This window comes from Brevibacterium sp. BDJS002, from assembly GCF_028201555.1.
Taxonomy (GTDB): Bacteria; Actinomycetota; Actinomycetes; order Actinomycetales; family Brevibacteriaceae; genus Brevibacterium; species Brevibacterium aurantiacum.
The window spans coordinates 57,672-287,108 of sequence record NZ_CP116392.1; the positions used below are offsets into that span (position 1 = coordinate 57,672).

Genomic DNA, 229,437 nt, shown 5'->3' on the forward strand with positions numbered 1-229,437 from the left:
GAGGGTGACCTTTCCATCTTGGTTCGTCAGGTAGTAGTGGTTGCTCACGTAGTTATAGGCGAAGAACCCGCCCACCGCGATTGCGACGATGACGATCGCTGCGATGATCCAGCCCAGGTAGGACCGCTTTTCCACCTCGTCGTCGTCAGCGTCGAGGTCATCCTCCTCGGCGGGTGCGTCCCTGTCGGACGACTCCGAGTCGGTGCGCTGGGAAGGGGGAACCACCTCGGCGGTGGGCTCCTGCTTATCGGAACCGGACACCGTCTGCAGGGGCACGGTGTCGGTGGGAAAGTCGCCGTTGCCGTAGTGGGGCTGAGTCTCAGTGGTGGGTTCGTCGACATCGGTGTTCATGCCGATGGTGGCGTACTTCGGGTTGAGGTGGACGGAGCCCACGGAGCTGCCCTGAACGGTGTCGAGGGTGCCTTCGAGCACGTCGCCGATGACGACGGTGACATTGTCGGCGCCGCCGCCGGCCAGGGCCAGATCGATGAGCTGACGGCAGCATTCGTCGGGGTCGGAGACCTCGGAGAGAACGCGGGCGATGTCATCGACGTCCGCGAAGCCGGTCAGGCCGTCGGAGCAGAGCATCCACCGGTCGCCGACGTGAGCCTCACGCAGGGTCAGGTCGAGGTCGGGGGAGGCCCCGACGTCGCCGAGGACCTTCATGACAACGGAACGCTGCGGGTGTGTTTCGGCCTCGTCCGGGGTGATGCGGCCTTCGTCGACGAGCATCTGGACGAAGGTGTGGTCATGGGTGACGGTCTGCAGTTCGCCATCGCGCAGCACATAGCCGCGGGAGTCGCCGATGTGGGCTAAGGCGAAGCGGTTGCCGGGAGCGCGCAGCAGTGCGGTGACTGTGGTGCCCATGCCGGCGAGCTCGGGCTGTTCGGCGACGCCGCGGCAGATGCGGTCGTTGGCCTCCAGGATCGAGGTGCGCAGGATCTCCAGCGCATCCTCGCCGCTGGGTTCACGATCGAGGTCGGCCAGCCGGGACACGGTGATCGCCGAGGCGACGTCACCGCCGGCGTGTCCGCCCATTCCATCCGCGATGAGCAGAAAATTCGGACCCGCATAGCCGGAGTCCTGGTTGTTCTTACGCACCAGCCCGGTGTGAGACCGGGCTGCTGAGCGGAGGGTGATCGTACCGTCGGTCGTCACGATTGGGTCTCCAACGTCGTATGGCCGATGGTGATCTGGGTGCCGATCCGCAGACTGATGGGCGAATGCATGGGCGAGCCGTCGACGATCGTGCCGTTGGTCGAACCGAGGTCCTCGAGGACCCAGGAGCCGTTCGATGCCACGATTCGCGCATGATGGCTGGACGCGAAGTCGTCACTGATGACGATCGTATTGTCCGGAGCTCGCCCGAAGGTCACTGGTGCCCCAGAGAGCGTGACCAAGGTCCCGGCCAAGGGCCCACCGGTGACCCGGATGGAGCCCGGATGTGCCTGTTGTCGTGCCGGAGCAGGGGCAGGAACAGGAGCCGGTGCCGGTCTGCTCGGGGCAGGAGTCGGCGTCGCATTCCGGGAGGCCTTGCTGCCTCGGCGAGATTTCCTCGGGCCCTTCCTGGGCCCGAAGATGTCGCGACGCAGGACGCCGGCAACACCGAGGACGAAGAGCCAGAGGATGATGAAGAAGGCGAACCGGAAGACGGTGACGGTGAACTCGCTCACTGGGCGTCCTGTTCGTTCTCGTGGTAGCGCACCTCTGCGTCTCCGGCCATGAGGACATCACCGTCGGAGAGGTTCGCCGAGGTGAGCTTGCGTCCGCGCAGAAGGGTGCCGTTGGTTGATCCGAGGTCGTTGGCGACCGCATGGTCACGTTCGACGGTGATCTCGAAGTGTCGGCGGGAGACGCCGGGGTCATCGATGACGTAGTCGGAGCTGGAGGAGGACCGTCCGAAGACGTTCGTGCCCTGGTGCAGCTCGTAGTCCTGACCGTGGATGGTCACGCTGGCGCTGATGGTGCGCGACCGTGCTGGTGCTGCCTGTCGCACGGGGGCCGATGCCGGGCGGCTGGTGGCCGCCGGTCGGGCCGGTGCTGGTTCGGGTGTGCGTCTGGGTGGGACCGGACGTGATCCGGAGTTGGCCTGTCCTTCGCCCACGATGTTGTGGGACCGGGACACGGGGTCATAGCCGCCGCGGTTGGCCGGTTGGGCTGCGGGTGAGCCGTCGGGTCGCTGAGTGCTGGAGACGACTCGGTACATTCCGGTGTCGAGGTCTTCTGCCTCGACGAACTCGACGGAGACGGGACCGACGAAGCTGTAGGCCTGCTCGACCGCGTGATCGCCGATGACCTGTCGCAGGTCGGAGCGAAGTTCGTTCTCGAGACCAGAGAGACGGTCGAAATCTGTGGGAGACAGTTCGATGCTGTAGTGGTTTGCCGTCAGTGTTCGTCCGCGTGAGACCACAGCGGCCTTGTTATCGGCTTCGCGTCGCAGCGCGCCGGCCAATTCGACCGGTTCCACCTGTGAGCGGAACGCTTTGGCGAAGGCGCCGTTGACGACATTCTCCAATCCCTTCTCGAAACGATCGAGAATCCCCATGGCACCTCCTCTTCCAGGTGTCGTGCGCGTGACGAACCGTTCGCCACCAGCCCGGACGCATGCGCCCGAACGAGTCTGTCCTGGTGAATCCGAGTTCGGAAAGGAACACCGAAACGGAGACATCAACACCCAATCCTAACGCGGTGAGGCTCTCAACTCACGTCACTAGGTATTTCGGGGCCGAGGTCTGTTCGGATTCCCGGCAGTCGCCCAGTTTAGAGATTGTCGCTGAGTACTCCATGAGCCTGTGACGAGCGCCGATGTTACCGGAAATGAGTGCTGGGTCACGAAAGGCGGGTGGTGCAGGGGGTGGTCGGTGTGAGCGTCGACACGTTTTGGGTGTTTCGACCGAACTCGGTTTCATTCTTCCCGGCCGCGATGCTAGAGTTTTCTCTTGTTCGCGCGAGTGGCGGAATTGGTAGACGCGCTGGCTTCAGGTGCCAGTGATCGCAAGGTCGTGGGGGTTCAAGTCCCCCCTCGCGCACAGTGAACAACAGCCCTTCACCGGGACCCTTCGGGGCCAAGGTGGAGGGCTGTTTCGTGTCTGGGTGCTGCGTCGTGCGGGTTCGGGTGCGGGTGGGATGCGTCGCCTCAGAGGTAAGGGATCGATCGAAGTTTCAAAGCTCGACTTTGAAGCAGGGCTCTGAAACTTCGATCGATCCCGTTCCCAGGTGACTTCGATTGTGCGGGTTAGCGGCAGGATTAAACCTCGAGCGATCGGGCCTCGAGGTAGGCGCGTTCGGCAGGGTCGGTGGTCAGCTCGATGGCACGGCGATAGGCGTTTTGGGCCTCCTGCCCCTGCCCGGCACGGGCGAGCAGGTGTGCGCGCAGTGCCCACGTCGGCTGGAACGAGTCGACGCGTGCGGAGGAGAACGCAATCTCTCCGACAGGGGGCTCACCACTACTGGGGCCGTCCAGAGTGTCGAGTTCAGCCAGACCAGCCTTCGGGCCGTCGATCTCAGCAATCACCGCTGCCCTCGCCACAGCCCCGCCGAGGCTGGGCGCCATCCGCTCCACATCGTCGTGCAGGCGCAGCAGCATCGGCCAATCGGTGCTTCCGCTGCGCACACCGGACATGTGGAGGATCTGGATCGCAGCCTGCAACCCGAAACGACCGATCTCGCCGCTGCCCTGCACTGCCCGCAGATGATCCTCGCCCCTGGCGATGAGTACGGAGTCCCAACTGCCCGGGTCCTGATCGCCGAGGGGCACGAACTCTCCGCCCTGGCCGCGGCGGGCCGGAAACCTGGCGGCAGAGAGGTGGATGAGGGCCGCGAGGCCGTGTGATTCCCCATCGGAGGGACACAGCTCGGCGAGCAGTCGGGAGAGATAGAGGGTCTCGCCGATGATGCCATCGCGTGGTTCGCTCGCCGCATGCACCCAGTCGATGGCGAAAGCACCGTAGATCGCCTCATGGATGTCGGGCAGGCGAGCTTCGAGCTCGGTGCGATCTGGCAGGCCGAAACCGATGCCCAAGGCGGCGATGCGCTTCTTCGCCCGAGTCAGCCGCGCAGCGACCGTCGCTGCAGGCAGGGCCATTCCTGCAGCGATCTGCGTCCCGGTCATGCCCATGACCGCAGAGAGCATGAGCAGCGGCCGGACTCCCGGCTCGATGTCCGGATGAGCACACGCGCCCAGCAGTTCGAGACGACGATCGGGCAGGGCATCGGGATCAGCTGGGGCGACCAGATGAGCTGCAGCCGGCTGGCCTGCGCCGTGAGACGCGGACCTGTCGTGGTTACCTAGATCGGCACCATCGTGAACCTCGGGATCCAAGGCCGCCGAGGTGCGGGCCGCGGCCGATTTCCACACGTCTCGTCGTGCATTGAGGGCAACCCGGTAGAGCCACCCCTCGGGATTGGTCGGCACTCCCTGCTCCCGCCACACGCGAACTGCGCGTTCGAGAGCCGAACTCAGGGCATCCTCGGCGCCGGCCAAGTCCCCGTCGGCGGCAGCGATGAGGGCGATGATCCGCCCCCAGCCGTCCTGGGAGAGGATCATCGCCCGATCGATCGGGTCCCGATGTTCGTTCAGGGCTGCACCCAACGTCCGTCTATATAGGAGACTGCCGCCGCTCTGACCTCGATGACTCCGTAGCTCGTGCCGGGGAACTTCTCTGCCCACGCCAGGGCCGCGTCGCGGCTCTCGACGTCGATGACGAAGACTCCGGCCAGGGCCTCCTTCGCCGCTGCGAAGGGACCGTCCTCGATGACGACAGAGCCACCTCGGCGGGTGACGGTGGTTGTCGCCTGCTGCGGTTCAAGCATCTCCGCGGCGATGAAGACTCCCGCGGAGTAGAGGGCGTCGGCGTAGTCGGACATCAGCTTCTGCATCTCGGCCATCACCTCGGTGGAGGGCTGGGGTCCGCCTTCTTGAGGTTCGGGTGCGTGGAAGACCAGTGAGTAGCGCATGATTGAACTCCGTTCATCTCAGGTGCGATCGCGTTTCGATCGCTCATCATTGAGACGACCGAGTTCACGTCGATTCGACACGTCTGAGAACAATTATTGCCGGAATTCGTCGAAGTGGGTGAGATTCGTGCCGCTGGCGGGCGGAATTCATCCGCCGAGTGAGGGCCTCAGCGCTTCGCAATCGTGCGGCGCAGCAGCGGAGTCACTCGGTATTCCACCATCTGCTTCATCGACACGAGTGTGCGTGTGCGTTTGACGCCGGGGATCGACAGGATCCGCCCGGCGATGCGGTACAGGTCATCGGTGTCCCGGGCGACGACCTGGATGAGGGTGTCGGCAGTGCCCGAGACTCCGATGACCTCGAGGACCTCTGGGATTCGGGCGAGTTCGGCGCCGACCTGATCGAGTTTGCGCTGTTTGAGGTTCGCCAGGACGTGTGCCCGGAGGGGATATCCGAGCCCGGCAGTGTCGACTCGGTGGTCGAAGGAGTGCAGGCCCTCGTCCTCGAGGCGGGTGAGTCTGGCCTGCGCGGTGTTCCTGGCAACCTGGAGCCGTTGGGCGAGACCGGCGACCGTGGATCGTGGCTGTCGCACGAGTTCGAGGAGGATGCGCGCATCGAGAGCGTCGGCGATCCTGCGTGTCTTCTCCGTCATCGTCTGTGACCCCCATTACATGCTCGAAACGTTCAGCCCACTGTACCGACGAATCGCACATTCTGAGCAATCTGCTCAATTTCAAAACTGACTATTGAGCATTTCTTTCAGGCGGGTTGGAATGGGTTCACCGTCGATCATCAACCTGACTGGCGTCACGTTCGACATATCCCGTCGGCGACTCACAGGACGATCCCGTCCTGCGGCGGCAGGTCTCCTGAGCCAACCGGTTCAGGACACCTGCCGCGAATTCGGATCTGCGGGCACAATGCATGCGCGCACACCTCGGGAGGACAACCGTGACCATCGATACAGACACAGACATCAACACCGCCTCAGAAGCCTCGACGTTCGAGACCCTCGATGAGATCCACGATCGGATTCTGTGGCTGTCGACCTCGATCATCCACCATGCCAATCGCGTGCGTCCCAACCGCAGCGGGCTCAAGGTCGGCGGACACCAGGCCTCATGCGCCTCGATCGCCACGATTATGACCGCACTGTGGTTCCACGAACTGCGCGCCGAAGACCGGGTGAGCATCAAACCGCATGCCAGCCCCGTCTGGCACGCCATCAACTACCTCTTCGGTGAACTCGACGAAGCAGACATGACCTCCTTGCGGGCCTTCGGCGGTCTGCAGAGCTACCCGAGTCGCACCAAGGACCCGGTTCCAGCCGACTACTCCACCGGTTCCGTCGGCATCGGAGCCACGGCACCCATCTGGGGCTCGATCGCCCGACGCTACGTCGATTCGACGCTGAAACCCATCGGCCTCGGGCGACAGTACTCCCTGGTTGGAGACGCGGAACTCGACGAGGGTGCCGTGTGGGAGGCCGTCATTGACCCCGACGTCAAACACCTCGGCGAAATCGTCTGGATCGTCGACCTCAACCGCCAGTCACTGGACCGCGTGATCCCCGATATCGCCGCCGGGCGCATCGAAGCGATGTTCGACGCCGCCGGCTGGCAGGTGATCACCGTGAAGTTCGGACGCCTGCTCGACGAACTCTTCGCCCGACCCTGTGGTCCTGAGCTGAGACAGCGGATCCTGACGATGTCGAACCCCGAATACCAGCGTCTGCTGCGATGCACCGCCGCCGAGCTGCGCGAGCGATTGCCCGGTGAGGGGGAGGACGCCCAGGCCCTGCGGGATCTGGTGGGCAGCCTCGATGACGCCACATTGACGGATGCGATCAGAAACCTCGGCGGCCATGACATTCCCGCGCTCCTCGACGCCTTCGCGCGGATCGACGATTCGAAGCCGACGGCCATCATTGCGTACACGATCAAGGGGTTCGGTCTGCCGAGCTCCGGCCACCCGCAGAACCACTCCGCGCTCATCAGCGATGAGGAATACGGTGCTTTGGCCCGGCGCAGCGGCCAGGACACACAGGCACCGTGGACCAGGTTCGACCACGATTCTGCCGCCGGAGAGATCATCGAGGCGAGTGCGAAGCGGCTGGCGCGACCGGAGTTCCCTCGTGCTGCCGAGAGCGAGCTGCCGCGTGATCTCGAGCGGGCGCACAAGGGCATTTCCTCCTCACAGGCCGCGCTGGGCCGCGTGCTCATGGACCTCAGTCGGCAGTCACCGGAGACGGCCCGCCGGGTGGTCACGGTCAGTCCCGATGTGTCATCGACGACCAACCTCGGCGGATGGGTCAACAAGGTCGGGGTGTGGAGTTCGGAGGCCGGCCGCAACTGGTTCGCCGATGACGCCGAGACGATCCTGCAGTGGAACGAATCGGAACAGGGCCAGCACATGGAACTGGGCATCGCCGAGACGAACCTGGTCGGTCTGCTCGGGGAGCTCGGTGCGACCTGGAGCAGGTGGGGAGAGCCGCTGTTCCCGATCGGCGTGATGTACGACCCCTTCGTCAACCGTGCCCTCGAGCCGTGGACCTTCGGCATGTATGCGGGTGGACAGTCGATCCTCGTCGGCACTCCGTCCGGGGTCACGCTGGCACCCGAAGGCGGTGCGCATCAGTCGATCACGACCCCCTCGACGGGCATGGAGGTGCCGGGTCTGGTGACCTATGAGCCCGCGTTCGCCCAGGACGTCGAGTGGACCCTGCTCCACTCCATCACGCGCTTGGGCAGGCCTGATGGCGAGTCGGCCTACCTGCGGCTGTCGACCCGGGCCGTCGATCAGTCCCTGGCCGAGGTGCCGAGCGATCCGGTGGCGCGTCGGCGTCGTCGGGAGCAGGTCATCGCCGGAGGATTCCGGCTGCGGGCGACGAAGCAGCCGCGAGTCCAGCTCGTGGGTATGGGTGCCATGATGACAGAGACCCTGGCCGCAGCAGACCGCCTCGAAGCAATGGGCATCGACGCCGATGTCGTGTGCGTGACCAGCCCCGGTCTGCTCTATCGGGCGCTGCGGGCTGCGCAGGGGAATCGCTCGCCTGCTGCAGGAGCTGGTGTCTCTGCTGCCGGTCCGGGATCCGAGTGGATCCTCGACCAGGTGTTCCCCGCCGAGCGCGCCGTGCCGATGGTCACCGTCCTCGACGGCCACCCGCACACGCTGTCGTTCCTCGCCACGATCAACAAGGTCGACCATGTCGCGCTCGGGGTGAGCAGTTTCGGTCAGTCCGGCGATATCGACGACGTCTACCGCTATCACGGGATCGATGTCGACTCGATCGTACGAGCGGCCCTCGACGCGAGCCGGAGCTAGGGCCTCTCGTCGACTCCTCGCGGGGAGAGACTCGGGGGAGCACAGCCACGTCCGCCCCTCGCAGTAGTGTTGAGGTATGACCAACCCAAGCGCTGCCGTGCCTGCGTGGTGCGTGATCGGGCGTGCTCCCGACAGCGCCCTCGGCGGCGTTCGCGGCATGGGTTCGATGATCGCCGTCGTCGACCTCGACGACGCCAGACAGCGGATCGGCAACCACCACCTCGGCGCGGATGAGCTGCCCACGTTCGTCCGCGAACGGGAAGCACAGGGCCGGCCGAGGTGGGTCTTCAGTGACACTCCCAACTGGTACCCGGCCCTGCTGGCTGCCGGCGTGCAGATCGAGCGCTGCTATGACCTGCGGCTGACCCACGCGATCCTCATGCGCTCGGAACTCGTGGCCGACCGAAACGCCGTCGCAAGCGCCGAAGAATGGGACGCGGGCCCGGTGAGCGCACCGACCGCACCCGAGGCGGAGGCGCTCTTCGAGGTCACCGAACGACGCAGCCACATCAAAACGGTCCCGCACGACATCGAGTCCGCGCTCGCCGAATTCGCACGTCAGTCCACCGCCCTGCAGACTGCCTCCGATCCCGGCCGGCTGCGTCTGCTGCTCGCGGCAGAATCAGCCGGTGGACTCGTGGCCGCAGAGATGCAGGCCGCCGGGGTGCCCTGGGACATCGCCGAGCACGATCGGATCCTCGCCGAGGAACTCGGGCCCCGTCCTGCACGGGACGCGAAGCCTGCCAAGATGCTCGCCGTGGCCGAGCAGGTGCGGGCCGCCCTCGGTGACCCGCGAGCCAATCTCGACTCCCACGTCAAACTCCTCCATTCCCTGCACGCGGCCGGAATCAACGTCGCCTCGACCTCGAAATGGGAGCTGCAGGAGAGCAACCACGCGGCGATCGCGCCCCTGCTGGAGTACAAGAAGCAGTCCCGTCTGCTCTCCGCCAACGGGTGGGCGTGGCTCGACGAATGGGTCAGCGAGGGCCGCTACCGTCCCGTCTATGTTCCCGGGGGAGTCGTCACCGGGCGCTGGGCGGCCAGCGGCGGTGGTGCACTTCAGATTCCTCGCCAACTGCGACCCGCCCTGCGCGCCGACCCCGGATGGCGGCTGATCTCGGCCGATGTCGCCCAGCTGGAGCCGCGGGCGCTCGCCGCCATGTCGGGGGACCGGGCCATGGCCGAAGCTGGCCGAGGTCGCGACCTGTACTCGGGTCTTGTCGACGAAGGCATCGTCGCGACCAGGCAGGAGGCGAAGATCGCCGTGCTCGGCGCCATGTACGGGTCCACGACCGGTGACAGCGGCAGGCTCGTGCCGCGACTGCGCACCAGTTTTCCCGCCGCCATGGGCTTGGTTGATTCCGCCGCCGAGGTGGGGGCCGCCGGAGGGGTCGTGTCCACTTGGCTGGGCCGAACCTCACCGGTGCCAGGTGAGGGGTGGCGCCGCGTTCAGTCGGCGGCGAACCAGTTCGACGCCACGCCTGCCGATGAGAACCGGGCCCGTCGCGCCGCCGGTGACCAGGGACGCTTCACCCGCAACTTCGTCGTCCAGGGAACCGCGGCCGAATGGGCCCTGGCCTGGCTGGCCGACCTGAGACTGCGGCTGTCACAGTTGCCGGCCATCGATGACGGGAACCCGGGGACAACCTCGGCGGTTGATGGTGATGGGGGAACCACCTCGGCGGGGGAGACGATGGGGCACGTCGCCGATGCCTCGGGTCCGGTGTTCTCCCGACGCGCTCACCTGGTGTTCTTCCTCCACGATGAGGTCATCGTGCACGCGCCGGCCCAGCACGCCGAAGCCGCAGCGGAGGCGATCAGGGAAGCGGCCGCCTCGGCGGGGACACTCCTATTCGGCAATGCGCCCGTGGACTTCCCTCTCGACCTCACGATCTCCGAGCGGGCAGCCAAGGACTAGGGGGCGGCGACGGGGCTGCGACTGGTCCTGAACGATCGTCTGTTGCAGAGATCACGGGAGGGCCCGGAATAGGCGACAGATAATCAGTGCTGCATGTAAGGTGTCGGCGGCCCCGAAACGGAGCCGCCGCATCATCCGGAGTCGTCACCGCACAGAGGAGTTTTCATGACTTTCACCGTCAAGGCACTGCAGAAGACCGGCCCCGACCAGCCGTTCAAGGTTGCCAACATCGAACGCCGCGACCCCAGGCCCGATGACGTGGTCATCGACATCAAGGCCGCCGGAATCTGCCACAGCGACATCCACACCATCCGCAACGAATGGGGCGAGGCGCACTTCCCCCTGACCGTCGGCCACGAGATCGCCGGCGTCGTCGAGGCCGTCGGTTCCGATGTCACCGACTGGAAGGTCGGCGACCGCGTGGGCGTGGGCTGCATGGTCAACTCGTGTGGAGAGTGCGAGGAATGCCGGGCTGGGCAGGAGCAGAACTGCCTCAACGGCCAGGTCGGCACCTACAACTCCACCGACGTCGACGACACCATCACACAGGGCGGCTACGCCGAGAAAGTCGTCGTCAACGAACGCTTTGTCTGCCGTATCCCCGACGCTCTCGACTTCGATGTCGCGGCCCCGCTGCTCTGCGCCGGCATCACCACCTACGCACCACTCAACCGCTGGGGCGCAGGCGAGACCAAGGACGGCGCACCCAAGAAGGTCGCCATTCTGGGACTCGGCGGACTCGGCCACATGGGCGTCCAGATCGCCGTCGCCATGGGCGCCGACGTCACCGTCCTTTCCCGCACCCTGAACAAGGAGAAGGCAGCACTCGAGCTCGGCGCGAAGCAGATGCTCGCGACAACTGAGGATGACTTCTTCAGTGACCACCGCGGAGAGTTCGACCTCATCCTCAACACGATCAGCGCCGACATTCCCGTCGACAAGTACCTGAGCCTGCTCAAGCCTCGCGGGGTCATGACCGTCGTCGGTATGCCTCCGGAGAAGCAGCCGCTGTCCTTCGCCTCCGTGATCGGCGGCGCCAAAGTGCTGGCCGGGTCGATGATCGGCGGCATCGCCGAGACCCAGGAGATGCTCGACTTCTGCGCGAAGCACGACATCGCAGCGAAGATCGAGACCGTGAGCATCGACAAGGCGGATGAGACCTACGATCGCGTCGTCGCCGGTGACGTGTACTTCCGTGCCGTCATCGACACCGCCACATTCGAAGGCGCCGAGGTGACCGCTCTCGTTTGAGAGTCGGACTGACCGACAGCCGGACTGACCGACGATCTATGTGACCGTCTGGTGAGGTTCAGGGGCCGTTTCGCTGAAGCAGCGAGGCGGCCCCTCGTCATGGGTTCGATCGGAGTCGTGTGCTCGATTTGCGAGCTGAACGGCTTATGAGCCGGGTTGCGGGATACCGCAATCCGGGCGCCGTCGTGGGGCATCGGCGGTAGTCTGAATCGCATGACGAGTGGGCAGAGACGAATGGGCGATATGCCCCTGGTGCTGCTGATCCTCTACACCGTCTTCATCGGCTTCATGACGCTGACTCCTTACCAGCTCGACGTCAGCCCAGAAGGTCCGATCGGCAGGCTGCTCCAGTTCTTCGCCGATCATCAGGTGACGTCATGGCTGACCTATACGCTCGTCGAGAAGCTGGCGAACGTCGCCATGTTCGTCCCGTTCGGGTTCCTGCTCGCCCTGCATATGGGGCGTAGGCGCTGGTGGGTCGGCTGGGCGGCGGGCGCGGCCTTCACCTGCCTGATCGAGGGAGCCCAGGTGACCCTGCTCTCGCCGACCCGCTTCGGTACGATCAGCGATCTCATCACGAACACGCTCGGAGCCGGGATCGGTGCCGTCCTCGCCCTTCTCATCATGGTTCTGCTGCCCGAGCGTGACGAACCGGAAGAGGTCGAGCGCGTCGTCCGGTAGTGCCGATCACCTCGACGACCTCAGCCCTCGTGTGGGCTTCTCGTGTCCTCGCTCTCGAGGGCTCCGATGCACAGATCGAGAGCCTCGCCGAGGTGGCCCTTCAGTTCCTCATCGAGCGAAGAGACCATGAGTGCCGAGATCCGTTCAACTCGTTCGACCGCCTGATCGAGGGCCTTGCCTCCCTCCGCGGTCAGGGTCGTCGGCAGAGCTCTGCCGGTTTCGGCCTTCGTTGCTCTCGTCACCAGGCCACGATCCTGCAGGCCCTTCAGCAGCGTATTCATCGTCTGTCGCGTGACGAAGGCGCCGCGAGCAAGTTCCGAGTTCGATGCGCCCGGGGCTCGGCGCAGCAGTTCGAGGCAGGCGTACTGCGGCGTTGAGAGTCCCAGGGGCCGCAGCGTCTCGTCCATGCGTGAGCGCAGCACCGACTGCAGGTGCTTGAGCTGATATCCGATCATCGCCTCCAGCGCCTGGGGTGATTGGGACTGCTGCGACTGCATCTCTTGACTCATGTAAGTATTCTGACATACATTGGTTATGTCAGAACACTGACATGCAACTGAATGGCAAGAGATGGGAACGATCATGACTGTGACAGGACCGGATTTCCTCGCACTGCAGGTGCGAGACCTGGAGAAGTCGGCCGAATTCTACGAGCAGACGATCGGGCTGACGCGGGCGCCTGCGGGGCCACCCGGAGCGGTGGTCTTCGCGACATCGCCGATACCGTTCGCCGTGCGTGAGCCATTGCCCGACGTCGATCTCGACTCCATCGATCGTCCCGGCACCGGGGTGGCGCTGTGGTTCAACTGCGATGACTCACAGGCGCTGCACGACAGCCTCGTCGAGACCGGTGTGGAGATTCTGCGGGAACCAGCGCCGAGCCCCTTCGGCCTGACGTTCACCTTCGTCGACCCCGATGGCTATGCGGTGACGATGCACGACGCGGGCTGAGCCTTCGAGACCGGACATTTCGAGGCCGGACAGGCTGAGGAGCGTCGATCGGTCAGTGGAGGATGTTCACGCAGGTCGGGGTGTTCACTCGTCTCAGGGTGTTCACCCCAGAGAGTCGACGATCTTCGCGATCCGACGCTCCCGTGTGGCCTCGGCCTTGGCCGATTCGACCTGCCGCACATGCTCCTTGCGCTTCGACGGAGCCAGCCCATCGAAGACCTCACGGACACCGGCAGTGCCGAGCGCCTCGGCGAGGTCATCGGGAACCGGAGTCTCGCGGGACGAGGTGTCGTGGGTCAGCGTGACTTCATGAGTCTCGCCGCCGGAGACACCGCTCGCCTCGCGATGTTCCTTGGCCAACGGCAGCAGGAACTTCCCACCCATCACCGCCGTGGTCGAGGGGTAGGAGTACCCGGCGATCGTGACGATGACCGGGACCCTCTTGCCGACTCCGAAGCCGAGCACGATGTCCTCGGGCACCTCGATGCCGACGTTGTTGCCCAGCTGCAGGAGAGTCGTGCTGAAGGTGACCATGGCCGAATCCTACTCCGGTCATGGCCGAATCTTACTCCGGTCCTGGCCGGGCCGGGCACGAGCTCTAGGAGTTGTCGCGCTTGGCGCGGGCTCCGTCGGCGTTGGCATCGTCGGCGCGACCCTCAGCGACCGCGGCCTCATCCTCGTTCTCGTCGCGATCCTCATCGTCATAGTCCTCGTCGGACTGTGAGAACGTCGGAATCCAGCAGGAGACTCGAGCGGCGTACTCGTCGTACTCGGCGCCGAAGCGCTGACGCAGGTCGGCCTCCTCGTGCGGACGGATCAGCCAGTTCCACAGCAGCGAACCGACGATGGCGTAGACGATGACCAACCACGAACCGATGAAGAGTCCGATCGCCACGCCCTGGACGATGCCGGCGATGGCCATCGGATTGCGCACGAAGGCGTAGGGTCCCCGCTGGACGAAATGGTGGGCCATCGCGGAAGGCAGCGGAGTACCGGAACCGAAGTTCGCGATCGCCCGTGCGGACCACACGCCGAGGACGGTGCCGAAGGCGAGAAGGGCGAAGCCGGCGACGATCACGAGGATCGGGAACTTCACGGACAGGTCCCAGCGTTCCTCGAACGCATTGATGATCGCAGGAATGACGATGAGGAAGACTCCCCAGAAGACCATGATCTGGATCGTGGTTCTGATCAGGAGCTGCGACCTCACGCGTGTGTGAGAGCTGCGGAAGGCGAACGGGCCGGTGACGAGACGCTCGGACGGGATCCTGCCGAGGATCATGAGTGTCCCGGCGATGAGGCTGCCGACCGTGGCCAACACCATGAGGACGGCGCCCAGCCCACCCTCGGTGGTGACGGTGGCGTAGATGACCATGAAGACGGCGACGAGGGTGGTCCAGGCGACGGCTCCCCACACGGCCCACCGGAAGTTGAGTGCTGCCAGGGCGGAGCCGATGACGAAGAGCGGGATGTGGATGGCGGAGACGAGCAGCGGATTGAGGCCGCCGAGCGTCGCATCGCGCAGTCCCGGAAGATTGATGATCCCGAGCCACCAGGCGGCCCCGGCGAGAGCCTGCAGGGCGAAGTAGATGCGGCCGTGGAAGATCCGCAGGGGCTTGTCCGGGGCATTGCGCTTGTTGTGCCTGATCCCGGTGACCGGCTTCTTCTCTGTTTGGCTCATGCGAATGCCGTCCCTTTGAAGCATACGGTCGTGGGTCCGCCGACCCAGACCTCATCGTCCTCGTGGGAGATCGAGATGACTCCGGCTCGTCCCAGCGCTGTGCCCTGAGTGGCGGTGTACTTTTCCGGGGCCAGGCCGGATTTGATGAGCCACTGCGCGACCGAGGCATTGAGGCTGCCCGTCACGGGATCCTCGCCGATGGCCGTGCCGGGGACGAACGCCCGGATCTCATACTCGTGGGCGCTGTCGTCGGGGTGTGGGCCGAGGACGCCGAGCTTGGTGTCGGGGATCTGCGAGAAGTCGGGCTCGAGGTCGAGGACCTGCTGCGCGCTCGCGAGTCTGACTGCGGCCCAGCCGGGGCCGTTGTCGACCCATTGGTGACCGAGGATCTCGGTGCGCTCGACGTGGAGGGCGGCGGCGATCTGCTCGACGAAGTCTTCGTCGAGGTCACCGGAGCGGATCGGTTCGGGAGCGGCGAAGGACAGGGTCTGGTCACCTCGGCGCAGGGTGACGAGTCCGAGCCCGCACTCCTGGACGATGGTCCCCTCGTTGCGAGGGACGCCTCCGGCTTCCAGCCAGGCCGCCGCCGATCCGAGGGTGGGGTGGCCGGCGAAGGGGAGTTCGCGGGCGGGGGTGAAGATCCGCAGGCGGTAGTCGGCGTCGGGATTCGTCGGAGGGAGGACGAACGTCGTCTCGGACAGGTTCGTCCAGTTCGCGATCCGGGCCATGTCGGCCTCGCTCAGTCCCTCGGCGTCGAGGATGACCGCGACGGGGTTGCCGCGGTAGGGATCCGCGGAGAAGACGTCGACTTGGGCGAATGCTCGATTATGGGGCAAGTGGGGGACTCCTTCATAGAAAGGGCGCCGCTGTTTGGGGGTGCGCACTTCCTATGATAATGGTGCGAGCTCGCAGATCAGTCACCTGGGACGCTAAGGGCGTGTGGGACGTTCCTCACTGCCGGGACAGGGCGGCGGCGATGCGTTCGGGTGACAGTGCCGCGTCGATGGCCAGATGAGCCGCTCCCAGGATGGCGGCATTGCCCGCCGCATTCGATGGCGCGATCGTGAGATGTTCGGTCGAAAGCGGGATCGACCGTGCGTAGACGACCTCTCGGACGCCGGCGACGAGGTGCTCTGCCGCCTGCGCCATGGCGCCGCCGATGAGGATGAGCGAAGGATTCATGAGACTCACGCACGTGGTCAGCACCTCACCGAGGTCTCGGCCGGCTTGGCGGACGGCCTGTATCGCCTGCAGGTCACCGGCCTTGACGAGCCGGATCACATCGCCGGGCGTTCTGGCCTCGAGCCCGGCCCGGGAGAGTTCGCGGGCGATCGATCTGCCGGAGGCCACAGCCTCCAGGCACCCGCGATTGCCGCAGGCGCAGGGAATGCCCGCGGCCCGGGGCAGGGCGACGTGGCCGATGTCGCCCGCGGCGCCATGCGAGCCGCGACGCAGCGAGCCGCCGGAGATGATGCCGGCGCCGATTCCCGTGGCAACCTTGACGAAGATGAGATCCGTGGTCTCCGGCCAGGCAGAGGTCTGCTCGCCGAGGGCCATGATGTTGACGTCGTTGTCGACGAGAACCGGGGCGGAGAAGGTCTGCTTGAGGGCACCGGGCAGATCGAAGCGATCCCAGCCGGGCATGATCGGCGGGTTGATCGGGCGCCCGGTGGAGAATTCGACCGGTCCGGGCAGGCCGATGCCCACCCCGACCACGTCGTCGGCACTGCGATCGGCTTCGGTGAGCAGGGACAGGGCCGAAGATTTGAGCCACTCGATGGCGCTGACTGGGCCGTCGGAGATCTCGCGTTCCTCGCCGAGCTCCGCGAGGACGGTGCCGGTCAGGTCTGTCACGGCCAGACGGGCGTGAGAGGCGCCGAAGTCCGCGGCGACGACGACCCTGGCCTGCGGATTGAACGCGAACTGCGAGCTGGGCCGACCACCGGTGGAGGCGGCGTCGCTGACAGGGGTGATGAGTCCGAGGCCGAGCAGCTGGTCGATCCTCTGCGCGATGGTGGGACGTGAGAGGCCGGTTGATTTCGCCAGATCGGCCCGAGTTCGCGGCAGTCCGTCGCGCAGCAGCTGGAACAGCCCGCCGGCATGCGACAGATCGAGGGCGTGCGAAACGGTCACCTGGCTCATTCCTTCAGTAAAGCACATTCAGTAAAGGGCATTGCCAGAAGGTGACGATTGAGTACAGACTTTTAAAAAGGCCTTGACAAAAGTGGTCAAGCCGACATCAGAATGGGTCATGGACACCGTTGCCCAGACCTTCGCCCCTCCACCTCGAATCGGGATGGTGGGTGGTGGCTTCATGGCCCGCACGCACACTCGGGCCGCCCGCGCCGCCGGAGCTCAGCTTCGCGTGATCGCGACCTCGAGCGCAGCCGGCAGTCGAAGAGCCGCAGCTGAACTCGGTTACGAGGCGGCCGCGAACGGCGAGGATCTCTTCGACCACGATCTCGATGTCGTCCACGTCTGCACCCCGAACAGCACCCACGCCGAACACTCGCTGCGCGCCCTGGACGCGGGCTCGAACATCATCTGCGAGAAGCCCCTGGCCACCGATGCCTCCGCTGCGGCCGCGATCCGCGACCGGGCGAAATCACTCGGATTGGGCGGAACCGTTCCGTTCGTCTACCGCTATCATCCGATGGTCCGCGAGGCCCGCGCCCGAATTCGCCGAGGAGACGCCGGAACACTGCTGACCGTCGACGCCAGCTACCTCCAGGACTGGCTGCTGAGCGCCGAGGACGAGAACTGGCGCGTCGATGCCAGCTCCGGAGGACCCTCCCGAGCCTTCGCCGACATCGGCTCCCACCTCGTCGACCTCATCGAATTCATCACCGGCGAACACATCATGTCCGTGGTCGCGACGACGAGAACCGTTCACCCTCGCCGAGGCGGTGCCGAGGTGACCACCGAGGACACCGTTGCGATGACGGTCGAGCTCAGCGGCGGCGGCATCGGATCGATCCTGATCTCCCAGCTCGCACCGGGACGCAAGAATCGACTCGTCATCGAGGTCGGCGGTTCGAAGGAGAGCCTGCGGTTCGCCCAGGAGCAGCCGGAGCAGCTGTGGGTCGGTCGCCGCGTGGGCAGTCAGCTCCTCGATCGTGACCCGGACGCGCTGTCTCCCGACGCCGCTCGGCTGTGCACGGTTCCGCCCGGTCATCCGCAGGGTTATCAGGACGCGTTCAACGCGTTCATCGCCGACTCCTACGCTGTCTTCGCCGGTGAGGTGCGCGAGGGCGTGCCGACTCTCGACGACGGTGTGCGCGCGGCGCTCGTGACTGAAGCCGTACTCAAATCAGCGGCTGAACGTTCCTGGGTCGAGGTCGAAGCGCGATGACCCAGGCAGCGGTGCTCAGCGCCACAGGGATCCGCAAGCAGTTCTTCGGAGTCGAAGTCCTGCACGACATCTCGCTCGAGGTGTACGCCGGCACGGTCCACGGCCTCGTCGGAGAGAACGGGGCCGGAAAGTCCACCCTGATGAAGATCATCGCCGGCGTCCACCGCAGAGATGGCGGCGAGGTACGCATCGATGGGCAGGTCGTCGACTTCTCCCATCCGGTCGAGGCCGGGAGGGCAGGGGTGGCCACGGTCTTCCAGGAATTCAATCTGCTGCCCGACCGCACCGTGGCGCAGAACGTGTTCTTAGGCAGGGAACCCCGACGCCGTGGTCTCGTCGATGTGGCCACGATGCGAGCCAAGACGCAGACCCTGCTCGATGACCTCGACGTGGAGGGCATCACGCCCGATGCGAAGGTCGGCTGGCTGACCGTGGCCGAACAGCAGATCGTCGAGATCATCAAGGCACTCTCCGTCGATGCCCGGGTGATCTCCATGGACGAACCCACCGCGGCGCTGTCGGACAATGAGGTTGCTGTTCTCTACCGGGTCATCGCGACCCTGAAGTCCAAGGGCGTGGCGATCATCTACGTCTCACACAGGCTGCAGGAGGTCTTCGATCTCTGCGACACGATCACCGTGATGAAGGACGGCGCCCTCGTCACCAGTCAGCCGACGGCGGAGATGGATCAGGCAGGTCTCGTGCGCGCCATGGTCGGTAGGCCCATCAGCACGTTCTTCCCTGAGGCTGAGACGGGAACGCAGATCGGTGACACCGTGCTTTCGGTGAGCGAGGGAGGAAACGAGCAGCTCGATGACATCACCCTCGACCTTCGTGCCGGTGAGATCCTCGGACTCGCGGGACTGCAGGGATCCGGCCGCTCGGAGCTGCTGTCCGCGATCTTCGGCGCCGAGCCCTTCACTCGTGGCCAGGTGCGCCTCGACGGTGAGGCAGTGCGCATCGCCACCGCCAGGCAAGGTGTCAGGCGCGGTCTGGCTCTGGTCACAGAGGACCGCAAGGGCACCGGCCTCGTGCTCTCCCAATCCATTCTCGATAATGCACTGCTGGCGATCCGCGCAGTCTTCCCCTCCCGCACCTCCGGGATGCGTGCGAAGATCCCCGGGATCCTCGAATCCCTCGAGGTGATCAGCCGCGGTGCGGATCAGGAGGTCAGGGCTCTGTCGGGAGGCAACCAGCAGAAGGTCGTGCTGGCCAAGTGGCTGGCCACCTCGCCACGCGTGGTGCTGCTCGATGAGCCGACTCGAGGAATCGACGTCGGCGCCAAGGTCGCCGTCTACCGTCTGATCCGCAGTCTCGCTCGCCGAGGTGTCGCGATCCTTCTCGTCTCCAGTGAGCTTCCCGAGGTGCTGGGCATGTCTGATCGGGTTCTTGTCATGGCAGATGGTCGCATCGCCGGGGAGCTTCCCCCGAGTTCGACCGAGGAAGAGGTGCTGGCCCTGGCCACGGGAACCGAGGCCCAGGTGGTCAGTGACGATGGGCTGGTTGATGACGATGGGCGGAAGGTGGGGGAGCGATGAGGACACAGCTGCGTCGCCTCGATACGACGGCCCTTGTCTACCTCGCGCTCGTCGGCGTGCTCATCATCGGTGCCGTGCTCGTCGCCACGACCGGTCGCAACTTCTTCAGCCCCGGCAACATCCGCGACATTCTCACCGGGATGAGCGTGTTGGGATTCGTCGCCATCGGACAGACCCTGGTGATCCTCGGCGCCTCCCTGGATCTCTCGGTTCCCTATGTGATGAGCCTGGCCAGTCTGATCGCGGCGCAGACGATGAACGGCAGCGATGCGATGGTGCTGCCCGCGGTGCTGCTGACGCTCGTGGTCACGGCCTGCATCGGTCTGGCCAACGGTCTCATCGTCACCGTCCTCGGAGTTCACGGATTCGTTGCGACCCTTGGGGTCGGACTCATGCTCAAGGGATATCTGGATACGAACTACCAGGGCACCGAAGGCAGCGTTCCCTGGTCCTTCCAACTCTTCGGCGCCACCGGCGTGGGCCCCGTGCCGATCTCGACGATCGTCATGCTCGCCTTGGCCGGGCTGGTGGCATTCATCCTGGTCAGAACCAGTTTCGGGCATCATCTCTTCGCTGTGGGCGGCAACTCGGAGGTCGCTTGACTCTCCGGTGTCCGGCAGCGTCTGCCTCTCATCGGCGCCCATATCGGCAGCTCCGTATTCGCGGGACTGGCGGGTCTGCTGCTGGCCAGCCGCCTGGGTGTGGGCAGCCCGACCGTCGGCTCACAGGGCAGCTACGACCTGCTCTCGATCGCGGCAGTCGTCCTCGGCGGAACGGTTCTCATGGGCGGACGCGGCTCGATCTGGGGCACCATCGGCGGCGTCGCCATCTTCGCCGTCCTCGATAATCTCATGAGCGTCATGCAGTTCAACCCCTTCCTCAAGGACGTCATCCGCGGACTCGTCATCATCATCGCCGTGGCGCTCTATGCTCGCCGCAGAGTCATCGCCCGCAGAATCCGCTTCGCTGATGTGCCCACGGGGCCCAATATCGCGGCAGGGTCCGAACCCGCTCCGGAGTCCGCTTCGGCGGCGATCGGCGGTCCACGGGAAACCGGCGCGCGAAGCGACCAGGAAGGGAGCCTGGGATGAATTCGAGAACTCCCGAGACCCACCTCGGCGATGGGGGACTTCGTCGACTGATCGAGCGAATCGCGGATCCACGCGGCGCCGTGGTCGTCCTCCTCATCGTGATTCTGATCGCCATCGTCGTCCTCAATCCGAGCTTCGCTGAACCAGGGGCGCTCATGCGCTTCATTCAGCGGGTCTCGCCGGTCGCGATCGTCGCCATCGGCCAGTACTTCGTCATCGTCAGCGGTGAGTTCGACCTGTCGATGGGTGCAGTGGTCACGGCGCAGGTGATGACCGCGGGCCATCTCATCGGCGAGGACGACTCGAAGACGGTGCCGGTGCTCATCATCATGCTCGTCATCGGCGTCGTGGTCGGCATCGTCAACGGGCTGGCAACGACGCTGCTCAAGGTCCCCTCATTCATCGTCACCCTCGGCACGATGCTCGTCATCCACGGGGCGGTCATGTGGTGGACGGGAGGAGCGGCGACGGGCAACCCCGCCGAATCCTTCCGACAGCTGGGCCGCGGAGGAATCGAGGGGATACCGGTCCTTGGCCTCCTGCCCTACGCCGTCCTCATACTGATCGCGGCGATCGTGTTCGCCGTCTGGATCTCACGGAGGCCATTCGGCAGGACCGTGGTCGCCATCGGCGACAACGCCCAGGCGGTGTCCTTCGCCGGCGCGAACGTGTGGAGGACGAAGACTTTGGCCTTCGTTCTGTCCTCTCTCGCCGCCACGGTGGCCGGGGTGCTCCTCGCCGGTTATGCCGGCGTCCATCCCTCGGTCGGTCAGGGCTACGAGTTCACGGCGATCACGGCAGTGGTCCTGGGCGGAGTCGTCCTCGGCGGCGGTCGGGGGACCGTCATCGGGGCACTTATCGGAGCTTTCACCCTCGAGTCCCTGTTCACGCTGCTCAACTTCACCTCGGTGCCGGCGACGATGCGTGATGCGATCCAGGGAGCCATCATCATCGCGGCAGTCGCGTACTCCGGTGTCGTGTTCGCGAAGAAGCGCAAACGACCGACCACCTCGGCGATCGACCCAACCGATCCGACCGGCTCGACTGAGCCGCGGGACCCAAGCACAACCTCGGCGGGGGCATCTTCGCCGATCCAACTCACCGGCGGCGACGATGCCGCACGGAAATGACAAGGGAGATTACATCATGAAACGAGGACTGAGGAGCGCGCTCGGCATTGCCAGTGCCGCCGCTCTCATCGCATTGGCGGGGTGCACCACCGACCCGTCCGTGGAACCGGCGGACGAAGGTGACGGGGCGCAGGAGGAAGCGCCGGCCGAGGAATGGTTCGACCAGAAGGTCTATGACCAGCAGTTCAAGCAGCGTGAAGTCGTCCCGGACGGTCCGGAGGATAAGCCCTACCTGCAGATGATCAACCCGAAGATGGGGGACACCTCGGAGTTCAAATCCGATGGCGGGAACAAGATGTGCTTCGCCAACGCCTCGATCTCCAACCCCTGGCGCCAGACCGGGTGGATTTCGATGAACGAGCAGCTCAAGGAGCTGAAGAAGGACGGCGTCATCACCGAGATGGAGACCCGTGATGCCCAGGACAACGATGATACGCAGATCGCGGACATCGACTACTTCATCTCCGAGGGCGACTGCGACGGCTTCATCATCTCCCCGAACTCGACGGCCGCGATCACGCCGGCGGTCGAGCGTGCGTGCAAGACCGACAAACCCGTCATCGTCTTCGACCGCGGAGTCGAAACCGACTGCGCCGTGACGTTCATCCATCCCATCGGCGGCTTCGCCTGGGGCATCGACACCTCGCAGTTCCTCATCGACAACCTCAGCGAAGGCGACAAGGTCGTGGCCCTGCGGATTCTGCCCGGCGTCGACGTGCTCGAACAGCGTTGGGCAGCAGCGGACAAACTCTTCGGTGAGGCCGGAATCGAAGTCGTCGACTACTTCACCGAGGGCGATCCGGCAGAGATCAAGAAGGTCGTCTCCGATGAGCTCGCCAAGGGCGACGTCCAGGGCATCTGGATGGATGCGGGCGACGGTGCCGTGTCCGCCATCGAAGCGTTCGAAGACGCAGGCAAGGACTATCCGGTGATGACCGGAGAGGACGAGCTGAGCTTCTTGCGGAAGTGGAAGGACACCGAGATGACCGCACTGGCTCCCGTCTACTCGAACTTCCAGTGGCGGACCCCGCTGCTGGCCGCGGAGAAGATCTTCAAGGGCGAGGAAGTCCCGACCGAATGGGTGCTGCCGCAGAGTCCGATCACGGCCGAGGACCTCGATGACTACCTTGACCGCACCAAGGGCATGCCCGATGGCCACTATGCGAAGTTCGGCGGCGAGGACATGGCCGGATTCCCGCAGGTGTGGCAGGACCGAGTCATCCCCTGATCGGGGAGTGAAGTCATGACCGACGGTAGCGGAAGCACGGGCATCGTTCGCGAGATCGGGGTCAACACCTGGGTGTGGACCTCGCCGCTGACGACGCAGCACCTCGGCGATCTGGCGGACCGAGCCCGACGATTCGGGTTCGGTCTGTTGGAGTTGCCCGTGGAGAACCCGGATGACTGGGACCCGGCCACCGCCGCCGAGGTGCTGGCTGGGTATGGCATGGGTGCGCGGATCGTCGGAGCGATGGGTCCCGGTCGTGACCTCATCGACCCGCTGTATCGTGCCGATACCCAGGACTATCTCCGGCACTGTGTGGATGTGGCGCTCGCCGTGGGTTCACCCACCGTGGCCGGTCCGTTCACGGCCGCGACCGGGCGGGTGTGGCGGATGGATGCGGGTGAGCGGGGCCGGGTCGTGGAGACACTTCTGGAGGCACTGCGTCCCGTGGCCGACTACGCCGCCGAACGCAGTGTGACACTGGCGGTGGAACCTCTCAACCGGTACGAGACCAGCATCATCAATACGGTTGACCAGGCCCTTGAGGCACTCGATCCGCTGCTCGAGCGCGGTATCGGGCTGGCGCTGGACAGCTATCACCTGAACATCGAGGAGCGCTCGCCTGCGGCCGCGATCAGAGCCGCCGGAGACCACTGCAAGGTCGTCCAAGTCTGCGGCAACGATCGGGGCCCGGTGGGCGGGGACCACACAGATTGGGACGCCTTCTTCGATGCCCTAGACGACATCGCCTACGCGGGACCTCTGACAGTGGAGAGCTTCACCGCCGACAACGACACCATCGCCGTGGCCGCCTCAATCTGGCGTCCGCTGGCACCGAGCCAAGACGAGCTCGCCCGGGCCAGTGCCGAATTCCTCACCGACCACCAACGACGCCGGGCTTCAGGTGCGGACGGGGACTCCGGCAAGGGTGGGGACTCCGTTGCGGACGGGGCTTTCGGTACGGACGGGGACTCGGCGGATTGGGCGGCGAAACGAACTGCGAAGGAGCAGCAATGACAGACTCATCTCATCCGGTCACCCTGTTTACGGGTCAGTGGGCCGATCTGCCGTTCGAGGAGGTCGCTCGACTGGCGGCCTCCTGGGGCTATGACGGGCTGGAGATCGCGTGTTCCGGTGACCACCTGGACCTCGCCAGAGCGGACGAGGACCCCGCCTACCTGCAGTCACGTCTCGATGTGCTCGATCGACACGGTCTCAAGGTCTGGGCGATCTCGAACCACCTCGCGGGCCAGGCCGTGTGCGATGATCCGATCGACTTCCGCCATCAGGCGATCGTGCGCGACTATGTCTGGGGCGACGGTGAAGCCGAAGGCGTGCGGCAACGGGCCGCCGAGGACATGAAGCGGGCGGCTCGAGTGGCCCGAAAGCTCGGTGTGGATACGGTCGTCGGGTTCACAGGGTCCAAGATCTGGCCGTATGTGGCGATGTTCCCACCAGTTCCGGCCGAGGTCATCGATGCCGGCTACGAGGACTTCGCCGATCGGTGGAATCCCATCCTCGATGTCTTCGACGGTGAAGGCGTGCGCTTCGCTCACGAGGTTCATCCCTCCGAGATCGCCTACGACTACTGGACGACCGTGCGCGCCCTGGAATCCATCGACCACCGGGAAGCCTTCGGTCTCAACTGGGACCCGAGCCACCTGCTGTGGCAGGGCCTGGACACCATCGGTTTCATCACCGACTTCGCCGACCGCATCTACCACGTCGACTGCAAAGACACACGACTTCGGCCTGCAAGCGGACGAAGCGGAATCCTCGGTTCACATCTTCCCTGGGGAGAACCTCGGCGAGGGTGGGACTTCGTGTCGACAGGGCACGGGGACATGCACTGGGAAGATGCGTTTCGAGCGCTGAGCTCGATCGGCTACACCGGGCCGATCTCCATCGAATGGGAGGATGCCGGGATGGATCGTCTCCATGGAGCCGCCGAGGCGGTCGTGCGGATCCGTGAACTGCTGTGGAAGCGGCCCGACACGTCCTTTGACGCCGCGTTCTCCAACCAGTGAGCGCGGATTCTCGAGCTAGTAGGCTCGATTTCTCGGGCCGGAGCGTCGAGCGATCTCGGATTGTTGGCTGGCGGACTACTGGCTGGCGAAGGCCAGCGTTCCGCCCAGGCCGATGAGCATGCCGCCGCCGATTCCACGGATGCGTGACATCCGCCTCGGCGAGCGAGCGAACCAGCTGCGCGCTGTCCCGGCGATGAAGGCCCAGGATCCGTCCGAGAACAGGGCGAGGCCTTGGAAGAGGAGGCCGAGGATGATCATCTGCAGCGGCACATGCCCGGCCTCGATCGAGACGAACTGGGGGAGGGCGGCGACGAAGAAGATGATCGTCTTCGGGTTCGAGATGCCGACGATGAAGCCCTGCATGAACATCGACCGGTAGCTGAGTTCGCGTCCGGCGGGAACGAACGATTCCACCTCGGCGTCGGCTTCTCGTGCCAGGGCTGGGTCTTCGGGCACCTCATTGCCGATCTTGCGATGCCGGATGCCCTGGACGCCTAAGTAGACGAGGTAGCCTGCGCCGAGGATCTTGACGATCGTGAAGATGACGACCGATTGGGCGACGATGGTGCCCACACCGAAGGCCACGGCCACGATGATCGGGATGATGCCGACGCTGCCGCCGAGCACGCTCGTCAGACCCGAACGTCGACCGTGTGAGAGTGACTGGCCGACGACGAAGAGCACAGTCGGCCCGGGAATCACGATGATGACGAGGGCTGCGGCGAGAAAGGCGAGAAGAGCGTCGGTGGTCGGCACAGAAGAATTCTATGAGCGCGGATGAAGCGCGGGTAAGAGACTGGCGCGGAGACTTCGATCACATGCCCTGATCTGGGTGGCTTGGCAGAGGGGATGACTCCTTTTAGGGGTGGCTCCGCGGACCCTGAAGATGCCACTCAGGGTCGGTTCATAGACTGGGCCGCTATGAACGAGCAATTGTCGGCTGCGGGTGATCAGGTGTCGGCAGCGGGAGAGGAATCGGCGGAGGTGCGTGCATGGATCTGAAGCAGGGTGTATCAACCTGGTGGGAAGCCATCACGGCCGGATTCGGACGTCAGGACGGCCTTGAACCCGACGCCGTTCAGCTGCTCCTCGTCATCGGAATCCCGCTGGTCGTCACGCTGACGCCCGGAATCTGGCGATTCTTCGGCATGTTCGTCACCTTTGTCCACGAGCTCGGCCACGCGTTCGCAGCCTTGATGACCGGTCGGGTCGTCAAGGGAATTTCGCTGAACTTCGACCACTCGGGGCAGATGAATTCCTTCGGCAAGGTCGGATTCTCTGCGACGTGGTCGGGTTTCTGGGGATATCCGGCACCCGGCGTCCTCGGATTGGTTCTCATCACCTCGGCGACTCAGGGGTGGGCTGCGTTGGCACTCTCGGTCGGTGCGCTCATTCTGCTGGTCGCGCTCATCTTCATCCGGAACCTCGCTGGTGCCATGATTGCGGTGGTCACAGCCGTGGCCGCGCAGCTCGTCGTCGTGTTCCTGCCGATCGAATCGATCTCCATCTTCGTCGCCGGCCTGGGAACTGCTCTGGCCATCGGTTCGCTCAAGGACCTCGTCAAGGTCATCCGCGTGCACACCCGCAGGCGCCACATCCAGCAGTCTGATGCCTACATCCTCGCCCAGGGCTCCAGCCTGCCCGCGGGCGCCTGGTTGAGCCTGTTCGCGCTGGTCATCATCGGCTGCGCGCTCTTCTCCGCCTACATCCTGTACTCGGCATCCACGATGTCGGTCGGCTGACTTCGGGCGGCGTGCGACCTAGGGCGAACGCTGTTGAGTCAGTACCGGGTGGCAGAATCAGAGTATGGATTCGAGCCCGAAATATGCTGCTGTGCTGTTCGACTGCGACGGAGTGCTCGTCGACTCCGAGCGTCTCACGAATACGGTTCTGTGGGAGATGCTCAACGAGCTGGGGTGGCAGATCTCGCGGGAGGAATGCATTTCCCGGTTCGTGGGGAAGATGCTCCGCGACGAGGCAGACGTCATCGAAAAGCACACTGGTGTGCGCATCGACGCTGAATGGCTGAGTCATTTTCGTGAGCGTCGAAATGTAGCGCTCGAGGCTTCACTGGAAGCAATCCCGGGAATCGCCGAGGCGGTCCGTGACCTGGACGCTGCCTACCCTGGCCTGCTTGCATGCGCATCGAGCGCTGATCGTCCCAAGATCAACCTGCAGCTGCAGAAGATCGGCCTGTTCGACGTCTTCGATGGTCGGATCTTCTCCGGAATGGAGCTGCCGCATTCGAAGCCGGCTCCGGACGTGTACTTGGCAGCGGCTGCCGCCCTGGGGGTTGATCCGACCGAGACCGCAGTGATCGAGGATTCGCCGACCGGTGTGACTGCGGGCGTGGCCGCGGGTGCACACGTGCTTGGGTTCTGTCCTGACTCGCCAGTTCACCAGCGGCCTGAGGCGTTGGAAGTCGTGGGTGCCCATGAGATCTTCACCGCGATGGACCAATTGCCGGGACTGTTGATTCGGTGAACTGTGACGGATCAGCGGGCGGGCATTGGTGAGCGGTCGCGCATTGGTGAGCAGTCGGGTGTGGGGCGGATTGTCGCTATCTCTCTTTCTTCTCCTGTTTCCACCTTCCGCAGTGATGTCCCTAGGCCTTTCATATTAAATGTTTGATCGATTGAAGATCGAACAAGAGTGATGTTTGTTATCTAATCGTAATGTTAAAATATACGGTTTGCGACTAGAATTGAGGTAGGCACTCACAGCGACGTGAAGATCAGGTGACCACCAGTGAAGATTCCCTCCGATTCCGACAACACCGGATCCGAGCCTGGTCGCAATTCCGCTGGCCAGACTGAATCCGACAAGACAGTGCAGGACGCCGCGGCCGAGCAAGCAACCGATGCAGACACCGGCGGACCCGAACCTGAACCCGAGCCTGATGCTGACGGAACGGATACGGGGACTGGCGGGGCGGGTACTGGGCCGACACATTCCGCTCGTCGCCTTCGTATCGATGCTGATTCTCCTTTCGCCGAGGCGGCACAGGTGTTTGCCGCCAGCGATCAGGCTCAGCTGTCGGCTCTAGACGTCTCGGCAGAGCTGTTCTTCAATGAGACCGTCGAGAATCTGCGGCTCTACAATCCCCACCCCGGGCAGCCTTATGCTCATGCGACGATCGCCGAAACCGTCCGCAGATACCACCGTGAGCGCCGTTCTTCCGCGGCCGCGAAGCGCAAGAAACGTAAGAGCAAGCTTCCGCCCTTTCCCCGTTTCCGGTTGGATCAGACCTTCTACGGTTGGGTGCATGAACTTTCGCAGGCCGAAGACATCGCGGAATTCACCACAGTTCTAGGGGCGACAACTGCACGAGCATATGTGCAGATAACTTCGGCGATGACCCTCGTACATGGGTTGCCCAAATTCTTTGCCCGCTGCATTGCCGGCGAGTTCACCATCGAGCACGTCCATGCCACTGCTCATGCTTGCCGCGACGTGAAGTTCGAAAACCTTCCTCTCATCGATGAATACCTTGCGCAACGTCGCGCAGACATCACGATTGAAACCTTCAGGAAGTCTTTGGGCATGAAGATCGCAGTCCTCGAACCCCTCGAAGAACGTGTGGAAGAGGCCAGCAAACGTCACGCGTCGACATCACGACCACCCCCGATGGGACCGCATACCTCACTCTGGCCGGACCCGCTCCCGAACTGCAGGCCTGCTACCTGCGGATCGCGGCATTTGCACGGGCGATCCGATCGGGGAACATCGCAGCATTCAGCGACCAGTTGGAGCCAGGCGCCGCGATCGACGACGACCGTGGAATCGATGCCCTCATGTTCGACATCCTCACGCGGACCATCCCGCAGCTGAGCATCCAGGTCACTTCGACCGATACGACGACAGGGGAGACTTCGACGCGCGACATTCCGCTCGATGTGCCCGCTGAACAGACTATGACCCCGGCTGCTGTCGTCAATGCCGTGCAAGAGGGCGTTAACGGGGCCCGTGCTGGCAGCAATGGCAGTGTCGGCAAACTTGGCTCGGATACTGATGAGGACACAAGCGGGCCGGAAGTCGTTCTCACGATGCCCACTCACGAGCAGTGGTTGGACTCGCAGGCGAAGATGATCACCACGGTTCCTTTCCTTACGCTGGCGGGATCCGCAGAACTGCCCGGAACATTCTCCGACGGTTCTCCGATCCCAGCAGAGACCGCGAGGCGCGTTGCCAAGCACGCAAAGTCCTGGACGCGGATTCTCACAGATCCGGCAACCGGCACACCGGTGGATGCCAAGGCGGCGACCTACCAGATACCCGAAAATGTCCGGCAGACTTTGATTGCGAAATGGCAGGCCTGCACGATTCCCGGATGCACACGCAGAGCGGAGACCACGGAGATCGACCATGTCGTGCCGTTCGACCATGAGCATCCGGCGGATGGTGGGCTGACGCGATTCGGCAATCTCCACCCGCTGTGCAAAATGCACCATCAAGCAAAGACAGATCGCAAATACTCGGTGCGAATGAACCGGGCAGGATTCGTTCAATACGTCTTCCGACACGGACTGAGCACCGAGGTGGCGGCAGGTGACTATCCGATCAACGCCGCCCACGCGAAGGTGTTCGAGGAACTGCAACGGCAGGCGGCCCCAACATCTGACCCGCCGAAGTCGACAACCCGGCCAGCAGGCGAGAGATGGCACGGAGACAAGCAGATCTCTGAGGGGTGCCCCGGACCAGCCGCTGCCGATGGACAGGCAGGGTGGGTGAAGAACACCCCCCTTGCTTAGCGGTCGCTCAACCGTGAATGAGAACGAGTGGATCTGGGACTCCGGCGGCCCACCGCCGTTCTGAGCCTCCGGCCCCAGCGGTCAGTTTCGGACCACGGTAGCCAATTTACCGACCCAAACAGCCAGCCGCCGGTGATGTGTGCGTGTGCACCACCACCGGCGGCTGGAACTGCCTGCTTCGTCCGAGAGAGTCAGGCCGTCCTTCGGGCCGTTGACCCGTAAGGGTCAGTCTTCGGTCTCTTTGATCACCCGACGCACGTCATCTTGAGTCTGCGCCTCTCCGCTCTTGATCGCCTCCACGACCTTCTCGTGCTGCTGCTCCGAGACAACAGGAACTTCCTCACCGTTGCAGTCCACGATCTTCCCGTCCTTGACGGTGTCGCCTTCTGCCAACAGTGCTTCATGGTTGATGAGGCGCTCGAGCTCGTCCCTGCGGATGACTCGACCGGTGCCTGCGACAAACACCGAACGCTCGGTGCGGTCCTTGCTTCGCACGCCGATGTGGTTGAAGACCAGGTTGAGCAGCACGGCCATCAGGGTTGCCGAGGAGATTCCCGAGTGGAGGATGATTCCGACCCATGAGGGGAAGGAATTGTAGAAGTCGGGCTGGACGACCGGGATGATGCCGAACGCCAAGGACACCGCCACCAGGATCATGTTGAGGTTGCCCTCGTACTCGACCTTGGACAGGGTGCGGATGCCCGACGCTGCGACTGTGCCGAAGAGGACGATGCCCGCGCCGCCGAGGACGGGGGAGGGAATCGCGGCAACGACGCCGCCCATGACAGGCAGCAGGCCGAGGACGACGAGGATGACACCGCCGGCGGTGACCACGAAACGGGACTTCACCCCGGTGATCGCCACAAGTCCGACGTTCTGGGCGAAGGCCGACTGGGTGAAGGAGTTGAAGATCGGTGACACTGCCGAGGACAGCATGTCCGCACGCAGACCATTCGAGATCCGCTTGGAGTCGACCTTGGTCTTGACGATTTCACCCACCGCGATGATGTCTGCAGTGGTCTCTGCGAAGGTGACGATGATGACGATGAACATCGAGATGATCGCTGCCGCAGAGAACGTCGGCATTCCGAAGGCAAACGGCTCGGGGAACGCGAACACGCCGCGATCGAGGACCTGAGAGAAATCGGCCCAACCGAAGATGAGGCAGACGACAGTACCGACGACGATTGCCAGAAGGATGGACAGGCGGGAGATCGCGGCCACCGGAATCCGGCTGAGGATGAGGACGATGGCCAGGGTGCCGACGGCGATGAGGATATTGCGACCGCTGCCGTAATCGGGTGCCTCGGCGTTTCCGCCCATGGCCCAACCTGCGGCCACCGGCATGAGGGACAGGCCGATCGTCGTGATGACGGTGCCCGTGACAACAGGTGGGAAGAACTTCACAATGAGCGCGAAACCTGGGGCGACGATGAGTCCGATCGCCGAGGCTACAAGGACTGCGCCGAAGACCTCCGGAAGCCCTTCACCTCCCGCGAGGATCGACGTCATGGTGGCAACGCCTGCGAAGGACACTCCCTGGACGAGAGGCAGCTGCGAGCCGAAGAACGGAACGCCGAATGACTGCAGAATCGTGGCCAGCCCGCCCACGAACAGGCATGATGCGATGAGTACGCTGACTCCGGCGCCATCAAGTCCGGCGGCTTTGCCGATGATGAGGGGCACAGCGATGATGCCGCCGTACATGGTCAGAACGTGTTGTAGACCGTAGGCGAATGAGGTGCCGACCGGGAGTCGTTCATCCTCCGGACGGGCAGCCTCTGCCTGTTTGCCCTTGGGTGCCTGCTTTGATGTCGACATCTATCTCTCCGTTGAGTTCTTCCCTGAGCGACAGCCTCGGGTTCCCGGCCTGGGTGGGCGATGCGGGTGGTCGACTGAATGTAAGGGATCGGTTTCCATACTTCCAAGATGTGAAAGTATCTTTCCTTATCGCAAAATGCTAGGTGAATCATCGGGGGATGGCAAACTCATTTCGTGATCTGCCACACATGCTAGAGTGCAGTCTTGCCGGTACATGCTTCGGGGACAAATCAGAGCCACCTGAAGTGTATGACGTGTGGTTGCAGCGCAGTCGGTTCGGGGTCGGAAAGACCCCTTGCCGATACATCCGCTTCGTGACTTGTTCGTCATCGCACGCGCCGGACGGCGGAGCAGCAGACGCCGATAAACCTGAGCTGGTGGCGCTTCGCCCCCAGTGAAGTCGCCACAGAGCAGTCGATCGGATGATTCGATCGACACCAGCACTGAAAGGCGGCAAGAATGACCACAGGCACTCGGTTCACAGGCACCAGTTCCACAGCAGCGACGACCAACCCGACCGGCTCCACGCTGTGGCTGCGCAATCCCATGGCTGTCCATCTCGGGCGCGACGTCGACGCGGCGCAGGCTTCCGGCGGCATCGTCATCGACAAACAGTCCGGAACCATCGTTGAACTCGTCCCTGCAGGTGGTGAGCCCACCGGTGGGGCGCAGTCCGTCGCCGAGGTGGTCGATGCAAGCGCGCACGTGATCACTCCGGGTCTCATCAACACCCACCATCACTTCTACCAAACCTTGACGCGAGCGTGGGCTCCCGTAGCGGACCTGCCGCTCTTCGGGTGGCTGACGAACCTCTATCCGGTCTGGGCCCGGCTGACGCCGAAGGCCCTCGAACTGGCCACCACTGTGGCCATGGCCGAACTCCTCGAATCCGGATGCACCACAGCCGCCGACCACCACTACCTGTTCCCGACAGGTATGGACGACGCGATCGACATCCAGGTCGAGGTGACCAGGAAACTCGGCATGCGGGCCATGCTCACCCGCGGCTCCATGTCCCTGGGGGAGAAGGATGGCGGGCTGCCGCCGCAGCAGACCGTGCAGGATGCCGACGTCATCCTCGCCGACTCCCGCCGCCTTGTCGAGGCCTACCACGAGCGCGGAGAGGGAGCGCAGGTCCAGATCGGCTTCGCTCCCTGCTCACCCTTCTCCGTGACCACCGAACTCATGCGCGACAGCGCGATCCTCGCTGAGGAACTCGACGTCCGACTCCACACCCACCTCGCGGAGACCTTGGACGAAGAGGAGTTCTGCCGGGAACGATTCGGGCTGCGCACCGTCGACTATCTCGAGTCCGTGGGGTGGCTCAGTGATCGATCCTGGCTGGCCCACGGTGTCCACTTCGATACGGATGAGATCACCCGCCTCGGCGAGGCAGGAGCCTCCGTGGCGCACTGCCCGACCTCGAACATGCGCCTGGCCTCGGGCATCGCCCGAGCCGTCGAACTCGAGGATGCCGGCGTCAACGTGGGTCTCGGTGTCGACGGATCGGCGTCGAACGATGCCTCGAACCTCATCCGCGAGGTTCGGCAGGCACTCTACATTCAGCGTCTGCGCTACGGTTCGGAGGATGTCACCTGCGCTCGGGTCCTCGACTGGGCAACAAGCGGCTCGGCCGCGGCACTGGGGCGAGACGACATCGGACGCATCGAGGTCGGCAAACAGGCCGATCTGGCGATGTTCCGCCTCGACGGACTTGCCTTCTCCGGCTCACACGATCCGATTCCTGCCCTCGTGCTCTGCGGAGCGGAGAAGGCAGACAAGGTCATGGTCGCTGGTCAGTGGCGCGTTCTCGACGGCAATGCGATCGGGAGCAGCGGTGAACAGCTGGACAAGGAGGCGCTCATCGCGGCCCACCAGGAGGAGGCCCGCAAGCTCGTGGCCGGCTGAGACTCACCCCCGAGCTGAACCCAGCCCAGCCTGCCCGGCCCTGATCTCAGCTCTCGGGCTTCCGGAACACCTCGCGCATGTGATCGCCGGTGAGGAAATCGCCGACGCCGATCATGATGAGGCTGAAGACGATCTGCTCGGTGATCATCCAGATCGGGTAGAGGCCGGGGATGGCCGCCATGACGAGGGTGATGACCGGGAAGATCTGGGCGAAGAGGCGCAGCCGCTGGTAGCCCCAGTAGTAGCCCTTCGTCGAGCGCCAGAAGAAGTAGAAGAGTGTGGCGGTCATCGCGAGGACGACGACGGTGCGCATCCAGACTGCGAACGGCACGGATTCGCCGTTGCCGGCGATGATGACAGCGACGACGACCGCGCCGACGCCGAGGACCAATTCGAAGGCAAGCAGCCCCGTGATCCACGCGAACGCGCGTTTCGTCTTCGGATGGGCGAGCCCCTCGGCGGGAACGATGAGTCCTGCTTTGCTGCCGCCGGCGATGCGGTCGATCTTTGCGAACAGATTCTCCTTGGACATGCCTTCAGGCTAGCCGTCCTTGACCCGGATTCCCTGCGAAATCGGGAGGTTTGAGGGTGTGAGGACGAACATCAATCAAAAGTTGGGAACAGAGTTCAATCCTCTAGGTCAGGATTCGAATGCCGGATCTTGATGAAGTAGAAGCATGAAGAAAATATTTAACGCGGCATTCGCATACATGATCATCGGCGTCCTCTCCGGCCTGTTCTACCGGGAGTTCACCAAGGCCAACGACTTCCCAGAAGGAGGCTTCACTCAGCTCAGCGTCGTCCACACCCACCTGCTCACGCTCGGCTTCATCGTCCTGCTCATCGTCCTCGTCCTCGACAAGGTCTTCGGTCTCTCGGGCACCAAGATGTTCTCCTGGTTCTTCTGGACCTACAACGCCGGCATCATCCTCACCGCCGGCATGATGGTCTGGCACGGAATGCTCACCGTCCTCGGCCAGGAGTCCAGCGCCATGATCTCCGGCATCGCCGGGCTCGGACACATCGCGCTCTCCGTCGGCATGGTTCTGCTCTTCCTGTCACTGCGCAAGGCCATCGTCGCCGACAAGGCCGTCACCACGGCCACCGCTTCGTCAATCGCCAACTGACCACTCAAACACCGCCGCCGAGGTGGTGCCGGGGTCCGCGTTCAACGACATCATCGTTGAGCACGGGCCCCGTTTCGTGTGCCTAGCGGGTGATCGGCTGCTGGAGTTCGACCACCCAGTCAGAACCGTCGCCGTCGTCTTCCTCCAGATAGATCTCTCGACAAGGACCGTTGAGCGAATAACCTTGGTTGAGACACCACTCGCTCAGGTGCTGCCAGCTCGCACCGATTCTGCTCATCGAACCCTCGTGGATGAGAGTGGCAGCAGTGCATGGCGGCAACTCGATGGTGTCCAGTTCGGTGCTGGTGGGGCCGGTTGTGTTGAGACCGTTGCCATCGGCCGAGTTCATGCGGTAACCGCATGTGACCTCGGTGCCCGCCTCGGAATCGGAGTAGAGCCCGACGCCGACATCGAGGTCGCCACCGGCAGCTATGATCTGACCAGCGACTTTGCCGAATAGTGGGCCGATCTCCGAGGTATCAAACGGGGGTTCGCCGAGCAGGACAGTCGTGCCGATGATTCTCTCTGCCGGCAATTCCTTGATGACGCAGTCCGGGAACTTCATGGTCGTCCTTTCGATGAGGGCCAATCGAAACTCGATTTCGGCCAGAGATGCTGCCGCGACCTCTTGTTCGGTCTGCAGCTTATGGCGACGGAGAGTGAGCATGTCGACCAATTCGCTGGTACTCGGCTCGGAATCGAGGAGAACACTGATTCTCTTCAGTGAAATCCCCAGCGAGCTCAGCGCCATGATTCGGTTCAATCTGGTCAACTGCGCCACCGAGTAGCTGCGGTGGCCGCTGAAGCGATCGACGTGCTGCGGGATGAGCAGGTCCAGCGCCTCGTAGTGCCGGAGCATCCGGATTGACACCTGGCCGAGCCTGGCGAATTCACCGATCCTCATGCGGTGTTCACTTCGTCCCATGTCACCTACTCGTGTCGTCATCACCATTGACCCACCTGACACGATGTCAGATTCAAGACTCTGCCAAAACTAATCCAATCTCAGCTCCAAGACTATGTCGACGGCACCGATTCGCATCGGTGACAATGACTCCATGAGCGAATTGAGAATCCTGGTCATCGAGCACGAAGACGGCGCGGGGCCGAAGCGGTTCGGCGACTGGCTGAGAGAGGCCGGCGCCGAGGTGGATGTCCTTCGCCCCTACCTCGGCGACGAAATCCCTACCGCGCTTCAGAGCTCAGCCGCGCTTCACGGCTCAGCTGCCGATGACGGCTATGCCGCTCTCCTCGTTCTGGGAGGATCCGCAGGGCCTCTCGAGGACACGGTCAACCCGTGGCTGCCCAAGGTCAGGAGCCTGCTGCGAGACTCGGCGGCGGGGGAGTTTCCCAGCTTCAACATCTGTCTCGGCGGGGAGCTGTTGGCAGCAGCCACCTCGGCGAGGATCTTCCGACGCGATCGCCCCCAGATCGGGATCTACGATCTGCACACCACCTCGGCGGGGGAGAAGGATCCCGTGTTCGCGGCCATCGCCAGCGGACCGGGAGAGACGATTCCCGCGGTCCTCTTCCACCAGGAGGAGATGGAGCTGCCCGAGGGCGCAGAACTCCTGCTCACCGGCTCCGACGCACCCGTGCAGGGGTACCGGGTCGGCGAATTCGCGTGGGGCACCCAGTTCCATCCCGAGTCCGATGCCGCGCAGGTCGCACAGTGGCTGAGTTCGGACCCCCTCCAACTGCCCGAGGGCAAGACCAACGAATCCATCAGGGCCGAGGTCGCCGAGGCGGACGCCGGGCTGGTGAGAATCAACCGGGCAATCGCGCACAGCTTCGTCGACTTCCTGCGCCGACGCCAGTGACCTCGGGAAAGCCCGGTGACCTCGGAGTTTGTTGAAAGCTGAACGTTAGCTGACAGCTCGTGGAGTTCTTGCTAGGTTGTTTTCAGGCGCCGGTGCCGGACCGATCCTCCGGACGAATCGCAACCAAGCGCCCGTGAGAATGAACTCCATAATTGAAAATTCTGACCAGATCCACGACATCGCCGTCCTGGATTCCATCCCGATCAATGCCGACCGGATGACCACCGCTTCCCACGCCGTGGCCGAAACCCAGGCGGCCGCAGACATCACGGCCGCTTCGGGCATCGACCAGGCGATCGAATCGTTCGTCGGTCCGATCGCCCAAGCCTTCAGCAACGTCGTGTTCTTCGAGCTCTCCATCGGCGGAGTCGGCATCCCCCTCATCGTCGTCTGGCTCATGGCGGCGGCGGTATTCCTCACCGTCTACCTGCGCTTCCAGCCCATCAGGGGATTGAAGTACTCGATCGGCATCATCCGCGGGCGCTTCACCCGCAAAACGGATCCGGGCCAGGTATCGAGCTTCCAAGCCCTCGCGACCGAACTCTCCGGGACGGTGGGGCTGGGCAACATTGCCGGCGTCGCTGTCGCGATCACCGTCGGCGGACCCGGAGCCGCCCTGTGGATCATCATCTTCGGCTTCTTCGCCATGACCGTGAAGATGGCCGAGGCGACTCTCGGCGTGAAGTATCGGAAGATCCAGGCAGACGGCACCGTCTCCGGTGGGCCGATGTACTACCTGCGCGACGGTCTGGCCGAAATCGGGCGCCCCAAGCTCGGCAGGTTCCTCGCGGTCTTCTACGCGATCGCCACCGTCATCGGAGTCATCGGTGCGGGCAATCTGTTCCAGGCCAACCAGGCCGCGGCGATCCTGGTCAAAGCCACGGGCGGGGACAGCAGCTTCCTCGCCGACAAGCTGTGGCTCATCGGCGCCGTCGTCGCGGCGCTGACGGCACTGGTCATCCTCGGCGGGATCAAGAAGATCGGCCAGTGGACGTCGAAGCTGACTCCGATGATGGCGATTCTCTACTTCCTCAGCATCCTCGTCATCCTCGTCATCCTCGTCATGAATATCGGTGAGATCCCGCATGCCTTCGCACTCATGTTCACTGGTGCCTTCACCCCTGATGGCCTCACCGGCGGAGTCATCGGTGTGGCCATCGTCGGTATTCAGAGGGCCCTGTTCTCGAACGCCGCCGGCATCGGTTCGGCGGCCATGGCCCACGCAGCATCGAAGACGACGAAGCCTGCCACCGAGGGCTTCGTGGCGATGTGGGAGCCGCTCATCGACTCCGTCATCATCTGCACCCTGACCTCCTTGGCGATCATCACCACCGGTCTATACGGGTCGAGCTCGGAGGATGGAATCGGTCTGACCTCCGAGGCGTTCGCGACGGTGGCCGGATGGTTCCCGATCCTGCTCACCATCTGTGTGGTGCTCTTCGCCTTCTCGACGATCCTCGCCTACGGATACTACGGCCAGCAGGCCCTGGGATATCTGACGGGGAATTCGAAGAAGGCCGATAAGGCCTACCAGATCTTCTGGATCCTGGCCGTCATCGTCGGTGCCTCCATGTCGCTGGAATCGGTCATCGCGTTCTCCGATGCCATCTTCTTCCTCATGGCCTTCCCCAACCTGCTGGGCCTGTACTTCCTGTCCCGGATCCTGCGCCTTGAGATTCTGCGGCTGCGCAAACGCATCGACGTCGGCGTGATGCGTGAGATCACACCGGCCGAGCTGCAGGTCGGCATGGGTGATCATGAACCGACCGCGGAGCAGATCAAGGCCGCCGAGGCGGGACGTCGTCGTAAGCGCGACAAACTACGTGAGGTGCGGGATTCGCTCAAAGCCAAGAAGCTGGAGCGTGCGAAGAGGGGCGACTGAGCAGGGACGAATGAAGATGAGCAAGGACGGATGAAGAGGCCCGCCGTTTCCCAGCAGTACGCAATGCTGGGAAACGACGGGCCTCTTGTAGGTGACGCGTGTGCGACGAACGAGTCGACGCGGTCGTGATCAGGCTTCCTTGAGCTCCTGGTCGGTGTTCGAGTAGTTGATCGAATCGGCGGTGGAACCGACCAATCCCATCGTGACTCGCAGGAGTCCAGGTTCGACATCGTCCATGGTCGGCGGCGTTTCGGGACCCAGGGTCAGCGAATCGCCGTTCTTCGTCGTGGCGGTGATCGAACCGATGTACACCGTGACATCGCCCTTGAGCGTCATCGTGTCAGCGGTGGTCAACAGTCCTTCCTTCTCCTCCGGCGGACGCACCGTGAGGGAGAACCCGTCGATAGAGATCTCCTCGGCCTGGATCTTCAGCGTGGTGATCTTCCCGCCGTCGGCGGTCGGAACAGCTGCGAACGAGATCCCTTTGAGCCCCTTGAATGACAGTGACTCAGAGCCCATGGCCGCGGGAGTCTTAGTGAAGATCGGAGCGTTCTCATCGAGCTGAGCATCCTTCGGGAAATCGCCGTTCAGCTCCTCATCATCCGGCTCTTCATCTGGATCCTTGACCCCCAACCCACCTGGATCGGTGGGCTCGTCTGACGGTTCGTCTGTAGGCGTCTCGGAAGGTTCATCCGTCGGCGTCTCAGTCGGTTCGTCTGTCGGTTCGTCGGTGGGTCCCGGCGACTTCGGATCCTTCGGCTTCACGGGAATCTCCGGAGAGATCGGTGCCGTGGGCTTCACATCCGGACTCGGCTCCTTCGATTCCGAATCCTCACATCCGAACAGCGGATTGCACAGTGGAGATGAGTGAGCCGGTGCTGCCGCTGTCACTCCCACAGCAGACGGGACGATGAGGGCAGCTGCCGCCAGGAGCGACGCCGTGCGGCGGCTGGGCGCCCTCATGCAACGCCCTCTTCACCTGCGGATTGAGTGTCTTCCCTCCGCCCGGCAGCTGGTGCCTGAGCGTCCGAGCTTGGAGCGTCGGACTTCGGCTTCCGAGGTCCCATCCAGGCGACAATGAGAATCGATCCGATCGAGGACAGCAGCATTCCGAGGATGAACCCGCCGAGGTTGACCCCGATGAGCGAGTAGACCGAAAGAACGAGAGCGATGATCCCGTAGAACACGTGATGCGTGGGCCTGAACATCGACAGGAGCCCGAGCACCACGAGAGCGATCGGAATGACCGTGGCCTGCAGACCCTCGATGCCGAACTGAACCTGCAGGTTGCCGGTGTCGAGCTGCCCGGAGAAGAAGAGCTCGACTCCGCCGAGCACGGCCAGCACTCCGCCGATGAAGGGACGCTGGCGACGCCAGTTCCGGAAGCGGTGACGCTTTGGGGCATCCTCGCGACCGGTTCCCTTGCGACCGGTTCCTTCACGAGCAGCATCTTCACTAGCAGCATCTTCGCGATCGGCTGCTTCGTGACCCGCCGCTTCGCTACCGGTCGCTTCGTGACCGGCTGCTTCGTTGGTGGCATCCTCACGATTGGCATCGTCACGACCGGATGTCGCAGCGGCGAATTCGGCCGTCTCAACGGTCGATTCGGGCTGGGCCTCCACGCGCTCACTGTTGCGGCGTGATCGGCGGGACAACGCGAGCAGATTCGTACGCTGCACGGAGTCCTCCTGCCTGTCGGTCTGCTGATCGTTGATTGCGGCTTCCTTCATCAGAAGCACGTCTCGGATCCGTCAGTGAGCTTCAGTTCCATGTCCTTCAGGGTGAACACGGAGGCTGTGGTGCTCCACGAGTCCTGTTCCAGCTTCTTGATCGAGATTGTGTCGGCGTCCTGGGCGAAGTCGCCCTTGGTCCCCTTCTCCTCAGTGTTGACGTCGGATGCGTCGACGCCGATGCGGATGTTCTTGAACTCGGCGTCGCCACGGAGTCCCGTCATGCCGATCTGCAGGTCCTTGGCCGATGCAGGAGTTCCCTTACCGCCGGCCTTGATGAGCACACCCACCTTGCCCATCGGTGTGTCCGCGACTGCCGACTGGCAGAGGTTCTCCAGCGTGGCGTCCTTGATGTTGGCGGTCACAACCGAGTGCTTTCCACCCTCTGCGTCCTTGGCGTACCCGCTGTACTGGGAGAAGCCTGTTCCCTCGAGCTGCGAGGAGGTGATCTGGAACTGAGTTCCTGACACCGCGAATGAAACTGGAACAGCGCCCTGAGCTACCCCGCCCATCAGAATGGCGGAGACGACACCCGTAGGAATCGCGACTAGGGCGATTCGACCTGTGTGTGATCTGCCGATCTTGCGGATGCTGTTGCTGAGCTTCGGGAACTTCATTGATCCTCCTCCGGAGGCCGACAGCTATGTCGGCGTCGCACCGTGACGTATCTCGTCTCGTTGTGATGTATATTACTGCGGGGTGTTACCGACGAGTATATCGGTCATTTATATCGAGTCAATAACTTTTCTGGGCGCTTTTTCGACAACGCCTGTGGAAATACCCCTTGTGCTATCGGTGCCGAGGGTGGAAACAAGGTTCCTGACCAGGAGTGGAACCATTTCGGTGAACCATTGTGCAGGTGTACCTGCTGCGGAGTGTCGAGCGAATGTCATTCGCAGTCTCTCGCGCGCCAGATCATCACCGTACGGGGGCGTCCGGTCCGAGTGGAATTCCCAGGCCCCACCAGAGGAAGAACAGCAGGCTCCACATGATCGTCATACACACTGCCAGCGGCAGGGTGTGGGAGGCGAGGGTGCCGATGCCTGCGGACTTCTGATAGCGCTGCATGAAGCCGAGGGCCAGGATGAAGTAGGGGCTCATCGGGGTGATCGAAGTCGAACCCGAGTCGGCGATGCGGAAGAGGGCCTGCGAGGTCTCGGGTGGGACGTCGAGAAGCATGAGCATCGGCACGATGACCGGGGCCATGATCGCCCACATCGCCGAGCCTGAGGTGATGAGGACGTTGACGATCGAGAGAACGATCAGCACGAGGATGAAGATCACCCACGTCGGCAGGCCGAGGCCGGTGAACAGTTCCGAGCTCGACACGGACACCAGCATGCCGATGTTCGTCCACGCGAAGTACTCGAGGAACTGGGCGATCGCGAAGAACAGGACGAGGACGGGGGCCATGGACACGATGCCCTGGCTCATGAGCTTGGGGACGTCGGCGAACTTCTCGATCGTGCCCTCACGGAACCCGTAGACCATTCCGCCGACGCCGAAGATCATGGCGATGATGAATGCGATGCCGGTGAGGAACGGGGACTCGCCGATGGGACCATCCCCGCGCAGGGGAGCATTGTCCGGGACGACGAGGACTACGACGAAGAGGAGCATCGCGATCACTGCGAACATCGAGTACCGCAGCGCCGACCGCTCCTTGGCGGTGATGACCAGGTCTTCGTGTTCGGCGTCCTCGTCAGCTTCGAGGTTCTGACGCTTGGTGAGCACGAGTTCGGTGACGATGGTGATGACGATGGCCAGCAGGATGGAGCTGGCGATGTTGAAGTACCAGTTGCCGATCGGAGTGACGATGTAGTCCGGATCGATGATGTTCGCCGCCGCCGAGGTGATTCCTGCGAAGATCGCATCATTTGGAGTCGGGATGGGGCTGGCGTCGTATCCCGAGGCGATCGAGGTGTAGGCGACGATGACGCCGAGGACGGGGGAGCGCCCGACCGCCTTGAACACCATGCCGCCCAAGGGGACGAGGATGACGTAGGCCGCTGCCGAGGCCACGTGGGAGACTGTGCCCATGAAGGCGACGGTGAAGACGATGAGAGACGCGGGGACCTTCGCGATCGAGACCTTCATCGCTGTGGACAGCAACCCGGTGCGCTCGGCCAGGGCCACTCCCATGATGACGACCATGATCGTGATCAGCGGCGGGAAGGACTGGTAGGCGTCGAGCGAGGTGCTCACCGCCATCGCGATCCCGTCGCCGCTGAGCAGATTGTTCACCGGCGTCCATTCCCCGGTGCCGGGGTCGTTGACCCCGACTCCCATGGAGGAGAGAACGAGGCTGAGGACGGCGAGGATTCCGGCCAGGATCCAGAACAGCCAGAAGGGGTGCGGGAGTCTGTTGCCGACGTTCTCGATGACGTTGAGGAAGCGGATGACTGCTGGGAGGCGTTCCTGAGTGGGCTTGTCCGTGGTGGTCGTTTCCATGTCTGGCTCCTGTTTTTCCAGGTGGTGAAGGAGCATTTGGGCACGACTCGGCGCGACCCGTGAACTCCATTGGTCAGAGAGATGGGACTGAGGTGGTGAAGGTGTGACTGAAGTGAAAGGTGTAGCTGCGGTGAAAGGTGTGGCTGCGGATCGTTGGTGGGATCAGGTGCGGGCGGCTGTCATAGACGCAGCATCTCCTTGGAGTAGGAGACGAGTTTCGCAATGATCTCGCCGAGGATGTCCTCCCCGGCCGTGACCGTGGCCGTGCGAGGGTCGCCCAGAACACCGTTGTCGGCGTATCGGTCGAAGGTGACCGCGCTGGACGGTGATTTGGTCCGGGTCAGGCGTGCTCGCGGAGACAGCTCGTCGAGTGCCGTGGCACCGGCAGTGAGTCGAGATGAGTCGACGAGGCTGTCGTCGATGGCCAGCATCTGCGAGGTCTCCGATTCACCCGAATGCCCACTGACCTCGGTGCGTGGCAGCTGGGCGGTCGTCTCGGTGGCTAGGCCGCTGACCGGTGAGTAGGCGAAGGCGAGATCCGGGTGGGAGCTCAGCAGCACCTGTTGGGCGACCCCGAGAGCGGCGATGTTGCCTCCGTGGCCGGTGACCACGAGGATGCGGGTGAAGCCGGAGTCGCAGAGCTGACCGGCCACGGTGGTCACGATGTCGACGAAGGTCCGCGGATCGAGGCTGATCGTGCCGGGCAGGTTCCCGTGATGAGGAGACACCCCGTAGTCGATGCTGGGGAGGACGAAGGCGTTGGGTGATTCGGTGCTGCCGGCAAGCTCCTCGGCCACGGCCATGGCCACGTGGTCGGCCCGGATGCTGTCGGTGCTCAGCGGCAGCCCGTCGCCGTGCTGCTCGCAGGCGCCGACCGGCAGGATGAGGAGGGCGTCATTCGCCTTGGCAACCTCGACCTCGAGCGAGGTCAGCTCTCCGTACTTGCGGACCTGTGGTCGGATCTCGGCCACGCTCTGCCGGGTCACTGTTCGGTTCCTTCAGTGGTGGTGGACTCCGACCAATCGGCTGCAGACTGTTCCGACCAATCGGCCAGCACCGCGGCTTTGATGCTCTCGAGGTGTTTGCGCGTCCGGTGCGATGCTTCGAGGCCATCGCCGCGCTTGATCGCATCGAGGATGTCGGCGTGCTCGTCGTGGTCGCGGAGGCGATCGTAGGTGAAGCGGGCCGCCTGCTGAGTGCGGGAGTGAATGGCAAGCAGGGAGACGAGCATTTCGTGCAGCGCCCGATTCCCCGAGGCCTTGGCCAGCTCGACGTGGAAGTGACCCGCGGGCACCTCGGTGTGCAGCTGCAGGGCGTTGTCGACCGCGGTCTCCATCGTCTCCACGGCACTGTCACCTTGGACGCTGGCCGCGAGTTCCGCGATGCCGGGTTCGATGGCGATGCGTGCATCGAGAAGCTCGATGGCTGCGGCGAGATCCACGGGCACGTAGTGCGGATTGTCGAGGATGCGACGGTTGATCGCCTCTCGCACATAGGTGCCGGAACCGTGCTTGAGCTCGACCGATCCTGTGGCCTCGAGGCGGCGCAGGGCCTCGCGGACGGTGGGGACGGTGACCTCGAAGCGCTCAGCCAGGGCCTTTGCCGAGGGCAGGGTCTGACCGGGCTGCAGGTTCTGGGTGCGAATCGTGTCGACGATCTCGCGGGTGAGTCGTTCGACGAGTCCGATGGGTGCTGTCATGGCACTCTCCTTCAAGTGTTTAAGTCATCTAATCACTTAGTGAATCGTGTGTCAAGGGTCACTCGTGGGCAGGTTCGGCCCTCGGATGGTCCTTGAAGAACTCCCACAGGGTGTCCGTGGCGGAGAAATCCTGCGTGACATATCCACCACCGCTGTACATGGTCTCACCTGGCCAGACGTGACCGCCGTCGGCAACAGAATAGAGTTCGACATCGACTCCGTCCCGGCAGTTCTGCCACTTGGTGCGCACGACCTTCTCACCCCTCTTGCCGACCTTCCGATCCTTCGAGCCGGTGCAGTCCGCGGCCTCGGCCCAGGGCTCCAGCCAGGTGCGCACCGATGGGTAGGTCTCGCCCTGGCGCTCGCCTCCCTCGTAGTGCATGGTGGCGTCGCCCGTGCCGTGGATGGCGAGCATCGGCGTCGGTTCGGAGTAGTCGCAGCCGTCGAAGGACTGCGGGTAGTAGGCGCCGGCGATCGTGGCAAAGGCGGAGAATCGGTCCCGCAGCTGGCAGGCGAGGACCGAGACCATGCCGCCTCCGTTGGATTTTCCGGTTGCGAAGACGCGGTTGAGGTCGATGCAGAGGTCGTCCTCTAGCGAGTCGAGGAGGTCGGCGACGAAGCGAACGTCATCGGCGCCGCTGGCGTAGGGCGCGCCCTGCCAGGAGCGTTTTCCGTCCTCGGCGATGCCGTCGGGGAAGACCGTGATGGCAGGCAGTTCGGGAAGTCCGGTGTAGTTCTGAAACTCCGCCCCATCGGAGCCGCGGCCGTGAAAGCCGAGGATGAGCGGCATCGGCGAGGTGATGTCGTAGTCGCGGGGGATGTTGATCCGGTAGGTGCGATCCTCTCCCGCCGAGGTGATCGTTCCCTGGTCGTTTCCGGGCTTCTGCTCGACTCCGCATCCGGGTGAGGAGCGGCTGTCTGCTTGGTTCGGCGGGGTGGCGGCCGCGGTCAATCGTGGGGTGAGGGCGAGGGCCAGGCTGAGCAGGAGCGCCAGAGTCAGGCCGATGGACAGTATGCGTTTCGTCGTCGAATGCATTGTTCTTCCTTTGATCGTCGGTGATCGTGGGCGCCACTCTACACGAGACATCTAATCACTTGATGACTTATTGTGGGCGCGATCGACCCAGGGGCGTCATCGGGCTGTGTTGGCAGGCGGAAGTGGCGGGGGAGTCAGCAGGCTCAGTCAGTCGGCGCCGTGGCTGGTCAGCGTCGACCAGTTCTCGCAGGTCAGAGCCATTGCGCGGTCGGCTTCGCCGGCGCGGACGGCGGCAATGATCTGGTCATGCTGCTCGGGTGAGGCCGAGCCCTTGACGGAGTCGAAGTGCAGATATTCGGCTCGCCGGAGTGTCGCGGTGACGACCTCGAGGTGTTCGGGAATGAGGGGATTGCCGCTGCGGACCAGGGCCACCTCGTGGAATGCGTCATCGGCGGCGATGGCCGCGTCGATGTCGGAGTCTCTCAGTGCCGATCTCAGCTCATTGTTGGCGGCTTCCATTGCGGAGACATCGGATACGTTGAGGTTCGGGAAGGCCAGGCTCATGGCCAGGGCGTGCAGTTGGGCCGCGATCTGGCGAGCGTGGACGACTGCCTCGGGATTCTCCGGCGCCACGCGGGTCATGCGTCCGGGCTCTGCCACGACCAGTCCAGCCTGTGCCAGGCGTTGAAGCGCCTCCCGGACGGGGGTGCGCGAGACCTGCAGCCAGGCCCCCAGCTCCTGGTCGCGCAGCTGTTCCCCGGGTGCCAGCTGGCCTCGGACGATGGCGTCGCGGATCGAGCGGTAGACGTCGTCGCGCAGCAGTCTGCGCTGGGGAATCGGTGCATTCGTGGGAATCGGCACTCTCGACCTCTCTCGATCCTGTCGTTGGGGTGATCTGCTCGGCGGTCCTGGCATATGGGATATCGTGCTCGACCCATTGTAGTCCTTCGCAGAATGCAATATATTGCATATCGCAAGGACTCATCACCGGCTTCACCAGACGACTCCAGTTTCACCAGACCACACCGGCTTCACCAAACGAAGAGGGCACCATGGCAATCACCGATTTCGAACGTTACCCATTGACCTTCGGGCCCAGCCCGGTCCACGAGCTGAAGCGACTCAGTGACCGCCTCGGCGGGGCCCGGGTATGGGCCAAGCGCGAAGACGTGAACTCCGGACTCGCGTTCGGCGGCAACAAGACCCGCAAGCTCGAATACATCGTTCCCGACATCCTCGCCTCTGACGCGGACACGCTCGTCTCGATCGGCGGCTACCAGTCGAACCACACGCGGCAGGTCGCGGCCGTCGCGGCACACCTGGGACTGAAGTCGCGGCTCGTCCAGGAACGCTGGGTCGACTGGGACGATCCGGTCAACGACAAAGTCGGCAACATCGAACTCTCCCGCATCATGGGCGCCGATGTGCACCTCGACTCCGCTGGATTCGACATCGGCATCCGCTCGAGCTGGGAGAACGCCATCGCCGAGGTGGAGGCCGCAGGTGGCAGGCCCTACCCCATTCCGGCCGGTGCCTCGGAGCACAAATTCGGTGCACTCGGCTTCGTCAACTGGGCCTACGAGGTCGCAGAACAGGAGAGGGAGCTCGGCGTCTTCTTCGACACGATCATCGTCTGCACGGTCACCGGCTCCACTCACGCGGGAATGATCGCAGGCTTCGCCGCGCTCGAGGCGGCCGGAGGTCCCAAGCGCCAGGTCATCGGCATCGACGCCTCTGCGACCCTGGACAAGACCCGTGACCAGGTCAAACGCATCGCGAACAATGCCGCTGACCTCATCGGCCTCGGTCGGGAGATCACCGATGCTGACGTCGACATCCGCTCCGGCTGGGAAGGCCCTGCCTACGGCATCCCCGACGAGACGACCGTCAACGCGATCCGCACCACCGCCGAACTCGAAGGCGTCATCCTCGACCCCGTCTACGAGGGCAAGTCGATGGCGGGGCTGCTCGACCTCGTCGGAAGCGGCACGGTGGCGAAGGATTCGACGGTCCTCTACGCCCACCTCGGCGGACAGCTGGCGCTCAACGCCTACAGCTCCATCTTCTGAGGCTCTCTGTCTCGACGCGGCGTTGAACGAGCGCCGCAGGGCGGTGCAGAAACCGTGAGTACGACCTGCCGAGGATGCGGATTTCGTGACATTGTCCGCGAAATCCGCACAACCTCGGCGAGACCGCTCCAGGTCGTCACGCACTGATGATTCCCCCAGGTTCCGGCACTTGTTGCACACGTCACGTGTTGATAGCGTGAGAGGCAGGCATACGCGATCCGTCGATTTCGGCGGCAACAGCGATGCAAACGCCTTATCCGGCGCTACAAGGGCGTCGCTAGTCAAAGGAGTCTGGAATGAGCAATGTAGGCAGTGCTGCAGGCGGCTACCGTGTCGAGAACCCGGCCACGGGCGAGGTCGTCGAATCGTTCGACAACGCCACCGATGCGCAGATCGAGGAGGTCCTCGACGCGGCTCACAAGGGCTACCTGGCCTGGCGCGAGAAGACCATCGAAGAGCGCGGCGCGATCGTGAACAAGGTCGCCGCCCTGTTCGGTGAGCGCAAGGAAGAACTCGCAACGGTCATCGCCTTGGAGATGGGCAAGCCCGTCGCCGAAGGCATCGAGGAAGCCGAGTTCTGCGAGGCCATCTTCAACTACTACGCGGACAACGGACCCAAGTTCGCTGCGGACGAGCCCATCGAATCGATGTCGGGCGGCAAGGCCTTCATCCAGCGCCGACCCGTCGGAGCACTCCTGGGCATCATGCCCTGGAACTTCCCCTACTACCAGGTTGCGCGCTTCGCTGCGCCGAACCTGGTGCTGGGCAACACGATCATCCTCAAGCATGCGGAGATCTGCCCCCGGTCATCGGCGATCATCGCCGACATGATGAAGGAAGCCGGCATCCCGGAGGGCGTGTACAACAACATCTACGCCACACACGAGCAGATCGAGACCATCATCGCCGATGACCGCGTCGAAGGTGTGTCGCTGACAGGCTCCGAGCGGGCCGGCTCGGCCGTGGCCGCGACTGCAGGCAAGAACCTCAAGAAGGCCGTCCTCGAACTCGGCGGATCCGATCCCTACATCGTCCTCGACACGGACAACATGGACGAGGCCGTCGACACCGCATGGGGCACCCGCCTCTACAACACCGGCCAGGTCTGCAACGCGAACAAGCGCATGATCGTCATGGACGACATCTACGAGGACTTCGTGTCCGGGCTGACTAAGCGCGCCCAGGATTGGACGAAGGGCACCCCCGACGAGGCGGGCGACGGCAAATATTCGCCGATGTCCTCGCGTGGTGCCGCGGAAAACCTGCGCAAGCAGCTCGACCGTGCAGTCGAACAGGGCGCGACCCTCGTTGGCGGCGAACTTGCCGACGACGGTTCGGCCTATGTCTCTCCTGCCGTGCTGACCGGAGTCACCTCGGACATGGACGCCTACCGTGAGGAGCTCTTCGGCCCCGTGGCCACCGTGTACAAGGTGGGCAGCGACGATGACGCTTTGAAGCTGGCCAATGACACCCGCTTCGGCCTCGGCGGCGCCGTGTTCGCGAAGGACCCCGAGCGTGCTGCGAAGCTGGCTCAGCGTCTCGACGTGGGCATGACGAACGTCAACACCCCAGGTGGCGAAGGTGCGGAGATTCCATTCGGCGGCACCAAGCGTTCGGGCTTCGGCCGCGAACTGGGCCCCTACGGCATGGACGAATTCGTCAACAAGCGCATGTACTACGTGGCTGACTGACGGGGGCTTGGCCTCAGCCTTCGTCGAGAAACGGGCTGGGTGTCGAGAAACGCATGTGCGCATGCGTTTCTCGACACCCAGCCCGTTTTTCACTGTTCTCGCCGCCTCCGGAGGGCCGGGCAATCGTTGCCGCAGGATGCGAAAGGAGACGCGCAGCTCCTGAAGGGCGCTCAGGCGACTGTGAATCTCAGATTCTGAAACGACGCGAGACGAAGACCGGCAGCGGCACCTTCGTCATCGCCTCCGCGCCGGAGACCGGACTGCACCTCGGCGACTACTCTTCCCAAGACCTCCACGAGGCCCGCCCGCACATCGAAGTCCCGGCTGCCGAGCTCGCGGCCACTCGCCGCACCGTGGCCGATCTCGTCCGCCTCCACGTCGTCATCGCCCGTGCCAGGGGGAATCGCGTGTTCGAAAGCGTCATCGCCGAACTCCGCGGAGCCCTGACCGCCCAGCCCGAGCTGCTCAACCTCGCCGCCAGCCGCCAGCCGGAGGACGCGGTTGGCGGCGCCGCTCCTATACTGGGGATCGGTGCTCGGTGCATGCCCACGACGGCCCGGGAACGGGCCCGCGAGGAACGAATTCGAGGAGGACGGAATTGCCCATCACGTCGAGGATCCTCGAGGTTGCGGCCGCCGATCCGGACCAGTTGGCCATCGTCGGAGGCCCCTCTGGCAGCCCCGCCCACGATGAGAGCGCCCACCATGCCGAAGGAGCAAAGGTCCCACGCTCCCTCACCTATGCGCAGCTCGTCGCCGACTCGGCCACGATGTTCGCCGCCGTCGACGCCCTCCACCGTGCCCAGACCGATCCGCCGACTCCCGCGCCCGAGACCCACGCGATCCCGATCACGGCAGTGAGCCTCACCTCGGCGTTCGAGACCTCCCGCATCATCGCGGGCCTCGCCGGCTTCCGCGCGGTCTCGGCCACGATCGACCCCCGCTGGCCGCTCGACCATCAGGTCGGAGTCATCACGACCACCGGCATCGGCCTCGTCATCAGCGACTCGCCCCCACTCGCCGAGGCGCTCGTCGCCGCCGGCTGGACCGGAACCGTCATCACAGCGACCGACTTCCAAGCCCGCGAAGCCGCCATCGACCCCGCCGACACCGCACCGCCGACCGTTCGCGAGGCGCATGAGCCGTTCCTCATGCTCTTCTCCTCCGGCACGACGAGCAACCCGAAGGCCTTCATCAAGACCCGCCAGCAATACCGCGACAACGTGGCCGTGTCCTCGGCCCACCTCGAACCCTTCGCCGGAGTGGCCACCTTGGCGCCTGGCCCCGTGTCCTACAGCCTCACCCTCTACGCCGTCGTCGAAAGCCTCGCCACCGGCGGCAGCGTCCACGTCGCCGACGACTTCGACCCCTTCACCATGGGCTCGCGCATCACCGGCGAAGCCATCACCCGCGTCGTCGCCGTGCCCGCCGTCGTCAAGGCCCTCGCCGAGGCGGCCCGCCGAACACCTGAGAACTTCCACGGTCTCGACCTCGTCGTCACCGGAGGAGCGAACCTGCCCGCTTCCATCCGCTCGGCACTCGCCGACGTCCTCCCCGACGCCCGGCTGATCAGCTACTACGGTGCCGCCGAGATCGGATTCATCGGCGACAGCCGTGATGGCGACGGCACCTGGATCTCGATCTACGACACCATCGGCGTCGAGGTCCGCGACGAATCCGGCGCCCGGCTGCCGGACGGAGAGATCGGCACGGTCTGGATCCACGCCGCCGCCTGCTCCGACGGCTATGTCACCGGCACCACCGACGCTCAGCTGCGACGCCCCGACGGCTGGGCCACCGTCGGCGACCAGGGACGGATCGAAAACGGACTCCTCCAACTCGCCGGACGGGCCGGTGACATTGCGATCACCGGAGGGCACAAGGTGTCCCTGCCCGAGGTCGAACGAGCCTTTGAGGGATTCGACCGCGAGGATCCGTGGTCGGGGAAGGGCCGCCTCGGCGAGGTCTGCGCGATCGCACTGCCCGACGACGGTCTCGGCAGCATCGTCGCCCTCGTCATCGAACCGGGTGCTCTGGGCTCCGGGAGCCATGCCGGGGATGGCGAATCGACTTTGCCCGACAAGGCAGCTCTGCTCGCCCAGGCACGGGCGAAGCTGGCCCCGCAGTTCGTGCCGCGACGGTTCTACTTAGTCGACCGGCTGCCGCGGACCGTCGGCGGGAAGATTCGACGCCACGAAGCCGTTGACCTGGTCATGAGCGGAAAGGCACAGCGGCTGTGAACGCCTCCCGGAGCCATCAGCACCGACCGGACAACACGCGTGACGTCGCCATCACCGGACTCGGCGCCATCACCCCGAGCGGCCAGGACCCCGAAACCCTCTGGCGATCTGTCCGCAGCGGTACCAGCGCCATCGACGTCCTCGCAGGTGAGCAGTTCGATGACCTAGCAGTGCGAATCGGCGGGCAGATCAAGGACTTCGACGCCGAGGCGGTTCTGCCCCGAGCGCTCGCCCGCCGACTCAGCCCCGTCCAACATTGGGCCATCGCCGCGGCCGACCAAGCGCTGCGCGCAGGCGGCATCGAGTCCGCCGTCGACGATCTGCCCTGGGACCGCGACCGCACAGCCGTCATCGCCGCCACCGGATCGGGACCCGTCGACGCCATGCAGGCAGCAACCCGCGCCCTCGACGCCGACGGTCCTCGTTCCGTCCCGCTGACGCTCGCCATCCACGGAGCACCGGACTCCGCGGCAGCGCTGATCAGCCAGCGCTTCGACCTGCGCGGTCCCGGCCAGGGAGTCTCGGCGACGTGCGCTTCGGGGGCAATCGGCCTCGGCGAGGCGATGCGCCGCATCCGCCACGGCTACGCCGACGCCGTGCTCGTCGTCGGCATGGAGGACTGCCTCGGCCCGGTCAATCTCGCCTCGAACGCGAACATGCGCGCGCTCGCCGCCGGATACGAAGACGATCCGACCGCCGCCAGCCGCCCCTTCGACCGGGGCCGAAACGGCTTCGTCATGAGCCAAGGTGCGGCCGCGATCCTCCTCGAATCCGCCGACTCGGCGGCCTCACGTGGGGCGACGCCGCTGGCCGAGCTCGTCGGATTTGGCGCCGCCAGCGATGCCCACCACCCGACGAACCCGCATCCGGGCGGACGGGGAGCCGCTTCGGCGGTGGTCCAGGCAGTGAGCGATGCAGGGCTGGAACCCTGCGATATCGACCACATCAACGCTCACGCCACGGGCACACCGGCCGGCGACCGCGCCGAACTCGCCGCCTTCGGCGCGGCCCTGGGGGAGGCGGGACGGTCGACCCCGATCTCGGCCACGAAATCGACGACAGGGCACCTCCTCGGCGCATCGGGGGTCGTCGAGGCGATCATCGCGACCCTGTCGATGCGTGATCAGACGCTGCCGCCGACGCTCAACCTCGACGACAACGAGTTCCCCGACTGGGACATCGTCACAGGTCACGCCCGTGAGATGGGCGGTGAACCGAACCTCGCCGAGGCGGCCGTCGACACCGTGCTGTCAACGTCGTTCGGCTTCGGCGGGCACAACGGCGCGATCATCCTGCGCCGCACCGCGCAACCCACAACACCGTCAGCAGAAGCGACCGACCCCTCGACGAAGGAGAGACGATGACCGACCGTGAGACACGCGTGAGCGAACTCGCCGCGCGGTACCTGCCCGATGATGTGCTCGAACGATTCCGCGAACGAGCCGACGTCTATGACCGCGAGAACCGATTCTTCGACGAGGATCTCGCCGAGCTTAAGGACTTCGGCTACCTCACCCTCTTCGTGCCCGAGTCCCACGGCGGGCCTGGTTTGAGCCTGTTCGAGGTCACCCGACTGCAGCAGAGGCTGGCAGCGGCGGCGCCCGGAACGGCGCTGGCGATCAACATGCACCTCATGACCACCGGAGTGGTCAAGGCGCTGTCCGATCGCGGCGACGACTCGCTGAACTGGGTGTTCGACGAGGTCATGGCCGGCGAGATCTTCGCCTTCGGCATCTCGGAGCCGTCGAACGACTGGGTGCTGCAGGGCTCGAACACCGAGGCGGTGCCGACGTCCGACGGCGGATACGAACTGACCGGGGTCAAGATCTTCACTTCGCTGTCTCCTGTGTGGACCAGGCTCATCGTCCACGGTGCCGTGGCCTCCGACGACGACGGGATCGCCGGTCTCGATGCGGACGAGCCCGCCGAGGGGCAGCTCGTCTACGGATTCATCGAACGCGATGCACCCGGGATCACGGTCTCGGACGAGTGGGATGTGCTGGGAATGCGGGCCTCGCAGTCGCGGGCGACGATCCTCGACCACGTGCCGATGAAACCCGAACGGGTCTCACGCGTCATCCCCGCCGGCAAACACCCCGATCTGCTCACCTTCGCGATCACGAGCAACTTCCAGCTGCTCATCGCTGCCGTCTATGCCGGAGTCGCGGCCCGTGCGCTCGAGCTGGGCGCCGCCGGACTGCACAAGCGGAAGTCAGCGAAGGCCGGCGTCACCTTCGCCGAGGTCCCCGAAGCCCGGACGCGCCTGGCCGATGCCCACCTCGACTTCATGCCCGTGACGGCGATGATCGACGCGTATGCTCGGGACTTCGATGACCTCATCGACCACGGCTCCGGGTGGCCGCTGCGTCTGGTGGGGGCGAGGATCAAGTCCGCCGAGGCGGCCCGCTGCAGCGCCGAGACCGCGCTGATGTGCACGAGCGGCAGCGGATTCGGCAACAAGCACGAACTCTCCCGCCTCTTCCGCGATGCCACGGCCGGGCTCTTCCACCCGCCGAGCGCGGATGCGGCCCGTCCGATGTACGCGGCAGCGCTGCTCGACGGGTGAGCTCGCTTCCGCTCAGTCAACGCGAAACTCGAAAAAGTCGTCGCCAGTGACGACCTTTTTGAGATTCGCGCTGATCGAGGGGTTCGCACCTACAACGCCGCCGCCTCGGTGCGCGCCTGACGCTGGGCTTTCGGTGCCCACCGTGGGTCTGGCTTGACCAGCGTGACGATGACGACCACGATGAGGTTCGCCGCGACAGACCAGAGACCGCCGTTGATTCCGAGCAATGGGTCGAGTCCCGTGTAGTGGAGGGCGACCATGACGACGGAGCCGACGATGAGACCCGCAGCCGCTGCCTGCTTGCTCATGCGCGGCCAGTACAGAGACAGCAACGCGGCCGGCACGACCTGTGCCAGGCCCTCGTAGCTGAGCACGGAGAGCTCGACGAGCGCATCCGGCATGAGCAGGCTCATGATCAGGGCGATGATGCCGACGGCCAGGCACACCCACTGGGACAGTGTCTTCTGCCGCAGGCCCCGTGCGTTCAGCTGCTCAGACGTCATCGAAGCGGCGTGCTTCGGTCCAGCCAAGCCGCCGCCCAAAACAGTCCGTCCCCACATCGAACCGATCGAGAGCATGTACACGCTCATCGGCACGATCGCCGAGAGCGCTCCTGCGACGCCGATGATCGCGACGATCGGCGCGGGCAGGGAATCGATGACCACGGAGAACAGAGCCAGGTCGGCGTCTTTGAGGGCAGGGACGACGAAGAGTGCAGCCACCCCGACCATCATCGGCACGAGGAGCAGCAGCTGATACCAGGGCAGAATGATCGAGTTGCGTCGCAGAGCATTCGCCGAGGTGCCCGACAGGTAGCCGGCGATCGACGTGGGGAACACGGTGATCGTGATCCCGTTGAGGATGATCGTCGAGATGAACCATGCACCCCCGTAGATGCCATCGCCTGCACCGGGGAAGGTCAGCCACTGAGATTTCTCACTCACGACGCGGTCAAGCAGAGGAGCCAGGCCGTCGAAATAGTGCAGCGGTACGTAGATCGCGAGGAACGCAACAGCGAGGATGACCAGTCCGTCCTTGAGGACGCTGACCCAGGCGGAACCGCGCAGTCCGGAGAAGAGGATGAACGCCTCGGCAACGATGAAGGAGACGATGGCGGCGACCTTGAGGTCGATCGCGCCGTAGCTCATGGCGTTGACGACTGCACCCATGCCCTGAATCTGCAGCTGGATGTAGGGGACGATGAAGATCGTCGCGAGGACAGCCACGAGGATCGCCAACCCACGCGAGCGGAACCGGTGTTCGACGATGTCGGAGAGACTGACGAGCTTGTGCCGGGCGGCATAGGTCCAGAACAGAGGGCCGACGAGGTAGGCGACGACGAGACCGATGCTCAGGTACCCGATGAGGTAGAGGATCGGCACACCGTAGGAGTAGGACCAACCGGCCGTGCCGAGGAACGAAAAGCTCGTATACGTTTCGCCTGTCATGAGCAGCAGGATGAAGACGAAGCCGAGCCCCCGCCCGGACACCGACCATTCGTCCAGCGACCTCTCCCGGCCGCGGCCGGACCAGATGCCGATGCCGATGGTCGCGAGCATTGCGAGGCCGAAGATGATGCAGGCGATGATCGCGGGGGTGCTCATTTCGCGGCCTCTTCGATCTCGTGGTCCTCACCGAATGCGACATCGGAGGGGATGTGCTCGGGCAGATCGTGCCGGTAGTACCGGTCGCCGCGAGCGGTCATCCACACGAAGAGCCAGGTGAGGATCGTGACCGCGATCGTATAGGCGAGGATGAACGGCAATCCGGCGACACGCGGCTCGACCGAGTTCGCCACGACCGGGGTGAGGACGTAGAGAATGACGGGAACGATGAGGAGGACCAGCGAATACCGCCGCCGAGGTGGCCCTGACGTTGGGGCCGAATCGTCACACTGCGACATGAGCGACCTTCTTTCACTCGACACCGGCAGCCGGTCGGCAGCCTCGGCAAGGTTAGTGCCGTGAATCACAGATGAAATGGCCGTCCGAAGTGTGGAATCGGAGAGCTATGCTGACGGAGATGACCGAGCAGTCAGCTGACAATGCGGACCCTGGTGCAGCGCAAAAGTGTCAGATATAATCGACACGTGGCTGTTGTTCGAACTACCCGAACATTTGATCGTTGGTTCAAGGGCCTCAAGGATGAGAAAGCTCGTGTCCGCATTCTGCTTCGACTGGATCGGCTTGCGCACGGGAATCCTGGCCAGGTGGCACCGATCGGAAACGGGTTGTCTGAACTCAAGATCAATTCCGGTCCCGGTTACAGGATCTATTTCCTTCAGAGCGGGTCTGAGCTGATCGTGCTGCTCTGCGGTGGTGACAAGTCGACGCAGGGTAAGGACATAGCCGCTGCGAAGAAGCTTGCTGATACTTGGAAGCTGGACCAGAGGAAGGAGGGTGGACATGACTGACGACGTGAAGTATCCGATCTTCGACGCCGCAGATCACATTGCCACTGCCGATGATGCCGCGATCTTGCTGGAGACGGCCCTTGAAGATGCCGCGGATGACCCGGGTGCCCTTCCGGCGGCGCTCGGGATCATCGCTCGATCAGGAAATATGAGCGACCTGGCTCGCCGAGTCGGCATGAGCCGCGACGGCCTCTACAGGGCGTTGTCGGAGGATGGAAATCCGACTTGGTCAACAGTCCTGCAAGTGACCAAGGCGCTGAACCTGCGGGTTGAGATCCATCCGGAGCCGCGCTCGGCCTGATCGTCTGGACCTGGAATGGCTGGAACTTCGACCACACCGCTCGCCCTGTCGTTTGGGACGACTCCGCCAGTGGCTCGCTGTCCCCGGGACTAATACAGAAATATCCCGCTGTTAGAATTGGTGCCATGAATTTCGGTATGCCCTCCAGAAGGCTCCGTAGCCGCCGCTGACGGCGGCGGGACCCTTCACATCACTCTCGTGCGCCGTCCTGGCCCTCGCCGGACGGTGGTTTCATGCTGTCCGGCTCCACGACGAGCTGAAAGACCACGATGCCGAAATCAACATCTTCATCCCCCGAACTCGACCTGCCCGCAGGATCTTCCGCACACATCCGCGCCGAGAACATTCACATCATGCGCGGCGACCGCGAGATCCTCACCGGTCTCTACTTGACGGTCTCCGCCGGTTCGCGACTGGCCGTCGTCGGTGAGAACGGCAGCGGAAAGACGACCCTGCTGCATGTCCTCGCCGGTACCCTTCCACCCGATCAGGGAGAGCTGCGGCGATCAGGTACCGTCACCCTGCTCGAGCAGGCGCTCGACGCCGACGACAACCGCACGGTCGGCGATCTCATCAATGAGTCCCTGCGCCAGGAGAAGGCCGCGCTGGCCGCTCTCGACGCCGCCGGCGAGGCAATGGCGCGGGACGAGCCCGGAGCAGACGAAGCCTTCACGCAGGCCCTCGACCTGGCGACCCGCCTCGACGCATGGGGCGGCGAGCGGCGCATCGACACGGCACTGGCGGGACTCTCCGCGTGCTCGGACCGGACGCGGAGCCTCGCGAGCCTCTCGGTCGGCCAGCGCTATCGAGTGCGTCTGGCCGTCGTCCTCGGCTCGAGTACCGACATCCTGTTGCTCGACGAACCGACGAACCACCTCGACGCCCAGTCACTGGCGTTCCTCACCGAGCGACTGCGCACCCGACACGGCGGATTCGCCCTGGTCAGCCATGACAGGGCGCTGCTTCACGATGTTGCCGACGAATTCCTCGATCTCGACCCGAGTCGCGACGGACGCCCCCGGAACTACTCCGGCGGCTACCGCGGATGGGTGGCGGGGAAACGTCGGGACCGTGAGAACTGGGAGCAGGACTACCTCGCCGAGGTGGCCGAGCACGCCCGACTGTCCGAAGCCGCCGATGACGCCCGATCCCGATTGAGCACGGGGTGGCGTCCGCCGAAGGGAACCGGCAAGCACACTCGCGCGACGAGGACCGCCGGCGTCGTGCAGGCCTTCAACCGTCGCGTCGAAGACCTCGAACGGCACGCCGTGGAAGTGCCCGAACCGCCTCTGCGTCTGCAGTGGCCGGACGTATCGGAATCCGATGACGAGCGGTGGGAAGCGGAAGGCGGCTCACCGCTGGCAGCGGAATCGGTCACCGTTGAAGGGCGGATGAGGCAGACGGTGTCTCTGAGCATCGCTCCCGGCGACCGCCTGCTCATCACCGGCGCGAACGGCACCGGCAAGTCGACGCTTCTCGACATCCTCACCGGCCGTCTCGATCCGAGTTCCGGAGAGGTGCACAGACATCCGCAGGCACGGGTCGAGCTGCTCAGTCAGGAGGTGCCCGAATGGAACGCCGCCGACACCGCCGCCCGTGTGTTCGAGGACTATGCACTACGGTCGTCGCTGTCCGGCGACCTTACCCTGCAGGACCTCGGGCTGCTCTCGGCGGATGACTCGACAACACCGGTTCACCGACTTTCGCAGGGTCAGCAGCGCAGACTCCAGCTGGCGATGTGTCTGGCGGTCGAACCCGACGTGCTCATCCTCGATGAACCGACGAATCATCTGTCCGCCTCGCTGGTCGACGAACTCACGGAGTCCTTCGGGACCGCCTCGGCGGCGCTCATCGTCGTCACCCACGACCGGCAGATGTTGGCGGATCTCGCGGACTGGCCGCGTCTCGACATCGGAAGAGCAGCGGCGCCGCTCGGTGCCTGAGTTCGTCCCCGCTCAGTCAACGCGAAACTCGAAAAAGTCGTCGCGGGTGACGACTTTTTCGAGCTTCGAGTTGATCGAGAGCGCTCGTCAGAGCTCGGGCAGCAGCGAGATCGGGTTCTCGATGCAGTCGGCGACGAAGGTGAGGAACTCGCTCGGCTCCTGACCGTCGCACGCCCGGTGGTCGAAGACGAACGACAGGTACATCACTTTGCGTACCGTGAGCTCGCCGTCGACAACCCACGGGCGGTCCTTGATCCGACCGAGACCGAGCATGGCCACCTCGGGGAGATTGATGATCGGGGCCGAACCGTCGACGCCGAACACCCCGTAGTTGTTCAAGGTGAACGTGCCGCCGGAGAGTTCCGCCGGATCGAACTTCCCCGAGGCGGCCTTCCCAACGGTCTCGGACACGGAGTCGCGCAGCTGCCGCAGGCTCATCTCGCTGGCCCCGTGCACGACGGGAACCATGAGTCCGCGCGGGGTCTGCGCGGCCAAGCCGAGGTTGATGTCGCCGTGGGTGACGATCTCGCCGGCGGCCGTGTCGATCGAAGAATTGATGATCGGGTACTTCTTCAACCCGGCCACGACGAAGCGGGCGACGAGGGACAGCAGCGAATACTTCTCACCCGTGCGCGCCTCGAGCGCGCGCTTCGTGCCCAGCAGCTCGGTGGCGTCGACATCGAGCCAGATCGTCGCCTCGGGGATCTCCTGCCGCGACTTCGTGAGACGTTCGGACACGACCTTCCGCAGCCCCGTGATCGGGGTGCGGGTATCGCGGTCGGCCCGCCCGACAGGCGAAGGTGCCCCCACCGAGGTGGCGCTGCGTTGCGTGGTCGACTGAGGTTCGCCGGCTGGTGACGTCCCGCGGGGACGTGAGCGCTCGCCGCTTCGACGTTCGCAGCCGTGCCCGACTCGATCGCGGCGAGGACATCGGCCCTGGTCACGACCCCGCCCGGACCCGTGCCGGGCATGTGTTTGGCGCTGATGCCGTGGTCCTTCGCGAGCTTGCGCACAAGTGGGGAAGAGACGGGGGAGACGCGCTCGCTTGCCTCCGTCGATGACTCATCGGTGGAGGTCGACGTCTCTGCCGGCGGCTGCGATGGGGCGTCCGGGGTGACGGTCGGAACAGCGGGCGCTTCAGCCGGGCTCGGAGTGGATGCCGCACCAAATTCGGCCGCACCAGGCCCGGCCGTGTGCTTGCCGCCGAACGAGCGCTTCTTCGTCGACCGGGTCTTCGGCTCCGATGTACCGTAGCCGATGAGGTTCGCGCCGCTCGATTCGCCGGCACCAGTTTCGCCGCCGTCCACAGGCCCGGCGCCCGCGCCCGCCTCAGCGCTCGCCTCGGCGCTCGCCTCGGCGACGGAGAGCAAGGGCTGACCTGCGCTGACGGTGTCCCCGGCGTTCGCGTGAAGGCTGACGATCCGCCCGGCGTACGGGCAGGGGAGTTCGACGACGGACTTCGCGGACTCGACCTCGACGACCATCTGATCGACGTGGACCTCGTCCCCGATCTCGACCTTCCAGGAGATCAGCTCCGCCTCGGTGAGGCCTTCGCCGAGGTCGGGAAGGATGAACTCGCGCGTGCCCGTATTCAGATCAGCACTCATCACAGCTCCCAATCCCAGGACTCGAGCGCATCGAGCACGCGTTCGACGGTGGGCAAATAGAACTCCTCAAGCTTCGGCGACGGATACGGCACATCGAATCCAGCGACCCTCAGGATCGGGGCCGACAGGTGGGTGAAGTTGCGCTCGGTGAGGCGGGCGGCCACCTCGGCGCCGTATCCGCCGAACTGCGCGGCCTCGTGGATGATCGCCGCGCGCGAGGTCTTGCGCACGGACTCGGACACCGTCTCATCATCGAACGGCGACAGCGTGCGCAGGTCGATGACCTCGATGGACAGTCCGTGCTCGGCCCCGGCCTCGGCGGAATCGAGCGCCGTCCGCACCGTCGGACCATAGGCGAGCAGGGTGACGTCGGTGCCCTCGCGGATGACCTGGGCCCGATTCATCGGCGCCGTCGTCACCGGCAGAGACAGGGTCTCCTTCATCCAGTACCGCGACTTCGGCTCCATGAACACGACCGGATCATCGGAGGCGATCGACTCGCGCAGCAGCGAATACGCATCGGCCGGATTCGACGGCGTGACGACGGTCAGACCCGGCGTCGACGTCCAATAGGCCTCGGACGAGTCCGAGTGGTGTTCGACTCCGCCGATGTCGCCGGCATAGGGAATCCGGATCGTGATCGGCAGGCTGACCCGGCCTTTCGTCCGGTTCCGCATCTTCGCCACATGGGACACGATCTGCTCGAACGCGGGGTACGCGTAGGCGTCGAACTGCATCTCGACCACCGGGCGCATGCCGTTCATCGCCATGCCGATTGCGGTGCCGATGATGCCCGACTCCGCAAGCGGGGAATCCCAGACCCGGTTCGACCCGAATTCGGCCCTCAGTCCTTCGGTGACGCGGAAGACCCCGCCGAGACGGCCGACATCCTCACCGAAGACGAGCACAGTGTCGTCGTCGGCCAGAGAATCGCGCAGCGCCTGGTTGAGGGCCTTCGTCATCGTCACCGATGACGGTGCGGCCATTGTCGCCGGTTCGGTGCTCGCCGAGGCGGCCGGTGCTGTTTCGTCGTTCACCGCGGTCGGATCGGACGTCGGGTCGGTGCCTGTTTCGACGCTCATGCGTGGCCTGCCGCGGCGAGTTCGGCTTCGAGGACCTGCTGCTGTTCGGCAAGGGCCGTGCGCGGGGTCGCATAGACGTGGGCGAAGAGTTCGCGCGGGTCGACCTCGGCCTCTTGGTTCATCGCATCGCGCACGGACGCGGCCAGGGTCTCAGCCGCCTCGGCGACCTCTGCGACCGTCGAATCGTCGAGGGCACCGGTCGTTCGCAGATACTTCTCGAGACGGTCGATGGGATCGAACTGCTTCCAGTGCTCGACCTCTTCGGAGTCGCGGTACTTCGTCGGATCGTCGGAGTTCGTGTGCGACTCCATCCGGTAGGTGAGGCACTCGATGAGGGTCGGACCGTCCCCATTCCGACCGCGCTCGAGTGCCGCGGCGACGGCGGCGAACACGGCAGCGACATCATTGCCGTCGACGCGCAGGCCCGGCATTCCGTAGCCGGCGGCGCGATCGGCGAGCATCGTCGCGTTCGTCTGCTCCCGCAGGGGAGTGGAGATCGCGTACTGGTTGTTCTGCAGCACGAAGACCGTCGGGGTCTGCCACACGGAGGCGAAGTTGAAGGCCTCGTGGGTGTCGCCTTCGCTGCTGGCGCCGTCGCCGAGGAAGGTCAGAGTCGCTGCATCCTCGCCTTTGAGCTTCGCGGCCATCGCGAATCCGGTGGCATGCAGAGTCTGCGTTGCCAGCGGTGTCGCCGCAGGTGAGGCGTGATACTCACGCGGGTCGAAACCGCAGTGCCAGTCCCCGCGGAAGGCGGCGAGGATCTCGGCGACGGGCACTCCGCGGGTCAGCAGCGCTGCCGAGTCGCGGTAGGTGGGGAAGAGCCAGTCGTTCGGGGCCAGCGCGGTGGTGGCCCCCACCTCGGCGGCTTCCTGTCCTGCCGCGGAGGGGTAGGTCGCAAGTCGACCCTGCCGGGTCAGATGCGTGACCTGCGCTTCGAACCGGCGGACGAGGACCATCTGCCGGTAGAGAACGGTGAGGGCGGCATCGCTGGGGATCCGCAGCCCTTCGGTCGGAGTGTCGGTGAGCCGGCCATCTGCGCCGATGAAGCTGATCGGCTGCAGCTGGGGCAGTGAGCGGCCTGTGGTGGGAACGTCAATGGTCATGGCCCCATGGTGGCGTGAGCCGAGTCACGATTCCATGGCTTAGGTGCAGGTGAGGACGGGCGGCCAAACGTGTCGCGAACTCGGGACGAAGGGGCCGGTTCCGGCAGGTCGAGTGGACGTTTGGCTGGACGGTGAGGGCTCTTTCACACAGCCGTGCGTGCAAGTCCAGCGCAGTAGATCAACATTTCTTGTGCAATTTCGTCTTTTTGGGGGATGTGCGGAGGCCGAGTATGAACATAACCTCTATACCGGCTGAGGACTACCGGAGTTCCAGCAGAGAGGAATCATGTGAAGAAGATGCTCATTGCAGGGGTAGCGGCAGCGGCCCTGACGCTGGGGGTTTCAACCAACGCTGAAGCAGCAAGCTACACCTGGTATAACGCGGGATATAACGACGTGCAGAACGGCTCTCTCAACGCCCAGGTCTACTCCAATGGCAACCGTGTCTCGAAGGCCAAAGTCACGTACAAGAAGACGAAAGGTTCGGGGGTTTCGGTTAAGTTCGGATTCCAGGCGGTCAACAAGAAGGGCGGAGCTCAAGGCCCGGTGTCGTGGTCCGGAACCTACAAGATGAAGTCGAAGCAAACAAAGACAGCGACGTTCTCGTGCTCTGCGTCGTTGAGCAGCAAACGGCCATGCGCTCGTGCTCTGATGAAAGACACGATTTCGGGCAAGAACTACTACACGAGAACGACGTTCTGTACAGGACTGTAAATGCTTAGATATCTAACTGCACTGCCCTACGCACTTCCGGTCGCGGCAGTTGGTGCGATCGTTGCAGCAGTAATCGCAAAGCCTGTTGGCCGACGGCTTCGAGAGCATCCAGTAATCGTGTTCTTCTGGATGGCGAGCGTGTCCGTTGTGATCGCTGCGACAGTGACACCGTCAGGGCACGCGCCGGGATTGAACGATGGTTTGACGACGACCCGAGTCTGGGCGTGGTCGTTCCCGGCCCCAGGGGCGCTATTCTCGGTCAATTGGCAGTCGATGAACCTGCTGCTCTTTGCGCCATTAGGGGTAGCTAGTGGACTGTTCCTTCGGTTCCGCCACATTGTCGGGGCCGCTTCCATTGCGGCGTTACTGTCGCTTGCTGTCGAACTTGTCCAGTACATGGTTATCCCGCTGGGCAGAGCACAGTTCAACTCAGCGACGGTCGTAATCGGATGGGTCGGGATTGTAGTGGGAATGCTGGTGGGAAGACTGGTAGCGAGCCAGATTCGGAAGACTAAACAAAAAGGGGATCAAGGCCAGCTGCAGAGCTGACTATGCCCCAAGTGTCAATACTTCAGACACGCAGATAGGGAACGAACATAGATGGGTCGAGTCGAATACGATGATTGGACTCCGGCCACACTGGATAGAACGGATAATTATGAAGAAGCTTGTCTCAATTGTTGGTGGGCTTGCCCTGGTCGCCGGTTCAACGTTCGCCGCGGGACCAGCATCGGCAGTGTTGAGTGAAGACATCCAGCCGGTAGAGTCTTCGCCTGCAGATGAAGACGCTCGAGTTGATTCGCTACTGAAAGACGGTGCCGAAGCAGACCCGCTGGAGCTTGTACCCGGTGCGACCACCGACCCTGACAAGGTCAAAGAGATTGACGAGTCGGGAGCTCCGGCAACTGTAGTGGTCGATCCTGACAACGGGAAGATCGTCGCAGCAAAACTGGAAACCACAATCTCGGCCCACAAGATATCAATTGTCGGCCTGGGTGTTCGGCGGCGAGCGGATATTTCTGTATGAGGGGCTCTAATTACTACGGGTTCAAAGGAACTGGCTCTCTGTCCGGGAAGTGGAAGAGCATCAAGTGGTTCCACACCGGCAATAAGCAGGGTGCAGTTCGATATGGAGGAAAGTGGCAGGGCTGGCACCCGAAGAACCGGGCCGTGCAACTGACGAAAGCCGTTACAGTGACTGGGCTAAAACGGCAGTAAAAGAAAGAAACGCAACTGTCACACTAAACACAGCTGAAGCCATGGACTATTCAGCTTTCGGCATCGAATTATGCGCGTTGTATTTGGGAACGTCCTCAGCGCTAGATGCTTTCGGGGTCTCTGCCCTGGTTCGCGGATAAGTGGCTCTTCCCAGATGAGGGTGTAGGTCGGCCGGGCGCGTCGGTCCGCAGATAGACGTCGAGATCTCCCGACGACGGAGGTTCCTACGCCATCCATCCGAAAGACCCCGACGTGTCCGACGCTACCCCGCCGGCCGGCTTCGGCCGCCCTGACCTGACCGCCTTCGCGTCTTATCCCAATCGACTCTGATCGGGTCTGCTGACCCTCTCGACGAGAACGCAGCGACATCACAGCCACCCAACCCCGACCGTCCGGGAAGCCGGGACACGTCACATGGCCTATGCTGCGGGCGTGTCGAGTGGGTCGTCCAGGGGCGACGCAGGAGCGTCGACGCGACGTGCTGAGAGCTGGTTCCAGTCGAGTACTAGCACACCGGCTACAGGCATGGCGATAGGTCAGGAACGGCGTCGCTCCCTACGCAGGAGGGAGCGCAGAGTCTCGGCGTTCGCGTAGCCGACCCGTAGCGCGATCTCGGCGGAGGTGAGGTCCGTGGTTGATGAGAGGTGCCGAGCTCGCTCGATGCGAAGCCGTTGGACGAAGCCGAGCGGAGTGAGGTTGAGCGCCGCACGGACTCGTCGTTCGAGGGTGCGCCGGCTGGTGCCGAGCGACTGCGCGACGAAGGCGACGTTGAACGGTTCGTCCAGGCGGGCGCGCACGAAGCGTTCGAACTCGACGACGATCGGGTCCTCGTGCCGGAGATGTTCGTAGGCGACGAAGGCCGCCTGCGACGGGCGCTCGTCGATGATGAGGAGCTTGGCGACGTGTTGGGCCAGGTCGGGGCTGATCGATCGCACGAGTGAGAGCGCGAGGTCGATGTGGGCGAACGCGGCGCCGGCGGTGACGAGGTTCCCGTCGACCACGACCATGGTATCGAGATCGAGGGCGACGGTCGGATAGCGCTTCAGGAACTCCGGCCCCAGGAACCAGCTGGTCGTCGCCCGCCGATGATGCATCCGTCCGGTCTCGGCGACAGCGAACACGCCGGTGCACGCCGCGGCGATCCGGGTGGTCGCCTCGTCGAGGCGCCCGAGCGAGGCGATGACCGAACGAGCATCTCGGCTCTGGAGGGCGTCGTTGGTAGCGGCGGCCGTAAGGGTTCCAAGCGCAGGGACGACGACCACGTCGAACTCTGCGGACTCCGACAGCGGGTGGTCCACCGACAGGGTCATCGATGCCGTCGTGGTCACTCGCCGTTTCGGTCCGAGGATGGCGAGTTCGATCGGGTCGATCCGCGGGTCGACATCGCCGCGGGCTCCGTCGGCCACCCGCACGATGTCGATGATCGACGCGATAGCCGAACCGAAGCAGCCGTCAATCGCGATCAGTCCAATACGCATGACGTAAACAATAGCAATACTGCCGCATACGCCACTACCCACCGGCCCTCGCTCGTCATAAGCTGAACTCGTCCCACGAAGAACCCCGACGTCAAGGAGAGTCCCTCATGTCCACACCCGCATCACTTCCGTATGCCTTCGTCGCCAAGATCGTCGCGGCCGATGGACAGCACGACGCGCTCGCCGATCTGCTCGCCGGCGCTGTCGCACTCGCCAACGAAGAAGTAGGAACGATTGTCTGGTTCGCGGTCAGGACCCACGCCGACACCTTCTGGATCTTCGATGCATTCCACGACGAGGCCGCTCGCGACGCCCACGCCAACGGCGCCATCGTCGCAGCCCTGATGGCCAACCAGCACCTCCTCAGCGCAGCACCCGAGATCCTGGCGGCCGACGTCCTCGCGTCCAAGCTCCCGTAGTCCGCCAACGCACGAGACGATCGCGCCCCGCCGATCCGTCGCCAGGTCGCGACGCAACGCCACGCTGCGTTGCCGAGCGGCGCGAGGCCTATCGGCACACGGACAGGATGCCGGCCGCGAGCGTCAGCCGGCGAGGGTCCGTCGCAGAGGAGAGCGACGTCGGTGTCGGGCAGAGCCGTGAGGCCAGCGCATCGCGCGACCACCAGAACCGAACAGCCCCTGCCCTGCGTTTCCGCAGGGCAGGGGCTGTTCGCCGGAGCTGCCTGTCGGAATCGAACCGATGACCTAATCACGTCGGCTTTGCGTCTATCGCTTGATGCGCCCACTGGGCGAACGAACCGCTGACCTGCGCAAACGCCGAGCGTGGGGGACGCCGCCATCCGGTGGTGACCGACGACGACCGACCAGTACCGACCGTTTCACCGGAGCTTGCGGCGGCGTCGAAGCCGAGCAAGCTCCATTCCTTTAGCTCACCGCGCCCTCCTCCTCGCCAGTCCCGTCGTCGTCGAAGACGTTTCAGGGGTCTTCTCAGATGACGGTGTAGGTCGGCCGGGCGCGGCGGTCCGCAGATAGACGTCGAGGTCTCCCGACGACGGAGGTTCCTACGCCATCCATCCGAAAGACCTCGACGTGTCCGACGCTACCCCGCCGGCCGGCTTCGGCCGCCTTGACCTGACCGCCTTCGCTCGACTCGACGGCCTCGGTCTGAGCGTGACCGGACAACGACTTGAACCGGATCGTGGGGTCCTCGCGTGCCGCGTGGTGGAACCAGATCAGTGGTGCCGACGGTGCGGCAGCGAAGGCGCTGCTCCTGACACCGCGATCCGGCGGTTGGCCCACGAGCCGCTGGGCTGGCGACCGACCGTGCTGGAAGTTGTAGTGCGCCGCTACCGCTGTGCCGACTGTGGACACGTGTGGCGCCAAGACACCAGCGCCGCGGCGGAGCCACGCGCGAAGCTCTCGCGCACCGGGCTGCGGTGGGCGCTGGAAGGGATCGTGGTCGCACACCTCACCGTCGCCCGTGTCGCCGAGGGACTCGGGGTCGCGTGGGACACCGCCACCAACGCGGTCCTGGCTGAAGGCAAGCGGCTGCTGATCAACGACCCCACGCGGTTTGAGGGCGTGAAGGTCATTGGCGTCGATGAGCACGTCTGGCGCCACACCAGGCGTGGCGACAAGTACGTCACCGTGATCATCGACCTCACCCGGTCCGCGATGGCGCCGGCCCAGCAAGGCTGCTGGACATGGTCGAGGGCCGGTCGAAGGCGGCGTTCAAGACCTGGCTCGCCGACCGCGACGACGCCTTCCGTGACGCGGTCGAGGTGGTGGCGATGGACGGCTTCACCGGGTTCAAGACCGCCGCTGCAGAGGAGATCCCGGACGCAGTCACGGTGATGGATCCCTTCCACGTCGTGCGCCTGGCCGGTGACGCCCTCGACAGGTGCCGGCGCCGGGTCCAACTCGCGATCCACGGGCACCGTGGGTTCAGGGACGACCCGCTCTACAAGTCGCGGCGCACGCTGCACACCGGCGCGGACCTGCTCACCGACAAGCAGAGCGACAGGCTACGCGCGCTGTTCGTTGATGACGCTCACGTCGAGGTCGAGGCGACCTGGGGTGTCTACCAGCGCATGATCGCCGCCTATCGCCACGAGGACCGGCAACGTGGCCGCGAGCTCATGGAGAAGCTGATCACCGACCTCAGCGCCGGCGTCCCCAAGGTGCTCACCGAGCTCACCGCCCTGGGCCGGACCCTGAAGAAGCGAGCCACTGACGTGCTCGCCTACTTCGAACGACCCGGCACCAGCAACGGGCCGACCGAGGCGCTCAACGGACGGCTCGAACACCTGCGCGGCTCCGCACTCGGGTTCCGCAACCTGACCAACTACATCGCCCGAAGCCTGCTCGAGACCGGCGGCTTCAGACCCCAACTCCTACACCCCCGATTGGGATGAGCCGGATAAGTCTGAAACCGGGACGTTGCGTCTAGCAAGCATGTGGACGCGTATGAGAGATTGCGTTTTTGCCGCGTGGTTGCCTGCGTTCCCACATTGTTAATCGGCCTCGGAGAACTATATTTCGGGGCCGATTCTCATTCGTGCCGACGAGAGAGCGGCGGTGTCGGCTTGGCTCGGCATTCTTCGTTGTCGCGGTTGTGGACGACGACCGCAGGGTTGGCATCGAGGACGTTGAAAAGCCTTATCGATATCGCCCTCGCCAGCTCGTCACTTCTGGATTACTTCCTCCCGTCGATCGCATCAGCTCTCGGTGAGAAGTCCTCTCCGAGCGGGGCGATGTACGCCGTCCCCACCTTCGGCGCCGCGGCCCTCAGATCTCGCCCCAGCGATATCCGCGGGAGGTGAAGGCCTCGGCAATCGCGGTCTTTTTGCCTTCGACATCTCCTTTGAAGGCCTGGTGCCCGCCCTCGGTGACGACGACGAGCTTGCCGTCGGTGAAGTACGCGGTCGAGAACGAGGCGCGGGAGATGCGCAGCGGGTGGTCGTCGTCTCGGCCGATGGTGATTCCGTGTTCATCGACGACCAGGGGAGTCGTCGATGCGGCGATGAAGAAGGCGGCGATGAGTCCGAGCAACCCGCCGATGATCGGTCGGGCGATGACGACCCACGCCTGGTCGAAGCGGCTGAGCTTCTCGATGACGTCACCGAAAGGGATGGGGAAAGTCGCGGCAATCGAGCCGAGGGCTGGAAGGAAGAAGCCGAGCGCCACCCCGATGCCGATGCAGACGAGGCCGATGACGACGACGTCGCTCCGACTGAGCGCGAACGTCGCGGGGGCGTGGGGCTGCTGGGTTGCGAAGTCGATCTTCTGCTGGGGCTGATCCATCACGTGCTCGATCCTCGAAGGCATTGTCGGTACTCAATGATACCAAAGTGGAACAACGCTGTTCCACAAGTAGACTGCTCTGTATCGTTCGCAGAGTCAGGGAGGGGTTGTGCCGGTGCAGGGAATGCGTCGATTGGGCCGAGAGGCGCTGGTCAGCGAGGCACTGACCCACCTTGCCGCGAACCCGCAGGCGTCGATGATCGAACTTTCACAGTCGATCGGCGTCGGTCGCACCACTCTTTACCGACATTTCGGTGATCGGGAGGCGCTCGTCGGTGCGGCGGCCCTGCTCGGTGCCCGGCGATTCGGTGAGGCGGTCATGAAGGCCCGTCCCGGCGAAGGGACCGGGCTGGCTGCGCTCGAGCGGATCTGTGCGGAGCTGTTCACTCTGCCCGATGTGCTCACCCTGCTCTTCGCCGACAACCCGATCATCACCGATGAATCCTTCGCCGAGGCGGCCGCCGAGTCCCGGTCAGGCGCTGAGTCCAGCACGTGCGCTGAATCTGCGGATGCCGAGGATGATCCCCTCGAGGCCGTCATCGCGATAGGGCAGGCGGACGGTTCCATCGATGAAGGCGTGCCCATCGGATGGGCGGCGGCGTTCGTCTACCTCACCATCGGCTCCGGACACCTCTACAGCGTGAGCGTCGGCGTCGACGATCCGACCGCGCGCGCCCAGTCTCTCGAGCTGACCATCAGGGCGGTGCGGAAGACCCTCGCTTCTCCGGGAGGCTGAGCGCTGACCAGGGCGTGAACACCGACCGGGCCCGCAGAGCTGTGTGCGGTACCGCCGACTCCCGAAATGTGATCTCGGTGAAGCCGCGGGGCCATGCCGGGGCAGTTGTGGGGCCGACGAGGTCTGACTTGTTACCGTTATTTCTTCAGTTCATCCTCGGCAGGAGCAATGCGTGTCTACTTTCTTCGACGGTCCCGAATTCCACGGAATGGCAGCGGGCGGCAAAATCAGCCACAACCCCGGCATGGGCGACGGGATGATGCGGGAGCTGGCGCCGTTCCTCAAGGCCGAAGGCATTGACGTCGATGATCCGAATGCGGACTTCACCGAGGCCGAATTCCACGCAGCCATGGAGAAGGCGCAGGAGGAATACAACCGCCGCCTGTTCACCCCGGTCGGTGCCCACCGCGGACTGGCTCTGGGGAAGCTGCGGTCGTTCTCCGTGGCCTTTGCCGAAGGCGACATCAAAACCGCCGAGGCTGTTGTGGCCTCCCTGCCCTCTGACCCCCAGGACTTCAACCCGAGCGTCGCGCAGGTGACCGGGGCAGCGATGGACCTCCTCGACGAATGGTTCACCGACGACGTGCACGGACCGAAGCTCGGCGGAGTGATGGCACCGAAGTGGTCGGCGAAGAAGTCCCGTGCCGTGGCCCGCGACATCCTGGCCCTGGCACATAAGGGCCGCGTCGTCGACAGCCTCGATCGCCTCATCGCCAGCAACAGCGGACGTCCAGTCCTCGAGGGCTCCATGCTCGCCGTAGCCGCCGCGGTCGCGCGGTTGGCCAAACGAAACAAGGTCTCGGAGCAGCAATTCGTCGACGAGCTCATGCCGCTCGACGGCTATCCGGAACCGGTTGCGGGCACCTACGGTTCCACCGACCGAGTGTTCCAGGACGACCAGGACGACCAGGACGTCCAGGACGGCCCTGCCGCAGAACAGGACCTGCCTGAGTGGCTCGGCGGATCGAGCGCCGAGGCGAGCGCACAGGCGAATCCCCACGCCGACCCGCAGAGCGTCGACGAACGAATGGACGCGGTCGAGAAGACCGTCTACGAGATGCCGCTCTATCAGCGCTTCCGCGACTGGCTGGCCGAGACCTACGACGACGTCGACGAGGACTCAGAGGTCTTCGACATCGCCCACCTCCTGTTCTGCATCGCCGTGTCCTCCCGCGCAGATATCGACGAACCGGAGGGAATCGACGACCTCCTCGACGTCCTCGAAAGCTTCGCAGTCGACGGACAGGAGGAGGCCGAGAAGACCGATGGCGAATCGCCGTCGACGGTGATCTTCCTCGACAGCCTCGAAGCTCTCGACAACTATCTCCGCTTCCGCATGGACACCGACGAGAACCCCGAACGCTGGAACGCCGCCCGCGCCCGAGCCGAGGCCGCGAGCATGCGCACCGACCCGCTGCCCTCGGCCCTGATGGCCGCAGTCGAAGCCAATGCCCTGAGTGAGGAGCAGCTCGCGCAGCCGTTGTCGGACAACCGCCTCGTTTCAGGTGTGGCCAGCATTCTCGAATGGATCGGCGACTCCCGCCCGTTGACCGGTACGGGACGGGTGAAGCGGGCCGATATCGCCGAGGCGGCCGAAAAGTTCGGCATCGACGCCGTCGGGGTTGCGTCGAACGCCCGGTACGAAGACGGCGTGAACTATGCGCGCAGCGCCGATGAGGTGCCCGTCCTCGAAGCAATGTGGGCCGTGATGCAGAGTGCTGAGATCACCGAGATCACCGGCACCAAGGTCCGCCCGGGAAGCGCCGCCGACGAGTGGAAGAAGGGTGAGGTGAGCGCGGATACCGCACTGCCGGTCATCGGCGCCTTCATCTACGAGCGGCTGCTCGACGTGATCAACCTCGTTCCCGGAGAGGACTACGGCGCCCCGGCGATCACGATCGCCCAACGCCTCATCGAGATCCTCACTCCTGACTCGGCACCCGAACGCCCCGACCTCGACCTCGGCGAGGTGCGCGCCGAGCGACTCTCCACGCTCTTGGCAGACGAGCTGCAGGAACTCACCGAGCTCGGGCTCCTCACAGCCGGCGGAGACACGCTGTCTGTCGAGCCGGTGTACAAGCGCATCGTCGCCGGTGCCGCGCTCATGCTGCTGTCGGGACCGCGCAGCTGAACAGTGACTGCCTCGCAGGCAGCGCGACCGAAAAAGTCTCCATCGATCTGTTGTGTACTCTCAATCCTCGGGTTAGGCTAGCCTATGAGAAATACGCAACGCTGATCTTTCCTAAGGTGGTTGACACGCTAGCTTGAAGTGTTGGATCCGGCGTCGGCGGTTCTCTCTGTTTCACGTCAAGAAGCCCTCGGCACAAATTCCGGTGCCGGGGGCTTCGCTCTGTCAGAACTGAGTGCCCTATCGGGCGGAAGCGCCGCGTTCCTCAGCCGGCGCCCGGCCTGTGGCCCTCCGCCTCATCGAGGATGAGGAGTGAGCGGGAGGACACGACGCCCGGGACTTCGTGGATCCGGCGGAGGATCACCTGCGACAGCGCAGTGTTATCCGGGGCATTGACCGTCACCAGGGCGTCAATGTCCCCGCTGACGGCTTGGACCTTCTCGACGAAGGGAAGGGCTGCCAGGTCATCGCGGACCTGCGGCCAGGGGCGCTCGCCGATCTTCACGACGACGACCGCGGTCACGGTCATGCCGAGAGCCTCGCGGTCCACCTCGGCGGTGAATTTTCTGATCGCACCCGATTCGATGAGGGTGGTGAAGCGCTTATGTGCGGCGGAGCGGGAGATGTGGACACGTTCGGCCAGCTGGCGCACGCTCAGGCGCGAGTCCTCGACGAGGGCGGCGATGATGCTGCGGTCGATGTCGTCGAGGTCGAATGCCACGGGGCGCTCCTTCACCGTTGATGTCTGCGTCTTGCCTGCGACCTCTGCGTTCAACCTGCCCTGATGCACTCGCGCGGAGAGGCGGCGATGGGCACCGGGAGGAATGGTCGGTCTCCTTCCCATTCTAGGGCCCCGCCTCGGCGAGGGGATGGCCCTGCGTCGAGGTCCCGTCGTCGACGACAGGGGGACCGCCTCGGCGAGGAAAGTCCGCATGGTTGCGGAGTCCGGCGCACTGGACAAATTCTGTCGATCGTTCGTACAGTTACGGAGATATCTGTGGTGCTTACCACGTACCATGGGTGATGGACATGATCGGTTCCAACCCGGACCCGGTCAACGGACGGAAATCAGCCACCTGTAGATTATGAGACGAAAGTCTCACGCAGCTGGAACTGCTTCACGAACCTAAGGAGTCATCCTTGAAGATCGCGGTGTTGGTCAAAGAGGTCCCGGATACGTACGGCGACCGCAAGTTGAACTTGGAAACCGGGCTCGCCGATCGCGGCGCCTCGGAAGCCGTCCTCGATGAGATCGGTGAGCGTGCCCTCGAGGTCGCCCTGACGCAGAAGGACTCCGACGGCGACACCGAGGTGACCGTCATCTCCATGGCGCCCGATACCGCGACTGCGACGATCCGCAAGGGTCTGGCCATGGGTGCCGACAATGCCGTGCACGTGGCCGATGAAGGCTTGGCCGGTGCGGATCTGGGCCTGACCGCCGAGGTGCTCGCCGCCGCTCTGCGCCGCGGTGAGTTCGACCTCGTCGTGACCGGCAACGTCTCCACCGACGGCAACGGCGGCATGATGCCGGCGATGCTCGCCGAGCACCTCGACTACCCGCACGTGACCGGCCTGACGACCGTCGAACTGGGCGACGGCAAGGTCTCCGGCACCCGCGCGGTCGAAAGCGGCAAGCAGCAGGTCTCGGCCGAACTGCCCGCCGTCATCTCCATCACCGAGGCGCTTCCCGAAGCCCGATTCCCGAACTTCAAGGGCATCATGGCGGCGAAGAAGAAGCCCTTCGAGGTCATCAGCCTGTCCGATCTCGACATCGATGCCGAGGACCTGTCCGTGGCCCGCTCGATCATGGTCACCGTCGCCGAGAAGCCGCCGCGCGAAGCCGGCGAGAAGGTCGTCGACGAAGGCAATGGCGGAGTCGAACTCGCCGAATACCTCACCAAGAACCGTCTGGCCTAAGGAGAATCGTCATGTCAGAATTCCCGCAGGACTCCATTCTCGTCGTCCTCACCGCCGATGCCGAAGGCCAGCTGGAGAAGCCGGCCGCCGAACTGCTCGGCGGAGCCGCTGAGATCGGCTCGCCCGTCGCCCTCGTGCTCGCCGCCGGCAGCGCCGACGCCGCTGCCGAGAAGGCCGCCGAACTCGGCGCCGTGGCAACCCTGCACCGCCGCAGCCGCCGAGGGCAACCTCGGCACCGCGGCCGTCGACGCCGTCGCCGCAGCCGCGGAGCTCACCGCTCCCGACGCCGTGCTCGTGCCCAACACTCTCGACGGTCGCGACATCGCCGGTCGCTACGCTGTGCGCAGCGGATCGTCCGTGTCCGTCGACGCCACCGGACTCGAACGCGACTCCGAGGGCATTGTGGCCAACCACTCCGTTTACGGCGGCGGCTACACCGCCTCGTCGGCCCCGACCTTCGGCGCGCCCATCGTCACCGTGCGTCTGGGCTCGATCGAAGCCCGCGCCGAGGCACAGGCCGCGAACACGCAGGCCCTCGAGGTTGCCGATTCCGGTAAGCGCTCGGCTGCGATCGATTCGTTCGAAGCTGTTGTCGAAACCTCCTCGCGTCCCGAGCTGCGCGGCGCGCAGAAGGTCGTCTCCGGTGGTCGCGGCGTCGGTTCGGAGGAGTCCTTCGAGCTCGTCGGCGAATTCGCCGACACCCTCGGCGCTGCCGTCGGTGCCTCCCGTGCGGCCGTTGACGCCGGTTACATCGCCCAGTCGCACCAGGTCGGCCAGACCGGTGTGTCGGTGTCCCCGCAGCTCTATGTGGCTCTCGGCATCTCCGGCGCGATTCAGCACAAGGCCGGCATGCAGACCTCGAAGACCATCGTCGCGGTCAACAAGGACGCCGAAGCCCCGATCTTCGACATCGCCGATTTCGGCGTCGTCGGCGACCTGTTCAAGGTCGTTCCCCAGGCCATCGAATCACTGAACGAGAACAAGTCCTGATATGGCAACCTATTCCAGTTCGCTGCGCTCGGGTCTGCCTCGGGTCGAAGGCGGAGACCCCTGGCCCCCGGAGGGCACCATCGGTGAACCCTTGGAAGAGGGCGCGTCATGGCTGCCGGAGACTGCCGAGACGGAGGAACTGGATGAAGGTTCCCCCGCCGAGGCGGCCGAGTCCGATGTGACCGAAGCTGAGGAATCGACGGGGACCGTCGATGACTCGGTCGAGGAATCCGCCGAGGATTCGTCGACCGGTGCTGCTGTTGCGGCGGGCACCGGCGCTGCCGGAATTGCTGGCGGTGCGGCCGCTGCTGCGACGGCGGGCGATGACGACGATGCAGCCGATGTCTCTCCTGCTGAAGCCGCTCCTGCGGCCGAAGTTCCGCTGCGCCGGGGACTGCCGCGCGTCGAAGGTGGAGAACCCTGGCCCCCGGAAGGTCTCGCTCCTGCCGGGGTGAAGGCCACCGGTGCGTCTGCCGCGCCCGCCGCGTCAGCCGAAGCGCCTGCTTCCGCAGAGCCTGCGGTCGAAGACGACGCTCCTGTCGAGGATTCGACCGAGGACGCGGCGTCCGTCGAGTCGGACGAAGAGTCCTCGGCTGCCCCGGCTGCCGCCGCTGCAACGGCCGGTGCCGGAGCTGCGGCTGGCGTTGCCGTTGCCGCCTCTGAATCTGCTCCCTCCGACGAGGTTCCGTTGCGCCGTGGTCTGCCGCGCGTTGAGGGCGGAGACCCCTGGCCGCCGGAAGGCTTCGCGCCTGCCGGGGTCAAGGCTGCAGGTGGCTCGGCTGCCGGTGCTGCTCCGGCAGCGGCTGTATCCGCTCCTGTCGAGAGCACAGCGGACGAATCTGCGGCTCAGCCCGATTCCGCCGAAGCCGCCTCGACTGATACGTCAGCCGATTCCACGTCTGAATCGACATCCGCTGCTCCCGCGGCCGCCGCTGCTGGCGCGGGTGCTGCCGGTGCCGGTGTGGCCGCAGATGCTGCTGGCCGCTCGGGCTCCGGAGAGCTTTCCGATGTTCCGCTGCGTCGCGGACTTCCCCGCACCGCCGGGGGAGACCCCTGGCCGCCGGAAGGGTTCGCACCTGCACACGCTGCGAAACCTGCCGCAGGCTCGGCTGCCGTTTCGGCTCCGACCGAGGAGAAGGCCGCTGAGACCACGTCGACCGGTGCCGCATCTGCCGAGGCCGGCAATCCTGCCGAGGATGCACAATCGACGGCCGAGGCGAAGCAGAGTGCGACGCCGGCCGCCGCTGACGGATCCGGTGAGAAGAAGCCCCAGGGTCGACGCGCCGGAATCGGTGGTGTCGGTGCCGGTGCGGGAGCCGCCGGTGCGGGAGCCGCTGCCGGTGCAGGTGCTGTGGCAGCGGGAGCCGCCGCGGCGTCGGACAAGTCCTCCGACGGAGCCGAGAAGAAGCCCGCTCAGCGCAAGCCGATGGCCAAGCCTGCGGCGAAGGCGGCGGACAAGCCCGCTCAGCGCAAACCGATGGCCAAGCCCGCCGCGAAGGCCGACGACAAGGCTGCCGCACGCACCGCGGACAAGCCGGCTGCGAAGACGGCACCGGCTGCGAAGGCCACATCGTCCGGTTCGGGCAGCACTGCCTCGGCGAAGCCCGCACCGAAGAAGGAACCGGTCATGATCGGTTCGAAGTCGCTGGGACAGTGGTCCAAACTCGTCGGGCTGGGACTCGGCGGACTCATCGTCGTGGCCGGGATCCTCATCCTCGCCGCTCGTGGTGTCACGACACTGCCGGGTGTGCCGGAGTTCCTCGAGCGCTACCCGGGCGAATACCACATCCCGGAATTCGTCGATCCCGGTTTCCCGGGCTGGGTGCGGTGGACGCACTTCCTCAACATCTTCTTCATGGTGCTCATCATCCGTTCGGGTCTGCAGGTGCGTCACCAGCAGAAGCCGCCGGCGTTCTACACCCCGAAGAAGGGTGGGAAGAAGATCAGCATCAACCTCTGGCTGCACACGAGCCTCGATCTGCTGTGGCTGGCCAATGGTGTGGTCTTCGTCGTGCTGCTCTTCGTCTCCGGGCACTGGGCGCGCATCGTGCCGACCAGTTGGGAAGTGTTCCCCAACGCGCTGTCGGCGGCGCTGCAGTACGGAACGATGGAATGGCCGATGGAAGATGCATGGGTCAACTACAACGCTCTCCAGCAGCTGATGTACTTCATCATCGTGTTCATCGCCGCCCCGCTGGCCGCGATCACGGGTGTGCGGATGAGCGAATGGTGGCCGAAGAACGCCACGACGCTGAACAAGATCTACCCGGCGCCGCTGGCGCGGGCGATCCACTTCCCGACGATGCTGTTCTTCGTGTTCTTCATCCTCGTCCACGTGTTCCTCGTGTTCACGACCGGACTGCGGCACAACCTCGGCTACATGTTCGCGGGTACCGAGATGCTCGGTTGGGCCGGACTCGTCTGGTTCCTCATCGCGATGGTCGTGGTCGTGGCCGGTTGGTTCGCCGCCAGGCCGCTGCTGCTGGCCCCGATCGCGAACGCGTTCGGACGGGTGTCGAGCCGCTAGGCCTCAACTCGTCGGCGCCTGGCCGCTGGGCCTCGAGTCCGAAGCTGGTGCCGTTGCCTAATTAACGAAGCCCCCGCAGAATCAACTGATTCTGCGGGGGCTTCGTCGTGTCCTTCTGCGGTGCGAGCACCCTCAGCGCAGGGCGGCGCGCAGGGTCGTGTCGAAGTCGCGGACGTGTTCGGCCGCGTGTGCCTCGACCGCTGACTCCTTGCCTTCGAGGATCGCTTCGAGCAGATCGATGTGCTCGCGGATATGGCCGATGAGGTCGGGAATGCGGGGGATGACGAGGCACCAGATCCGAGTCGCCAGATCGTCGAGGCGCACGAGAGTCTCCATGAGGTGGGGGTTGTCCACCGAGGAGTAGATGAGGCGGTGGACCTCGAGGTCGCGCTCCATGAGAGCGCGCGGTTCGTCGGTCTCCTTCAGCTCCCGCAGGTCGGCGATCGTGGCTTCGAAGGCTCGTCGGCGCTCGGGGGTGATGTTGCGGGCGGCCTTGCGGGCGGCGATGGGCTCGAGAACCTCACGCATCTCGGAGATCGTGGATAGATCCTTGAGATCGACGTTGCTCGCGAACGTGCCCCGGCGCGGGTAGGAGACGACGAGGTGGTCGCTCTCCAGGCGCTTGAGCGCCTCCCTGATAGGCGTCCGTCCGACGTCGAGCTCGGCGCTCAGAGCTGCCTCGTTGATGGGGTCGCCGGGAGCGATGTCGAGCATGATGAGGCGGTGGCGCAGGATCTCGTAGGCACGCGCGGCCAGGGACATCTTCTGCGACACTGCGTCAGCCGTCGAATCCATTTCCACACTCCCGAGAATTCCTATTGCGCATTTGCTTTTCCTCGTCATAGACTACAGGAACACACCTAATATATTAGTTGATGATCAAACGGTCGAAGGAGATCGCATGGCCGACCAGCTCCCCGAGCATCCCGACTTCCTGTGGCGCAATCCGGAGCCGAAGAAGTCCTACGAAGCCGTCATTATCGGTGGCGGCGGACACGGACTCGCCACCGCGTACTACCTGGCCAAGAACCATGGCATGACCAACATCGCCATCCTCGAGCGCGGTTGGCTGGCCGGCGGGAACATGGCCCGCAACACGACCATCATCCGGTCGAACTACCTCTGGGACGAGTCCGCGGCGATCTACGAGAAGTCGCTCAAACTCTGGGAGCAGCTGCCGGAAGAACTCGACTACGACTTCCTGTTCTCCCAGCGCGGGGTCCTCAACCTCGCCCACACACTCCAGGACGTGCGCGAATCCCAACGCCGCGTCAACGCGAATGCCCTCAACGGCATCGACGCCGAATGGCTCGACCCCAAACAGGTCAAGGAAGTCTGCCCGATCATCAACATCGGCGACGACCTGCGCTACCCGGTGATGGGCGCGACCTATCAGCCGCGAGCCGGCATCGCCAAGCACGATCACGTCGCCTGGGCCTTCGCCCGCAAGTGCGATGAGATGGGCGTCGACATCATCCAGAACTGCGAGGTCACCGGGATCGAACGCATCGGCGACAAGGTCATCGGCGTCGAAACCACCCGCGGCAGCATCGCCACCGAGAAGGTCGCCATGTGCGTGGCCGGAGACTCCTCGGTGCTGGCAGACATGGCCGGCATCCGCCTGCCGATCCAGTCCCACCCACTCCAGGCACTCGTGTCCGAGCTCTTCGAACCCGTGCACCCGACCGTCGTCATGTCCAACCACGTCCACGTCTACGTCTCCCAGGCGCACAAGGGCGAACTCGTCATGGGCGCCGGCGTCGACTCCTACAACGGCTATGGCCAACGAGGCGGCTTCCACGTCATCGAAGAACAGCTGGCCGCCGCTGTCGAACTGTTCCCGATCTTCGCCCGTGCCCATGTGCTGCGCACCTGGGGCGGCATCGTCGACGTCACCCTCGATGCCTCACCGATCGTGTCGAAGACCGAGGTCCAGGGTCTCTACGCTAACTGCGGTTGGGGCACGGGCGGCTTCAAGGGCACACCCGCGGCCGGACTGACCTTCGCTCACACCATCGCCAATGACGAACCCCACCCGCTCAATGCCCCCTACGCCCTCGACCGGTTCGAAACCGGTCACCTCATCGACGAGCACGGCGCCGCAGCCGTGGCGCACTGAGCGAACCCGAGACCAAAGGATCAGCCATGCTCCTCATCAGCTGCCCGAACTGCGGGCCACGCGACGAAACCGAATTCCACTACGGCGGCCAGGCACACGTGCCCTACCCGGCCGACCCTCACGCACTCAGTGACAGAGAGTGGGCCGAATTCCTCTTCTACCGCGACAACGACCGCGGCGCCTATGCCGAACGATGGAGCCACAGCCTCGGCTGCCGCAAATGGTTCAACGCCATCCGCGACACCGTCACCTACGACTTCACCACCATCTACCCCATGGGCCAGCCCCGACCCGACACCCTCGCCGAGGCTGCTCCCCAGTCCCCATCCACCGCCGATTCCGCAGGAGGAGTCCGATGACGCACTCCACCCATCCGTCCGGTTCACCCCGCCTCGATCACGCCACCGGCATCGACCGCACGCGACCCATCAGCTTCCGCGTGGAAGGAACGCAGTACTCGGGCTTCGCCGGGGACACCATCGCCAGTGCCCTCATCGCCGCCGGACGCATCGACTGCGGCAACTCGACCTACCTGGGCCGGTCCCGCGGCATCCTCAGCGCCGGAATCGAAGAGTCCAACGCCCTCGTCCGCGTCAAGGGTCGCATCCCCGGCGACGTCAGCGAATCCATGCTGCCCGCCACCCGCGTGCCCATCACCGAAGGCCTCGAAGCCGACTACCTGGCAGGGCTGGGCATCCTCGACCCGGGCCAGGACGAACTCGTCTACGAGCACAAGCACGTGCACACCGACGTGCTCATCATCGGCGCCGGACCCGCCGGTCTGGCCGCCGCACGAGAGGCCGGGAAGACCGGCGCCCGGACGCTGCTGCTCGATGACAGAGCCGCCCCCGGCGGTTCGCTGCTCTCGAGTACCGCAGAGACCATCGACGGAGTGCCGGCGAGCGATTGGATCGAGTCCACCGTCAACTCCTTCGCCGAGGCGGAGGAACTCACGTACCGAGCGAACACGACCGTGTTCGGCAGCTACGACTCGAACTACTTCGTTGCCCTCGAAGATCGCACACTTGAGCTCGTCGAAAACGGGGGATCCGGAGCACCGGGCAGCACGATGTCCCGGGCAGGCACACGCCAGCGGGTCTGGCATATCCGCGCCCAACAGGTCGTGCTGGCCACCGGAGCCCACGAACGACCGATCGTCTTCGCCGACAACGACCGTCCGGGCATCATGCTCGCCTCAGCCGTGCGCACCTACCTCAACCGCTTCGGCGTCGCCGCCGGGAAGTCCGTCGCGATCGCCGCGACGAACGACTCTGCCTATGAACTGCTGGCTGATCTACACGCGGCAGGAAACGAGGTGCCGGCGATCATCGACTCCCGCACCACCGCCTCGGCGATGGCAGAACGGGTCTCCCAGGACACGGGAACCCGGCTCATCCTCGGCTCCGCGGTCAGCGACACCGCAGGTGAGGGGCCTGCCGGACGCATCAGCCAGGTCACCGTCTCGGGCCTCGACGTCGACGGTGTGGCCACCGGCGAGTCCGAGGTCATCGACGTGGACCTGCTGGCCGTGGCCGGCGGATTCTCACCCGTGATCCACCTGCACGGACAGCGCAAGGGGCCGATCGAGTGGCGGAAAGACATCGCTGCCTTCGTCCCGAGCAGGCCCGTGCGCGATCAGTTCACGGTCGGCGCAGTCAACGGCGACTACTCGCTCGAGGCAGCTCTCAAACAGGGCGCCGAGGCCGGGCATGCGGCCGCGAAGCGCACCGGTTTCGCCGGTCCGCTCGACATTCCCGCGGCCGAGCCGATGACCTACGCGCCGGCTCGCCCACTGTGGCTGGTCACCTCGGCGGATGATGATCACACGGCGCTGACCACGCACTTCATCGACTTTCAGCGCGACCAGTCCGTGGCCGACGTGCAGCGGGCGATGGACGCGGGCATGCGCTCGGTCGAGCACATCAAGCGCTACACCTCGATCTCGACGGGCGGCGATCAGGGCAAGACGAGTGCGGTCAACGCCATCGGCGCCATCGCGACTGTGCTGGGGGAGTCGGATCTCGGCGCAGTCGGGCACACGACCTTCCGCGCACCGTTTGCCCCCGTACCCTTCGCGGCACTGGCCGGACGACGCAAGGGCGAGCTCTTCGACCCAGCCCGGATCACCTCGATCCACCCGTGGCATGTCGACCACGGTGCCGAATTCGAAGACGTCGGCCAGTGGAAACGGCCCTGGTACTACCCGAAGCCGGGTGAGGACATGGAGGCGGCGGTGCTGCGCGAGGGCAAGGCCGTGCGCGAATCCGTCGGCTTCCAGGACGCCTCGACGCTGGGCAAGATCGAGATCCGCGGCACCGACGCCGGTGCGTTCCTCGGCCAGATCTACACCAACGGCTTCGCCAAGCTCAAGGTCGGCAAGGGCCGCTACGGACTCATGTGCAAACCCGACGGCATGGTCTTCGACGACGGCGTCACCCTGCGCGTGGCAGACGACCGCTACTACATGACCACGACGACAGGAGGCGCGGCCACCGTCCTCGAATGGCTGGAGGAATGGCACCAGACCGAATGGCCCGAGCTCGACGTCGTCTTCACCTCGGTGACGGAAGAATGGTCGACCGTCGCGGTCGCCGGACCCAAATCCCGCGAGGTCATCGCCAAGCTCGCCCCGCACCTGGATGTGTCCAACGAGGCCTTCGAGTTCATGGGCTTTCGGGAGACGACCCTGGCGGGCGGGATTCCGGCCCGCATCTGCCGCATCTCGTTCTCCGGTGAGCTCGCCTTCGAGATCAATGTGGAGAACTTCTATGGTCTGGCCGTGTGGGAGGCCGTCGCCGAGGCGGGTGCTGAGTTCGACATCACCCCGTACGGCACCGAGACCATGCACGTCCTCCGCGCGGAGAAGGGCTTCATCATCGTCGGTCAGGACACCGACGGCACCGTGACCCCACAGGATGCCGGCATGGAGTGGATCGTCTCGAAGCTCAAGGACTTCATCGGCAAACGCTCCTACTCGCGCATCGACACGGCACGCGAGGACCGCAAGCACCTCGTCGGGGTCCTACCCGTCGACGGCACGACCCGTCTGGCCGAAGGTGCTCAGCTCATCACCTCGGGCACACCGGTCACCCCAGAGGCGGGCCCGGTCCCGATGATCGGGCACGTCACCTCGTCCTACATCTCACCGAGCATGGACAGGCCCTTTGGCCTCGCCCTCGTCGAGAACGGCCGGAACCGGACCGGCGAAATCATCCAGTCCCCGGTTGGCGGGACACTCGTCGACGTCGAGATCACCTCACCCGTCTTCTACGATCCAGAAGGGAACCGCCGCGATGGCTGACACCACACAGACGACCCAGCAGAGTCAGACCCAGTCCTCCACTGCGCAGCACAGCTTCGAGACCGACGCCGAGGTGCTCGATACCTTGCGTACCTCACCGGCGGCCCACCTCGGCGAGGACATGGCCCGCGCCACCGAACTCGGCGGGCAGGCCGTTGGCCTGCGGGAACGCAGCTTCGCTGTCCAGCTCGGATTGCGCGCCACCCCGGGAACAGCCTCGGCGGAGGCGCTCGAATCTGCTCTTGGGATCACCCTGCCTGGTCGGGTCGGCGAGGTCACCGGGGACGAGGCCGGCCTGCACACCCTGTGGCTGAGCCCCGACGAATTCCTCACCGTCGACGTCTCCCGGCGGCAGCGACCGGGGGAGACCCTCGTCGCCGAGGCGGCCCTTGAGGGACTGCCCGGGCAGGCCGTGGATCTCTCGGCCAACCGCACGATCCTCGAACTCACCGGCGTGAAGGCCCGTGAGGTGCTGGAGAAGAGCGTGCGCGCGGATCTGCACCCGCGTGCCTTCGGCGTCGGCCAGGCGATCTCGACTCAGATGGGGCCGGTGCCGGTCATCCTCCATCACTCGGCTGAACTCGAGTACCGGGTCTACCCGCGGGCGAGCTTCGCAGACTTTGCGGTCCGGTGGCTGCTCGACGGCATGGCGGAGTTCCTCAGCAACGGCTGACGGTGACTGACGGTTGAAGGTGACGGGCGGTTGAAGGTGACGGGCGGTTGAAGGTGACCAATGTGAGCCTCTCAACCAATGATTGAGTACACCCATCGAGCAAGGAAGCAGTGGATATGCAGGATTACGTCTTCACCCTGGAATGCGACGAACGGCCGGGAATCACCCACGCCGTGACCGGAGCCCTCCTCACTCACGGCGGTGACATCAAGGAGCTCAAGCAGTTCGACGATCAGTACACCGAGCGTCTGTTCCTCAGGATCGACTTCAGTCTCCAGGACGAGTCGCAGGGCGCGATCGAGGCACTGCGCGCGGACTTCGAAGGCATCGGCACCGATTTCGAGGCGTCGTGGAAGCTGTGGCCGGAGGGGGAGAAGCGTCGGGTCCTCATCATGGTCTCGAAGTTCGAGCACTGCCTCAACGATCTGCTCTTCCGCGCCCAGGTCGGTGAGCTGCCCATCGAGATCGCGGCCGTGGTGTCCAATCACCCCGACCACCGTGAACTCGTCGAATGGCACCACATCCCGTTCTTCCGCATCCCGGTGACCAAGGAGACGAAGCCGGAGGCGGAGGCGAAGCTGCTCGAACTCGTCGACCGCTTCGAAATCGACCTCGTCGTCCTCGCCCGCTACATGCAGGTCCTCTCCGACGACCTGGCACGGGAGCTGACAGGCAAGGCCATCAACATCCACCACTCGTTCCTGCCCTCGTTCAAGGGCGCCAAGCCCTATCACCAGGCATGGGAGCGGGGAGTCAAGACCGTCGGGGCGACCGCACACTTCGTCGACAGCGAACTCGACGAGGGCCCGATCATCGCCCAGCAGCTCGTCGAGGTCGACCACTCCTTCGGCCCCAAGGACCTCGTGGCCGCTGGCCGTGACGCCGAGTGCAAGGCCCTGTCCAACGCCGTGAAGTGGCACTGCGACGGCCGCGTGTTCCTCGCCGGGAAGAGGACTGTCGTCCTGCGGTGAGGCTGTAGATCTAGCGAGCGGCTCGCTCGAGCAGCGCGGTGTGGAGGTCCCCGGGCAGGTTGATGACCGTGTCATTGCGCTTGCGTCCGAAGTCGATTCCGAACTCGCGATCGAGTCTGGCCAGGTGCTCTTCGACCCGGAGTGTGTACTCCGGGTCGAAGGCATCAGCGCTGATGGCGATGACGAAGAGACCGGTCCCGGGAGTCGTCGTACCCTCATCGATGGGTGGTGCATCCACCGAGAAGTTCGCGCCCCCGTGGGCGGCGAGGAGTTCGATCATGAGCGCGAGATTGCTGCCCTTGACCCCACCGAAGGGAAGCAGTGAGCCGGCAAGGCCCGCCTCGGGGTCCGTCGTCGCAGTCCCATCTGGTGCCTGCGACCACCCTTCGGGGATCGACTCGCCACGGTCGGCCGCATCACGGATGTTGACCCAGGCTGTCGCGCTGCTGGCCTGATCAAACATGCGCGGCCCCTGCGGGTGAGGGAGCGCGAAGGACAGCGGGTTCGTCCCGGTGACCGTGTCGCGGCTGCCGAAGAGCGACATCAGCGCCGGGGAGTTCCCTCCGGCAAGGGCGATGAGTCCACGACGGGCCAAGCGCATCGTGTAGTAGCCGAGCTCGCCGGCAGGAAACGCGTTCATGATGTTGAGGATCGAGATGCCCAGATCCGTCGCCGACTGAGCGAAGCGATCGAACACCTCGTCGAAGGCGAGCTGGACGATGCCGCCGTCGGCGTCGACGAGGTGGGCCGCCGGCAATCTGTTGACCGAGTGCGGAACGGCAGCACCGTTGATCCGACCGGCCTCGAGCCCGTCGAGGTAGTCGAAGAGGTGCGCCGTGCCGACCTGGATCTTGCCGCGCCGATCCGCCGCGACCGTGGCAGCTGCCAGTGACCTCGCCAGTTTCTCCGAGCTTCCGGCGGCAAGAATCGTCGAGGTGCAGAGGCGCTCAAGCTCGGTCGCGGGCAGGGAAACGGTGGGCGAATCGTCGGAGGCGGGCATATTCTCCACGGTACCGCAGTGCCACGCGCGTATTCGCTGGTGGGACTGCCGCCCAAGGGTCGGCTCAGCTCGCCTCGGGTCAGTTCAGCTCGGCTCAGCGACGTCAGTGTCGGCCACGACGGCAAAAGTGTCCATGCGCGAATCCTGGGCGCCTCGGACATAACCCGAGGGCGCTGCCGCGGTCGCACGGAGGAAGTCGACGACCTCAGCGCTGAGCACCTCACCAGGCAGGACATTGGGCACACCGGGCGGGTACGCGGCCAGAGAATCCGCGGAAACCCGGCCGACCGCCTCGGCGAAGGGGACCGTCTGGGACTCGGCGAAGTAGGCATCGCTGATGTCCAGACGCTTCTGGCAGCTGCCGGGCAGCACGATGGGACGCTCCGGCTCGGCCTCCGAGCGCGGCAGCTCCTGCAGAGCCGTCCAGAAGCGATCCACGTCGACGGGCGAGGTCGCGCCGATGAGCAGCAGCAGCGCCGAGGGAGTGGCCAGCTCACAGTAGATCCGATGGTCCCGGATGAGCTGGTACTGGGCCTCGGACCCGGTGATTCCGGCACCGCGGGTGTCGATGATGACCTTGAACGGATCGTTGTCGATCGCATCATGACCGCCGAGGATGTCGGGAGTCGCATCGCGGAACCGGGTGTCGTTCTTGACCCGGGTGCGGATCTCCTCGGCCGTGTCCAGGGCCGTCTCGATCGCCTCCGGGTGGGTGACGAGATGACGACGTGCCTCGTCGAGGGAGGACAGCAGGATCGCACTCGAGGAAGTCGACTGATAGGACTTCACGACCCGATCGACGAGCGTCTCGATGCGCTTGGCCTGCGGTCCGTGCCCGAGATGGACCATCGCCGACTGTGCGAGGGAGCCTGCACCCTTGTGAGTGCTGGATATGACGAGGTCGGCGCCCAGGCGCACTGCGTTGACCGGCAGCTTCGGGTGCATGCCGAAGTGGGAGCCCCAGGCCTCATCGACGATGAGGGGAACATCGTGGCGGTGGGCCACCTCGGCGATGGCGGCGATGTCGGCGACAGCACCGAAGTAGCTGGGGGAGACGAGGTAGACGGCGGCGGAGTTCGGGTGCTCACGCAGGGCGAAGTCGACCTCGGCCGGGGTGACGCCGTGGGAGGAGCCGAGCCCGGGATCGACGCGGCCGTGGACGAAATGAGGGCGCAGTTCGGCATGGGTGACGCCGTCGATGACGGAGGAATGGACGCTGCGCTGGAGGACGAACTCGCGGCCTAAGCCGCGCACGACGGTCGTGGCGATGTGATTGCCGCCCGATGCTCCGTTGGTGATGAACCAGGTCCGCGAAGCACCCCAGGCCTCGGCGGCGAGCTGCTGGGCGGCCATGATCGGGGTGACGCGATCGTGGTTGATCATGCGCCAGTTGTCCTGGTCGACGCCGCTGAAGAGCATGGGGAAGTCGATGCTCATGCCAGCCTCCCCGACGACCTCGGCCAGGCCCGGGGCATGGTCACGACTGCCCTGATGAGCGGGCACGTGCAGACGCTGCCAGTCGTCGGCGGCCAGGGACCGCAGGGCTTCGGCGTAGGGAGCGGTGTGTTGGCGGGGGTCGATGGACGTGTTCGCTTGCGTGGGCGCGGGGGTTGTCGCGGTGCGGGTCGCGGAGTCTGGGTGCAGATGTGTGTCAGCGAGCATGTGTCCCACACTAGGGATCATTGGTCGCCTAGGATATAGCAAGAAATCGTCCGCAGTGTCATAGTGTCTATATCATGATGAATCTGCAGCAGTTCCGGGTTCTCCTGGCCATTCGGGACGAGGGAAGTCTCAATCGGGCCGCCGAGGTGCTCGACCATGGGGTGCCGACCGTGACCCATCATCTGCGCACCCTCGAATCCCATCTGCGGATCAAGCTCGTCGATCGCTCCCGCAACGGGACGAGGCTGACACCGCTCGGGGAGTCCTTCGCCGAGGAGATCGAACCGGTCCTTGCCCGCATCGACCGGGCCGAGCAGCTTGTCACGGCCCAGCGTGATGCCGGTGTCGTGTCCCTGCGCGTCGGTTCCTTCTCCTCGATCGGCTCACGGCTGCTGCCCGCTGCGATCGCCGAACTCCAGCAGCGCACCTCGGTGCGCGTCGAGGTCGTCGAGGCCGAACCCAGCGAGGTGGTGCGGATGCTGCACAGCGGTGAGGTCCACGCCGGGCTCATCTACGACATCCCCGAACTGCCCGAATTCGCGGGCCCCGAGCTGCGGCTGCGGACCCTGCTGGACGAACCCTACCGGGTGATGGTCTCCCGCGATGGGGAGCTCGCAGCCCACGAGGTTCTCGACTTCGCAACGATGAGCGACGTCGACTGGGTGCTCAGCCACAACGAAGCGGAGGCCTCGGTGCGGGTGCTGCGGCGCATCTCCCGGGGACTGGGATACGAACTGCGCGAACTCATGCGCAGCGACGACCTCTACATGATCCACGGGCTCGTGGCCGAGGGTCTCGGCTGCGCCCTGACCACCGAGGTGGCCGTGGACACCGACTTCGACGTCGTTCTTAGGCCGGCCAAGCAGGACCTGGGCCAACGTCGGGTCTCCTTCGTGACCAGGCCAGGCCCGAGCCCTGCTGCGGTGGGGTGGCTGGGCGAGATCCTCGGTGCGGTGGCCGCGCGACTGGGAGCCGCCTCGGCGGAGTGAGTGGGCTGAGGCGATGGAGGAACTTTTGGTGTGAGATCAGCTGTCGATGCCACACCAAAAGTTCCTCCATCCGAGCCTGAGCGCGGTGCGGCGGGGGATGGCGAGTTGGTCAGGGATCTGCGTGGTCGCTGAGCGCCTCGGCGATCGTCTTGGCCTCGCGGCGGAGCAGGGCGACGAGTCGTTCGACGCGGGCGCCGGTGACGCGGTCGGGGACGCTGGCGATCGACAGGGCTGCGCGAGATCGGCTGCCGCGGACCTTCAGCGGCACGCCCACGGCCCATGAGCCTTGGGCGAAGAGGCCCGGATTGTGCACGAAGCCGTCGACGCGGGCGCGGTCGATGATGTCGCGCAGCGCTGCGATGGACACCTTGGGGTACCGCTCGGCGAAGATCTGCGCGTTGGCCTCGAACTGAGCGTCCACCTCGGCGGGAGAGAGCTCGGAGAGGATCGCGAGGCTGCCGGCGCCGATGCCCAGCGGATGGCGATCACCCACGGACAGAGCATTGTTGAGGATCTCGCCGAAGCCCTCCTCGCGACGGGCGCAGATCGAATAGCTGCCGGTGCGCAGGGTCAGGAAGGCCGTGTCCTGGCTCAGTTCGGCCAGGCGCAGCAGGCTCGACTCCGACTCGGTGACCAGGGGGTCGACCGATTTCTGGGCGAGCTGACCGAGAATCTGAGACTGCACGCCGAGGCGGTAGCCGCCCTCGTCGAGGCGTTCGACGTAGCCCATGGCGATGAGCGCCTGGAGCATGCGGTGGACGCTGGCCTTGGGGCGGCCGCTGATGGAGGCGACCTCGGACAGGCTGGCACCGTTGCTGCGCTCGCCAGCAATGAGGCCGACGAGGTTGAGCAGGGTCAGGGCTCGCTGGATGCTCTGGGCCCCGGTGCCGGGTTCGAGGTCGTCGACGGCGTGGGCGACGTTGAACGATGCGGAGCGGCGCAGGATCTTCCCGCGCATCTTCATCCGGTGTTCGTCTTGAGGGTCGCCGCCGTTGTGCATGCCTCCATTATGGTCCCGCGCGGCTTCGTCTGCTGGAGGTGGGTCTGGTCATCGCTGCCAGGGGAGCGCACACTGAATTCATTGTCTACGCTCTGTGAGGAGCAGTCATGAGTGCCACATATACGTTCGACGTGTTCTCGAGCCTCGATGGGTTCGCCTCGGTCAGTCCCGACGGCGACTGGGGAGGGTACTGGGGCAAGCAGGGCCCGGAGCTCCTCGACCATCGGCTGGAGCTCTACAACGCGGACACTCGAATGGTCTTCGGGGCCCAGACATTCCGTGATTTCGTCGGCATGCTCGCGGAATCCGACATCTACACCGACGTGCTCGACCCCTGGGTCACCGCCATGCGCAATTGCCCGGCAACCGTCATCTCACAGACTTTGAGCGAGCCGCTCGATTGGCCCAACGCAGTCGTCGCCGCAGGTGACGCGGTTGACGGGGTGGAGGAGATGAAGGAGGAATCCGAAGTCCCGATTCGTTCGCATGGCAGCCTGTCGATGAACCGGGCGCTTATGGAGGCAGGGCTCGTCGACCGGCTGCAGGTCACGATCTACCCGGTCATCACCGGGCGCACGGGCGCCCAGCCCATCTTCGCGGGGACGCAGGACTTCGATCTCGAACTTCTCGACTCCACTCTGCTCGACGGAAGAACCCAGGAACTCGTTTACCGGCCGACCCTGCACTGAACTCTTCAGGCTGACGTCTTCCGCTGGTCGCGACTCAGCGATCCAGGATGTGGAACATGGGTGTGTCCGGGGAGGACCACCTCGGCGGGGCCCGGATCTAGAATCGACAACGGCTCCCTGACGGAGCCGACTCCCGAGCGGAGCCGAGCGATCTCGATGTGGGAAGAGAGTGTGGACGACGTGGCAAAGACGGTCCTGAAGTTGGACGATGTGACGTTCCGACGTGGGGAGACGAAGATCCTCCACGGCATCGATCTGGCGATCGGTCAGGGCGAGCACTGGGTCCTCATCGGGCCGAACGGAGCCGGGAAGTCGACGATCCTCAGCTTCGCCTCGGCGCAGGTGTTCCCGACGTCCGGCACGGTCGGCATCCTCGGCGAGAGGATGGGCCGCGTCGAGCTTCAGGCTCTGCGTCGCCACATCGGTCACGTGAATCCGCGCCATCCGCTGCGCTCGAATCTGTCCGTGCGCGACGTCGTCCTCACCGGACTGACCGGCACGGTCGAGCGCCCCTTCCGCTGGGAGGCAAGTGCCGAGCAGGTTGCGAAGGCCGATGATCTCATCGCCGAGGTGGGGCTGACCTCCCGTACGGACGCGGGCTGGAAGGTGCTGTCACAGGGGGAACGAGGCCGAGCCCTGGTGGCTCGGGCGCTCATCGCCGATCCGCAGCTCCTCCTCTTCGACGAACCGACCACCGGCCTTGATGTCGCCGCCCGCGAGCAGCTGCTCGAGACCATCGACTCGCTCTCCGTGACCTCACCGCAGCTGACGACGCTCCTGGTCACCCACCATCTCGAGGAGATCCCGGAGTCCACGTCGCACGCGATGCTCATCTCCCACGGTCGCCTCACCGCGTCAGGCGAAATCGCCGAGGTCCTCACGACCGACAAGGTCAGTGCGGCCTTCGAGCATCCGATCGAAGTCGGCTTCGCCGATGAACGGTGGTCTGCCCGGGCGATTAGGCAACGGGCTGTGGCTGTGTAGAGGCTCATGTTCCGGGGCAGCCGTGACGCGCGTCATTGCGCGCTCAGACCACGCGGCTTAGTCTTGAAGCATGAAGATGAGTACCGTATGGAGCATCGTTGGCGCGATCATCGCCATCATCATCGCGTGGTGGGTCGTCAACGTCGCGTTCTCGATCGCCTGGTTCCTCGTCAAGGCGATCATCGCCCTCGTCGTCGCGGTCGCCATCTTCGCCCTGATCAAACAGGCTTTCAGGTCGAAGGACAAGCAGCGCAGCTAGCGCCGAACTCTGCGTTCTTCAGAGATCGCCGAGGCTGGTGTTCGCCCCGCATAGGACGACGCAGACCTTTTCGTCCGGTCCCGGCACGTAGACGCCTGAGTCCTCAGAGCCGTGGATTCCCGCCAGCGCCGTCGCCGCCGCATGTTCAAGCGCCAGACGGTGCTCACTCCACAGGTGACGCCGGGCGCTGACGATCTGCTCATCGTCGACGAGCACCGAGGTGACCAGGTCACTCTGCGCGGCAGCCACCGCCAGGGGAGTGGCTCTCCGGGCACCCAAAGAGTCCGCGGCCACCGAATCGACCGGCACGTCCACGGGTTCGCCCGCCTCCAAAGCAGCATTGAACGCCCGACAGTTCCGCGGTTCGACGGCGACAGTGCGCACCCCATGGAACGTCGCAGCCGTGGCCACGCCCGCGAACAGACCCCCACCGCCGACGGAGACGACGATCGTATCGAGGTCAGGGATCTGAGAGAGGATCTCGGTCATCATCGTCCCAGCACCGGCGGCGATGAGCGGATTGTCGTACGCGTGTGAAGCCAGCGCCCCTGAAGACTTGACGAATTCCTCGCAGGCCAGGGCAGCCTCGGCGAATTCGGAACCGATCAGACGCACTTCGGCGCCATAGCCGCGCAGCCGCTCGACCTTGACGGCGGGCGCATTCTCGGGCAGGAACACGGTCGCCGGAACCCCGGCATCGCGAGCTGCCCACGCGCAGGCCAGTCCCGCGTTCCCGCCCGAGGCGATCGTGACACCGGCATCGGGGAGAGTGCCTTCAGCCAAGTGGGTCTGGATGAAGTTCTGCGCTCCGCGGGCCTTGAACGATCCCGTGTACTGCATGAATTCGAGAGCGAAGTGGACTCCCGAACCAGCCGGGTCGCTGCTTGGCGGGGCACTCCACGTCGCGGCCGTCGGCGTCGGCGCAGCGGGTGCCTGGCCGGGCTGGGCGGAGGCCACCGTCACCGGACGCACTCGACCGGCGATCCGGGCGGCCGCTGCTTCGATATCGGGGTAGGACAACTGCGTCACTGGAGCCTCCTCAGTTGGTGAGAATGGACAGGCTGATCACTTTTGATGCAACGAGCCAGTCTGCAGACTGGCCTGCTGCACCAAAAGTGATCGGTTCCGACCCCCACCCTACGGGCATGCCACCCTACGGGCTATGCGCGTTCAGCTTGTGTGCTTGACGATGCCCAGGGACGCGCCCTTGGTCTCCTTGACCAGGCTGACGGCGATGAGCGAGATGATGCAGACGACGATCATGTAGGCCGCGATCGACAGTGAGGAGCCGGTCCGAGCCAGCAGGGTCTCGGCGATCGTCGGCGCGAAGGCACCACCGAGGATCGCACCCAGGGCATAGCCGATCGAGACGCCGGAGTAACGGACCTGGGGTGGGAACATCTCCGCGTACATCGCAGACATCGGGCCGTAGCTCAGGCCCATGCCGACGGTGAGGACGAAGATGCCGATGCCGTACATCCAGATATTGGCCATGTCGATCATGAGGAACGTCGGGACCAGCCACAGGATGAGCAGGATGTAGCCGACCTGGAAGGTGCGCACGCGACCCAACTTGTCCGACAGGGCACCGCCCCACATGGTGAAGACCAGCCAGCCGAAGCTCGCCAGGGTCGTGGCCAGGAGCACGGGTGCCCGGTCGAGGCCGACGGTGCCGCCCTGGTCGATGGGCCGCGAGGCATAGGCGGCGAAGAACGCGATGATCATGTAGCCCACGGCGTTGTTGCCGATGAAGATGAGAGCGGAGAGGATGACTTCCTTCGTGTTCTTCTTGAACAGCGTCGACAGTGGAGCCGAGGACTCGGCCTTGCGTTCGGCGAGTTCGGCGAAGATCGGGCTTTCTTCGACCTGGCGGCGAATGTAATAGCCGACGATGACGAGGACGACGGAGAACAGGAACGGGATCCTCCAGCCGAAGCTCGCGAACTGTTCGGTGGTGAGAACGGTGGTCAGGATCCAGATCACGCCGGTGGCGAGGATCATGCCCACGGGCACGCCGATCTGCGGATAGGCGCCGAAGAGCCCGCGTTTGTTCACCGGTGCGTGTTCGACGGAGAGCAGTGCGGCACCGCCCCATTCGCCTCCGGCGGAGAAGCCCTGCAGGATCCGCAGCAGCGTGAGCAGGATGGGTGCGCCGATTCCGATGGCCGCATAGTTGGGCAGGAGCCCGATGAGTGAGGTGGCCAGGCCCATGAGGATGAGCGTGAGGACGAGCATCTTCTTGCGTCCGATGCGGTCGCCGAGGTGGCCGGCGATGATCGCGCCCAGTGGCCTGAACAGGAAGGAGATTCCCAGCGAGGCCCAGGCCATGATCTGTCCGAGGGCCGGGTTGTCCGAAGCCAGCGGGCCGAAGTACTGGACGGAGAGGATGAGGCCGGCGGCCTGTGCGTAGATGAAGAAGTCGTACCACTCGATGGTGGTGCCGACGAGGGTTCCGGCCAGGACCCGGCGTTCCTCGCGGGTGATCGAGGCGGGGGCTGCCGTTGCGGGCGAAGCTGTGGACATGAGAGATCTCTCCCGGGGGGTGATGTGGTGCGACACGGTGCGGCGTACGCGGTGGTCCTCGACTCTGAGTGATCGCCGGCGCGTTCGGGCAGGTGACTGAATGGTCAGTAATTGTCTTCGAGCATAGTGCACATGGTGATCGGTGTCACCTGCCGGGCCGGGCAATGACAATAACCGACCGATTGGTTAGTATTGCTGTCAGGAAGCGGCAGCGGGGCCGATAATGGCCGCCGTGCACCGGGAGACACAGTTCGACCAGGGAGAGACGATATGACCGAGATCCTCAGTTCGTATGTGGCAGGCGACTGGCACGCCCCCAGCGGGAGCCCCGAAGGCGCCCGAGCCGTCCACGACGCGACGAACGGGCAGCTGACCCACCACGTCTCCTCGTCCGGCATCGACTTCGCCGCCGTCGACGAGTACGCGCGGACCACCGGCGTCGCGGAACTGCAGAAGCTGACCTTCCACCAGCGCGGCGTGATCTTGAAGAAGCTCGGCGCCTACCTCATGGAGCGGGCCAAGGACTACCACGAGATCTCGTTCACCACCGGCACGACCAAGCGTGACGGATTCGTCGACATCGAAGGCGGCATCGGCACCCTCTTCACCTACTCCGGCGTGGCACGTCGGCAGATGCCCAACTCCACGGTCCACCTCGACGGAGGAATCGAGCGCCTGTCGAAGAACGGCACCTTCGTCGGCCGCCATATCCTCACCTCCCGGCAGGGTCTGGCACTCCAGATCAACGCCTTCAACTTCCCCGTCTGGGGCATGCTCGAGAAGTTCGGCCCCATGTTCGTCGCCGGTGTCCCCGTCATCGTCAAACCCGCCACCGACACTGCCCACCTGACCCGCGCCGTCGTGGCCGACATGGTCGAGTCCGGTCTGCTGCCTGATGGTGCCATCCAGCTCATCGCCGGTGACGTCACTCCGCTCTTCGACCATCTGGCCGAACAGGACGCCATCGCCTTCACCGGTTCTGCGAATACGGCCAAGCACCTCGGCGGCCTGGACTGCGTGCGCGATCGCGGCACCCGCTTCTTCGCCGAGGCGGACTCCCTGAACTTTTCCCTGCTCGGACCCGATGCCGCCCCCGGCACCGAGGAATTCGACCTCTTCATCTCCGGCGTCGTCGCCGAGATGACCATCAAGGCCGGCCAGAAGTGCACCGCGATCCGCCGCACCTTCGTGCCCGAACAGCACAAAGAAGCCGTCGCCGAGGCACTCCTCGTGAAGCTGGAGACCCAAGGTGTCGGCGATCCACGTGAGAAGTCGACACGGCTGGGACCGGTCGTGTCTGACAAGCAGCGCAACGACGTTCTCGATGCCATCGATGAGATCACCTCGGCGGGGGTCCACGTCCTCACCGGCGGTCGCGAGGCCTCCGACGAACTGGCGCAGAACCTCGGCGGGGCCTATGTCGCAGCCACCGTACTCCAGGCCGACGATCCCTGGGTCGATGCCGTCCACGACGTCGAGGCCTTCGGTCCGGTGACCTCGCTGATTACTTATTCCTCCACCGCCGAGGCTGTGCGTCTCGCCGCTCGCGGGCGCGGTTCCCTGGTCGGCTCGGTCGTCACCCACGATGCCGAGTTCGCCACCGAATTCGTTCGCCAGGTCGCCCCCTGGCACGGGCGCATCCTCGTCCTCGACCGCGATGATGCCGAAGAGTCGACCGGGCACGGTTCGCCGCTGCCCAACCTCATCCACGGCGGCCCCGGACGCGCCGGCGGCGGCGAGGAGATGGGCGGACTGCGCGGCGTCGAGCACTTCATGCAGCGCACCGCGATCCAGGCCTCGCCCGACATGCTCACCGCGATCGGCGGCGAATGGGTCGCCGGAGCGCAGCGCCGCACCGGGCAGCATCCGTTCACGAAGACCCTGGCTGATCTGCGCGTCGGCGAGGCCCTCGAATCCGAGCGCCGGACCGTCACGCTCGAGGACATCTCGCACTTCGCGGAGTTCACCGGTGACACCTTCTACGCCCACACCGACGAGGAGGCTGCGGCCGCGAACCCGTTCTTCCCCGGACGCGTGGCGCACGGCTACCTCATCGTGTCCTTCGCCGCCGGTCTCTTCGTCCAGCCGGACCCCGGCCCGGTCCTCGCGAACTACGGCCTCGAGGGACTGACATTCATCACACCGGTCTCACCAGGGGATTCGCTCAAGGTCACGCTGACCGCCAAGCGCATCACCCCGCGTGAGACCGATGAGTACGGCGAGGTCCGCTGGGATGCCGAAGTCGTCAATCAGAACGACGAACCCGTGGCGAAGTACGACGTGCTCACCCTGGTTGCGAAGGAGTAGGAGCGACACGCACCCGCAGTGAGGCCGCGGGCGCCCGGTTTCGCGCGCGGAGGCCAACGGTTGGTAGATTCGTCTCGAAATTTTGCAAGCGGTCGAGGCGAACTTACCAACCGTTTGCGCTGTGAGTGCGTGAAACAGGGCGAACATGGCCGATGAGTTCAATGTGACATCGAGCGGCTGGGTGGTGTGCTCATCGTGCACGCTGTGCCATGTCTAATAGTCGGGCCTCGCGGGCGCCAATCAACTCACGTCGGTTCGCCTCTTCGACCAGCGACCGCCAGCGTTCGGGCGGCATCTCTGTGCGCAGGTCCTCCAGCGCACGGTGGGCAGTCGTTGCCGGGATGCCTTCGTACTGTGTCAGATCGGTCGTTGGGATGTCACGGTATAGGTACACGCCATTGCCATAGGCTCTCAGCGCGCCACGGTGCGCAAGCTTGCGCACTTCCACGGCAGGCACACCCGCATTCTCGGCGTCGGCGATCGTGACGACACCGTGCTGTTCTGCGGCGATCTCCCAAAGATCGTGTCGATAGCTCATGACCCCATCTCTCCCTGTGAGTCAAGAGAGCACCAATATCAGTACTCATTTGCCAAGATCTTGAGGACCATTTGGGATGCGGAAGTCGTCAATCAGAATGACGAACCCGTCGCGAAGTACGACGTGCTCACCCTCGTCGCGAAGGAGTAGGAGCGACACGCACCCGCAGCGCCGCTGGTCGGACGGACAGCGTGGCTGGGGTGTGGGTGACGGCATCGCCGTCGGCGACGATCTCGACCGGCGCGGCTCCCTCACGTGACGCAATCGTCACCTCACGTGCATGGCGGAAGGTGATGTGCGGGTGGAGGGCGCGCTGTCCCAGCGTGAACGCCACGAGTTCGAGGGCCAGCCGCGGCAGCCACACGTCCCGCAGCAGCACGACATCGATGAGGCCGTCGTCGAGTTTCGCTTTCGGAGAGAGCTTCAGTCCGCCTCCATAGCGACCGGAGTTGGCGAATCCCGCCGTGTAGCCACGGAACTCGACCTCTTCTCCGTCGATGGTCAGTGCCAGATCGATGCGCTGCGGCTGCAGGATTGCGCGGATGATGCCGTACAGATAGACCCAGTGCCCTTTGATGCGTTTCACCGAATCGGCATGGATCTGGACTGCGGAGTCCAGCCCGAGGCAGATATTGCCCACGGAGATCCGTCCGTCGAAGTCGATGACGTCGATGGACCGGTCGCGTCCCTCGGCGATGATGGCGACAGCGGCCTCGATTCCCTTCGGAATGCCGAGTTTGCCGATGAGGTCGTTTCCTCGCCCTCCGGCGACGATGCCCAGCGCAGTCTGTGTGCCGACGAGTCCGGCTGCGACCGCGCGCACCATTCCGTCCCCTCCCAAGGAGACGACGATCGGTGCATCCTGTTCCGCGTAGTGTGCGGCCAGTTCTCCGGCGTGCTGTTCGCTTGTGCTCTCGACCAACAGCGCCGTCATCCCGTGGGCGGCGAAGGCCGCTCTGACCGGTTCGATCCGCTCCCGGACCGCGCCATGGCGGGCGGCAGGGTTGAGGATGACGGGCACCGACAGCGGCGGCGGTGCGGTGCTCACAGTGCCTCCGGCCCGTTCATGAGCTTGCCGGGGTTCATGATGCCTTCCGGGTCCACTTCGGCCTTGGCGGCGCGCAGCATCCGCACCCACAATTCGCCGGTCTCCTGAGGGAGCCAGGGAGCGTGGTCCGCTCCGGTTGCGTGGTGGTGGGTGATCGTTCCACCGTTGTTGACCATGGCGTTGCCGGCCGCGGTCTTCACCGCCTTCCACTGCTCCATCTCCTGGCCTTGCTGCCGCTTGGCGAAGACGGTGTAGTAGAGCGAGCATCCGGCGGAGTAGAGGTGCGAAATGTGGCACAGGACCAGGGCCGGCGTGCCGCGGTCGGCCAGAGATTTCTCGATGTCCTGTTTGATCGTGTCGTGCAGGGACTCGATCCTGCTCCACGGCGCGGCCGTCTCCATCGTCTCGACCATGACACCGTCGGTCATCAGCTGGTCGCGCAGGTACGGGGTCGAGAAGCGGTGCTTCTCCCACGCTGTCTCGGGCGAGCCTCCCATTGTGACGCCTTTATTCTTCCTGGCGAGCGCTCGGCCCGCAGCCCGGCGCGACCTCGCCTCCGACTTGCGGCCGTCGTAGCGCAGCACCAGCATGCACGGCGTCGTGACGCCGCGTGCGCGAAGGTAGGCGAGAAGGCCCTTGCGCTGAATGTCGCTGCCCAGCTGAGCCAGACCGAACTCTGTCTCATTGAGGTCGGAGAGTCTCGCGATGTCGGGGCGTACGCCACTCTGCTCAATCTCGCGCAGTGCCGTCGCGCCCGAGTGGAAGTCGGGGAAGAACCAGGCATCCGGCAGTGCCACCTCCGGCACGCGCTTGATGCGCAGCGTTGCCTGGGTGATGATGCCCAGCGTGCCCTCGGAGCCGACGAGGAGCTGACGTGGATTGGGTCCCGCCGCAGTGGCGGGAGTCGAACGCAGTGTGATCCGGCCGCTGGGAGTCGACGCCCGCAGGCCGAACACGTTCTCGTCGATGCGACCGTAGCCGGTGGACTGCTGACCGGCTGAACGTGTGGCGACCCAACCGCCGACGGTGCTGAACTCAAATGACTGCGGGAAGTGGCCGAGTGTGAGGCCCTTGGCCTGCAGCTTCTTCTCGAGATCCGGACCGAATACGCCCGCCTGAACTGTCGCCGTCAGCGACTCCTCATCGATGTCGAGGATCTCATCGAGGCGCGCCAGACTGATGCAGACACAGCTGCTGAAATCCTGGCGAAACGCGTCGATGCCGGCGACGACGCTCGTCCCACCGCCGAAAGGCACGACCGCAATGCGCTCGTCCTGACAGATGGTGAGCAGCTCGTCGACCTCCATCTCGGAGGCCGGGTAGAGCACGGCATCCGGAGCGAACGGCACTTCGCCGCTGCGCAGACGCAGCAGGTCGGGGACGCTGCGTCCAGCGGAGTGCGAGACACGGGTCGCGTGATCATCGCGAACGTATTCGGCGCCCAGAAGTGCTTCGAAGCGAACACGTGCGTCGGCGGAGAGTTCGGCTTCGGGAAGCTGGACATCAGCGAGTTCGACTGGAGGGAGGTTGACACTTGCGGGCCAGCCACAGGTCGCGGCCAGCATCTTCTTGGCACCGGGCTTGACCGGGCCGTCGTGCCCGTCCTCGCCCCAGCCCCACCAGCGCATCCTCGGTTCAATGGTGTCCATAGGGGTCATCCTTCGTCCTGGTTGTGATGAGTGTTCTCGGGTAACTGTGTGGCGTCGATGAGCTCTGGGGCATGCCTGCGCACGGCGGCGGCAAGGTCGTCGCGATCGGCGTCGACGAGGCCCCAGCGGGTTCTGCGGTCGATCACGTCCTCAACGGTGAGGGCGAGTTCGTGTTCGACGGCGAACCTGATCTCCGCGCCGCTGAAGGGAATTCCGTCTCTGACGGGCTCATTCAGTGCAGAGTTGTCGGCACCGTATGCCGCAACCAGCTCGGCGTCGGTGCCATAGCGGCGGATCAGGTGTTCGGGCAGACGTGGTCTCGGTGCACCTGCTCCGACGAGGCTGAGTGTCGTGGTGCGACACGGCTTCGCCGTCAGCCCGGCGGCTTCGACCGCCGCATCGACTGCGTCTTCGGCCATGCGCCGATAGGCCGTGAGCTTTCCGCCGACGATGGTGAGGAGGTCGGTCTGCGGGTCGCGCAGCAGTGCGTGTTTGCGTGAGAGGTCAGCGCCGGAGTCGGCCTTGCCTTTGAGCAGCGGCCGGAACCCGGCGTAGCTGCCCACCACATCCTCGGGTGAGAGTGGATCCTCCAGGACGGCGTTGATGATGTCGAGCAGGAATGTGCGCTCATCGGCGTCCGGTCGAGCCCGCTGAGGAATCCGTCCGTCATGGGGGTCATCGGTCAGACCGATCATGACCAGTCCGTCGTCCCAGGGCACGGCGAAGACGAACCTGCCGAAGTGGTCGGGGACCGGCGCGGTGATGGCAGCAGTCGGGTTGCCCATGCTTTCGGCCCGAACCAGCAGATGCGAGCCCTTGCTCGGAGCGAGCTCGACGTCGTCGGAGAGGGTGTCGGCCCAGACACCTGCGGCGTTGATGATCTGCTTCGCACGGATGGTGTGAGGCTCACCCGTGAGCTGGTCGGTGACGTGGACGCGTCCGGATTCGACGCTGGTGGCAGAGGCGTAGGTGATGATGTGCGCCCCATGGGCCGCGGCGGTGCGGGCCATGGTCACCACGAGCCGGGCATCATCGACGATCTGGCCGTCCCAGCTGAGCAGGCCACCGCGCAGTCCGGCGGCAGTTGTGGACGGCGCGAGTCGACGGACCTCAGCGGGCGATATTCGGTGGGGGCGAGGGAGCAGCGATTTCGGTGTGCGCGCCAGCATTCTCAGCGCATCTCCCGCGAGGAAGCCGGTGCCGATCAGCGTGGCATCCAGATGGCCGACGTGGGTGTGCAGCGGGAGGACCATCTGGACAGGGTGAACCAGGTGCGGCGCGATGCGGCTCATCAGGTGGCCGCGTTCGACGGCGGACTCCCACGCGATTGGGACGTCGAGCTTCGCCAGGTAGCGCAGGCCACCGTGGGCCAGCTTCGAACTCCAGCCGCTGGTGCCAGAGGCGAGATCTCCGCGCTCAATGAGCACGACGCTGAGACCTCGGGAGGCCGCGTCGAGTGCGACGCCGACGCCGGTGATTCCACCACCGATGACCACAAGGTCGAATGCCTCTGCGCCCGATGCCTCTGCCTCGGAGAGTTCTGCGATGTCCCGCGCGCGCCGTTCAGCGTTGAGCGCGGTGTTGCCTGACGTGCTGGATGTCATTCCCGACCTTTCTGGTACGAAGTCGTACCAGTTTGCATTCGCTGGTCTTTGTTGTCAAGATCACAGTGTGAATGATCAGGGACGTCCGTATGCCGGGGCCAGCCGCGAACAGCGCGAAAGTGCTCGTCGCGAGCAGCTCGTCACGGCCGGAATCTCACTCTTCGGTACTCAGGGCTATCGGTCGGCAACAGTCGGCGCGGTCTGTGCGGAAGCCGGTCTCAACAAGCGCTACTTCTACGAGTCATTTGCCACCCTGGAAGACCTCCTCTGTGAGGTCTACGGGCGAGTGGTCGCTGATCTGCGCGCCTCGGTTCTCGCCGGCGGGGGAGAGGATGCCGCGGCGGTGCTGCGTGGATTCATGTCAGGGTTCCTCACCTGGGCGCAGGCCAACCCGGTGCAGGCACGAGTCCACCTCTTCGAGGTGCTGGGAGTCAGTGCGCAAGTCGATGAACTGTATCGCTGGCAGGGACGAACAATCGGCGACGAACTCTCGAGTCGCCTGTCTGCGACGGTAGATGCTCCCCAACTCACGGCAGGCCAGCAGCGGGTCCTCGGCGACGTGCTCATCGGAGCCGGCGTGCAGATGGTCGTCAACTGGGTCATCAGCGACTATCAGCCCCCACGCGACGAGCTGCTCGATGAGATGGACTCGACCTTGGGGTGGGTCCTCGCCGCCGGCTTGTCCACGCTGCGCTGACGCGATCGCTGAAGAGAACGCATCGAGGACAGGTGTGCGCCTCGGCGGGTATCGTCGAGAGAAGCCCGTCGACAGGAGAGCACAGTGAACGCCAACCTCATCATCTGCGGAGCCACCGGTGACCTTGCGGGGCGGTTTCTGCTGCCGGCCCTGGCGGAGCTCGCCGCAACCGATGCGCTGCCGCAGGACTTCTCACTCTTGGCTTCGGGCACTCGGGACTTAGGCGACGAAGACTACCGTGACCACGCCGAAGAGAAGCTGAACGAGCACGGCGCCGACAGCCCGGAGACCGCTCGCAGCTGGATCCTCGACCGAACCCGGTACAGGCCCGCCGATGTCACCGACCCGACCGATATGGCCGACCTCATTGCAGCGACCGGCAACGCGTCCGCAGCAACCGGCAATGCACAGGATTCTCCGGTGACCGTCTATCTCGCACTGCCCACCGGTCTCATGCCCGATGCGCTGCGAGCCGTGGCGGCAGCGGACCTTCCCGCAGGCAGTCGGATCGCGATGGAGAAGCCCTTCGGCGATGACCTCAGCGGTGCCGAGGAACTGGACGACCTCCTCGGCGAGCTCTTCGCTGATGAAGCTGCCACGATCGTCTTCAACGTCGACCATGCCCTCGGGATGGCTCCGCTGCAGGCGATGCTGGCACTGCGATTCGCCAACCCCCTGCCCGAGGCGGTCTGGAACGGTGAACACATCGAGGAGTTCCGGCTGCTGTGGGATGAGGCCATCGCGCTCGAGGGGCGAGCCCGGTTCTACGACAGCACGGGCGCCCTCAAGGACGTCCTGCAGAACCACCTGATGCAGGTGCTGACGATGAGTGCCATGGAGCGGCCCGAGGGAATCGAATCGGGGTGGCCGAGCGCGGCAGAACTGCACGCCCGCAAAGTCGAACTCCTGTCCGCCGTTCGACCGTTGTCGCCCGCTGACGTTCTGACCTCCACCCGTCGCGCCCGCTACACCGCCGGGACGCTCGCCGACGAACCGGAGGCCGCGGGGAAGATGGTGCCTGACTACATCGACGAAGACGGTGTCGATGGGAACCGCGACACCGAGACCTTCGCCGAGGTTGTCCTGCAGATCGACTCTCCCCGCTGGGCAGGTACCCGGTTCCGTCTGCGCACGGGAAAGGCTATCGACTGCACACGCAAGGGCATCGAAATCCTCTTCCGCCCCGTCGGTGCTGCACAGCAGGGTGCGCGCTTGTGGATCGGCCTCGACGGACCCTTCGACATCGAGCTCGCTCTCAATTCGAGCAGCTCCCGAGACAGATTGACCCCGATGAGTCTGATCGGTGAGCAGCCGAAACCGGAGCTCTCCCCGTACGGACATGTGCTCAAGAACATCCTCGATGGAGAGTCTGACCTGGCCGCCGGACCGGAGGAATCGACACTGGCCTGGCAGATCCTCACCCCGGTCCTCGAAGCCTGGGCAGATGGGTCCGTGCCGATGGAGGACTATCCCGCGGGCAGCTCGGGCCCGGATTCGGAGCCACCGCCAGGACCGCAGCCTCAGCCGGGCGTAGGGGAGCAGCCATGAGAGCCGAGCAGATCACCGATCCGATCGCCTATCACGGCGAAGGCCCTGCGTGGTCGCCGTCCTGGGGCGGCCTGCGCTGGGTCGACATGCTCGCCGGCGACTTCCTGACGCTGCGTGATGACCGGATCGAACGCCAGCACGTCGCCGAGGTCGCCGCAGCAGTCCGCCCTCGCCGAGGCGGTGGCGCGGTCATCGGAATCGAGCGCGGTTTCGCCCTCGAAAGTCCCGACGGACAGATTGATCCCCTGCCCGAGGTGTGGACTTCGCCGGACGTCCGCATGAATGAGGGCGGCTGCGATCCGCAGGGGAACTTCTGGTGCGGATCGATGGCCTACGACCAGAGCCCCGGCGCGGCATCGCTCTATCGTCTCAGTCCCGACGGTCGAGTCGACATCATGCTCGAGGGCGTGACCGTATCCAACGGCCTCGAATGGAGTCCCGACGGTTCACTCGCCTACTACAACGACACACCGACGGGCCAGGTTGCCGTCTTCGACTTCGACCCCGAAGAGGGACTGCGCAACCGTCGGATCCTCGTCGAACTCCCCGACGGCGGTCGTCCCGATGGGCTCACCGTCGACAGCGAAGGCTGTGTGTGGACGGCCGTGGTCAACGCGGGAGCGGTTCACCGCTACCGACCCGACGGCACCCTGGACGGAATCGTCGACGTCGGCGCCGGCAAGGTCACTGCCTGCACGTTCGGCGGAGAGAACCTCGATCGGCTCTTCATCACCACCTCGCAGGAGAATGTGGACACAGCGGCAGATCCACTGGCGGGTGCCCTGTTCGTCGCCGAGGTGGGTGTGGCCGGACTGCCGATCCGCGAGTTCGCGGGGTAGGAGTCACGGTCGTTCTCAGCTGGCCGACTGTCAGCTGGCCGATTCTCAGTCGGCCGACTCTCAGACCTCGAGGCCGTTGAACGCCATCGAGGTGACGGCGTCGGCGATCCTCTCGGGGTCGACGGGGTAGCTGGGGCGATACCACTCGGTGATGGAGTTGACCATGCCGAAGAGCAGACGTGTGATCAGGCCGGGTGTGAAGTCCGAGCGCAGCCCGCCCTCCTCGATCGCTGCGGCGACGAGGACGCGAATCTTGTCGTCGATCTTGCGTCGCTGCTCGAGAGCTTCGACCTCGACGGCGGAGTTCCCGCGCACTCGCAGCAGCAGAGTCACGGAGTGGTGGTACTCGATGAGGATGACAACGCTGGCATGAACGGCGGCACGCAGGCGCTCGAGGGCGTCCAGCCCTGGGCGCTGACTCTCGGCCTCAACTGCTGAGTCGAGGGCGCGAATGCCGCGGTTGATCGCCAGATGCAGCAGCTCTTCCTTCGACTTCACGTGATGGTAGATTGCAGACTTCGTGATGCCGAGCTCGCGGGCCACGGTGTCCATCGATGTGCCGTCATAGCCGCGCGTGACGAAGACCTCGGTGGCCTTGTTGATCAGCGTCTCCCGGTCATAGCCGGGCCGTCCGCGACGGTTGCGCTTGGGTGCTGCGTCCACAGCAGCATCGACACCTGACTCGAGGTCCGGTGTCTGCGCAGGTGAAGTCGTTTTCGGCATGCGCACCAGTCTAGTCAGCCTGTACCGGACTGATCACCGCAGGCCCTCGCGGCGATCGATGATGCGCTTGAGCTTGCCGACCGAACGGGGCAGCTCGCCGGGCTGGAGCACCGACACGGTCGAGGAGACGCCGAGGCGCTCCTTGATCCGAGCGGCGACCAATCCGCCCAGGCCGTCGAGTTCGGCGGCGCCGACTCCTTCGCGGCACTCGACCTCGACGGTGACCTCGTCCATTCGGCCGGGGCGGGTGAGGACGAGCTGGAAGTGGGGGCTGAGGTGGGCGAACTCGAAGAGCACGGACTCGACGTTGGCCGGGTAGACGTTGACGCCGCGGATGATGATGAGGTCATCGGAGCGGCCGGTGATGCGTGAGATGCGACGGAAGTTCGGGTTCGCGGTGCCTGGCAGCAGGCTCGCCAGGTCGTGGGTGCGGTAGCGGATGATCGGCAGGGCTTCCTTCGTCAGCGAGGTGAAGACGAGTTCGCCCTCTTCGCCGTCGGGCAGAACCTCGCCGGTGTAGGGGTCGACGATCTCCGGGTAGAAGTGGTCTTCCCAGATGGTCGGTCCGTCCTTCGTGACTGCGGATTCGCAGGCCACGCCGGGGCCCATGACCTCGGAGAGTCCGTAGATGTCGACGGCGTTGATGTTGAAGGACTTCTCGATCTCCTTGCGCATCTCATCGGTCCACGGTTCGGCGCCGCAGATCGCGGTCTTCAGGCTCGTCGTGGTCGGGTCGATGCCCTGCTTGTGGAATTCGTCGAGGATCGTGAGCAGGTAGGTCGGCGTGGCCGTGATGATGTCGGGCTGGAAGTCCTGGATCAGCTGCACCTGCCGCTGCGTCTGACCGCCGGAGATCGGGATGACGGTGAAGCCGTGGCGCTCGGCACCGTGGACGCCCAGGCCGCCGGTGAACAGGCCGTAGCCGTAGGCATTGTGCATCATCTGGCCGCGCTTGCCGCCGGCGCCGAGGATCGAGCGTGCGATCAGGCTGCCCCATTTGTCGAGGTCACCCAGTGTGTAGCCGACGACGGTCGGCAGTCCGGTCGTGCCCGAGGAGGCATGGACACGGGCGACTTCTTCGCGCGGAACGGCGAACATCCCGAACGGGTAGTTGTCACGCAGGTCCTGCTTGTTCGTAAACGGCAGCTTGGAGATGTCGTCGAGACTGGTGATGTCCGCGGGAGTCACGCCGAGGTCGTCGAAGGCCTTTTTGTAGAACGGGACCTTCTCATAGACCTTCGTGACCGTGGATTTGAGGTTCGCGAGCTGGTCGGCGCGCAGCTCGTCGAGGCTCATGCGCTGTCCGGCGTCGAGTTCGGTGTCAGTCATCGTTGTCTCCTTGGTCAATCCTGTTGTGCTTCGCAATTCGTGGGGCGCCGAGGTGGGGCGCGAGGTGGGGCGCCGTTTCGGGGGAGTGCCGGGTGAGGGGAGGGGTCAGGTCGAAGGTGTCGCGGGCTTCGGTGGGGGCAGGGTGCGGGAGCGGCCGCGATAGGTGGCAACGATCTCGTCGCCGCGAGTGACTTCGATGTCGTAGATGCCTGAGCGACCCTGTTTGACGATCTCTTTGCCGCGGGCGATGAGTTTGTCGCCGACGTATGTGGGCTTGAGGAAGTCGATGTCGCCGCCCGAGGCGACGGTGATCGAGCCGGGGTAGTTGCAGGCCATCGCGAAGGTGGTGTCGGCGAAGAGGAAGATGTAGCCGCCGTGGGTGATCTCGTGCCCGTTGGCCATGATGTCGGTGATCGTCATCGAACACTGCGCCCAGCCGGGGCCGTGGTCATCGACGGTGATGCCCAGGTGCTGAGATGCGCGATCGTTGGCGAACATCGCCGCAGCACCGGTCAGCTGCTCGCTGTCCGTGCCCGATTCGGCGCTCGTACTGTCGGCAGACGTCGCCGTGCGAGCGGTTGTCGTTGCCTCGGGACTGGGCTCTCCCATGTCAGGCTCCCCTTCGAGTCGCTGATTGCTGTGGTGATCACTCGCTGGGCAGTGGTGACCTTATGTGGACGATGGCTGTCAGCAGTCCGAAGTTCCCGGTCGTGGCACCTTCGAAGAATAAACGACCATCTGGTCAATAAATATGGTTGTGATCGGCGTCTCTGTCAAGTCGGACGGCCAGTTCTCGCCAAAACTGGCGGATTGGAACCCTGAGGTGGGCGGGCCTGAAGCTCGAGACATCGACGGAGCGCCGAGGCCACTGTGCCTGCGTCGTTGCCTCGGAGCGACGCCGGTGTGTCGAGGGAGATGCCGCAAGCGTCGCTGCTGCAGCTCTGTGCGTTGCACCTTGGCGTGCGGTGTGCCACACTGATAGTGAACAATACAGAACAAATGGTCAGTAAATGGTTTCGCCGGTGCGTCGGACTTACGATGGGCGGACCGAACGCAGAAGCCGGAAGGGCACGTCCAAGGGTGGAGTGGTCATGACAACGCAGATCAATGAGAACCAGTTCGACGCCGAAGAGCTCGAGGCTCAGTTCGAGGTGACGATCAAAGCCAAAGACCGGATCGAACCGCGCGACTGGATGCCGGAGAACTACCGCAAGACTCTCGTGCGGCAGGTGGCCCAGCACGCGCACTCGGAGATCATCGGCATGCAGCCCGAGGGTAACTGGATCTCCCGCGCGCCCTCGCTGCGCCGCAAGGCGATCCTGCTGGCCAAGGTTCAGGACGAGGCCGGTCACGGCCTCTACCTCTACTCCGCCGCCGAGACCCTCGGCGCAACCCGCAACGAGCTCACCGAGAAGCTCATCGCTGGCAAGCAGAAGTACTCCTCGATCTTCAACTACCCGACGCTGTCCTACACCGACGTCGGCACGATCGGCTGGCTCGTCGACGGTGCGGCGATCTGCAACCAGGTGCCGCTGTGCCGGACCTCGTTCGGCCCCTATGGTCGCGCCATGATCCGCGTCTGCAAGGAAGAGTCCTTCCACCAGCGCCAGGGTTACGAACTGCTGATGACCATGATGCGCGGCACCGAAGAGCAGCGCGCCTCGGTCCAGGAATCGGTCAATCGTTTCTGGTGGCCCTCGCTGATGATGTTCGGCCCACCCGATGATGACTCACCCAACACCGAGCAGTCGATGGAATGGGGCATCAAGACCCACACCAACGACGAGCTGCGCCAGAAATTCGTCGACATGTCCGTCCCGCAGGCCGAAGCCCTGGGCGTGACCTTCCCTGACGAGGGCCTGAAGTGGAACGAAGAACGCGGCCACTACGACTTCTCGACCCCTGACTGGGACGAGTTCTGGGCCGTCGTCAAGGGCAATGGCCCCTGCAACGAACAGCGTGTGGCCCACCGCAAGCGTGCCTGGGACGAAGGAGCATGGGTGCGTGAAGCCGCGCTCGCCTTCGCTGAGAACACCACAAACACCACCTCCGAGGAGGCCGCCAAATGAGCGCAGACACCAACTCCGGCACCGCAGGAACCCCGAGCGTCCGCGGCGAATGGCCCCTCTATGAGGTCTTCGTGCGCGGCAAGCGCGGACTCAACCACGTCCACGTCGGATCGCTGCACGCTCCCGATGACCAGATGGCCCTGCGCCACGCCCGCGACGTGTACACCCGCCGCAACGAAGGCGTGAGCCTGTGGGTCGTGCGCTCCTCGTCGATCACGGCCTCGAGCCCCGATGAGAAGGACCCCATGTTCGCCCCCGCAGGCGACAAGGTCTACCGCCACCCGACCTTCTACGACATCCCCGACGATGTCCCCCACATGTGAGGAGGGTCTGACGATGACCAACGAACCTTCCATCAACGTCGACCACGACGAGGCCGGCGCCAACATCGAGCACGGCGACCACGAGAACGCCTATTCGGGCCTGCTCGTCAACGACGCGCACTGGGCCTTCGGCACCGACTTCGAAGACCCCCTGGCCGGCGTCGACACCACCGTGCCCGAGGGTTTCGACCCGAAGGACCTCGCCGCCTACTGCCTCATGCTCGGCGACGACGCCCTCGTCTTCTCCCAGCGGATCTCCGAATGGTGCTCCAACGCGCCTGACCTCGAAGAGGACATCGCGCTGGCCAACATCGCCCTCGACCTGCTCGGCCAGTCCCGGCTCCTGCTCGCCCGCACGGCGGCAGCCGATCCGAGTCTCGTGCCCGAGCTGCCCGAAGGCTCCCCGGTTCCCGATGAGGACCGCCTCGCGTACTTCCGCGAGGACCTGCAGTTCCGCAACGTCCGCCTCGCCGAGGTGCCCAACGGTGACTTCGCCGAGGCGGTCGCGAAGATCCTCATCTACTCCACCTGGCGCCTGGCGATCTTCGAACGCCTCCAGGCCAGCCGCGACTCCGTGCTCTCGGCCATCGCGGTCAAGGGCGTCAAGGAGATGTCCTATCACCGCGACTTCGCAGGCCGCTGGGTCCTCACCCTGGCCCGCGGAACGGAAGAGTCGAAGGCTCGCCTCCTGAAGGCACTTGATGGACTCTGGCCACTGTGGAACGAACTCTTCGAGACCCACCCGATCGAAGCCTCGGTGGCGGCCGCCGGAATCGGTGTCGATCCCGCCGAGGTGGCCGATGAGGCCGGAGTCATCCTCGACCAGGTCTTCGCCGCCGCCGGCATCGACCGCCCCGAACGGGGCACGCTGGCCGGAGTGCGAGGACAGAAGGGCCGCGACGGACTGCACACCGAAGCACTGTCGAAGATGCTCGCCGACATGCAGGTCGTCGCCCGCCAGTACCCGAAAGGACAATGGTGACCGCAACACTCGAGACCCGGATGTCCGCCACCCAGAACACCACCGACGCCGAGGCGCTCGATCGTGCTCGCGCAGCCGCAGCTCGCGTAACCGACCCGGAGATGCCGATGCTCACGCTCGTCGACCTCGGCGTGCTTCGTGATGTCACGATTGAGGACGACCACGTCGTCACGACCATCACACCCACCTACTCGGGATGCCCGGCGATGGCGACGATGCGCGATGACCTGCAGCGCGAACTCCAGGACGCTGGCTTCCCCGACGCCGAGGTGCGGGTGTCCCTGACGCCGGCCTGGACCAGTGACTGGATCACCGAGGAAGGGCGGCAGGCACTCAAGGGCGCCGGCATCTCCCCACCCGGGCAGGCACCCCGGCACACGGGGCCAGTGGCACTGACCCTGATGCCCACGAAGCGGGCACTGGTCTGCACCCTGTGCGGATCGGCGAATGTGAAGCTGTCCTCGGAATTCGGGCCGACTGCGTGCAAGGCCATGTACCAGTGCAACGACTGCCTCGAACCGTTCGAACACGTGAAGGAGATCTGAGATGACCGAGACGATCAATCAGAGCGCCGAGGCGGCTTCCCCGACCCAGCCGACCGACGGAACCCAGCCGACCGACCCGGCCGTCAAGGGCGAGGGCGCCTCCCGGTCGAGCTTCTACCCGCTGACCGTGAAGTCTGTCGACCACCTCACCGACGACTCGGCGGCAGTGACCTTCGACGTCCCGGACGAGTACGCCGAGCTCTTCGACTTCGCCGCCGGGCAGTCCCTGACTCTGCGTCGGATGATCGACGGGGCAGAGCACCGCCGCTCCTACTCCATCTGCTCCCCGGCAGGAACCGATCCGCGCATCGGCGTCCGCGAGATCCCCGAGGGGCTCTTCTCCCAGTGGCTCGTGCATGATGTCCGCGCTGGTGAGACCATCGAGGTTCAACCGCCCAGTGGCAGCTTCCAGGCCGATCCGGACGTCGGCGGACGGCACCTGTGCATCGCCGCAGGCTCCGGCATCACCCCGATGCTCTCGATCGCGACAACCGTGCTGTCCAACCCGGATGCCTCAGTCACTCTGCTCTACGGCAACCGGAACACGAACACCGTGATGTTCGCCGAGGAGCTCGCGGACCTCAAGGACGCCCGCAACCAGCAGCTCGACCTCATCCACGTCCTCTCCCGCGAACCCCGCGAAGTCGAACTCTTCTCCGGCCGACTCGACGAGGACAAGCTGCGCCAGCTTCTGTCGAACCTGGTGCCCATCGGCGACATGGATCATGTGTGGCTGTGCGGGCCCTTCGGCATGCTCAACGACGCCCGCAAGGTCCTCGACGAATTCGACGTGCCCAAGGACAAGGTCCACTTCGAACTCTTCTACGTCGACGAACCGCCACCGGAGGTCGTCCACGCCGACAAGGTGCTCGAAGGTGCCACCAGCGACGTCACGATCGTCCTCGACGGACGACGGACCACCTCGGCGATGTCGCAGGGCAAGACGATCCTCGACTCAGCACAGGAATCGCGGACCGACCTGCCCTTCGCCTGCAAGGGCGGCGTCTGCGGGACCTGCCGCGCCAAGATCTGCGGCGGCGAAGTCGACATGGTGCGCAACTACGCCCTCGAAGACGCCGAGGTGGAGGCGAACTTCGTCCTCACCTGCCAGACCTTCCCCGTCAGCGACGAGGTCACGGTCGACTACGACTCATAGTCACGGTCGAATGCGACTCGTGATCGTCGAGACTTCCGAGCGTCTGGCGCTTTCGGTCGCTAGGCTTGAGAAGCGCCGACGCTGCACCACACATCACACCTGAGGAGACCCATGCCCGAGGCTTTCATCCTGGACGGACTGCGCACACCCATCGGCCGCTACGGGGGAGTCCTCGCAGATCAGCGCCCCGATGACCTGGTTGCGACCACGCTCAAGGCCGTTGTCGAACGGTCGGGAATCGACCCGTCCGACATCGACGAGGTGATCCTCGGCTCGGCGAATCAGGCCGGTGAGGACAACCGCAACGTCGCCCGCATGGCCGTGCTGCTGGCGGGTCTGCCCGAGTCCGTTCCTGGCTTCACCGTCAACCGCCTGTGTGCCTCCGGGCTGACCGCGATCACGACGGCTCGGCAGATGATCGCAGCTGGTGACGCCGATGTGGTTGTCGCCGGTGGCGTCGAGTCGATGACCCGCGCCCCCTGGGTGACCGAGAAGCCGCAGCGTCCGTGGGCGAAGCCGGGTAAGTCCTGGGACACCTCGATCGGCTGGCGCTTCACCAACCCCGCCTTCGGCGAGGACACGACCCTGTCGATGCCCCAGACCGCCGAACGCGTGGCCGAGAAATGGAAGCTGGGCCGCGAAGAGCTCGACGCCTTCGCCTACGCCTCACACCAGAAGGCACTCGCAGCGCAGGAAGCAGGCAAGTTCGATCCCGAGATCCTGCCCATCGGCGACGTCAGCGCCGATGAGGGACCACGCGCGGACACCACTGTGGAGAAGCTCGCCAAGCTGCGCGCGATCCACGGCCCCGGCGGCGTCATCACCGCCGGCAACTCCTCTTCCCTCAACGACGGTGCCGCGGTGACGATTCTCGTCAGCGAACGCTACGCCGAGAAGCACGGACTGAGCCCCCGAGCACGCGTCGTCACCGGTGCCAGTGCCGGCGTCGCCCCGGAGATCATGGGCATCGGCCCGGTCCCTGCCACCCGCAAGGCACTGGACCGTGTCGGCTGGTCCGTCGATCAGCTCGACGCCGTCGAACTCAACGAGGCCTTCGCCTCCCAGTCCCTGGCCTGCATCGGCGACCTGGGCCTGGACCCGGAAACCGTCAACGGCTTCGGCGGCGCGATCGCGTTGGGCCACCCGCTGGGCTGCTCGGGCGCACGCATCACCCTGACACTGCTCAACCGCCTCGAACAGGCCGATGCCAAACGCGGACTGGCGACGATGTGCGTCGGCGTCGGCCAAGGCTCGGCACTCCTGCTGGAGCGAGCATGAGCGCCGGCGGCGCCGAGGGCGCAGCGAGCAGCGCCGAGACCGCAGCGTCGAACTCCCCACTGCTCATCGAGCGCCACACCGATCGGGTCATCATCCGACTGAACCGGCCCGAGGTTCGCAACGCCATCGACCAGAACATGGCCGATGCCCTCCACGAGGTGTGTGCCGAACTCGAAGCCGATCCGAAGGTCGCCATCCTCACCGGTTCGAACGGCGTCTTCGCCGCCGGAGCCGATATCGGGCAGCTGCGCAATCGCGGCCGTGAGGAAGCCTTGGCCGGCATCAACTCGAAGGTCTTCACCCGTATCCAAGAACTGCCGATGCCCACCATCGCCCTGGTCGAAGGCTTTGCCCTGGGTGGAGGAGCGGAGCTCGCCTTCGCCTGTGACTTCCGCATCGGGACACCGACGACGAAGATCGGCAACCCAGAGGCCGGACTCGGCATCCTCGCCGCTGCCGGAGCCGCCTGGCGTCTGCGCGAACTCGTCGGAGAACCACGAGCCAAGGAGATTCTCCTGGCCGGCCGCACCCTCCAGGCCGACGAGGCGAAGTCGATCGGACTGCTCAACGACGTCGTCGACCCCGAAGACCTCGAACTTGCCGGCGAGGCACTGGCCGACCGAATCGCCAGCTTCGCCCCATTGGCCGTGAGACTGAGCAAGTCCGCATTCCACGCACCCCGCGAGGCTCACCCGCTCATCGACAACCTCGCTCAGGCCGTGCTCTTCGAGACCGAGGAGAAGTACACCCGCATGGATGCGTTCCTCGCCAAACGAGAAGCCAAGAAGCGGAAGAAGGCTGAACAGGAAGGCACCGCAGAATGAGCGAGCAGACAGCACACGAACCCGACGCCGTACACACCCCGAACTCGGCAACGGACTCAGACAACGCAGCCAAGGTCCCGGAGACCGTCGGCGTCTACGGCGGCGGACGGATGGGTGCCGGCATCGCCCACGCATTCGCCAGCGCCGGAGCCCGCGTCATCATCATCGAGAACACCGATGAGACCGTGGCCGCAGCCAAGGAACGCGTCGACGCCTCGATCGAGAAGTCGAAGTCCAAGGGCCTCGAGGTCAGAGGAAGCGTCGAAGTCGTGCGCGACCCCACGCTGCTCGATCAGGCACTGCTCGTCGTCGAAGCAGTCCCGGAGATCGTCGAACTCAAGCAGGAGATCCTGGCCGCCATTGCGAAGTACGCGCCGGCTGCGAGCATCGCCACGAACACCTCGGCCCTGTCCATCGATGAGCTCGCGGTTGCACTGCCCAGGCCCCAGGCCCTCATCGGACTCCACTTCTTCAACCCGGTCCCGGTCTCAGACCTCGTCGAGGTCGTCGTCGGCACCCACACCCAGCCTGCGCTTGTCGATGTGGCGAAGTCCTGGGTCGCAGGTCTGGGGAAGACGGCGATCACGGTCAAGGACTCACCCGGATTCGCCTCCAGCCGCCTCGGCGTGGCCCTGGCCCTCGAAGCGATGCGGATGGTCGAGGAAGGAGTCGCGAAGCCTGCGGACATCGACAACGCGATGACCCTGGGTTACCGCCATCCGGCGGGACCGCTGAAGACCACCGACATCGTCGGCCTCGACGTCCGCCTCGGGATCGCCGAGCATCTGGAAGCAGAGCTAGGACCCAGATTTGCACCGCCTCAGCTGCTCAAAGACAAGGTCGCAGCCGGTCAGCTGGGTCGAAAGTCCGGTCAGGGATTCTATACTTGGTGACCAGGCAGGCAACAAGCCTGCTTGTTACACCGTCATCAGCAACACCGTCAGCTGCAAGGGAGCACACGTGACCGAGATCCAACTGTCCAACCGGGGAAACATCGCAGAGATCGTTCTCGACGGCCCAGATTCCCGCAACGCCCTTGACGCTGACAACCTCCGCGACCTCGCGGCGGCAGTGGCCAAGGTCGCCGAGGCGATCCCGAGCGTTCGCGTGCTCCTGATCAGGGGAGAGGGCAAGGTCTTCAGCTCCGGTCGTGACATCTCGGCCGTCGACGTCGAGACCGATGACGCACACGCATTCCTCGCCGAGGCGTTCACCCCCGTCTTCCAGGCCATCCGGGCACTGCCGATCCCCGTGATCTCGCAGGTCCAAGGTGCCGCCCTCGGCCTGGGCTTCGGGGTTGCAGCGGCCGCTGACATCATCATCGCCGCCGACGATGCGAAGTTCGGTTCGCCGTTCGCCGCGATCGGTGCGATGCTCGACTCGGGCGCCCACCACGTGTTCCTCGATCGGGTGGGCTATCACCGGACGATGGACCTCATCATCACCGGTGACTTCATGACCGGCGCCGAGGCGGCCGCTGCGGGCATCGTGTCCCGCGCGGTCCCAGCTGAGGAACTGTCCGACTTCGTCGAGTCGAAGCTGGCGAAGATCGTGACCGGGCCGGCCGAGGCATTCGCGATGGAGAAGGGCTTCGTGCAGAAGCTCGCCGATGATCGCCCGACCCTGGCGCAGGTGCTTGCCGAGGAGGCCAATCTCCAGGAGACCGCGCGTCAGACCCCGGACTATGCCGAAGGGTTCACAGCCTTCCAGGAGCGACGAGCACCGAACTTCGGCTGATCAGGCGTCGGGGCTGTTCCTGCGTTTGGGCTCTGCACCGAACGCTGTGATCACTCGGCGGGCTGGACCTCGTCCTCGACGACCCATTTGTGGTTTGTCATTGTCATTCCATCCATGTCGAGATCGACCATGTAGACGGTGTCCTCGGTCGAGCTGTCGATCGTTGCTTCGGCGCCTTTCATTCCGGGCATGTGGTCTGCGTTGAGAGTCACCTTCGTTCCGTCCTTGAGGGGAGCCTTGCCGGGGCTCTCCAGTTCTTCGTGGACGACCCACTTGTGGTCCTTGACCGGATCGCTGCCATCGGTGGGCGTGTAGCTGACCGAATACGTCGTGGAATCGAAGGCGCCCGAGATCCTCGCCTTCGCCCCTTTCATTCCGGGCACATGGTCAGCGGTGAGAGTGACCTCGTCTCCGACGGCGTATGTGGGGTCGGATGCCTCTTCGATGCCTGTGGGCGGCTGGCCGCCGTCCGCGGCGTGCTCATGGTTCTCGCTGTGGTCTTCACTCGATGCCGTCTCGGACGGTGTCTCATGCTGTGAGTGCTGAGTGGCCTCGTCGCCTTCGGAGCTGGCGCATCCCGACAGCAGCAGCGCTGATGCGGCGGCAACCGCGGCGATGGTCGTCAAAGATTTGGACGTCTTCATATCTCTCCCGGGGTATCCGTGGCACTGGCGGTCCGATCGCGGGCTGCGCGAAGGCACCCGATGCCGACGCTATACCTAGAGGGGGTATAGTTGTCAACGTGATTGGTACAGAGACGAAGGGCGTAGTGAACCTGAGGCGAGGGGTCGCCATAGCGGCTCTGACCTTGGTGTTGGCGGGCTGTGGAGCCGCGGAATCGAGCTCCGGGTCGGGGAGTGATCCGATGTCGACGGAGGAGTTCCTCTCCGAGCACGGCTTGGGTGGCATGGACGCCGTTGAAGTCATCGACCACCTCGACCAGCAGGCGGTGGATGATCGCCCGAGTGATCTCATGGCATCGGTCTACCCCGACGAGGTGGTGCTGGCCGGTGAAGCGCAAGAGGTGACTTTAGATCTGCCGGAGGAGAAGTCGTACGTGTCGATTGCTCCGTATGTGAGTACCACCCACGACTGCTTCTATCACAGTCTGACAACCTGTCGTGGGGAGCTGGCCAACGAGAAGCTTGACGTGCAGATCACTGACAGCGCCACCGGTGATCGTGTCATCGACGACCAGGTGACCACGTTCGACAATGGCTTCGCTGGCTTCTGGGTTCCGAGCGACTTCGAAGGAACCATCGACATCACTCACGAGGGGAAGTCCGGTTCTGTTGGCTTCTCGACTGCAGAAGACGCCGCGACCTGCATCACCGACCTGCGGCTCTCCTGATGTGAAGCCCTGGAGACCAGGGCCTGATCAGCTCTCGGGCTTTTCCTCAGGCTTGCTCTCGATCTCGGGGCGCTGCTCGACCTCGGTCTTCTGACCTTTAACCTGGTATCCATCTTCGGTCTCTGGTGTCGTCGAGTCTTTCTGCTCTGACTTCCAGCGGCGGAAGGTGAGGATCGTCAGCACGATGACCAGGGCCCACGAGATGCCGACGGCGGTGCCCGTGACGATTCCGGGATTGCCGATGAAGGCGCCGACCGCGACTAGGGACAGCTGACCCGGCAGGGCCGAGATCACAGTGGCGATGAGGAATGTGCGGCTCTTGATCCCCATTGCCCCGCTGCCGTAGTTCACCGGCCAGTAGGGAAAGCCCGGCATGAGGCGAAGGATGCACACCGCATAGAACCCGCCGTTGGTCAGTCGTGATTCGATCGCCGCTGCGTGATTGCCCAAGAGCTTCATCACGGTGTCGCGGCCTAGTCCGCGTGCGACCCAGTAGCCGCCGACGCAGCCGGCCACGACTCCGATCATCGACAGGATCGTGCCGAAGATGAGGCCGAAGGCAAGACCACCGGCCACGGCCATGATGGTCACCGGGATCGGCGTGGCCGCGACGAGCGCATAGAGGATGATGAAGATGCCGAATCCCCAGAAGCCGGCATCGGCGATCTGCTTCTGAATGCCGTCGAGTGAGGGCAGGTGCACGTTGAAGACCAGCCACAATCCGGCGAGCACCGCCAGCGCCAATGCCACATTGCGCAGGATCGATCCCCAGGGCACCTTGGATGTGCCGTGAGAGCCCGGGTTCAGTGCGGGGTTCTCGTCGTTCGGCATGACTCGATCCTACTTCCCCACAAGCTCAGACAGCGCATCGAGCACACGCCGCTGGCCTCAGGCTGCCGGTGTCGACGGTGGTCGAGTCGATCGCGGAGGCGTTGAAGCAGATCACCGAGGAGGCGCCCCATATTGCGGACTCACCTACGCCATGACCGGTAGGAGACCGGCTCCGATTGGGATGGTTCTGATCAGAGTGCTCAGGCGAAACTGACGACGATTGAGCTGTGCCTGCGTAGCCGAGCCGGATCGAATTGCACGCGACAGGCATCGCCTACTTTCACTGGTGTGCCCGAATGTTGTGTTCTGACAATGTGCCAGCGTCGACGTCCTGCGTCATCGATGAATGACACGGTGACCTTGTGTTTGAGCATGTCCATCTCTTTGACGAGCTGAACGTTCGTCACAGTTGCCGGCACCGGGCGAAAGGTGGAACGGACCCGCAACTGTTCACGTTCACGGTGGCGCAGCAATCGGGAGATTCCCGCCGGTATGCACAGGATGGCGATGCTGAGGACCATCATCAGCAGCCACCAGATGGGGAATTCCCGCAGAGCAATCAACGAGGCGGACCAACCTGCGGCCAGGCCGAGGCACAGGGTCCCGACGAGGCGAAGGAAGGCCCAGCCAGCCAAATCCCCGCGTACTTTTGCAGTGGCGAAGTCGATGAGCATTGTGCCGAAACCGAGGACGAATGTGCTGGCTTGGAGAATGGGCAGAGCCGGGACGCGGTCTGCAGCACTTCCACCTGTGCCCGACCCCGCGTCGACTGCTGCCCACCCGGTGAGGAACGCGAAGAAGACGACTAGACACCATAAGGCAATGGAAACGACCCTGACCTTGGATTTCTGGTGGAAGAATCCGAGGGCAGGGTCGTTGAGGCTCATGGTCTGAGATTAGCCCGGTTCCAGGATCCTTAACCGGTGAAGATCGCGACGGCCTTGATCACGGTCAGCGACAGGCCCCAGAGGAGGCCGCCGACCACGACGACGGTCAGGGTTGAACCAACTGCCTTGTAGGCGCCGCCGACAGGTGACTGAGGGGAGCCCTCGGGCGGGACGTGTGCTGTGGGTGTGGAATTGCTCATGATGTCCTTCCCTGCTTTCAGTTGTCGTCTTCGAGGGCGGCGGCCTGCTTGGCCTTGACGTCTTCTTCGCGTTCGAAGAATCGTTCGCTGACCGGGCGGACCAGGACGTTGGCGATGAAGCCGATGGCCAGCACGCCGACCATGATGTACATCCCCGGCGTGTAGAGTTCAGGCCCCGTCTTGCCGGCCTTTTCGCCTGCCTCGACGACGGAGTTGACGATGAGGGGACCTGCCACGCCCGCGGCAGACCATGCGGTGAGCAGAGCACCATGGATTGCGCCGACCTGGTAGACGCCGAAGAGATCCTTGAGGTAGGCGGGAATGGTCGAGAATCCGCCGCCGTAGAACGAGATGATGACCAGCGTCGCGAGGATGAAGAGCACGATGGAGCTTCCGCCGAACAGCGCGACGATCAGGTAGAGCAGGAGCCCACCGCCGAGGTAGAGCATGTAGTTGTTTTTCCGGCCCAGGTAGTCCGAAGTTGTCGACCAGATGAAGCGACCGCCCATGTTGCCGATCGACAGCAGCCCCACGAAGCCGGCGGCGGCTGCTGCCGTGATGCCGAAGTAGGACTGGATCATCGGGGCCGCGTTCTCGAGGATGCCGATGCCAGCAGTGACGTTGAGGAAGAGAGCGACCCACAGCAGCCAGAACTGCGGTGTGCGGATCGCATTGCGCACAGAGACATTGCCCGTGGTCTGCATGGGCTTGGTCGTCGCTTTGGCGGGGTCGAAGTTCTTCGGAGTCCACTCGGGGTGGGGGACGCGGATGACGAAGGCGCCGGCGGCGATGACCACGGCGTAGACGATGCCGAGGGTGACGAAGGTCGGAGTCAGTCCGGCAACGAGATTCTCCGGTTCCGGGCCGCCTCCGTAGAGGCTCATCAGCTGGTTCGACATTGGGCTGGCGATGAGTGCGCCGCCGCCGAAGCCCATGATGGCCAGGCCGGTGGCCAGGCCAGGACGATCCGGGAACCACTTCATCAGCGTCGAGACCGGGGAGATGTAGCCGATGCCCAGGCCGATGCCGCCGATCACGCCGTAGCCGAGGTAGACCAGCCACAGCTGACCGGTCATGATCCCCAGGGAGGCGACGAAGAATCCGATGACCCAGCAGGTGCCGGCGGCGACCATTGATGCACGTGGGCCGTTCTTCTCCACCCAGGGGCCGAAGATGGCAGAGGAGATGCCGAGCATGAGAATGGCGATCGAGAAGATCCAGCCGATCGAGACCTCACCGGCATCGAAGTGCGACATGAAGGGGATCTTGAAGACGCTGAACGCGTAGACCTGCCCGATGCACAGGTGGATCGCCAGCGCTGCCGGTGGAATCAGCCACCGATTGAAGTTCTTCGGCGCGACGATCGCCGAACGCGTGAGGACGGAAGCCATGGAGGGATCCTTCGATTGGTGTGCTCTGCGTGCGGCCATCAATGGCCGGACGTGCTGTGAGGACGAGAGTGTCAGAACGACACGTTTCTGTTCTTCTACAGATTAGAGCGCACGCAAGGATTTCGCGAGAAATTCTCAGAAATTCCCCAAGTTTGGGACTCGGGGCGGGCCGTCACCTCTCAGAGGTTGACGGCCAGCACTCAGAGGTTGATCGTGACGTCGCCCTGCTTGCGAAGCTTCTTGGCGAACTTCTGGGTCGCCTCGGTCGACTTCTGGCTCTTCACCTGCTCCTCGAGCTGCGGGCGCATCTCCTCAAGTGAAGGAACTTCCTGGGCCTGCTGACCACTCTGCTGAGCCATCTGCTCCTGCTGAGTCTTCGCCTGCTGGTAGGCCTGTCCGATGTCTTCGCCGCTGGCCTTGAACTCGCCGTACTCATCCTTGATGAGTCCTTCGATCGCCAGCTGGGTCTTCAGCTCAGCATGGACCTTCTTCTCGTCCATGCCCTGCTTCTTCATGGCGGCGAGGAAGTCCTTCTTACTCATCTGGCTGGACTTCGCGGACTCTTCGAGACCCTTGTCGACGTCCTTGTCCGAGACCTTGATGTCGCGTTTTTCGGCTTCCTGGCTGAGAAGCTCGGTGCTCACCAGGTTCTCAGCGGTCTGCGTCTTGAGCTGCTTCTCATCGACCTGCTGACCCGACTGCTGTGACTGCATCTGCATCTGCTGATACTGGGTCTCGTAGAGGGGGACGAAGTCATCCTTCGTGATCTTCTCCCCATTGACCTCGGCGACAACCTTGGGGATGCCATCGGTGTTCGGCTTTCCGCTCTGGTCCTGGCCCTGGCCGGACGCGTCGCTGCCAGCCTCCTGCTTCGCCGAGGCGGATGTCTCCTGGGCCGTCGGCTCTTCTTCGGCTGAGCCGCAGGCAGCCAGTGATCCCACTGCTGTCGCGACGACGAGGCCCAATAGCCATTTGCTCTTCTGCACACTCACTCCTGCTTTCGGCATCAGCCCGCCAGGCTAACAGGTTGACGTCCTCGGAGCCTGAGTGGACCTTGACCGTCGCTTGGCAAGACGGGGACACTGGGAGGACTCGAGGGGCGAAGGAGCCCGATCATGACTGCACGATTCAGAGGAGTCTTCCTGACCTGTCAGGACAGCGTGAGAACTGCGGCATTCTACCGAGATCTGGCCGGTGTGCCGCTTGAGGAGGCAGACAACGACGAGTACACCTACTATGTGCTCGAGATTGACGGAATCCAGATCGCCCTCCACGATGCTCAAGCCTTCGCCGACTACAGCTTTCCACCGAACAGCGAGTCGAACCTCACCCATCTGTATTTCCGCATCGAGGATCAGCAGGCCTTCCTCGAGGATGTCAGAAGCCTCGGCGCACCGCTGGTCGACGTTGATGACGTTGTCGTCACCGTTCAAGACCCCGACGGTCGGAAGGTCATGTTCGGCACTGCCTGAACGGTGCCCGAGGGCCGAGGAGGCTGGGCTCAGCCCTTCGGCGCGTAGGCCGAGTAGACGACTCCGCTGGGGAAGGGCCTCGAGTCGAGGAGCTGCAGTTGCGGCCGGGCGTCATCAGGGAAGAAGGGCCGTCCGCGACCCTGCCACACGGGATAGGTGAACATTCGGAACTCATCGACCACCTCGGCGGTGATGAGCGCATGTGCCAAGGTGATGCTGCCGGTGACGATGACATCGCGCCCGGGCTCATCGCGCAGAGCGACGACGGCTTCGACGGGATCGCCGCTGATGATGCTCGTGTTCTCCCACCCCGGGTCGCCGGTCAGCGTTGTTGAGACGACGCGCTTGTCGACCTGATTGAGATGATCGGCGACCCCGGTGACGTCATCGGTCTGCAACGGCCAGTAGTCGCGGAAATCCTCGAAGGTCTGCCGCCCGAGCAGCAGCACATCCTCATTGGCAGACTGCCGCATCAGCTCAGCAGACAGCTCCTCGTCCTGAGCCTGCGGGTCGAACCAGTCATCGAGCATCTCGGCTCGGCCGTCGAGAGTCATGTTCTGGGTGATGATGATGCGCACGGAGGGCTCCTCGTCGAGTGGTGGCGTCACCGACCACGGTACGCACGACAAGGCTCGCCGTCCATGGTCAGGCTGTGGCCTCGGCATGCTCCGAGGTCTCGATGAGCGAGTCGATGGCTTCCTCGCGCACGACCGCGGCTTTCTCAGTAGAGTCGGACTCACAGTTCATTCGGCCCGAAGGAGAACCGCGTCCATGTCCGCATCATCTGCCTCATCATCCTCAGCTGTCCCCGATTTCCGCACCGAGGCTCAGGATCTGCAAGACGATCTTGTGACACTGCGTCGCGCCCTGCACGCCAACCCAGAGCTCGGCTACCAACTGCCCTTCACCCAGAAGACCGTCCTCGAAGAACTCGCCGACCTGGGCCTCGAAATCACCACCGGAGAGTCGCTGACCTCGATCGTCGCCGTGCTCAAGGGCGGACGTCCCGGACCTGCGGTGCTGCTGCGGGGGGACATGGATGCCCTGCCCGTCGCTGAGGACACCGGACTCGACTACGCCTCGACGAACGGCAACATGCACGCTTGTGGCCATGACATGCACACTGCTGGCCTCGTCGGTGCCGCTCGTCTGCTCGCCGCGCACCGTGACGAGCTGCCCGGGTCCATCGTGTTCATGTTCCAGCCGGCCGAGGAAGTCGAAGGAGGCGCCGAGCCGATGATCGCCGAGGGCCTCCTCGAGGCGGCAGGCGTGCCCCTTGTCGCTGCGTACGGAATCCACGTCGAAGCCGACGAGCGAGGACGGTTCACCACCAAGGGCGGGCCGCTCATGGCTGGGTTCGCCGACCTCAACCTGAAGGTCCACGGCGCCGGAGGCCACAGCTCCCAGCCGCAGGCCACCCGCGACCCCGTGCCCGCCGTCGCTGAGATCGCGCTCGCCCTGAACACGATGGTGTCCCGGTCATTCGACATCTTCGATCCGGTCGTCGTCTCCGTGACGCAGTTGGAAGGCTCGCAGGCCAGCAACATCATTCCTGACACCGCGAAGCTCACCGCCTCTGTCCGCTACCTCTCGGCCGACTCGATCGCTCTGCTGCAGGAGCGTGTGCCTGAGATTGCCGAGAGCATCGCCCGGGCACACCGGTGCACCGCCGAGGTGGACTTCCGGATCGGCTTCCCTGTGACCGTGAATAACCCCGCCGAGACAAGCACGGTCATCGACCGCCTCAGCGAGGTCTTCGGAGCCGAGCACGTCGAGGAGATGGCCGCGCCGCGGATGGGATCCGAAGACTTCTCCTATGTGCTTCAGAACGTGCCGGGCACGTTCGTGTTCCTCGGAGCCACTCCAGAGGGCGTGGACCCGAACGCGGAGACGAACCATTCGCCCCGGGTCGTTTTCGACGATGGGCTGCTTGGTGATCAGGCCGCAGCCCTGGCCCACCTGGCGTTCGCGCGGCTGGTGGATGAGCTGGGCTGAAGATGACATAGGGCCCGCTGCTGATGCAGCGGGCCCAGCTCGGTGGAGGGTGGAGGTGCAGCCGCACCTGCGAAGTCAGGCGCTGATCATCCCGTGGGGGTCGAGGACGAACTTCTTTGCGACACCTGAGTCGAAGTCGGCGTAGCCCTGCGGGGCATCCTCGAGGGCGATCGGGGTGGCGTTGACGTTCTTCGCGATCGTCACCTTGTCATTGAGGATCGCGTGCATCAGCCCGCGGTTGTACTTCATGACCGGGCACTGGCCGGTGACGAAGACATGGGACTTCGCGAAGCCGAGTCCGAAGCGCATCGACAGCGATCCCTCTTGGGCCGCCTTATCAGCAGCCCCTGGGTCGCCGGTGACGTAGAGCCCGGGAATGCCCAGGCTGCCGCCGGCGCGGGTGATGTCCATGAGCGAGTTGAGCACGGTCGCCGGGGCTTCCGTAGCCGCATCCTTACCGTGGCCGCGGGCCTCGAAGCCCACCGCGTCGATGCCGCAGTCGACCTCGGGAGTGCCGAGGATCTGCTCGATCTGATCCTTCGGGTCACCCTTGGACACATCGACGGTCTCGCAACCGAAGGCACGCGCCTGAGCTAGGCGGTCCTCATTGAGATCGCCGACGATGACGACCGAAGCACCGAGGAGTTGCGCCGAGGTGGCCGCCGCGATTCCGACCGGGCCTGCACCGGCGACGTAGACTGTCGAGCCGATCGTGACTCCGGCGCCGACCGCACCGTGGAAGCCGGTGGGGAAGATGTCGGAGAGCATCGCCAGATCGAGGATCTTCTCCATCGCCTGGTCCTTGTCTGGGAACTTCAGAACGTTCCAGTCGGCGTAGGGGACGAGGACGTATTCGGCCTGACCGCCGACCCAGCCGCCCATGTCGACGTAGCCGTAGGCTGAACCCGGACGGTCTGGGTTGACGTTGAGGCAGATGCCGGTCTGGCGTTCGATGCAGTTCCGGCAGCGACCGCAGGAGATGTTGAACGGCACGGACACGAGGTCGCCGACCTTGACGAACTCGACATCGCGCCCGACCTCGACCACCTCGCCGGTGATCTCGTGGCCGAGGACGAGTCCTTCAGGGGCGGTGGTGCGGCCGCGGACCATGTGCTGGTCGGAGCCGCAGATGTTCGTGGCCACGGTTTTGAGGATGACGCCGTGATCGACCTTGCGGCCGATATTGGCTGGGTGGACGCCGGGTCCGTCCTTGAGGACGAACTCGGGATACTCGGTGTCGACGACCTCGACCTTGCCGGGGCCTGCGTAGCTGATTGCCTTGTTGCTCATCGTTGAGTCTCCATTCGTATCGCATCGCTGTCGATGTCCAAGAAGCGTCGTCGTCTCGTGCTCAGCAGACGAACAGGCGATCAGGAAGCGCCGACGGTTCCTGAAATATCAGTCTTTTATCAGACCTACGAGCAGTCTCGCCGTCGCAGGAGACTTCTGTCAATAGGCCCGGTCCCGCCCTCTGAGACCAGCAGTGTCCGCTGAGTGACACCCACGTCAGGCCGTCGCCGGCGTCTCGCCGAGGCGGGTGGAGAGTATGTGTCGCGAGGTCGTTCGCAGATGAGCCAGAGATTCTTTGATGAGCGGTGAGTCTCGGCTGCCTGCCCGGACGGCGGCGATGATCTTCCGACTCAGCCGTCCGGAACCGCTGAGGCGAACGCGGGTCACATTCGCCTCGCCGAGCGAGCTCGCCAGGCGAGGGATGAGGCTGACTCCGACTCCCGCGCCGACGAGTGCCGCGGAGGTCTCCCACTCAATAGTCTCGTGGGCGACGGTCGGGGTGACGCCGGCGGCGGTGAAGGCCGCAACGAACAGTGCGTGATACGGCGATCCGGGCCCGGCGCTGATCCATTCCTCCCCAGCGAGTTCTGCCAGTGAGACCGAGTCGCGCTCGGCGACGGCATGGTCCGAGTGGACCATGACGTCGAGAGGATCGTCGAGGAGGTCGATCTTCTCGAAACGAGGGTCCTCCTCGACCTGGACCTCACCCTGCATCGCAACCACCACGGCCAAGTCGATGCGTTCGGCGACGAGGAGCTCGAAACAGCGCGTGGGGCTGGCTTCGATGACGTGGACTCCGACGTCGGAATGGGCCTCGCGCAGCTGCGCGGCCAGTGGGGCCAGCAGGTTCGACGAGGCGGTGGAGAATCCGCCGATGCCGAACTGTGAGGGGGCCTGGTCTCCTGCAGTCAGTGACGCCGCGCGGATGTCTTCCCATTCGGCCATGAGTGCGTCGGAGCGGCGCACCAGGTACCGCCCGCTCGAGGTCAGGCGCAGGCCGCGTCCGTCCTTGACGAGCAGCGTCATTCCCAGCGAGTGCTGGAGCTCGCGCAGCTGACCGGAGACTGCCGAAGGCGAGTATCCGGTGAGCTCGGCAGTGGCGGCAACGGTGCCGCAGGCGGCGAATGTGCGCAGCGTGATGAGACGCGGATCGATCATGGCTCCATTGTGCCTCCGATCATGCAGATAAACCGCACATATCCAGTTAGAATCTCGCGCTTTTCCTGCAGTGTTGTTCTCGCTAATGTCGTCTGTGACAGCACGGATCGTGGTGCAGCGCACATCAAGGGAGATGGAATTGACCGCAGTGAATCTGGCGCCGACATTGAAGGGCTTCCCTGCCGGCTTCAGCGAGGAGAGGCTCGACGAGGTTCGACGTCTCCTCGACACCCGCCGCACCGGCTTCTCCCTCGAAGCACCGTTCTACACCGATGATCATCTCTTCAACCTCGATATGCAGGCGATCTTCGGGCAGAACTGGGTCTTCGCCTGCAGCGTCGCGGAGATCCCCGAGCCCGGGGACTACGTCACGCTCGACTACGGCCCCTACTCCCTCATCGTTCTGCGCACCGACGACGGCGGAGTCAACGTCCTCCACAATGTGTGCCGTCACCGAGGTGCTCGTGTCCTCACCGAAGACACCGGAACCACCGGCAACCTGGTCTGCGGCTACCACTCGTGGACCTATTCGCCCGACGGACACCTCATCCACGCCTCGGCGCCGGGTGAGATGGAATTCGACAAGGCCTGCTATTCACTCAAGCGTGCCCACGGGAAGATCGCCGCGGGTCTTGTCTTCCTGTGCCTGGCCGAGGAACCTCCAGCAGACTTCGACGACACCGCAGCGGTCTTCGAACCCTATGTCGCTCCTCATGAGCTGGCGAAGACGAAGGTCGCCTACCAGCAGAACATCATCGAGGAAGCCAACTGGAAACTCGTGATGGAGAACAATCGCGAGTGCTACCACTGCGATGGTCACCCCGAGCTGGCCTGCGCCCTGTTCCCGACCTGGGGATTGACCGATGAGACGATCCCACCCCATCTCGAGGACGTCTGGGATCGCAATCAGCAGGCGCAGGCCGCACTGGAATACCGGTGCCGGCGCTACGGACTGCCCTACGAGGTCGTCGAGGAACTCGACACCCGCATTGCCGGGATCCGGATCTCGCGTGAATCACTCGATGGGCAGGGGGAGTCGTTCTCTGCCGACGGCCGACGGCTGTCGAAGAAGCTCCTCGGCGATCTTCCCGATTTTCGGTTGGGTCGTTGTTCCATGCACCTGCAGCCCAACAGCTGGTTCCACCTCCTCGGCGATCATGTGGTGACCTTCACCGTGCTCCCGATCAATGCACATCAGACACTTGTGCGCACCACCTGGCTCGTCGCCGACGATGCGGTCGAAGGCGTCGACTACGATCTCGAGACGCTGACGCACACCTGGAAGCAGACGAACCTGCAGGATAAGAACTTCGTCGAGCTCTGCCAGCAGGGGGCGACGAGTCCGTTCTACGAGCAGGGCCCGTACATGAAGAGCGAATACCAGGTCGAGGCCTTCATCAACTGGTACGTGACGCGGATGCGGGAGCACGTGGGATGAAGCGCCTCGCCGACCCCATGACTCCGCTGGCGCAGCGGATCCGGGGCCTCGAGATGCCATGGAACCGGGTGCTCTCCAGCACGACAGGACCCGCCGGTGCCGCCACGGCGCTGGGACCGTGGCACCCGCAGGAGTTCTCTGCTGAGTGTGTGGAGACCATCCCCGAGGCGGGCGACATGATGGTCTTCGTGTTCCGTCGGATGGACGGTGCCCCACTGGCATTCCGGTCCGGTCAGTACATCAACATCGACTTCCCGGTGCATGGCCCAGGCGCCGAACCGGTATCTCGCAGCTACTCGATCTCGAGTGCCCCGACCGAGCCGTGGACGTTCTCCATCACGATCAAACGTGACCCGAAAGGACTCGTCTCGTCCTGGGCGCATGAGTCCCTTCGGGTCGGTGCCGTCCTGGAGATGCTGGGTCCGGTGGGAGCGTTCCACCTGGCCGACTACGATCGGCGTGCCCGTTACCTGCTGCTCGCTGCCGGAGCCGGCATCACCCCGCTGATGTCGATGGTGCGCACGATCCATTCCCTGCCCGGCCAGGCCGACGTGGTTCTCCTCTATCACGGCTCGGCACCGGATCGCTTCGCCTTCGCCGAGGAGCTCGATTTCCTGCAGAAGGCCGACTTCCGCATCGAGGTCATCTACACCTTGGGGGACCGTGTGCAGGGGGAGGAGTCGGGTAGCGCCGCCAGCACATGGGTCGGAAAGACTGGTCGTCTCTCGACCGCGCTGCTTGAGGAGGTCGTGCCCGATGCCAATGGTCGGCAGGTGTTCGCGTGCGGACCCGAGGGCTACCTCAACACCGCGACCGAATGTCTGCGCGAGCTCGGCGTCGACGACACTTCGATCTTCATGGAGTTCTTCTCCGGCGACCGCGCAACCCGTGCCGAATACGCCGAGGAGGTTGCGATCGCAGGTGAGATCGCCGAGGAGATCGCGTCGGCCAGCGAGGAATACTACGAAGCGCAGCCTGCGGCCTTGGAGATGTACGAACCCGAATACACCGCCGACGGTCCCGTCGAAGTCACCGGTGCCCCGCTGGAGGCCGTCGACGCCTTGGCCGAGGTTCCCGTCGAACCGGAGATCGAACTGATCGTGCCTGACGCCGGGGCGGGGGCGGCGGTCGAGACCGACCCGACAGCAGCCTCGGCGGGTGACCCGACAGCAGCCTCGGTGGGTGACCCGACAACCGCCTCGGCGGTAGCCGCTGTCGAGCCAGGTGACGAAACTGCGGTTGTCGACCCGGCGAGCTTCGCTACGGTGGGCGAGGGCGAGCACACGATGGCGTTCGTGCGTTCCGGGCTCAACGTCCGAGTCGCCTCCGACGAATTCGTCCTCGACGCCGCCAGGCGCGCGGGAGTGAAGATCGGGGCGAACTGTCAGGAGGGCATGTGCGGGTCCTGCAAGGTCGTCAAGCTCGACGGTGACGTCGACATGAACCATCAGGGCGGCATACGCGCACGGGAGATCGACGCCGGCAAGTTCCTGCCTTGCTGTTCCACCGCATTGAGTGACCTGGTCATCGACGCCTGACGCGACGGGCTGGGCGCACAGCCCTCTCTGATCGCACCATCTGCACCATTCGCACGACCACAGATTTCGCACCCACCCCAGATTTCAGCTGCAACACAAAGGAGTACACAGTGCCGAATTCCTCACCCTCCTCGTCATCCTCACCATCTTCACCTCGGGTCGTCATCATCGGAGCCGGCATCGTCGGAGCCAACCTCGCGGACGAACTCGCCCAGCTCGGCTGGACCAACACCCTCGTGCTCGAACAGGGGCCCTTGAATATCCCAGGCGGCTCGACCTCGCATGCCCCCGGCCTTGTCTTCTCCTCGAACGGGTCGAAGTCGATGACCGAGTTCGCGCAGTACACGATTGAGAAGCTCACCTCGCTGACTGGCCCCGATGGTCGCGGTTCGTTCCTGCCCGTCGGCGGACTTGAGATCGCCACCCAGGACGACCGACTCCAGGACCTGCACCGTCGTGCCGGATGGAATCGGTCCTGGGGTGTCGACGCCGAGGTGGTCGATGCTCAGGAATGCCTGCGGTTGTTCCCTATGCTCAATCCGGACAAGGTCCTCGGCGGGCTTCTGACTCCGGGTGATGGGCTGGCGCTCGCCGCTCGTGGCACCCAGCTGGTCATGGAACGCGCTCGGGCCGCTGGTGTCGAGTTCCGCGACCGCACCACCGTCTCCGGTATTGAGCAGTCCGGTGGCAAGGTCACCGCAGTGCTGGCCGGCGACGACAGGTTCCCGGCGGACATCGTCGTCTCCTGCGCCGGATTCTGGGGCCCGAAGATCGGTGAGATGGTCGGCACGACGATACCGCTGCTGCCTCTGGGGCACCAGTTCGCTTGGACGACCGAGGTGCCGAGCCTCGCCGGCAAGAACGAGCAGCCGGCAGGAGCCTCGGCGCCCATTCTTCGCTACCAGGACAAGGACCTCTACTACCGCGAATGGGGTGAGCGGATCGGGATCGGCTCCTATGCTCACCGGCCGATGCCAGTCGACCTCGATACGCTGCGCACCTATTCGCCCGACGAGATCACTGACGAGGTCATGCCCTCGAGCCTCGAGTTCACACCCGAGGACTTCGCCCGAGAGTGGGAGGCCACCAAGGAACTGCTGCCCGAACTGCGCCAGACTCAGGTTCAGCGCGGATTCAACGGCATCTTCTCCTTCACCCCCGACGGCGGATCGCTCGTGGGGCAGTCCCGGGAAGTCGACGGATTCTTCGTCGCCGAGGCGGTCTGGGTCACCCACGGTGCCGGCATCGCGAAGGCCGTCGCCGAACTCATCTCACTTGGGCGTTCGAACACGGACCTGTCGGGCATCGACCTCAACCGCTTCGAGGACGCACTGACGACCCCCGAATACGTCAGCGAGACCTCCCAGCAGAATTTCGTCGAGATCTACGACGTCATCCACCCGCTGCAGCCACGGGTCTCGCCGCGGGACGTGCGGCTCAGTCCCTTCAATGACCGGCAGAAGGAGCTCGGGGCATTCTTCCTCGAGACGAACGGGTGGGAGCGCCCGCACTGGTACGAAGCCAACGCTGCGCTGCTCGACGAACTGCCTCAGGACTGGAAGGCTCCTGAGCGTGAAGGGTGGGCGGATATGTTCCACTCGCCGATCGCGGCGGTGGAGGCGTGGAAGACGCGGACGAATGTGGCCATGTATGACATGACCGCTCTCAAGCGCTTCGAGGTCAAGGGGCCAGGAGCCGGCGAGCTGCTGCACGGGCTGACCACCTCGTCGATGCTGCGCAAGCCGGGAGCTGTCAGCTACACCCTGCTGCTTGATGACGAAGGCGGCATCACCAGCGACATCACCGTCGCGATCCTCGACGAGCAGACCTACCAGGTGGGAGCGAACTCGAACATCGACTTCGCCACCATCACCGCGCGGCACGGGAACAGTCGTCGGCAGATCCGAGCAAGTGGGCTACCGTGCGCGAGACGACTCAGGGAACCTGCTGCATCGGTCTCTGGGGTCCGCTCGCCCGGGAGGTCATCGGCCAGGTCAGCACCGACGACCTCAGCAACGACGGGCTCAAATACTTCCGTACCAAGCAGATCACCATCGGCGGCATTCCCGTCACGGCGATGCGCCTGTCCTATGTCGGTGAGCTCGGCTGGGAACTCTACACCTCGATGGATCTGGGACACCGGCTCTGGGACGTGCTGTGGGAGGCTGGCCGGGAGTTCGGACTCATCGCGGGGGGCCGTGAAGCCTTCAATTCGATGCGCTTGGAGAAGGGGTTCCGCTCCTTCGGCTCCGATATGACCAGCGAGCACGAACCCGTCCAGGCGGGACTCGGCTTCGCGGTCAAGGCCTCGAAGACCGACGACTTCAAAGGAAAGGCCGCACTCGAGGCGAGGGCTGCAGCCACCACGACTAAGCTGACATGCCTGACACTGGATCGGCGCGAGGACGTGGTTTTGGGAACTGAGCCGGTCTACCTGACCGTTGGGGCGGGTAACGGGTCTGATACTGCCAGTTCCAGCGGCGGTACCGGAGCCGCCGGCAACGGTGCAGGCAAGGCCGACGGCTACATCACCTCGGCGGCCTACGGATACTCGATCGGAGCGACCATCGCCTACGCCTGGCTGCCGAACACTCTGAGCGTCGGAGACGGAGTCGAGATCGAGTACTTGGGACGCAGATTGCCTGCGACAGTCACCGCTGAGCCCATCTTCGACCCGGAGATGACCCGGTTGAAGGGTTGAGCAAACCCGCACCGACATCATCGAACCAACGGCGCCCTGTCGAGACACCTGTGCAGACATGTGTGTCTCGGCAGGGCGCCGTTGTTTCGATGAGAATGAGTGCTGGCCACCCGTTTGCAGGCGGGAGCAGAATGGGGACCTCTGCGACCGCGGCCGAGAGACGTGGACAGCGTGACCCTCGCCGAGGTGGCCCGGACGCATTCATATTCCCTCCTTTGGGGGATTGTTCGGGCTGCAGCAGAGCCACAGACTGGAGGACATCATCTAGAGACGCATATCTATAGGAGTCCTCATGCCGGCGACACAGTTGTCCCGACTGCCCCGCCTCGTGCAGCAACTCGCGGTGTTGGCCGCAGTCGCGGCTGCGGTACCGTACCTATTCTTTAAGGTCCTGTGGTTATCAGGCTCGACCGTTGGCATGACATCGGCGGCTGACGCCGGAGAGATGCATGGGACCCGCTACCTCATCGGCAACACCGTCACCGTCGCAATGGTGCTCGTCGCTGTCGGTCTTGTCATGGCTCTGACCTGCAGGTGGGCTCGGCGAGTTCCCGGGGCGGTGATCTTCATCCTCGGTGCCGGGGCTGCCGGGCTCCTGGCTCCGATTCTGCTGGGGCTACCGCTCGGCGTCGTTATTCAGTCACTCACCGGCGCGGATACGCAGCCAGCCGATCAAGGATTGACCCCCTGGGTGTTCGGATTTGTCTACGCCGGATTCTGCGTCCTGGCCGTGGCGATGGCCATCTCCGTGGGTGCGCATGTGGTCGATCGCTGGGGACACCTGCTGACTGCTCCACCGTCCGCACCTTCTGCTTTCGCGGTGGCCTGTGGCGCAGTCGGGATGCTTCCCGTCTCCGGTGCCATGGCCTACTGGGGTGTGATGGGCCCAGGAAGTCTCGGACCGCAGGGCATGGACCTGCCGGCGCAGCGGACCGTGCTGGTGGTGACAGCCCTGCTCGGCGTGTCCGCGTTCGTCATCCCACTGATCTCCCGCCATCTGGCGCGCTGGCCGCGGACGGCCTGGCTGGTGACGTGGACAGGATGCTGTGTCGTCGTCCTCCAGGGCCCGACTCAGATCGTTCTCGCTCAAGACGCAGTCGTTCAGCCGCTGGTGGTCGTGCTCGCCCTTGCAGCTGTCCCCGGAGGCAGCATCTACGGTCTCGCCGTGATGCGCAGGTATCTGCAGTCGCGTCCGAACCCCGATTCTGCTGTCCTTGCCCGGCGCGGGCAGAATCCATCTCCGCCAGATCAAGTGAGTCCGGTCTGATGCCCAGATGGCTGTTCGTACTGCTGGCCGCCGCCTTCGTCCTCTACACCGACGACTACGTCATCGCCGGCATACTCCCCGAAATCGCCCGTGACCTCGACGTCACCGAGGGGCAGGCGGGCCAGCTCGTCACGGCGTTCTCCGTGACGGTCGCGGTGGGCGCGCCTCTCGCGGCCGTCGTCACGTCACGCCTTCCGCGTCGCCTCCTGTTTGCGATCGCGCTGCTGATCTTCACCGCCGCGAATCTTCTCGCCGCGGTCGTGGGCTCATTTGGTGCGCTGTTGCTGCTGCGCATCGTCGCCGCCTTGGCCACTGCAATTGCGACCCCGGCGATCTTTGCCTTCGCCGCGCGGCAGGCACCGATTGACAAGGCAGGGCGCTTCATCGCGGTCATCTCGCTTGGAGTGACAGGATCGATCGCCGTCGGAGTGCCGCTGGGCACGTGGATCGGTGGAGTCTTCGGGTGGCGCGCGACATTCCTGACCATGGGGGTCTGCGGAATCGTGGTGCTGCTCGCCGTCCTCATCACGTTGCCGCAGGCCCGCGCGGAAGACACGCTCACCGGGGTGCGGGACCAGCTGCGCGTCCTCCTGCAGGGACGGATCTCCCTGAGCCTGATCGCGAATTGTTCGCTGATGACCGGATCGATGATGATGCTCACCTATCTCGCTCCCTATCTGAGCGCAGTCGCCGGCGCAGACGTCGATGATCGTGCGCTCGCCTTCGGCCTCGCTGGAGTGGCGGGGATCCTCGGTATCTGGTTGGCAGGGGAGGCCGTCGACCGATGGGGAGCAGACCGCACCCTGGCCATCGGCGTCGGTGCCATCGTCGCCTCGATGCTCGGATTCTCGGTGATATGGATGAGCAGACCCGTGCCTCTGTGGCTTATCCTCATCGCAATGACCTTCTGGGGTGGGATGGCGATGGGGAATTCGCCTGCCGTCCAGTCGCGTCTGGCCTCGATGGCTGGCCCGCTGGCTGGGCAGGCGCTGGCGCTCAACACTTCCAGCACCTACCTGGGAGTCTCATGCGGTGCGGCGATCGGCGGAGTCGCGCTGTCCGTAGTCGGTCCGGGGGCCTTGCCGTTGGCGTCGGCCGTCTTCGTCCTCGGATCACTCCTGCTGTTCTTGGTCTCCCGCCAGTCGAATTCTCGCTGCGTGGACCCACCTCGGTCGCAGTCCACACAGATGAGGAACGAGAAATGAGGAGAGGAACGACATGCGAGAACGAAACGAGACGTCGCAAGACGCGATTCGGGCCGAATTGGGCTGTGGACCGGTCACCTGCCAGACGCTCCCGAGGACCCGCACGATGCTTTCGACCGACTGCCTGATGACTGGAGGACACCCCTGATGACCGCCTACGCGATCGCCCATCTGCAGGAGGCCGAACCTCATCCCGATGTCCTCGAATACATCGAGAGGATCGGCGGAACCTTTCAGCCCTTCGGCGGCCGCTTCCTCGTGCATGGCACTCCGCACGAGGTCAGGGAAGGCACATGGCCCGGGCACGTCGTCATTATCGGATTTCCGAGCCTCGACCAGGCCCGCGCATGGTGGGACTCTCCGGCCTATCAGGAGATCTCTCCGCTGCGGTCACGGCACATCGCCAGTGACATCATCCTCGTTGACGGTGTGCCCGTGGACTATGACCCGGCAGAGACCGCGCGGGCGATGCGCGGCGGATCCGCGTAGCTCCGAGGACCGCGCAGCTTCGGCGGCCACGCAGCCGCTTCGGCGACCGGACAACTTTAGCAACGTAGTGCCGCCGACTGCGGCCGAGGCACTCCTTGTTCCATATGGTGGATTCGTATTGACCGATAACTGGGACTGACGAAAGTATGACAGCAAGAGTTACTGTCGACTGCCCCACCTCGGTGGCGGACCCGAAGGAGTGTCCATGCCCAAGCCTGCGATCATCGGTTGGTCCCACGGAAAGTTCGGCCGCTCCGAATCGCCTCTTCCCGAGATGATGGCCGAGGTCGCCAGAAGGGCCATTGCCGATGCGGGCCTCGAACCGGCTGACATCGACGTCATCCACGTCGGCGTCTACAACAACGGTCTGTCCAAGCAGGGATTCGAGGCAGCGCTTCCCGGGGTCGTCTTCCCCGAACTGGCCCTCACACCTGCGCACCGGCATGAGAATGCCTGTGCCACGGGCTCGACTGCGGTCTTTGCCGCCCATGATTCCATTGCCGCCGGCCGGCATAAGACTGCCCTGGTCATCGGGGCAGAACGAATGACCCAGGCATCTGGTCATGACGTCAACGAGGTCCTGCTCAGTGCCAGCTACCGGGAAGAAGAGGAGCACTTCAAGTCCTTCGCCGGTGTCTTCGGAGAGATCGCCCGCCAGTACTTCGAACGCTACGGTGACCACTCGGAAACCCTGGCCAGGATTGCCGCGAAGAACCACGCCAATGGCTCCCACAACCCGCTTGCCCACATGCAGAAGGACCTCGGCTTCGAGTTCTGCAACACGGTCTCGGAGAAGAACCCCTACGTCGCGGAACCGCTGCGCCGCACCGACTGCTCGATGGTCTCCGACGGGGCTGTTGCACTCGTCATGGCCGCCGAGGATGTCGCCGCCTCAGCACCGCAGGCCGTGACCTGGCGCGGCATGGGCAACGCCAATGATGTCCTTCCCCTGTCCCAGCGCGACCCCTTGGAGATGGCCGGAGCCCGCCGCGCCATGACCCAGGCGCTCGACGCCGCTGGAATCGGCATCTTCGACCTCGACCTGCTTGAGACCCACGACTGCTTCACCATCGCCGAACTCCTCGAATACGAAGCCTTCGGACTCGCCGAACCCGGCCAGGGCCACCGCCTCATCGACGACGGAACCTCTGCGGTCGGTGGGCGGCTGCCGGTCAACGCCTCCGGCGGACTGAAGGCCAAGGGCCACCCGATCGGTGCCACCGGAGTCTCCATGCACGCGCTCGCCGCCGCCCAGCTCACGGGCCGCTCACCAGGCATCCAGATCCGTGATCCCGAACTGGCAGGAGTCTTCAACATGGGCGGAGCCGCCGTATCCAACTTCGCCTCGATCCTCGAGCGCGCACGCTGATGCGCGCCATCTCCCAGACCTCACCGGCCAAGGACTTCACACCCACACCTCGGCGAGGGGTCAACGTCTCCCGCTTCCTCACCCAGACGGCCCGGCGGATCCCCGACCGCACCGCAGTCATCGACGACGACCACTCAGTGCGCTGGACCTGGAGCGAACTCGACGACCGGGCAGAGGCACTGGCACTGGCCCTCCAAGACGGGGGAGTGGGCAGGCGTGACACCGTCCTCCTCGTCTCGGCCAACCACGCCGAGGTGATCCAGTCCTTCTGGGGCATCATCCGTGCCGGTGCCGTCATCGCCCCACCGAATGCGGCCCTGTCGACCGAGGAACTGCTGAGCATCTCGTCCGATGTCGCACCCGCAGCCGTCATCGTCGACCGCGCCCACGCTGACTTCGTTGAAGCGCTGAAGCAGGCAGGCTTCACCGGTGCCGTGCTGTGGATCGGCGATCTGCCAGATGGATCACCCTCGAACACGGCTGCGGAGAGTGCTGCAGACGTCGGCGACTTCGCGGTCGAGGAGGATGACCCCTGCTGGTACTTCTTCACCTCCGGATCCACGGGTAAACCCAAGGCAGCCACGTTCACGCACCGCCACCTCGGCGCGGTGCTGGCGAACCATCGCTGCGATCTCTTCCCCGTCGAGGACGAGAACGGGGCCTCACTCGTACTCGCGCCGCTCTCACACGGGGCAGGCATCCATATGCTCGCGCAGGTCTTCGGCGGGACTCCTTCGGTCATCCATCCTGGCGGGAAGGTCGATCCGGTCACCCTGTGGGACTCGATCGACAGCTACCAGATCACCAATGCGTTCACGGTCCCGACCATTCTCAACCGCATCGTCGCAGGCTACCCGGCAGAACGCGGGCCCGCCGAGCACAGCCTCAGACGTGTCGTCTACGCGGGTGCCCCGATGCTCGCAGCCGACCAGTCACGCGCCCTTCAACGCCTTGGTCCCTGCTTGGTGCAGTACTTCGGCCTCGCCGAGGTGACCGGTGCGATCACTGTTCTCCGCCCCGAAGAGCACGGAACGATTCCCGTCGACTCCGCCGGCATCGGCACCTGTGGCAGAGCCCGCACCGGGGTCGACATCATCATCCTCGACGAGTCGGGCCGGGAGCTGGCCGCCGGTGATCAGGGTGAGGTCTGTGTGGCCGGACCCACCGTCTGCGCGGGCTACCTGGGACGCGCCGATGCCAACGCCGAGTCCTTCGCCCACGGCGTCTTCCATACCGGCGACGTCGGCTACCTCGACGAGTCGGGCTTCCTGTTCCTCACCGGCCGCAAATCCGATATGTACATCTCCGGCGGGTCGAACGTCTACCCGCGAGAGATCGAGGAACTCCTCCTCACCGACGCCGAGGTGGCCCAGGCCGTTGTCGTGGGAGTGCCCGACGCACAGTGGGGAGAGATCGGAATCGCGATCATCGAACCAGCGTCGAGTGGTGCGGCGAATGCCAGCGCCGGCTCGAGCGCTGAGCCAGGTGCGGACGCGAGCGCGGGAACTGACCCGAGCGAACGCCTGCGCACCCTGTGCAAGTCAGCGCTCGCGCCGTACAAGGTGCCCAAGGAGATCCACTTCGTCGAGGCGATGCCTGTCACGGCCTACGGCAAGCTGGCGCGCAAGGAGCTCAAGGCTGAGTACTCGGCAGGGCGGGGAAGCGCACGATGAGCGATCTCCACGGAAGAATCGTCATGGCCATCGGCTGCGGCACCCCGGATGGGCAGGTCAACAATGGGTTCGCTGCAGCGAAGGCGTTCCTCGCTGCCGGCGCGAAAGTGTGCATCGTCGACCGCGATCGGGCGGCCCTCAACCACGCACGGGCGACACTCGGGCAGGCCAGCACCCCAGGTGAGACGGCCGGTTCCCCGGACCGCCTCGGCGAGGGTGGCGACCTGGACTCCCGTGTGACCACAGTCGTCGCCGACGTCGGGGACGAGGCCTCCCTGTCTGCGGCCTTCGACCACTGCGCGAGCAGCCTCGGTGAGCCCACGGTGCTGCACTTCAACGTCGGCATCGTCGTCAACGGCGGACTCGACACACTGGAGACAGCGGGGTTCGCGAAGGCCCTCGACATCAACCTCACGGGAGCATTCGCGGCGATGAAGCAGGCACTGCCGTACATGCGCAGGGCTGGTGGCGGATCGATCATCACGGTCTCCTCGGTGGGCGGAATGCGCTACATGGGCTACGACTACCCCGCCTATGCCGCATCGAAGGCCGGACTTATCGAACTCACGAAGGTCGTCGGCGCCCAGTACGCATCCGAGGGCATCCGCGCGAACTCCATCGCACCGGGACTCATCGAGACACCACTCATCCACAACTCGATCAGCGGCCACTACGACTCCGTCGAGGACATGCTCGCAACCAGGCACGCACTCTCCCCAACGGGAAAGATGGCCAGCCTGAGGACATTGCGAAACTCGCAGTGTTCCTCGCCTCGGAAGACTCGAGCTACATCAACTCCACGCTCATCCCGGTCGATGGTGGACTCGTCCACTTCGCCGGAACCCCGAAGACCTGACCCCGAAGACCTGAACAGAGCGCGGGCCCGAACAGACTTACAGAACCAGCCGTGACGAAGCAGTCACGACGATGAAGACAGACAGGAACAACTCAATGATGGAGGCAAGGGTGCCGACAACACCGACGAAGAGGACCGTGCTGACGTGGTTCGCCGTGCTGGTCACGCTCGTCCTGCTGATCAGCGGCTGCGGAACGAACTTCGGCACGACCGAGGACGGGAAGCAGAAATACCGGTGGAAGATGACCGTGACCGTCGGCTCGACGAGCACCTGGTACTTAGCGGCCGAGAAGTTCGCCAAGGACCTCGAAGAGGAGACTAACGGGCGCATCACCCTCAAGGTCTTCGGCAACGAACGACTCTCCGCCGGTGAGGCCACCGCGGGCGTCGAACAGCTCATGGACGGGGCGAAGGACTTCTCCTACAACTCGCCGATCATCTACGCGGGCGTCGACCCGCGCTTCGGCACCGTCACCGCCCCCTTCATCTTCGACTCCGTTGAAGAAGGCCAAGAGGCATTGGCGGGCAAGGGTGGTGACGTCTACGCCGACTACCTGTCCGAACACGGCGTCCACCTTCTGGGCTTCGGCGAATCGGGAATGCGTCAGCTCACGAACACCCACCACCCGATCCACACCCCAGAGGACCTGCACGGACTCAAATTCCGCATCCCCGGATTCGGTCTCTACACCGACCTCTACCGGTCGCTGGGCTCCAACCCGACGACGATGCCCTTCGGTGAGGTGTTCACCGCACTGCAGCAGGGGGCCATCGACGGCCAGGAGAACCCGATCGACGTCATCTACTCCTCGAACCTGCAGGAGGTTCAGCCCTACCTGACCCTGTGGAACTACTCCTACGACCCGCTGGTCCTCGGAGTCAACGAGGACCTCTTCGACTCCCTCGACGCCGAGGACCAAGAGCTCGTGAGCCATCTGGCCGATGACGCCAACGAGTTCCAGATCAAGAAGAACCGGGACGGCGAGGAGAAGCTGATCAAGGAACTCAAGGACGGCGGCATGGAGGTCAACGAACTCACCGAGGCCGAGAAGGACGAGTTCCGCACCACCCTGGAACCGCTGTACGCCGAGTACCGCAAGATCTGGGGCCAGGACATGTCCGAAGCGTTCATTCCGGAAGGACTCTGAGATGAAAATCGTCAAATGGTTCGAAGACTGGGTGGTCATCGCCTCGTTCATGGTGATCGTGCTCGTCACCTTCGTCAACGTCGTCTCCCGCTTCACCTTCCAGGCCTCGCTGGCTTTCAGTGAGGAGATCACGATCAACCTCCTCGTCGTGCTCACGATGATGGGTGCGGTCGTGGGTATCCGCCTCGGCGCTCACCTGGGGTTCAGCTACCTGGTGGAGAACGCGAAGCCGGCAATCCGCAGATCCCTCATCATCATCGGCGCGTCCCTGATGATCGTCTTCCTCGCCGTCCTCCTCTTCTGGGGCAGCGAGATGATGATCCACCAGATGGTTCGCGGTCGTGCGACCCCGTCGCTGGGCATCCCGCAGTGGCTGTTCACCCTGTCCATCCCGCTGGCCGGGCTGCTCGGCATCATCCGCACGCTGCAGGCGGCTCGGGTATCGCTGCATGAGGACACCTCCGCCGAGGCGGTCGCTGAGCGCATGGCGCAAGAAGCCGCACCCGTCATCGACGAAGCAGAGCTGAAAACCCACACCACCGACCGTCAGGGAGGCCGCAAATGATCACGCTGCTGCTGTTCGGAAGCTTCTTCCTGTTCCTCGCCCTGGGTATCCCCGTGGCGTTCGCGCTCGGTCTCTCCGCCGTCACCGTCCTCATCACCACCGACGGACTTCAGGTCCTCGACGTGGTGCCCTCGGTGATGTTCCCGTCGATGAGTTCGGGCACGCTGCTGGCGATTCCGTTCTTCGTCCTCGCCGGCATCGTCATGCAGTACACGGGCATCTCCCAGCGCCTCGTCGACCTCGCGTTCTTAGTCTTCGGTCGCTTCAGCCACGGCCTGGCCGCGGTCACGATCATCTCCGCGTTCTTCTTCTCCGCGATCTCCGGATCCGGACCGGCCACGGTGGCCGCGATCGGTGCGATCCTCATCCCCGCACTGATCCGCAACGGATACCAGAAGAAGCACGCCGTTTCCCTCGTCGCGGCCTCGGGCTCGATGGGCATCGTGGTTCCACCCTCGATCGCGTTCATCATCTTCGCCGTCGTCGCCTCGGAGTTCGGGTCGATCTCGATCACCCGACTCTTCATCGCCGGCATCGTGCCCGGTGTCATCATGGCCGTGGCGTTCTTCATCGCCGCGCTCTTCGTCCCCCGCGTCCGCGAACTGGCGGGCCTGCCTGTGAAATCGGGCCAGGGAACGAAGCGGAACACGGGACTGCTGGCCACGGGCACCGCTCCAGGGGCCACCAACGGCGCCGAGGCGGTCGTATCCTCGACATCGACCGCTGGGTCCTCGACGGCATCTTCGTCGTCGACGGCGGCAGGAAGCGGTGCGACGAAGACTCGGCTGCTCAAGGCCGGCACAGCTGGAACGTCGAGTTCGACGAACGGTCCGGCCACCTCGGCGGGATCCGGGGTGACGACCGGAGACGGTACGGGCATCAAGTCCGGCACGGGTGCGCACGCCGAGGGCAGTTTCGGCGAGTTCCTCGCCGCCCTTGTCAAGGCCATTCCGGGTCTGCTCATTCCCGTCATCATCCTCGGCGGCATCTACGGCGGAATCTTCACTCCCACCGAGGCGGGTGCTGTGGCTTCCGTGTTCGCTCTGCTGGTGGGACTCTTCGTCTACCGCGAACTCAAGTTGCCGGACCTGCCGAAGGTGTTCCTCGAATCGGGAGTCTCGACTGCCGTCATCATGTTCATCGTCGGTGTGGCCAGCCTCTTCTCCTACGTCATCACCGTCGAAGGCATCGCCGACACCGTGTCGGCCGCGGTGCTCGGGGTCACGGACAATAAGTTCCTCATCCTCGCGGTGATCACGATCATCCTGCTCATCGTCGGCGCCTTCGTCGACGCGATCAGCGCGTTCTACCTGTTCATCCCGATCCTCGTGCCCATCCTGCTCGAAGTCGGCGTGGACATGACGACCATCGGTGTGTTCATGACCGTCAACCTCGCCATCGGCCTGTTCACCCCGCCCGTGGGACTCAACCTCTACGTCGGGGCCGGCATCGGCAAGGTCAGGCTCGAAGAGGTGGTGCGCGGAGTCATGCCGTTCCTCATCTGCGCGATCATCGCCCTGCTGCTCATCACCTACATCCCGGCGATCTCGAACTGGCTGCCCGACCTCCTGGGCGTCGGCTAGATCCGTAGTCCACGACACCACCCGGTCTGACTCTCGACTCTTCAAGGAGAACCATGGAACCCTTTCTGCTGACGAACAAATCGGCCCTGGTCACAGGTGCTGCCCAGGGCATCGGCCTGGCCATTGCGACCTCACTGGCCAGGCGCGGAGCCTCGGTCGGGATTGTCGATCTCAAGGGCGCCGAGGCGGCTGCTGAGAGTCTGTCGAAGCAGTTTCCCGAACAGACCTTCACCGGTTTCGAGCTCGATGTCCGCGACGCCGAGGCGGTCACCGCAGCCGTGGGATCCTTCGCTCAGTCCTCCGGTGGGATCGACATCCTCGTCAACAACGCCGGCACCGCGGCCCGCATCGGGATCGATGAGATCACTGCCGAGCAGTGGCAGCGTGATCTGGATACCAACCTCGGCGGGACGTTCAACTTCATCAAGGCTGCAGTCCACCCGCATATGATCAACGCCGGGAGTGGGTCGATCGTCAACATCTCCTCGATCTCGGGCATCAACGGCGGCGCCATGTCTGATGGTGATGCTGGTGCGCGTTCGGGACCGGCGTATGCGGCGAGCAAGGGCGGGATCATCGCGCTGACGAAGTGGGTGGCCAAGGAGTACGGTCGGCAGGGAATTCGCTGCAACTCGGTGGCACCGGGCCCGGTCGAATCCGCCCTGACCGCAGGTCAGGACTACGACACCTCGAACCAGGCGCTGGATCGCATGGGCACACCGGCTGAGATCGCCGAGGCGGTCGCCTACCTCGCCAGCGATGGCGCGGCCTTCACCACCGGCCAGATCCTGCGCATCGACGGTGGGGCAGTGATGTCGTGAGTTCCCCGGCTTCACCCTCGTCAGCGGCCTCGGTCCCGGACGATGTTCTCGACGTCCGTTCCATCGGGTTCACCCCGATCAAGGGGACCAGGCACCAGTCGCAGCCGGCGGCCTCATTCGATGAGCACGGGCCCGTGGGGGACCGGCGATACTGCCTCGTCGACACCGAGACACGACAGGTCCTGAGGACCGTGCAGCACCCGTCGCTGGTCGCGGTTGCGGCAGCGCTTCACGGTGCCCAACTGGAGGTCACACTGCCTGATGGACGCTCGGTCTGCGCCGTACCGGAGCCATCAGGTGAGGTGCTGACCTGCGACTACTGGAGCAGACCCGTCGAGGCGGAGCTGACCCAGGGTCTCCACGATGCGCTGCTGTCAGCCTGGCTGGGCAAGCCCGTGCGACTGGCTCATGTGCCACGCGGAGACGTCGTCTTCGGGGAGCCGATCACGATCGTGACCACAGCCTCGATTCGTGATCTCGGCGAGAGAGTTGGGCATCCTGATCTGCTTGCCGAAGCGGCAAGGTTCAGAGCGACACTGCTCGTCGAGACGGACGTCCCCTATCAAGAGGAGACGTGGAACGGCCGCGAGATGACATTCGGCGAGAGTCGCATTCGGGTCGGAGGACCGATCCCACGCTGCGCGGTCATGGATCTGCACCCCGTCACCGGCGCGCGCGGTTCGCGACTGCTGAAGTCACTTGCCGCCTACCGGCCCAGAAATGAGGCCGGTGAACCCCATTTCGGGGTCTATGGACAGGTCGTCGGCAGGACGAGGAGCTCGAAGGTCACGGCCACAGGGTTCGCCCCGATAGCCAACCGTCCTGCGTGAACCTCACCGTCAACATCGACGACTTCCGCGTCGAGCCTTACCTTCGCGTCGTCACCCAGGGCTCCACGGACTGATCCTGTCAGGTGAGTGAACTCGACGGCTGGCCACGGTGCGGTTCCATCAAGGAACACGGCGCCGGTGGTGCTGCCGAGACTGGCCCGTACCTCGGCGGAATCGAAGCCGGCCTCACGGCAGATGGCCACGATCGCCTCATCGATGAGCTCGCCGGGACGGACACGGGAAATGACGGCATCGGTCGACGCCGATGCAGACGCCGACTCTGGCTCTTGAGCCGATTCGGTGGCGGGGGAGTGCCGCGCAGTCGGTGCGAACGCGAAGAACCCGGTCTCCCGATCGGTCTCGCTGAGCTGCTGCGCATCGGCGAGAGCGAAGACGCGCAGGCGCATGCCCTTTGGCCCGACGAGCGTGCCGGGCAGCAGATGACCGCCCTCGGCCAGACCCTCCTCGGTCAACCAAGAAGCATGGATATGAGCGAATGGTTCCCCGTTCTTCGTACCCACCGTCGCCGAGGCATGGCGCAGCACAGCTGGCCCCTCGTGGCGGAACTCGGTGGTGAAGGACATGGGGTGTTCGGCATCGGGCCCATAGGCCGGGTAGACATAGTTGATCCGACCGAACTCGCCGTCAAGGAACTCCACCATCAGCCCGGAGACGTCGAGTGTCTCCAGGAGGACGGTCACGGAGTCGAAGAGGTCATCACCTGCGACGAGATCGACAAGATGCTCTGCATGACGAGTCGGCACCGAGACGATTCGCGGACTCAGTCGGGGCCCGGCATGGATGACGACGTCACCAGGATCGCCGAGGCGGAAGCCCGGAACATCGCGTGGACTGGTGGTCTCGTGTGGGTGCGCATCGTTGGTCATGGCTGGTCCTCCACGCTGCTCACAGCCTCGGCGATCTGGCGAGCTTCGTGCTGGAGCAGCTCGGCGAGTTCGAACACGCGAGCCCCGGTCATGCGCTCCTCGATGCTGGCGATCGACAGTGCCGCGCGCGGTTTCCTGCCCTTGACCCTGACCGGCACGCCGATCGCCCAGGATCCCTGAGCGAAGAGCCCGGGATTGTGGACGAACCCGTCACGACGGCCCCGGCTGATGATCTCCTTGAGCCTGGGCACCGAGACTTCGGGGTAACGGTCCGCGAAGATTCTTGAGTTGGCATCGAAGGTGGCATCCACCTCGGCGTCGGTGAATTGGGTCATGATGGCAAGACTTCCGGCGCCGATGCCCAAGGGGTGGCGATCACCCACGGCCAGCGCGTTGTTGAAGATCGGGCCGAAGCCGTCCTCGCGGCGGGCGCAGATCGAGTAGCTGCCGGTGCGCATCGTGAGGAAGGCAGTGTCCTGGGTGAGCTCGGCGAGCCTGAGCAGACTCGATTCTGATTCCTCGAGTGCGGGGTCGGCGGATTTCTGGGCCAGCTGTCCCATGATCTGGGACTGCACGCCGAGGCGGTAGCCGCCGTCCTCGCATCGTTCGACGTATCCCATGGCGATGAGGGCGTTGAGCATGCGATGCACGCTGGCCTTGGGGCGACCGCTGATCGCCACAATCTCGCTGAGGGGCGCACCGTTGGAGTTCTCGCTGCTGATGATGCCGACCAGGCCCAGAAGGGATAGGGCCCGTTGGATGCTTTGGGCTCCAGTGCCCGGCCCCAGGTCGTCGACGGCGTGAGCGACGTTGAATGATGCGGAGCGGCGCATGATCCGCCCGCGCATCTTCATTCGGTCGAGATCGTGTGTCTGCGCTTCATTGCCCATGCTGACAATTATCGGTTGCTGCCGGTGGAAGCCAGAATCCGGATCCACGATGTGGACCGCCGATGGGGTGGACTACTGCAGTGCCAAACTCCTGCGCAGGGATTTGATCATCATGTCGAGACCGTCTGACTCCCGCAGCGGATCGGCGGCGAGGATCTGGATGGAACGGTCGTCGAGGCCCGGGTCGTCGAGTTCCACGGCGGTGCAGCCCGCCTCGGCGAGGTTGTCCGGGATCGTCCGCTCGGCCATCATCGCAACCATCGTCGTTCCGGCGATGGCTCTCATCGTGAGCACGGGGCAGGTGGCTTCGATCGTCGGTGAGAACACCTGTCCCTGAGCGCGGACAGCCTGTTCGATCCTGATCCGGGCACTGTTGCCCGACGGCAGCGTGGCGATTGGGAAGTCGATGAGGTCACGGACGCGGACGGTGGCTCTCTGGGAAAGCGGGTGCTTCTTGTCGAAGACCGCGAAATTCCGAGACGGGGCATGATTGATCCGCCGGACACCGGGAACCGAGACGAGATCATGGCCGGGGACGGAGAAGTTCACGCACAGGTCTGCCTGCCGGTTCTTGAGCACTTGGACAGCCTCGAGCGACGTGGTGTCGATGATCGAGACCTGCACCCTGTCAGTGGTGGTCATGACATCGTTGATGGCGTCGGCGACGACGGTCTGGCCGAGCCCGGTGCTGGTGACGATAGTGATGGTCTCGACGCGCGGGAATAGTTGCCGAATGAGTCGGAGAGAAGCTCGGATTCTGCGATCATCCGCCGTGCGAAATCTGCGAGAGCCAGGCCCTGACCAGTGGGAACGACTCCGCTCGCCGAGCGATCGAACAGCGTCGTACCGTAATGCTCCTCAAATGTTTTGATCTGGCGACTGGCGGTCGAATGGGAGACAAACAGAGCTCGCGCGGCGAGGTGGATGGAGCCATATTCGACAACTGCCAACAGGGTCTTGAGGCTGCGCAGGTCGGTCATGCCATCATGCTACTAAAGGTGGTGCATATTATGCACAGTCACCTTGCAAGAATCGCACCGGTGTATGGACGAATCGGTCTTCCAATCTGGGCCGGACTGCGACACTCTTCATCTATGACCTCAGATCACAGCTCCGGCAACCGCGACACGACACGTAAGACCGTCACCCAGGCTGCGGGCGAGTTCGTCCGCAGTCAGGCCTTCTTCGATCTGCTGGCTGCCCGAGTTGCCCGCCGCACCGAAAGTCAGGCGCCGGGCAACGGCGCGGCCGCACATGCCTACCTCGCCGAGGAGGTCGCCCCCGAGCTCGCGGCACTGGGCTTTGCGACGACGATCCACGACAACCCGGAGTCCGCTGAGCACCCTCTGCTCATCGCGGCACGGATTGAGGACCCGGATCTGCCGACCGTCCTCCTCTACGGCCACGGCGACGTGCAGTTCGCCCACGACTCGCAATGGTCTGAGGGCCTCGACCCCTGGGTTCTCACCCGCGACGGCGACCGCCTCTACGGACGCGGCAGCGCCGACAACAAAGGTCAACACACGGTGAATTCCCTGGCGCTGAAGACTGTTCTCGAGACACTGGGCGGCGAAGTCGGCGACGGGGGCGGCGACGGCGGCGACGGCGACGGGGGCAGTGCCGTCAGTGACGTTGAGGCTGGAACGCTGGGCTATAACGTGAAGATCCTCATGGAGACCGCCGAAGAAGCGGGTTCTCTCGGACTCAAGGCATTCGCCGCCGCACACACGGCAGAACTCGACGCCGATCTCTTCCTCGCCTCCGACGGTCCCCGGATCGCCGCCGAATACCCGACGCTCTTCCTCGGTTCCCGCGGGGCGTTGGGGTTCACTCTCGTCGTCCACGATCGCGATGGCGACCATCATTCGGGCAACTGGGGTGGGAAGCTGCGCAACTCCGCGACCGTCCTCGCCGCGGCCATCAACGCCCTCGTCGATGGCAACGGTGTCATCAGGATTCCCGCCCTGCGCCCCGACGATCCACCCGCTTCGGTGCTCGAGGCCGTTGCGAAGCTGCCAGAGGTGGTCGAAATTGGATCACCCGAGATCGATCCCGATTGGGGCGAGCCCGGGCTCACCTCGGCGGAGAAGGTCTTCGCCTTCAACGTCATCGAGGTCCTCGCCCTCGACGCCGGCAATCCTGCCCAGGTGGTCAATGCGATCCCGGGGAAGGCCGAAGCGCACATGCAGCTGAGGTACGTCGTCGGCACCGACGTCGACGACTTCGAGGACAAAGTGCGGGCGCATCTGGAGAGTCAGGGGATCCACGGGGTCGATGTCCTCGTCGAGCACTGCATGCCGGCGACTCGACTCGACCCGAACGCCCGCGTCGTCGCAGCCGCCGCAGCGTCGATCAAGCAGACAACCGGGCTCGAGGCCGCGATCGAACCGAACCTGGGCGGCACCATCCCCAACGACGTCTTCGCCGAGGTGCTGGGCCTGCCGACCGTGTGGGTGCCGCACTCCTACCCCGGATGCAATCAGCACGCCCCCGACGAACACGCCCTGACCTCAATTCTTGAGCAGGGCGCGGAGATCATGGCCGGAATGTTCTGGGACATGAGGCAGAACCCCGATGGCTGGTTCACGTCGAAGAGCACCAGGACTGAGGCTGGCGAACGCTCGACTGACGCTGCCCCAAGCGACGTGAGGTAGCCCCTTGGGCGTGATGAGGCTCATCCGAAAACCCATCGCTCTCAATATACTTAACTGGTAAAGTATATTGAAGTCGGCATTCACGCCGACCAGTGAACAGAACACGTGACGAGGAAACGGGGGCGAGGCAGGCATGAGTGACGATGCAGCGGACTCCCCGAACGATTACATCGCCGATGTGCGCGGCCAATGGGAGACGATCTTCCCCGACCTCGACACCTCGATGGTCGCCGTCATGGGCCGGATTGCCCGCATTGCACAGGTCGTCCAGGTCCGAAGCGACGAGGTCCTCGCCGCCCAAGGCGTGACCCGTGGGGAATTCGACGTCATCTCCCTGCTCGCCCGACATGGCGGCACGCTGTCACCGACGCGAGTGTCAACGGAGCTGATCATCTCCGGTGCCGGCGTGACCAAGCGCCTCAAGCGCCTCGGCAGTGCCGGTCTGGTCTCCAGGATTCCCGATCCTGCTGATGGGCGCGGCTCGCTCGTACAGCTGACCGACACGGCATGGGACCTGCTGCGTCCGATCCTCGAATCCGTACTCGGCTTCGAAAACCGGCTGCTGGCCGACCTCGGCCTCGAGTCTCAGGAGCAGCTCGCAGGCAGCCTGCGCGAACTTCTCATCAGCATCGAAGCAGACACCGCGAGCAGCTAGACGCCCACGCACTCACTTCAGCACCAGTAGCACTCAGCGCCACTAAGACCCAGCACCGCCGGGACCCAGCAGGATCCGTACCGGAGCGACCAGCACTTCAGCCCAGGAGGCACCCGAGAACTGTGAAGACCTATGCCCGCGACTTCTTCCGCATCCCATCCCCACGCGGACACCGCACACCTGCCCTGCGGGTCGCGGCGGGCATCGGCATCCCACTCATCATCCTCATCCTCATGGGGCGGACCGACCTCACCATCTTCGCGGTCTTCGGTGCCCTGACCGGTGTCTTCGGTCGCGTCGAACCCCACTGGCTGCGGCTCAAGCACCAGACGTTCGCAGGAATCCTCATGAGCCTGAGCATCGTCGGCGGCGTCATCAGCGGCGGCTTCGGCATCAACGGCTGGGCGCTCGTGGGGATCGGCACCCTCATCGCCGGAGTCTTATCGATCGTCGCCGATGTCCTCAGACTGCGTCCCTCGGGACCGCTCTTCTACATCTTCGCCTTCATGGCCACCGCCTCCGTCCCCTTCGACGGGCAGCTCTGGGAGGCCGCACTGACCGGCGTCGCCAGCGTCGGCGTCGCCCTCGTGCTCGGCTTCATGGGCCGGCTCTGGGCGCGCCGGACCGAACCAGATCGCCAGCTGGCCGAAGCGCCGCTTCCAGCCTGGTCGCGGATCTACGCGCAAGCCGGTCGCTACGTTGTGGCTCTGGGGCTGGCCGGGTCCATCGGAGTGATGTCCGGCCTGGGGCACCACTACTGGGCCATGGTCGCAGCCGCGGCCCCGATCTCTGCCGTCGGAGCCTCGGGCGGATTGGTCCGTGCCGTCTATCGCATCATCGGTACCTACGCCGGCGTCCTGCTCACCGCTGCCCTACTCACCATCCAGTGGCCGCCGCTGGGGCTCGCGTTCCTGATCGCCGCCCTCCAATTCGCCGGCGAGGTCTTCGTCATCAGCCACTACAGCATCGCACTCGTCTTCATGACCCCAGTCGCACTGATGATGACCGAATTCGTAGCCCCTGGGCCCACTGGAACTCTCGTTGCGGATCGCGCACTCGAGACGACGATCGGCGCGGTCATCGCCTTCTTCGTCATCCTGCTCACTACACGCAAACAGCGGGCGCAGGAGCGGAGTCTGAGGCAGACTCAGACGAACTGAGCCTCCCGGGCGCGGCTGGAAGCATCAGGCGTGCACGGGGGAGGCGGTCGCCTCGGCGAGGGCTCGCTTCTTTGCCCCACGATGACCGATGACGGTCACGACGGCGATCGCCGCGGCCACGAGGGCGATGCCGATCCACTGATTGATCATCAGCGTGGCAGCACCGGCGATGGCGCCGATGAGGATGAGGAGGACGGCCAGCGCACGCCGGATCCAGCGGACGCTGTCGCCGCCGGCCAGCCGCGAATCCGATGCCAAGCCGACGATCGTCGAGGTGACGACGACGGTGGTGACGTCGGCGATCTTCATCCGCCGTGCCGCAGCGGCCTGTGCACCCATGAGGGCCGAGAGTACCGAGGTGAAGATAGTTCCGGCCAGCCCCAACTCGGGATTGGGCACGAGCGCGACATAGACAGCCAGACCCGCACAACCGATCGCCACTCCGGCGAAGATGATGGTGGTGCGCATGTGCCATTCCTCGCCGATCCGGCCGAGGATGCGCCCGCCGAGGGCCGCACCCACCATGAAGAAGACGAGAGCTAGGGCAGGTCGCAGGACGGGAGTGTCCTCTGCCCCGGCCAGTCCCATGCCGAGGATGACGACGTTGCCCGTCATGTTTCCGGTGAAGACCTTGTCGAAGCCCAGGTAGCCGATCGCATCGACCATTCCGGTTGAGAATGTCAGTACGAGCAGCATGGCCAGATCGAGTCGACGTGTCATTGCGTCCCTTTCATCGAGCACGCCTGCGAACCCTGTTGGTCTCAGAACCCGAATAGATACTAGGCATCGGGCGGCCACGGCCACTGGCGATCCCAGGATTCGAAATTTCCTGAAAGTTTGTATACAAAACCATATGCACCGGATAGATTGTATGCAAATAATCAAGCTGAATGTAATGCTCACACAGGAGTGCGCGTGAAAAAACGGATAACGGCGGTGCTTGCCAGCGTCGTCTTGCTGGCGGGGTGCACGCCGGTCCAGCCGCTTGGCGAACCACCCGAGCGACCCGACGTGAAGTCTGTCAATGCCGACCCAGGAGCTTTCGAAGAAGGCGGAGATCTGGTGATGGCGCTGTCGTCGGAACCGGACCGCCTCGACCCGACGACATCCTCCTCTCTCTATACCCGCTACGTGATGCAGACGATGTGCCAGAAGCTTTACGACATCGATGCGAACGGTGACATCACACCGATGCTCGCAACCGCGCTGCCAGACATCTCAGAAGACGGGAAGACTGTGCGCATCCCGGTCAAGGACGGTGTGCGATTTGCCGACGGCACCGACTTCGACGCCGAAGCGGTCAAGACGACCATCGAGCGCGGTCTCAACCTCGAAGAGTCCTCCCGGTCTGCCGAACTCGGTCCGATCAACGATGTGACCGCAATTGACGATCACACCCTCGAGGTCAACTTCGATGAGCCTTTCGCGCCATTCACTGCGGCCCTGGCTGATCGCGCCGGAATGATCATGTCGCCGACAGCCCTCGACGAAGCGGGCGAGAACTTCGGCGACCACCCAGTGTGCGTCGGGCCGTTCAAGTTTGAGAAACGCATCGCTCAGACCTCAATCAAGGTCGTCAAAGATGCCAACTACTATGACGCCGACAAGGTTCACCTGGACTCGATCACCTACCAGATCATGTCGGATGCGAACATTCGTGCTGCGAACATTCGTTCCGGCGATGTACAGGTCGCGGACACAATCTCCCCGCAGGACGTCGATGCCCTCAAGGAAGAATCGGGCATCGGAATACTGCAGTCGAACTCTCTGGGATATCAGGGACTGACCGTGAACCTGGGCTTCGGTGACAATCCGGAGAACTTCGAGACGCCGCTGGGTCAGGACCCGAAGGTACGTAAAGCACTGTCGATGGCCATCGATCGTAAAGCACTGGTAAACACAGTCTTCAACGGCTGGTTCTCCCCTGCATGCTCAGGCATCTCCCCGGACAGTCCGTTCGCCACCGCAGCAAGCAACGAGTGTGTCGACTACGATTCCGAAGCCGCGAAGAAGCTTCTCAAAGACGCCGGAGTCGACCTTCCGCTCAAGGTGAATATGAAGGTCTCGAATACTCAGGACACGCTTCGATTCGCTCAGGCTGTGCAAGCCGCGACGAAGGAAGCCGGATTCGAGATCACTGTCCAGCCGATGGAATACACGGCACTGCTCGATGCCCAGGACCGTGGCGACTACGAGCTTCTCCAGCTGGGTTGGTCAGGTCGCGTCGACCCGCACGGAAACCTCTACACCTTCCATTACCCAGGTGCTGGCAACAACGTCACAGGAGTCGACGATGACAGGCTCAGTGACCTGCTTACCCGAGCCAGTGAAGCCACAGACATGGATGAGCGAAAGAAGCTCTACGGTGAAGCCTCACAGCGGACCGGCGAGCTCAATTCGATCATCTATCTGTACCGCCAGAAGAACCTCACCGCCTTCACCGACAACGTGTCCGGCATCGATGTGTTCTCCGACGGCGTTGTCCATCTCTCCGAAGCCGGATTTCTGAAGAAGGACGCTCAGTGATGACCAGATTCGTGCTCACCAAAATCTTCCACGCCATCATCACGTTCGTGCTCTCAGGCATCGTCATCTTCTTCGGTGTCCGCATGCTTCCCGGCGACCCGGCACTGGCCATGGCCGGTGAAGAGGCGACCCCCGAGCGGCTCGACGCTATCCGTGCCGACCTCGGTCTCGACCAGCCTCTGATCGTCCAGTTCTTCAAGTTCCTGGGCGACATCGTCACCGGTGACCTCGGCGAATCCACAAGGACCGGTCTGGCCGTGACCGAGATGATCGCGACCACACTGCCGGTGACATTGTGGCTGTCGCTCTACGCGATCATCGTCGCCGTCATCGTCGGCATCACCCTCGGCATGGTTGCAGAACGCTTCCGCGGGAAATGGCCGGAGCTGGGCAGCAACTTCATCGCTCTCCTCGGACTCTCGGTCCCAAACTTCTGGCTCGGACTCCTGGCGATCATGGGTCTGGCGTCATCCTCGGCTGGTTCCCTGCCTCGGGATACGTTGACATTCTCTCCGATCCGATCCGCGGCATCTACTATCTCACCCTGCCAGCAGTGATCCTGGGCACCAGCCTGGCAGCCGTCATCACCCGGCAGACGCGGGCGTCGATGATCGAAAGCATGGGCACCGATTACGTGCGCATGGCACGAGCAAAGGGGTTGTCCAGACCACGGGTCCTCTTCCGATACGGACTGCGCAACTCACTTATCGTCCTCGTCACGATCATCGGCCTGCAATTGGGTGGTCTGATCTCCGGCGCCGTGGTCACGGAGAGGATCTTCGCGTTGCCTGGCCTTGGCAAGCTCACGCTCGATGCGGTCTTCTCTCGCGACTATCCGGTTATCCAGGCCGTCGTCCTCGTCATCACCGCCTCCTACATACTCATCAACCTGGCCGTCGACATCCTCTATTCGGTCATCAACCCACAGATCCGAGTCAGCGAGGACGCCTCATGACCACACCCATCGTCACCAACTCCGACAAGAACACGCAGGGCCTCGACCCTGAATTCCAGGCATCGAACAACCGCGCCTGGTGGCTGCTGCGCTCAATCCTGTCCAACCCGATGGGACTCATCGGCTCCGTTATGGTCGCCATCGTTGTGCTCATCGGACTGTTTGCGCCACTCATCGCCCCCTACGGCTTCGCGCAGACGAACTTTCAGGCGCCATTCCAGGTGCCGGGCACGATCGGTTACGTATTCGGCACCGACGACCTGGGACGTGACATCCTCTCCAGGCTCGCTGTCGGAGTTCGCGCGTCTCTACAGGTCGGACTCCTGGCTGTTGCATTGGCCGTCATCGTCGGTACGCCCCTTGGCTTGCTGGCTGGATATTTCCGAGGTCTCGACGCGATCATCTCGCGGCTGACCGATGTCACTCTGGCGTTCCCGTTCCTCATCATCGCCGTCGGACTCGCCGCCATTTCCGGGCCCAGTTTGGCCAATGCGGCGATCGCCCTCGGCATCTCACAGGTTCCTACGATGATCCGAGTCGTCAGAGGTGAAACGATGCGGCTGAAATCTGCCGATTTCGTCAAAGCCGCCATCGCCACCGACGCTTCGAAGACACGTATTCTGGGCATGCACATCCTGCCCAATATCGCCTCGGCGATCATCGTGCAGGCCACCGTCATCATCCCCACCGCTGTAATCGGAGAATCGATCCTCTCCTTCCTCGGCCTGGGCATCCAGCCGCCCTCACCCAGTTTGGGAATCATGCTCTCCGATGCGCAGCAATACATCTTCCGCGCGCCGTCGACCGCACTGTTCCCCGGTCTTGCGATCTTGGTCATCTGCTTGGCCTTCAACCTCTTCGGGGACGCCCTGCGCGACGCCCTCGACCCCAACTCGAAGAAGGGACACTGACATGTCGTTCACCCCACCCGCTACCTTCACCACCCGACCCACCTTGGAGGGGCATTTCGGGATGGCCGCCTCCACGCACTGGCTGGCGACTGCGGCATCGCAGGCTGTCCTGGAACGCGGCGGGAACGCTTTCGACGCGGCCGTGGCAGGAGCCTTCCTCCTCCACGTCGTCGAACCTCATCTCAACGGCCCCGGCGGTGACATGACAGGGGTCTTCGCCACCGCCGAAGACCCGGCGAATCCGCAGATCATGATGGGCCAAGGCCCGGCCCCCGCCGCTGCAACCATCGACCACTACCGCGGTGAGGGCCTCGACATGGTCCCCGGAGCCGGAGCGCTCGCGGCCGCAGTCCCCGGCGCCGTCGACTCCTGGCTCAACCTGCTTGAACACCACGGCACCTGGGAACTCGCCGATGTCCTCGACTTCGCCATCGACTATGCCGAGAACGGCCACCCCGTCCTCGGTCGAGTCGTTGGGACCATCGAGCGCGTCCGAGAGCTGTTCACCGAACACTGGCCCACGTCCGCAGCCCAGTGGATGCCGGAGGGACAGATCCCGAAGACCGGTGACCTCGTCTACAACCGCCCCTATGCCGCGGTCCTGAAAAGACTCATCAGCGCAGGTGAGGGGGCGGAAGGTCGCGCAGCGAGAGTTGCTGCGGCACGTCAGGAATGGAAGTCCGGCTTCGTCGCCGAGGCGATTGCACATTTCATCTCGACCCCGCACCGGCACTCGACCGGCGGTGACCACGCGGGCGTTATGACGGCCGCCGACTTCGCCGGATTCGACGCGCACTTCGAAGATCCGGTGACGATCGACTTCCGCGGCTATTCGATTGCGAAGATAGGGGCCTGGGGCCAGGGCCCTGTGCTGCTGCAGACGCTGAAGATCCTCGACGGATTCGACGATGAGCGACTCGACCCCTCGACCGAGATGGGTGCGCACACGATCCTCGAAGCACTCAAACTGGCGATGGCCGACCGCGACACCTACTACGGTGACGCAGACGTCGACCTCGACTGGCTGCTCAGCGAAGACTACGCGGCCAGTCGCCGCGAACTCATCACTGAGGAAGCCTCACTCGAATTCCGACCCGGCGCCGATCGGACAGGGGATGTCCCGACCTTCGCCCCGCCACTCGTGCTCGAGGGCGCGGACAAGGAAGCCATGGCCAAGGCCGGCATCGGCGAACCCACTGTGCAGAAGAACGGCGTCAACAACGGCGACACCTGCCACATCGATGTCGTCGACCGCTGGGGCAACATCATCTCGGCCACACCCTCGGGCGGGTGGCTGCAGTCCTCGCCGGTCATCCCGGAACTCGGTTTCTGCTTGGGCACCCGCCTGCAGATGGTGTGGCTCGACGAGACTGCGCCCTCGGCTCTGACTCCGGGCAAGCGCCCCCGCACCACACTGACTCCGACATTGATCTCGAAGGATGGGCAACCGGTCATCGCGCTCGGTTCACCAGGCGGTGATCAGCAGGAGCAGTGGCAGCTGCTGCTCATCTTGCGCATGCTCGTCGGAGGATACGCACCGCAGCAGGCGATCGATGCACCCGCCTTGCACACGACCGCTCTGGCCGGGTCGTTCTGGCCACGCACCTGGGTGCCGGGTGGAGCAGTCGTCGAGGACCGCCTCGGCGAAGAAGTCATCAACGGACTCATCGCACGCGGTCACGTCGTGACCAAAGCTGGCGACTGGGAACTGGGCAGGCTCTCCTGCGTCACCCGCGACCCGGCCACCGGCCGAGTCACCGCAGGGGCGAACCCACGCGGTGCCCAGGGATATGCGGCGGGACGATGATGAGCACCGAAACCAACAACGGTGTGGAACCGTCAGAATTCGTCCTTGAGGTCTCTGACCTCGAAGTCTCCTATGAGGCCCCGGTACTCCACGATGTCGGCTTCACCCTGGCACCGGGGGAGCGATTGGCTCTCGTCGGGCAGTCGGGATCAGGCAAGTCCACGACGATCAGCGCGATCCTCGGGCTCCTACCCGGGGCAGGGCACGTCAGCTCCGGAACCGTGAAGTACCGGGGTGAGGAGCTCGTCCGGGCAGATGCCCAGCGCCTCCAGACATTGCGCGGCCGTTCGATCGCCTTGGTGCCACAGGACCCCATGGCGAGCCTCAACCCGAGCATGCGCGTGGGCGACCAGATCGCCGACGCCCTGCGGACATACGGAATGTCGAACTCCGCCGAGGTGACCCGAAACGTCGTACGCCTGATGACCGAAGCGGGAATCCCGGAAGCCGAGAACCGGCGACGGTCCTATCCGCACGAATTCTCTGGCGGTATGCGACAGCGGATCCTCATCGCGATCGCCTTGTCCGGGGAGCCTGACCTCATCATCGCCGACGAGCCGACTTCCGCTCTCGACGTGACTGTGCAGAAGCAGATCCTCGATCATCTGCAGAAACTTGTCACCGAGCGGGGGACCTCGCTGCTCTTCGTCACCCACGACCTGGGTGTCGCAGGCGAGCGGACCGACACAATTCTTGTGATGAACGACGGTCGCGTCGTGGAACGGGGAACACCACAGCAGGTGCTGGGCAACCCGCAGGACGACTACACGAAAGCCCTGGTCAAGGCCGCCCCCAGTATCGTTGTCGACCGAGAGCCGAGCCCCGTTCGCGGGGCTGCGGGATCAAATCCTGACGCACAAACCGACGACGATAGTCCCGAGAGTGGGGCCACCTCGGCGAATGTGCTCGAAATCAACGATCTGCACAAGATCTACAAGCTGCGCGGCCGGGGCAGAGAGGTGCACGCGCTCAACGGCGTGAGCTTCACGGCCAAGCGCGGTCAAACTACTGCAGTGATCGGCGAATCCGGATCCGGAAAGTCGACGATCGCAAAGATCGTGCTCGGACTCGAGAAGGCCACCAGCGGGGAGGTCCTTGCCGGAGGCCGCAACGTCGACGCCACCTCGCGAGCCGAACGGACCATTCTGCGCCGATTCAGTCAGCCGGTGTTCCAAGATCCGTTCTCCTCTCTTAACCCGATGTGGGGTATCGAGCGGATCATCCGTGAGCCCCTCGACGTGTTCAAGATCGGTACCCAGGCCGAGCGGAGACGCAAGGTTGCCGAGGTGCTCGATCAGGTGGCTCTGCCAGCGTCGATGCTCGAGCGTCGGCCTGCCGATCTCTCCGGTGGTCAGCGACAGAGGATCGCGATCGCCCGGGCACTGATCAGCGAACCTGAGCTGCTCATCTGCGATGAGGCGGTGTCGGCTCTCGACGTCCTCGTGCAGGAGCAGATCCTCGAACTTCTGCGTCAGCTGCAGTCAGGACTCGGTGTGAGCTGCCTGTTCATCACGCACGATCTTGCAGTTGTCGCGAACTTGGCAGACGATGTTGTAGTGATGAAGAACGGAGAGGTCGTCGAGGCGGGCGCGACGCGAGAGGTCATTGATCGTCCGGCCGCGGAGTACACGCAGAAGCTGTTGGCCGCCGTGCCCGGTTCCGGTTTGCTCAATGCCTGAACCTGGTTCTTCACCGCGGCCGGGTTCGGCCCCAAAGTCGAGCGCGGCCTCGACTTCGAACAGCATCGCCGTCGGGGCGAAGATCCGCCACGACATCATCAAGGGCGTGCACCCGCCCGGCGGCAAGCTCCGCGAAGCGGCCCTGGCGAAGCAGTACGACGTTTCGCGGATCCCGATTCGAGAGGCGCTGCGTTCCCTCGAGTCCGAGGGGCTCGTCGAGTCACGGCCGTACAGCGGCAGCATGGTCGCCCCATCACCGGTCGAGGACGCCGAGGATCTGTTCGAGATCCGCATCGTCTTAGAATCCGCGACCGCCAAACGAGCGGCGAAGCGCGCAGTGCAGCAGAGCAACGGTGAGGTTCCCGACGAACGGTGGCGGACGATCCGCAAGGAGATCAACGAGATCCTCGATGCCGGTGACATCGTCATCGGGGAGGAACGCTACGACGACCTCGCGGTGCTCAACATGCGCTTCCACTTCGCCATCGCCGAACTCAGCGGCAGCCTCTCCTTCGTCAGCCTGCTGCGCCAGATCTCGGGCAAGATCGAATGGCTCTACTCACTCAACGTCACCCGCCGCGGCCCGCAGGCCTGGCCCGAACACCGCGACATCATCGCCGCCATCGACGCCGGGCAAGAGACGAAGGCTGCCGAGGTGATGGGCCAGCACGTGCGCCGCAGTCGCGACTCGTACTTCACCATGATGGCCGAGAGGCCTCCTAGTCGGGTCGGTTGCCGACGTAGCAAAGCAGTCTCAGGAGTGAAGGGTGTTCAGACCTCGACGATCATCTCGATCTCGACCGGGACATCCAGCGGCAGGACCGCCACACCTACTGCACTGCGGGCATGGACTCCGACGTCGCCGAAGACCTCGCCGAGGAGCTCGCTGGCACCATTGATCACCTGTGGCTGAGCAGTGAAGTCCGGTGCGCTGGCGACGAAGCCCGTGACCTTGACGATGCCTTTGATCGCAGACAGCTCACCGGTGATCGCACGAATGGCGGCCAGGGCGTTGAGGGTGCACTGGCGAGCCGTCGCCTGGGCGTCTTCGAGGCTGACCTCGGCACCGACCTTGCCCGTGTGGATCGGCTGCCCGCCCTGCACGGGAAGCTGGCCCGAGGTGTAGATGTACTGACCTGTGCGCACGGCCGGAATATAGGCGGCCACGGGCGCGGCGACCTCGGGGATCGCCAATCCGCGCTCTTCGAGGCGAGCTTCGGGTGTGATTGTCGATTCGCTGCTCATTTGAGGACTCCTGTCGTCATGAATTCGTCGAGGCGCTCACGGTAGCCGGTGGTGTCGATTTCGGCTTCGGTCAGCCATTGGGACGAATAGTATTTGTCGAGATAGCGCTCGCCGGGGTCGCAGATCAACGACACCAGACTTCCCGTCTGTCCGGCCGCCTTCATCTGCGACACGATCCGGAACGCGGCCCACAGGCCGGTGCCCGTCGACGCCCCGGCACGACGCCCCATCAGTGTCTCGAGCAGCTGGATGGATGCGATGGCGGCAGCGTCGGGAACATGCATCATCCGGTCGATGCTCGACGCGATGAAGCTCGCCTCGACCCGCTGTCGTCCGATGCCCTCGATCCGGGACCCCTGATCGGTCGTCGCCGCCGGATCGTGGTCGCGCCAGCCGGCGAAGAAGGCCGAATTGTCCGGATCGGCCACGCAGATGCCCGTGGCCCGACCGGTGTAGCGAACATATCTGGCCAGGGTCGCCGAGGTGCCGCCCGTGCCGGCGGTGGCGATGATCCAGGAGGGTTCGGGGTGGGTCTCACTCGACATCTGATCGAAGATCGACTCGGCGATATTGTTGTTGCCGCGCCAGTCCGTGGCCCGTTCGGCATAGGTGAACTGGTCCATGTAGTGACCGCCGGACTCTGCGGCCAGATCAGCCGCGACCTCGTAGACCTCATTGGCGTTGTCGACGAAATGGCAGGTGCCGCCGTAGAACTCGATGAGCGAGATCTTCTGGGCACTCGTCGATCGGGACATGACGGCGATGAACGGAACGCCGATCAGCTGGGCGAAATACGCTTCGGAGACCGCGGTCGATCCGCTGGAGGCCTCCACAACCGGGCGACCGGGGCGAATCCACCCATTACACAGTGCATGGAGGAAGAGTGAGCGGGCCAGACGGTGTTTGAGTGAACCGGTGGGATGGCTCGACTCGTCTTTGAGATAGAGGTCGATTCCCCATGCGGCGGGCAGCGGCACATGCAGCAGGTGCGTGTCCGAGGATCTGTTGGCATCTGACTTCACCGCTCTGATGGCTCCGGCCAGCCACTGGCGGGCTTGCGGATCGTAGCGGTCGATGTCGTCTTCGGCAGGCACGCTCGTGTGATCGTGTGAGTCGGTCATGGCCTCGAGCTTATGGGATATCCCAGACGATGCGACAGCGCCGACGCTGGATGCGCCGGCGCTGACAAATCTCACTTCAGCCCTCGGCGAGCATCTTCTCGAGCTTGTCGTAGCCCTCGCGAATTCCGTGCTCCATGCCGGAGGCGACCATTCCGTCGCGAGATTCGAGGGAGTCGAAGACCGATGTCGACTGCAGGCGGGTCCGCCCATCGCCGAGGTCGGTGAGCGTGAGGATCTCGAGGTTCACGGCATCCGGGAAGCCCTCGAAGGTAAAGGTCTGGACGATGCGTTCGTCCTCCCTCACTTCATGGAAGGACCCGAAGAAGCCGTACTCACCGTTGTCGTCGGTCGAGACGTAGCTCCACTTCCCGCCGGTCTGTGCGTCCCATTCACGGATCGTGTTCGTGATCGAGTCCGGTCCGCACCATTTCACGAAGAGCTCAGGATCGGTGTGGGCCCGGAACACCTTGTCCGGAGTAGCGGCGAAGTCGCGCGTGATCGAGACGGTCTGGGTCCCTTCCGGCACGTCGAGCTGCAGAGTGGAATAGTCGGTGTCATTGGTGGTGGTCATGTCATGCTCCTTTGCTTGATTCTTCTTCTGAGTCCTCGTCCGCGTTCATCTCATCGAGAACGGCGTCGAGGCGTTGGTAGCGTTCTTCGGCCTGGCGTTGATATCTCTCGATCCATTTCGTCATCAGATCGAACACATTGTCTTCGAGGTGGACCGGTCTGCGCTGGGCGTCACGGGTGCGAGTGACCAGTCCAGAGTCCTCGAGCACCTTGAGGTGTTTCGACACGGCCTGGACGCTGACCTCATAGGGCTCGGCGAGCTCGTTGACCGTGGCGTCGGCGATGGACAGCCTGGCGACCATGTCTCGTCGAGTCGGGTCGGCCAGGGCCGCGAACACCTTTGTCAGTTGGTCTGCCACCGAACCTCCAATCGTTAATCAACCTGTTGGTTAAATACAACGGTAGACCGACACGACCATGTATTCAACCGTTTTGTTGAATAAGTTTTTCGCAGGCAACCAAAGAACCCTCTGACCAGAGTCGATGTTCAAAAGAACACGATCTTTTCTCACCTCACCGACCGATTCCGCACTCAGGATTTCTGCTCAGCACCACCTCGGCGAGGCAGGTCTGTCGTATGGTCGCAATAGCGACAGCGCCGGATCAGGGTCGAGGGTCATCGCCGATGACGCCGGCGCTCATGTCCGGGAAAGACAACGATGTCTGGGGAATGACAATGCCAACTTTGCGACAGCAGCTGTTCCGAGTGAAGCCGGTCCCGCAGCAGGGCGAGAGCTCGGGGAGTGACCTCAAACGTACGATCGGCCTGTTCTCACTGACCATGATCGGCGTCGGATCGACCATCGGCACCGGTATCTTCTTCATCCTCTCCGAGTCGGTGCCCGTTGCCGGACCTGCAGTGATCTGGTCCTTCGTCATCGCCGGCCTCGTCGCCGGTCTCGCGGTCATCTGCTATGCGGAGCTGGCTGGCAGCGTGCCGGTGTCCGGATCCTCCTATTCCTACGCCTATGCGACTCTCGGCGAGCTGCCTGCCATGGGCGTCGCGGCCTGTCTCCTCCTCGAGTACGGGGTCGCGGGAGCCGCGGTCGCCGTCGGCTGGTCGCAATACGTCAACCAGCTGCTGTTCAACCTCTTCGGCTTCGAGATCCCCCACGCCCTGGCCTACGCGCCGGAGGAAGGCGGGATCGTCAACCTGCCCGCGATCCTGCTGCTGGCCATGTGCTGCTTCCTGCTGGTTCGCGGCACCGGGGAATCGGTCGTCATCAACACCGTCATGGTGTGCACGAAGATCGGCGTCCTCCTGTTCTTCGTCTGCGTCGGAGTCACCGGCTGGAACGTCGACAACTTCGCTGATTTCGCCCCCTTCGGATTTTCCGGGGTGGTGGCAGGCTCGGGCCTCATCTTCTTCAGCTACGTCGGCATGGACGCTGTGGCCACAGCCGGCGATGAGACGAAGAACCCGAAGAAGACCATGCCCCGAGCGCTCATCGCCGCCCTCATCATCGTCACCACCGTCTACGTTCTTGTCGCCGTCGCGGCCCTGTCGGCTCAGCCCTGGCAGGAATTCGAGGGGCAGAGCGCCGGGCTGTCGGCGATTCTTGAGAACATCGTCGGCGCCCAGTGGCCGGGCACCGTTGTCGCCGCCGGTGCCGTGATCTCGATCTTCTCCGTCACCCTCGTCTCGATCTATGGTCAGACACGCATCCTGTTCACGATGTCACGCGACGGAATGATGCCCAAGCTCTTCGGCGAGGTCAATCCCCGCACGCTCACCCCGGTCAAGGGAACGATCGTCGTCACCGTCGTCATCGCCATCCTGGCCGGCTTCATACCGCTGAACTTCCTCGCCGAGATGACGAGCATCGGCACCCTCGTGGCCTTCGTCGTCGTGTCCCTGGCCGTCATCATCCTGCGCGTGCGCGAACCCAACCTCGAACGCGGCTTCAAGGTGCCCTTCTACCCGGTCCTGCCGGTGCTCGCGATCATCGGCTGCCTGTGGATCATCAGCAACCTGCAGATCATCACGATCGTCGTCTTCCTCATCTGGACGGCGGTCATCCTCGGCCTGTACTTCATCTTCGGTCGCAAGTCCTCAGTACTCGGCAAGCAGCGAGCAGAACAAGAACGCATTGGCGGAACCGATCCTGCAGGAGGGAAACAATGAGCATCGTCGTCGGCATTGCACCAGGTCAGGACAATAGGCCGGCCGTAGAGTTGGGGGTCGTGCTCGCACGGTCCTATGGACACCGGCTGGTGGCAGTAGCCATCGACTCCGCCGCCTGGCCGATGAGTCCCGCGCTGTTCGAAAGCGAATACCAGAAGAAGCTGCGCAACGTCGCCGAGGCTGCCCTGGACGAGGTGCGGGCGCTCCTTCCCGATGACATCGAGTCCGAATGCCTCGTCCACAGTGCCCGTTCATCGCGACGGGGACTGCTCGAGATGTGCCAGAAGGAGAATGCCTTCCGCCTCGTTGTGGGCCCCGCCGCCGACGGGAAGCCGGGACGGATCGCCTTGGGCTCCGTCTCCACCGGACTGCTGCACAGCGCCAGCCTGCCCGTGGCACTTGCCCCGGTCGGATACCGGGTTGCCCCGGAGGCCCGCCTGCGCAGGCTCACTGCCGCATACAGCGGTTCGTCCACCTCGGCGGACCTCATCCTCGGAGCCGCCGTGGTATCTGCCGAGTCCGGTGTGCCCTTCCGCATCGCCTCGTTCGCACCCCGGTCGCGGGTGATTTCGGCCGCCGGTGTGGGACTCGATGTCGAATCCAGCGTCATCGATGAGTGGGCCAACGTGATCCGACGCGACACCGACGAGATCCTGTGCTCGATCGACCGGCTTCAGATCAAGCCCGGCGAGACCGATGTCGCCATCGGGACAGGGCCGGACTGGGAAAGTGCGCTCTCTGCGGTCCAATGGGAGGATCCCGAGATCATGATGCTCGGCTCCTCCGGCCTCGGGGCGCTCAAGCGGGTGTCATTGGGCAGCCACGCGATGCGGATTCTGCAGCACTCACCGGTGCCCATCGTCGTCGTGCCTCGGCGAGCGAAGTCTGATTACACCTCGGCGGCCGTCTGAGTTCCGGAGGCTGCGGTCGTCTGACGGCTGGGGGCGGCGGCCCTCGTTTCTGCTGAGCAGCAGTGGCAAGCAGCAGGTAGGAAACGGACGAAAATGTGGGTCGACAGCCCGCAATTCCGCAGTGCGGAAGAGATTGTGCGATGGTCCACAAAACTAGTGTCCAATACTTGAACGATTCCAACCTAGGATGTGAGACGCCGCTAGCGTGGGCCCACAGGCTCACACAGCGCGTCCGTCCAACGACGGCCGGATGCGGGAGCCTGGTGAACAAGGAAGGAACCGTATGGAATTGCTGCGTTTGGGCCCCATCGGCCACGAGATCCCGGTCGTGCGTGACAACGACGTCTACTACGATCTGCGCCCCCTGACCACCGACATCACCCCAGAGTTCTTTGCCGACGACGGCATCGGACGAGTCCGCACCGCACTGGACGAAGGCAGCCTCGTGCCCCTCGAAGGAGCGGAGGATCTGCGCATCGGAGCGCCGGTTGCTCGCCCCTCGGCAGTGGTGTGCGTGGGCATGAACTACGCGGCGCATGCTCGAGAAGCTGGCGCAGAGCCGCCCGCGGCTCCCGTCGTCTTCTTCAAGATGCCATCGACGATCGCCGGCCCCTACGATGCGCTCGAGTTGCCGCCCTACGCTACGAAGGCCGACTGGGAGGTCGAGCTGGGACTGGTCATCGGCAGCCGAGCCTTCAGAGTCGCCTCGGCGGAGGACGCATACTCACATGTGGCCGGGTACATGCTGGCCAACGACCTGTCCGAACGCAGGTTCCAGATCGAGGAGTCCGGCGGACAGTGGTCGAAGGGGAAGAACCTCCCCGGCTTCACGCCTCTGGGTCCGTGGATCAGGCCCGCCGCCGAGGTGGATCCCGGATCCCTGCGACTGCGCAGTTGGGTCAATGGCGATGTGCGCCAGGATTCGTCGACGCGTGACCTGATCTTCGATGTCGGGCAGATCATCTATCTGCTCAGCCAGACGATGCCCTTCGAGCCCGGGGACGTGATCCTGACCGGCACACCTCAGGGTGTGGCGATGTCGGGGAAGTTCCCGTTCCTGACCGATGGCGATGTCGTTGAGATGGAGATCGACGGCCTCGGCCGCCACCGCCAGGCGGTGGCCGTCACGCAGTGACGACAGCCTAGAAGCATGAAAGAGGGGCGGTACTCCCGATCGGGAGTACCGCCCCTCTTCAGTTACTGCGTAAAGCTGTGGGGATCAGCGCTGCTGGTCGAAGCCGCCCTGTTCCTGGCCGCCTTCGTTTCCGCCACCGAAGCCGCCCTGCTGCTGGCCACCCTGCTCGTTGTCGCCGCCGAAGCCGCCACCCTGCTGGCCGCCGCCACCCTGGTTGCCTTCGTTGCCGCCGAAGCCGCCCTGTTCCTGGCCACCGGACTGCTGTCCGCCCTGGCCGCCTTCGCCGCTCGTTGTCGCCGCCGCCGAAGCCGCCGGACTGCTGGCCTCCTGGGACTGGCGCTCTGCTCGTTGCCGCCGAAGCCGCCCTGCTCGGACTGCTGTCCGCCCTGGCCGCCTTCGCGCGCTCGTTGTCGCCGCCGCCGAAGCCGCCCTGGTCGCCACCCTGCTGCTGGTTACCCTGCTGCTGGCCGCCCTGCTGTTCCTGGCCGCCCTGCTGTTCCTGGCCGCCGCCGAAGCCGCCGCCCTGCTGCTCCTGGTCGCCGCCGCCGAAGTTCTCGTTGTCCTGTCCAAAGTTTTCCGACATGTTTAGCTCCTTGGTTGATGGCATACGGCCGCGTCCTGCGGCTTGGTTGCCAGTCTTAAACATCAACAGTCCTGCCACAAGGGGGAACAAGGGAAATTGCGTGAAATTGGCTCAAGTCTCAGAGGCTGTTCATTTCCCGCCGATCTTCACAGGAAGCTCGGAGATAACCGTCGCGGTGAATGACGTTTCAACAAGATAGGGTCATCGATTCCACCTCCCGTCAGTCCTCCCGTCACTACTCCCCGTCAGTGGATGGACGCTGGATTCGTCGACCCGAGGGCGTCCTGAATTTCGAAATGTCGCTGTTGATCTTGCTGACCTGGCACCATTGCAGAAAGACAGAAACCGGAACAGACCGGTACGGCATCGACCGGCGCAGTCCGGTAGACAGATCCGAGCCCGATCGACGAACAGGAGCATCGACATGACAGCACGTCGTCTTCCACTCAGCGGTGTGCGAGTCCTCGAACTCGGCAACTACATCGCGGCACCCACCACCGGGCGCATGCTTGCCGACTTCGGCGCGGAGGTCATCAAGATCGAACGCCCCGAGAGCGGCGACGAACTCCGCAACTGGCGCCTCAAGCAGGGCACCACCTCGATGCTCTATCGCACCATCAACCGCAATAAGAAGTCCGTTGTCCTCGACCTCCGCTCGGAGGAAGGGAAGGCATCGGCCCTCGAGCTCGTGCGCCGCAGCGATATCGTGCTGGAGAACTTCCGCCCCGGAACCATTGAGAAATGGGGACTCGGGCCCGAGGTCCTCGAAGAGGCCAACCCCGACATCATCCTGGTTCGCATCTCCGCCTTCGGTCAGACCGGTCCCATGTCCGAACGTCCCGGTTTCGCCGCCGTCGCCGAAGGCTACTCCGGCTTCCGCGAGCTCGTCGGTGACCCCGACCGGCCCCCGGTGCGCGTGGGCATCTCGATCGGTGACTCCATCGCCGGCATGCAGGCCGCCTTCGGTGCCGTGATGATGCTCTTCGATCGTCAGCGCCAGAAGATCGCCGGTGCCGCCGAGGCTGTCGTCGGCTCCGATCACAGCTTCGAAGGCCGGAGTTCCCTGGCCGATCGCACGGTCGACGTCGCCCTTAATGAAGCCATGTTCTCCGTCATGGAGTCCCTCGTCCCCGATTACTCCGCCTTCGGCGAGACGCGCACGCGCACCGGCGGCCGGATGGAGGGCATCGCCCCCTCGAACGGCTACCTCTGCGCCGGCGGAAAGTCCGTGGTCATCGCCGGCAACGGCGACGGAATCTACAAACGCCTCATGGACGCCGTCGACCGCCCGGACCTCGGCGAAGACCCCGACCTGCAGACCAATGCCGGACGGTGGGAGCGACGAGAGGAACTCGACGAGGCCATCGGTGCCTGGTGTGCGAAGCGCGATGTCGCCGAGGTGGTCGAGACACTGGAGGCCGCCGGCGTTCCAGCCGGGCCGATCTACACCGCCGAAGACCTCGTGGCCGATGAGCAGCTGGCCGCGCGCGGCATGATCCAGCACCTCGACGTCTCGACCGGCGAAGAGATGCTCAGCGATGTCGCCTTCCCGGGAATCACCCCGGTCATCGGCGGCTCATCGATCCCGATCGACCACCTCGGCCCGGATCTGGGCGAACACACCGACGAAGTGCTCGAACAACTCGGCGGGAAACTGCCCGAACGCGACTGAACAATCACGACAGTCCACTGAGCAATCACGACAGTCTTGGGCGACGCCTCAGCCCAGGACCAAGCACGGTCTTCTGAACTGCCGAGAACAGGAGTCCCATTAAACGGGAGTGACCGTCTTCACTTCACGTCCGCTTCTCACATAGCGAGCAATTCGTGTCCGCGCTCACCACGGGGGACCCGCGAACGGCTATGTTGATGGCAGACGGCAACACGCAAGGGAGCGTGAGGCCGATCTCTTCCCGCTGTCCGGGAAAGAAGCAGGTCAACGAAGGAGCTCCCACCATGGTTCGGCCCACATCGGTCACGATTCTCGACACAACGCTGCGCGACGGTCTCCAGATCGAAGACGCCATCGTTCCCACCGAGGCCAAGGTCGCACTCGGCGAGCAGCTCATCGCCGCAGGTCTCAAGGAGATCGAGGTCGGATCGTTCGTCAATCCGAAGAAGGTCCCACAGATGGCCGACACCGGAGAGGTCCTGCAGTGCCTTCAGTCCCACGAGGCCGAAGGCGTCGACTTCTTCACCCTCGTCTTCAACCTCAAGGGTGCTCAGCGCGCCGTCGACGCCGGGGCGAAGAACATCAAACTCGTCCTCTCCGCCTCCGAAGGCCACTCGCAGGCGAACTCCGACGCCCCGATCGCCCAGGCCACGCAACGTCTTCTCGAAGCCGCGACCTTCGCCAAAGACAACGGGGTGCGCTTCGACATCGCCACCGCAGTCAGCTTCATCTGCCCCTTCGACGGCATCACCGATGCCGACCACCTCGTCGAGGTCCTGCGTCCATTCGTCGACGCCGGGGCGCACGGGGTCGGGGTTGCCGACACCATCGGAAATGCCAACCCATCGCTGGTGGCCAGGAACACCTCGGCGGTCATCGAAGCCTTCCCGGGCAATCCGGTCAACCTGCACCTGCACGACACCTACAACTTCGGAATGGCCAACGTCATCGCCGCACTCGACCTCGGAATCTCGAACTTCGACGCGGCCATGGGCGGCCTCGGCGGCTGCCCCTTCGCCCCGGGCGCGGCCGGCAACATCGGCACCGATGACCTCGTCCACCTCCTCCACCGCGAAGGCGTGAACACCGGAGTCGACGTCGAGGCTCTCTCGACAATCCGGGAACCGCTGACGGCAGCCGTCGGCCACGAACTGACCTCCAGCCTCTCCTCGATCCCCGCCGTCCCGGCTGCTTACCATGCTTGAGCAGGGCGAATCCTCGACCGTGGGCGCGGAGGAGCTGCCGCTGGCGGGCATCCGCGTCATCGAGTTCTCCCACATGGTCATGGGGCCCAGCTGCGGGATGATCCTCGCCGACCTGGGCGCCGAGGTGATCAAAGTCGAACCGCGTGGAGCCGGGGACAAGACCCGCTACCTGCCCGGCTCAGGATCCGGGCTGTTCCCCGCCTTCAACCGCAACAAGCAGTCCGTGCAGCTCGACATCGCCGAGGCGGCCGACCGTGACGTCGCCCTGTCCCTCATCGATTCCGCCGATGTTCTCCTCGAGAACTTCCGCGTCGGGAAGATGGAATCCATGGGTTACGGCTACGAGGAGCTCGCGCAGCGCAATCCGCGCCTCATCTACTGCTCCCTCAAGGGATTCCTGTCCGGCCCCTATGGTCAGCGCACCGCCCTCGACGAGGTCGTGCAGATGCTCGGCGGCCTGGCGTATATGACCGGCCCGCCCGGACAGCCGCTGCGCGCCGGAGCCAGCGTCAACGACATCATGGGCGGCATGTTCGGCGTCATCGGCGTGCTCTCTGCACTGCGTGTGCGCGAACGCACCGGTGAGGGACAGGTCATCAACTCCGCCCTGTTCGAGAACAACGCCTTCCTCGTCGGCACGCACATGGCTCAGGCCCAGATCAGCGGGGAACCGCTGCGTCCGATGCCCACCCGTCGGGCCACCTGGGCCGTCTACGACATCTTCCGAGACAAGCACGATGACCAGATCTTCGTCGCCGCCGTCAGCGACGGGCAATGGCATGACCTCTGCGACGAGTTCGATCTGAGCCAGCTCGCCGGCGATCCCGAGCTCGAGACGAACCAGGGACGAGTCGACCAGCGCGATCGCATCCACCGTGAACTGCAGGCCGCGCTGTCCCGACTCGACCTCGCGGAGATCGAGGAGAAATGCACCCGCCGCGGACTGCCGGTCGCCCCGGTCAACACCCCGGCCGACCTCACCACCGACTCCCACCTCGTCGCCTCCGGGGCCCTGGCCAGCACCGGCCTGCCCAGCGGCGACCAGGTCGACGTGCCGCTGCTGCCGCTGACCTTCGGCGGTCGTCGACTGGGATTGCGCAGCGATGTGCCCACACCCGGTGAGCACAACAACCGGTACCGCGACGGACCAGCCGACACCTCGGCGACGGACTCCGATTCCGGGCAGACAGCGAAGACTGACCCATTCGCCACGGACACCGATGTCGAAGAGTCGAAGACGCAGTCCCAGTAACACCACAGGCAGTCCCAGCAGCACCACAGTCATTCCACCACAGCAGATATCAGTTGCATTCGAAGGAGAAGCAATGCGGTCAACGGTGATCACAGGACAAGGACGGGCCACCTCGGCGAGACAGAAGGGGAGAGCGTTGAAACCGGCCATCAAGGTCGGTGCGGTGCTCGCATCACTGGCGCTCGTGGCCACGGGATGCGGCAACAAGGCGCAGCCGCCGGGGGAGGGCAGCGACTACCCGAAGGGCCCGGTCACGGTCAACGTCCCGTCGGAGCCCGGCTCCGGTTGGGACACCACCGCGCGTGCCCTCGTCGAAGCCCTGCAGAAGGAGGAGATCGTCTCCACACCGCTGCCGGTCCAGAACAAGCCCGGCGGCACGGGCTGCATGTGGATGACGTCGATGATGCAGCAGGAGAAGGGCAAGGACGACCAGATCGCGATCACCTCGCTGGCGAGCCAGACGATGAAGGCTCGCGGACTCTGCGAATTCGGTCCCGAGGACACCACCCTCATCGCCACCATGTACGTCGAGGACTTCATGGTCGTCACCCCCGATAAGGGCGATATCAAATCGGTCGAAGACCTGGTCAAGGCGCTGAAGAAGGACCCGCAGAAGGTCACTGTGGCCGCCTCAGGCGATGACACGCTGCCCTTCGCACTGTTCGCCAAGGAAGCCGGAGTCGACCCGGCCGACATCAACTTCGTCAACTACGAAGGCGGCGGCGAGCAGACCACCGCCATGCTCAACGGTGATGCGAAGGTCGCCATCGCCGGGCTGAGCGAATTCCGTTCCGTGCTGGAATCCGGTGACATCAAACCGCTCGTGACCTTCGCGAAGGAACCCCTGCAAGCCCCCTACGACGCGGTTCCCACCGCCGCTGATGCCGGCTACGACGTGACCCTTGGCAACTGGCGCGGAGTCTACGGACCGGCCGAAATGCCACAGGAGGCCGTCGACTACTGGGCCAAGACGCTCGAAGAGGTCAGCGAGACGAAGACCTGGAAGGACACGCTGGAGAAGAACCAGTGGGCTCCCGAGTTCCTCACCGGCGACGAGGCCAAGAAGTACGCCGAAGAGACAGCCGCCACCGTTGAGGAGGGCGTCAAAGAGACCGACCTGGGCAACAGCAAATGAGGACGCTGACTCCGGCGCTGAGAGGTGATGTCATCACCGGCATCGCCGTCACTCTCGTCGGCGCGGTCTACTACATCGCGACGTTCTGGATCCAGGAGACGAAGAACATCGTCACCCCGCGGACCTTCCCCGCGATCGTGGGCATCGCGCTCATCGTGCTCGGCCTCTTCCTCATCGGTCAGGCCGTGTACCGGAGCCGGAAACTCGCCGAGGTGGTCCCCGCTGGGGCCGCCTCGGCGAGTGGCGGTGCCGGTGGTGAGGTGGCCGATAGCGGTGCAACGGATGACGTTGTGGGGGACGAGCCCGCGGGGGTCGTCCTCGATGCTCCCGAGGAGCCGAAGTCGAAGCAGGTCGTGCTGCAGTTCGCGCTCTTCTTCATTTACCTCGGAATCCTCATCCCGGTCGGCTTCCTGCTCGCCACGGCGGCCTTCTTGATGACGATGACCAGCATCTATGCCCCGCACCGATGGGTACGCAACCTCATCTTCTCGGTACTCTTCGCCGTCATCATCTACGTCGCATTCGTCTACGGGCTGGGCGTGTACCTGCCCGTCGGAATCCTGGGCTAGGGGCCGAGCATGGACACTCTCATCGATCTGGGCGGCGGCTTCGCCTCGGCGCTCGAACCCCTAAGCCTCGCCTTCGCTCTCCTCGGCGTCCTGCTGGGCACCGTCGTCGGCGTGCTGCCGGGCATCGGCCCGATCTCCGCGATCGCAATCCTCATCCCGGTGTCCTTCGGGATGGAGCCGGTGCATGGCCTCATCCTGCTCTGCGGCATCTACTACGGGTCGATGTACGGCGGCTCGATCACCGCCACACTCATCAAAACCCCTGGTGAGGTCGCCAGTGCAGTAACCGCCATCGAAGGCTACGAAATGGCTCGCCGAGGACGGGGCAAGGCCGCGCTCGCGACTGCGGCGCTCGGGTCCTTCCTCGCCGGCACCCTGGCGATCATCGGGCTGACGTTCCTGTCGCCTGTGCTGGTGCAACTGGCGAATGTCTTCGGCTCCACCGAATACTTCCTGCTCATGGCCACAGCACTCTTGCTGGCCTCGACCATGTCATCGGGCTCACGGGCGAAGGCCCTCATCTCGATCTTCATCGGCCTGGCTGTCGGTCTCGTCGGTCTCGACTTCCAGACGGGCCTGCCGCGCCAGACCTTCGGTATGAGCCTGCTCTCTGACGGGATCGACTTCACGATCTTCGCCATGGCGCTCTTCGCGATCCCAGAGGCGATCCGCAACCTTGCGCTGGGGCGCGGAGCCAAAGATGTGATCCAGAGCTTCGGGGACGACAAGTGGATGACGAAGCAGGACTGGCAGCGCTCGGCCATGCCCTGGGCTCGCGGTTCGGTGCTTGGCTTCATCATCGGCATCCTGCCCGGAGTCGGCCCGTCCCTGGCCTCGTTCATGTCCTACATCATGGAGAAGCGGATCTCGAAGCGGAAGTCCGAGTTCGGCCATGGCGCCATCGAGGGCGTCGCCGGACCCGAGGCCGCGAACAACGCCGGAGTCGGTGGTGCCATGATTCCACTCTTCAGCCTGGGCATTCCGGGATCGGCGACCACGGCCCTGCTGCTCTTCGTCTTCACCATGTACGGGCTGCAGCCGGGACCGCTGATCTTCCGCGACGATTCGGGTCTGATCTGGACGATCATCGCCAGCATGTACATCGGCAACGTGGCCCTGATCATCCTCAACCTGCCGCTCGTCGGTGTCTTCGTCAAGCTGCTGAAGATGCCCAAGGAGATCCTGTTCTCCGCGATTCTCGTGCTCGTGGCCATCGGTGCCTACGCGATCGAGTTCAGCCTCTTCGGACTCATGCTCCTCGGCATCTTCGGAGTCATCGGCTATCTCATGGACAAGGGCGGAATCCCGCTGGCACCGTCTATCCTGGCCCTCGTTCTGGTGCCGCTGCTAGAGGACAACTTCCGGCGTATGCTCCAGATTTCGGGCGGATCGTTCATGCCGCTGCTGACTCGGCCCGTGTCGCTGTCGATCATCGTGCTCATGGTCCTGGGTATCGTCGGACCGATCATCTTCCGCTGGTGGGTGCGTCGCCGCCAGCTGCTTGCCGATGTGAGTGTGGGATGAAGGAGAACCACATGACTGAAACGACGGACACCTCAGGCACTTCCGGTGCGTCTGCCTCGTCTGGTGGCACTGCCTCGGCGAAAGAGATCGGCGTCATCGATCGCAGCGCCGCGATCCTCACCGCGCTGCAGGACACTCCGTTGACGGCCGCCGAGGTGTGCCGTCGTCTGGGGTATTCCAAGTCCACGACCTACCGCTTGCTGGCGGATCTGCGCACGCACCGTTTTATCGTCCGCGACAACAACGGCCTGCTGCGCTTGGGACCGTTCCCGGGCAGGCGCAGCATCGCGACGACGAACTCGGTACTCGAACATCTGCGGACCCTGACCAGTGAGTCGGTGCAGCTGTGGGTCCGTGTCGGCGAGGATCGAGTGTGCGTGCGCAACGTCGAAGCCGACCATGAACTCCGTGTCTCGCGCAGCGTCGGCACCGTCCTTCCACTCGTCGACGGCGGTTCCGGTGCGCTGGCACTGTGCGGGCCGGGCAACCCGCAGGAGTTCTACGCGACGAAGCAGGCACGAGTGAAGGGAACCGCCTCGGCGAGCGTGGCCTTCACCGTCGGGGGAGCCATCCTCGCACTCTGCGTGTCCTACCCGCTGACCCGGGAGCCGGACAACGTTGCGGGAGCCTACCGAACCGTGCTGGGCCAGGCCGCGGTCGAGCTGAAGGCGCTGCTCGATGACAGCGAGGAGCTGGCCGTTCTGCGCGATATCGCGCGGTTGGCGCTGGGTGCGAAGGTCCGGGAGGGCTAGGGCGAGTTCGCGCTGGTCAACGAGGTGAGCTTCCGTAAAGTGGTGGAGGACATCCCCGATCCTCGGGCGACGAAGAAGGAGACCCACCTTGCCACGCACCGTCTACTACACCGCAACCACCCTTGACGGCTACATTGCGGACCCGAGTGATTCCCTCGAGTGGCTGCTGAGGCAGCCCAACGATGAGTCGGATGACAACTTCTTCGCCGGCATCGGGGCGACGGTGATGGGTGCGACGACCTATGAATGGCTGCTGCGCAATCACGACGGTGCGTGGCCGTATTCCATACCGACGTGGGTGATGACCCATCGGGATCTGCCGAAGCCGTCGAAGGACGAGGTGTCTGAGGATCCGGACATCCGTTTCGCCAAAGGATCGGTCGCCGACTACTACGTGGAGATGTGCATGGCCACGGGAGACCACGACCTGTGGATCATGGGCGGTGGTGGCGTGGCCGGACAGTTCGTCGACGAAGGCCTCCTCGACGAGATCATCACCTGGACGGCACCGGTGACGCTGGGATCGGGGCGCCCGCTGCTTCCGCGCCGACTCGACCTTGAGCTCCTCGACGTCGATTGGAAAGGACCGTTCGTGGTCTCACGGCACAAGGTGGTCGGTGCTCTGGCGGAGGACCAGTAGGGTCTGTTCCGTGTGATCAGCGATGTTCGAGCCTGAGAAGCGGACCTCCCAATGTTTGAGAGATCCGCTTCTCAGACGAGTGCACAGCAGAGACCGGTGGTCAGCTCAGTTGACCTGCAGCTCTCCCATTTCGTCCCAGCCGTCTCCGTCGATCTGACGCGAGATGATCTTCGGCGTTGAAGCAAGAGCATTGTTCATCGACCCGCCGTCGGCAGTCGCCTTCTGGAAATGATCGGACTTCACGTGCGCTTCGGCGGCGTCGTCATCGAAGGCTTCGACGAGGACGTACTCATTGGGGTCGTCGAGACTGCGTGACCAGTCGAACCATTTGTTTCCCGGTTCGGCTCGGGTCGCCTCGGTGAACTCCTTGGTGATCTGCGGCCATTCTTCGGCCTTCTCGGGCTTGACCTGGAATTTGACGACGATGAAAATCATGTGGATCCTCTCTTCTCTGTGTGACGATGGCTAGTTCGGTCGGCGGAGTCTTCACCAGCATTGGTGCTGATTGGGACGCTGTTCAGGAGAACTGCATGCCGCCGTCGACGAGCATGGTCTGGCCGGTGATGTAGTCCGAATCCTCGCTGGACAGGAACGACACGAGGTTCGCGACATCCTCGGGAACGGACACGCGTCCGAGGAGAATGTCGCCTGCGTACTTCTTGATCGCTTCCCCCTTGGCCAGTCCCTCCTGCTCTCCGAGTTTCTCATCGATGAGGTCCCACATCGAGGTTCCCACGATGCCTGGTCCATAGGCGTTGACGGTGATCCCGTGCTTGGCCCACTCCATAGCCGCGCCCTGAGTCAGCCCGCGCACAGCCCATTTCGTGGCCGAATAGGGCGAGAGCAGAGCGAACGGGCGGAAAGCGACGATCGATGCGGCTCCGATGATCTTTCCGCCGTTGCCCTGTGCGATCATCTGTTTGGCAGCGGCCTGGTAGGACAGGAACACACCGGTGATGTTGACGTTGAGGATCTTCTCGAAGTCCTCTTTCGAGTAGTCGATCAGGGGTTCGACCTGGGCGATGCCGGCATTGGCGACGAAGACATCGAGCTTTCCGCCCACCTCGACGGCCTTCTTGACCAGTGCTTCGACCGAGGCTTCATCGGTGACGTCGACCTCGGTTCCGGTGGCCTTGCCGCCGGCTGCCTCGATGGTCGCTACCGTCTCCTGGACTCCCTCCTGCATTGTGGGCAGGTCGGCCACGATGACGTGGTGGCCATCGGCGCCGAGGCGCTGTGCGATGCCCTGTCCGATTCCTCGTGCTGATCCCGTGACGACAGCGACGCTGGTGGTCGTGCTCATGGTTGTACTCCTTCGTATCTCGTCGTTGAGTAAGTACGCTCATTCTGTGCGCGACCGACCACCGGAAAATACGGTCCTTCTCATGTGGCGAGAAACTGAAGTCGCCGAGGTGGGGCTTGGCTTCTCAGCGGGAGCCGCCGCGCAGGTACCGCGAGCACAGCCCCGCATGCTCACGCAGCGCGGTGTCGAATGCCTTCGCTCGTCCCGTTGCCTTGGTCGAAGGCGTGCTGATCGCGATGGCTCCGACCTGCATGCCTGTGCCGTTATGGACGGGCACCGCAGCGCAGGTCTGGCGCGGCAGGAACTCGTCGTGTTCCCAGGCGATGCCGCGTGTGGCCACCTCGTCGAGGTGGGTGTCGAGCAGGTCCCGGCGCACGATCGTGTGCGGGGTAAGCACGGGCATTCCACGGGCGTCGAGATACTCGGTGCGCTGCGTCTCCGGCATGGCCGAGAGCAGGATCTTGCCGAAGGCGGTGGCATGTGCGGCCTCGTTGAAGCCGAACCGAAGCGGGCGGAGACGGGGATGCCTCTCGCAGTCGGAGGAGTAGGTGAGCAGGATGTCCGACCCTCGGTAGATCGCAAAATAGGCGGCCGTTCCCAGGCTGCGATGCAGCTCATCGGTGATCTGGCGGATGGGGTGCGGTGCAACGAGACGCTGCTGGAAGGAGAGCCCGAGCTCAAAGCACTTCGGTCCGAGTTCGAAGCTCTTTTCGTCCTTGAGATAGACGAGGTAGCTGCTGTCCTCGAGCTCGTGTAGCAGACGATAAACAGTGGGGAGAGGGATCTCGAGACGGTCGGCCACGGCCTTCGCTGAGACACTGCCCGAGGAGGACACCGCCTCGAGCACGGAGAAGGTCCGATGGATGACAGCACTGTTCGACATTTGCGCTCCTATGATTATCGCCTCGCGAGAATAAGGATAGCGGCTGGTGTTACGGATCACATAGGTTGCTTGTGACCGGTTCGGCAAAGGTGCCCGGGACCAGCGAGACATCAGCACCGGGACACCAGAAGAGGAGCAAAGGAGCACCAGATGGCATTCCCCGCCAAATTTCCATCGCTGAATGCGATGGAGATGACCGATGAAGCTCGGCGAACACTCGTCAGAGTTCTGCGTGTGGCGTTTCCACATGAGAATTTTCCCGATGGACCCTATGAACGGACCGCCGACAAGATCCTCGTCGAAGCCGACGCTGAGACCTGGTTCCGGGTGGCACTGATCCAGGGTCTGCAGTCACTTGATCAGCTCTCGGACAAGAGCTTCTGCTCACTCAATGACGACGAAGCCCTGCGGGTGCTGCGCCGGGTCGAAGGCACGGAGTTCTTCGGATTCGTTCGCCGCACCGCGGCACTCGGCCTCTACGACGACGAAGAGGTGTGGGAGATCCTGGGATACCAAGGACCGTCGTTCGACCTCGGCGGCTATGTCAATCGAGGATTCAACGATCTGGACTGGCTGCCCGAACCGCGCATCCTCTATCCGGAGGGCGAGGACCTGCCGGAACTCGGCCCAGGTGCGCACCTGGGACCGCAGACGGTCAACGTGGCAGACGAATCGACGAATCAGCCGAGCGCTGAGCAGGCCGAGATGGGCGAGGTGAAGAGATGATGGCAGCGAAACCAGCGTCCGGTGGCAGTGTCACCGGCTACAGCATCGACCAGAACGACGAGGCAGTCGTCATCATCGGGTCAGGTGCCGGAGGTGGCACGCTCGCGTATGAGCTGACGGCCAAGGGAATTCCCGTCGTCGTCCTCGAAGCAGGTCCCCATCTGGGACATGACGATTACGTCAACAACGAATGGGAAGCGTTCAACCAGATGGCCTGGCTGGATCCGCGGACGACGACCGGATCGTGGCGAATCGCGCAGGACTTCCCCAACCTGCCGGCATGGATCGTCAAGGCCGTCGGTGGCACGACGACCCACTGGTCCGGAGCCACCCCGCGTTTCAAGAATCATGAGTTCCGTGCCCGCAGCGCCTATGGACGCATCGAGGGAGCCAATCTCCTCGACTGGCCGATCACGCTCGAAGAGATGGCTCCGTACTACGACCGAGCCGAGAAATCGATGGGTTCGACTCACGTCCACGGACGTCCGCCCCTGCCGGCGAACAACAACTACAAGGTCTTCGCCAACGGTGCGAAAGAGGTCGGGTACCGCTACTACGCCACTGGGCCCTATGCCACCAATGCCGAGGAATACGATGGGCGTCCCGCTTCGATCCAGGATGGTTTCAACTTTCAGGGAGACAAGAACAAGTCGAAATGGTCGACCCTGGTCAGAGAGATCCCACGAGCAGCGGAGACGGGCCTGCTCGATCTCCGTCCCGATTCTCAGGCTGTCCAGATCACCCATGATTCAGAAGGGAACGCCGACGCCGTCCTCTACCTCGACGGGGAAGGAAATCTGCAGCGTCAGGCCGCCAAGCTGGTGTGCGTGGCCGGAAACTCGATCGAAACGCCCAGGTTGCTGCTCCTCTCGGGCACACCGAGCTTCCCCGACGGGCTCGCGAACTCCTCGGGACAGGTGGGGCGAAACTACATGCGCCACCTCACCGGGACAGTGTGGGGGCACTTCGACAAGCCCGTGCGAATGTACCGGGGCGAGACCATGGCCGGCGTCATCGCCGATGAGTCGATCCACGATCCCGACCGCGGATTCGCAGGAGGCTACTACATGGAGACGATCGCACTGGGCCCGGCCTTCATGTCGGCATTCGTCGAGCCCGGCGCCTGGGGTCCTGACTTCGCCGAGCTCATGGATCGCTACCTCAACACGGCCGGCATGTGGATCGTCGGAGAGGACCTGCCGCAGGAGTCCAACCGGATCACACTGAACACCACGGTCAAGGATCAGCACGGTCTTCCCGTCCCGAACGTCCACTACGACGATCACGTCAACGACCTGGCAATGCGTGAACACGGCTACGCTGCAGGTGAGAGCGTCTACAGGGCGGTCGGGGCGCAGACCTCGCATCGGACACCGCCGTATCCGTCGACGCACAATCTGGGCACCGCGAGAATGAGCGAACGACCTGAGGACGGCGTGGTCGACAAATGGGGTCGCTCCCACGATGTGAAGAACCTCTTCATCTCCGACGGTTCGGTCTTCACCTCAAGCGCGGCGGCCAATCCGACTCTGACCATCGTCGCACTGGCGATCCGGCAGGCCGAATACATCGCCGAACAGCTGCGGACTCAGCAGCTTTAGGAAGGAACCACATGTCCCTGCTTTCTCCCGCCGACACCGGACTCATCGACCAGCTGCGGTCCGCAGTCGATGAGGTCGGCGCTCGTGCCAGCGATCGTCTGGCTGCCGCACATGATGCTTCCCACTACCTGCTGACACCGCAGGCCGTGGTGAAGCCGCGCAACCGCGAGGAGGTGGCGGCACTCTTCTCGGCCTCACGGCGAAGTGGGGTGCCGATGACCTTTCGTTCCGGTGGGACCAGCCTGTCCGGGCAGTCCGTCTCGGACGCGGTGCTCGTGACACGAGAAGGCATTTCAGGGATATCGAAGTCCTCGACGACGGTGCCCGGGTCCGCTGCGGACCCGGGGCCGTGGTCAGGGCCGTGGACGCGCGACTGCTGCGGCATGGGCGCAAACTCGGTCCCGATCCGGCCAGCGAAGTGGCCTGCACCATCGGCGGGGTCGTCGCCAACAACTCCTCGGGCATGGCCTGCGGGATCGAAGCGAACACCTACCGGACGCTCGACTCGGCCGTGCTCGTCCTGCCCAGCGGAACCGTTCTCGACACCTCGGCGACAGACGCTGATGAGCTGCTGCGGAGACGGGAACCAGCTATCCACGCGGGTCTGGCCGAACTCCGAGATCGGATCCGGGCCGACGCCGAGGCGGTCGCGCGGATCACGCAGCTCCACTCCATCAAGAACACCATGGGCTACGGCCTCAACTCGTTCCTCGACCACGATGACCCGGTGCGCATCCTCGAGCATCTGGTCATCGGCAGCGAGGGGACTCTCGCCTTCGTCGCTGAGGCGACCTTCCGCACCGTGCCGCTGCTGGCGCACGCCTCGACCGGTCTGCTCGTCTTCGACGATCTGCCCGCGGCCACCTCGGTGCTTCCGGAGATCATCGCCACCGGTGCTGCCACGGTCGAACTCCTCGATGCCACGAGCCTGCGGGTAGCCCAACGCGACGAGAAATGCCCGGAGGAGATTCGGGACCTCGACGTGGACGCCCACTGCGCTCTGCTCGTCGAATTCCAGGAGGAGACGGAAGAAGGAATCGACCAGGTCGTGTCCGAGGCGCTGCCGATCCTCGAAGCATTCTCATTGAGCCGACCAGCCGAGCTGACGGTCGACCCGCGACGGCGATCGGCGCTGTGGCACACCCGCAAGGGCCTGTTCACAGCCGTCGCCGGCAACCGTCCCTCGGGGACCGCCGCGCTGCTCGAGGACATCGCGGTTCCGGTCGACCGCCTCGGCGAGACCTGCACTGCGTTGAGCGAGCTGTTCGACCAATACGACTACGCCGATGCCGTGATCTTCGGGCACGCGAAGGACGGCAACATCCACTTCATGATCACCGAGGAATTCGGGAGTGGAACCGACGGCGAGGACTTCGACCTCGACCGGTACGCGGCATTCACCGAGGAGATGGTCGACCTCGTCCTCTCACGTGGGGGAACGCTCAAGGCCGAACACGGCACGGGGCGGATCATGGCCCCGTTCGTCAGGCGCCAGGTCGGTGACGATCTCTACGCCGTGATGAAGCGGGTCAAGGAACTTATCGATCCGCAGTCCCTGCTCAACCCGGGTGTCCTCCTCAGCGACGATCCTCGCGCACATCTGCGCGATCTCAAGACCACCCCGACCACCGAGGAGGAGGTCGACCGCTGCGTCGAATGCGGGTACTGCGAACCCGTGTGCCCCAGCCGCGACCTCACCCTGACTCCGCGTGAACGCATCGTTCTGCGACGCGAGATCGCCCGCGCCGAGGCGGCAGGGGACGAGGAGCTGACCCGGACCCTGCGCAGCGAGTACGACTACGACGGGATCGACACTTGCGCCGTCGATGGCATGTGCCAGACGGCGTGCCCGGTCTTCATCAACACCGGAGACCTCGTGCGCAGGCTGCGCCAGGAGAACACGAACACGATCGAAGAAGCCGGCTGGAACACTGCTGCCAAGGCGTGGGGTCTGGTCAGCTCGGTCGGGGGAGTGGCATTGAGCTCCGCGAAGGCGATGCCCACGCAGCTGCCCGCAGCGGCCACGGGTGTCGGTCGCAAGATCTTGGGCGATGACACCGTGCCCAGCTACTCCGCTGATCTGCCGGCCGGGGGTTCCAAACGTGTGGCTGTCTCGGCGTCGAATCCGGACGTCGTGTGGTTCTCCAGCTGCACGAACACGATGTTCGGACCAGAAGACGGTGGAAGCGGAGATGGAGTTGCCGGTGCCTTCCGCCGCCTGTGCGAACGAGCAGGGATCTCGCTGCGTACGCCGCGGGGCATTCCCTCTCTGTGCTGCGGCACCCCGTGGAAGTCGAAGGGGATGGCCGAGGGATATGCCACGATGCGCAAGTATGTGCGCAGAGAGCTGTGGGCGGCCACCGATGGCGGACGGATCCCCGTCGTCTGCGATGCGTCCTCCTGTACAGAGGGACTGCGTGTGCTCCTCGGCGACGCGACCGACTCGACCGACGCGACCGAGTCGACCGACAAAGACGCAGCGGAGGATTTCGAGATCATCGACCCCGTGGCCTTCGCCACGCAGACTCTGCTCCCTGCGCTGCAGGATCGCGGAGCACTCTCGACCGAACACCGCCTGCCCTCGATCACCCTCCACCCGACATGCTCGTCGACCAGCTGGGAATCAACGAGGACCTGAGCGCGCTCGCCGGGTCCATCGCGGAGGAGGTCAGCGTGCCCGATTCCTGGGGCTGCTGTGCCTTCGCAGGGGACCGGGGCATGCTCCATCCCGAGCTCACCGCTTCGGCGACGAAGGACGAAGCCGCCGAGGTTGAGTCGATCGGCGCGGACATTCACGCGTCGACGAACAGGACGTGTGAGATCGGGATGACCCGGGCGACGGGGAAGCCCTATCGCCACATCCTCGAAGCTCTCGACGAGCTCGTGGGCCGAGCCTGAATCTGATGCTGCCCGGGGTTCATCCGGATGCCGGGCATCCCTGGCGTCGGTGAGCCGCGTGTGATTCGATGCACATATGACTCAAGCATTGGAATCGCATCGCGCTCGCCTCGCCGCCGGAGAGATCTACAACGGGCTGTGGATGATGTCGACGAGCCAGGAGCTGGCGAAGGTCGGATCGGCCGCAGGCTATGACTATGTGTGCCTTGATATGCAGCACGGTTTCACGCGCCCGACCGACGTTCTGCGCCTGACCGATGCCATCCGGGCCAGTGGATCCGCCCTGGTCACGGCAAGGGTCTCGGCGAACCGCTTCACCGAGATCGGCATGCTCGCCGACGCTGGCGTCGAAGCCGTCATCGTTCCGCTCGTGTCCAACGTCGCCGAGGCCGAAGCTGCCGTTTCAGCGCTCGACTACCCGAGCCGCGGCGGTGACCGCTCCTGGGGTCCGACCGCCGAACTCATGCACAACGCGGTCCAGGACACCCGAGACGAGCGTCCGCTCTTGTTCGTGATGATCGAGAACAAGGAGGGTCTGGCCAATGTCGAGAAGATCTGCGAAGTCCCAGGCATCGACGGCGTGTACGTCGGTCCCGCCGACCTCGCCTTCGCCGTCGACGCACTGCCCGGTCAGCCCAATGACGCCCACGCCGAGGCGCTCGTGCGGATACGCACAGCAGCCGACAAAGCCGGCATCGTCGCAGGCATCCACTGCGGTGACGGTACGGAAGCCAAGGTTCGGAAGGAACAGGGATTCCGCTTCATCACCTCGGCGGGGGATATCGGTGCTGCCGGCCGCGCGTTCCGGGAGGATCTGGCGACGGCGCGAGGCTAGTCACCCCTCGATATCGACCACCGTCCGCAGTCCCTTGCTGGGGTCGGCGAATTCCTGCGCCAGGTCTGACAGTCCGATCGGGCCGCCGAGGATGCGGTCCCACGGCATGTTCTTGCCGTCTGCGGCCAGGAAGTCCACGGCTTCCTGCAGGTGGTGTGGTTCGAAATTGTGCACACCGGTGATGGTGCGCCACCCTCGCACGAGCTGTTCGGGATTGATCTCGATGTTCGGTCCAGGACTCACGCTTCCCGCGAGAACTGCGGTGCCGCCGATTCCAAGGCTGGCCACGCAGGTCTCCACACCCGCGGTGGTGCCGGAGAGTTCGAGTGCGACATCGACGTCTGTCGGCACCTCCTCTTCCAGGATCGTGCTCGCCCCGGCGAACAGGGCAAGGTCCTGGCGCTGCGGCGTCGGATCGAAGGCGAGCACCTCGGCGGCACCGCGGGACTGCGCGGCGGCCACCGCGGTGAGCCCCAGCATTCCGAGTCCGTTGACGAAGACTCGACGGCCCCGCAGGTCACCGGCGGCCTCGAGCATCGCCATGACGGTGGCGACAGCACACCCTGCCGTGGTGGCCACGGCGTCTGGCACAGAATCCGGCACTGGGACGACTGCCACGCCGGCCGGCAGGTGGATGTGGGAGGCGTAGGTGCCCGATAGTGCCCACCCGCTGTCGGTGGATTCGTGCCCGACCTTGGCCACCGACTGACATTTTGCGCTGAGCCCGCGCCCGCAGTTCTCGCAGGTCCCGCACACCGAGGTGACCGAGAAGACCACACGCTGGCCAAGCGGGAGCCCAGCCCGCGAATCCTCGACCACGCCGACACCCTCGTGCCCGAGCACAGAGGGGCATGCTCCTGGCCGACGCCCACGCACGGTGTGCCGATCCGAGCCGCAGACGGTGGCGGTGGTCAGGCGAATGAGGCTCTCGCCCTCGGCCAGTTCAGGGCGGTCGAAGGACTGGGTCTCGAACTGATCCCCGCCGAGCCAGACGACGGCTTCAACCGTGTCCGCGAAGACCTCAGCACCCGCCGAGGTGTCGGCCGGGGAAGCCTGAACCGGTGACTGAGTTTGAGCCTGCGTTTGAACCTCCGCCGTCATTGGTTCACCGGGGCCGAAGTTGCCTCCGACGCTGGCAGGTCGGTCAGAGCATCGGGAAGCCCCGCAACGGAATCGAGCACCAGGTGGGCGCCCTCGGCAGCGAAGTCCTTCCGGCTCAGGTGACCGGTAAGCACACCCACCGAGGTGACTCCGGCACGCAGTGCCGACTGCACATCCGCCGAGGTGTCGCCGACGCTGACGACCGCGGCCGTTTCCTCGACGCCGAGTTCCTTCATGACTGTCTCGATCATGTCGGGTGCTGGCCGACCGGCCTCGACCTCGTCGCCGCAGGAGGAGGCGTCGAAGGTCTCGCCCTGCTGCCATCCCATGGAGGAGAAGATGAGATCGGCGATCTCCCGAGCGAACCCAGTCGTCAGAGCGACCTTGATGCCCTGCTCGCGCAGAGTCGCCAGCGCCTCCTCGATCCCGGGCAGCGGCTTCGGCGGATTGTCGGTGTAGGTGCGGCGCAGCTCCTGTCGGAACCATTCCCAGGTCTTCTCATGGAGTTCGTCATCGACTTCGACACCGCCGAGGCGGAGCAGATTTTCGATCGCCCACTTCTTCTCCGTGCCCATCCACTTCTGGAACACCTCGTCAGAGTAGTTCGCACCTTCGCGTTCCGTGGCCTCCCGCAGAACGCGGTAGACCTCGTCTCGGTCGTCGATGGTGGTGCCGGCCATGTCGAAGATGGCGAGTTCAATCATGCTGTTTCTCCTTTTAGCTGGGACAGAGTGTGTGGGGTCGGGTATGTGAAACGGGGTATGTGAAAACGCAGGAGCGCCAACGAACAGCTGGACACCAGCGAATGGCTCGGCGTCAGCGCACGGCTTTGCGCAGCCACATCGACAGCGCTTCGACGGCGAGGACGACGGCGACCATGAGGATGAGGACCATGGTGACCACATCGAACTGGTTGACCCGCGAGGCGTTGAGCAGCAGGAATCCGATGCCGCCGGCGCCGACGACTCCGAGGAGTGTGGCCGAGCGGATGTTGTTGTCGAGCAGGTACATCGTGTGGGCGACGAAGGCCGGTGCCGCCTGGCGCAGTGTGGCTGAGAAGAACACCTGTGCTTCGCTGGCACCAGTGGCCCGCATCGCCTCCTGCACCTGAGTGTCCGTCTCCTCCAGCGAATCGGCGATGAGCTTCGAGAGCAGGCCGATCGCCCCGATGGACAGAGCCAGCGTGCCGGCGACCTCGCCCAGACCGGAGATGACGACGAAGATGATCGCGAGAATGAGCTCGGGAATGCCGCGCACGATCACGATGATCACCCTGAACGTCTGGTGCACATAGGCATTCGCCACGGCGTTTCGAGCGGCGAGGATGCCGATCGGTATCGCGAGGACAGCACCGATGAGCGTGGCCGCGAGCGAGATCTGGATCGTCACCAGCAGCTGTTCGAAGAGGTTGGACATGGACCCGCCGGCCGACGGCGGGAAGAACAGCGCCAGGGTCTGCGGCAGGTCGAGGATCCCCTGCGCGAGTGCCGACCAGGACACATCCACGCGCCACAGGGCCGCGACGGTGAAGACCACGATCAGTGCGACCGAGAGGAAACGTCTGATGCGAGCCGAACTCCACGGTGGTGTCAGGTGGAGATCGTTGACACCGGACTCGCGGCCGCGGTTGAGCAGACGATCGACCCAGGTGCCGCCGGTGATCCTCTGCCCGGCCGACCTCATCAGCGCAGCGCGAATAGCGCCGGAGACGAGCTCGAGGCCGATGCACAGCAGCAGGACGAGCACCGCCAGAGCCATGCCCCGCTGATAGTCCAGCGTCCGCAGAGAATCGGCGATCGCCAATCCGATGCCGCCCACGCCGACATAACCCAACAGCACCGAGGTGCGCAGATTGATGTCAAACCTGTGCAGCGCCGTTGCGATGAGCTGGGGCATCAGAGTCTGGGGGATGGCCGCCATGATCTGCTGTGCGCGACTGCCGCCGAGGGACTCCACGGACTCGCGTGGGCCGTCGTCGAGTTCTTCGATCGCGTCGGCGTAGAGTTTGGCGATCATGCCGACCGAATGGATGCCCATGGCGATGATGCCGGCCGTGGCTCCGAGCCCGAACATGCGCAGGAAGATGATCGCGAGCACCAAATCGGGGACTGCCCGAGCCAGCACCGTCAGTGCGCGAGCAACCCACTGCGAGGTGACACCCCACCGAGTCGGTCTGGCCGCAGCCAGAGCCACGGGAACGGAGAGTGCGACCGAGAGGAGCGTGGCAAGGAAGACGATGGCCAAGGTCTCGAACACCAGGGAGAGGGTCTCTGCCACAGGTGGGAAGTCGAGGGGGAACATGCGGGCGAAGAAGTTCACCGCATTGTCGAAGGAATCGACGATCGTCGCAATATCGATGCCAAGCGCACCGACGGACCACACGCCCCCGACGACCAAGGCGATCATGACGAGCGCGGCGGCGAGGCTGGACCGGCCGGACGCGGACGTACTGGGACCTCGCGAACGTCAGGTGGGGCCTCGGCGAGCATGGACATCAGCGGGTGACACCGCTCGACATCGGGGTGCGGACGGAATCGGAATCGGAAGTGGACGTGGATGCGGAACCTGCCCCAGCCTCGGCGTCGGAGATGTCCATGCCGGAGACACTCGAATAGATCGTCGAAGCCTCTTCAGCACTGAGGCCCTGCGTGGTGCGGTCGAGGACCGCCTGGCCGTTGCGCAGGCCGATGATCCGATCGGCGAACTCGATGGCGAGCTGAACCTGGTGGAGCGAGGCGATGACGGTGAGGTCGTCCTCCTCGGCGATCTGGCGCAGCAGGTTGATCACGTCGAGCGCGGAGACGGGATCGAGCGAGGCCACCGGTTCATCGGCCAGCAAAACCGTCGGGTGCTGCATGAGCGCCCGGGCGATGGCCACGCGCTGCTGCTGACCGCCGGAGAGTGTATCCGCACGCTGATAAGCACGATCGGCCAAGCCGACCCGGTCGAGCTTCTCGATGGCTTCGCGGCGCACCGACTTCGGGTACATCATCAGCGAGATGCGCGGTCCCTTGAGTGAACCGAGCTGCCCGGCGCAGACATTCTCCAACACAGACATGGGGCCGACGAGGTTGAAGGACTGGAAGATCACGCCGATGTTCCGGCGCAGCTCCCGCAGCCCTCGTTTCCCCACCGAGTTCACGTCCTGGCCCAGCACGCGGACCGTGCCCGAGGTGGGGGAGTGCAGGCCGTTGATGTGGCGCAGCAGCGTCGACTTGCCCGATCCGGACAGGCCGAGCAGAACGGTGACCCGGCCGGTGCGGAAGCCGACGTTGACGTCGTCGAGTCCGAGGACTCCGCCGCCGAAGTCCTTTGTCACATGGTCGAGTTGGACTGAGTAGATATCGTCGATCTCTCGCTGGAGTTCAGTGGTCATGAGTGCGTCTCCTAGCCGACGTTCTTGCAGGCATCTGCCTGGGTGGCATCGCAGATGTCGCGGATGGAATCGAAGTCTGAGTCCTCGACGGGCTTGTAGCCGTATTCGATCTCCTCAGGTAGGACGCAGTCGTCCTCGGAGGAGCAGATGCCGGCGTCGACCATGGCCGGAACGTTGGCCTTCTCACGCAGGATGGTCGTGATCTGCTTGGCCAGCTCAGGGTCCATAGACTCGTTGTTGACAGCGATCGGGTCCTCGGTGATGGGCTCGGACTCCCATGCGGGCTCCAGGCTGCCGGGCTTGACCTGGTCGGATTCCTCGAGCGTCTTGAGCATGGTGTCGTGGGCGAAGGCCGCATCGCATTCGCCGGAGTCCAGGGACAGCAGCGAGGCGTCATGACCGCCGGTCAGGACCTGTTCCATGTCCTTCTCCATGTCGAGACCTTCATCCATGATCCCCTTCATCGGCACGAGGTAGCCCGAGGTGGAGGCCTTGTCGACGAAGCAGACCTTCTTGCCCTTGAGATCGCTCAGGCCCTTGATGTCCGAGCCCTTCTTGACGTAGGCAAGCGAGGTGTAGGCCGGATCCTTCTTCGGATCGCTCGTCGGAGCAGCCGCGGGCTCCATGTCGATGCCGGAGTCCTTGGCGATGACATAGGCGAACGGACCGAACGAGGCGGCATCGATCTGGCCGGCCCGCATTCCTTCGATCACCGCTGCATAATCGGAGGCATTCTGGAACTCGACCGTCTTGCCGGTCTCCTCCTCGAGCAGTGCGGTGACGTTTTCGAAGGTCGATTCCAACGTGGACGATGACTCGGCGGGGACTGCGGCAAAGGTGATGGTGTCGCCGTCGTCGCCGGAGGAACCGCAAGCGGCGAGCAGCGGGAGTGCGAGCGCTGCGGCCGTGAGTGAGCGGACGGTGCGGGAGCGGAAGCGTGGGAACAGGGCCATGGGCGGCCTGCCTTTCGAGTGGTCGGGGTGATCGCTTGGTTTCATTCTTCGACATCTCGAAACAACATGTCTATACAATTCGATCCTGTTCACTGATCGGACATGACAACTTCATCGGCGGTTGGGGTGAGTGGCTGCGGGTGTGGTGCCCGTCTCAGGCGGAGAGTCGTGCGTCGGTCTCAGTCGGGGAGCCGCCGAGGATGCGGTCCGCGATCCCAAACGACAGAGTCATCCCGATCCCCGAGGTGACCACGGCGACCGTCGTTCGCGCGTCAGGGCGCTCGAGGATCAGGTTCGTCTCGGTGCTGTCGGCATACTGGCCCAGCCACCGTTGGCGAACCACGGGTTCATCGATGCCGAGAATGCTGGTCGCGCGATTAAGCAGCAGATCCCCGACGCGTGCGTCGATGAATGGTTCGGGGCTGAGGTCATAGGCGTGAGAGTCGCCGATAAGCAGTCCGCCGGGGATATCGGTGACCATGAGGTTGGCGATGACGTCGACGAGCTCCGGCTCCCGCTCCGTCAGATCCTCACGCAGTGCCGATGCTCCCGGCATGGCGGCGAACCCGTCGTAGCGGGCCAGCGAGGTGCCCGTGAGCATGGCGAACCCGCTCGGGATCCGTTGCGGTCGCTCGATTAGGGACATTGCCAGGGTGCAGATTCGCACCCCGTGCGCCTCGGCGATCTCCGGGAACAGGGAGGTGAGCTGGTAGCCGGGGCAGACGACGACCTGCTCACCGTGGACATCGCCGCGGTTGGTGGACACGGTGCCGTCGCCCACCTCGGTGACGGTGGTGTTCCAAGTGAAATCGACACCCTCTCCGGCCAGCCACTCGGCAAGGGCGGGGGCTGCCTCACGTGGGTCGACGCGCATATCCAGTGGCAGGTGAGCCCCACCGATGGCGCCCAGGCTCGGGTTCCCGATGGCCGCCGCCACCTCCTCGGCGCTGAGCATCGTCGCCTGATCCGGACCCCGGTAATCGGCGAACTCCTGGAGGACGCGCAGTTCCGGTTCGGTCATGGCGGGGATGAAGGACCCGGTCTCTGCCGCCCAGATCCCGGTCGCGGCGGCGGCTTCCAGCCAGCCGTCTCGAGACGCCATCGCCAGATCCTGAGCGTCGTCGGCCTGCCCGGTGAAGCAGGCGTGCCCGAAGTTCTGGATCGATGAGCCCACGGGGCGGGCGGAACGGTCGATGACACGGACGCTGCGGCCCTGACGGTGTGCGCGGAATGCGGTGGCCAGGCCCAGGATTCCGGAACCTACGATGATGAGATCAGTTTTCGACATTCCCCCATCTTGGTCGCTTGTTGTCGTACGATGAACACATGTATGTACAAGTTTGGCGATTGTTCACCTGAACGTGACGTTGCGCTTCTCGGCCGGCACTCCCGGTTCATTCGCCCCGAATAGGAAGGAAGAGACGCCGCCGATCGGAGAACACGACGACCTCGAGCAGCGCAGCGCACGGCAAGCACAGCACCACGGCAGCACAGTTGGAAGCACGTGTCCCCATCCCCGACCCCGACGAGGCCAGCACACATGACTCAGCAGCGCACACGACAGCAGTACGACGAAATCGCCCACTATCTGCGAACTGCGATTCGCGAGGGGTATTTCCAGCCCGGCGACGAACTGCCCTCGGAAGCGGAGCTGACCCGGAAGTTCACCAGCTCCCGCGGCCCGGTTCGACAGGCGATGTCGACACTGCGGACCGAGGGCCTGATCTCTTCGGGACGCGGGCGCCGGACGGTCGTATTGGACAATGTGCCCACACAGTCCTTCGACGACATCATCTCCTTCTCCCAGTGGTGCCACAATGCCGACATCGTCCCAGGCCAGCGCACCCAATGGGTGACCCGCAGGCCCGCCGAGAAGTCGCTGGCCGCAAGTCTGCGGATCCCAGACGGTGACCCGGTCGTCTCCGTCTTCCGGCTCCGCCTCATGGACGATGTGCCCACCATGGTCGAGCGCTTGAACTACCCCCTCGAATTCGGGCGCCACGTCCTCGCCTTCGATACCGACTCCGGTTCGATCTACCAGGAACTCATCGACCAGGGCGTCGACATCAGCCGAACCTCACGAACTATCGATGCGATCGGCGCCAACGAAGACGACGCCACACTGCTCGAAGTTCCCGTCGGCACACCCCTGCTGCGAGTCCGTCGCCGCGCATTCACCGGCGCGGGCGCGCTGATCGAGTCCTCTGACGACCGCTACCTTCCGTGGAAGGCCAGCTTTACGATGAACTCCACCCGGGGAAACCCCAGCTCGATGGCATTGACGTCGACCAACCTCGGCGACATCTGAGGTTCACCGCTCCGGAGTAGGCTCACAACCAACGCATCGTCAACCAACGCATCGTCTGCTGGAAGGAACCGATCATGGCCGAGAACAACCACGACGCCGATTCGCACGAGCACGTGGACCTCCTCGTCATCGGGTGGGGCAAGGGCGGAAAGACCCTGGCCGGGACCATGGCCAGAGCCGGCAAGCGCGTCGCCGTCGTCGAGCAGTCGGATGCCATGATCGGCGGATCCTGCATCAACATCGCCTGCATCCCCACGAAGATCTTGGTCCACGACGCGGAGAACAAACGCGATGACGACGACACTGACGAGTACTTCGCGAAGGCCGTGAAGCGCCGCGACACCTTGACCGGGGCGATGCGGAAGAAGAACTTCTCCATGCTCGACGACATCGACTCAGTCCTCCTGGTCTCTGGTCGTGCCGAGTTCACCGGCGAACGCGAAGTCCTCGTCACCGGCGGTGACGACACCATGCAGATCACCGCGGACACCGTCGTCGTCAACACCGGCTCGCTCGCAAACATCCCACCCATTGACGGAGCGAAGCTCGGCGGTCGCATCTACGATTCGGAGGCCCTGCAGCACGTCTCCCCGTTCCCCAAGCGCCTGGTCGTCGTCGGCGGTGGGTACATAGGACTTGAGTTCGCGTCGATGTTCACTCACTTCGGCTCCCAGGTCACCGTCCTCGACCGCGGACAGCGCCCGCTGGCCAATGAGGATGCCGACGTCGCCGAGGTGGTCGCGCAGTCTCTGGCCGATGACGGAGTCACGATTATCAACGAAGCATCCGTGACCGCTGTTGCCGATGGAACCGATCAGGCAACCGTGACCTACGAGGTCGGTGGCGAAGAGAAGCAGGTCGACGCCGAGGCGGTCCTTCTGGCCGTCGGCCGTGCGTCGACAACCGAGGGTCTGGGCCTGGACAAGGCCGGCATCGAGACCGACAAGCGCGGCTTCATCACGGTCGACGAGCACCTGCGCACCTCAGCCGAGGGCGTCTACGCAGTCGGTGACGTCAACGGCGGACCGATGTTCACCTACATCTCCCTTGATGACAATCGGATCCTCGCTGATCAGCTGCTCGGCGACGGCAAGCGGACGACCGCGGACCGCAGCGCCGTGCCGTACACGATGTTCCTCTCCCCGCCCGTGGCACGTGTGGGGCTGAGCGAAGACGCCGCCCGCGAGCAGGGCTATGACGTCAAGGTCGGAGCGAAGGCGATGGCCGACATTGCCGCAGCACCCAGGGCGAAGATCGAAGGTGACCCGCGCGGCATCGTGAAGTTCGTCGTCGACGGGGCAACGGACCACATCCTCGGCGCCGCTCTCGTCCACGTGCACTCGCAGGAGGTCATCAACACCGTGGCCCTGGCGATGCGCCACAACGTCACCGCCACCGAACTGCGCGACACGATCTACACCCACCCCTCGGCGACGGAAGCTCTCAATGAGGTGCTCGGGGTTGTGAAGTAGGGGCGCTGCAACCAGTGGAATACTCCGCTCAGTATCAAGGTTGCTGAATAATGGCACATGCCGCAGATTCCGCCCCGTAGAGAGATTGATAGATGAGCACTTTAGTGATTGTGGGAGCAGGACCAGGGCTCGGCCTCAGCCTTGCTGAGAAGTTCGGCAAGAAGGACTTCAATGTGGCTTTGATCGCCAGGAACCAAGATCGTCTCGACACTCTCCAGGCTTCGTTGACTGACATGAATATCAAGAGCGCGGGCTTTTCTGCTGACGTGACGAACGAACAGCAGATCGCGGATGCGTTCACTCAGGTGCGGGAGACATTCGGCCAGATCGATGTGCTCGTCTACAACGCCGGGGTGATCGCGCCGGTATCTGCCGCGGAGACAACGGCCGATATCGCGAACCAGCACATGCAGGTGAATATCATCGGTGGAATCTCCAGCGCGCAGCAGGTGATTCCCGAGATGATCGAACGGAAGCAGGGAACCATCTTCTTCACCGGTGGTGGAGCTTCAGAGCTGACGGTGACCCCCATCCTGACCACTTTGAGCATCGGCAAGTCCGGACTGCGCAGTTACGCTCATTGCCTTCATGATGAGCTGCAGGATCAGGGCGTCTACGTGGGCATGCTGTCGATTGCCGGAGTGATTGAGGAAGGCACCTATTTCTCAGCCGACAACATCGCGGACGAATACCTTGATATGTACGAGAAGCAGGAAGTCGCAGAGCGCTTCTACGTCGATGAATCGGAGGATTCAGACGCAGTCCTCAAAGACACGTACACCAGTGAGGGCCAAGCTTGAGCACTCGGCTCTGCTTCGTCCCTAGCCTGTGACCGTGACCGCTAATAAAGTGGGTTCATGGCGCATCCGCAGATGTTCGATGACGACGACCCGCAGCTGGCCCGCCTGCGTAAGACCGCGCTGAGCCTTCCCGAGGCGCAGGAGAAGGTCTCGCATGGGCGGCCCGCGTTCTTCACGAAGAAGATCTTCGCGCACTTCGGAGGCACGCGGAAGCTCGTCACCGGTGGAATGGAGCAGCATCCGCAAGCCCTGCTCATCTTGCCCGATCCGATGGACGCCGAGGTGCTGATGGAGCGACCCGATGCCTTCGTTCCCATGTACCTGGGTCCCACCGGTTGGATCGGCTTGGAACTCGAGACCCTCGACGAGAATGACCTCAGTGATCTGCTCACCGATTCCTACCGAAATACCGCACCTGCCGGTGTCGTCCGCAAATTGTCCGCGAAGGACTGAAATGCCCGCGAAGGACTAGGCAACCCCTCGTCCGCCAGCTGGGTACTGTGACGCAGCCGGCGAGAGGCCGGATATTCTCGGACACATGAACAACCGCATCGTCATCACCACCGACTACCTCCGCCCGGGCGACACCGTCGACACGATGCTGCGAGATCGCGGCCTCGAACCGGTCTACTCGCCGGCGGGCGGAACTCGCACGGACGAAGAGAAGCTGGCTCTGTTCGAAGGAGCCGTCGGTGCAATCGCTGCGAGTGAACCGGTCGCGCGTGACATGCTCGCGACCTCCCCAATGCTGAAGGTCATCGCCCGGGCAGGGGTGGGCTATGACAACGTCGACATCGATGCGGCGGCCGAGCTCGGCATCCGCGTGTGCAACACACCAGGGGTCAACCACCACGCCGTCGCCGAGCTGGCGCTCGCACTCATGCTCGCCTGCGCTCGCCGACTCAACACCGTGCTGGCTGGAGTGGACGACGGCGGATGGCCACGCGAGGCCGGAACCGAACTGCGGGGCAAGAGTCTCGGCGTCATCGGATACGGACCCAGCGGCAAAGCGATCGCTGCCCTCGGTGTTGCGCTGGGAATGCGAGTCCTCGTCTCCACAGCCCACCCCGACTCCGAGCAGTCATCGGGCATCGAATTCGCCGATTTCGACACGACAATCAAAGCCGCCGACTACCTGTCTCTCCACAGCAGAGCGGGCAAGGGTGACCCGATCATCGACGCCGCGAGCCTCTCTGCGATGAAGAACTCGGCGATCCTCATCAACACTGCACGCGGCTCCCTCGTCGACGAAGCTGCTCTCGTCGAAGCGCTCAAGACAGGCGAGATCGCCGGCGCCGGACTCGACGTTCTGCAACGCGAACCCATGGTCGAGGACAACCCGCTGCGAACGATGAGCAACGTCGTCATCACCTCCCACCTCGCCGGGCAGACGCTGGAGGCACGCGAACGCGCCGGGGTCGCGGCGGCTCAAGCCATCATCGATGTCCTCGACGGAAAAACTCCACAGGGCACAGTCGTCTGACTAAGCTCTGGCCGGAACCACCTCGGCGGTCATAGGGTTGGGGCATGTCCACTTCAGAGCACAGCTCAGCGATTCCGACCCTCGAACTCAACGACGGGGCCAGCATCCCGCAGATCGGCCTCGGCACCTACGCCATGCACGACGCAGAGGGCGTCGGAGCGATCATCGCCGGCATCGACAACGGCTATCGACTCCTCGATACCGCGGTCAACTATAAGAATGAGCGCGAAGTCGGCCAGGCCGTCATCGACTCCAAGGTGGGCCGGGACGAACTCTTCATCACCAGCAAGGTCCCGGGCCGTCACCACGGCTTCGACGAAACGATCGCCAGCACCGAGGAATCCCTGGCCAGGCTCCAACTCGAGCGCCTCGACCTCCACCTCATCCACTGGCCCAACCCGAGCGTCGGCAAGTACGTCGACACCTGGCGCGGCCTCATCGAACTGCGCGAACGCGGACTGGTGACCTCGATCGGAGTCTCGAACTTCACCGAGGCGATGCTCCAGGAACTCATCGACGAAACCGGCGTGACCCCGGCGGTCAACCAGATCGAACTCCACCCCTACTTCCCGCAGAGCAAGCTCATCGAATTCCACAGATCCATCGGCGTCCAGACCGAATCCTGGTCACCGCTGTACCGCGACCAGGGTCTGTTCGACGAAGCCCCCATCGCCGAGGCGGCGGCTGCCCACGGAGTCGAGCCGGCTCAGGTGGTCCTGCGCTGGCACCTCGAGGTCGGCAGCCTGCCGATCCCGAAGTCGGCGAATCCTGAGAGGCAGCGGCTCAACGCCGATATCTTCGGCTTCAGCCTCACCTCCGCCGAGGTGGATGCCATCTCCGGTCTTGAGCGCGGTCGGATGAAGGGCCGGGACCCCCTGACCCACGAAGAGATGTGACCGGTGCTGCCGCTAGTGCGACTGTGCCGCTGAGAACACTTCGTTGAGTCCCATTCGGCTCGGGGTCGGTAGTGACCTGGCGGTCGGGGAATCCTGTGTCTCGAATGACTGGAGCAGGTAGGCGATGAGTCGTCGCGAGAGGTCGCGTGCATGCTCGGGTGGAGCCTCGCTGACGCCGCCGTTGGCGAGGAAGATCAGCATGAGGTCGCTGGGGTCGAAGTCGGGTCGGAGTTTGCCTGACTTCTGAGCACGTTCCACCAGGTCTGCGAAGACGGCTTCCGCATGCATGCGCTTCTCATCGATTCCTTGGCCCTCAGCAAATGCCGAGAGGAACGCCTCGGTGAACCCACGGTCCTCGATTTGCATCCGGCCGAGAGCTTCGACGAACGAGCAGAATCCGCGCCACGGGTCAGGGTCGGCCGCAGCCTTGGCGAGGACCGCTTCGCAATGAGTGAGTTGGGTGGCGAACACCTCGGTGATCAGGGACCGGCGGTCAGGGAAGCGTCGGAACAGGGTTGCCGCGCCCACTCCTGCTCGGCGGGCAATCGCCGTCATGGGCACATCGATACCGCGTTCGGCGAAGAGCTCCCGCGCCACCGTGAGAATGCGCGCCCTGTTGTCCGCGGCATCCGCACGCAGCTTCTGCGCGGGCACTTGTTGAGTTTCGATCTGAGTCGTCTCGGCCATTTCTTCTCTCACTTCCGGAAAAACGGAATGCGGCGATGGGATCACTGCTTAATCTACATGTAAGTGGAAACCACCTTCCACATATTGTGGAGAGTTGACGAGCGCCGAACGGCGCAGAGAAGAGACGCAGACATGAAGATTCTGATGTTCGGCCGCGGAGTCATTTCGACACTGTACGGATGGGCCCTGGAGAAGGCAGGGAACGAGGTCGACTTCTATGTCCGCCCCGGACGTGCCGCCGACTTCGGCTCCTCGGTCGACGTGGACATCAGGGACGGCCGTGCCTCTAGTAAAGGGAAGCCGGTTCAGGAGAATTGGCCCATCACGCTGCGAGAGGACCTCGAACCGGACCACGACTACGACCTCATCATCGTCAGCGTCAACCACGACCAGCTGGACAGCGCAGTCGACTTCCTCCAACCCCGAGTTGGCGGGGCCACAATCCTCATCTTCAACAACGTCTGGGCCGACCCTGCCGCTGCCATCTCGCGGCTGCCCCGTGAGCAGGTCGCATGGGGATTCCCTGGTGGCGGAGGTGGCTTTGACGTCACCACCCTGCATGGCGGATTCGCCAAAAGCATCTTCCTCGGCGATATCGACGGGTCGAGCCGCACCGACCGGCACCGCGTCGTCCGTGAACTCTTCACGGACGCCGAATTCTCAATCTCCGACATCGCAGACTTCCGCAGCTGGCTCTGGTTCCACTTCATCCTCGACGCCGGAATCATGGTCGGATGGCTGCGGATGGGAAGCTTCGACGCACTCGTCCGATCGCGCCCCGCACTGAAAGAAGTCGTCCGTCTCATCCGAGAGATGATCCCCGTCCTCACAGCGAAAGGCGGGACCTCACGGTTCGGCGCAGCAGCAGCAAGATTCATCCCCGCCAGCGTCATCGGTTTCGCTATGCAGAAGCTGCTGACCGGCGACAACCTGTTCACCTTCATCATGACCCAGGCCCAGAACACCGGACACAACAACTACAAGGCGCAGGCAGATTACCCTCGCGATGTCCTCGCCGACGCCCGTCGCCTCGGAGTCGCGGTTCCTCGACTGGAAGCCAACGAGCCGGCGTTCCGGTGATTTCCAGCAAATCCGCCATCGCCGAGGTGGGCCCGCCGATTGTGTGAGAATGTTCCCTGTGAGCTCGGAGCCGGAGGACCTGCATGCGCCGCAGTACCAGCGTGGACTGAGGCACCAGCGTTCTCTGCGGGGAATCGCGGCCGCTGTCTTCGCCACGTTCGTGGCACTGGCCTCCCACATGATCGGCGGCGGCGCGCTGCCTTCAACCATGGGCGTCGTGGTGCCCTTGGTACTGTCGATGCTGGTCTGCGTTCTGCTCGCCGGTCGCAGACTTTCCTTGCCCAGACTGTCCCTGTCTGTGCTGGTCAGCCAGTCGCTCTTCCACCTGCTCTTCTCAGTCTTTGCTCCGATGACTGGGAGCCACAGTCCTGCGAACGCACTTGAGCGACATGCGATGCACCATTCGGGTCCGAAGGCCATGTCCGGATCCGTCTTCGCGTCAGATGCCGGGGCCAGCATGCATGCGCACGCGTCACCGGGAATGCTGTCGGCACACCTCGTCGCCGCTGTCCTCACAATCGCCATGATCTATAGGTCGGAAGCGCTGCCGGCGAAGATCGGCAGTTTCCTCCGACTCGTCATCCACGCGCTCCTGCCCACTGCGGTTCGACCGATGCCGGTTCCGAACGGACCGAAGCCCCACCTCGGCGTCGCCCGAATTCTCCCTCGCCACCTCGGTGTTCTCCGTTCTCCTGTCCTCACCAGAGGACCACCCGTGGCAGCTTTCTGACCCCACCATCTTTGACCTCAGCGTCGGCGGAAATCCGCTGGCGCGCGCTCGCCTGACTAAATTTCAGGTTCGCCGAGCGCTCTTCACAGAAAGCTTCACCATGACCACACCTCTGTCATCCCTGCCCGAAAACCGGCAGGACCATCCGCGACCGCGCGGCACCAGTTGGCTCGGCCAACTCCTGCGCCGACTCCACTTCTACACAGGGATCTTCGTCGGTCCCTTCATTCTCATCGCCGCACTCAGCGGCGCCCTGTACGCAATCAGCCCGCAGATCGAAAAGGTCGTCTACGCGGATGAACTGACCACCTCGGCGACGGGCCCCGCCCTGCCGCTGGCTAACCAGGTCACGGCCGCCACGACCTACACCGGGGGAGCGGAGGCCATCAGCGCGGTGCGCCCGGCACCGAAACCCGGCGCGACGACCCGGGTGATGTTCGATGACCCGAACCTGGGCGAGAGCGAATCCCGGGCGATCTTCATCGACCCCACCACCGCCGAGGTGAAGGGCGACCTGACCGTGTACGGAACCTCGGGATCCCTGCCCTTGCGAACCTGGGTCGATCAGCTGCACGGCAGCCTCCACCTCGGCGATTTCGGTCGGTACTACAGCGAACTCGCCGCATCTTGGCTGGGCATCATCGCAGTCGCCGGACTATGCCTGTGGGTGATGCGCGCCCGCCGAGCGAGGAAGGCCACTGCACTGCTGCGGCCGTCGATGAAGCACAAGGGGCTGCGCCGCACATTCTCCTGGCACGCCTCGGTCGGCGTGTGGGCCGCGATCGGAATGCTGTTCCTGTCCGCGACCGGCATCACCTGGTCCCAACTGGGCGGAGACAACGTGACGAAGCTGCGAGCCGCCCTGGATTGGTCGACGCCAGCGGTCTCAACGGAACTGGCTGCAGGCTCCGCCGAGACCAACGGTGGTGCGGCAGGGCAATCGGACGACGGCGGTCACGCTGGACATGAGGGGCATGCGGGTCATGACGACCACGCGGGTCATGGTGGCGATGCTGCGTCGGATACTTCCGGAGTCGATCCCGCGGACTTCGACATGTCCCTGGCCATGGCACGCGACATCAACGTCAACACCGGCCTCGTCGAGATCCTGCCGCCGGCCGACGAAGATTCGGCGTGGGTGGTCCAGGAGATCCAACGCAGCTTCCCCACGGAGATCGATGCCGTGGCGATCGATACCGACACCATGGAGATCACCGATCGTGTCGACTTCTCCGACTACGGGCTTGCCTCGAAGCTCGCGCGGTGGGGTGTCGACCTGCACATGGGAACGATGTTCGGCCTGGCCAACCAGATCGTGCTCGTCGGCCTCGCAATCGGAATCGCGTCCATGGTCGTCTGGGGCTATGTGATGTGGTGGCAGCGTCGACCCAAGCACGATCCGAGCCGGAAATTCGGCGTCACACCCGTCCGTGGTGCGCTGGCCAACGCACCCTGGTGGTCGGTGACAGCGGTTGGACTCGCGGCCGTGGCGATCGGGGTATTCCTGCCGGTGGTGGGGATCAGCCTGTTGGGATTCCTTGTTGTTGATGGGGTGCTGGCGCTGTGGGCGAGGAGGCGCGGAAATCTCGTTGAGTAGCTGAAGTCGTGACAAAGACAGTGGGATCGCCAGCTCAGCTGACGATCCCACTGCAGTTCCGAAGAGGGAAACTACTATTGAGTGACGTTTTCCTTCGCCGCGGCGTCAGCCTTGCGAGTCTTGAGGTTACGGATCACCGCACTCACCAATGGGTAGGCGAGAGCGATGAGGGCCGCGACCGTGAGGATGAGCGAAAACGGACGCTGGAACATGATGAAGAGGTTCCCGTCGCCCATAGCCGAGGTCTGGACCAGGTACTTCTCCAACAGCGGGCCCAGCACCAGGCCGAGCACGAATGGTGCCGCCGGGAAGTCGAAACGCTTCATGAAGTAGCCGAGCAGCCCGGAGAAGAACACGATCCACAGTGTGAACGTGTTGTTTCCCAGCGCGAAGGCACCGACGAAGCTCATCATGAGCACGATGGGGTAGAGGAAGACGTACGGGATCCTGAGGATCTGAGCGAAGACCGGAGCCAGAGGCAGGTTGAGCACCAGCAGGATGAGGTTGCCGAAGAAGAAGCTCACCAGCAGACCCCACACCAGGTCAGGTTCCTGTTGAAAGAGCAGAGGACCGGGCTGGAGTCCGAAGATGACGAAGGCACCCAGCAGCACTGCAGTCGTTCCGCTTCCGGGAATGCCGAGTGCAAGGGTGGGGATGAAGCTCGCATTGGCGGCAGCGTTGTTCGCGGCCTCCGGGGACGCCACAGCCTCCGGAGCGCCCTTCCCGATGAGGTGCTTGAACTTACTCACCTGCTTCTCCACGCCGTAGGCGAGGAATGTGGCCAGAGTGGCTCCGGCGCCGGGAAGGACACCGACGGCAAAGCCCAAGAGGGTGCCGCGGGTGGCCGCAGGGGCTGACCGGGTCAGTTCCTCCTTCGTCACCAGCAGATCTTTGAAACGTGCACGGATGGGCTTCTCACCGCCTCGGCGGATCTGGTGGAGAACCTCACCGACGGCGAAGATTCCGATCATCACGGCAACGAAATCGAGTCCGGAGAGCAGGTTCACGCTGCCGAAGGTGAACCGTGCTGTGGAGAAGCCGGATGCCACACCGACCATCGACACGAGGAGGCCTGCCGCGGCCATTGTGATGCCGCGCAGAATGTTCTCACCGGCAAAGGACACGATCGTGGCCATACCCAACAATATGATCGCGAGATTCTCCGCAGGACCGAAGTTGAGCGCGAAATGTGCGATTGGCTGGGCCAAGGCCATGAGGCCGATGAGCGAGATGATCGCAGCGAAGAAGGACGCCAGGGCAGAGATCGCCAAGGCTGCTCCCGCTCGACCTTTGCGTGCCATCTGATAGCCGTCGAGGGTGAGCACGACGCTCGATGCGTCTCCGGGGGTGGAGATGAGGATCGAACTGATCGAGGACCCGTACTGGGATCCGTAGTAGATTCCAGCCAACATGATGAGGGCTGTGACCGGTTCGAAGGCCAGGGTCACGGGCAGAAGAATGGCCACACCCGTGGTGGAGCCGAGGCCCGGCAGCAACCCGATGACGGTTCCCAGGAGGACGCCGACGAAGCACCAGAGAAGGTTTTCGGGGCTGACTGCGGTTTCCAGCCCGAGCATGAGATTGTCGATCATGGAGAGTCCTCAGATCAGTCCGAGCATCCCTGTCGGCATGGGAACCGACAGGATGAGCCCGAAGACGATGTAGACGAAAACGGCTGCGCCGATCGTTGTGGCCGCAGATGTCCACCATTTCTGCTTCTCCACGACGAGGAGCAGAAAGAGGATCGCGGCGGCCAAAGAGATGATGAGACCGATGACGGGAATGAGCGCGAGCGCGACTCCGAACGTGATGAAGATATAGAAGGGCGTGCGGTTTCGCTGCTTCTCAGTCCGCCCGAAGGTGTCAAGGTCACCGTTCGAATCGTCATCGGAATGAGACTCGGCTATGGAGTCGATCGACTCCGCAGCCCTGGCTTCGATGTCTTCAACCGCAGACATGATGCGACCTCCGGAGGTGCCCACGCGGGCGAAGAAGAGCCGGAAGATCTCAGCCGCCGAGGCGAGGAAGATGAATGCTCCGGTGAGGAAGGGGAGCATTCCCGGCCCGACCTGCCCGCCTTCTGCGGTGAGGCCGTAGCCGAAACCCATGATGGCGGCCGTTCCTCCGATGACTCCGAGGATCGAAGTCCCGACGACATCGGCGAGATCCGGCTTGTTCCGAGGCGGAATCTTCTCTGTGTCGGTTGCCGTGCTCATCGTGGACTCACCTGCACTCCCGCGGCTGCACCAGCCGCCGTTCCCGCAGCTGCGCCCACGACTGCGTTGTCGGTATCTGTCGTGGCCCGACGGCTCTCAGCCATCCGCACCGCCAGGTCGAAGGCATGGGTGCTCGGCCCGAGATCGGCCTTGCCTGTGCCGACGATGTTGTGAGCGGTGCCGTGTGCAGGGGTAGCGATGGGAATCGGAATCCCACCGTGGACAGTGACTCCCTGATCGAACCCGAGCAGCTTCATCGCGATCTGGCCTTGATCGTGATACATCGTCACCACGCCGTCGTAGTCCCCGCCGACCGCGCGTGCGAAGAGAGTATCGCAGGGGAAAGGCCCCTCGACATCGATTCCACGTGAGCGGGCCAACTCGATGGCCGGGGTGATGTCGTCGATCTCCTCTCTGCCGAACTTCCCGCCCTCGCCTGCATGCGGGTTGAGTGCACAGACGGCCAGGCGAGGCGTCGGGGTACGCGTCTGCGCCACAACGCGATTGAGCAGTTCGATGGTCTTGAGAACCTTTCCGGCACTGATGCCGTCGGCGATCTCTGAGACCGGAACATGCGAGGTGACACGTGCCGTGACGAGTGATTCGATGAAGTTCAGCTCCGAGGTGATGCCGTCGAAGTCGAGCCGCTTGGCGAACCAGCGCAGCTCGTCCTCCTCGGTCATGCCTGCCTGCCCCATTGCCCCCTTGTTCAGAGGGAGGAACATCACACCGTCGGCCTCACCGCCGGCGCACAGGTCGAGCGCTGTGGCCAGATCGGCCAGGGCGCGCTTGCCTGCGGCGATGCTGACTTCACCGACGGGGACGGCAGGCCCGCGGTAGTCGGTGCCGAGATACTCGATGTCATCACGATCGGCAATCGTCACCGCCGCCGTTGTGGCGAAGGAGTCCAGTTCCTCCGCCGTCGCTGTGACGAGCAATCGCGCCCGAGCGCGATTGGCGGTGTCAGCGAGGAGCCGAGCCATGAGCTCGGGCCCGACCCCGGAGAGATCTCCGGGAACGAGGACGATTCGGGGGATGTCTGGCGTCATGATCATTTCCCGATCGCTTCCCGAAGCTCTTTGTCGTTCTCGCCGAGGTAGGTGGCGAAGTCATCGCCGTAGGCGGCGTTGGGCTGCATCATGTTGTCTTCGATGTAGGTCTTGTATGCGTCCGACTTCTCGAATTCCTTCGCCTTCTTGATCCAGTACTCCTTCGCTTCCTCGGGAATGTCTCCCGGAGCGATGACACCACGGAATTGGGCGAAGGCGACGTCGATGCCCTGTTCCTTCGCCGTCGGAATATCCTTGAGCTCCGGATATTCGTAGCGTTCATCGGCCGCGGCGCACAGAGGTTTGAGGTCCCCCGACTCCAACTGGCCGGAGACCTCGCCCGGGTTGACTGAGATCGCCTCGACCTGTCCGCCGAGAGCCGCGGTGATGGCCTCGGCTCCGGACTCGAAGGGCACTCGATCGAATTTCGCCTTGGTGGCCTTCTCCATCAGGGTGAACGTGATGTTGTCGAGACCAGTGGCCCCGGAGATGGCGACGACGGTGCGGTCCTTGTTGGCCTTGTCCGTGAGATCCGAACAGGTCTTCAGCGGGGAGTCCGCCTTCGTGACGATGAGGGTGTAATCATCTCCGAGCTTCATGATCGGAGTGAAGCTCTCGTGGGTGAACTCCACATCCTGTGTTGCCGGCAGGGCGAGCATCGCCGTCTCCGTGGCGAGGAGGTAGTTCGGATCGCCGCTGCGCCCGAGGAACTCCGAATAGCCGACGGCGCCCGAGCCGCCATCGATGTTCTGAACCGTGATGGTCTTGTCGGTGGCTTCCTCCAGCCCCGAGGCGGTGGCACGGCCGGCGATATCGCTTCCGCCGCCAGCGGCGAAGGGCACGATCATCGTGACATTGCCCTTCGGTTCGAATTCTCCGCCGGCAGTATCTCCCGAGGCTTGGCCGCAGGCGCTGAGGCCCAATGCGAGAGTGCCAGTCACGGCCGCAGTGGTGAGCAGTTTCTTCGAATGCATTTCCATCTCCCTTGACAGAATTTTCTGTGGTGCCCGATAGTGTGTTGCTGATGTTGCAGTCGGCTGGTGTCAGCGTCGACAGCTCAATTGGTCGCAGACAGCGAAGCGCGTACCTCCTCGAGCCAACGATCGGATTCCGGGGTGGCTCCGTCGAGCTGGTCGACGGTGTCGACGAGGAACGACAGGTTTCCGTGGTCGTCGAATTCGCGTTCGATCTCATCGGGGTCGCGACGAAGGATGACGTCGAGCATGCGCGCATGCCTGGCGACGTTGCCGTCGAGATCCTCGATCTCCCGCCTGGCCTGGTTGTTCATCGCCATGCACATCTGCAGCTGCATCGCCATCGCTCGGTAGGTCGATTCGATCCTCGCGTGGCCGGCCAGGCCGACGACCGCATAATGGAATTCGAACCCGGCCGTGACCATGTCGCCTTCGGTGCCGGATTCTGCGATCACCTCCATCGTGCGCAGCGTCTCGCGGCAGCGTTCGACCCTGTCCGGAGCGAGCTCGGGCAGCGTCAGACTCATGGCCATTCGTTCGAGTTCGCGACGCAGGGTGGCGATCTCGAAGACATCGTGTTGGGAGATCGACATGATCCTCACGCCCTTGCGCGGCACGTGCTCGACGAGCCCGGTGTGAGCGAGTTCTTTGAGTGCTTCACGCAGCGGAGGGCGCGAGATGCCCAGTTCTTCGCACAGGCGCTCCTCCACGAGTCGTTCTCCCGGCATGTAGTTTCCTGCCAGGATCGTCCCTTCGAGTGCTTGTCTGGCCAACGTCGCCAAACTGGGTTGAGATGCGATGAGAGTGACCACTTCCGGTTAGATCCTCTTTTGTATACAGTAGTGTGAAGACTGTAACGCGGATCACACCAGCAAATCAATGCTTTGTCCAAGGTTGGGCACGTGATTCCTACAGGATCGATGAATATCAGAGGAGGATCTCATGGATGAAACCGAATCCGGCTCGACTGGTGGTGGCGAAGGGCCCCTCTCCGGGGTGACCGTTCTTGAACTCGGAGTGTTCATGGCCGGACCATTCGCCACGATGCAGCTGGCCGACCTCGGTGCACGGGTGATCAAGATCGAAAACCCCACCGGCGGTGATCAGACGCGCAGCACAGGGCCCTTCATCAACGGAGAGAGTGCCCCATACATGCTCATCAATCGGAATAAGGAATCAATCACCCTCGATCTCAAGAGCGAGGTCGGGCAGGAAGCCTTCATGCGTCTGGCGGAGACGGCCGACGTCGTGGTGGAGAATATGCGGCCCGGAGTTATGCAGCGCCTCGGAGTCGCCTATGAAAATGTTCGTGAGCGCAACCCCGGGATCATCTACGCCTCGGCATCCGGGTGGGGCCAGGACGGCCCCCTGTCGAAGCTGGCCGGGCTCGACATTATGGCGCAGGCGCGGAGCGGGCTGATGAGCATCACCGGTCAACCCGATTCGCCGCCGGCCAAGGTAGGCGTGCCCATCTGCGACCTTACCTCGGCGATGTATGTCGCTCTGGCGCTGACCTCGGCGCTCTATGAGCGGAACCGTTCGGGGGAGGGGCAATACATTGACGTATCGCTCTTCGAAAGCGGAGTCTCCTACGCGGTGTGGGAAGCCGCAGGCTATTTCGTGGAGGGAAAGGTGGGGCGACCGAACGGCTCCGCACACCAGAACCAGGCTCCCTACCAGGCGGTCCATTCATCCGACGGGTTCGTTACCATCGGTGCGAACACTCCTCGCAATTGGGTGAGGTTCTGCAACGGGCTGGGACTAGAGGAACTTCTCGATGACGAAAGGTTCCAGGAGTCCTATGACCGGCTCACGCACAGGGAGGCGCTCATCGACCTCATCGAAGTGAAGACGACGGCGATGACAACCGACGAAATCGTCGAGGTGCTCAATGAGGCAGGCGTACCCTGCGCTCCGATCAGCGACTACTCGCAGGTGTTCACCGATGAGCATCTGGCCAGCCGCGACTTCTTCTGGGACTCCGAGCACCCGGTGGCCGGCACCGTGCGACAGATCGGCTCTCCGATGCGATTGTCACGGACACCGGCCAGGCGCGGACCCGCGGGACCATCCCTCGGTGCAGACAACTCACTACTCGATGAACTCGGGTTCTCGGCAGACGAACTGGCCGAACTGAAGTCACAATGAGACGCGTACAGGGAAAGGCACGACAATGACCGAAGCAGCAGATTCAGGCGCGAAGACGGACGACCTGCTCGTCGAGAGCGAGGACGGTGTCCTCACCGTCACCTTCAACCGGCCCGAGGCGCGCAATGCGATGACCTGGGACATGTACATGGGCCTAGCCGAGGCGTGTGAGACGGCCGATGGAGACGACTCCATCCGTGTCATGGTTCTGCGTGGAGCGGGTGGAAAGGCCTTCGTAGCCGGTACCGACATCGCACAATTCACCGAGTTCGACGGTCCTGCGGGTGTCGCGTACGAGAAGCGCATCTCCGAGGTGCTCGCCCGTCTGCGAGCCGTGAACATCCCGGTCATCGCAGCGATCGACGGGTACTGCGTCGGTGGAGGTCTCGGGATCGCTGCTTGTGCCGACGTGCGCGTCGCCTCGCCGCGGGCACGCTTCGGGGTGCCGATCGCACGGACCCTGGGCAACTGCCTCTCCGGTGACACCCTGGGCCTGCTCATCGAACTGCTCGGGCGGGCCCGCGTGGTCGACATGCTGCTGCGGGCTCGGTTCATCGAAGCCGATGAAGCCCTGGGAGCCGGGTTCGTAGGACTCGTCACCGAGGACATCGCCGAGGCGACCGCAGAGTGGGCGGCCACGCTCAAGGGGCACGCACCGCTGACGATGTGGTCGGTCAAGGAGGTCGTGCGCCGACTCTCGGATTCAGGTGGTTCCGTCGACATGAGGACATCGTCGAACGAATCTACGGTTCGCAGGACTTCCACAACGCCGTGCACGCGTTCATCGACAAGACTCCCTACGAATGGCGCGGTCGCTGAACTCTTTCATGCACGCTCACCTGTCGTAGGTTCGCATCACCTGCGAGTCGTCGCGGCGGAGGTGGCCCAGGTCGGCTGCATCAGCGAATTTCTGGGCCGCTACCGGGAGTAGAGCCAGGTCGATATCGAGACTCGCAGCCACCTCGGCGACGAGAGCAGTGTCCTTGACGAAGATGCCGACGGCACTCGCCACCTGGGCGTCGATGCCCTCAAGCATCCGCGGACCCCGATCACCGAGCATCCAGGAATTCGCCGCACCGGCAGTCATCGCTTCGAGCACGGTCGATTCGTCAAGGCCGAGCCGGCCAGCCAATGACAGGGCTTCCGCAGCGGCCACGATGTGGACCGAGCACAACAGCTGATTCACCGCTTTGAACGACTGTCCGTCGCCGATGCGTTCGCCGCAGTCGATGATCGTCCCGAGCGACTCGAGAACGCGTTGGCGTGATTGGAGAACCTCGCGTGGACCCGATGCGAGCATCCGCAGGGTGCCAGCCACGACTCCTGCGATGCCCCCGGTGACAGGAACGTCGAGGACATTGATGCCATGTTCGGCAGCGCGTAATGACGCGGCGCGGATCGCTTCAGGCCCCACCGTGGACATGATGATGAGCACGGCCTCTGGAGACATGAGGGTGAGCAATCCGGGAACTCCTGACTCCTCGTCTCCTTCCAACGCCTGCGCGAGTTGCCCGCCGTCGGCCACCATGACAATGACCGTCGCCGCAGACTCGGCCGACAGAGGCCGTTCCTCATTCGGCAGCCCCGCTTCCGTGGCACGATCGCGAGGCCCCGGGAACGGATCGACGCCCGTGACGTGGAAACCTGCCTGTTGCAGCCGCAGGGCCATGGGCAGGCCGATGGCTCCGATCCCGAGGAACGTGATGTGGTCGGCGCTGACAGTCATAGATCCTCCATTGGATCGTGTCGTTGATGCGGTAGGTGGGGTTGGTACGGTCGGTGCAGGAGATCAGTGGAAGTAGAGGCCGCCGTTGATGCTCAGGGTCTGTCCTGTGATGTGTCCGGCGCCCTCGCTGATGAGGAATTCGACTGTCGCGGAGACATCCTCGGGCACCGAGATCCGCCCCAGAGCGGTCGCGGCCCCCATTGCCTCGCGGCGTTCGTCGTCGAGTGGGCCGCCCATGATGTCGGTATCGACGGGCCCAGGTGACACTGAGTTCGCAGTGACGCCGTGCGGGCCGAGTTCCAGGGCGACTCCGCGCATGAGGCCGACTATCCCGGCCTTGGCCGCGGCGTAGGCGGTCTTCGAGAACGTTCCGCCGCCCTTCTGCGCCGTGACAGAGGACAGGCCGATGATGCGCCCCAGTCCGTTCTTCGCCATGATTCTGCCGAAGGCTTGCGTGACGAGGTGGGTCGCGGTGAGGTTGTTCGTCATCACCCGTGCCCACTCGTCATCGGTGATCTCGAAGTAGGTCGTCGAGGAGGAGACGCCGGCGAAGTTCGCCAGCGCGACGATCTGGGGCAGGCCTGCTTCGAAGGCGGCTGCCGCATCGGCGATCTGATCTGATCGGGTCACGTCGACACCCCTGCCAAGGGCGGTCACCCCATATTCATCGGTGATCTCGGAGGCGAGCTCTTGGGCTTCGTCGGTGCGGCGAGCAATGAGTCCGAGGTTCCAACCGGAGCGTGCCAGACGGTGTGCGGTGTGGCGACCGATTCCGTTCGCGCTGCCGACGCCGGTGAGAATCGCGGTGCGTTCGGCAGGGAAGGCCGGGCCCAGGGAGATCGATGACTGTGCGCGGGAGGATGTAGTTGTCATGAGCCGGTGGTGCCTTTCGTCGTTTGTGCGGTGGAGAGGAGTCCGGTGAGGTATTTTCTGTTCTCTGCGCAGACGCCGAGACTGTCGCCCCCGTACTGCTCCATGAGGAAGGGGCCCTCGAAGCCGAGTTCCACGGCGCGGGTGACCATTGCGCGGTAGTCGATGAGGCCGTTCTGCATCGTCGTCGGATGGGAGGTAAACCACGCCCCGTCGGCAGCTTCATCTCGCTGGTAGTTCTTCATGTGCCAGTAGTTCGCGTAGGGGAGCGTGAGTTCATGCATGGCTCGCCAGCCATCGATGGGGCGGTGCAGGCGGATGAGGTTGCCGATGTCGGGATTGAGTCCGACATTGTCGAGTCCGATCTCCTCAATGAGCCGGACGGCGGATTCGGCGGTGCCCAGGTAGGTGTCCTCGTACATCTCCAAGGACATCGGCAGGCCCACCTCGGCGGCGTGCCTGCCCAACTCCTGCAGACGATGGACTGCCAGGGCGCGGACCTCGGGGTCGTCTGGATCCTCCCAGCCATTCGCCGTCCAGAACCAGAGCGCCTCGCGTTGGGCCTGGGAGAAGGGCTGATGCAGTCCGGTTGAGAACACCTGACAGCCGAGTTCGGCGGCCGCGTCGATGGTGCGGTGAGCGTAGTCGAGGTTGGCCTCGCTGTGGTCGGGGTCGATGATCGACTGGCGTTGGACATGGATGGAAGTGAGTTCGACACCCGCCGAGGCGGCCAGATCCTTGAGGAGGCCACGGCGTTCGGATGAGAGATCGGCCGGGCGAATGTGGCTGTCGGCGATCTCGAGGGCGGTGAAGCCGAGAGCGGAGACCGTGGAGAAGATTCCGGCCCAGGTCAGAGGGTCGGCCTCGTGGAGGGGCAGGCCGCTGGGGTCGGTGGGGGAGAAGCCGTGCATGCAGCAGGCGATCGTGTGCTCGGTTGGGCTCATGGGTCCTCGTGGTTCTCTTGGGTGGGAGGTTGAGGGTCTTCGACGAGCGCACGGTGGGCGACCATCCTGACATGGTGGCGCATGGCCGCTTCCGGTGCGGTCGGGTCCGGTGAGGCGAAGGCTTCGATGATGGCTCGATGTTCGGACAGCGCTTCGTTGACGTCGGTGATGCCGTGGGGCAGCGCCTGTCGCAGTCGGTGGACCTGGGCAGCCAGGTCGTGAGACATCTTCACGAGGTAGCGATTGCCGCAGTGCTCAAGGATCCTGTCGTGGAAGTCTCGGTCCCGGGCGAAGTACTCCTGGGCCGCACTGACCTGGATTCGGCGAGCGTCTTCGGGGCTGTCGGCGACCTCGTCGCCCAACTCCCCCGTCTCCCGTACTCTGTCACCGGCCTTCTCGTGCTCGGCTTGGGCAGCGGCCAGTGAGCTGAGAAGTTCCTCGCTGGCCGGTGTTGCCAGTCGAGTTGCTGTCGTCTCCACCGTTTCACGGGCGATGAAGAGCTCTTGGAGCTGCCCGCGATCCAGGGGAGGGGAGACGCGGTAGCCGCGCAGGGCTTCGCGGACGACGAGGCCCGTGCGTTCGAGGTCGACGAGCGCTTCCCGCACCGGTGTCGGCGAGACGTTGAGTTGTCTGGCCAACCCGTCGATGGACACTCTTTCGCCAGGTGAGATCTCTCCGGTGAGGAGGATTTCGAGGATGTGTTCGTAGACGAGGTCGCGGAGTCCACGACGTTCGATGTCTGCGCGGGGGATCGGAGGCTGTGCATTCATGAATTCAGCATAATGACATCGGCGAGTTCATCGAGGATTCTCGGCACTGAATCGGGGTCGTGGGCGAAGCGTCCGAGGAAGAGTCCGTCGACAGCAGGACCGAGTTGAGTGAGCAGACCTGGGCCTGCGCTTCCGCCGTAGATGAGGCGGAAGTCGAGACTGGGAAAGTGGATTCGAGTGCGTGCCCGCACAGTTTCGCAGACGGCGACGATGTGTTCTGGCGCGGCAGGCTGCTGCGCACCGATCGCCCATATCGGCTCATAGGCGAGGACGACGCCAGCTTCGGGTGGCAGCCCAACGGCTGCCGTGGGCAGGGCCGACCGGATCTGTGCGACCACCTCGGCGGCGGCAGATTCCGGTGAACCGGCGGTATTCTCCCCGACGCACAGGATGGGGAGCAGTCCGTGGCGCAGTGCGGCAGATGTCTTCGCATGGACGATGTCGTCAGTCTCGTGGAAGTACCGACGGCGTTCGGCATGGCCGACTTCGACATAGCGGCAGCCAAGTTCGGCAAGTACGGTCCCGGAGACCTCCCCTGTCCAGGCACCAGCATCCTCGGCGGACAGGTTCTGGGCACCGATCTGCAGGGGTCCGGGCAGGTCGAGACACGCGGGGATAGACGGAAACTGGGGGAGGAGCACAAGCTCTGCCGTCCCCGAGGTGACTGCCGGATGGGTGTGCGTGAGCTCGGTGACTCTGCTGGCCCAGTCCATTGTCTGTGCATGGGACATGTACATCTTCAGGCTGATCCCGAGGAGTCGGTCCGGGAGGGCAGACGACGGTGCTGAAGGAGCTAGGTGCGAGGGCATGGCAGTCATGGATCAGCGAGATTCGTAGGCGCTGATCTGTGCCACTTTGTCGTTGGAGGCGCTCGCCGGATCGAAGGTATATCCGATCCATTCCCTGGCCAGGCGGCGAGCGAGCTCGAGGCCGATGACGCGTTGGCCCATGCAGAGGATCTGGGCATCGTTGGACAAGACAGAGCGTTCGACGCTGAACGAGTCGTGCGCCGTGGCTGCTCGAATGCCCTTGACCTTGTTCGCTGCTATCGCCACACCGAGCCCGGTGCCGCAGATGAGTATTGCGCGATCGGCATCACCTCGAGCGACCATTTCGGCAGCGGAGGTCGCGATAGAGGGATAGAAGGTGTGTGATTCGGAATCGACACCGACGTCGACGACCGTGGTGATGCGTTCGTCATCTCCGAGGTCGGACTTGATGATCTCTTTGTAGTCGAATCCCGCATCGTCGGATCCGACGACCACTCGCAGGCTCATGATCGGGTTGCCTTTCGCTCGGTGGATGTAAGGGTGGGTCTGTCAGGGGCGAGCCGTTCTGCAATCGCCGAGGCGATCATCGCCAGGGAGATCGCGCCCGGATCTGGTGTGCCCAGGCTGCGATCCCCGTGCGAACGGGCGCGACCGCGCATGGCGACGAGGTCGGCCGTGGATTGGGCAGCTCGAGCCGCTGCATCTGCGGCACTGGTAGTTGCCCGGGCCAAGACTGACGACGTGGAGTCAGGGCCCGCGGAGCTGACAGCGTGGGAGAACTCCGTGGCGAAGGGGACGAGAGCATCGAGAAGAGTTTTGTCTCCGACTTCGACTCCGCCGAACGCGCGGACCTCATCGACTGCGGAATTGATGGCGGTGGAGATCGCAGCAGGATCGGGCTGGGAGTCACCGGCGAACCCTGCCGCCAGTGTGCTGATGATCCGTCCCCAAATGGCGCCGGAGGTGCCTCCTCCGATGTCGGCCCACGCTTCACCTGCTGAGGTCAGTACCGCCTCGGCGCCATGGGAACTGTCGGTGGCTTCTGCGGCGGCACGTGCTGCCGCCTTTGACCCGCGCTGCATGCCGATTCCGTGGTCACCGTCCCCGGCGACGCTGTCGAGGCGACCGAGTTCACCGGCCGCGTCGTCGAGGACTGCGGCGATTCGCGTGATGACTGCAGACACTTCTCTGCCCAGGTTCTGCGAATCAGCGGAAGCGGGAGTCGGGGCTGCGGTTATCACCCGTTCCTGTTGAGGCTGCTGTGCTGTGAGGCCGGTTGGACGGTGCGCGGTCCCGAGCTCGCCGCGGGTGTACGCGGCCGAGGAACAGGGAGCTCCCCACAGCGGCTCGAGTTCGTCGTTAAGCCACAGGAGGGTGAGTGAGAGTCCGGCCATGTCGAAACTCGTGCAGAATTCCCCTACCTCGGGGTCGACGAGTTCGTAGCCGGCCTCTCGCAGCAGGGGGTCGATCAGGCCGTAAAGAAGATAGAGCTCTTCGTATTTGACCGTGCCCAGCCCGTTGAGGATGGGCACGACCCGCCGTGAGGAATCGGGTGCTTCGACCAGGAGACGGGAAACCAGGAGCTCAGCCAGTTGGATCGCCGAGGGGAGCGGGACCTCGTCGATTCCCGGTTCACCATGGATGCCCAGCCCGATGGCCATGCTGCCCTCGGGCACAGTGAACAGCGGTTCGTCGGCTCCCGGCAGGGTGCAGCCGGAGAAGGCGACTCCGATCGAGCGGGTGCGGTCGTTGGCCGAGCGGGCAAGACGCTCAACTTCGTCCAGGTCGAGGCCAGCTTCGGCGGCGGCGCCGGCGATCTTGAAGACGACGAGGTCACCCGCGATGCCGCGGCGTTTGTCGATCTCGTCCCTGGAAGCGCTGAAGATGTCGTCGGTGACGACGACTGTGCGTGCCTCGATCCCTTCAGCCTGCAGGAGCGCCTGTGCCTGGTCGAAGTTGAGGACGTCTCCGGCGTAGTTGCCGTAACTGAAGAGGACGCCGCGCCCCTGATCGCAGCTGCGGGCTACAGACATGATCTGCTTCGTCGAGGGTGAGGCGAAGACGTTGCCCATGGCCGTTCCATGGGCCAAGCCAGGGCCGACGAGTCCTGAAAATGCAGGGAAGTGGCCGCTGCCTCCTCCGATGACGAGTGAGACTGTGGGTTCGCTTGCTGCGGTGGAACGCACGACTCCGCCAGTCACGGCTCGTACCCAGCGGGATGAAGCGAGCGCAAAGCCACGTGACATGTCGGAGACGAAGTCATTCGGGTCATTGAATAATCGGGTCACAAGTTCCCCTTCGAACTGATTCCTATTTCATAGATCCTATAGGATTATTGTTCGAGTGCAAGGGTTCAAGAGCGGCAGCGATCATTGATCAGGCACACGACAAAGAACGTCCCGCGACACTGCCTAGTGTCGCGGGACGTTCCTGTGAGGTCGGGAGCTCCGGTCAATCAGCCCCAGTACGAGGCCGACCGTGTCCGCACGCTGTCGCGGAACTGGCCCGTTGACTTCTCCAGAAGCTCACCTGTGCCCCAGTCGAGGACCACTCCGTACTTCCGGACGACATCATGGACGGTGATGTCATTGGCGCGATAACGACGGGCAACCTCGGCGGGGTCAGAATCGAGCCACGATGCGCGCTCGGAACGAATCTGTGCACGCAGTTTCGTCGAAGCGGTTTCGTCGATCTCGTACTCGTCGAGTTCGGCATCGATCTCTGTGATGACGACACCGTAGTCCTTGGCTGCTCGATCGATGGAGACGTAGCCGTCGATGACATCTTCAAGTACCTCGGCGCTGGGCCGTTCGAGGGGATCGCCGAAACCGCCGCCACCGGCGCTGGGGCGTTCGAAAGTATCGCCCGGCGAGATCGACACATTGGAGAACGTGGCACCCAGGTACTTGGAGTCCTCTGACGAAGGATTCAGCCAGACGCCATGCGGGATCGAAGGGAGGCCGCCGTTGATGCCCCAGGTGGTGGAACGTCCACGATCACAGCAGTAGCTCATGACGGCTCCGGCCGCATCGGTGAGAATGCCACCCTTGTTGACGCCACACCCTCCGCGGAACCTGCCAGGACCACCCGAGTCGGTATTGATCGAGTGCTGAGTGGTGATGACAGGAGTGAGTCGTTCCTGTCCTTCGACAGGCTGAACTGCGAGTCCAGTGCCGAATACCGGTGATGTCGCAGACGACCCGTCCTTTGTCGACCGGCCGCCCCAGCCGCCTGCCATCCAGTCGTACCACATGAAGTACGGATTGGACTTCACGCGGCTGTCATGCCCGCCGACGAGCAGATACTCGAGGTTGAAGGCACAGGCCATGGCACGCTCCGGCATGATGTGGGACCAGAGTTCGAAGATCGCGTTCATGACCTTCTCATACGGGCCCGAACAGAAACCGGTCACGGCATGTGGCCAACCGGCGTTGACCACTGTGCCTTCCTCGCCGATCTCTGCCGTCACGGCCTCGTAGAAGCCCGAGTTGAGAGGCACTTCGGGAAAGAACGTCTTAGTGCCGGCGTAGATCGCGGAATACGTTGTTCCGTAGCCGGAGTTAAGGAAGGTGGACACCGCCTCGGCGGAACCGGTGAGGTCGTAGTGAATACCCTTGCCATCGAGGGTGAGCTTGACCCGAACGGGAGCCAGCCCCTCGCCCTTGGCCGGGTCGCCGTCGAGGTAGTCCACGGTCTCCCATTCGCCCTGCGGGAGGTCGCCGAGGCTGGCAACGACCGTCCGGCACACGTAGTCCTGCGTCTCCTGCATGGCGTCGAGGACGGTGTCCTTCGAATATTTGTCGACGAGTCGAAGCACCTCACGTTCGCATACCGCAGTCGCTTCGGCCTGAGCGTTGAGATCGCCGAGCGCCTGATCGGGAGCGCGGGTATTCGACACGAGCAACTGAGCCACGTCGTGGAGGAACCGCCCCTTGTGCCACACTCGCAGCGGAGTGATGCGCAGTCCCTCACCGAAATGCTCACTGGCAGAGACGTCGAACGAGCCTGGCACGGATCCGCCGATGTCGGCCCAGTGCCCCTTGTTCTGAGCGAAGCCGATGATCTCGTCTTCGGAGAATATGGGGCGGATAAAGCTGACGTCGTTGAAGTGTGTACCGCCACGATAGGGGTCATTGATGAGGAATACGTCGCCAGGATTGATGTCGTCGCCGAATTCTTCCATGACTGCCTTGCATTGGAAGTGAAGCGTCCCGACGTGGACGGCGATGTCCGCACTGCCCTGCATAACGGTGTTGCCGTATTTGTCGCACAGGGCTGAGGAGAAGTCACGAGAGTAGATGACGAATGAGTAGCAGGTGCGAAGGATCTGCTCGCTCATGAGGTCAACGCTCGTAGCAAATGCGTTCTTGAGCACTTCGAAGGTGACGGGGTCGAGTGTGGACGAGCGGTCGCTGACACTGGAGATTGTAGTCATTGTTCTCCTCAATTCGCGGACGTGGTTGAGTCGTTCGAGGCCGTTGCCAGAGCTGGCTCACCAGACTCGGTGGACAGTGTGATGCGAATGTTGAACCATTCGTCGATCACCGCGGAGGAGCCTGGCGGGATGACTGTCGTCGCATCGATCTGATTGAGAATGGCAGGTCCGATGAAAGCTGCTCCGGAGGGAAGGTTCTCCCGCTGGTAGACAGGTGTGGAGTGCCATTTTCCTTCGAAGTAGACCTCACGGACTTCCAGCGGCTCTCCCGGATCTTTGGAACTGACTGGCGATGGCTTGAAGCTTGGTTTCGGTGTTTTGCCCAGGGCCTTGAGATGAAGTTGGTAGATCTCGACCGGGGTCTCGTCCTGCCGGAATGCGTACTGCTTCTCGTGCTCTTCGTGGAAGAGCTGGACAGCTTCTCGCAAAGCATGAGGCCCGGTGCCCATCTTGACCTGCAGAGAACGCCATTGGCCTTGGTAACGCATGGAGATGCCTCGTTCGAAGACACCGTCGGCTTCGGCTACCTTTTCATGCCTCAGACGATCCCGACCCTCGAGTTCGAGTGCTTTGAAATGCTGTTCCACGGCCTCAGCGTCGGCATCCTCTGCTGATCCGGTGAACATCTGAGAGAGGTCGTGCTGAATGTCGACGAGGAGACATCCCAACGCCGAAGTGACGCCGGGGCTGGGCGGAACGACGATGGTCGGAATGTTCAGTTCCTTCGCCACGTCCGCACCGTGAAGGGCTCCGGCTCCGCCGAATGCAATGAGCACGAAATCGCGGGGATCAAGGCCGCGCCGAATGGAAACCAGGCGGACAGCGTCGGCCATATTTGCGTTGGCGACCTTGATGATCGAATCTGCCGCAGCATCGATATCGAGGCCTAGGGGCCCTGCGACCTTCGACTCGATTGCTGCCTTCGAGCTTGCTCGGTCCAATGTCATCTCACCATCGGCGAGATCAGTTCCCAACCGACCCATCCACAGGTTCGCGTCGGTGTTCGTCGGTTCGGCGCCGCCGCGACGATAACAGGCAGGCCCGGGATCAGCTCCGGCCGACTGAGGTCCGTTGCGCAGCGATCCCGCAATGTCGATATGAGCGAGAGAACCGCCACCCGCACCGATGGTGAGGACCTCGATGCTGGGGAAGACGATTGGATGACCGTATTCGACCTCCCAGTCATTGGTCACCCGAAGCTCGCCGTCGGCAACGAGCGAAATGTCGGTGGACGTTCCGCCCATGTCGAGCCCGACGGCATTGTCGAAGCCGCACTGTTCGGCCACATGTTGGGCCGCAATTGCCCCAGCTGCGATGCCCGAGGCAGCCAACCGTACGGGGAACCGTTTGACCATCTCGGAGGTCATTGATCCACCACCGGAGTGGAGCAGGAGCAGCTCCCCGGCATAGCCGTCGTTAGTGAGGCTCTTATCCAGCTTCTCGACGTATCCCGAAACCAGCGGCCCGAGGACTGCATTGGCGACAGTGGTGTTGAAGCGGTTGTGTTCGAAGATCTCAGGCAGAATCTCCGCTGAGGTGGAGATGCTGGCTCCTGGAAGCTCCTCAGTGAGGATTTCGCGCATTCGGACTTCGTGCGCGACATTGGCATAGGAGTTGATGAAGCAGATCGCGACAGTGTCGACACCTCGCTTCTTCAGCAAACGCCCGAGCTTGCGGGCTTCTTCCTCATCTAGAGGGGACACGATATTGCCCGCGTAGTCGATGCGTTCGGTGACTTCGAACCGGTCGCGCCGACGGATATAGGGGCCGGACACATCAGAGTAGGCGTCCCATAGATCGTCTTTTGTTCCGTCGCGGATTTCGATGACGTCTCGGAAGCCCTTCGTTGTCACCATCGCTGCTTTGGGGAAATTACGAGTGATAAGCGCATTCGTGGCAACGGTGGTTCCATGTGAGAACAACTCGACATCGCTGAGGTCGATATTCGCTCGTTTGACCCCGTTGAGGACAGCATCCATCGGATTGTCCGGGGTAGATGGAACCTTCGTCACCCGCATTGACTGGGTGGATTCGTCGAAAATGCAGATGTCGGTGAAGGTGCCGCCGACATCGACAGCGACTCGCAGATTAGCCACGTGATCTCCTTTGATTGTGATCTGGTCAATATCGTCGACCGGAAGCCGTACCTGGGTCAATGGAGCAACCGAAGAAGATGTGCGTAGAATTTGTAGAAATTCCAAAAGATCGACAACAGTGCTGGTGGTCACCTCAGCGCGGGCGTCGGCATGGTGTGTGGGAAGTTGCTGAACGCAAGGAGGCGTCATGGAACTGTCGCGTGAGTGGGTGTTTGAGAACTTGCTCTCCGCCCTGAGCTCATCTGACCCCTTGGAGTCGTTGCTGATTCGAGCGACTCAGATATGCCGAGGGTCGGGTCTCGTGCTCAACGAGCTGGGTGAGGTCACTCGATCAGTTGGATCTGCTCCGAACCATCTCATCGCCAACTGGGTGCTTGGTCTGGAGACGACAAGTGCTCGTCCAACCCATGACGCTCATGAGACATCAATCGGTCGATGGGTAGTGAGATCGAAGTCCGTTCGCATACGTCAACGCGACTATGTGTTTGTCCTCGCAGTCTTTGGGGAGCCAGGGGCTGAAGACGCTGTTCGCCATGCGGCAGAGCATGCCGTTTCAGGGCAGGATCGTCGGGAAACCGACGATGTCCATGGATTGGGTCTCATCCTCGATACGAGCGCCAAACTGCTGCAAGCCTTCGAAGGCTTTGAGACATTTTCCATGAGCACACACCGTGAAGAATCGGCACGACTCATGCGTGACCTTGAGGTGGGAGTTTCGCCAGGCCGCGAGCCTGGAATCTGGCGAATGTTGGAGAATTTCGGATTCGACTCATACAGGCCGGTGCGGATTATTCGCGCGAGTATCTCGGCAATCGATGAAAGTGCGGCAGCAAGCGTAGGAGCGTCGGGGCAGAGGCGCCGCACGCCACGACCGACAGGGGGCATGAGCAGATCTGATCGGCGGAAGAAGCCCGAGCGGGGGATCGTCATCAGCGATTCCGGGCACACTGCTTCGGCGATTGAACGAACTGCGCTGTGTGTTGCTGACTTCGACGTTGCCGAGCATTTTTCGAGCACTGATGTGATCGGCGTCGGTATCTCCGAGCCCTTCGCTGCACTGAGCCAGGTGCCGGAGATGCTGAAAGCGGCTGATGTTGCACTGGCGACTGCGGGTAGCGGGCAATTGGTGCGGGTTGATGAAATGCGTCCGAGCGAATGGGCCGCTGCCAGGATGAGTTCGCGTTTCGACCAGCAGGTCGTTAGGCGGTTTGTTCAGAAGATCTCAAAAGGCCCGGATGTTTGGGAGACTCTGCTCGTGTACATCGATTGTCGGGCGAATGTTGTACAGACTGCGAGTCAACTGCAGGTCCATGCAAATACTGTTCGCTACCGGTTGGGGCTGTTGGAGCACGAGCTCGGCGCTCGTCTCAGTGACCCGTACGTTGCTGCGGATCTAGTGATCGCTTTGGAGTGCGAGAGGCTCAGAACGAACGAGGCGAATTCGTCTTCGTGGCGCTGATCAGAAGGGTGCTTGTTTACGCTTCCCCGCCGGGAACACCACCCGGCAAGTCCACGAGATTCTCCGCGATCCCGGCAAGATACCGCGTCCCGAGAGGCGTGAGCGAGAGGTCCTTCCGTTTCGCTCCCGTCCTCGGGGCGCTGGTATCGGCACTGGCGAGGAGCCCAGAATCCTGCAGCCGTTTGAGGGTCCTGTAAAGACCGCGCTCGGTCACGTGCCAGCCGGTGGCAGCGGTGACTTTCTCAGCAATGGCGGCGACTCCGATCGGCTGATGCTCGGCGACGATGGTCAGTGTGACCGGTGTGAGCATTGACTTCTTGTAGGTCTCGACCCAGCTGTCGACCTTATGGCTCAGCCACTCTTCGCTTTCAGTGCGCGGCTCTGTCGCGTCGTCATGCTGTGATGCCACCTCAGTCCTCCCAGCCGCGGCCGAGCACCGAACCGAGGAGGTGAATGAGCAGACCGATGCCCCAGACCGCGCTCATCACCAAGGTTGCTCCGAACCAGGAGGACCCGAGGAGTGAGTGCGCCACTGCTTGAACATCGTTGTCGCTGCCGGCGACGACTGCACGGACGACGGCGTGGGCGTTGAAGGATGTCGTCACTGCGACATAGGCGATGACATGGGCGATCACGAGTCCGAAGCGCACATGCAGCAGCTTCCGACGGTTGATCACGATCCATACCGCAATGCCGACGGCGACGACCGCGGTGAGGGCCCCAGCGAGGATTGTCACTGCACCGCCGGTCAGTGCGACGACGAACTGGATGATGATCATGGCGGCTATGAGCGTCAGGGCGTAGGGCAGTAGGAGGGAACGGGCATTGGCTGTCTGTGGTGCCTGTGCTGTTGTGTCCATAATGGTACTGTACCAGTGGTTCAGTACCAAAGTGAAGAGCTGCGGAATAACTTCCGAGGTCGACTACTGGCGTACTCTGAGAACATGCCCCGCCACCTGCTCACGAGCACCCCTCCGGAGCCGCACCGGCCCGAATCCGAAATTCCCGTCGACTCGGCTCAGCCCACGAAGCAGCGCGCACCCATTCCCGCCCGCCGCTCTCTCATCGCACTCTTCGCCGTCCTTTTGGTCGCGTGGGTGGCCATCGCGGGAGTCGGTGGCCCCTACTTCGGCAAGATCTCCGAGGTCGCCACGAACGACCGGTCCTCCTTCCTGCCTGAATCGGCCGAGTCCACGAAGGCTCAGGCGCTCATCGACCAGTTCAGTGACCTCGACTATGTCCCGGCCATCGTCGTACTCGAAGACAAGGACGGGCTGAGCAAGGACAGTACGACTGAGCTCGAAGACCTGGCCGAAAGACTCGACGACGAAGGGCTGTTGGCAGCCGACGCCTCGCCTGTCATCCCCTCCGAGGACGGTGAAGCGCTCGAGCTCATCCTCCCGGTCTCCACCGACACCACCGCCGATGACGTGGAGCAGATCCGCTCGATCATCGCCGGGACCTTCCCGATTGCCACCGCCGCCGATAGTCCCACCGGCGACGTCGACTCAGTGCCCACCTCGGCGGACGTGTATGTCACCGGTCCCGGTGGATTCTCCGCGGACCTGACCTCGGCGTTCGCGGGGATCGACGGCATTCTCCTGCTCGTCGCACTCATCGCGGTCTTCGTCATTCTCATCATCGTCTACCGCTCCCCGCTGCTGCCGGTCATCGTTCTGTTCACCTCGGTGGCGGCGCTCTCGGCCTCGATCTTCGTCATCTGGCACCTCGCGGATGCGGGAATCCTGCTCATCAACGGCCAAGTTCAGGGCATTCTGTTCATCCTGGTCGTCGGCGCCACCACTGACTACTCCCTCCTTGTGGTCGCCCGCTTCCGTGATGCGCTGCTGACCGAACGGGATCGAGTCAGAGCCGGACTGGCTGCGTTCAAGGGCGTCGTCGAGCCGATCGCGGCCTCTGGTGGGACCGTGATCGCCGGTCTTCTGGTTCTGCTGCTGACCGACCTGGCCTCGACTCGTGCGCTCGGCCCGGTGGCGGCGATCGGCATTCTGGTGGCGATGCTCGCGGCGCTGACATTCCTGCCCGCGGCTCTGATGGTCATCGGCCGGGCCGTGTTCTGGCCCTTCCGCCCGCAGGTGCGCACAACCAGCTCCGCACCAGCGAAGAAAGGTCTGTGGACTCGCATCGCCGAGGTGGTCGCTAAGCGTCCGCGCATCATCTGGATCGGTCTCGTCGTCCTCCTTGCCCTCCCGCTCATCGCGTTCCCCCAGTTCAAGGCCTCGGGCATCGCGCAGAGCGACTTCGTCCTCGGCGACTCCGAGGCCCGTGATGGCCAAGATGTGCTGTCCGAGCATTTCCCGGGCGGATCCGGCTCACCCACACAGATCGTGGTGGCGAAAGACCAGCTCGAGGATGCGGCGAAGGCGGTCGGCAGCCTCGGCGGGGTCGAATCGATGACCGTCGTCGCCGAAGAGTCACCCAGCGGGACGATCGCCATCGACGATGACGGGCAGCTGCAGGCACCGCAAGGTCAAGCACCGCAGGGCCAGGGCGCACCCAACTCGACCTCGACGCCTCCACCTTCACCCCCGGCACCTACCGAGGTCGACGGTCAGGTTCTCCTCGAAGCGACACTGACCGACCCCGCGGACTCCCTGGCCGCAGAGTCCACGGTCACCGACATCCGCGACGCTGTCCACAAGGTCGACTCCGAGACCCTGGTGGGCGGGGAGACCGCGGTCGACCTGGACACGAACACCACCGCCGAGGCGGACCGGACCCTGGCGATTCCACTCATCCTCATCGTCATCACCATCGTCCTCATCCTCCTGCTGCGCTCACTCGTGGCCCCGCTGCTGCTCGTGGCGCTGACGGTTCTCTCCTTCGGCACCGCTTTGGGTGTCTCCGCGCTGGTGTTCAACCACCTCATCGGCTTCCCCGGTGCCGATCCGTCGGTGCCGCTCTACGCATTCGTCTTCCTCGTCGCGTTGGGCATCGACTACAACATCTTCCTCATGTCCCGTGTCCGCGAGGAGTCGCTGCGCGTAGGCACCCGCAAGGGAGTACTGGAAGGGCTTGTGGCTACGGGCGGGGTCATCACCTCGGCGGGGATCGTGCTCGCCGCGACCTTCGCAGCGCTCGCCGTCATCCCGGTCATGTTCCTGTTCCAACTGGCGTTCATCGTCACCTTCGGCGTCCTCCTCGACGCGATCCTGGTGCGCTCGCTCGTCGTTCCAGCCCTCGTCCACGACATCGGACGACGCGTGTGGTGGCCGTGGCGGAAGCGGATTCCGCTGGACTGAGGCCTGGTTGGCAAAGGCTCTGATATCACCACCCAGCCCCCACTGGATTTCCCCGCACAATGTGGAAGACTGACGGTGTCTGAGCTGGGACGCACCGCCTCGGCGGGTGTCTGATCGTGAATGCGAAAGTGGGACCGATATGAGCAATGTGGAGCCGAAACCCGACGAGGTCGTGTGCAAGACCGGCGGACTGCCCGGCCCCGACTGCGCGCAGGAGGGCCGAGCCCCGGTTGAGATCCTCACCGCCCGCGACGTCCCACTGGGCGGACCACGTGCCATGGGCGTGCGCCGGACACTGCCGCAGCGCCAACGCTCCCTCATCGGACCCTGGTGCTTCGTCGACCACTACGGCCCCGACGACGTCTCGACCTCAGGCGGCATGGACGTCGCCCCGCACCCGCACACCGGCCTGCAGACCGTGAGCTGGCTCTTCGAAGGCGCCATCGAACACATCGACTCCGGCGGCAACCAGGGCATGGTCTTGCCCGGCGAGGTCAACCTCATGACCTCTGGCCGCGGCATCTGCCACTCCGAGGTCTCGACCGAGGACACCACAGCCCTGCACGGCGTCCAACTCTGGTTGGCGCTGCCCGATTCGGTGCGCAACCGCGAGGGCAGGGACTTCGAGCACTTCGCTCCCGAGGTCACACCCTTCGACGGCGGCGAGATGCTCGTCTTCCTCGGCGAGCTGTGGGGAACGCGCTCGCCCGTTGCCACCTATTCCCCGCTCATGGGCGCCGAGGTGCGCCTGCGTCCCGGTGCCACCATCGACCTGCCGATCAACGCGGAGTTCGAATACGGGGTCCTCGTCGACTCCGGCGACATCACCGTCGAAGACGTCGAACTGCCGACCAACGCCCTCGGCTACACCGGTGTGGGCCTGTCCGAGATGCGCATCAGCAACCAGTCCGAGACCGACGCCCGCCTCGTCATCATCGGCGGTGAACCCTTCAACGAAGAGATCCTCATGTGGTGGAACTTCATCGGCCGCACCCACGAGGAGATCGCCCAGTACCGCGAAGAATGGCAGGCCGAGGGCGATCGCTTCGGCACCGTCGAGGGCTACGTCGGCAAGGGAGGCCCCGGTGAGAACGCCGATGGCCTGTCAAGGCTGCCCGCGCCGAGGTTGCCCGACGTTCGCATCAAAGCGCGCAAGAACCCGCCCCCGCACGTCCAATCCTGACCCAGCACCCACCCGAACAAGGAGACGAAACCATGAGCGAAGCACTGACTGACAAAACCGGCGAGACCGTCACCGTCGAACTCGACGAGGCCCGCGGTGCCTACGTCATCCGGGACGCCGCCGGTACGGATGCCGGCCGCGCCTTCTTCCTCACCGCCCCCGACGGGGAACGGATCTTCCACCACACCGAGGTTGATGAAGCGTTCGGCGGACGCGGACTCTCGAAGGTGCTGGTAGCGCAGTCGCTCAAAGCCAGCCGTGAGCAGGGCGTGACAGTGGTGCCGGTGTGCCCGCTGTTCGTGCGGAAACTCAGCGAAGCCGGTGACGAATACCTAGCCGAAGGCGGAAAGTTCCGTCGGGCCACCGGCGCAGACATCGATTTCGTCAAGCGGGAGGCCTGAGAGTTGTCCGGAGTCAACGTGAATCGTCCCTACATCGACAAGGTCCACCCCGAGGTCTACAAGGCCATGATCCAAGCCGCGGCAGCCTCCCGGAAGGTCGCCCGCGCGGAGGGCCTCAGCGATGGACTCCTCGAGCTGGTCAATGTGAGGGTCTCCCAGATCAACGGATGCCGCACCTGCCTGAGCATCCACGCCCCAGCAGCTCGGAAGGCCGGTGTCGAGGAGCTCAAACTCGACCTGCTGCCGACCTGGCGTGAGGCTGAGGTCTTCGACGGTCAGGAACGTGCCGCACTGCTCTTGGCCGAAACGCTGACGGTCATCGACAAGGCGGCCGATCGCAATGAGATCGCCATCGAAGCCGGCGAGTACCTCTCCGCCGAACAGATCTCGGCCGTCGAATGGACGGTGACGCTGATCAACGCCTTCAACCGAATTTCGATCGCCAGCAACCACCCGGTCGCCCGCCCTCGCAACGCGGACAGCTGAGCACAGAGCACTGAACGCGGCGGTCATCTAGGTGGCCGCCGCGTTTCTCATCGAAAGGACCACGCTGTGAGCAACCGAGTCGATTTCCGCTCCGATACCGTCACCACACCCAGTGCCGGAATGCGCAGGGCCATGGCCGACGCCGAGGTGGGCGACGCCGTCTACGACGAAGATCCGACGACCAATCGGCTCGAGTCGATGGCTGCCGAAATTCTCGGCAAAGAGGCAGGCCTCTTCTTCCCCTCGGCCACGCAGGCGAACCTCGCCGGGATCATGGCTCACTGCGGGCGCGGTGACGAATACATCGTCGGCCAGACAGCACACGCCTACCGCGACGAAGGCGGGGGAGCGGCGGTGCTGGGATCGGTCCAGCCGCAGCCGCTGCCCAACGAGCCCGATGGGATCATCGATCTCGATGCGATCACCTCGGCGATCAAACCCGATGATTTCCACAATCCGATCACCCGGCTGCTGACGCTGGAGAACACCTTCAACGGGCTGCCGCTGCCTGCCGACTACATCGAGGGTGCGACAGAGCTGGCGCGCAGCCACGGTCTGGCGACGCACCTCGACGGGGCACGGGTCATGAACGCAGCCGTTGCCACCGGCGCTGATCCTTCGGCGATCGCTGACCGGTTCGACTCGGTCTCGCTGTGCCTGTCGAAGGGCCTCGGCGCCCCTGTGGGTGCGCTGCTCGTCGGGTCGAAGGAACTGGTCGGGCGGGCCAAGCGCATCCGCAAGACTCTGGGCGGGGGCATGCGCCAGACTGGAGTCCTCGCCGCGGCCGGCATCTACGCGCTCGAGCACAATGTGGACCGCATGCGTGAGGACCACGACCGGGCGAAGCGATTGGCTGAGATCTTCGCGGACTTCCCCGAGCTGGGGGCTGGTGAGGCACGCACGAACATGGTCTTCCTGTCCCCGGACGGCGTCGACATGGATGCCTTCTCAACGTTCCTCGCCGACCGTGACATCATCACCGGCAGTGCGCACGGGAAGCTGCGCTGGGTCACGCACCTCGACATCGACGACGAGGCGATTGAGCGTGTCCGGCGGGCGTGCAAGGAGTTCTTCGGGCGGTGACCACGGCAGTCTGGAGGTTCGCGACTCAGTTCCTCTGCGGTCCGTCGTAGACGCGACGACTGAACACGATGATCAGTGTCAGGGCGAGCGCCACGATGCCGGTGATCGCGAACAGCAGCGTCCAGCGATTGTCCTCGCCGAGGGATCCGCCGACTGCAGTGCCCAGTGCGCTGCCGGCGAAGAGGAATCCGGCGAAGAGTGACACCACGGTTCCGCGTGCCTGCGGCAGGACCCCGGTGGCCCAGGTCTGCAGCGAGGAATGCTGGAAGGACCAGGTCGTTCCCAGCAGCAGTGCTGCGATGATGACCGTCAGCGTCGACAGATGGATGGTGAGAAGTCCGAAGGCGATCACCGTGGCGGTACCGCCGATGGCGATGAGCCGCGGCATGCTCAGACGGCGACTGAGGGCCTTGACCATGCGGGTGGTGATGATGACGCCGACCCCGTAAGCAGCGGTGGCAAGGCCGGCGATGGCCGCGCCGATGCCCTGTGACTGCAGGGCCGGTGCGAGCAGCGTCAGCACGCCGAGGACTACAGCACCTTCGATGAAAGCCAAGGTGATGACGATGAGAACCCACCGATGAGTGATCGCGGCTCGGATGGCCGCGAGGACTCCGCCTTGTTCCTCACGTGTTGGTTCCGGCAGTCTGCGAAGTCCGAGGGCGCAGACGATCGCGAGGACAGCGGGGATGGCGAAGACGATTCGCCAGTCGGCGAAGTGCGCGAGGACTCCGGCCAGAGCTGTGGCACTGGCGGTTCCGACGGCGATCGCTGCCATGAGATCGGTCAATGCGGGCTGCCGATGCGCCTCGGCGACTGTGTCCCCGACATAGGTCATCGAGGTGGGGACGACGGCTCCGTAGAAGGCACCTGACAAGGCTCGGGCAATGACGAGGATCGTCAGATTCGGGGCAAAGGTCGCGACCATTCCCGCCACGGCTGCGGCAAGAAGTGTTGCCTTCATCAGCCGGACGCGCCCGAGGCGGTCGGAGAGCACTCCCCACACCGGCTGACTGATGCCGTACGCCAGGAAGTAGGCACTGGCGATCGTCAGCGCCTCGGCGAGAGTCGCACCGAGGTCGTGGGCGACGAGCACGACGAGGGGGCTGATGGCGAAACGATCGAAGCTGCTGACGAACGCGGCCAGGGAGATCGACAGCGGAGGACGCGTCGGACCTGGTTGGACGGCTGCATCACTCACGATCGACTACTGTACTCCGCGTGGTTACGGCCCAGATCCATTGTCCGGGACGTGTCAGTTGATGATCTCGGCGCTGTCATCGGCGAGCAGGGCAGCCAGTTTGTCCCTCCATGACTGGAGCTCATCTGGACTCAGCCGTTTCCACCCGGTGACTTCGCGCAGCACCTTCAGCGGAGCCGTGCTGCGATAGGACCGTGTGGGGTTGCCGGGGAACTTCTTATCCGTGACGTTCGGGTCGTCCTCGTAGTCCCCGGTCGGTTCGATCTCGTAGACATGAGGCTGCCCATCGAGGGCCGCGACCTCGGCCGCTAGCCCGGCACCGTCCGTCATGGCGGTGAAGTAGATGTGGTTCATGACCACCTCGGGCCGGTAGTTCGAATTGAATCCCGGAGTCAGCAGGTCGCCTGGCTGCAGAGCAGCCCCTGTCCCATGGAAGAACGGGCCTTCGTCGAGTGCTTCAGACATGTGACGAATATACGTGTGGAACCTGCACGTGAGGCTCAGATCGGAAAGCTACACTGACAATGCGGACGGTCCTTCCTGTCCCCTCAGATCCGTTGTCGGTGAAGCAACCTTCCTCTGAGATCCCTGCCCGAGTGTTGAGACCTTGGGGTGGGGCTGGCCTCGATGGGCCATACTCGCTGGGACAGCTGACGCTCTCTCAGCCGTCGACGATGATGCCCTCAGAAGGAGCTGTGCCCACCGATGTCCGCCGAAACGACCCAGACGACGCAAGGAAGCGCCACCTCGGCGCCGGCAACATTGACCGGACGACTGCGGCTGATTGGACCGGGCATCGTCCTGGCCCTGGCCAGCGTCGGAGCCTCGGACATGATCACGACGATGAATTCCGGGGCCGAGTACGGGCTCGCACTCATCTGGGTCTTCACCGTCGGCATCATCCTCAAGTTCGTGCTCTCCGAAGCGGTCTCCCGGCTCCAGATGAGCGGTGACCGCTCTCTGCTGTCGCACCTGACCTCATTCGGCGGTCGACTCTTTCCGACGTTGTTCCTCATCGCCGAACTGCTCGTCGGCCTCTTCTTCGGCGCCGGGGTCATCGCCGTGACGACGAACATTCTGCAGGCGCTCTTCCCCGTCCTGCCGTTCTGGCCGACCGCTGTCGTCGTCCTGCTCTCGGCTGCGCTCCTCGTCGGCATCGGACGCTATGGGCTGGTGGAGAAGGCGATGATCGGGTTCGGCGTCATCATGTTCTTCGGCATCCTCGCCCTCGCGATCTCCGTGTTCCAAGGGCAGGAAGCGCAAGCCGTGGCCGTCGAGACCATCGCCCCGACCTTCCCGAACGGGTCGATCATCACCGTCATGTCACTCATCGGCGGCGTCGGCGGAGCCACTGGAATACTGGCCTACTCATTCTGGATCCGCGAGAAGTCCTGGCGCGACGCCGAATGGAAGCCCGTCGTGCGCATCGATCTCTTCATCAGCTACGCGCTGGTGTTCGTCTTCGCCGTGGGCATGAGTGCCGTTGGCGCCTTCATCCTCTACGGCCAGGGCTTCACCATCGCGGACAACGACTCGCTGTTCGCCATCGCCGACAGCCTGGTCTCGCGCATCGGCGAACCAGGACGGATCGTCTTCCTCATCAGCTTCCTCGCCGTCGTCTACACCAGCGTGCTCGGCGGATTCTCCGGCATCGCCTACGTCACTGCCGACTGCATACGGGTGCTGCGACGCTACCCGCACCAGGACAAGCTCGAACACGAGATGTCGGCGAAGTCCGTCGAATTCCGCGCAGCAATCGTCTACCTCTCCATCGCGACTCTGGTCATCATGGGCCTGGGCAAACCGGTCACCCTGGTCCTCATCTACGCCGCGATCAGCGCCTTCATCCTGCCCGTGCTCGCGATCGCGCTCCTCGTCATCCTCAACCGTTCATCGGTGCCGGCGGCGCTGCGGAACAAGGGGGTGTCGAATGTGCTGCTGACGATCTGCTTCCTGCTGTTCGGCTTCCTCGCCGTCCTCCAGGTCAAGGAGTCGGTGATGGGGCTACTGGGCTGAGGCGAGGCTGGGAAACCCAACCCGACAATTGGCGGGTGAAGGATCGGTAATCGCGTTGTCGTGGCGGTAGCGGCACCGAGTCGGAGTCTGCATACTTAGAGACATGACACGACGACGGTCACGATTCGACGCGGAACTTGCCGCGAGTCTGTCCGTCGTCGGTGGGGTCTTCCCGCCGACCATCACCCCGTCTCTCATCGATTTCATGCGCATCTCCTATGCGTCCGAGCCTCTCGCGGAGACTCTCAAGGGGCGCAGTGTCGAACATTCAGAACATCAGGTGATCGGACACCATGGCGAGGCGATCACCGTGTCGGTCTTCAGGCGCGCGGGTGACACGGGGCGCCGCCCCACGATCGTCTACGCCCATTCCGGTGGACTGATGTTCGGTGACCGCTTCAGCGCACTCGGACTCAACCTCGACTGGGTCGAGCGCATCGGGGCCATCCTCATCAGTCCCGAATACCGCCTCGCCCCCGAATTCCAGGATCCCTACGCCCGTGAGGACATGTACGCCAGCCTGGAGTGGACGGCTGAGAATGCCGAGCGTCTCGGGGTTGACCTCGACCGACTCATCGTCGCCGGCGCCAGTGCCGGTGGGGGACTGGCCGCAGGGATGGCGCTCGCCGCCCGCGACCGCGGGGGTCCGAAGCTGCGCGGTCAGCTGCTCATCTACCCGATGCTCGATGATCGCGGGATCACCGCCTCGACCAACCAATTCGACGGCATCGGTGTCTGGGACCGGGTGAGCAACGAGACCGGCTGGCAGGCGATGCTCGGCGATGACTATCGCACAGAAGCCGTCTTGCCCTACATCGCGCCCTCACGCGCCCACGATCTCTCCGACCTGCCGCCGGCCTACATTGACGTCGGTTCGGCAGAGATCTTCCGCGACGAAGCCGTTGCCTACGCCTCGGCGCTGTGGAACGACGGCAGTGAGGCGGAGCTGCACGTCTGGCCCGGAGGCTTCCACGCCTTCGACATCTTCGCCGCCCATACACACCTTGCGCAAGGAATGATCAGTACCCGAATGGCCTGGATCGAGAAGGTCCTGGCCGACTGACCGAAAGGCACAACCATGTCCCAGAACCGAGCTGTCAATGATGCCGTTGCTCGTGTGGCCTCAGAGAAGGTCGAGAGCGGCGGGGTCCCCGGCGTCGTCGCCGGAGTCACCACCGACAAGGAGACGATCAGTCTCACCTCCGCAGGAGTCCGCTCGCTTAACGATCCGCAGCCGATGACCACCGATTCGGTGTTCATGATCTTCTCCACGACTAAGGCGCTGACCGGCACGGTGGCTCTGCAGCTGGTGGAGTCGGGCGACCTCGACCTCGACGCACCGGCCCGCGAATATGCCCCCGGCCTGGCCGATGTGCAGGTCATCGAGGGCTTCGACGTCGATGGCTCCCCGATTCTGCGGGCTCCGGCAAGCGAACCGACGACCAAGCAGCTGCTGCTGCACACGGCGGGATTCGGCTACGACTTCTTCAACGAGAAGTATGAGCGCCTTGCCCGTGAGCAGGGCCAGCCGAGCATCGTCAGCAGCACCAAGCAGGCCCTGCAGACGCCGCTGCTCTTCGACCCAGGCACCCAATGGGAGTACGGATCGAACATGGACTGGGTCGGTCAGGTCATCGAAGGCATCACCGGAACCACCCTGGGTCAGGCGATGCAGACTCGGGTCCTCGACCCGCTGGGGATGAAGGACAGCAGCTTCCGGACATCGGCGTCGATGCGGCAGCGGCAGGCGACGATGCACCAGCGCACCGACGGTCAGCTGGCCGCCACCGACTTTATGCTGCCCGAGCCGGAGGTGGAGATGGGAGGTCACGGCCTCTTCTCGACCGTCGACGACTACCTCACGTTCATCAGGATGTGGCTCAATGACGGTCAGGCAGACGATGGCACCGTCGTTCTACGCCCCGAAACGGTGGACCTGGCCACCAAGAACCACCTCGGCGATCTCAAGGTGAAGATGCTGCCCGGTGTCATCCCGAGTCTGTCCAACGATGCGGAGTTCTTCCCCGGCATGCCGAAGTCGTGGGGGTACACGTTCATGATCAACGAGGAGGACGCGCCGACCGGGCGTCCGGCAGGAGCCGTAGCCTGGGCGGGACTTGCCAACCTCTTCTACTGGATCGATCGGGAGAACAACATCGGCGGCTACTGGGCGACGCAGATCTTCCCCTTCGCGGACCCGGCATCGGTCGGGGGCTACCTCGAGATGGAGACAGCGGTCTACGATGCTCTGAAGGGCTGATTCGCATCGCGGTGCGAATCGACTCCGCGATGAGACGAACACCCGCAAGGAGGCGATGACGTGCAGGAACTGTTGGGTCGCATAGCCAACCTGGA

208 protein-coding genes, 1 tRNA gene and 8 pseudogenes (2 of these 217 running past the window's edge) are annotated in these 229,437 nt (G+C 64.2%); 125 read left to right on the forward strand and 92 right to left on the reverse strand.

What is annotated here, in order from left to right; all coding sequences use genetic code 11:
* The 3 genes in view from PGC08_RS00270 to PGC08_RS00280 are tightly spaced (each overlapping or abutting the next) and all read right to left on the reverse strand, a layout consistent with a single transcriptional unit that may run on beyond the window.
* Window positions 1-1,158, reverse strand: the 5' portion of a protein-coding gene (locus PGC08_RS00270; RefSeq protein WP_271709223.1) for a PP2C family protein-serine/threonine phosphatase. The gene continues 297 nt to the left of window position 1, outside the view; the window shows 1,158 of its 1,455 coding nt (coding positions 1-1,158); its start codon is at window positions 1,156-1,158; its stop codon lies beyond the left edge, outside the window.
* Window positions 1,155-1,673: an FHA domain-containing protein FhaB/FipA gene (locus PGC08_RS00275; RefSeq protein WP_271709224.1), complete on the reverse strand. Its 519-nt coding sequence runs from the start codon at window positions 1,671-1,673 to the stop codon at window positions 1,155-1,157. The genes PGC08_RS00270 and PGC08_RS00275 overlap by 4 nt, the downstream gene beginning before the upstream one ends.
* Window positions 1,670-2,545, reverse strand: coding sequence for an FhaA domain-containing protein (locus PGC08_RS00280; protein WP_009884842.1), 876 nt, complete (start codon window positions 2,543-2,545; stop codon window positions 1,670-1,672). Before PGC08_RS00280 ends, PGC08_RS00275 begins: the two co-directional genes overlap by 4 nt.
* Before the next feature lie 400 nt (window positions 2,546-2,945).
* On the opposite strand from PGC08_RS00280, the gene PGC08_RS00285 reads away from it, so the two are divergent.
* A tRNA-Leu gene (locus PGC08_RS00285) sits at window positions 2,946-3,029 on the forward strand.
* 218 nt (window positions 3,030-3,247) lie between these two features.
* On the opposite strand, the gene PGC08_RS00290 is transcribed toward PGC08_RS00285, so the two are convergent.
* From PGC08_RS00290 to PGC08_RS00300, 3 genes are all read right to left on the reverse strand, one after another.
* Entirely contained in the window at window positions 3,248-4,591 is a 1,344-nt protein-coding gene (locus PGC08_RS00290) for an RNA polymerase sigma factor (RefSeq protein WP_271709225.1), read from the reverse strand.
* Window positions 4,576-4,956, reverse strand: a complete 381-nt coding sequence (locus PGC08_RS00295; protein ID WP_271709226.1) for a YciI family protein — start codon at window positions 4,954-4,956, stop codon at window positions 4,576-4,578. Before PGC08_RS00295 ends, PGC08_RS00290 begins: the two co-directional genes overlap by 16 nt.
* A gap of 167 nt (window positions 4,957-5,123) precedes the next feature.
* Entirely contained in the window at window positions 5,124-5,609 is a 486-nt protein-coding gene (locus tag PGC08_RS00300) for an Lrp/AsnC family transcriptional regulator (RefSeq protein ID WP_009884712.1), read from the reverse strand.
* A 299-nt stretch (window positions 5,610-5,908) separates the two neighbouring features.
* On the opposite strand from PGC08_RS00300, the gene PGC08_RS00305 reads away from it, so the two are divergent.
* From PGC08_RS00305 to PGC08_RS00320, 4 genes are all read left to right on the forward strand, one after another.
* On the forward strand, window positions 5,909-8,281 hold the full coding sequence (locus PGC08_RS00305) for a transketolase-like TK C-terminal-containing protein (protein WP_271709227.1): 2,373 nt from the start codon (window positions 5,909-5,911) through the stop codon (window positions 8,279-8,281).
* A gap of 76 nt (window positions 8,282-8,357) precedes the next feature.
* Window positions 8,358-10,199, forward strand: coding sequence for a bifunctional 3'-5' exonuclease/DNA polymerase (locus tag PGC08_RS00310; protein WP_096157856.1), 1,842 nt, complete (start codon window positions 8,358-8,360; stop codon window positions 10,197-10,199).
* A gap of 165 nt (window positions 10,200-10,364) precedes the next feature.
* Entirely contained in the window at window positions 10,365-11,450 is a 1,086-nt protein-coding gene (locus PGC08_RS00315) for an NAD(P)-dependent alcohol dehydrogenase (protein WP_096146197.1), read from the forward strand.
* A 213-nt stretch (window positions 11,451-11,663) separates the two neighbouring features.
* A complete protein-coding gene (locus tag PGC08_RS00320; RefSeq protein WP_240517979.1) occupies window positions 11,664-12,131 on the forward strand; it encodes a VanZ family protein in 468 nt (155 codons plus the stop codon).
* Window positions 12,132-12,151: 20 nt separating this feature from the next.
* On the opposite strand, the gene PGC08_RS00325 is transcribed toward PGC08_RS00320, so the two are convergent.
* Complete coding sequence (locus tag PGC08_RS00325) at window positions 12,152-12,640, reverse strand: MarR family winged helix-turn-helix transcriptional regulator (protein WP_096160108.1); 489 nt, start codon at window positions 12,638-12,640, stop codon at window positions 12,152-12,154.
* Window positions 12,641-12,713: 73 nt separating this feature from the next.
* Between PGC08_RS00325 and PGC08_RS00330 the strand changes: the two genes are divergently transcribed.
* Window positions 12,714-13,082, forward strand: a complete 369-nt coding sequence (locus tag PGC08_RS00330) for a VOC family protein (protein ID WP_096160190.1) — start codon at window positions 12,714-12,716, stop codon at window positions 13,080-13,082.
* Between the two features lie 102 nt (window positions 13,083-13,184).
* Here PGC08_RS00330 and PGC08_RS00335 read toward each other — a convergent pair whose 3' ends face one another.
* From PGC08_RS00335 to PGC08_RS00350, 4 genes are all read right to left on the reverse strand, one after another.
* Entirely contained in the window at window positions 13,185-13,616 is a 432-nt protein-coding gene (locus PGC08_RS00335) for a YdeI/OmpD-associated family protein (protein WP_096160107.1), read from the reverse strand.
* A gap of 64 nt (window positions 13,617-13,680) precedes the next feature.
* Entirely contained in the window at window positions 13,681-14,763 is a 1,083-nt protein-coding gene (locus PGC08_RS00340) for a methyltransferase family protein (RefSeq protein ID WP_096146201.1), read from the reverse strand.
* Complete coding sequence (locus tag PGC08_RS00345; RefSeq protein ID WP_271709228.1) at window positions 14,760-15,599, reverse strand: PhzF family phenazine biosynthesis protein; 840 nt, start codon at window positions 15,597-15,599, stop codon at window positions 14,760-14,762. Before PGC08_RS00345 ends, PGC08_RS00340 begins: the two co-directional genes overlap by 4 nt.
* Before the next feature lie 115 nt (window positions 15,600-15,714).
* Window positions 15,715-16,905 (reverse strand): ROK family transcriptional regulator, encoded by a 1,191-nt coding sequence (locus tag PGC08_RS00350; RefSeq protein WP_096160105.1) that lies wholly within the window; start codon window positions 16,903-16,905, stop codon window positions 15,715-15,717.
* A gap of 109 nt (window positions 16,906-17,014) precedes the next feature.
* On the opposite strand from PGC08_RS00350, the gene PGC08_RS00355 reads away from it, so the two are divergent.
* From PGC08_RS00355 to PGC08_RS00385, 7 genes and pseudogenes are all read left to right on the forward strand, one after another.
* Window positions 17,015-18,115, forward strand: coding sequence for a Gfo/Idh/MocA family protein (locus PGC08_RS00355; protein WP_096160189.1), 1,101 nt, complete (start codon window positions 17,015-17,017; stop codon window positions 18,113-18,115).
* Complete coding sequence (locus PGC08_RS00360) at window positions 18,112-19,653, forward strand: sugar ABC transporter ATP-binding protein (protein ID WP_009884724.1); 1,542 nt, start codon at window positions 18,112-18,114, stop codon at window positions 19,651-19,653. The genes PGC08_RS00355 and PGC08_RS00360 overlap by 4 nt, the downstream gene beginning before the upstream one ends.
* 140 nt (window positions 19,654-19,793) lie before the next feature.
* A pseudogene (locus PGC08_RS00365) lies at window positions 19,794-20,744 on the forward strand (ABC transporter permease).
* Complete coding sequence (locus PGC08_RS00370) at window positions 20,741-21,874, forward strand: ABC transporter permease (protein ID WP_096160103.1); 1,134 nt, start codon at window positions 20,741-20,743, stop codon at window positions 21,872-21,874. Before PGC08_RS00365 ends, PGC08_RS00370 begins: the two are co-directional and overlap by 4 nt.
* A gap of 16 nt (window positions 21,875-21,890) precedes the next feature.
* Window positions 21,891-23,102, forward strand: coding sequence for a substrate-binding domain-containing protein (locus PGC08_RS00375; protein WP_101582885.1), 1,212 nt, complete (start codon window positions 21,891-21,893; stop codon window positions 23,100-23,102).
* 15 nt (window positions 23,103-23,117) lie between these two features.
* Window positions 23,118-24,116 (forward strand): sugar phosphate isomerase/epimerase family protein, encoded by a 999-nt coding sequence (locus PGC08_RS00380; protein ID WP_271709229.1) that lies wholly within the window; start codon window positions 23,118-23,120, stop codon window positions 24,114-24,116.
* Window positions 24,113-25,126, forward strand: coding sequence for a sugar phosphate isomerase/epimerase family protein (locus tag PGC08_RS00385; protein ID WP_069599146.1), 1,014 nt, complete (start codon window positions 24,113-24,115; stop codon window positions 25,124-25,126). The genes PGC08_RS00380 and PGC08_RS00385 overlap by 4 nt, the downstream gene beginning before the upstream one ends.
* 75 nt (window positions 25,127-25,201) lie before the next feature.
* Here the strand turns inward: PGC08_RS00385 and PGC08_RS00390 are convergent, their stop codons facing one another.
* On the reverse strand, window positions 25,202-25,882 hold the full coding sequence (locus PGC08_RS00390) for a LysE family translocator (protein ID WP_009884730.1): 681 nt from the start codon (window positions 25,880-25,882) through the stop codon (window positions 25,202-25,204).
* 236 nt (window positions 25,883-26,118) lie between these two features.
* On the opposite strand from PGC08_RS00390, the gene PGC08_RS00395 reads away from it, so the two are divergent.
* The 4 genes from PGC08_RS00395 to PGC08_RS00410 all read left to right on the forward strand — a co-directional run bounded on the left by PGC08_RS00395 (window position 26,119) and on the right by PGC08_RS00410 (window position 29,877).
* Window positions 26,119-26,868, forward strand: coding sequence for a M50 family metallopeptidase (locus PGC08_RS00395; protein ID WP_069599147.1), 750 nt, complete (start codon window positions 26,119-26,121; stop codon window positions 26,866-26,868).
* A 64-nt stretch (window positions 26,869-26,932) separates the two neighbouring features.
* A complete protein-coding gene (locus tag PGC08_RS00400) occupies window positions 26,933-27,610 on the forward strand; it encodes an HAD family hydrolase (RefSeq protein WP_009884732.1) in 678 nt (225 codons plus the stop codon).
* A 264-nt stretch (window positions 27,611-27,874) separates the two neighbouring features.
* Entirely contained in the window at window positions 27,875-28,957 is a 1,083-nt protein-coding gene (locus PGC08_RS00405) for a hypothetical protein (protein ID WP_271709230.1), read from the forward strand.
* The gene (locus PGC08_RS00410) at window positions 28,921-29,877 is read left to right on the forward strand and encodes an HNH endonuclease signature motif containing protein (protein ID WP_271709231.1); all 957 of its coding nucleotides are present in this window, start codon (window positions 28,921-28,923) and stop codon (window positions 29,875-29,877) included. Before PGC08_RS00405 ends, PGC08_RS00410 begins: the two co-directional genes overlap by 37 nt.
* 225 nt (window positions 29,878-30,102) lie before the next feature.
* Here the strand turns inward: PGC08_RS00410 and PGC08_RS00415 are convergent, their stop codons facing one another.
* Window positions 30,103-31,698 (reverse strand): nucleobase:cation symporter-2 family protein, encoded by a 1,596-nt coding sequence (locus tag PGC08_RS00415; RefSeq protein ID WP_009884734.1) that lies wholly within the window; start codon window positions 31,696-31,698, stop codon window positions 30,103-30,105.
* Window positions 31,699-32,157: 459 nt separating this feature from the next.
* On the opposite strand from PGC08_RS00415, the gene PGC08_RS00420 reads away from it, so the two are divergent.
* Window positions 32,158-33,606, forward strand: a complete 1,449-nt coding sequence (locus PGC08_RS00420) for an 8-oxoguanine deaminase (RefSeq protein WP_096146208.1) — start codon at window positions 32,158-32,160, stop codon at window positions 33,604-33,606.
* A gap of 46 nt (window positions 33,607-33,652) precedes the next feature.
* On the opposite strand, the gene PGC08_RS00425 is transcribed toward PGC08_RS00420, so the two are convergent.
* On the reverse strand, window positions 33,653-34,138 hold the full coding sequence (locus tag PGC08_RS00425; protein ID WP_271709232.1) for a hypothetical protein: 486 nt from the start codon (window positions 34,136-34,138) through the stop codon (window positions 33,653-33,655).
* Between the two features lie 145 nt (window positions 34,139-34,283).
* Between PGC08_RS00425 and PGC08_RS00430 the strand changes: the two genes are divergently transcribed.
* On the forward strand, window positions 34,284-34,733 hold the full coding sequence (locus PGC08_RS00430) for a DUF2871 domain-containing protein (protein ID WP_009884737.1): 450 nt from the start codon (window positions 34,284-34,286) through the stop codon (window positions 34,731-34,733).
* A gap of 82 nt (window positions 34,734-34,815) precedes the next feature.
* Here PGC08_RS00430 and PGC08_RS00435 read toward each other — a convergent pair whose 3' ends face one another.
* A complete protein-coding gene (locus PGC08_RS00435; protein ID WP_069599150.1) occupies window positions 34,816-35,637 on the reverse strand; it encodes a MerR family transcriptional regulator in 822 nt (273 codons plus the stop codon).
* 154 nt (window positions 35,638-35,791) lie between these two features.
* Here PGC08_RS00435 and PGC08_RS00440 point away from each other — a divergent pair, with 154 nt between their 5' ends.
* Window positions 35,792-36,553 carry a type 1 glutamine amidotransferase gene (locus PGC08_RS00440; protein WP_271709233.1) on the forward strand — a complete coding sequence of 254 codons (762 nt, stop codon included), beginning with the start codon at window positions 35,792-35,794 and terminating at the stop codon, window positions 36,551-36,553.
* Between the two features lie 139 nt (window positions 36,554-36,692).
* Entirely contained in the window at window positions 36,693-38,435 is a 1,743-nt protein-coding gene (locus tag PGC08_RS00445; RefSeq protein ID WP_271709234.1) for an alanine/glycine:cation symporter family protein, read from the forward strand.
* A 129-nt stretch (window positions 38,436-38,564) separates the two neighbouring features.
* Here the strand turns inward: PGC08_RS00445 and PGC08_RS00450 are convergent, their stop codons facing one another.
* The 8 genes from PGC08_RS00450 to PGC08_RS00485 form a co-directional block, all read right to left on the reverse strand.
* Complete coding sequence (locus PGC08_RS00450) at window positions 38,565-39,398, reverse strand: hypothetical protein (protein ID WP_029417588.1); 834 nt, start codon at window positions 39,396-39,398, stop codon at window positions 38,565-38,567.
* On the reverse strand, window positions 39,395-40,165 hold the full coding sequence (locus PGC08_RS00455; protein WP_180959192.1) for a DUF6114 domain-containing protein: 771 nt from the start codon (window positions 40,163-40,165) through the stop codon (window positions 39,395-39,397). Before PGC08_RS00455 ends, PGC08_RS00450 begins: the two co-directional genes overlap by 4 nt.
* Window positions 40,165-40,782, reverse strand: a complete 618-nt coding sequence (locus PGC08_RS00460) for a DUF6230 family protein (protein WP_271709235.1) — start codon at window positions 40,780-40,782, stop codon at window positions 40,165-40,167. The genes PGC08_RS00455 and PGC08_RS00460 overlap by 1 nt, the downstream gene beginning before the upstream one ends.
* Window positions 40,783-41,083: 301 nt before the next feature.
* On the reverse strand, window positions 41,084-42,616 hold the full coding sequence (locus PGC08_RS00465) for an AbgT family transporter (protein WP_009884745.1): 1,533 nt from the start codon (window positions 42,614-42,616) through the stop codon (window positions 41,084-41,086).
* Window positions 42,617-42,795: 179 nt separating this feature from the next.
* A complete protein-coding gene (locus tag PGC08_RS00470) occupies window positions 42,796-43,602 on the reverse strand; it encodes a creatininase family protein (protein WP_083248596.1) in 807 nt (268 codons plus the stop codon).
* Window positions 43,599-44,315, reverse strand: coding sequence for a FadR/GntR family transcriptional regulator (locus tag PGC08_RS00475; RefSeq protein ID WP_009884747.1), 717 nt, complete (start codon window positions 44,313-44,315; stop codon window positions 43,599-43,601). Before PGC08_RS00475 ends, PGC08_RS00470 begins: the two co-directional genes overlap by 4 nt.
* A gap of 58 nt (window positions 44,316-44,373) precedes the next feature.
* Window positions 44,374-45,351, reverse strand: a complete 978-nt coding sequence (locus PGC08_RS00480; RefSeq protein WP_164513909.1) for an alpha/beta hydrolase family esterase — start codon at window positions 45,349-45,351, stop codon at window positions 44,374-44,376.
* 147 nt (window positions 45,352-45,498) lie between these two features.
* Window positions 45,499-46,152: a GntR family transcriptional regulator gene (locus tag PGC08_RS00485; RefSeq protein WP_096157883.1), complete on the reverse strand. Its 654-nt coding sequence runs from the start codon at window positions 46,150-46,152 to the stop codon at window positions 45,499-45,501.
* 191 nt (window positions 46,153-46,343) lie between these two features.
* Here PGC08_RS00485 and PGC08_RS00490 point away from each other — a divergent pair, with 191 nt between their 5' ends.
* Window positions 46,344-47,360, forward strand: a complete 1,017-nt coding sequence (locus PGC08_RS00490; RefSeq protein WP_069599156.1) for a 1-aminocyclopropane-1-carboxylate deaminase — start codon at window positions 46,344-46,346, stop codon at window positions 47,358-47,360.
* 296 nt (window positions 47,361-47,656) lie between these two features.
* Window positions 47,657-49,051, forward strand: a complete 1,395-nt coding sequence (locus tag PGC08_RS00495) for an NAD-dependent succinate-semialdehyde dehydrogenase (RefSeq protein ID WP_009884751.1) — start codon at window positions 47,657-47,659, stop codon at window positions 49,049-49,051.
* Between the two features lie 170 nt (window positions 49,052-49,221).
* Here PGC08_RS00495 and PGC08_RS00500 read toward each other — a convergent pair whose 3' ends face one another.
* Complete coding sequence (locus tag PGC08_RS00500) at window positions 49,222-49,428, reverse strand: hypothetical protein (RefSeq protein WP_069599157.1); 207 nt, start codon at window positions 49,426-49,428, stop codon at window positions 49,222-49,224.
* Window positions 49,429-49,649: 221 nt separating this feature from the next.
* On the opposite strand from PGC08_RS00500, the gene PGC08_RS00505 reads away from it, so the two are divergent.
* Genes PGC08_RS00505 through PGC08_RS00515 form a run of 3 tightly spaced genes read left to right on the forward strand, consistent with a single transcriptional unit; the run spans window position 49,650 to window position 53,856 of the window.
* Window positions 49,650-51,290, forward strand: a complete 1,641-nt coding sequence (locus PGC08_RS00505; protein WP_271709236.1) for a class I adenylate-forming enzyme family protein — start codon at window positions 49,650-49,652, stop codon at window positions 51,288-51,290.
* Window positions 51,287-52,654 (forward strand): beta-ketoacyl-[acyl-carrier-protein] synthase family protein, encoded by a 1,368-nt coding sequence (locus tag PGC08_RS00510; protein WP_271709237.1) that lies wholly within the window; start codon window positions 51,287-51,289, stop codon window positions 52,652-52,654. The genes PGC08_RS00505 and PGC08_RS00510 overlap by 4 nt, the downstream gene beginning before the upstream one ends.
* Window positions 52,651-53,856 carry an acyl-CoA dehydrogenase family protein gene (locus PGC08_RS00515; protein ID WP_069599160.1) on the forward strand — a complete coding sequence of 402 codons (1,206 nt, stop codon included), beginning with the start codon at window positions 52,651-52,653 and terminating at the stop codon, window positions 53,854-53,856. Before PGC08_RS00510 ends, PGC08_RS00515 begins: the two co-directional genes overlap by 4 nt.
* A gap of 89 nt (window positions 53,857-53,945) precedes the next feature.
* Here the strand turns inward: PGC08_RS00515 and PGC08_RS00520 are convergent, their stop codons facing one another.
* Both PGC08_RS00520 and PGC08_RS00525 read right to left on the reverse strand, forming a co-directional pair.
* The gene (locus PGC08_RS00520; RefSeq protein WP_271709238.1) at window positions 53,946-55,460 is read right to left on the reverse strand and encodes a sodium:solute symporter family protein; all 1,515 of its coding nucleotides are present in this window, start codon (window positions 55,458-55,460) and stop codon (window positions 53,946-53,948) included.
* Complete coding sequence (locus PGC08_RS00525) at window positions 55,457-55,759, reverse strand: DUF3311 domain-containing protein (RefSeq protein ID WP_009884977.1); 303 nt, start codon at window positions 55,757-55,759, stop codon at window positions 55,457-55,459. Before PGC08_RS00525 ends, PGC08_RS00520 begins: the two co-directional genes overlap by 4 nt.
* Before the next feature lie 186 nt (window positions 55,760-55,945).
* Here PGC08_RS00525 and PGC08_RS00530 point away from each other — a divergent pair, with 186 nt between their 5' ends.
* The 3 genes from PGC08_RS00530 (at window position 55,946) to PGC08_RS00540 (ending at window position 58,513) form a co-directional block, all read left to right on the forward strand.
* Entirely contained in the window at window positions 55,946-56,269 is a 324-nt protein-coding gene (locus PGC08_RS00530; RefSeq protein WP_193070007.1) for a type II toxin-antitoxin system RelE/ParE family toxin, read from the forward strand.
* A complete protein-coding gene (locus tag PGC08_RS00535) occupies window positions 56,262-56,570 on the forward strand; it encodes an addiction module antidote protein (RefSeq protein ID WP_009884979.1) in 309 nt (102 codons plus the stop codon). The genes PGC08_RS00530 and PGC08_RS00535 overlap by 8 nt, the downstream gene beginning before the upstream one ends.
* A gap of 269 nt (window positions 56,571-56,839) precedes the next feature.
* Window positions 56,840-58,513: an ABC-F family ATP-binding cassette domain-containing protein gene (locus PGC08_RS00540; RefSeq protein ID WP_135447814.1), complete on the forward strand. Its 1,674-nt coding sequence runs from the start codon at window positions 56,840-56,842 to the stop codon at window positions 58,511-58,513.
* Window positions 58,514-58,600: 87 nt separating this feature from the next.
* On the opposite strand, the gene PGC08_RS00545 is transcribed toward PGC08_RS00540, so the two are convergent.
* The 4 genes and pseudogenes from PGC08_RS00545 to pdhA all read right to left on the reverse strand — a co-directional run bounded on the left by PGC08_RS00545 (window position 58,601) and on the right by pdhA (window position 62,305).
* Window positions 58,601-59,251, reverse strand: a complete 651-nt coding sequence (locus PGC08_RS00545; RefSeq protein ID WP_271709239.1) for a dihydrolipoamide acetyltransferase family protein — start codon at window positions 59,249-59,251, stop codon at window positions 58,601-58,603.
* A gap of 233 nt (window positions 59,252-59,484) precedes the next feature.
* A pseudogene (locus PGC08_RS00550) lies at window positions 59,485-60,120 on the reverse strand (biotin/lipoyl-containing protein); the annotation flags it as partial.
* Window positions 60,120-61,202 (reverse strand): alpha-ketoacid dehydrogenase subunit beta, encoded by a 1,083-nt coding sequence (locus PGC08_RS00555; RefSeq protein ID WP_009884983.1) that lies wholly within the window; start codon window positions 61,200-61,202, stop codon window positions 60,120-60,122. The pseudogene PGC08_RS00550 and the gene PGC08_RS00555, both read right to left, overlap by 1 nt.
* On the reverse strand, window positions 61,199-62,305 hold the full coding sequence (gene pdhA / locus PGC08_RS00560) for a pyruvate dehydrogenase (acetyl-transferring) E1 component subunit alpha (protein ID WP_271709240.1): 1,107 nt from the start codon (window positions 62,303-62,305) through the stop codon (window positions 61,199-61,201). The genes PGC08_RS00555 and pdhA overlap by 4 nt, the downstream gene beginning before the upstream one ends.
* Window positions 62,306-62,593: 288 nt before the next feature.
* Between pdhA and PGC08_RS00565 the strand changes: the two genes are divergently transcribed.
* Both PGC08_RS00565 and PGC08_RS00570 read left to right on the forward strand, forming a co-directional pair.
* A complete protein-coding gene (locus tag PGC08_RS00565) occupies window positions 62,594-63,019 on the forward strand; it encodes a hypothetical protein (RefSeq protein ID WP_271709241.1) in 426 nt (141 codons plus the stop codon).
* A gap of 658 nt (window positions 63,020-63,677) precedes the next feature.
* Complete coding sequence (locus PGC08_RS00570; RefSeq protein ID WP_271709242.1) at window positions 63,678-64,046, forward strand: hypothetical protein; 369 nt, start codon at window positions 63,678-63,680, stop codon at window positions 64,044-64,046.
* Between the two features lie 727 nt (window positions 64,047-64,773).
* On the opposite strand, the gene PGC08_RS00575 is transcribed toward PGC08_RS00570, so the two are convergent.
* Complete coding sequence (locus tag PGC08_RS00575; RefSeq protein WP_271709243.1) at window positions 64,774-65,715, reverse strand: GlxA family transcriptional regulator; 942 nt, start codon at window positions 65,713-65,715, stop codon at window positions 64,774-64,776.
* A gap of 107 nt (window positions 65,716-65,822) precedes the next feature.
* Here PGC08_RS00575 and PGC08_RS00580 point away from each other — a divergent pair, with 107 nt between their 5' ends.
* Together PGC08_RS00580 and PGC08_RS00585 are read left to right on the forward strand one after the other, a co-directional pair.
* Window positions 65,823-66,134: a putative quinol monooxygenase gene (locus PGC08_RS00580; protein ID WP_075846768.1), complete on the forward strand. Its 312-nt coding sequence runs from the start codon at window positions 65,823-65,825 to the stop codon at window positions 66,132-66,134.
* A gap of 630 nt (window positions 66,135-66,764) precedes the next feature.
* Window positions 66,765-68,089: pseudogene (locus PGC08_RS00585) on the forward strand (ISL3 family transposase).
* A 373-nt stretch (window positions 68,090-68,462) separates the two neighbouring features.
* Here the strand turns inward: PGC08_RS00585 and PGC08_RS00590 are convergent.
* A complete protein-coding gene (locus PGC08_RS00590; protein WP_114385045.1) occupies window positions 68,463-68,978 on the reverse strand; it encodes a YqeB family protein in 516 nt (171 codons plus the stop codon).
* A gap of 109 nt (window positions 68,979-69,087) precedes the next feature.
* Between PGC08_RS00590 and PGC08_RS00595 the strand changes: the two genes are divergently transcribed.
* Window positions 69,088-69,714 (forward strand): TetR/AcrR family transcriptional regulator, encoded by a 627-nt coding sequence (locus PGC08_RS00595; protein ID WP_271709244.1) that lies wholly within the window; start codon window positions 69,088-69,090, stop codon window positions 69,712-69,714.
* Between the two features lie 172 nt (window positions 69,715-69,886).
* A complete protein-coding gene (locus PGC08_RS00600; RefSeq protein WP_271709245.1) occupies window positions 69,887-71,845 on the forward strand; it encodes a hypothetical protein in 1,959 nt (652 codons plus the stop codon).
* Window positions 71,846-72,107: 262 nt separating this feature from the next.
* Here PGC08_RS00600 and PGC08_RS00605 read toward each other — a convergent pair whose 3' ends face one another.
* Window positions 72,108-72,563, reverse strand: a complete 456-nt coding sequence (locus PGC08_RS00605) for an Lrp/AsnC family transcriptional regulator (RefSeq protein ID WP_009883814.1) — start codon at window positions 72,561-72,563, stop codon at window positions 72,108-72,110.
* A gap of 419 nt (window positions 72,564-72,982) precedes the next feature.
* On the opposite strand from PGC08_RS00605, the gene PGC08_RS00610 reads away from it, so the two are divergent.
* From PGC08_RS00610 to PGC08_RS00620, 3 genes and pseudogenes are all read left to right on the forward strand, one after another.
* Window positions 72,983-73,759, forward strand: a complete 777-nt coding sequence (locus PGC08_RS00610; RefSeq protein ID WP_009883815.1) for an electron transfer flavoprotein subunit beta/FixA family protein — start codon at window positions 72,983-72,985, stop codon at window positions 73,757-73,759.
* An 11-nt stretch (window positions 73,760-73,770) separates the two neighbouring features.
* Window positions 73,771-74,749, forward strand: a pseudogene (locus PGC08_RS00615) (electron transfer flavoprotein subunit alpha/FixB family protein).
* Window position 74,750: 1 nt separating this feature from the next.
* Window positions 74,751-77,276 carry a cytochrome b/b6 domain-containing protein gene (locus tag PGC08_RS00620; protein WP_271709246.1) on the forward strand — a complete coding sequence of 842 codons (2,526 nt, stop codon included), beginning with the start codon at window positions 74,751-74,753 and terminating at the stop codon, window positions 77,274-77,276.
* A 132-nt stretch (window positions 77,277-77,408) separates the two neighbouring features.
* On the opposite strand, the gene PGC08_RS00625 is transcribed toward PGC08_RS00620, so the two are convergent.
* Window positions 77,409-78,071, reverse strand: a complete 663-nt coding sequence (locus PGC08_RS00625; protein WP_009883818.1) for a GntR family transcriptional regulator — start codon at window positions 78,069-78,071, stop codon at window positions 77,409-77,411.
* A 106-nt stretch (window positions 78,072-78,177) separates the two neighbouring features.
* On the opposite strand from PGC08_RS00625, the gene PGC08_RS00630 reads away from it, so the two are divergent.
* The 5 genes from PGC08_RS00630 to purU all read left to right on the forward strand — a co-directional run bounded on the left by PGC08_RS00630 (window position 78,178) and on the right by purU (window position 84,340).
* Window positions 78,178-79,395, forward strand: coding sequence for a sarcosine oxidase subunit beta family protein (locus tag PGC08_RS00630; protein ID WP_069599173.1), 1,218 nt, complete (start codon window positions 78,178-78,180; stop codon window positions 79,393-79,395).
* Window positions 79,396-79,421: 26 nt separating this feature from the next.
* Window positions 79,422-79,754 (forward strand): sarcosine oxidase subunit delta, encoded by a 333-nt coding sequence (locus PGC08_RS00635; RefSeq protein ID WP_009883820.1) that lies wholly within the window; start codon window positions 79,422-79,424, stop codon window positions 79,752-79,754.
* Window positions 79,751-82,696 carry a glycine cleavage T C-terminal barrel domain-containing protein gene (locus PGC08_RS00640; protein ID WP_271709247.1) on the forward strand — a complete coding sequence of 982 codons (2,946 nt, stop codon included), beginning with the start codon at window positions 79,751-79,753 and terminating at the stop codon, window positions 82,694-82,696. The genes PGC08_RS00635 and PGC08_RS00640 overlap by 4 nt, the downstream gene beginning before the upstream one ends.
* Window positions 82,689-83,369 carry a sarcosine oxidase subunit gamma gene (locus tag PGC08_RS00645; protein WP_271709248.1) on the forward strand — a complete coding sequence of 227 codons (681 nt, stop codon included), beginning with the start codon at window positions 82,689-82,691 and terminating at the stop codon, window positions 83,367-83,369. The genes PGC08_RS00640 and PGC08_RS00645 overlap by 8 nt, the downstream gene beginning before the upstream one ends.
* Before the next feature lie 116 nt (window positions 83,370-83,485).
* On the forward strand, window positions 83,486-84,340 hold the full coding sequence (gene purU, locus PGC08_RS00650; RefSeq protein ID WP_009883823.1) for a formyltetrahydrofolate deformylase: 855 nt from the start codon (window positions 83,486-83,488) through the stop codon (window positions 84,338-84,340).
* Window positions 84,341-84,350: 10 nt separating this feature from the next.
* Here purU and PGC08_RS00655 read toward each other — a convergent pair whose 3' ends face one another.
* Together PGC08_RS00655 and PGC08_RS00660 are read right to left on the reverse strand one after the other, a co-directional pair.
* Window positions 84,351-85,340, reverse strand: coding sequence for an Ldh family oxidoreductase (locus PGC08_RS00655; protein WP_101556808.1), 990 nt, complete (start codon window positions 85,338-85,340; stop codon window positions 84,351-84,353).
* An 84-nt stretch (window positions 85,341-85,424) separates the two neighbouring features.
* A complete protein-coding gene (locus tag PGC08_RS00660; protein WP_271709249.1) occupies window positions 85,425-87,002 on the reverse strand; it encodes an aminotransferase class I/II-fold pyridoxal phosphate-dependent enzyme in 1,578 nt (525 codons plus the stop codon).
* A 74-nt stretch (window positions 87,003-87,076) separates the two neighbouring features.
* On the opposite strand from PGC08_RS00660, the gene PGC08_RS00665 reads away from it, so the two are divergent.
* Entirely contained in the window at window positions 87,077-87,991 is a 915-nt protein-coding gene (locus PGC08_RS00665; RefSeq protein WP_125177741.1) for a LysR family transcriptional regulator, read from the forward strand.
* 109 nt (window positions 87,992-88,100) lie between these two features.
* Here the strand turns inward: PGC08_RS00665 and PGC08_RS00670 are convergent, their stop codons facing one another.
* On the reverse strand, window positions 88,101-88,991 hold the full coding sequence (locus PGC08_RS00670) for an IclR family transcriptional regulator (protein ID WP_096157896.1): 891 nt from the start codon (window positions 88,989-88,991) through the stop codon (window positions 88,101-88,103).
* A gap of 107 nt (window positions 88,992-89,098) precedes the next feature.
* Here PGC08_RS00670 and PGC08_RS00675 point away from each other — a divergent pair, with 107 nt between their 5' ends.
* The 3 genes from PGC08_RS00675 (at window position 89,099) to PGC08_RS00685 (ending at window position 90,923) form a co-directional block, all read left to right on the forward strand.
* The gene (locus tag PGC08_RS00675; protein WP_271709250.1) at window positions 89,099-89,680 is read left to right on the forward strand and encodes a dihydrofolate reductase family protein; all 582 of its coding nucleotides are present in this window, start codon (window positions 89,099-89,101) and stop codon (window positions 89,678-89,680) included.
* Between the two features lie 180 nt (window positions 89,681-89,860).
* Entirely contained in the window at window positions 89,861-90,664 is an 804-nt protein-coding gene (locus tag PGC08_RS00680) for an ABC transporter ATP-binding protein (protein ID WP_271709251.1), read from the forward strand.
* 70 nt (window positions 90,665-90,734) lie between these two features.
* Window positions 90,735-90,923: a hypothetical protein gene (locus PGC08_RS00685; RefSeq protein WP_009882047.1), complete on the forward strand. Its 189-nt coding sequence runs from the start codon at window positions 90,735-90,737 to the stop codon at window positions 90,921-90,923.
* An 18-nt stretch (window positions 90,924-90,941) separates the two neighbouring features.
* Here PGC08_RS00685 and PGC08_RS00690 read toward each other — a convergent pair whose 3' ends face one another.
* On the reverse strand, window positions 90,942-91,952 hold the full coding sequence (locus PGC08_RS00690) for a threonine/serine dehydratase (RefSeq protein ID WP_009882048.1): 1,011 nt from the start codon (window positions 91,950-91,952) through the stop codon (window positions 90,942-90,944).
* Window positions 91,953-92,093: 141 nt separating this feature from the next.
* Window positions 92,094-93,446, reverse strand: coding sequence for an MFS transporter (locus PGC08_RS00695; protein ID WP_101582762.1), 1,353 nt, complete (start codon window positions 93,444-93,446; stop codon window positions 92,094-92,096).
* A 270-nt stretch (window positions 93,447-93,716) separates the two neighbouring features.
* Here PGC08_RS00695 and paaZ point away from each other — a divergent pair, with 270 nt between their 5' ends.
* The gene (gene paaZ / locus PGC08_RS00700) at window positions 93,717-95,753 is read left to right on the forward strand and encodes a phenylacetic acid degradation bifunctional protein PaaZ (protein ID WP_271709252.1); all 2,037 of its coding nucleotides are present in this window, start codon (window positions 93,717-93,719) and stop codon (window positions 95,751-95,753) included.
* A gap of 190 nt (window positions 95,754-95,943) precedes the next feature.
* Here paaZ and PGC08_RS00705 read toward each other — a convergent pair whose 3' ends face one another.
* The 4 genes from PGC08_RS00705 to PGC08_RS00720 form a co-directional block, all read right to left on the reverse strand.
* Window positions 95,944-96,291, reverse strand: a complete 348-nt coding sequence (locus tag PGC08_RS00705) for a type IV toxin-antitoxin system AbiEi family antitoxin domain-containing protein (RefSeq protein WP_009882051.1) — start codon at window positions 96,289-96,291, stop codon at window positions 95,944-95,946.
* Window positions 96,292-96,418: 127 nt separating this feature from the next.
* Window positions 96,419-97,339 carry a diacylglycerol/lipid kinase family protein gene (locus PGC08_RS00710; protein ID WP_165770470.1) on the reverse strand — a complete coding sequence of 307 codons (921 nt, stop codon included), beginning with the start codon at window positions 97,337-97,339 and terminating at the stop codon, window positions 96,419-96,421.
* Window positions 97,336-98,988, reverse strand: a complete 1,653-nt coding sequence (locus PGC08_RS00715) for an FAD-binding oxidoreductase (protein WP_271709253.1) — start codon at window positions 98,986-98,988, stop codon at window positions 97,336-97,338. The genes PGC08_RS00710 and PGC08_RS00715 overlap by 4 nt, the downstream gene beginning before the upstream one ends.
* Before the next feature lie 5 nt (window positions 98,989-98,993).
* Entirely contained in the window at window positions 98,994-100,592 is a 1,599-nt protein-coding gene (locus tag PGC08_RS00720) for a glycerol-3-phosphate dehydrogenase/oxidase (protein ID WP_271709254.1), read from the reverse strand.
* A gap of 67 nt (window positions 100,593-100,659) precedes the next feature.
* On the opposite strand from PGC08_RS00720, the gene PGC08_RS00725 reads away from it, so the two are divergent.
* From PGC08_RS00725 to PGC08_RS00735, 3 genes are all read left to right on the forward strand, one after another.
* A complete protein-coding gene (locus PGC08_RS00725) occupies window positions 100,660-101,289 on the forward strand; it encodes a TetR/AcrR family transcriptional regulator (RefSeq protein WP_069599187.1) in 630 nt (209 codons plus the stop codon).
* An 84-nt stretch (window positions 101,290-101,373) separates the two neighbouring features.
* Window positions 101,374-102,837: a hypothetical protein gene (locus tag PGC08_RS00730; protein WP_271709255.1), complete on the forward strand. Its 1,464-nt coding sequence runs from the start codon at window positions 101,374-101,376 to the stop codon at window positions 102,835-102,837.
* Complete coding sequence (locus tag PGC08_RS00735; protein ID WP_271709256.1) at window positions 102,834-103,676, forward strand: SMP-30/gluconolactonase/LRE family protein; 843 nt, start codon at window positions 102,834-102,836, stop codon at window positions 103,674-103,676. Before PGC08_RS00730 ends, PGC08_RS00735 begins: the two co-directional genes overlap by 4 nt.
* Window positions 103,677-103,736: 60 nt before the next feature.
* On the opposite strand, the gene PGC08_RS00740 is transcribed toward PGC08_RS00735, so the two are convergent.
* The 3 genes from PGC08_RS00740 to paaI all read right to left on the reverse strand — a co-directional run bounded on the left by PGC08_RS00740 (window position 103,737) and on the right by paaI (window position 106,337).
* Entirely contained in the window at window positions 103,737-104,399 is a 663-nt protein-coding gene (locus PGC08_RS00740; protein ID WP_009882059.1) for a TetR/AcrR family transcriptional regulator, read from the reverse strand.
* Between the two features lie 33 nt (window positions 104,400-104,432).
* Window positions 104,433-105,728, reverse strand: coding sequence for a phenylacetate--CoA ligase PaaK (paaK, locus tag PGC08_RS00745; RefSeq protein ID WP_271709257.1), 1,296 nt, complete (start codon window positions 105,726-105,728; stop codon window positions 104,433-104,435).
* Window positions 105,729-105,833: 105 nt separating this feature from the next.
* The gene (gene paaI / locus PGC08_RS00750) at window positions 105,834-106,337 is read right to left on the reverse strand and encodes a hydroxyphenylacetyl-CoA thioesterase PaaI (RefSeq protein WP_009882062.1); all 504 of its coding nucleotides are present in this window, start codon (window positions 106,335-106,337) and stop codon (window positions 105,834-105,836) included.
* A 482-nt stretch (window positions 106,338-106,819) separates the two neighbouring features.
* On the opposite strand from paaI, the gene paaA reads away from it, so the two are divergent.
* The 9 genes from paaA to PGC08_RS00795 all read left to right on the forward strand — a co-directional run bounded on the left by paaA (window position 106,820) and on the right by PGC08_RS00795 (window position 114,642).
* Entirely contained in the window at window positions 106,820-107,797 is a 978-nt protein-coding gene (gene paaA / locus PGC08_RS00755; protein WP_009882063.1) for a 1,2-phenylacetyl-CoA epoxidase subunit PaaA, read from the forward strand.
* Window positions 107,794-108,120, forward strand: coding sequence for a 1,2-phenylacetyl-CoA epoxidase subunit PaaB (paaB, locus tag PGC08_RS00760; RefSeq protein ID WP_009882064.1), 327 nt, complete (start codon window positions 107,794-107,796; stop codon window positions 108,118-108,120). The genes paaA and paaB overlap by 4 nt, the downstream gene beginning before the upstream one ends.
* Before the next feature lie 13 nt (window positions 108,121-108,133).
* On the forward strand, window positions 108,134-109,102 hold the full coding sequence (paaC, locus tag PGC08_RS00765) for a 1,2-phenylacetyl-CoA epoxidase subunit PaaC (RefSeq protein ID WP_271709258.1): 969 nt from the start codon (window positions 108,134-108,136) through the stop codon (window positions 109,100-109,102).
* Window positions 109,096-109,647: a 1,2-phenylacetyl-CoA epoxidase subunit PaaD gene (gene paaD / locus PGC08_RS00770; protein ID WP_009882066.1), complete on the forward strand. Its 552-nt coding sequence runs from the start codon at window positions 109,096-109,098 to the stop codon at window positions 109,645-109,647. Before paaC ends, paaD begins: the two co-directional genes overlap by 7 nt.
* Before the next feature lies 1 nt (window position 109,648).
* Window positions 109,649-110,803: a 1,2-phenylacetyl-CoA epoxidase subunit PaaE gene (gene paaE, locus PGC08_RS00775; protein WP_205676731.1), complete on the forward strand. Its 1,155-nt coding sequence runs from the start codon at window positions 109,649-109,651 to the stop codon at window positions 110,801-110,803.
* Window positions 110,804-110,914: 111 nt separating this feature from the next.
* A complete protein-coding gene (locus PGC08_RS00780; protein WP_009882068.1) occupies window positions 110,915-112,081 on the forward strand; it encodes a thiolase family protein in 1,167 nt (388 codons plus the stop codon).
* Window positions 112,078-112,905 carry an enoyl-CoA hydratase/isomerase family protein gene (locus tag PGC08_RS00785; protein ID WP_096145781.1) on the forward strand — a complete coding sequence of 276 codons (828 nt, stop codon included), beginning with the start codon at window positions 112,078-112,080 and terminating at the stop codon, window positions 112,903-112,905. The genes PGC08_RS00780 and PGC08_RS00785 overlap by 4 nt, the downstream gene beginning before the upstream one ends.
* A complete protein-coding gene (locus PGC08_RS00790) occupies window positions 112,902-113,798 on the forward strand; it encodes a 3-hydroxyacyl-CoA dehydrogenase family protein (RefSeq protein ID WP_271709259.1) in 897 nt (298 codons plus the stop codon). Before PGC08_RS00785 ends, PGC08_RS00790 begins: the two co-directional genes overlap by 4 nt.
* A 67-nt stretch (window positions 113,799-113,865) precedes the next feature.
* Window positions 113,866-114,642 (forward strand): enoyl-CoA hydratase/isomerase family protein, encoded by a 777-nt coding sequence (locus PGC08_RS00795; RefSeq protein ID WP_271709260.1) that lies wholly within the window; start codon window positions 113,866-113,868, stop codon window positions 114,640-114,642.
* 50 nt (window positions 114,643-114,692) lie between these two features.
* Here the strand turns inward: PGC08_RS00795 and PGC08_RS00800 are convergent, their stop codons facing one another.
* Complete coding sequence (locus PGC08_RS00800) at window positions 114,693-115,286, reverse strand: YdhK family protein (protein ID WP_009882072.1); 594 nt, start codon at window positions 115,284-115,286, stop codon at window positions 114,693-114,695.
* A gap of 221 nt (window positions 115,287-115,507) precedes the next feature.
* Here PGC08_RS00800 and PGC08_RS00805 point away from each other — a divergent pair, with 221 nt between their 5' ends.
* On the forward strand, window positions 115,508-115,993 hold the full coding sequence (locus PGC08_RS00805; RefSeq protein ID WP_009882073.1) for a CueP family metal-binding protein: 486 nt from the start codon (window positions 115,508-115,510) through the stop codon (window positions 115,991-115,993).
* A 27-nt stretch (window positions 115,994-116,020) separates the two neighbouring features.
* Here PGC08_RS00805 and PGC08_RS00810 read toward each other — a convergent pair whose 3' ends face one another.
* The 5 genes from PGC08_RS00810 to PGC08_RS00830 form a co-directional block, all read right to left on the reverse strand.
* Window positions 116,021-116,824 carry a TVP38/TMEM64 family protein gene (locus PGC08_RS00810; RefSeq protein ID WP_009882074.1) on the reverse strand — a complete coding sequence of 268 codons (804 nt, stop codon included), beginning with the start codon at window positions 116,822-116,824 and terminating at the stop codon, window positions 116,021-116,023.
* Between the two features lie 200 nt (window positions 116,825-117,024).
* Window positions 117,025-117,711, reverse strand: a complete 687-nt coding sequence (locus PGC08_RS00815; RefSeq protein ID WP_009882075.1) for a hypothetical protein — start codon at window positions 117,709-117,711, stop codon at window positions 117,025-117,027.
* 29 nt (window positions 117,712-117,740) lie between these two features.
* Complete coding sequence (locus PGC08_RS00820; RefSeq protein WP_009882076.1) at window positions 117,741-117,911, reverse strand: hypothetical protein; 171 nt, start codon at window positions 117,909-117,911, stop codon at window positions 117,741-117,743.
* 17 nt (window positions 117,912-117,928) lie between these two features.
* Window positions 117,929-119,302 carry an L-lactate MFS transporter gene (locus PGC08_RS00825; RefSeq protein ID WP_069599192.1) on the reverse strand — a complete coding sequence of 458 codons (1,374 nt, stop codon included), beginning with the start codon at window positions 119,300-119,302 and terminating at the stop codon, window positions 117,929-117,931.
* 200 nt (window positions 119,303-119,502) lie between these two features.
* A complete protein-coding gene (locus PGC08_RS00830; protein ID WP_241211542.1) occupies window positions 119,503-120,309 on the reverse strand; it encodes a SurA N-terminal domain-containing protein in 807 nt (268 codons plus the stop codon).
* A gap of 108 nt (window positions 120,310-120,417) precedes the next feature.
* Here PGC08_RS00830 and PGC08_RS00835 point away from each other — a divergent pair, with 108 nt between their 5' ends.
* Complete coding sequence (locus PGC08_RS00835; protein WP_271709261.1) at window positions 120,418-120,774, forward strand: VOC family protein; 357 nt, start codon at window positions 120,418-120,420, stop codon at window positions 120,772-120,774.
* A 29-nt stretch (window positions 120,775-120,803) separates the two neighbouring features.
* On the opposite strand, the gene PGC08_RS00840 is transcribed toward PGC08_RS00835, so the two are convergent.
* Complete coding sequence (locus tag PGC08_RS00840) at window positions 120,804-121,352, reverse strand: dihydrofolate reductase family protein (RefSeq protein WP_271710085.1); 549 nt, start codon at window positions 121,350-121,352, stop codon at window positions 120,804-120,806.
* A gap of 193 nt (window positions 121,353-121,545) precedes the next feature.
* On the opposite strand from PGC08_RS00840, the gene PGC08_RS00845 reads away from it, so the two are divergent.
* Window positions 121,546-122,769 carry a M20 metallopeptidase family protein gene (locus tag PGC08_RS00845; RefSeq protein ID WP_114319406.1) on the forward strand — a complete coding sequence of 408 codons (1,224 nt, stop codon included), beginning with the start codon at window positions 121,546-121,548 and terminating at the stop codon, window positions 122,767-122,769.
* 75 nt (window positions 122,770-122,844) lie between these two features.
* Here the strand turns inward: PGC08_RS00845 and fdhA are convergent, their stop codons facing one another.
* Window positions 122,845-124,059, reverse strand: coding sequence for a formaldehyde dehydrogenase, glutathione-independent (gene fdhA / locus PGC08_RS00850; RefSeq protein ID WP_114319407.1), 1,215 nt, complete (start codon window positions 124,057-124,059; stop codon window positions 122,845-122,847).
* Window positions 124,060-124,275: 216 nt separating this feature from the next.
* On the reverse strand, window positions 124,276-125,217 hold the full coding sequence (locus PGC08_RS00855) for a LysR family transcriptional regulator (RefSeq protein ID WP_096145775.1): 942 nt from the start codon (window positions 125,215-125,217) through the stop codon (window positions 124,276-124,278).
* Between the two features lie 133 nt (window positions 125,218-125,350).
* Here PGC08_RS00855 and PGC08_RS00860 point away from each other — a divergent pair, with 133 nt between their 5' ends.
* From PGC08_RS00860 to PGC08_RS00925, 15 genes and pseudogenes are all read left to right on the forward strand, one after another.
* On the forward strand, window positions 125,351-126,655 hold the full coding sequence (locus PGC08_RS00860) for an aromatic ring-hydroxylating oxygenase subunit alpha (RefSeq protein ID WP_101584029.1): 1,305 nt from the start codon (window positions 125,351-125,353) through the stop codon (window positions 126,653-126,655).
* On the forward strand, window positions 126,652-128,193 hold the full coding sequence (locus tag PGC08_RS00865; protein WP_271709262.1) for a 2Fe-2S iron-sulfur cluster-binding protein: 1,542 nt from the start codon (window positions 126,652-126,654) through the stop codon (window positions 128,191-128,193). Before PGC08_RS00860 ends, PGC08_RS00865 begins: the two co-directional genes overlap by 4 nt.
* A 110-nt stretch (window positions 128,194-128,303) precedes the next feature.
* A pseudogene (locus PGC08_RS00870) lies at window positions 128,304-130,894 on the forward strand (GcvT family protein).
* Window positions 130,895-131,312: 418 nt separating this feature from the next.
* Window positions 131,313-132,161 (forward strand): hypothetical protein, encoded by an 849-nt coding sequence (locus PGC08_RS00875; RefSeq protein WP_271709263.1) that lies wholly within the window; start codon window positions 131,313-131,315, stop codon window positions 132,159-132,161.
* On the forward strand, window positions 132,161-133,366 hold the full coding sequence (locus tag PGC08_RS00880; RefSeq protein WP_271709264.1) for an MFS transporter: 1,206 nt from the start codon (window positions 132,161-132,163) through the stop codon (window positions 133,364-133,366). Before PGC08_RS00875 ends, PGC08_RS00880 begins: the two co-directional genes overlap by 1 nt.
* Before the next feature lie 147 nt (window positions 133,367-133,513).
* Window positions 133,514-133,855 carry a DUF1330 domain-containing protein gene (locus tag PGC08_RS00885; protein ID WP_143924383.1) on the forward strand — a complete coding sequence of 114 codons (342 nt, stop codon included), beginning with the start codon at window positions 133,514-133,516 and terminating at the stop codon, window positions 133,853-133,855.
* A gap of 205 nt (window positions 133,856-134,060) precedes the next feature.
* A complete protein-coding gene (locus PGC08_RS00890; RefSeq protein WP_271709265.1) occupies window positions 134,061-135,224 on the forward strand; it encodes a thiolase domain-containing protein in 1,164 nt (387 codons plus the stop codon).
* The gene (locus PGC08_RS00895) at window positions 135,224-136,897 is read left to right on the forward strand and encodes an AMP-binding protein (protein WP_271709266.1); all 1,674 of its coding nucleotides are present in this window, start codon (window positions 135,224-135,226) and stop codon (window positions 136,895-136,897) included. Before PGC08_RS00890 ends, PGC08_RS00895 begins: the two co-directional genes overlap by 1 nt.
* 23 nt (window positions 136,898-136,920) lie before the next feature.
* Window positions 136,921-137,529, forward strand: a pseudogene (locus tag PGC08_RS00900) (SDR family NAD(P)-dependent oxidoreductase); the annotation flags it as partial.
* 128 nt (window positions 137,530-137,657) lie between these two features.
* Complete coding sequence (locus PGC08_RS19475) at window positions 137,658-137,753, forward strand: hypothetical protein (RefSeq protein WP_442868174.1); 96 nt, start codon at window positions 137,658-137,660, stop codon at window positions 137,751-137,753.
* Window positions 137,754-137,863: 110 nt separating this feature from the next.
* Entirely contained in the window at window positions 137,864-138,901 is a 1,038-nt protein-coding gene (locus tag PGC08_RS00905; RefSeq protein ID WP_271709268.1) for a DctP family TRAP transporter solute-binding subunit, read from the forward strand.
* Window position 138,902: 1 nt separating this feature from the next.
* Window positions 138,903-139,466, forward strand: a complete 564-nt coding sequence (locus PGC08_RS00910) for a TRAP transporter small permease (protein ID WP_069599212.1) — start codon at window positions 138,903-138,905, stop codon at window positions 139,464-139,466.
* On the forward strand, window positions 139,463-141,049 hold the full coding sequence (locus PGC08_RS00915; protein ID WP_009882093.1) for a TRAP transporter large permease: 1,587 nt from the start codon (window positions 139,463-139,465) through the stop codon (window positions 141,047-141,049). Before PGC08_RS00910 ends, PGC08_RS00915 begins: the two co-directional genes overlap by 4 nt.
* Before the next feature lie 53 nt (window positions 141,050-141,102).
* Window positions 141,103-141,870 (forward strand): SDR family NAD(P)-dependent oxidoreductase, encoded by a 768-nt coding sequence (locus tag PGC08_RS00920; RefSeq protein WP_271709269.1) that lies wholly within the window; start codon window positions 141,103-141,105, stop codon window positions 141,868-141,870.
* The gene (locus PGC08_RS00925) at window positions 141,867-142,700 is read left to right on the forward strand and encodes an MOSC domain-containing protein (protein ID WP_135447439.1); all 834 of its coding nucleotides are present in this window, start codon (window positions 141,867-141,869) and stop codon (window positions 142,698-142,700) included. Before PGC08_RS00920 ends, PGC08_RS00925 begins: the two co-directional genes overlap by 4 nt.
* Here PGC08_RS00925 and PGC08_RS00930 read toward each other — a convergent pair.
* From PGC08_RS00930 to PGC08_RS00945, 4 genes are all read right to left on the reverse strand, one after another.
* The gene (locus PGC08_RS00930; protein ID WP_127361764.1) at window positions 142,619-143,587 is read right to left on the reverse strand and encodes a PCC domain-containing protein; all 969 of its coding nucleotides are present in this window, start codon (window positions 143,585-143,587) and stop codon (window positions 142,619-142,621) included. The genes PGC08_RS00925 and PGC08_RS00930 overlap by 82 nt on opposite strands.
* On the reverse strand, window positions 143,584-144,477 hold the full coding sequence (locus PGC08_RS00935) for an IclR family transcriptional regulator (RefSeq protein ID WP_009882099.1): 894 nt from the start codon (window positions 144,475-144,477) through the stop codon (window positions 143,584-143,586). Before PGC08_RS00935 ends, PGC08_RS00930 begins: the two co-directional genes overlap by 4 nt.
* Before the next feature lie 72 nt (window positions 144,478-144,549).
* Entirely contained in the window at window positions 144,550-145,233 is a 684-nt protein-coding gene (locus PGC08_RS00940) for a LysR substrate-binding domain-containing protein (RefSeq protein ID WP_333937932.1), read from the reverse strand.
* Window positions 145,116-145,457: a LysR family transcriptional regulator gene (locus PGC08_RS00945; protein WP_271709270.1), complete on the reverse strand. Its 342-nt coding sequence runs from the start codon at window positions 145,455-145,457 to the stop codon at window positions 145,116-145,118. The genes PGC08_RS00940 and PGC08_RS00945 overlap by 118 nt, the downstream gene beginning before the upstream one ends.
* 114 nt (window positions 145,458-145,571) lie before the next feature.
* Between PGC08_RS00945 and PGC08_RS00950 the strand changes: the two genes are divergently transcribed.
* The 3 genes from PGC08_RS00950 (at window position 145,572) to PGC08_RS00960 (ending at window position 148,946) form a co-directional block, all read left to right on the forward strand.
* Window positions 145,572-147,131 carry a M20/M25/M40 family metallo-hydrolase gene (locus PGC08_RS00950; protein ID WP_096157966.1) on the forward strand — a complete coding sequence of 520 codons (1,560 nt, stop codon included), beginning with the start codon at window positions 145,572-145,574 and terminating at the stop codon, window positions 147,129-147,131.
* Window positions 147,132-147,264: 133 nt separating this feature from the next.
* Window positions 147,265-147,786, forward strand: coding sequence for a MarR family winged helix-turn-helix transcriptional regulator (locus tag PGC08_RS00955; protein WP_009882102.1), 522 nt, complete (start codon window positions 147,265-147,267; stop codon window positions 147,784-147,786).
* A gap of 122 nt (window positions 147,787-147,908) precedes the next feature.
* Window positions 147,909-148,946 carry an FUSC family protein gene (locus PGC08_RS00960; protein ID WP_069599217.1) on the forward strand — a complete coding sequence of 346 codons (1,038 nt, stop codon included), beginning with the start codon at window positions 147,909-147,911 and terminating at the stop codon, window positions 148,944-148,946.
* 24 nt (window positions 148,947-148,970) lie between these two features.
* On the opposite strand, the gene PGC08_RS00965 is transcribed toward PGC08_RS00960, so the two are convergent.
* The gene (locus tag PGC08_RS00965; RefSeq protein ID WP_069599218.1) at window positions 148,971-149,666 is read right to left on the reverse strand and encodes a YoaK family protein; all 696 of its coding nucleotides are present in this window, start codon (window positions 149,664-149,666) and stop codon (window positions 148,971-148,973) included.
* A 195-nt stretch (window positions 149,667-149,861) separates the two neighbouring features.
* On the opposite strand from PGC08_RS00965, the gene PGC08_RS00970 reads away from it, so the two are divergent.
* From PGC08_RS00970 to PGC08_RS01000, 7 genes and pseudogenes are all read left to right on the forward strand, one after another.
* Window positions 149,862-151,472: an ABC transporter substrate-binding protein gene (locus tag PGC08_RS00970; RefSeq protein WP_271709271.1), complete on the forward strand. Its 1,611-nt coding sequence runs from the start codon at window positions 149,862-149,864 to the stop codon at window positions 151,470-151,472.
* Window positions 151,472-152,029: an ABC transporter permease gene (locus PGC08_RS00975; protein ID WP_271709272.1), complete on the forward strand. Its 558-nt coding sequence runs from the start codon at window positions 151,472-151,474 to the stop codon at window positions 152,027-152,029. Before PGC08_RS00970 ends, PGC08_RS00975 begins: the two co-directional genes overlap by 1 nt.
* Window positions 152,026-152,427 (forward strand): ABC transporter permease, encoded by a 402-nt coding sequence (locus PGC08_RS00980; protein ID WP_271709273.1) that lies wholly within the window; start codon window positions 152,026-152,028, stop codon window positions 152,425-152,427. Before PGC08_RS00975 ends, PGC08_RS00980 begins: the two co-directional genes overlap by 4 nt.
* Window positions 152,424-153,338, forward strand: a complete 915-nt coding sequence (locus tag PGC08_RS00985) for an ABC transporter permease (RefSeq protein WP_271709274.1) — start codon at window positions 152,424-152,426, stop codon at window positions 153,336-153,338. The genes PGC08_RS00980 and PGC08_RS00985 overlap by 4 nt, the downstream gene beginning before the upstream one ends.
* Window position 153,339: 1 nt before the next feature.
* Window positions 153,340-155,145, forward strand: coding sequence for a gamma-glutamyltransferase family protein (locus PGC08_RS00990; RefSeq protein ID WP_271709275.1), 1,806 nt, complete (start codon window positions 153,340-153,342; stop codon window positions 155,143-155,145).
* Window positions 155,142-156,824, forward strand: coding sequence for a dipeptide ABC transporter ATP-binding protein (locus PGC08_RS00995; RefSeq protein WP_258771957.1), 1,683 nt, complete (start codon window positions 155,142-155,144; stop codon window positions 156,822-156,824). Before PGC08_RS00990 ends, PGC08_RS00995 begins: the two co-directional genes overlap by 4 nt.
* Window positions 156,817-157,440 (forward strand): annotated as a pseudogene (locus PGC08_RS01000) (GntR family transcriptional regulator); the annotation flags it as partial. The gene PGC08_RS00995 and the pseudogene PGC08_RS01000, both read left to right, overlap by 8 nt.
* A 155-nt stretch (window positions 157,441-157,595) precedes the next feature.
* Here PGC08_RS01000 and PGC08_RS01005 read toward each other — a convergent pair.
* The 4 genes from PGC08_RS01005 to PGC08_RS01020 form a co-directional block, all read right to left on the reverse strand.
* A complete protein-coding gene (locus PGC08_RS01005) occupies window positions 157,596-158,069 on the reverse strand; it encodes a RidA family protein (RefSeq protein WP_125177757.1) in 474 nt (157 codons plus the stop codon).
* Window positions 158,066-159,190: a PLP-dependent cysteine synthase family protein gene (locus PGC08_RS01010; RefSeq protein WP_271709276.1), complete on the reverse strand. Its 1,125-nt coding sequence runs from the start codon at window positions 159,188-159,190 to the stop codon at window positions 158,066-158,068. The genes PGC08_RS01005 and PGC08_RS01010 overlap by 4 nt, the downstream gene beginning before the upstream one ends.
* A gap of 76 nt (window positions 159,191-159,266) precedes the next feature.
* A complete protein-coding gene (locus PGC08_RS01015; protein ID WP_206426716.1) occupies window positions 159,267-159,761 on the reverse strand; it encodes an SRPBCC family protein in 495 nt (164 codons plus the stop codon).
* Window position 159,762: 1 nt separating this feature from the next.
* On the reverse strand, window positions 159,763-160,119 hold the full coding sequence (locus PGC08_RS01020) for an ArsR/SmtB family transcription factor (protein WP_096145760.1): 357 nt from the start codon (window positions 160,117-160,119) through the stop codon (window positions 159,763-159,765).
* 317 nt (window positions 160,120-160,436) lie between these two features.
* On the opposite strand from PGC08_RS01020, the gene PGC08_RS01025 reads away from it, so the two are divergent.
* The 12 genes from PGC08_RS01025 to PGC08_RS01080 all read left to right on the forward strand — a co-directional run bounded on the left by PGC08_RS01025 (window position 160,437) and on the right by PGC08_RS01080 (window position 173,263).
* The gene (locus PGC08_RS01025; protein ID WP_271709277.1) at window positions 160,437-161,885 is read left to right on the forward strand and encodes an APC family permease; all 1,449 of its coding nucleotides are present in this window, start codon (window positions 160,437-160,439) and stop codon (window positions 161,883-161,885) included.
* Window positions 161,882-162,796 (forward strand): universal stress protein, encoded by a 915-nt coding sequence (locus PGC08_RS01030; RefSeq protein ID WP_096177618.1) that lies wholly within the window; start codon window positions 161,882-161,884, stop codon window positions 162,794-162,796. Before PGC08_RS01025 ends, PGC08_RS01030 begins: the two co-directional genes overlap by 4 nt.
* Before the next feature lie 283 nt (window positions 162,797-163,079).
* The gene (locus PGC08_RS01035) at window positions 163,080-163,931 is read left to right on the forward strand and encodes a fumarylacetoacetate hydrolase family protein (protein ID WP_271709278.1); all 852 of its coding nucleotides are present in this window, start codon (window positions 163,080-163,082) and stop codon (window positions 163,929-163,931) included.
* Between the two features lie 223 nt (window positions 163,932-164,154).
* Window positions 164,155-164,520, forward strand: a complete 366-nt coding sequence (locus PGC08_RS01040; protein ID WP_271709279.1) for a hypothetical protein — start codon at window positions 164,155-164,157, stop codon at window positions 164,518-164,520.
* A 418-nt stretch (window positions 164,521-164,938) separates the two neighbouring features.
* Complete coding sequence (locus tag PGC08_RS01045) at window positions 164,939-166,186, forward strand: CaiB/BaiF CoA transferase family protein (RefSeq protein ID WP_101584050.1); 1,248 nt, start codon at window positions 164,939-164,941, stop codon at window positions 166,184-166,186.
* A 284-nt stretch (window positions 166,187-166,470) separates the two neighbouring features.
* A complete protein-coding gene (locus PGC08_RS01050) occupies window positions 166,471-167,391 on the forward strand; it encodes a hydroxymethylglutaryl-CoA lyase (protein WP_271709280.1) in 921 nt (306 codons plus the stop codon).
* Window positions 167,384-168,643: a CaiB/BaiF CoA transferase family protein gene (locus PGC08_RS01055; RefSeq protein ID WP_271709281.1), complete on the forward strand. Its 1,260-nt coding sequence runs from the start codon at window positions 167,384-167,386 to the stop codon at window positions 168,641-168,643. Before PGC08_RS01050 ends, PGC08_RS01055 begins: the two co-directional genes overlap by 8 nt.
* Before the next feature lie 136 nt (window positions 168,644-168,779).
* Window positions 168,780-169,778 carry a Bug family tripartite tricarboxylate transporter substrate binding protein gene (locus PGC08_RS01060; protein WP_271709282.1) on the forward strand — a complete coding sequence of 333 codons (999 nt, stop codon included), beginning with the start codon at window positions 168,780-168,782 and terminating at the stop codon, window positions 169,776-169,778.
* Entirely contained in the window at window positions 169,775-170,347 is a 573-nt protein-coding gene (locus PGC08_RS01065) for a tripartite tricarboxylate transporter TctB family protein (protein ID WP_271709283.1), read from the forward strand. Before PGC08_RS01060 ends, PGC08_RS01065 begins: the two co-directional genes overlap by 4 nt.
* A 9-nt stretch (window positions 170,348-170,356) precedes the next feature.
* Entirely contained in the window at window positions 170,357-171,871 is a 1,515-nt protein-coding gene (locus PGC08_RS01070; protein WP_125187599.1) for a tripartite tricarboxylate transporter permease, read from the forward strand.
* An 11-nt stretch (window positions 171,872-171,882) separates the two neighbouring features.
* Window positions 171,883-172,623, forward strand: coding sequence for a helix-turn-helix domain-containing protein (locus PGC08_RS01075; protein ID WP_101639294.1), 741 nt, complete (start codon window positions 171,883-171,885; stop codon window positions 172,621-172,623).
* Between the two features lie 88 nt (window positions 172,624-172,711).
* Window positions 172,712-173,263, forward strand: a complete 552-nt coding sequence (locus PGC08_RS01080; RefSeq protein WP_009882128.1) for a dihydrofolate reductase family protein — start codon at window positions 172,712-172,714, stop codon at window positions 173,261-173,263.
* A 105-nt stretch (window positions 173,264-173,368) separates the two neighbouring features.
* Here PGC08_RS01080 and PGC08_RS01085 read toward each other — a convergent pair whose 3' ends face one another.
* The 3 genes from PGC08_RS01085 to PGC08_RS01095 all read right to left on the reverse strand — a co-directional run bounded on the left by PGC08_RS01085 (window position 173,369) and on the right by PGC08_RS01095 (window position 175,449).
* On the reverse strand, window positions 173,369-173,698 hold the full coding sequence (locus PGC08_RS01085; protein ID WP_114319422.1) for a putative quinol monooxygenase: 330 nt from the start codon (window positions 173,696-173,698) through the stop codon (window positions 173,369-173,371).
* An 82-nt stretch (window positions 173,699-173,780) separates the two neighbouring features.
* The gene (locus tag PGC08_RS01090; protein ID WP_125187600.1) at window positions 173,781-174,566 is read right to left on the reverse strand and encodes an acetoin reductase; all 786 of its coding nucleotides are present in this window, start codon (window positions 174,564-174,566) and stop codon (window positions 173,781-173,783) included.
* A gap of 124 nt (window positions 174,567-174,690) precedes the next feature.
* On the reverse strand, window positions 174,691-175,449 hold the full coding sequence (locus tag PGC08_RS01095) for an IclR family transcriptional regulator (protein ID WP_271709284.1): 759 nt from the start codon (window positions 175,447-175,449) through the stop codon (window positions 174,691-174,693).
* Between the two features lie 150 nt (window positions 175,450-175,599).
* On the opposite strand from PGC08_RS01095, the gene PGC08_RS01100 reads away from it, so the two are divergent.
* The 4 genes and pseudogenes from PGC08_RS01100 to PGC08_RS01115 all read left to right on the forward strand — a co-directional run bounded on the left by PGC08_RS01100 (window position 175,600) and on the right by PGC08_RS01115 (window position 181,509).
* Window positions 175,600-176,175 carry a hypothetical protein gene (locus tag PGC08_RS01100; protein WP_271709285.1) on the forward strand — a complete coding sequence of 192 codons (576 nt, stop codon included), beginning with the start codon at window positions 175,600-175,602 and terminating at the stop codon, window positions 176,173-176,175.
* Window positions 176,175-177,776: a GMC family oxidoreductase gene (locus PGC08_RS01105; protein WP_271710087.1), complete on the forward strand. Its 1,602-nt coding sequence runs from the start codon at window positions 176,175-176,177 to the stop codon at window positions 177,774-177,776. The genes PGC08_RS01100 and PGC08_RS01105 overlap by 1 nt, the downstream gene beginning before the upstream one ends.
* Window positions 177,777-177,787: 11 nt before the next feature.
* A pseudogene (locus PGC08_RS19480) lies at window positions 177,788-180,674 on the forward strand (FAD-binding and (Fe-S)-binding domain-containing protein).
* Window positions 180,675-180,750: 76 nt separating this feature from the next.
* Window positions 180,751-181,509 (forward strand): HpcH/HpaI aldolase family protein, encoded by a 759-nt coding sequence (locus tag PGC08_RS01115; protein ID WP_271709286.1) that lies wholly within the window; start codon window positions 180,751-180,753, stop codon window positions 181,507-181,509.
* Here the strand turns inward: PGC08_RS01115 and PGC08_RS01120 are convergent, their stop codons facing one another.
* The 6 genes from PGC08_RS01120 to PGC08_RS01145 form a co-directional block, all read right to left on the reverse strand.
* A complete protein-coding gene (locus tag PGC08_RS01120) occupies window positions 181,510-182,610 on the reverse strand; it encodes an alcohol dehydrogenase catalytic domain-containing protein (protein ID WP_271709287.1) in 1,101 nt (366 codons plus the stop codon).
* Window positions 182,607-183,314, reverse strand: coding sequence for a phosphonatase-like hydrolase (locus PGC08_RS01125; protein WP_125187603.1), 708 nt, complete (start codon window positions 183,312-183,314; stop codon window positions 182,607-182,609). Before PGC08_RS01125 ends, PGC08_RS01120 begins: the two co-directional genes overlap by 4 nt.
* 112 nt (window positions 183,315-183,426) lie before the next feature.
* Window positions 183,427-185,016, reverse strand: coding sequence for a phosphonate ABC transporter, permease protein PhnE (gene phnE, locus PGC08_RS01130; protein WP_271709288.1), 1,590 nt, complete (start codon window positions 185,014-185,016; stop codon window positions 183,427-183,429).
* 88 nt (window positions 185,017-185,104) lie between these two features.
* Entirely contained in the window at window positions 185,105-185,986 is an 882-nt protein-coding gene (gene phnC, locus PGC08_RS01135; protein ID WP_009882142.1) for a phosphonate ABC transporter ATP-binding protein, read from the reverse strand.
* Window positions 185,987-185,997: 11 nt separating this feature from the next.
* Window positions 185,998-186,939: a phosphate/phosphite/phosphonate ABC transporter substrate-binding protein gene (locus tag PGC08_RS01140; RefSeq protein WP_009882144.1), complete on the reverse strand. Its 942-nt coding sequence runs from the start codon at window positions 186,937-186,939 to the stop codon at window positions 185,998-186,000.
* Between the two features lie 154 nt (window positions 186,940-187,093).
* Window positions 187,094-188,227 carry a TIGR03364 family FAD-dependent oxidoreductase gene (locus PGC08_RS01145; RefSeq protein ID WP_271709289.1) on the reverse strand — a complete coding sequence of 378 codons (1,134 nt, stop codon included), beginning with the start codon at window positions 188,225-188,227 and terminating at the stop codon, window positions 187,094-187,096.
* Window positions 188,228-188,479: 252 nt separating this feature from the next.
* Here PGC08_RS01145 and PGC08_RS01150 point away from each other — a divergent pair, with 252 nt between their 5' ends.
* From PGC08_RS01150 to PGC08_RS01175, 6 genes are all read left to right on the forward strand, one after another.
* Window positions 188,480-189,247, forward strand: a complete 768-nt coding sequence (locus PGC08_RS01150; protein WP_069599245.1) for a GntR family transcriptional regulator — start codon at window positions 188,480-188,482, stop codon at window positions 189,245-189,247.
* 74 nt (window positions 189,248-189,321) lie between these two features.
* Entirely contained in the window at window positions 189,322-190,719 is a 1,398-nt protein-coding gene (locus PGC08_RS01155) for a dihydrolipoyl dehydrogenase family protein (RefSeq protein ID WP_271709290.1), read from the forward strand.
* 92 nt (window positions 190,720-190,811) lie between these two features.
* Entirely contained in the window at window positions 190,812-191,519 is a 708-nt protein-coding gene (locus PGC08_RS01160; RefSeq protein ID WP_271709291.1) for an SDR family NAD(P)-dependent oxidoreductase, read from the forward strand.
* Between the two features lie 57 nt (window positions 191,520-191,576).
* Window positions 191,577-191,972 carry an MmcQ/YjbR family DNA-binding protein gene (locus tag PGC08_RS01165; protein ID WP_096145746.1) on the forward strand — a complete coding sequence of 132 codons (396 nt, stop codon included), beginning with the start codon at window positions 191,577-191,579 and terminating at the stop codon, window positions 191,970-191,972.
* An 85-nt stretch (window positions 191,973-192,057) separates the two neighbouring features.
* Entirely contained in the window at window positions 192,058-193,002 is a 945-nt protein-coding gene (locus PGC08_RS01170; RefSeq protein WP_009882153.1) for an NAD(P)-dependent oxidoreductase, read from the forward strand.
* A 44-nt stretch (window positions 193,003-193,046) separates the two neighbouring features.
* Window positions 193,047-193,898 (forward strand): aldo/keto reductase, encoded by an 852-nt coding sequence (locus PGC08_RS01175; RefSeq protein ID WP_271709292.1) that lies wholly within the window; start codon window positions 193,047-193,049, stop codon window positions 193,896-193,898.
* Window positions 193,899-193,910: 12 nt separating this feature from the next.
* On the opposite strand, the gene PGC08_RS01180 is transcribed toward PGC08_RS01175, so the two are convergent.
* The gene (locus tag PGC08_RS01180; RefSeq protein ID WP_069599249.1) at window positions 193,911-194,585 is read right to left on the reverse strand and encodes a TetR/AcrR family transcriptional regulator; all 675 of its coding nucleotides are present in this window, start codon (window positions 194,583-194,585) and stop codon (window positions 193,911-193,913) included.
* Window positions 194,586-194,717: 132 nt separating this feature from the next.
* Between PGC08_RS01180 and PGC08_RS01185 the strand changes: the two genes are divergently transcribed.
* The 3 genes from PGC08_RS01185 (at window position 194,718) to PGC08_RS01195 (ending at window position 197,992) form a co-directional block, all read left to right on the forward strand.
* A complete protein-coding gene (locus PGC08_RS01185; RefSeq protein ID WP_271709293.1) occupies window positions 194,718-195,665 on the forward strand; it encodes a ketopantoate reductase family protein in 948 nt (315 codons plus the stop codon).
* Between the two features lie 49 nt (window positions 195,666-195,714).
* A complete protein-coding gene (locus tag PGC08_RS01190) occupies window positions 195,715-196,395 on the forward strand; it encodes a hypothetical protein (RefSeq protein WP_271709294.1) in 681 nt (226 codons plus the stop codon).
* A gap of 100 nt (window positions 196,396-196,495) precedes the next feature.
* Window positions 196,496-197,992, forward strand: a complete 1,497-nt coding sequence (locus PGC08_RS01195) for a PepSY-associated TM helix domain-containing protein (RefSeq protein ID WP_271709295.1) — start codon at window positions 196,496-196,498, stop codon at window positions 197,990-197,992.
* A gap of 74 nt (window positions 197,993-198,066) precedes the next feature.
* On the opposite strand, the gene PGC08_RS01200 is transcribed toward PGC08_RS01195, so the two are convergent.
* The 5 genes from PGC08_RS01200 to PGC08_RS01220 all read right to left on the reverse strand — a co-directional run bounded on the left by PGC08_RS01200 (window position 198,067) and on the right by PGC08_RS01220 (window position 203,043).
* Window positions 198,067-199,584 carry a tripartite tricarboxylate transporter permease gene (locus PGC08_RS01200; protein WP_271709296.1) on the reverse strand — a complete coding sequence of 506 codons (1,518 nt, stop codon included), beginning with the start codon at window positions 199,582-199,584 and terminating at the stop codon, window positions 198,067-198,069.
* Between the two features lie 9 nt (window positions 199,585-199,593).
* Window positions 199,594-200,208 carry a tripartite tricarboxylate transporter TctB family protein gene (locus PGC08_RS01205; protein ID WP_271709297.1) on the reverse strand — a complete coding sequence of 205 codons (615 nt, stop codon included), beginning with the start codon at window positions 200,206-200,208 and terminating at the stop codon, window positions 199,594-199,596.
* Window positions 200,205-201,257 carry a 4-hydroxythreonine-4-phosphate dehydrogenase PdxA gene (locus PGC08_RS01210; RefSeq protein ID WP_271709298.1) on the reverse strand — a complete coding sequence of 351 codons (1,053 nt, stop codon included), beginning with the start codon at window positions 201,255-201,257 and terminating at the stop codon, window positions 200,205-200,207. Before PGC08_RS01210 ends, PGC08_RS01205 begins: the two co-directional genes overlap by 4 nt.
* A gap of 2 nt (window positions 201,258-201,259) precedes the next feature.
* The gene (locus tag PGC08_RS01215; RefSeq protein WP_271709299.1) at window positions 201,260-202,231 is read right to left on the reverse strand and encodes a tripartite tricarboxylate transporter substrate binding protein; all 972 of its coding nucleotides are present in this window, start codon (window positions 202,229-202,231) and stop codon (window positions 201,260-201,262) included.
* Between the two features lie 83 nt (window positions 202,232-202,314).
* Window positions 202,315-203,043, reverse strand: a complete 729-nt coding sequence (locus PGC08_RS01220; protein WP_271709300.1) for a GntR family transcriptional regulator — start codon at window positions 203,041-203,043, stop codon at window positions 202,315-202,317.
* A gap of 130 nt (window positions 203,044-203,173) precedes the next feature.
* Here PGC08_RS01220 and PGC08_RS01225 point away from each other — a divergent pair, with 130 nt between their 5' ends.
* Both PGC08_RS01225 and PGC08_RS01230 read left to right on the forward strand, forming a co-directional pair.
* On the forward strand, window positions 203,174-204,379 hold the full coding sequence (locus PGC08_RS01225) for a CaiB/BaiF CoA transferase family protein (RefSeq protein WP_271709301.1): 1,206 nt from the start codon (window positions 203,174-203,176) through the stop codon (window positions 204,377-204,379).
* Window positions 204,380-204,404: 25 nt separating this feature from the next.
* Complete coding sequence (locus tag PGC08_RS01230) at window positions 204,405-205,310, forward strand: enoyl-CoA hydratase (protein ID WP_271709302.1); 906 nt, start codon at window positions 204,405-204,407, stop codon at window positions 205,308-205,310.
* Here PGC08_RS01230 and PGC08_RS01235 read toward each other — a convergent pair.
* From PGC08_RS01235 to PGC08_RS01275, 9 genes are all read right to left on the reverse strand, one after another.
* A complete protein-coding gene (locus tag PGC08_RS01235) occupies window positions 205,215-206,105 on the reverse strand; it encodes an NAD(P)-dependent oxidoreductase (protein ID WP_271709303.1) in 891 nt (296 codons plus the stop codon). The two genes, PGC08_RS01230 and PGC08_RS01235, sit on opposite strands and share 96 nt — an antisense overlap.
* A 63-nt stretch (window positions 206,106-206,168) precedes the next feature.
* Window positions 206,169-206,978: an SDR family NAD(P)-dependent oxidoreductase gene (locus tag PGC08_RS01240; RefSeq protein WP_271709304.1), complete on the reverse strand. Its 810-nt coding sequence runs from the start codon at window positions 206,976-206,978 to the stop codon at window positions 206,169-206,171.
* Complete coding sequence (locus tag PGC08_RS01245; RefSeq protein WP_271709305.1) at window positions 206,975-207,919, reverse strand: sugar phosphate isomerase/epimerase family protein; 945 nt, start codon at window positions 207,917-207,919, stop codon at window positions 206,975-206,977. The genes PGC08_RS01240 and PGC08_RS01245 overlap by 4 nt, the downstream gene beginning before the upstream one ends.
* Window positions 207,916-208,689, reverse strand: coding sequence for a GntR family transcriptional regulator (locus PGC08_RS01250; RefSeq protein ID WP_271709306.1), 774 nt, complete (start codon window positions 208,687-208,689; stop codon window positions 207,916-207,918). The genes PGC08_RS01245 and PGC08_RS01250 overlap by 4 nt, the downstream gene beginning before the upstream one ends.
* On the reverse strand, window positions 208,686-209,507 hold the full coding sequence (locus tag PGC08_RS01255) for a triose-phosphate isomerase family protein (RefSeq protein ID WP_333937534.1): 822 nt from the start codon (window positions 209,505-209,507) through the stop codon (window positions 208,686-208,688). Before PGC08_RS01255 ends, PGC08_RS01250 begins: the two co-directional genes overlap by 4 nt.
* A gap of 3 nt (window positions 209,508-209,510) precedes the next feature.
* Window positions 209,511-209,966: a ribose-5-phosphate isomerase gene (locus PGC08_RS01260; protein ID WP_271709307.1), complete on the reverse strand. Its 456-nt coding sequence runs from the start codon at window positions 209,964-209,966 to the stop codon at window positions 209,511-209,513.
* Window positions 209,963-211,747: a dihydroxyacetone kinase family protein gene (locus PGC08_RS01265; protein ID WP_271709308.1), complete on the reverse strand. Its 1,785-nt coding sequence runs from the start codon at window positions 211,745-211,747 to the stop codon at window positions 209,963-209,965. Before PGC08_RS01265 ends, PGC08_RS01260 begins: the two co-directional genes overlap by 4 nt.
* 167 nt (window positions 211,748-211,914) lie before the next feature.
* Complete coding sequence (locus PGC08_RS01270; RefSeq protein ID WP_096157983.1) at window positions 211,915-213,894, reverse strand: hydantoinase B/oxoprolinase family protein; 1,980 nt, start codon at window positions 213,892-213,894, stop codon at window positions 211,915-211,917.
* A gap of 8 nt (window positions 213,895-213,902) precedes the next feature.
* Complete coding sequence (locus PGC08_RS01275; protein ID WP_205677250.1) at window positions 213,903-215,990, reverse strand: hydantoinase/oxoprolinase family protein; 2,088 nt, start codon at window positions 215,988-215,990, stop codon at window positions 213,903-213,905.
* Between the two features lie 187 nt (window positions 215,991-216,177).
* On the opposite strand from PGC08_RS01275, the gene PGC08_RS01280 reads away from it, so the two are divergent.
* The gene (locus PGC08_RS01280; protein ID WP_096157985.1) at window positions 216,178-217,449 is read left to right on the forward strand and encodes a PucR family transcriptional regulator; all 1,272 of its coding nucleotides are present in this window, start codon (window positions 216,178-216,180) and stop codon (window positions 217,447-217,449) included.
* A gap of 16 nt (window positions 217,450-217,465) precedes the next feature.
* Here PGC08_RS01280 and PGC08_RS01285 read toward each other — a convergent pair whose 3' ends face one another.
* Both PGC08_RS01285 and PGC08_RS01290 read right to left on the reverse strand, forming a co-directional pair.
* A complete protein-coding gene (locus PGC08_RS01285) occupies window positions 217,466-217,858 on the reverse strand; it encodes a PadR family transcriptional regulator (protein ID WP_271709309.1) in 393 nt (130 codons plus the stop codon).
* 1 nt (window position 217,859) lies between these two features.
* On the reverse strand, window positions 217,860-218,309 hold the full coding sequence (locus tag PGC08_RS01290) for a hypothetical protein (protein ID WP_101584073.1): 450 nt from the start codon (window positions 218,307-218,309) through the stop codon (window positions 217,860-217,862).
* Between the two features lie 84 nt (window positions 218,310-218,393).
* On the opposite strand from PGC08_RS01290, the gene PGC08_RS01295 reads away from it, so the two are divergent.
* From PGC08_RS01295 to ltaE, 5 genes are all read left to right on the forward strand, one after another.
* Complete coding sequence (locus PGC08_RS01295; protein WP_271709310.1) at window positions 218,394-220,712, forward strand: MMPL family transporter; 2,319 nt, start codon at window positions 218,394-218,396, stop codon at window positions 220,710-220,712.
* A 139-nt stretch (window positions 220,713-220,851) separates the two neighbouring features.
* Window positions 220,852-221,895: a pirin family protein gene (locus PGC08_RS01300; RefSeq protein ID WP_271709311.1), complete on the forward strand. Its 1,044-nt coding sequence runs from the start codon at window positions 220,852-220,854 to the stop codon at window positions 221,893-221,895.
* A 32-nt stretch (window positions 221,896-221,927) separates the two neighbouring features.
* The gene (locus tag PGC08_RS01305) at window positions 221,928-222,296 is read left to right on the forward strand and encodes a GNAT family N-acetyltransferase (protein ID WP_114384992.1); all 369 of its coding nucleotides are present in this window, start codon (window positions 221,928-221,930) and stop codon (window positions 222,294-222,296) included.
* Between the two features lie 18 nt (window positions 222,297-222,314).
* A complete protein-coding gene (locus tag PGC08_RS01310; protein WP_241242607.1) occupies window positions 222,315-222,782 on the forward strand; it encodes a carboxymuconolactone decarboxylase family protein in 468 nt (155 codons plus the stop codon).
* Window positions 222,783-222,848: 66 nt separating this feature from the next.
* The gene (gene ltaE / locus PGC08_RS01315; RefSeq protein ID WP_271709312.1) at window positions 222,849-223,865 is read left to right on the forward strand and encodes a low-specificity L-threonine aldolase; all 1,017 of its coding nucleotides are present in this window, start codon (window positions 222,849-222,851) and stop codon (window positions 223,863-223,865) included.
* Between the two features lie 25 nt (window positions 223,866-223,890).
* Here ltaE and PGC08_RS01320 read toward each other — a convergent pair whose 3' ends face one another.
* Both PGC08_RS01320 and arr read right to left on the reverse strand, forming a co-directional pair.
* The gene (locus tag PGC08_RS01320; protein WP_271709313.1) at window positions 223,891-225,066 is read right to left on the reverse strand and encodes an MFS transporter; all 1,176 of its coding nucleotides are present in this window, start codon (window positions 225,064-225,066) and stop codon (window positions 223,891-223,893) included.
* Between the two features lie 54 nt (window positions 225,067-225,120).
* Window positions 225,121-225,531 (reverse strand): NAD(+)--rifampin ADP-ribosyltransferase, encoded by a 411-nt coding sequence (gene arr, locus PGC08_RS01325; protein ID WP_271709314.1) that lies wholly within the window; start codon window positions 225,529-225,531, stop codon window positions 225,121-225,123.
* Between the two features lie 240 nt (window positions 225,532-225,771).
* Here arr and PGC08_RS01330 point away from each other — a divergent pair, with 240 nt between their 5' ends.
* The 4 genes from PGC08_RS01330 to PGC08_RS01345 all read left to right on the forward strand — a co-directional run.
* Window positions 225,772-227,082: an Nramp family divalent metal transporter gene (locus PGC08_RS01330; protein ID WP_271709315.1), complete on the forward strand. Its 1,311-nt coding sequence runs from the start codon at window positions 225,772-225,774 to the stop codon at window positions 227,080-227,082.
* 103 nt (window positions 227,083-227,185) lie between these two features.
* The gene (locus PGC08_RS01335) at window positions 227,186-228,145 is read left to right on the forward strand and encodes an alpha/beta hydrolase fold domain-containing protein (protein ID WP_009882177.1); all 960 of its coding nucleotides are present in this window, start codon (window positions 227,186-227,188) and stop codon (window positions 228,143-228,145) included.
* Between the two features lie 15 nt (window positions 228,146-228,160).
* Window positions 228,161-229,342: a serine hydrolase domain-containing protein gene (locus tag PGC08_RS01340; RefSeq protein ID WP_009882178.1), complete on the forward strand. Its 1,182-nt coding sequence runs from the start codon at window positions 228,161-228,163 to the stop codon at window positions 229,340-229,342.
* Between the two features lie 60 nt (window positions 229,343-229,402).
* A protein-coding gene (locus PGC08_RS01345) for a helix-turn-helix domain-containing protein (RefSeq protein ID WP_271709316.1) crosses the window boundary here: on the forward strand, window positions 229,403-229,437 show its 5' portion. The gene runs 1,000 nt beyond the window's last position; only the first 35 of its 1,035 coding nucleotides appear in the window; its start codon is at window positions 229,403-229,405; the stop codon falls past the right edge of the window.

Coding starts and splice junctions, on each gene's coding strand:
- PGC08_RS00280 (WP_009884842.1), bottom strand. CDS start 2,545: ATGGGGATTCTCGATCGTTTCGAGAAGGGATTGGAGAATGTCGTCAAC.
- PGC08_RS00295 (WP_271709226.1), bottom strand. CDS start 4,956: ATGCGCTACTCACTGGTCTTCCACGCACCCGAACCTCAAGAAGGCGGA.
- PGC08_RS00300 (WP_009884712.1), bottom strand. CDS start 5,609: ATGACGGAGAAGACACGCAGGATCGCCGACGCTCTCGATGCGCGCATC.
- PGC08_RS00310 (WP_096157856.1), top strand. CDS start 8,358: ATGACCAACCCAAGCGCTGCCGTGCCTGCGTGGTGCGTGATCGGGCGT.
- PGC08_RS00315 (WP_096146197.1), top strand. CDS start 10,365: ATGACTTTCACCGTCAAGGCACTGCAGAAGACCGGCCCCGACCAGCCG.
- PGC08_RS00320 (WP_240517979.1), top strand. CDS start 11,664: ATGACGAGTGGGCAGAGACGAATGGGCGATATGCCCCTGGTGCTGCTG.
- PGC08_RS00325 (WP_096160108.1), bottom strand. CDS start 12,640: ATGAGTCAAGAGATGCAGTCGCAGCAGTCCCAATCACCCCAGGCGCTG.
- PGC08_RS00330 (WP_096160190.1), top strand. CDS start 12,714: ATGACTGTGACAGGACCGGATTTCCTCGCACTGCAGGTGCGAGACCTG.
- PGC08_RS00335 (WP_096160107.1), bottom strand. CDS start 13,616: ATGGTCACCTTCAGCACGACTCTCCTGCAGCTGGGCAACAACGTCGGC.
- PGC08_RS00340 (WP_096146201.1), bottom strand. CDS start 14,763: ATGAGCCAAACAGAGAAGAAGCCGGTCACCGGGATCAGGCACAACAAG.
- PGC08_RS00350 (WP_096160105.1), bottom strand. CDS start 16,905: ATGAGCCAGGTGACCGTTTCGCACGCCCTCGATCTGTCGCATGCCGGC.
- PGC08_RS00355 (WP_096160189.1), top strand. CDS start 17,015: ATGGACACCGTTGCCCAGACCTTCGCCCCTCCACCTCGAATCGGGATG.
- PGC08_RS00360 (WP_009884724.1), top strand. CDS start 18,112: ATGACCCAGGCAGCGGTGCTCAGCGCCACAGGGATCCGCAAGCAGTTC.
- PGC08_RS00370 (WP_096160103.1), top strand. CDS start 20,741: ATGAATTCGAGAACTCCCGAGACCCACCTCGGCGATGGGGGACTTCGT.
- PGC08_RS00375 (WP_101582885.1), top strand. CDS start 21,891: ATGAAACGAGGACTGAGGAGCGCGCTCGGCATTGCCAGTGCCGCCGCT.
- PGC08_RS00380 (WP_271709229.1), top strand. CDS start 23,118: ATGACCGACGGTAGCGGAAGCACGGGCATCGTTCGCGAGATCGGGGTC.
- PGC08_RS00385 (WP_069599146.1), top strand. CDS start 24,113: ATGACAGACTCATCTCATCCGGTCACCCTGTTTACGGGTCAGTGGGCC.
- PGC08_RS00395 (WP_069599147.1), top strand. CDS start 26,119: ATGGATCTGAAGCAGGGTGTATCAACCTGGTGGGAAGCCATCACGGCC.
- PGC08_RS00400 (WP_009884732.1), top strand. CDS start 26,933: ATGGATTCGAGCCCGAAATATGCTGCTGTGCTGTTCGACTGCGACGGA.
- PGC08_RS00410 (WP_271709231.1), top strand. CDS start 28,921: ATGTTCGACATCCTCACGCGGACCATCCCGCAGCTGAGCATCCAGGTC.
- PGC08_RS00415 (WP_009884734.1), bottom strand. CDS start 31,698: ATGTCGACATCAAAGCAGGCACCCAAGGGCAAACAGGCAGAGGCTGCC.
- PGC08_RS00420 (WP_096146208.1), top strand. CDS start 32,158: ATGACCACAGGCACTCGGTTCACAGGCACCAGTTCCACAGCAGCGACG.
- PGC08_RS00425 (WP_271709232.1), bottom strand. CDS start 34,138: ATGTCCAAGGAGAATCTGTTCGCAAAGATCGACCGCATCGCCGGCGGC.
- PGC08_RS00430 (WP_009884737.1), top strand. CDS start 34,284: ATGAAGAAAATATTTAACGCGGCATTCGCATACATGATCATCGGCGTC.
- PGC08_RS00435 (WP_069599150.1), bottom strand. CDS start 35,637: ATGAGGATCGGTGAATTCGCCAGGCTCGGCCAGGTGTCAATCCGGATG.
- PGC08_RS00440 (WP_271709233.1), top strand. CDS start 35,792: ATGAGCGAATTGAGAATCCTGGTCATCGAGCACGAAGACGGCGCGGGG.
- PGC08_RS00445 (WP_271709234.1), top strand. CDS start 36,693: ATGAACTCCATAATTGAAAATTCTGACCAGATCCACGACATCGCCGTC.
- PGC08_RS00450 (WP_029417588.1), bottom strand. CDS start 39,398: ATGAGGGCGCCCAGCCGCCGCACGGCGTCGCTCCTGGCGGCAGCTGCC.
- PGC08_RS00455 (WP_180959192.1), bottom strand. CDS start 40,165: ATGAAGGAAGCCGCAATCAACGATCAGCAGACCGACAGGCAGGAGGAC.
- PGC08_RS00460 (WP_271709235.1), bottom strand. CDS start 40,782: ATGAAGTTCCCGAAGCTCAGCAACAGCATCCGCAAGATCGGCAGATCA.
- PGC08_RS00465 (WP_009884745.1), bottom strand. CDS start 42,616: ATGGAAACGACCACCACGGACAAGCCCACTCAGGAACGCCTCCCAGCA.
- PGC08_RS00475 (WP_009884747.1), bottom strand. CDS start 44,315: ATGACAGCACCCATCGGACTCGTCGAACGACTCACCCGCGAGATCGTC.
- PGC08_RS00480 (WP_164513909.1), bottom strand. CDS start 45,351: ATGCATTCGACGACGAAACGCATACTGTCCATCGGCCTGACTCTGGCG.
- PGC08_RS00490 (WP_069599156.1), top strand. CDS start 46,344: ATGGCAATCACCGATTTCGAACGTTACCCATTGACCTTCGGGCCCAGC.
- PGC08_RS00495 (WP_009884751.1), top strand. CDS start 47,657: ATGAGCAATGTAGGCAGTGCTGCAGGCGGCTACCGTGTCGAGAACCCG.
- PGC08_RS00515 (WP_069599160.1), top strand. CDS start 52,651: ATGACCGACCGTGAGACACGCGTGAGCGAACTCGCCGCGCGGTACCTG.
- PGC08_RS00520 (WP_271709238.1), bottom strand. CDS start 55,460: ATGAGCACCCCCGCGATCATCGCCTGCATCATCTTCGGCCTCGCAATG.
- PGC08_RS00525 (WP_009884977.1), bottom strand. CDS start 55,759: ATGTCGCAGTGTGACGATTCGGCCCCAACGTCAGGGCCACCTCGGCGG.
- PGC08_RS00535 (WP_009884979.1), top strand. CDS start 56,262: ATGACTGACGACGTGAAGTATCCGATCTTCGACGCCGCAGATCACATT.
- PGC08_RS00540 (WP_135447814.1), top strand. CDS start 56,840: ATGCCGAAATCAACATCTTCATCCCCCGAACTCGACCTGCCCGCAGGA.
- PGC08_RS00555 (WP_009884983.1), bottom strand. CDS start 61,202: ATGAGCGTCGAAACAGGCACCGACCCGACGTCCGATCCGACCGCGGTG.
- pdhA (WP_271709240.1), bottom strand. CDS start 62,305: ATGACCATTGACGTTCCCACCACAGGCCGCTCACTGCCCCAGCTGCAG.
- PGC08_RS00570 (WP_271709242.1), top strand. CDS start 63,678: ATGAAGAAGCTTGTCTCAATTGTTGGTGGGCTTGCCCTGGTCGCCGGT.
- PGC08_RS00575 (WP_271709243.1), bottom strand. CDS start 65,715: ATGCGTATTGGACTGATCGCGATTGACGGCTGCTTCGGTTCGGCTATC.
- PGC08_RS00580 (WP_075846768.1), top strand. CDS start 65,823: ATGTCCACACCCGCATCACTTCCGTATGCCTTCGTCGCCAAGATCGTC.
- PGC08_RS00590 (WP_114385045.1), bottom strand. CDS start 68,978: ATGGATCAGCCCCAGCAGAAGATCGACTTCGCAACCCAGCAGCCCCAC.
- PGC08_RS00620 (WP_271709246.1), top strand. CDS start 74,751: ATGGCAACCTATTCCAGTTCGCTGCGCTCGGGTCTGCCTCGGGTCGAA.
- PGC08_RS00625 (WP_009883818.1), bottom strand. CDS start 78,071: ATGGATTCGACGGCTGACGCAGTGTCGCAGAAGATGTCCCTGGCCGCG.
- PGC08_RS00630 (WP_069599173.1), top strand. CDS start 78,178: ATGGCCGACCAGCTCCCCGAGCATCCCGACTTCCTGTGGCGCAATCCG.
- PGC08_RS00635 (WP_009883820.1), top strand. CDS start 79,422: ATGCTCCTCATCAGCTGCCCGAACTGCGGGCCACGCGACGAAACCGAA.
- PGC08_RS00640 (WP_271709247.1), top strand. CDS start 79,751: ATGACGCACTCCACCCATCCGTCCGGTTCACCCCGCCTCGATCACGCC.
- PGC08_RS00645 (WP_271709248.1), top strand. CDS start 82,689: ATGGCTGACACCACACAGACGACCCAGCAGAGTCAGACCCAGTCCTCC.
- purU (WP_009883823.1), top strand. CDS start 83,486: ATGCAGGATTACGTCTTCACCCTGGAATGCGACGAACGGCCGGGAATC.
- PGC08_RS00655 (WP_101556808.1), bottom strand. CDS start 85,340: ATGCCCGCCTCCGACGATTCGCCCACCGTTTCCCTGCCCGCGACCGAG.
- PGC08_RS00660 (WP_271709249.1), bottom strand. CDS start 87,002: ATGCTCGCTGACACACATCTGCACCCAGACTCCGCGACCCGCACCGCG.
- PGC08_RS00665 (WP_125177741.1), top strand. CDS start 87,077: ATGATGAATCTGCAGCAGTTCCGGGTTCTCCTGGCCATTCGGGACGAG.
- PGC08_RS00670 (WP_096157896.1), bottom strand. CDS start 88,991: ATGCACAACGGCGGCGACCCTCAAGACGAACACCGGATGAAGATGCGC.
- PGC08_RS00675 (WP_271709250.1), top strand. CDS start 89,099: ATGAGTGCCACATATACGTTCGACGTGTTCTCGAGCCTCGATGGGTTC.
- PGC08_RS00685 (WP_009882047.1), top strand. CDS start 90,735: ATGAAGATGAGTACCGTATGGAGCATCGTTGGCGCGATCATCGCCATC.
- PGC08_RS00695 (WP_101582762.1), bottom strand. CDS start 93,446: ATGTCCACAGCTTCGCCCGCAACGGCAGCCCCCGCCTCGATCACCCGC.
- paaZ (WP_271709252.1), top strand. CDS start 93,717: ATGACCGAGATCCTCAGTTCGTATGTGGCAGGCGACTGGCACGCCCCC.
- PGC08_RS00705 (WP_009882051.1), bottom strand. CDS start 96,291: ATGAGCTATCGACACGATCTTTGGGAGATCGCCGCAGAACAGCACGGT.
- PGC08_RS00715 (WP_271709253.1), bottom strand. CDS start 98,988: ATGGACACCATTGAACCGAGGATGCGCTGGTGGGGCTGGGGCGAGGAC.
- PGC08_RS00720 (WP_271709254.1), bottom strand. CDS start 100,592: ATGACATCCAGCACGTCAGGCAACACCGCGCTCAACGCTGAACGGCGC.
- PGC08_RS00735 (WP_271709256.1), top strand. CDS start 102,834: ATGAGAGCCGAGCAGATCACCGATCCGATCGCCTATCACGGCGAAGGC.
- PGC08_RS00740 (WP_009882059.1), bottom strand. CDS start 104,399: ATGCCGAAAACGACTTCACCTGCGCAGACACCGGACCTCGAGTCAGGT.
- paaK (WP_271709257.1), bottom strand. CDS start 105,728: ATGACTGACACCGAACTCGACGCCGGACAGCGCATGAGCCTCGACGAG.
- paaI (WP_009882062.1), bottom strand. CDS start 106,337: ATGGGAGAGCCCAGTCCCGAGGCAACGACAACCGCTCGCACGGCGACG.
- paaA (WP_009882063.1), top strand. CDS start 106,820: ATGACAACGCAGATCAATGAGAACCAGTTCGACGCCGAAGAGCTCGAG.
- paaB (WP_009882064.1), top strand. CDS start 107,794: ATGAGCGCAGACACCAACTCCGGCACCGCAGGAACCCCGAGCGTCCGC.
- paaC (WP_271709258.1), top strand. CDS start 108,134: ATGACCAACGAACCTTCCATCAACGTCGACCACGACGAGGCCGGCGCC.
- paaD (WP_009882066.1), top strand. CDS start 109,096: ATGGTGACCGCAACACTCGAGACCCGGATGTCCGCCACCCAGAACACC.
- paaE (WP_205676731.1), top strand. CDS start 109,649: ATGACCGAGACGATCAATCAGAGCGCCGAGGCGGCTTCCCCGACCCAG.
- PGC08_RS00780 (WP_009882068.1), top strand. CDS start 110,915: ATGCCCGAGGCTTTCATCCTGGACGGACTGCGCACACCCATCGGCCGC.
- PGC08_RS00785 (WP_096145781.1), top strand. CDS start 112,078: ATGAGCGCCGGCGGCGCCGAGGGCGCAGCGAGCAGCGCCGAGACCGCA.
- PGC08_RS00790 (WP_271709259.1), top strand. CDS start 112,902: ATGAGCGAGCAGACAGCACACGAACCCGACGCCGTACACACCCCGAAC.
- PGC08_RS00800 (WP_009882072.1), bottom strand. CDS start 115,286: ATGAAGACGTCCAAATCTTTGACGACCATCGCCGCGGTTGCCGCCGCA.
- PGC08_RS00805 (WP_009882073.1), top strand. CDS start 115,508: ATGTCGACGGAGGAGTTCCTCTCCGAGCACGGCTTGGGTGGCATGGAC.
- PGC08_RS00810 (WP_009882074.1), bottom strand. CDS start 116,824: ATGCCGAACGACGAGAACCCCGCACTGAACCCGGGCTCTCACGGCACA.
- PGC08_RS00815 (WP_009882075.1), bottom strand. CDS start 117,711: ATGAGCCTCAACGACCCTGCCCTCGGATTCTTCCACCAGAAATCCAAG.
- PGC08_RS00820 (WP_009882076.1), bottom strand. CDS start 117,911: ATGAGCAATTCCACACCCACAGCACACGTCCCGCCCGAGGGCTCCCCT.
- PGC08_RS00825 (WP_069599192.1), bottom strand. CDS start 119,302: ATGGCTTCCGTCCTCACGCGTTCGGCGATCGTCGCGCCGAAGAACTTC.
- PGC08_RS00830 (WP_241211542.1), bottom strand. CDS start 120,309: ATGCCGAAAGCAGGAGTGAGTGTGCAGAAGAGCAAATGGCTATTGGGC.
- PGC08_RS00835 (WP_271709261.1), top strand. CDS start 120,418: ATGACTGCACGATTCAGAGGAGTCTTCCTGACCTGTCAGGACAGCGTG.
- PGC08_RS00845 (WP_114319406.1), top strand. CDS start 121,546: ATGTCCGCATCATCTGCCTCATCATCCTCAGCTGTCCCCGATTTCCGC.
- fdhA (WP_114319407.1), bottom strand. CDS start 124,059: ATGAGCAACAAGGCAATCAGCTACGCAGGCCCCGGCAAGGTCGAGGTC.
- PGC08_RS00855 (WP_096145775.1), bottom strand. CDS start 125,217: ATGATCGATCCGCGTCTCATCACGCTGCGCACATTCGCCGCCTGCGGC.
- PGC08_RS00860 (WP_101584029.1), top strand. CDS start 125,351: ATGGAATTGACCGCAGTGAATCTGGCGCCGACATTGAAGGGCTTCCCT.
- PGC08_RS00865 (WP_271709262.1), top strand. CDS start 126,652: ATGAAGCGCCTCGCCGACCCCATGACTCCGCTGGCGCAGCGGATCCGG.
- PGC08_RS00875 (WP_271709263.1), top strand. CDS start 131,313: ATGACATCGGCGGCTGACGCCGGAGAGATGCATGGGACCCGCTACCTC.
- PGC08_RS00880 (WP_271709264.1), top strand. CDS start 132,161: ATGCCCAGATGGCTGTTCGTACTGCTGGCCGCCGCCTTCGTCCTCTAC.
- PGC08_RS00885 (WP_143924383.1), top strand. CDS start 133,514: ATGACCGCCTACGCGATCGCCCATCTGCAGGAGGCCGAACCTCATCCC.
- PGC08_RS00890 (WP_271709265.1), top strand. CDS start 134,061: ATGCCCAAGCCTGCGATCATCGGTTGGTCCCACGGAAAGTTCGGCCGC.
- PGC08_RS00895 (WP_271709266.1), top strand. CDS start 135,224: ATGCGCGCCATCTCCCAGACCTCACCGGCCAAGGACTTCACACCCACA.
- PGC08_RS00910 (WP_069599212.1), top strand. CDS start 138,903: ATGAAAATCGTCAAATGGTTCGAAGACTGGGTGGTCATCGCCTCGTTC.
- PGC08_RS00915 (WP_009882093.1), top strand. CDS start 139,463: ATGATCACGCTGCTGCTGTTCGGAAGCTTCTTCCTGTTCCTCGCCCTG.
- PGC08_RS00920 (WP_271709269.1), top strand. CDS start 141,103: ATGGAACCCTTTCTGCTGACGAACAAATCGGCCCTGGTCACAGGTGCT.
- PGC08_RS00930 (WP_127361764.1), bottom strand. CDS start 143,587: ATGACCAACGATGCGCACCCACACGAGACCACCAGTCCACGCGATGTT.
- PGC08_RS00935 (WP_009882099.1), bottom strand. CDS start 144,477: ATGGGCAATGAAGCGCAGACACACGATCTCGACCGAATGAAGATGCGC.
- PGC08_RS00945 (WP_271709270.1), bottom strand. CDS start 145,457: ATGACCGACCTGCGCAGCCTCAAGACCCTGTTGGCAGTTGTCGAATAT.
- PGC08_RS00950 (WP_096157966.1), top strand. CDS start 145,572: ATGACCTCAGATCACAGCTCCGGCAACCGCGACACGACACGTAAGACC.
- PGC08_RS00955 (WP_009882102.1), top strand. CDS start 147,265: ATGAGTGACGATGCAGCGGACTCCCCGAACGATTACATCGCCGATGTG.
- PGC08_RS00965 (WP_069599218.1), bottom strand. CDS start 149,666: ATGACACGTCGACTCGATCTGGCCATGCTGCTCGTACTGACATTCTCA.
- PGC08_RS00975 (WP_271709272.1), top strand. CDS start 151,472: ATGACCAGATTCGTGCTCACCAAAATCTTCCACGCCATCATCACGTTC.
- PGC08_RS00985 (WP_271709274.1), top strand. CDS start 152,424: ATGACCACACCCATCGTCACCAACTCCGACAAGAACACGCAGGGCCTC.
- PGC08_RS00990 (WP_271709275.1), top strand. CDS start 153,340: ATGTCGTTCACCCCACCCGCTACCTTCACCACCCGACCCACCTTGGAG.
- PGC08_RS00995 (WP_258771957.1), top strand. CDS start 155,142: ATGATGAGCACCGAAACCAACAACGGTGTGGAACCGTCAGAATTCGTC.
- PGC08_RS01005 (WP_125177757.1), bottom strand. CDS start 158,069: ATGAGCAGCGAATCGACAATCACACCCGAAGCTCGCCTCGAAGAGCGC.
- PGC08_RS01010 (WP_271709276.1), bottom strand. CDS start 159,190: ATGACCGACTCACACGATCACACGAGCGTGCCTGCCGAAGACGACATC.
- PGC08_RS01015 (WP_206426716.1), bottom strand. CDS start 159,761: ATGACCACCACCAATGACACCGACTATTCCACTCTGCAGCTCGACGTG.
- PGC08_RS01025 (WP_271709277.1), top strand. CDS start 160,437: ATGCCAACTTTGCGACAGCAGCTGTTCCGAGTGAAGCCGGTCCCGCAG.
- PGC08_RS01030 (WP_096177618.1), top strand. CDS start 161,882: ATGAGCATCGTCGTCGGCATTGCACCAGGTCAGGACAATAGGCCGGCC.
- PGC08_RS01035 (WP_271709278.1), top strand. CDS start 163,080: ATGGAATTGCTGCGTTTGGGCCCCATCGGCCACGAGATCCCGGTCGTG.
- PGC08_RS01045 (WP_101584050.1), top strand. CDS start 164,939: ATGACAGCACGTCGTCTTCCACTCAGCGGTGTGCGAGTCCTCGAACTC.
- PGC08_RS01050 (WP_271709280.1), top strand. CDS start 166,471: ATGGTTCGGCCCACATCGGTCACGATTCTCGACACAACGCTGCGCGAC.
- PGC08_RS01055 (WP_271709281.1), top strand. CDS start 167,384: ATGCTTGAGCAGGGCGAATCCTCGACCGTGGGCGCGGAGGAGCTGCCG.
- PGC08_RS01065 (WP_271709283.1), top strand. CDS start 169,775: ATGAGGACGCTGACTCCGGCGCTGAGAGGTGATGTCATCACCGGCATC.
- PGC08_RS01070 (WP_125187599.1), top strand. CDS start 170,357: ATGGACACTCTCATCGATCTGGGCGGCGGCTTCGCCTCGGCGCTCGAA.
- PGC08_RS01075 (WP_101639294.1), top strand. CDS start 171,883: ATGACTGAAACGACGGACACCTCAGGCACTTCCGGTGCGTCTGCCTCG.
- PGC08_RS01085 (WP_114319422.1), bottom strand. CDS start 173,698: ATGATTTTCATCGTCGTCAAATTCCAGGTCAAGCCCGAGAAGGCCGAA.
- PGC08_RS01090 (WP_125187600.1), bottom strand. CDS start 174,566: ATGAGCACGACCACCAGCGTCGCTGTCGTCACGGGATCAGCACGAGGA.
- PGC08_RS01095 (WP_271709284.1), bottom strand. CDS start 175,449: ATGTCGAACAGTGCTGTCATCCATCGGACCTTCTCCGTGCTCGAGGCG.
- PGC08_RS01100 (WP_271709285.1), top strand. CDS start 175,600: ATGGCATTCCCCGCCAAATTTCCATCGCTGAATGCGATGGAGATGACC.
- PGC08_RS01105 (WP_271710087.1), top strand. CDS start 176,175: ATGGCAGCGAAACCAGCGTCCGGTGGCAGTGTCACCGGCTACAGCATC.
- PGC08_RS01115 (WP_271709286.1), top strand. CDS start 180,751: ATGACTCAAGCATTGGAATCGCATCGCGCTCGCCTCGCCGCCGGAGAG.
- PGC08_RS01120 (WP_271709287.1), bottom strand. CDS start 182,610: ATGACGGCGGAGGTTCAAACGCAGGCTCAAACTCAGTCACCGGTTCAG.
- PGC08_RS01125 (WP_125187603.1), bottom strand. CDS start 183,314: ATGATTGAACTCGCCATCTTCGACATGGCCGGCACCACCATCGACGAC.
- phnE (WP_271709288.1), bottom strand. CDS start 185,016: ATGATCGCCTTGGTCGTCGGGGGCGTGTGGTCCGTCGGTGCGCTTGGC.
- phnC (WP_009882142.1), bottom strand. CDS start 185,986: ATGACCACTGAACTCCAGCGAGAGATCGACGATATCTACTCAGTCCAA.
- PGC08_RS01140 (WP_009882144.1), bottom strand. CDS start 186,939: ATGGCCCTGTTCCCACGCTTCCGCTCCCGCACCGTCCGCTCACTCACG.
- PGC08_RS01145 (WP_271709289.1), bottom strand. CDS start 188,227: ATGTCGAAAACTGATCTCATCATCGTAGGTTCCGGAATCCTGGGCCTG.
- PGC08_RS01150 (WP_069599245.1), top strand. CDS start 188,480: ATGACTCAGCAGCGCACACGACAGCAGTACGACGAAATCGCCCACTAT.
- PGC08_RS01155 (WP_271709290.1), top strand. CDS start 189,322: ATGGCCGAGAACAACCACGACGCCGATTCGCACGAGCACGTGGACCTC.
- PGC08_RS01160 (WP_271709291.1), top strand. CDS start 190,812: ATGAGCACTTTAGTGATTGTGGGAGCAGGACCAGGGCTCGGCCTCAGC.
- PGC08_RS01165 (WP_096145746.1), top strand. CDS start 191,577: ATGGCGCATCCGCAGATGTTCGATGACGACGACCCGCAGCTGGCCCGC.
- PGC08_RS01170 (WP_009882153.1), top strand. CDS start 192,058: ATGAACAACCGCATCGTCATCACCACCGACTACCTCCGCCCGGGCGAC.
- PGC08_RS01175 (WP_271709292.1), top strand. CDS start 193,047: ATGTCCACTTCAGAGCACAGCTCAGCGATTCCGACCCTCGAACTCAAC.
- PGC08_RS01180 (WP_069599249.1), bottom strand. CDS start 194,585: ATGGCCGAGACGACTCAGATCGAAACTCAACAAGTGCCCGCGCAGAAG.
- PGC08_RS01185 (WP_271709293.1), top strand. CDS start 194,718: ATGAAGATTCTGATGTTCGGCCGCGGAGTCATTTCGACACTGTACGGA.
- PGC08_RS01190 (WP_271709294.1), top strand. CDS start 195,715: ATGTTCCCTGTGAGCTCGGAGCCGGAGGACCTGCATGCGCCGCAGTAC.
- PGC08_RS01195 (WP_271709295.1), top strand. CDS start 196,496: ATGACCACACCTCTGTCATCCCTGCCCGAAAACCGGCAGGACCATCCG.
- PGC08_RS01200 (WP_271709296.1), bottom strand. CDS start 199,584: ATGATCGACAATCTCATGCTCGGGCTGGAAACCGCAGTCAGCCCCGAA.
- PGC08_RS01205 (WP_271709297.1), bottom strand. CDS start 200,208: ATGAGCACGGCAACCGACACAGAGAAGATTCCGCCTCGGAACAAGCCG.
- PGC08_RS01210 (WP_271709298.1), bottom strand. CDS start 201,257: ATGACGCCAGACATCCCCCGAATCGTCCTCGTTCCCGGAGATCTCTCC.
- PGC08_RS01215 (WP_271709299.1), bottom strand. CDS start 202,231: ATGCATTCGAAGAAACTGCTCACCACTGCGGCCGTGACTGGCACTCTC.
- PGC08_RS01225 (WP_271709301.1), top strand. CDS start 203,174: ATGGATGAAACCGAATCCGGCTCGACTGGTGGTGGCGAAGGGCCCCTC.
- PGC08_RS01230 (WP_271709302.1), top strand. CDS start 204,405: ATGACCGAAGCAGCAGATTCAGGCGCGAAGACGGACGACCTGCTCGTC.
- PGC08_RS01235 (WP_271709303.1), bottom strand. CDS start 206,105: ATGACTGTCAGCGCCGACCACATCACGTTCCTCGGGATCGGAGCCATC.
- PGC08_RS01240 (WP_271709304.1), bottom strand. CDS start 206,978: ATGACAACTACATCCTCCCGCGCACAGTCATCGATCTCCCTGGGCCCG.
- PGC08_RS01245 (WP_271709305.1), bottom strand. CDS start 207,919: ATGAGCCCAACCGAGCACACGATCGCCTGCTGCATGCACGGCTTCTCC.
- PGC08_RS01250 (WP_271709306.1), bottom strand. CDS start 208,689: ATGAATGCACAGCCTCCGATCCCCCGCGCAGACATCGAACGTCGTGGA.
- PGC08_RS01255 (WP_333937534.1), bottom strand. CDS start 209,507: ATGACTGCCATGCCCTCGCACCTAGCTCCTTCAGCACCGTCGTCTGCC.
- PGC08_RS01260 (WP_271709307.1), bottom strand. CDS start 209,966: ATGAGCCTGCGAGTGGTCGTCGGATCCGACGATGCGGGATTCGACTAC.
- PGC08_RS01270 (WP_096157983.1), bottom strand. CDS start 213,894: ATGACTACAATCTCCAGTGTCAGCGACCGCTCGTCCACACTCGACCCC.
- PGC08_RS01280 (WP_096157985.1), top strand. CDS start 216,178: ATGGAACTGTCGCGTGAGTGGGTGTTTGAGAACTTGCTCTCCGCCCTG.
- PGC08_RS01290 (WP_101584073.1), bottom strand. CDS start 218,309: ATGGACACAACAGCACAGGCACCACAGACAGCCAATGCCCGTTCCCTC.
- PGC08_RS01295 (WP_271709310.1), top strand. CDS start 218,394: ATGCCCCGCCACCTGCTCACGAGCACCCCTCCGGAGCCGCACCGGCCC.
- PGC08_RS01300 (WP_271709311.1), top strand. CDS start 220,852: ATGAGCAATGTGGAGCCGAAACCCGACGAGGTCGTGTGCAAGACCGGC.
- PGC08_RS01305 (WP_114384992.1), top strand. CDS start 221,928: ATGAGCGAAGCACTGACTGACAAAACCGGCGAGACCGTCACCGTCGAA.
- arr (WP_271709314.1), bottom strand. CDS start 225,531: ATGTCTGAAGCACTCGACGAAGGCCCGTTCTTCCATGGGACAGGGGCT.
- PGC08_RS01330 (WP_271709315.1), top strand. CDS start 225,772: ATGTCCGCCGAAACGACCCAGACGACGCAAGGAAGCGCCACCTCGGCG.
- PGC08_RS01335 (WP_009882177.1), top strand. CDS start 227,186: ATGACACGACGACGGTCACGATTCGACGCGGAACTTGCCGCGAGTCTG.
- PGC08_RS01340 (WP_009882178.1), top strand. CDS start 228,161: ATGTCCCAGAACCGAGCTGTCAATGATGCCGTTGCTCGTGTGGCCTCA.